Raw genomic sequence first — 227,757 nt, forward strand, 5'->3', positions numbered from 1 at the left:
GGCACACGGAGGACACCGCGCACGAGCGTGAGCTGACGGCGGCCGCGGTGGCCCGGGAGCTGGCGGAGCAGGGCGCCGACGACGCCACCTGCCAGGCGGTGCGGGAGGCCGTGGACGAGCTGCGGCACGCCTCGGACCCGCACGGCCGGGCGCTGTTCGCGTGCGCCGGACGGGTGGTCCTCGACCCCCGGCTGGCCCGGCCCCCGTACGGCGGGACCACCGCCGACTGGGCGCCGCTGCCGCACGTCGCGCCGCTGCTCGACCTGGCGGGCGAGGACCCGGTGTGCGTGGTGGCGTACATCGACCGCAAGGGCGCCGACTTCGAGCTGCGCGGCGCGCTGGGCAGCTCGGACGCGGGCGGGGTGACCGGCCGGCAGTGGCCGCTGCACCGCACGAGCAGCGCCGACTGGTCGGAGCGCCACTTCCAGCTTCGGGTGGAGAACACCTGGGAGCACAACGCGGCGGAGATCGCGGACGCGCTCGCGGTGTGCCAGGAGGAGACCGGCGCCGACCTGCTCATCCTGGTCGGCGACGACCGGGAGCGGCGTTCCGTGCACGAGCGGTTGCCCAAGCGGCTCCAGGAGCGGATCGCCGAGGCATCGCGCGGCGCCGGGAGCAGGCTCCTCGACGACGAGGTGGAGGGGCTGCGCGAGGATCACGTGCGCTCGCGGGCGCGGGAGGAGCTGGACCGGTTCCTGGCCGCCCGGGCACCCGACGACGAGGGCCGGGCGGGCGCCGCCGAGGGGGTGCCCGCGCTGGTGGAGGCGGCCCGGGAGCACCGCATCGACGAGCTGCTGGTCATCCCGGACGCCCCCGACACCCACCGCGAGGTGTGGATCGGCGAGGACGCCGACCAGGTCGCGGTGCGCCGTACCGAGCTGAAGACGCTGGGCGAGCAGAACTCCTGGTCGGCACGGGCGGACGACGCGCTGCTGCGGTCGGCGGTGATGACGGGCGCACCTGCGGTGTCGGTGACGCCGGCGCTGCCGTCGGAGGCCGCGGACAAGGCGCCGGTGGGCGGCCTGGGGGCGCTGCTGCGCTGGAAGTGACCGGTCGGCCCCCCCGCCCCGGTCTCCTACCGGGCCCGCTCCACCCGCCGCTCGTCCCAGACCGGCTCCGGCGTCTCACGGACGTGTCCGTCGCTGCCGAAGACCAGGTAGCGGTCGAAGGAGCGGGCGAACCAGCGGTCGTGGGTGACGGCGAGGACCGTGCCCTCGAAGCCCTCCAGGCCCTCCTGGAGGGCTTCGGCCGATTCCAGGTCGAGGTTGTCGGTCGGCTCGTCGAGCAGCAGGGCGGTGACGCCCTGGAGTTCCAGCAGGAGGATCTGGAAGCGGGCCTGCTGACCGCCGGAGAGCCGGTCGAAGGTCTGCTCCGCCTGGTGGGTCAGCTCGTAGCGACGCAGCCTCGACATGGCGGCGCCCCGGTCCTGGGCGTGCTCGGACCACAGGATGTCCAGGAGGGTGCGGCCGAGCAGCTCCGGGTGGGCGTGGGTCTGCGCGAAGTGTCCGGGCAGCACACGCGCCCCCAGCTTCCAGTTCCCGGTGTGCGTCACGTCGTCCCCGGCCAGCAGGCGCAGGAAGTGCGACTTGCCGGAGCCGTTGGAGCCGAGGACGGCGACCCGTTCGCCGTAGAAGACCTCCAGGTCGAAGGGTTGCATCAGGCCGGTGAGTTCCAGCCGCTCGCACGTGACGGCGCGGACTCCGGTGCGACCGCCCTTCAGGCGCATCCTGATGTCCTGCTCGCGCGGCGGCTCGGGCGGCGGCCCGGCCTCCTCGAACTTGCGCAGCCTGGTCTGCGCGGCGGCGTACCGGGACGCCATCTCGTGGCTGACGGCAGCCGCCTGACGCAGGGTCAGGACCAGCTTCTTGAGCTGCGCGTGCTTCTCGTCCCAGCGGCGGCGCAGTTCCTCGAAGCGGGCGAAGCGCTCGCGGCGGGCCTCGTGGAAGGTGGCGAAGCCGCCGCCGTGCACCCATGCGTCGGCGCCGGCGGGTCCGGGCTCCAAGGAGACGATCTTCTCGGCCGCGCGGGCGAGGAGTTCCCGGTCGTGGGAGACGAAGAGCACGGTCTTGCGGGTCTCGGCGAGCCGCTCCTCCAGCCAGCGCTTGCCGGGCACGTCGAGGTAGTTGTCCGGCTCGTCGAGGAGCAGCACCTCGTCGGTGCCGCGCAGCAGCGCCTCCAGGACCAGCCGCTTCTGCTCACCGCCGGAGAGGGTGCTCACCCGACGCCACTGGGCCTTCTCGTACGGCATCCCCAGCGCGGCCGTGGTGCAGATGTCCCACAGGGTCTCGGCCTCGTAGCCCTGGGCCTCGGCCCAGTCGGCGAGCGCCTGCGCGTAGCGCATCTGGGCGGCCTCGTCGTCCACGGTCATCAGCGCGTGCTCGGCAGTGTCCACGGCGCGCGCGGCCTCGCGGATCCGGGGCGGGGACACGGACACGAGCAGGTCCCGTACGGTCGTCTCGTCCCGGACGGAGCCCACGAACTGGCGCATCACCCCGAGGCCGCCGCCGACGGTGACGGTCCCGCCGTGCGGTTTCAGCTCCCCGGAGAGCAGCCGGAGCAGGGTGGTCTTGCCCGCTCCGTTGGGTCCGACGAGGGCCCCGACGGCCCCCTCCCCCACCCGGAAGGAGGCGTCGCCGAGCAGCGCCCTCCCGTCGGGGAGGTAGTACTCCAGGTGCGCGGCTTCGAGATGACCCATGGCACCGGATTCTGCGGGGCGGCCCCCGCCCCGGGCAAACCGATTACGCGGGGCCGGTGCCGTGCGGGGCGACGTGGCGAGCGCCACCGGCAGGAAACGCGGCGCACCGGGTAGGCGGGTGGCATGAGCCCCGACGTAGATCTCACCGCCCTGAAGCCCGGCCCGCACCCCCTCCGCAACGGTTTCCTGCGGCTGGACCAGCGTGCGTTCGAGGCCGTCGCCGCCCGCACCTGGCCGGGCGCCGACCCGCTGCTTCCCCGGCTGAGCCGCTCCGCCAACCACGGCGTGCTGTGGTTCGGGGTGGCCGCCGCCCTGGCCGCGTCCCGCACCCCGCGGGCCCGCCGCGCCGCCGCCCGTGGCCTGGCCTCGCTGAGCCTCGCCTCCCTGACGATCAACACCCTCGGCAAGCGCTCGGTGCGCCGGGCCCGGCCGCTGTTGGACGCGGTGCCGCGGGTGCGGCAGTTGAAGCGGCAGCCGATCACGACGTCGTTCCCGTCGGGGCACGCCGCGTCGGCGGCCGCGTTCGCGACCGGGGTGGCGCTGGAGTCGCCGGCGTGGGGTGCGGCGGTGGCACCGGTGGCCGCCGCGGTGGCCCTCTCCCGCGTCTACACCGGCGTCCACTTCCCGAGCGACGTGGTGGCGGGCGCCGCGCTCGGGGCGGGCGCCGCGTTCGCCGTACGGGGCCTGGTGCCGACGCGCGCCCAGCACATCCCGCCGGCCCGGCCGCTCGCCGAGGTGCCGGCGCTGCCCGGGGGCGAGGGGCTGGTGATGGTGGCCAACGTCGCCTCGGGCACCTCGGACCGGGTGCGGGCGCTGTGCGACGCGCTGCCCGACGCAGAGGTGGTGGAGTGCGAGCCGGAGGACATCCCGGCGGAGCTGGAGAAGGCGGCGGACCACGCCCGGGTGCTCGGCGTGTGCGGCGGTGACGGCACGGTGAACGCGGCGGCCGAGGTCGCCCTGCGGCACGGCCTGCCGCTGGCGGTGCTGCCCGGCGGCACGCTCAACCACTTCGCCTACGACCTGGGCGTGGAGGACGTACGTGACCTGTGCGGGGCGCTGGAGCGGGGCGAGGGGGTGCGGGTGGACGTGGGCCGGTTCGTCTCGGGCCGGCGGCAGGGCGTCTTCCTCAACACCTTCAGCCTCGGCGTCTACCCGGAGCTGGTGCGGGAGCGTGAGCACTGGTCGCCGAGGATCGGCGGCTGGCCGGCCGGGGTACTGGCGGCGGTGCGGGTGCTGCGCGCGGACCGGCATCCGCTGGAGGCGGAGGTGCGCGGCCGCCGGCGCCCGCTGTGGATGCTGTTCGCGGGCAACGGCACGTACCACCGCAGGGGCCTCGCCTCGGGCCGCCGGCTCGACCTGGCGGACGGGCAGCTGGACGTGCGGGTGGTACACGGTGGCCGGCGGCCGGCCCTGCGGCTGCTGTCCGCGGCGCTCGCGGGTCCGCTGACCCGCTCCCCCGCCCATGCGGCGGTGCAGGTGCCCCGGCTGCGGCTGTCGGGTGTGGCGCCGGGCACGCTGATGGCGTTCGACGGCGAGCTGACGGAGACCGAGGGCGACCTGACGCTGGAGAAGCTGCCGGAGGCGCTCACGGTGTACCGGCCGCTGCCCGGCGAGGGCGGGCTGCTTTCCTGACAGAGCTTTCCTGATGCACTGTCAGTCCACGATGTAAAACACGGGTCTCACCATTCGACCGACGGGCGTAGCGTGATCACACCGTCGGAGAGGGGATCCACCATGCCGAAGCAGCGGGAGACCGCCGTCTACACGCACGGGCACCACGAGTCCGTGCTCCGCTCGCACACCTGGCGCACCGCCGCCAACTCCGCCGCCTACCTGCTGGGCTCCCTGCGGCCCCACATGAAGGTCCTGGACATCGGCTGCGGGCCCGGCACCATCACCGCGGACCTCGCGGCGCTGGTCCCGGACGGGCACGTCACCGGCGTGGACCGGGCACCGGAGATCGTCGACCGGGCCCGGGCCACGGCGGCGGAACGCGGCCTCGGCAACACCGACTTCGCGGTGGGGGACGTGCACGCCCTGGACTACCCGGACGACTCGTTCTGCGTGGTCCACGCCCACCAGGTGCTCCAGCACGTGGGCGACCCGGTGGGGGCGCTGCGCGAGATGCGGCGGGTGGCACGGCCCGGCGGGATCGTCGCCGTCCGCGACTCGGACTACGGGGCCATGACGTGGTACCCCGCGTCCCCGGGCATGGACGACTGGCTGGACCTGTACCGGCGGGTCGCCCGCGCCAACGGCGGCGAACCGGACGCCGGGCGCCGGCTGAAGGCGTGGGCACTGGAGGCGGGGTTCACGGACGTCACGGCGACCTCCGCGACCTGGACCTTCGCCACCGCCGAGGAGCGGGAGTGGTGGAGCGGCCTGTGGGCGGACCGGACCCTGGCGTCCGCGTACGCCGGCCGGGCGACCGAGGGCGGCCACGCGACCGCCGAGGAGCTGCGGGCGGTCTCGGCCGCCTGGCGCGACTGGGGCGAGCGGCCGGAAGGCTGGTTCAGCGTGCTGCACGGAGAGATCCTGTGCCGCAAGCGGTGACGGAGAAGTGAGGCCGCGGCCCCGGGGGACTCACTCCCGGGGCAGCAGCGGTCCCAGCGGCCCGAGGTCCAGGTTCAGATCCTCCGGCCGCAGTCCGTAGCGGTCGCGCAGCTCGGTCATGCGGTCGTCGAGAAGCATCAGGGTGAGTCCGATCCGCTCCTCCTGCTCCTCGCTGAGATCCCCCTCGTCGACCCGGCGCAGCGCCTGGCGCTCCATGAGCTGGCGCAGCAGCTCGACGACGGTCAGCACCAGTTTCACCAGGTCGCGCTCGACCGTGTCGGGGTCGAGGTCCAGGCGTTTGCGGGGTTCGGGTTGTTCAGTCACGTCAGTCCCCGAACGGCGATGGAACGTTGCTGTTGACCGAACTGATCAGCGCGTTCAGATCGATGCGGACCAGGTCGACGTCCGCGATGCGCAGCGTGACGTCACCGGTGATGACGACACCGCCGGCCAGCAGCCGGTCGAGCAGGTCCACGAGAGCGATCTCCCGGCGTTCCACGACGGTCATGTGCCCTCCCCCCGCTGCTCCTCGGAGCCGGCCCCGTCGCCCGCGAAGGAGTAGGCCGCCCAGGGGCCGGTGAGTTCCACACGGATCCCCGGTGCGTCGTCCTTCGTCCGGTCGATGGTCTCCACGAACTCCTCGGAGGCGTCACGCCGCACCAGGTAGGCGGCGTTGAGGACGTTCCGTCCGGCGGCACCGGACAGACGGGGGTTCTGCGGCGCGTGCAGCCGCGCGTCGTCGGCCAGGGCGGACAGCGTCGAGTGGAGGCCCGTCGCGAACCGCTCGGCCCTCGACCACAGGTCCTCGTTCGCCCGCGACTGCTGACGCCGCTGCCGCAGGTAGTCCCGGCCCGAGGCGGGCTTGGGAGCGGGCGGGGCCTGCGCGGCCGCCTGCTCGGGCTCCGCCTCGACGTACACCTTCACGCCCCACTCCACCCGTCCGTCCAGCCGGGCGAGCGTGTTCCGGAAGGCCTCCTCGCGCTGCTCCAGCATCATCCGTACGCCGCTGTCGTCCCGGAAGACGGTGGCCAGCCGGAGCGGCAGCGGTGTGGTGACCGCGGTGAGCGCGTCGATCACCTGCTGGTGGGAGCGGGCCGTGGCGGCCAGCCAGTCGAGGTCCTCCAGGTGCCCCCGCAGGGCCTCCTCGCTGAAGTCTGCCTCGGGCACATGGCTGACGACGGCGACGAGGCCGCCGTGGACCAGCAGCCGGGGCGGGTCGCCCGCCACCCCCGTGAGCTGGGCCTGGAGGGCCGCGCCGAAGGGGCGGCAGACGGCGTAGACGTACCGCAGTCCGTTCACGTCTCCTCCTTCGGTACGCGGCCCGGGTCCAGCTCACGCAGGCGTTCGCGCAGTGCGGCGTTCTCCCGGGCGAGTTCGTCGCGCCGGGCGCGCGAGGAGAGCGCGGGGTCGCTCTCCCACCAGTCGATGCCCATCTCCTTGGCCTTGTCGACGGAGGCGACCACGAGCCGCAACTTGATCGTCAGCAGCTCGATGTCGAGCAGGTTGATCTTGATGTCGCCCGCGATCACGATGCCCTTGTCGAGCACCCGTTCCAGGATGTCGGCGAGGTTGGCACTCTGTCCCTGGCCGTAGGGCTCGGGCAGTCGGCTGGGTGTGGTCATCGACGGCTCCCGCCGCCGGCGTCCTCGTACTCCTCACGGGACGCGTTCTCGTCCTCCCCGGCTTCCTTGTCCTCCTCGTACTCGCCCTCGGGCTCCTCCTCGTACTCCGCCTCGGGCTCTTCCTCGTACTCGCCCTCCGGTTCCTCCTCGTACTCGCCCTCCGGCTCCTCCTCGTACTCGCCCTCGGGCTCTTCCTCGTACTCCTCCTCGGCCTCGGGCGCTTCCTCCTCGCCCTCGTACTCCTCCTCGCCCTCGGGCTCCCGCCCCTCTTCCTGCTCCTGCTCCTCCTCCGCCACGGCGTCCTCGTGGCTGCGGACGACCTCGCCGTCGCGGATCTCGCCGCGCCAGCCGTCGTCGGCCTCGCCCTTGAGGGTGATGTGCCGGACGTAGTTCTTCAGGTCCAGGCGGGCCCGGCGGCCCTGGGCGCGCCAGATGTTGCCGGTCTTCTCGAAGAGGCCCTTGGGGTAGTACTCGATGACCAGGATCACCCGGGTCAGGTTGTCGGCCAGCTCGTGGAAGGTGACGACACCCTTCGTGGTGCCCTTGGCACCCTCCGAGGACCAGGAGATCCGGTCGTCCGGCACCTGCTCGGTGGTCTTCGCCTTCCAGCTGCGGTTGGACCAGAAGACCTTCATCTGCCAGTCGGACGACGTGTCGTCGGCGCGGCTCGCGCTCTTGACGCCCTTGGCGAAGGTGCTGAAGTCCTGGTATTGCGTCCACTGGTCGTAGGCGGTGCGCACCGGCACGCCGACGTCGACGTACTCGAGGATGACCGTCGGCTTCTGGCCGCCGCCGCCCTTCTTGCGGCCCTTGCCCCCGGTGAGGTTCTTGAAGGCACCGACCACGTTGTCCTTCACCTTGCCCGCGCCGACCTCGAACGCGGCCCGCATCGGCCCCTTGCCCTCGGCGAGCTTGCGTCCGCCGTCGAGGGCGAGCTTGGCGAATCCGGGGCTGTTGCCCTCGGCTATGTCGTTGAGCTTGCCCGTGGTCTGGCCGAGCTTGGTGCCGACGCCCGTCAGCAGCCGCGTGACCTGTGCGGCGAGGTATTCCTGCACCTCCGCCTTGAGGCGGTCCGCCGCCTCGCTCTGCGCCACGTCGGCCAGGGGGTTCTTCTTCGCGGCCTTGCCTGCCGTGGAGGCCGCGGATCCCAGGGTGTCGGTCATCACTCACCACCGCCCTTCGTCCGCCGGGTCGCTCCGCGGGCGGCGCTCCGGGCACCGGCCGTCTTCTTGCCGGCCGCCTTCTTGGCGGGCTGGGCCCGCTTCGCCGCGGTCTTCTTGGCGGGTGCCTTGGCGGCCGCCTTCTTCGCCGGCGCCTTCTTCGCGGGCGCCTTCCTGGCCGTCTTGCGCGCGGCGGGCGCCGCCTCGCGCCGGTCGTCGCGCTCGTCCTGCTCCTCGTGCTCGTCGGCGGGCTCGTCGTGCTCGTCGTCGGCGCGCTCGTCGGACTCCGCGTACTCCTCCGAGTCCTCCGAGACCCCGGAGTCGCGGGAGCCGACGCCCGGCACCTGGGACGTCACGCCGGAGAGCTGGTCGCGGACCTCGGCGGTACGCCCGTGCAGGCGATTGGCCAGCGCGTCTATCTGCCGCTCGACCATGGCGCCCGAGGCCGCCTTGCCCACGCCCCGCAGGTCCGTGCGCAGCTGGTCCCCGATCTCCTTGAACTGGGGGTTGTTCTGAAGCTGCGTACTGACCAGCTCGGCGATGCCCTTCGGGGTCAGGTTCATCTTCTTGCCGGCCACCATGGTGCCCACGGCGACGGCGAGTTTCAGTTTCTTCGTGCGGCCCAGCAGATATCCGGCGCCTACCGCGAGGCCCAGTCCCACTCGATTCATGGTGCCGTCCCGTTGCCCAATCCCGCGCTCGTGCGCGAAGCGATCTCCAACCGGTCCAGGAGCTCGTCCTCCTGTTGGTCGAACTCCTCCTCCGTGATCTCTCCGGCCTCCAGCTGCTCTTCCAGGCGGGCCAGTTCGGCCCGGATCGTGGCGGGGTCGTAGTAGATGCGCTCCGCCTCGTTCATGACCTGTCTGATGGCCCAGGCGCTGCCGCGCACCGGGGCGAACGGCAGCAGCAGGACCTCCGAGATCAGTCCCACGTCCTCACTCCGTTCCGACATCCATCCCGCCGGCCGCGGTGCCCGCGGGCTCGGCCGGGCCGGGCTCCACGAAGCTGTACGGCGGCAGCGGGCCGTTCACCCGCACCTCCAGGTGCGGCATGTCCCTGCGGGCGCGCTCCACGGCGGCCAGGAACTCCTCGGCGGATTCCCGCTTCACCAGGAACGACACGTTGGCCAGCCAGCCGGTGGACTCGGGGCCCACACTCACCGCGTCGGCGCCCGGCTCCAGGGCGCGCTCCAGCACGGTGGCGTCCTCGGCCTCCTTGCCCTTGACGGCGGCCGCGACCATCTCACCGAGCTGGATCTTGTCCTCGTAACTCCCGCCTCCCGACTGCCGGTTGGCGTCCGCGAGGGCCCGGATCTCCGGGTTCTGGGCCATCACGTGGTGGAGCACGGCCTCCTCGTTGTGGGTGGCCTTGATGTTGTACTCGACCCGGCCGTCCAGCGCCCGCAGGCGTTCCTCGTAGTGCTCGGCGCGCTCCGCGAGCACCCCGGTCACCGCGCTGTCGTCCGGGGCGACGCTGCCGAAACGCATGGGCAGCACGCAGCCTTCGGCGCCGACCTCGCTCAGCACGGTCTGGTGGGCGAGCAGCTCCCTGCGCTTGGGCCGCAGCCCCTCGGGCGCGTCGCTGACGACGGCCGCCAGCCCGCCCTGCTTCAGGATCCGTATCCCGCGCGGCGGATCGCCGACTCCGGCGGTGTCCTCGGGGAGCGCGGGATGCGCGGCGGCGGTGATGCCGTAGACGTACGTACTCACTCCTGCTCCTCCTTCCGGCGCGAGGCGGCGGTCTTGCGGGCACGCGGACGCGACGTGGTCTCGCGCTCGGAGCCGCCCTCTTCACGGGCCTGCTTGAAGGCGTCGGAGATCGTCTCCGCCGCGCCGGACAGGGCTCCCTTCGACTTGCCCTTGGCGCCGGACTCGGTCATCTTGCCGACCAGGTCGGGCAGGCCGGGGTCCTTGCGCGGCCCGGACTCCAGGTCCAGACGGTTGCACGCCTCGGCGAAGCGCAGGTACGTGTCCACGCTCGCGACGACGACACGGACGTCGATCTTCAGTATCTCGATGCCGACCAGGGAGACGCGCACGAATGCGTCGATGACGAGCCCCCTGTCCAGGACAAGCTCGAGCACGTCGTAGAGGCCGCTGCTGCCGCCTCCACCACCGGATTGCTGTGCCGGTACAACAGTCATGCCTGCCGTTCCTCCATCTCGGTTTCGGTGTGCGATTCCACTCGGTCCGGTCCCGCCTAGCGGCCTCCGGAACGTCGCGCGTCGGACCGACCGCGCTCGTAACGCCTCACACGGCGGTAGCCCGTGAGCTGCCCCTCGGAATCAAGCTCCACCTGGTAGCTCGCCATCAGGCTCATCGTGTCGGGCACCCGCTCGAGTTCGAGCACCTCGACCTCCAGCGCCCAGCCCTCCTCCGTCTGCTCGAAGGACGACACCGACTCGGCGTTCATGCCGGTGAGCTCCGCGAGCTGTGCGCGCGCCTCGCGCAGCACCTCCATCGGCCGGGGCTTGCGTGACTCCTGTGGCTGCCGTGACTCCTGTGACTGCCGGGGCTTGCGTGTCCTACGTGAACTCTGTTGTGAGTCTTGTGATTCGGATGTGTTGTTCGTGTTCGTCATGGCCACCTCCCCCTCCGTGTGGCCGCAAGGATGTTCGCCAAACCTCCACGGGCGCGTGCATGTGCCACGCGCCGACGTGGCGCGCTCGTCTCCCCCGGCGGCGGCTCAGCCGCGCAGCGCGTTCAGCCGTCGCCGGGCGGGGCCCAGCGCCCGGGCGCGGTTCATGATCCCGGCCCAGGGCCGGGTGCGGGCCTGCTCGACGGCGTCCGCGATCGTCCAGCGGCGGGCGTGCAGGGCGGGGTCGTCCAGTTCGCCCCAGGAGATCGGTGTGGCCACGGGTGCGCCGGGCAGGGCACGGACGGTGAAGGGCGCCACGGCGGTCTGGGCGTAGGCGTTGCGCTGGATGTCGAGGTAGAGCCGGTCCCCGCGGTCCTTCTTGCGGGCTGCGGTGGTGAGCCGGTCCGGATGGGCCGCGGCCAGGACCTCGGCCGCATCCCGTGCGAACTCCCTTACCTCGTCGACATTCTGACGTCCCGTCAGGGGAACGACGACGTGCAGTCCCCGGGATCCGGTGGTCATGAGCGCGGAGGGCAGCCTCAGTTCGTCGAGCAGCTCGCCCACCAGCCGGGCGGCCTCCCGGACCGCCTCGAAGTCGTCGCCGGACGGATCGAGGTCGAAGACCATCCGGTCCGGCCGGTCGACCTGCCCGGTCCGGGAGAGCCAGCGGTGCAGGGTGAGGGCGGCCTGGTCGGCGAGGTAGACGAGGGTGGCCGAGTCGTCGCAGACCGTGTGGCGGACGGTGCCGCCTTCCTTGCCGACCTCGACGCGGCCGATCCAGTCCGGGTAGTGCTCCGGTGTGTTCTTCTGCATGAACCGGGGCCCGTCGACGCCGCCGGGGTGCCGCTCCAGCATGAGCGGGCGCCCTCGCAGGTGCGGCAGCATGAAGGGAGCGACGGCGCGGTGGTAGTCGACGAGATCGCCCTTGGTGTACTCGGGCGCGCCGCCCTCGCCAGCGGGGAACAGCACCTTGTCCGGCCGGTGCACCTCCACCGTGCGACGGCCCGCCCGCACCGTCCGCGTGCCGTCGCCCCCGCTCACGGCACGATCGCCTGCTCCACCAGCATCCGTCCGGCCGCGGCGATGGACTCGGCGTCGATCCCCGCCGCGTGCAGTTCCTCGGCGGGGGTCGCGGAGCCCGGCATCGTCCCGACGGCGAGGCGCACCAGCCGCGGCACGGGCCGGCCGTCGCAGAACGCGTCCAGGACCGCGTCGCCGATGCCGCCCTCCCGGCGGTGGTCCTCGACGGTGACCAGGCAGCCGGTCTCCTCCGCGGCCCGGCGCAGGGTGGCCAGGTCGACGGGCTTGACGGAGTACAGGTCGATCACCCGGACCGGGATGCCGTCCCCGGCGAGGGCGTCGGCCGCGGTCAGCGCCTCGTGCAGGGTGACGCCGGCCGCCACGAGGGTGAGCCGGTCGCCGGCGGAGGAGCGCAGCACCTTGCTGCCGCCGACCGGGAACTCCTCGTCGGGGCCGTAGACGACCTTGCTCTCGCCGCGCGAGGTGCGCAGGTAGCGGACACTCTCCAGGCCCGCCATCTCGGCGACCAGGCGCGCGGTCTGGTTGGCGTCGCACGGGTACAGCACGGTCGAACCGTGGACGGCCCGCATCATCGCCAGGTCCTCCAGACCCATCTGGCTGGGCCCGTCCTGGCCGATGGCGACACCGGCGTGGGAGCCGACGAGGTTGATGCCGGCGCCGCTGACGGAGGCCATGCGCAGGAAGTCGAAGGCGCGGGTCAGGAACGCGGCGAAGGTGGTGGCGAACGGCACCCAGCCGCGTGCCGCCATCCCGACGGCCGCGGCGACCATCTGCTGCTCGGCGATGTAGCACTCGAAGTAGCGCTCGGGATGGTCCTCGGCGAAGAACTCGGCGCGCGTGGAGTCGCCCACCTCTCCGTCGAGCGCGACGACGTCGCCGCGGGCGGTGCCGAGCGCGGCCAGCGCCTCGCCGAAGGCGTTGCGGGTGGCGACCTCCTCGCCCACGTCCCAGTGGGGCAGCTCGGTCTGCCCGGTGCCGGCCGAGTGCAGCGACCGCGCGTCCTCGGGCTCGTGCACCGCGACCCGCAGGTCCCGCGGGCCGCCGAGTTCGGCGACGGCCTCCTCGGCGTCGGGCAGCGGCTTGCCGTGGTGGCCCTCGCGGTCCTCGACCGCCTTGACGCCCTTGCCCTTGAGGGTGCGGGCGATGACGGCGGTGGGCTGGCCCCTGGTGGACAGGGCTTCGCCGTAGGCGCGGTCGATCGCGTCCACGTCGTGGCCGTCGACCTCGATCGTGTGCCAGTCGAAGGCGCGGAAGCGGCGCGCGTACGCGTCGAGGTCGTGGCCGTGCCGGGTGGGGCCGCGCTGGCCGAGCCGGTTGACGTCGACGATCACGACGAGGTTGTCGAGGTGTTCGTGCCCGGCGTGCTCGGCGGCCTCCCACACCGATCCCTCGGCCATCTCGCTGTCGCCGCACAGCACCCACACGCGGTAGTCGTTGTGGTCGAGGCGCTTGCCCGCCAGGGCGATGCCGACGCCGACGGGCAGGCCCTGCCCGAGCGAACCGGTGGCCGTCTCGACCCACGGCAGCCGCTGCGGCGTGGGGTGGCCCTCCAGGCGGCTGCCCACCTTGCGGAAGGTGAGCAGTTCCTCGTCGTCGATGGCGCCCGCCGCCTTGTACGCGGAGTACAGCAGGGGCGAGGCGTGTCCCTTGGAGAGCACGAAGCGGTCGTTGCCGGGGTGGGCGGGGCGTGCGAAGTCGTAGCGGAGGTGGTTGGCGAGCAGTACGGCCATCAGGTCGGCGGCGGACATCGACGACGTCGGGTGCCCGGAGCCGGCCGCGTCCGCCGCCCGTACGCTGTCGACGCGCAGTTGCTGTCCGAGGTCGACGAGTTCACCGGTGTTCATGAGTCTCCTTCCGTGCGGCGGCCGTCGGTGCGTTTGACCGGGCCGGGGGCGATGTCGGGTCCGGGGGGCGGCTGGTTCGCGGGGGGTTCGGGGCCGGGGTCGGCGGGCGGACCCGCGGCACGGGTCGGTCCGGACGGGGCGGCGGCCCGGCCTCCGCCGGACGACCGGGACGTCTTGCGCGTCTTGCCGGAACCCCGGGCGGGGCCCGTACCGCCGCCTTCTCCGGCCCGACGCGGCTTACCGGCGGCGCGGGGCGGGTGCGGCTGGTTCTTGGCGGGCTCACCACCGGGCTGGTTCTTCGCGGGCTCGCCGCCGGGCTGGTTCTTGGCGGACTCACCGCCCGGCTGGTTCTTCGCGGGCTCGCCGCCCGGCCGGCGCTTCGCGGGCTCGGGGCGGGATTCCTTCCGGGTCGTTCCGGTCGTCCCGGTCGTTCCGGTCGTCGCCGTCCGCTCGGCGTCCCGTTCCGGGCGCCCGGCCACCCGGGCCACCTCCGGTGACGACGACTCCAGCGGTACCGACCAGGAGCGGACGAGGCCCAGCTGCACCGCCTGACGGGGCAGTACCGCGTCCAGCAGCCAGTCCGCGGCCACCCGGACGCGGTTGCCCGGCATCGCCGCGAGGTGGTAGCCGCGGGTGACCGCGCCCGCCGCGGGGCCGGACATCGGCACGCCGAGGGGGTTGGCGGCGGCCTTGGCCCCGCCGAGGTCCACGACGAAACCCAGGTCACGGTGGCGGTAGGGCCGTCGCTCGCCGATGCCGAGCGACGCGGCGACGTTTTCCGCGCAGACCTTGCCGTGCCGCCAGGCGTGCTGCGCGGTCATCGGCGTGAACTGGCCGGGTTGCGTCAGGTCGGGCACCGCGGCCGCGTCTCCGCAGGCGAACAACTCGGGGCGGCCCGGCACCTGGAGGTGCGGGTCGACCAGCAGCCGGCCGCGTTCCACGGGCAGCCCCAGGGACTCGACCAGCGGGTCCGGCCGCACGCCGACGCACCACACGAGCGTGCGCGTGTCGACGCTCGTACCGTCGGTCAGCACCACGCCGTCGTGCGTGGCCTCCTTCACCGAGGTCCCCATCCGCACGTCGACGCCCCGCTGCCTCAGTACCCGGTCGGCGGTGCGGGAGAGCCGTTCGTCCATCTCGGGCAGCACCCGGGGCGCCACGTCCAGCAGCATCCAGCGGGGCCGCATACCGGTGCGCATGGGGTGCTTGCGGACCTGTGCGTCGGTGTACATCGCGCCGTGCGCGGCGACCTCGGTGCCGGTGTACCCGGCGCCGACCACGACGAAGGTGCACCGCGCGGCGCACTCCTCGCGGTCGTCGGCCGCGGCGGCCAGCTCCACCTGGCGTGTCACGTGGTCGCGCAGGTACAGCGCCTCCGGCAGCCCCCGGAAGCCGTGCGCGTGCTCGGCGACGCCCGGGACGGGCAGCAGCTTGTTGACGCTGCCCGCGGCGAGGACCAGCCGGTCGAAGGGCAGGGTGCCCTCGCCGCCCTCGGGCCCGGTGTAGTGCACGGTGTGCTCGTCGAGGTCGATGCCGTCGGCCTCGCCCAGCACCAGCCGGACGTGCGGCAGCGAGCCCGAGAGGGACACGGTGACGCGGCGCGGCTCCAGGATTCCGGCGGCGACCTGCGGCAGCAGCGGCAGGTAGAGGAAGTAGTCGGTCGGGTTGAGCAGGGTGATGTCGGCCTGGTGCCGGGTGAGCCGGGACAGGGTGCGGGCCGTCCGGTACCCGGCGAAACCGGCACCGACGATCACGATGCGGGGTCGGCTCACGGTTCGCCTCCGGGCTGTCGCGTACCTCGTGAGCCTTCCGCGTCCCCTTGGCCAGGGCACCCAAACGTCGCGAGCGGGCCGGAGTCCGGCACCGTCCCGGCGTACGGCGGCTCAGCCGCGCTCGCGCGGGCCCTCGGCGTCGGCGCCGTCCTGGCGCGGCGCGGCCGGTCCCGTGCCGCCCGCTGTGGGTGTGCCCGCCGGGGCGGTGGGCGCGACCGGCGGCATCGGCGGCACCTCGGGCGCGACCGGCGGCACGGGCGGCGCGTCACCGCCGGCGCCGCGGCCGGATCCCGGACCCGACGGGTGGGGCCGGGCCGCACCGCGCAGCAGGTACGCGGCGACGCCCAGGAGGGCGGCCGTGATCAGCGCGGCGGCCCAGTCGGGCAGTACCACGGCGAGCGCCAGACCCACGGCGAGCGCGAGGGCCGCGCCCGCGTACAGGGCGGAGGCACCGGACGCGGCGTACAGCGTGGCCTTGCGGCGCTGCTTGCGGGTCTGTTCGCGCAGCTCGTCGCGCACGGTCTCGCGTGCCACCTGTGCCAGTTCGTCGACCAGATGCTTGTCCAGGTGTTCCAAGTGATCCATGCGGTCCATGCCTTGCGGGTACCCGGCCGCGGAACTTCCATGGCCGGGGCGCGAGTCGGGTCCGGCCGCCGCCAACTAGGCTCGTCCCCATGGACATTCTGGGAGCCACACTGCGCGTCTACGTCGACGACCTGGACAAGGCGATCCCCTTCTACGAGGGTCTGGCCGGCGGCCGGGCCATGCGTTCCGAGCGCGGCGGGGTCGAGGTCGCCGCGGTCGGCTGCTTCCTGCTGATGAGCGGGCCCGAGTCCCAGCTCGAGGTGTTGCGCAAGGTGGCGGCGACGATCGCGGTGACGGATGTCGAGGAGACACAGCGGATCCTCACCTCGCTGGGGGGCGACGTCATCGCCGGCCCGGTCCCGACACCCGGTGGCCGCAACCTGATCGCCCGGCATCCGGACGGCGCGATCTACGAGTACGTGGACCGGCGGGCGTAGCCGGACCGGACGGGCTCACCTCGCGTCCGGCCGCATCCGGAAGTCGTGGCGGGCCGGGAGCGGTTCGTCGCCGAGCCGCGCCCACAGCGCTCCGATGCTCTCGTCGCCCTCCCGCAGGTCGGCGACCTCGAAGCCCTCGTCGAAGACGGCCCGCGCCTCCTCGTGCCGGCCCTCGGCGGCCAGCAACTCCCCCTCGGCCAGCCGGAACCGGCCGCGGGCCCGGGTCGCGGGGTCCAGCCGCTCCCACACGGCACGGGCGTCGGCGGTGCGTCCGACCGCGAGCAGCGCGCCGATGGCCTCCCGGCCGAGGGCGGCGGCGACGGCCGTCCACCGAACGCCCCGGTCCGGTGCTTCCGCGTCCGACGCTCGCTCGGGGTCCGGCCGGTGCTCGCACAGGTCGTCGAAGGCCTCCGCGTACTGGTCGGCGGCCCGCTCGGGGTGACCGTCCGCCTGGTCGGCGGCGGCGAGGCAGCGCAGCAACGGCCAGCGGTCGGCGGCGTTCTTGAGGCCCCGCTCCCAGCTGCGGACCGCCTGGGCCCGGTCGTCGCCGTGCCACTGGGCGACCCCCAGGTGGTACTCGGCGAGTGGGGTGGCGGCGGTGGTCTCCAGCATGTCCCGCCAGGGCCGGGCGACCAGGGTGGAGCCGGGCGGCTCGTGGCGTCCGGACTCGGGGAGGGTCCCGGTGCGCAGCAGGTGCAGCCAGGGTTCCTGCTCCTCGCCGAGGGTCTCCTCGCCGAACGGGGTGCCGGGCAGCTTCCATCCCGCGCGCAGCGCTTCCAGCGCGCCCCAGCCCGAGCCGGTGGCCAGCCGCTCGCCGGGCTCGGTGTCGGCGTGCGCCCGCCAGGCCTCGTACGCGGCGTCGACGCCGGCCCGCGGCAGGGCGCTCTCCAGCCGCTCCTCCGCGCCGCGCAGCACGGTGTGCCAGTCGCCGTCGGGCGTGGCTTCGAGCGGCCCGTACGCCTCCAGCCAGGACACCTCGCTCTCCGCGTCCAGCCTGACGTGCTCCAGCTGGGTGCGGGCGAGGCCGGCCTGGATCTCGCAGTAGCCGCCGGTGCCGGGCTCGGTGAGCCACTCCTGCCAGCGGCGCCCGCCGGGTCCGGTGCCCCACACGAACAGCTTCCGGCCGCGCAGTACGTCGGTGGAGGTCTGCGCCAGCCCGTGGCCGTGCTCGTCGAGCGCGGCGATCCAGCGGCGCCGGCCGTCCGGCACGTCGTAGAAGTAGTCGGCGGCGTAGGTGCTGTTCAGGGGGTACGTCCGGTCGGTGCCGTCGTACTCCGGGACGGGCACGCGGCGCAGCCGCCGCTCGTAGCCGAAGTGGTACGCCTCGTCGGCGGGGGCGAGCACCCGGCGGTCCTCGGGCACGGCGATGTTGGACCACCAGTAGGTGGGCACCGGGCGTTCGTGCGGGTTGCGGACGCGGACGCCCACGTACAGGAAGTCCGAGCCCTCCGGGAGCCACAGGTCGACCTGGAAGGGCAGGTCGCGCAGCCGCTCCCACTCCCACAGGCGCAGCATCTCGCCGCCGTCCGGGGCGGGCACGCGGGCGGCGTGCACGGGGGAGCAGGAGAGCGTGGTGTGTCCGGTGGCGCCGATGTTCCACTCGATGCCGCCGGAGAACCAGGCGCCGTTGAGGGCGAAGTTGGCGGGCTGGAGGACGGGGTTGACGTAGAGGAGTTCGCGGTCGGCCGGCTTGTGGCGCAGGGAGGCGATCCGGCCGCCGAGCGCGGGCAGCACGGTGGCGCGCAGCCGGTCGTTCTCGATGACCAGCGCGTCCAGTTCCCGCGGCTCGCGGGCGCGTCCGTAGCCGTCGCGGACCATGACGGGCAGCAGGCTGCGCAGCGGCTCGTAGTCGACCTGCCGGGCCATGTCGCGGGGCAGGCCGGCCCGGTCCCGGTCGTCGATGCGGTGCGCCTCGTCCAGGGGGCGCAGCGGCGGCAGCGGGTTGTCCGGGCCCTGCGGTGCGGCGGGCAGGGTCAGTACCTCACGTCGGATCGTCGTCACGGTTCCCCATGGAAGCCGCTCCCCGCCGCGGTGAACAGGGGCGGAGCCGGTCACCGTCACGCGACGTGACTCACGTTTAATTCCGTGGGCCGCGGTGCGGGCGGGGGCTTAGGGTCGGGCGGTCGGCGTACGTACGAAGGAGCGGCACGTGAGCGAGCGGCACACCTACCGGGTGATCGTCCGGGGTACCTGGGAGGGCCTGACCGAGGAGGCGCGGGCCCGGCTGCTCGCCGAGGCCGGTGACCACGGGATGGCGAGCATGCGGTTCACCGAGGAGGGGTCGCTGTCGTACGAGCCGTCGCCGCTGAAGCACTTCTCGATGCGGTACGTGGTGGTCTCGGACCCGGCGGACGGCGACGAGATGGCGGCCGCCGTCGCCGAGGACCGGGCCGAGGACACGCTGCGCGGTCTCGGCTACGGGTTCGGTGAGCTGCGCTCCACGGTGACGGACCTGGACACCATGAAGATCAACCGGAAGTCGCGGTCTCGGCGGTGATCGCCCAGCGCTGATGGTCGCGCCAGGCCCCGTCCACGTGCAGCATCCTCGGTGAGAAACCCTCCAGGTGGAAGCCGCAGGAGCGGGCCAGTGCGATGGAGGCGGCGTTGCCCGGCTGCACGTTGATCTCCAGCCGGTGCAGCCGCATCGGCCCGAACGCGTGCCGCACCACGAGGCCCAGCCCCTCGCGCATCAGTCCCCGGCCGGCCGCGTGCGCGAAGGCGCCGTAGCCGAGGGCGCCGCTGAGGAAGCCGCCTTCGACGATGTTGTTGATGTTGACGAACCCGGCGATGGCCCCGCCGTCGCCGGAACCGCCCGCCCGGTCCTTCTCGCAGATCAGGAACCCGGCCTTGGTGGGGTCCTCGATCAGGCGGGACGCGTAGGCGTCGTACGCCTGGGGGCTGTCCGGCGGGAAGAGCCAGGGATGGTGCAGGTCCTTGCTCTCCCGGGCCCGGGCGGTGAACTCGGCGGCGTCCGCGTAGGTGAAGTGGCGTATGCCCACGCGAGGGCCCTCGGCGAGGTGGCGGGACGGGGTGTGCGGCATGGGGTCAGCCTAGAGGGACCGACGCCATCAAAGATTTCTTTGATGGCGCCAACGTTCGTTGTGCTGTCGGCGAACCATTGTTAGGTTGCCGTCCCATGGCGAACGATCACCCCGGCCCCGCGGGCGGCATCGGCGGACGTCTGCGCCGCCGCAGAAGGGCCCTCCACCTGACCCTCAAGGATGTGGCGGACCGGTCCGGAGTCACCGAGGGCCACCTGTCCCAGGTCGAACGGGACCAGGCCAACGCCAGCGTGCGCACCCTCCAGCGGCTGTGCGAGGTACTCAAACTCAACGTCGGCGACCTCTTCGCCGCGGGCGGCACCGCGGCCAACCCGGTACTGCGCTTCCGCGACGCCCACGGCATGTCGTTCGGCGAGGGTGCCACGAAGATCAAGCTGACCCCGTCGTCCTTCGACCACCTCGAGGTGCTCCTCGGCCACTTCGCCCCGGGCGGGTCCACCGGCGTGGAGCCCTACACGCACGGCAGCTCCGAGGAGATCCTCCTGGTCCTCTCCGGCGAGGTGGAAGTGCAGATCCGCGACCAGCTCCACCGGCTGTCGGCCCTGGACTCCGTTCACTACCGCAGCAGCGACCCGCACCGCGTCGCCGAGACCACGGGCGTGGACGAGGCCCGGGTCCTGTGGGCCATGGCGCCACCCACCTACTGAGCCTCCGCACCGTCGCACCACGCACCGACCCAGCACCTCACCCCCGGGACTCGCCCATGACTCCGTACCGCAACGGTCAGATCTCGCACTGGATGACGGCGGCCCGCGCCGCCGCGGACCTGGACCCCGGGGCCCACCGCACGACGGCGGACCTGCCCGGCCGGGAGCAGGACCTCGTCATCGTGGGCGGTGGTCTCACCGGGCTGTGGGCCGCCTACCACGCGATCGCGGAACGCCCAGAGGCGCGGATCACCGTCGTCGAGGCCAAGGAGGTCGGCTACGGCGCCTCCGGGCGCAACGGCGGCTGGCTCTCCCCCCTTATCCCCGGCAACCGGGCCGTCTACGCCAAGGCCGCCCGCAGGCGGGGACGCGACGGAGCCGCGGCCGTCGTCTCCTTCCAGGAGGAGATGCACCGGTGCGTCGACGACACCCTGCGCATCCTCGAACAGGAGGGCATCGAGGCCGACCAGCACCGGGGAGGGCACCTGCGGGTGGCCACCACGCCCGCGGCGATGAAGCGCCTGGAGACGACCTACGCCGCTGACCTGTCCCACGGATACCCCGCGCGGGACCTGGAGCTGCTCGACGCGGAGGCCGTCAGGAAGCGGATCGCCGTCCAGCCGGCCCTGGGTGGCCTGCTCACCCGCAGCACCGTCCGGATCGACCCGGCCAAGCTCGTCCACGGCCTCGCGACCGTCGTACGGGCCAAGGGCGTGCGGATCTGCGAGGACACCCGTGCGACCCGCATCGCCCCCGGCGTCGTCACCACATCGCGCGGCACCGTGCGTGCCGGAACCGTCCTGGCCTGCGTCGAGGCCTACTCCGGACAGATCGACAGCGACGCCCGCGGCCTGGGCGCGCGCGACGTCATCCCGGTCAACTCCTCCATGGTCGTCACCAACCGACTGCCCGAGGACGTCTGGCAGCGCATCGGCTGGGACGGCCGCGAGTGCCTCGGCGACGCGGCGCACACCTTCGTCTACGCACAGCGCACCGCCGACGACCGCATCGCCATCGGCGGCCGCGGCACGCCGTACGCCTTCAACTCCGGCACCCCCGGCGAGGGACGGGTGGACGCCCGCACCGTACGGACGCTCAGCGACCGGCTCCGCCTGTTCTTCCCGGACACGCCGTTCTCCGTCGAGCACGCCTGGCGCGGTTCCATCGGCGTCACGCGCGACTGGTGCGCCGGCATCACCTTCGACCGGGCCACGAGGATCGGCGTCGCACGCGGCTACGCCGGGCACGGTGTGACGGCCACCCGGCTGGCCGCCCGGACCCTGCTCGACCGGGCCGGGCACCGCGACACCGCGCTGACCCGGCTGCCGTGGAACGACCACTACTCCGGGCGCTGGGAACCCGAGCCGCTGCGCTGGGCCGGCGTCCACGGCATGTACCGGCTCTTCGGCGTGGCCGACCGCTGGGAGGAGAGCCGGCACTCCCGGAGCACCTCGCTCATCGCCCGTTTCGGATCCCGACTGGCAGGACTGAGCGAATGAAACACACGGTGCGCTGACCGGCGTCAGCGCAGCGCGGGCCGCTCCAGGGTCAGGGTGCCCGCGTCCGCGTCGAGTTCCGCCGTCACGCCGAAGGGGACGGTCAGCGCCCCCTCGCAGTGCCCGAACCCGAAGTGCTCGACGACCGGGACGCCGAGGCCGCCGAGCCGGTCGGCCAGCAGGGGCCGCAGCCGCTCGTAGGGCTCGCACTCCTGCCAGGAGCCCAGCAGCACCCCGGCGACCCCGTCCAGCCAGCCCGCGCGGAGCAGCTGGGTGAGGTAGCGGTCGATGCGGTACGTCTCCTCGCCCACGTCCTCCAGGCACAGCAGCCCGCCGCGCGCGGAGGGCCGGGCGTGCGGGCTGCCCAGTTCGGCGGCGAGCAGGGCGAGGCAGCCGCCGAGGGTGACGCCCCGCGCCCGGCCGGGGACCATCGGGGAGCCGCCGGACGCGATCACCCGGACGGTGTCGGGGGCGAACAGGCTGGCTCTCAGGTGCTCCTGCGCCCGCGCGTTCTTGATGAAGTCGACCCCCGCGGCCATCGGACCGTGCAGGGTGACCAGCCCGAGGCGGGTCGCGAACGCCTCGTGCAGGGCAGTGATGTCGCTGAAGCCGACGAACACCTTCGGCCCGGCCGCGCGCATCGCCTCCCAGTCGAGCAGGTCGGCCATGCGCTGGACGCCGTACCCGCCGCGGGCGCACAGCACGGCGTCCACGGAAGGGTCGCACCAGGCGGCCTGGAGGTCGGCGGCCCGGTCGGTGTCGGTGCCCGCGAGGTAGTCGAAGGTGCCGTGCCGGTCCAGGACGTGCGGGGCCACGACCGGGTCGAGGTCCCAGCCGCGCAGGACGTCCAGGCCGGCCTGGAGCCGCTCCTCGGGCACCGGCCCGCTGGGCGCGACGACGGCCACCCGGGCGCCGGGGGCGAGCCGGTCAGGCCGGGTCAGTTCCACCGCGGCGCCGCTCACCGGGTCAGCTCCAGGGCGGGGATGCCCTGCGGGTCCAGCCCGAAGACCTGCGCGTAGAGGGAGAGTTCGGCCTCCAGGGCGCGCACCATGGTCTCCGCCCGGCGGAAGCCGTGCCCCTCGCCCTCGAAGGTGAGGTAGGCGTGCGGCACTCCGCGGCCGGCCATGCGGGCGAGGAACCGCTCGCACTGCACGGGCGGGCAGATCACGTCGTCGAGGCCCTGGAGGAGCAGGAACGGGGCGGTGACCCGGTCGGCGTGCTCGGCGGGCGACCGTTCGGCGTACCGGCCGGGGACCTCGGCGTACGGGCCGATCAGGCTCTCCAGGTACTGGGACTCGAAGTCGTGGGTCTCCCCCGTGCCCCAGCCGGTCAGGTCGAGGATCGGGTAGATGACCGTGCCGCAGGCGTAGACGTCGGTGGTGGCCAGTGAGGCCGCGGAGGTCCAGCCCCCCGCACTGCCGCCGCGCACCGCGAGCCGCCGCCGGTCGGCGGTGCCCTCCTCGGCGAGGGCCAGGGCGACGGCCGCGCAGTCCTCGACGTCGACCACGCCCCACTGCTCGCGCAGCCGGTTGCGATACTCCCGGCCGTGCCCGCTGGAGCCGCCGTAGTTGACCTCGGCGACGCCGATGCCGCGGGAGGTGAAGTAGGCGATCTCCAGGTCGAGGACGAGCGGGGAGCGGGTGGTGGGACCGCCGTGCGCCCAGATGACGTACGGCGGCAGGGTGCCCTCCGGAGCGCGGCAGCCGGGGTGGTGCGGCGGGTAGAGGTGCGCGTGGATGTCGCGGCCGTCCGGACCCGTGAAGGTGCGGATCTTTGGCCGGGGGTAGTACGCCGGGTCCACGACATCTTCGTGGAGCGAGCCGATCGCACGGGCGCGGCCGGTGCGGGTGTCCAGCTCGACGACCTCGTAGCCGCTGTGCGGGCTCGCGCCGACGCCCGCGACCCTCCCCCACCCTCCGGGCGGGGGGACCCCCATCTCGCTTCGCTCGCCCTGCGCGGCCAGGGTGGGCGCGAACTCGGTCCAGGGGCCGGCCGCGTCGACGACCTCGCCGGTCTCCGGGGCGAGTATCCCGAGAACGGCCGCGCCCCGGCCGTGCAGGACGGCGATCAGTCCGCTGTCCAGGGGCGCGAACCAGCGCTGGCCGAACTTCCACAGCGGCCCGCCGAACTCCTCGTCGCGGGCGCACAGCGGCGATCCGTCGCGGTAGAGGTTCCACCAGCCGGTGCGGTCGGAGGCGTACAGCAGGGCGCCGTCCGGGGCCCAGTCCACCTGGGTGACCGACTCCTCGGGGCCGCCGGCGGCGGTCCGTGCGTCCCGGAAGGTGCCGTCGGGGCCGATGTCGGCGACGATCAGCTCGGTGCCGTCCCAGGGCATGCGCGGGTGGTCCCAGGCGAGCCAGGCCGCGCGCCGCCCGTCGGGCGAGACGCGGGGGCCGGTGACGAAGCGGTGCCGTGCGCCGGTGAGTTCGCGGAGCCGGTCCCGGTCGTCGGCGGCCGAACCGTCCAGCGGCACCGCGACCGGGAGGCGGCGCACGTCGGTGGGCCCGTCGCCGGTGAACTCCTCCAGGACGCACCACACCTCGCCGCGCTCGGGGCGCACCTGCGGCTCGACCCAGCGCAGGCCGCCGCCGACCGGGGAGACCGGAGTCAGCGGACGCGGCTCGGCACCTCCCGGCCGATAGGCGTACAGCCGCTGGTCGGCGAAGTCCACGAAGACCACCAGCGGACCGGCGTCGGTGGTGACCGCGGCCCACGGCCGGCCGCCGTACTCGATGACGCGGCTGCGCACGTTCCACGGCGGGGGCAGCACCGGCTCCTCGGTGCCGTCGGGGTGCCGCCGCACCAGCGCGCGCCGCCCGCCCTCGGTGGGCCGGGGCGCGGTCCACCACACCTCGTCGCCGACGAAGCCCACGTCGTCGGGGCGCCCGTCGTGCGCGGCGGCGAGCGCCGCGTCGATGGGCGAGGGCCATGCCCCGTACGCAAGAGTCCGCACTGACTCCCCCACTCTCCTTCTCCTTGAGCCGCTCGGTCGGAACGGCGCTAGGCCGCGCGCAGGAACCGGTCCAGGACCCGGACGCCGAAGTGCAGCGCCTCGACGGGGACGCGTTCGTCCACGCCGTGGAAGAGGGCCTGGTAGTCGAAGCCCTCGGGCAGCTTCAGCGGCGCGAAGCCGTAGCCGGTGATGCCGAGCCGCGAGAACTGCTTGGCGTCCGTGCCGCCGGACATGCAGTACGGCACCACGTGCCCCTCCGGCGCGAACTCCTCGACGGCGGCGCGCATCCGGGCGTACGTCGGCGAGTCCACCGGCGCCTGGAGGGCGACCTCGCGGTGCGCGAACTCCCAGTCCACGTGCGGCCCGGTGAGCCGGTCGAGGGTGGCGCGGAACTCCTCCTCGCCGCCGGGCAGGAACCGCCCGTCGACGTGCGCGACGGCCTCGCCCGGGATGACGTTCAGTTTGTACCCGGCGTCCAGCATGGTCGGGTTGCTGCTGTTGCGGACGGTGGCCTCGACGAGCTTGGCGGCGGGCCCGAGCTTGTCCAGCAGCGCGTCGACGTCGCTCAGGTCGTCCTCGATGCCGTAGACGGCGGCGATCTCGGTCAGGGCGGCGCGCACGGTGGGGGTCAGCCGAAGCGGCCACTCGTGGTCGCCGATGCGGGTGATGGCGGCGGCGAGCCGGGTGACCGCGTTCTCCCTGTTCACCTTGGAGCCGTGCCCGGCGCGCCCGCGGGCCGTGAGCTTGAGCCAGCCGGTCCCCCGCTCACCGGCGGCGATGGGATAGAACTGCCGCCCCGCCCCGTCGTGGAACGTGAACGCCCCGGACTCGCTGACGCCCTCGGTGCAGCCCTCGAACAGCGGGGCGTGCCGGTCGGCGAGGAAGCCGGAGCCGTCCTCGGCGCTGGCCTCCTCGTCCGCGGTGAAGGCGAGCACGATGTCGCGCCGCGGCCGCACCCCCGCGCGGGCCCAGCCGCGCACGACGGCGAGGATCATCGCGTCCATGTTCTTCATGTCGACCGCGCCGCGCCCCCAGACGACTCCGTCGCGGATCTCGCCGGAGAAGGGGTGCACGCTCCAGTCGGCGGCCTCGGCGGGCACCACGTCCAGGTGACCGTGGACGAGCAGCGCGTCGGCCGACGGGTCGGTGCCCTCGATGCGGGCCACGACGTTGGTGCGGCCCTTGGTGCGCTCCAGCAGCGTGGGCTCGATCCCGGCCTCGGCGAGGCGCGCGGCGGCGTACTCGGCGGCCGGCCGCTCCTGGCAGTCGCCGCCGCCCCGGTTGGTGGTGTCGATCCGGATCAGCTCGGAGGTGAACCGGACGACCTCGTCCAGCGCCTCCGCGTCCGTCCCCGTGTGCTCAGCCATACTGCTCCTCCACCGCCGCCGAGACGATCGTGGTGACCGCCTTGAAGGTCCTGATCGTCTCGAACATGGTGTCGTGGGTGTACGCCACCTTCCGCTCCCCGACCTGCGCCACACCCGGCACCACGGTCGCGGCCGCCGCCAGGTGCTCGGCGTCGAACTCCAGGGCGACGGTGAACGGCCCGCCGCGCACCGGCTCGTAGCGCACCGCGAGCGAGGTCGCCTCCTTGGCGGCCGCGCGGATGTCGGCGGCGGTCCTGGCGGGCGTACGGCACACGGCCGCGTACCGCGACACATGGTCCTTGACCGCGACCTTCCGCGCCTCGGGCGCGTAGCCCAGCGCGTCCTCGCAGGCCAGGTCGTCCCCGGTGACCAGCACGACCGGCACCCCGTACTCGGCGACGACGTGCGCGTTGAGCAGACCCTCACTGGCCCGTACGTCGTTCAGCCAGACGCCGGTGATCTGGTTGGCGAGGTAGGTGTGCGCGAGGACGCCCTCCATGCCGGCGCCCGTGTGGTACCCGATGAACGCGATGCCGTCCACGTCCCCGTGCTGGACGCCCTCGACCATGGACAGCGTCTTGTGCCGCCCGGTGAGCATCTGGGTCCGCTCGTCGAGCCGCTCCAGAAGCAGGTTGCGCATGCTCCAGTGCGCCTCGTTGACCAGCACCTCGTCGGCGCCGCCGTCGAGGAACCCGAGCACGGCCGCGTTCACGTCGGAGGTGAACATCGACCGGCACCGCTCCCACTGCGGCGTCCCCGGCAGCACGTCGGCCGGCCAGGTGACGCCGGTGGCGCCTTCCATGTCGGCGCTGATGAGGATCTTCATGCGGAGGACGCTACATGCCGCCGAATACGCTGGCCAGGGGCCACACGACAGCCACTGGTCCATACCACTCGGGCGGCCGCTTCCGGCCGTCTCGCGGCCGGACGGCGGTATCGGGAACAGCGGGACCGACCCTCGCGGTTGGATCCGGCGGAGAGACCGGGGCACCGCGCACCCGGAACGAGACGTACGTACGCAGGAGGACTGCTTCATGACCGACCGGCCCCTGACGCTCATGGCCGTGCACGCCCACCCCGACGACGAGGCCACCGGAACGGGCGGGATCCTCGCGCGGTACGCGGCCGAGGGAATCCGCACGGTTCTGGTGACCTGTACCGACGGCGGTTGCGGTGACGGACCGGGAGGTGTCAAGCCCGGCGACGCCGGGCACGATCCGGCGGCCGTCGCCCGGATGCGCCGCCAGGAACTCGAGGCCAGCTGCGCGGCCCTCAAGATCAGCGATCTGGAGACGCTGGACTACGCCGACTCGGGGATGGTGGGCTGGCCGAGCAACGACGCCCCCGGCTCCTTCTGGCGCACGCCGGTGGAGGAGGGCGCCGCCCGGCTCGCGGAGCTCATGCGGCACTACCGGCCCGACGTGGTCGTCACCTACGACGAGAACGGCTTCTACGGCCACCCCGACCACATCCAGGCGCACCGCATCACCATGGCGGCGCTGGAGATGACCGGGCAGGCTCCGAAGGTGTACTGGACGACGATGCCCCACTCGACGATGCGGCGCTTCGGCGAGCTGATGAGCGAGCACCAGGAGGGCGCACCGGAGCCGGACCCCGCCGAGGCCGCCGCGATGGCCGAGATCGGCCTGCCCGACGACGAGGTCACCACGTGGGTGGACACGACCGCGTTCAGTGACCAGAAGTTCGACGCGCTGGCCGCGCACGCCAGTCAGGGCGAGAACATCTTCTTCCTCAGGATGGGCAAGGAGACGTTCGGCGAGCTGATGGGCACGGAGACCTTCGTACGCGTCCGGGACACCACCGGCGCGTCCCTCCCGGAGAAGGACCTCTTCGCCGGACTGCGCTGACCCGCCTCCGGGCCACGGCCCGACCCGCTACACCGCCCGGGCTCCCGCCACCACCCACGTGGAAGGCAGCTCGACGCGGGCTCCGTCCGGCGTGTACTCCGTGGTGATCAGGGGGAGTTCGCCGGACGCCAGGACGGCGAGGCCCGCGGTGCGAAGGTGCTCCGGTACCGCCTCGTCGGGGATCGCGCCGGGGGTGAGGCCGTGGCGGAGGACGGGGGCGAGCTTGGCGGGCGGGCCGTCGGGGCCCTGGGCCAGCTCCGCGAGGACGGTGCGGGCCGCCTGCGCGGGCTCCACCAGGAAGGCGCGGCCGCGGGCGCCGAGGAGGGCGGCCAGGGCGTCGGCGAGGGGCTGCCGGTCGTCGGGCTCGCACTGGTGCAGGACGCCGCGCACGTAGAGGTTGGCGTCGCCCAGCTCCGCGTGCAGCGTCTCCGCCTCGGCCTTGTCGGCGGCGTCCAGCTGCCGGTACGCCGCCCGGCCCTCGGGGTCGGCGCGGCGGGCGTGGTCGAGGGCGGCGGCGGAGAGGTCGGCGCCGACGACGTGCCCGAAGCGTTCGGCGAAGTAGCGGGTCTGGGTGCCGTTGCCGCAGCCGAGGTCGATCAGCGGCAGGGCGGGGTCGGTCAGGTGGGGCTCGAAGTACGCGAGGTGGCGGCCTGCCGTGAGCACCGGCTCCGCGTCCCAGAACACCGCCCCCTGGCTCCCGGGTGCCTCGGTCCAGAAGCTCTCCCAGGCTGCCCGGTACCGACTCGTCACGCTCATGCCCGTCTCCCCAGGTGCGACGACGTACGGCCCGTCGAGAGCGACGGGTTCGTACGGTGTATCGCGCTCCGCGCACGGCCACAAGCGTCCGGCGGATTCCTTCACCGGACGTGCGAACTCCGTCGATCAGCGCCGGGGCAGGGTGAGTTCGAACCAGACGGTCTTGCCGGTCCTCGTGCGGCTCGCGCCCCACTCGCGGGCGAGGGTGCTGACGACGCGCAGGCCCCGTCCCGTCTCGTCGTCCGGCCCCGCGGTCCTCAGCGCCGGCAGTTCGTGGTCGTCGTCGTCCACCTCGCACAGCAGCGTGTCCGCCCGCACCAGGCGCAGTTCGACGGGGCGGGCGTGGGAGTGCCGTACGGCGTTGGTGACGAGTTCGCTGACCATCAGGCCGGCGGCGTCGGCCTGCCTCGGCAGGCCCCAGTCGTGGAGCTGCTCCCGGACCGCGGCGCGGGCCCGCCCGACCTCGGAGGGGTCGCGGGCGAGGCGCCACTCGGCGACCGCGTCGGGCTCGATGCCGTTGAGCCTCGCCATCAGCAGGGCGACGTCGTCCTTGCGGCCGCCGCGGGCGCCCAGTGCGCGGATGATGGTGTCGCAGGCGTCGTCCATGGACGCGGCGGGGTGGGCGGCGGACTCGCACAGGGTGGCGAGGCCGACGCCGATGTCCTCGCCCCGCATCTCCACCAGCCCGTCGGTGCACATCACCAGCCGGTCGCCGGGCGCCACCGGCACCCGTACCGACTCGAAGGGCACTCCTCCGACGCCGATCGGCGCCCCGGTGGGCAGCTCGATCAGCTCGCTGGCGCCGTCCTCGGCGCGGACCAGGACCGGCGGGATGTGCCCGGCGTTGGCGAGGTGGAGTTCCCCGGCGATGGGGTCGTAGACGGCGTACAGGCAGGTCGCGAGGTGGGTGTCGCCGAGCCGCTGGGCGAGGTCGTCGAGGTTGCGCAGCAGTTGGGCGGGCGGCAGGTCGAGGCCGGCCATGGTCTGGACGGCGGTGCGCAACTGGCCCATCATCGCAGCCGAGTTGAGACCGTGGCCCATCACGTCGCCGACGACGAGGGCGGTACGCGCGCCGGGCAGCTTGACCGAGTCGAACCAGTCGCCGCCGACGCGGCCGAGGAGGGTGCCGGGCAGGTAGCGGGTGGCGATGTCGCAGCCGGCCATGCGCTCGGGGATGTGCGGCAGCATGCTGTCCTGGAGCGTCTCGGCGACGTTCTCCTGGTACGTGTACATGCGCGCGTTGTCGAGCACGAGCCCCGCGCGGGCGGCCAGTTCGGCGCCGGTGACCCGGTCCATGTCGTTGAAGACGGCCCGCTCCGGGTGCCGGAGCAGGATCATGAAGCCGAGGACGACCTGGCGTGCCTTCAGCGGCACCAGCAGCATCGAGCGGCCCGTGATGAGCGGCCGGATGTCCCGCTTCTCGAACTGCGAGGCGATGGCGTGGCCCATCTCCTCCGTGATGCGCGGCACCAGGACCGGTTCGCCGCTGGTCATGCACTGGAAGAAGGGGGTGTGCGCCGGGAACGGCATGGCCTCGCCGACCGGTACGACGTCGTCCCAGCGGCCGGGTTCGTCGGTGTGCTCCAGGGCGACCCGGTGCCACATCGTCGTCGTGTCCGGCACGCCGTCGGGGAAGCCCTCGCCGGCGACGACCTGTTCGCGCAGGTAGGTGCCGGCGACGTCGGTGAAGCGCGGGACGACCGCCCTGCTGACCTCGACGATGGTCCGCGAGAGGTCGAGCGAGGTGCCGATCGCGCCGCTGACCTCGTTGAGGAACTCCAGGCGTTCGCGTACGGCGGCGTACTCCAGGTCCTCCGCCTCGTCGCGCAGGTCGTCCGGCACCGGTTCGCCGGCGGCCAGCGCCCGGGCGGCGCGCTCGCGGCGCGCCCTGCGTTCCGCCCGCCGGGGCACGCCCCAGTCGGGGGTGACCGGCACCCGGTCGTTCTGGCTGAACTCCAGCACGGGGTAGCCCAGTTCGAGGACCTGCGCGACGATGCGGGCGCTTTCGCCGACGCTCATGCTGGGCAGGATCTCGGGGAGGCGGCGGGCGAGTTCCTCGGCGCCGGGGAAGTCGGTGTGCAGCGCGAAAGCGGGCGCGATCCGCTCCACCGTGGCCGCCGGGGCGTCACCGTCGCCGTAGTCCCGCCGCAGCCCGTCCGCGTCGGCGGCGAGCACCAGCAGTCGCTCCGGGCCCGGCCCCACCAGGGGGTACGCCCACCAGAGGACGTCGACACGCCGGTCGGCGGGCACGGTCAGCCGGGCGCGGCCCGCCGCCGGGTAGGACAGCCGTCCGTCGAGGGAGGACTCCAGGCCGGGTCCGAGACCGTCGTAGTCGGCGTACGCGTCGTACGCCGGGCCGTCCTCGGTGCCGGCCCCGGGAAGTACGCCGGAGACGGGCAGCAGGTCGGGTGCGGGCCGCCCGATCGCCTCCTCCTTGGGCAGGCGGAACAGCCGCCGTGCGCCGCGGCTCCAGTGGGAGACCAGTCCGTCGCGGTCCACCACGACGACGGCCAGCGGGACACGGCCGGTCACGGGATCGGGCGGCACGGCGCCGCGTCCGGCCGGGCGGCCGGGATGTGTGTCCCGCTCGGTGCCATGGTCCATGGCGTCAGGCCCTCTCTGCCCACGGCTCCGCAAGATCTGTGTCGCCGTCACCACCGTACGGCGGTGCCCGGTGACCATGTGCGGCAACGGGGGAATTGGTGGCGCGCAGACGCACCGGCGCGCGCGCCCGCGCGCCGGTGGGCGTCTCAGTCCTCGTGTCCGAGTTGCAGGTCGCGCTCCGTGCGGCCGCCGCCGGCCACCTGGAGGACGGTGGCGACGGGCGGGTATCCGGCGGCGATGACGGTGTACTCGCCGGACGACAGGTCGACGAACCGGAAGGTGCCGTCGGGGCCCGTGGTCAGGGTGTCGACGACGTTGCCCGCCGCGTCGAGAAGTGTCACGCGCGCGTCCTCCACCGCCCGTCCGCCACTGGCCCGCACGGTGCCGCGCAGCACGGCGCCGCCGGCCAGCTCGACGTCCTGGCGGGTCTCGCGGGCGGCCTGGACGCTGACGGGCAGCGCGGCCGGGCGGAAGGCGGGGGCGCTGGCGGCGAGGGTGTACTCGCCGGCCACCAGCTCGGTGATGACGTAGCCGCCCTCGCGTCCGCTGCGGGTGGTGGCGACGACCTCGCCGTGGACGTTGGTGAGGGTGACGATCGCCTCGCGCACCGGGGTGCCGTCGGCGGTGAACACCGCGCCGGCCAGGCGCCCGGCGCCGCCGAGGACCACGTCCAGTTCGACCGGGCGTTCACCGACGGTCACGGACACCGCCTGCGGCTGGTGGCCGCCGGCCGCGGCGATCAGGACGTACGCCCCGGAGCCGGGCGTGGCGAGGGCGTAGCGTCCGTCGTCGCCGCTGGCGCCCCGGCCGATCTGCTGTCCGCCGACGTCGATGAGGGTGAGCGCCGCGCGGGGCACGACGGTGCCGTCGGGGTGCTGCACGGTGCCGCAGACGGCGATCCCGGCGGCGTGCTGCGACCGGGCCTGTGGGACCTGGACGGTGGGCTGCGCGGTCTCCGGGTCGGTGACGGGGGCGTTGTGGGACACCAGTGGTTTCTCCTTGAGGAAGAGGGCGATGAGCAGTCCGAGGACGAGCACCGGCACCAGGTAGAGGAAGATCCGCGGCATGGCGTCTGCATAGGCCTCGATGTAGGCGTCGCGCAGTGCCGGGGGCAGGGAGTGGACGAGCTGGGGGGTGATGGCCTCGGCGTCGGGCAGCCCGGCGCCCGCCTCGGCGGGGATCCGGTCGGCCAGGGCGTCGGTCAGCCGGTCGGCGAAGAGGGTGCCGAAGATGGCGGCGCCGACGCTGCCGCCGATCTGCCGGAAGTAGTTGTTGGCGCTGGTGGCGGTGCCGAGGTCGGCGGGGCGTACGGAGTTCTGCACGGCGAGGACCAGCACGGGCATCACCATGCCGATGCCGGCGCCGAGGACGGCCATCCAGAGGCTGTAGTGCAGCCGGGGGGTGTCGGCGTCGAGGCGGGAGAGCAGCCACATGCCGACGACGGACAGGGCGCTGCCGAGGATCGGGTGGGAGCGGTAGTGCCCGGTGCGGCTGATGAGCTGTCCGGAGACGATCGAGGCGACGACGATGCCGCCCATCATGGGCAGCATCAGCAGGCCGGACTCGGTGGCGCTGGCGCCGTCGACCATCTGCAGGAAGGTCGGCAGGTAGCTGGCGGCGCCGAACAGGGCGACGCCGATGACGAGGCCGACCAGGGCGGTGACGTTGAAGACGGAGTCCCGGAACAGCCGCAGCGGGATGAGCGGTTCGGGCGCGAAGCGCTCGGCGACCAGGAAGAGGAGGGTGGACCCGGCCGCTCCGGCGGCGAGGCCGAGGATGACCTCCGAGCCCCACGCGTACTCGGTGCCGCCCCAGCTGGTGAGCAGGACCAGGCAGGTGGAGGCGGCGGCGAGGAGCAGGGCGCCGAGGATGTCGAGGCGCGGCTTGACCCGTGGCCTGGGCAGCTTCAGGACGACGGCGACGACGGCCATGGTGACCAGGCCGAAGGGCACGTTGATGTAGAAGCACCAGCGCCAGGAGAGGTGGTCGGTGAAGTAGCCGCCGAGCAGCGGGCCGGCGACCGAGGCGAGTCCGAAGGCGGCGCCGATCAGGCCCATGAACCGGCCGCGCTCGCGGGGCGGGACGATGTCCGCGATGATCGCCTGCACGCCGATCATCAGGCCGCCCGCGCCGACGCCCTGGACCGCGCGGAAGGCGATCAGCTGGTCCATGGTCTGGGCGCGGCCGGCCAGTGCGGAGCCGATGACGAAGACCAGGATGGCGAACTGGAAGACGCCCTTGCGGCCGAAGAGGTCGCCGAGCTTGCCGTAGATCGGCAGGCCGACGGTGGAGGTGAGCAGGTAGGCGGTGATCGCCCAGGACATCTTGTCCAGGCCGTGCAGCTCGCCGACGATCTTCGGCAGCGCCGTGGCGACGATCATCTGCTCCAGCGCGGCGAGCAGCAGCGCGAGCATGAGTCCGACGAAGACCAGACGCACCCGGCGCGGGCTCAGCGCCGCGTCCGGCTCCGGATCGGGCGTGGGTGGCAGCGGTGGCGCCTGGGGTGCGGTGACCGGCTCGTCCTGCACCAGAGTGATCCCGCCCACGTCCCGCTCCCCTCGTCACACCTGCTCAGAATTGCCGCCTGAGGCGACAACTGCGAACAAGTGCGACGAGTTACGGAAACGCGGCCGGTTCGACCGGAGATCACTCGAACCGGTGAGGCGGCCAACGACCGCCCCCGGCTTGCCGTTTGGCCGCTTCCGGGCGGCCGGCCGGGACTACTGCTTCTCGACCTCGGCGGCGAGCCTGGTGAGCATCGCGTCGTAGATCCGGGCGAGGCCCTTGGGCGCGAAGGTCTTCTCGAAGAAGCCGCCGACGCCGCCGGCGCCCTGCCAGGTGGTGACGACCACGACCCGGGACTTGCCCTCGCCCGCGGGGGTGACCCGCCAGGTGGTGACCATGGAGGAGTTGCGGTCCTTCTCGACCAGCTCGCCGTCGGTCGGCTCGGTGACCTCCAGCAGGCAGTCGCGGACGCGCTTGCTGGTGGCCTGGAGCTTCCAGTGCACGAGGGTGCCCTCGCCGTCGCCGCCCTCCCGGACCTCGTACTCGCTGAAGTGCTCGGGGAGCAGCTTCTCGCGGGTGCCGCTGTAGTCGGCGAGGGTGTCGAACACCGTCTCCGCGTCCGCCGCGACGATCCGCTCCGTCTCCGCCTCGACCTGCGCCATCGGGTCCCTCCAGGGCCTGGTTCTCGGGGTCGGGGCAAGCCAATCACCCCGCCGCCCGGCCACCAAATCGGGGGGCGTGAAGCAGTCCCGCGCGACTGGTCCGCACGATCAAGGGAACAAGTGTTCTATTGTGTGGCCAGTGCTACCGAGGAGGCGTCCATGCGCTGGGAGAACCTCACCGACTCCGACCACGCCCGAGCGGCCGACCCCGCGCTGTTCGGCGCGGACGCGGTGACCACCCGCACCTTCGACACGCCCGAGTTCCGCGGCGTCACCTTCCACGAGGTCCGGGCCCGCTCGATCCTCAACCGCGTGCCGGGGGCCTCGCGCATGCCGTTCGAGTGGACCGTGAACCCCTACCGGGGTTGCACGCACGCGTGCGTCTACTGCTTCGCGAGGAAGACGCACAGCTACCTGGACCTCGACACCGGACTCGGCTTCGACTCGCAGATCGTCGTCAAGGTGAACGCGCCAGAGCTGCTCCGCCGGCAGCTGGCCTCGCGCCGCTGGCAGGGCGAGCACGTCGCGATGGGCACGAACGTCGACTGCTACCAGCGCGCCGAGGGCCGCTACCGGCTGATGCCCGGCATCATCGAGGCGCTCACCGAGCGGGCGAACCCCTTCTCCATCCTGACCAAGGGCACCCTGATCCTGCGCGACCTGGACCTGCTGACGCGCGCCGCCCGGGTGACGGACGTGGGGATCTCGGTCTCGGTCGGCTTCACCGACGCGGAGCTGTGGCGCACCGTGGAGCCCGGCACGCCCGCCCCGGAACGCCGGCTGGAAGTCGTGCGGACCCTCGGCGAGCACGGCATCGGCTGCGGTGTCCTGATGGCGCCGGTGATTCCCTTCCTCGGCGACGAACCGGCCCAACTGCGCGCGACCGTGCGGGCGATCGCCGCCGCCGGGGCCACCTCGGTGACGCCCCTGGTGCTGCATCTGCGGCCGGGCGCCCGGGAGTGGTTCATGGCCTGGCTCGCCCGGCACCACCCGCACCTGGTGCGCCGGTACGAGCGGCTGTACGCGGAGGGCGCCTACGCCCCGAAGTGGTACCAGCGCCGGATCACGCGCCAGGTGCACGATCTGGCCCGCGAGTACGGCATCGGACCCACGCGCGAGGGGATGCCGCGGCGGGTCGCGGAGCCCGAGCCCGCGCGGCCCGCCGGGGCCACCGAGACCGCCGCCACCGAGCCGACCCAGCTTTCGCTCATCTAGGTTCATTCAAGGCCATCAGAGGGCATTAGAGGGCATCTTCCGGCCCAATTGGGTCACGTATGAGCAGATTATGTTCCTCCAGGAGCGCTCCCCGGGACGATCCGGCGAGGACCGCGACTCGCGCGGACCGCAGCCCCGCCGTCTCCGGAGGACGCCATGAGACAACGCGCAGCCGTGCTGTGCGGCGCCGCAGTCATCGCCGCGGGAAGTGTCACGGCCGTCCCCGCCGAGGCGAACGCGCCGCGCTCCGCCGGGACCCCGGCCGCCGCCTCCGCCGGGAAGCTCCAGTGGAAGAAGTGCGCCACGGAGGACTACCCGACGCTCCAGTGCGCGTCCCTCGAGGTGCCGCTCGACCACACGCGCCCGCGCGGGAGGCAGATCACGCTCGCGCTGTCCCGCGTCCCGCACACCGCGGCGACATACCAGGGCCCCCTGCTGGTCAACCCCGGCGGCCCGGGCGGCAGCGGGCTGACGCTCGCCGGGTTCGTGGCCTCCTCGCTGCCGGAGAAGGTGGCCGCACAGTACGACGTCATCGGCTTCGACCCGCGCGGAGTGGGGAAGAGCAGCCCCGCCCTGAACTGCCGGCCCGGCCACTTCGACCCCGTGCGCCCCGACTCGCTGCCCGACACGCCCGACGTCGAGCGGGCCAACCTCGCCCGCGCGGAGGCGTTCGCCGAGGCGTGCGGCGACAAGTACGCGGACGTGCTGCCGTACATCGACACCGTCAGTGCCGCCCGGGACGTGGACGCGATCCGCGCGGCGCTCGGCGCGGAGCGGGTCAACTACTTCGGCTACTCCTACGGCACCTATCTGGGCGCCGTCTACGCCAAGCTCTACCCCGCGCGCGTGCGGCGCCTGGTCCTGGACTCCGTCGTCGGCCCTGACGACGTCTGGTACGACGCGAACCTCAACCAGGACCTCGCCTTCAACGACCGCCACCGGGCGTTCCTGGCGTGGATCGCCGAGCACGACGCCGCGTACAAGATGGGCACCGACCCGGAGCGGATCGAGCAGCGGTGGTACGCCATGCGGACGGCGCTGGCGAAGAAGCCCGCGGGCGGGCGGGTCGGCGCGTCGGAGCTGGAGGACACCTTCATCCCGGGCGGCTACTACAACGGCTACTGGCCCTATCTGGCCGAGGCCTTCGCCGCCTACGCGAAGTCCGGGGACACGGACCCGCTGGTCGAGGTGTACGAGAACTTCGGGGCCCTGGACGCCGCGGGCGAGAACGGCTACAGCGTCTACACCGCGGTGCAGTGCCGCGACGCGGCCTGGCCGCGCGACTGGGACGAGTGGCGCGACGACAACTGGGGCCTGTACGAGAAGGCGCCGTTCATGGTCTGGAACAACGCCTGGTACAACGCGCCGTGCGCGTCCTGGCCCACGAGCGCGGGGCAGCCGGTGGACGTCGCCAACAGCCAGCTGCCGCCCGCGCTGCTGTTCCAGGCGACCGGCGACGCGGCCACCCCGTACGAGGGCGCGGTCACCGCGCACCGCGTGCTGCGCGGCTCCGCCCTCGTCGTCGAGGAGGGCGGCGGCAACCACGGCATCACGCTGAGCGGGAACTCCTGCCTGGACGAGCGCCTGGCCGCATATCTGACCGACGGCACCGTGCCGCGCGGCACGGGCGGGGCGCGCGCGGGTGAGCCGGACGCCGTCTGCGCGGCGCTGCCCCAGCCCGAGCCGCTGAAGTCCAAGGCGGCTTCGACGTCCGCCCGCGGCTCGACGCTGCACAGGCTGCTCGGCTTCCGCCACTAGCCGTCCGCGCCCCCGGCGGGCGGCGGCCCGCCGGGGGCGTTGTCAGTGCCATGGTCCACGATGGGCGCATGAGTGAGCTGACCAGGATCCCCGCACCCGACGGCGTCGCGCCCGCCACCCAGTACACCCATGTCGTCCTCGGCACCGGGCGGTTCGTGGCCGTCTCGGGTCAGCTCGCCCTGGACGAGGACGGCGGGGTCGTCGGCGTGGGCGACCCCGGGGCCCAGGCCCGCCAGGTCTTCGAGAACCTGCGCCGGTGCCTGTCGGCGGCCGGCGCCGGTTTCGACGACGTGGTGAAACTGACGTACTTCGTCACGGACATGGCCCACATGGACGCGATCCGTGCCGCGCGCGCCGCGCACATACCCGGCGACCGGCTGCCGGCCGCCTCGGCGGTGCAGGTGGCCGCGCTGGTCCGGCCGGAGTTCCTGATGGAGATCGAGGCGTTCGCGGTGGTGACCCCGTGAGCGGGCCGCTGGTGCGGGAGATGACGGTCGCCGACTGCGACCGGGTGGCCCTGATCCGCGTCCGGGGCTGGCAGACCGCCTACCGGGGCCTGGTCCCGCAGGTGTACCTGGACGGCATGGATGCCGCGGGGGACGCCGAGCGGCGCCGCGTCCTGTTCGCCGGCGCCCCGGCCGGCGTGGTGAACCTGGTCGCCGAGGACGAAAGCGGCGAAGTCGTGGGCTGGGCCTGCCACGGCCCCTACCGGGACGGGCAACGGCCGACCGGGGACGCCGAGTTGTACGCGATCTACGTCGACCCGGAGCGGCTCGGCGCGGGCATCGGGCAGGCCCTGATCCGGGAGTCGGTGCGCCGGTGCGCGGCGGCCGGGCACCCGCGGATGCTCCTGTGGGTGCTCAAGGACAACGCCCGCGCCCGGCGCTTCTACGAACGGGCGGGCTTCGGCGCCGACGGCGCCGAGGAGCCCTTCCGGGTGGAGGGGGTCGAGGTGCCCGAGGTGCGGTACGCCGCCGACCTGGACGGCTGACCGCTCACCGCTGACCCGGGATGCGCGCCAGCGCCCGCACCGCCGCCTGGGCCAGCGCCGGGTGGGCGAGGGCGTCGTTCAGCACGGGGCCGGCCCGGTCGTCGCCGAGGGCGCCCAGGCCCTCGACGCAGGCGAGCGCGACCCGCCGGTGGGGGTCGTGCGGGCGCAGCCGGCGGCGCAGCGTGGTGATCAGGGCGGGGACGGCCTCGGGGGCCCGCAGCTCGACCAGCAGCCGCACCGGGTGCAGGGCGTAGGCGACCCGCAGTTCGTTGGTGGCGAGGGCGGCGGCCGCGCGGGCGGTGCGGGGGTCGCCGAGACGGGCCAGGGCATGGGCGGCGGCGGCGCAGCGCGGCGGGTCCCGGTGGTTGAGCAGCAGCACGAGGGACTCGAAGGCCCGCCGGTCGCCCGCCGTCCCGAGCCGGAAGGCGGCCAGTTCCCGCGCCCAGAGCGGCTGTCCGGGCTCGGTGAGCACCGCGGCCAGCTCGTCGTGGTCCCCGGTGGCCACGAGCCGGTCGGCGGCCGTCGGGGCGCCCGGCACCCCCGATGTCGCCGCCTCGGCCCGTAAGCGCTCCGTGAGCACTCGCAACTCTTCGTCCATGACACCGAGGTTAGGCGGGTCGCCCCACGTGTGGGACGTACATCACGAACACAGGGGGCTGGCGCGCTCGTTACCCGCGAGTTAATCTCAGACGAGCGGGTCACCCACTCGCAGCAACTCCTCACGGTGGTCTGGTGACGCGGCCACCGGGAGAACAGTCGGTTCGGTACCACGGGTACCGCAGGACGACTCGGCCCCGGGACAGGGCCGGTCGGAGAGAGCCGCCGGGCGGGCGTGTGCACGCCCCCGCGACGGCACCGGGCGTGTGCGATCCCAGCCCGGCAACACCCGCACTCCGCACTCCTTCCTCTTTCACGCATCCGGCGCGCCCCTCGGCGCGTCCGGGCGTGTTCCGTCGTCACCCTCATTCCTGGAGTCCCGCGATGGCCACTCCCCTGTCCAACACCCCTCTGTCCCCGCTCCGGACCATCGCCGTCATCGGCCTGGGCACCATGGGCACCGGCATCACCGAGGTCCTGGCCCGGGCCGGCCGCGCCGTCGTCGGCGTCGACGTCAGCGAGGCGCAGGCCGCCAAGGCGCTCGCCGCGCTGGAGTCGTCCACCGCCCGCGCCGTGGAGCGCGGACGCCTCACCGAGCAGGAGCGCACCGACGCCCTCGCCCGCGTCCGCACCACCACCGACCTGCGCGCGGCGGCCGACGCCGACCTGGTGATCGAGGTGGTCCCGGAGTCGTACGAGGTCAAGCAGCAGGTCTTCAGGGAACTGGACGGGATCGTGCGTCCGGAGGCGATCCTGGCGACCGGCACCAACGCCCTGTCGGTGACGCGGCTGGCCGCCGAGTCCTCCCGTCCGGAGCGGGTGCTCGGCCTGCACTTCTTCAACCCGGCCCCGGCGATGAAGCTGGTCGAGGTCGTCTCCTCGGTGCTGACCGCGCCGGCCGCCGTCGCGGCGGTCACCGACCTCGCCCTGGACCTCGGCAAGGAGCCGGTGGCGGTCGGCGACCGGCCCGGGTTCGTCGCCGACGGCCTGCTGTTCGGCTACCTCAACCAGGCCGCGGCCATGTACGAGGCGAACTACGCGTCGCGGGAGGACATCGACGCCGCGATGCGTCTCGGCTGCGGTCTGCCGATGGGGCCGCTGGCGCTGCTGGACCTGGTCGGCGTGGACACCGCGCGCACGGTCCTGGAGGCCATGTACGCCGCCTCCCACGACCGGCTGCACGCACCCGCCCCGATCCTCAGGCAGCTCAGCGAGGCGGGCCTGACGGGCCGCAAGGCGGGGCGCGGTTTCTACACCTACGAGGCGCCCGGCAGCGCCGTCGTGGTGCCGGACGCCCTGACCCCGCGCGCGGACGCCGCCCCCGTGGCCGGCCGCCCGGTGCGCGCGGTGGGCGTCGCCGGGTCGGGCACGATGGCGTCCGGCATCGCGGAGGTCTTCGCCAAGGCCGGGTACGAGGTCGTGCTCGCCGCCCGCAGCGCGGAGAAGGCGCAGACCGCGAGGGCGCGGGTCGGCAAGTCGCTGGCCCGCTCGGTCGACAAGGGGCGGATGAGCGCCGAGGACGCCGCGCGGACGCTGGAGCGGATCACGCCGACGGGGTCCTACGACGACTTCGCCGACGTCGACCTGGCGGTGGAGGCGGTCGCCGAGGACCTGGAGGTGAAGCGGCAGCTGTTCGCCACGCTGGACAAGGTCTGCAAGCCGGGCGCGGTGCTGGCCACCACCACCTCCTCGCTGCCCGTCGTCGCCTGCGCCCGCGCCACCTCGCGCCCGCAGGACGTGATCGGCATGCACTTCTTCAACCCGGCGCCGGCCATGAAGCTGGTCGAGGTGGTCCGCACGGTGCTCACGGCGGACGACACGCACGCCACCGTCCGGGAGGTCTGCGCGAAGATCCGCAAGCACGCCGTGGACTGCGGCGACCGGGCCGGGTTCATCGTGAACGCGCTGCTGTTCCCGTACTTGAACAACGCGGTCAAGATGGTGCAGGAGCACTACGCGACGCTCGACGACATCGACGCCGCGATGAAGCTGGGCGGCGGCTACCCGATGGGGCCCTTCGAGCTGCTTGACGTGGTCGGCCTGGACGTCTCGCTGGCCATCGAGAAGGTCCTGCACCGCGAGTTCCGCGATCCGGGCCTGGCCCCGGCGCCGTTGCTGGAGCACTTGGTGGCAGCGGGCTGCCTCGGCCGCAAGACGGGCCGCGGCTTCCGCGAACATGCCCGCCGCTGAGCGTCCGGGCGACTGGTTCCGGTCACCGGAGGACTGGGGCGGACTGCTCGATCCGGCCGGGTCTCCCCCGCCCCCCGCGGGCGGGGAGATCCCCGGTCACGCGCATGATTGCGCACACATGCAGTACGTTCGGGTCATGCCCCAGCCCGCCAGGTCCTCACGTACACCAGCCACGCCCGACGCGCCGGAGAGCGCGGCCGGCAGCCGCGCCGCCGCCCAGCGGCTCAAAATGCGCCGGGAACTGGCGGCGGCGGCCATGGAGCTGTTCGCGGCCAAGGGGTACGAGGCGACCACCGTCGACGAGATCGCGGCGCAGGCCGGGGTCGCCCGACGCACCTTCTTCCGCCACTTCCGCTCCAAGGAAGAGGCGATCTTCCCGGACCACGACGACACCCTGGTGCGCGCCGAGGCGGTCCTCAACGCGGCGCCGGCGCACGAGCATCCGCTCGACACGGTGTGCCGCGGCATCAAGGAGGTCATGAAGATGTACGCGGCGCGGCCGGAGATCTCGGTCGCCCGCTACAAGCTGACGCGCGAGGTGCCCACCCTGCGTGAGGCGGAGATCGCGTCGGTGGCCCGCTACGAGCGTCTGTTCACCCGCTACCTGCTCGGCCACTTCGACGAGCACGCGCACGACGACGACGCCAACGACGACCCGCTGCTGGCGGAGGTGGCCGCGTCCGCCGTGGTCACCGCGCACAACCACGTGCTCCGGCGCTGGCTGCGGGCGGGCGGGCAGGGAGACGTCGAGACGCAGCTCGACCACGCCTTCGCGATCGTCCGCAAGACGTTCGGGACGGGCATCGGCGCGGGGCGCGGTACGGCGTCCGGCGAGCGTCCGGAGGGTGCCTCGGCCTCGGTGCACGGCGACGTGCTGGTGACGGTGGCGCGCACCGACGCGCCGCTGCACGAGGTCATGCGGACCATCGAACAGGCCCTCAAGGAGCACTGAGCCCACCTTTCCCACTGTGACGACGGCCACCCTTCGGGTGGCCGTTTTTGCATGTCAACACCCCTTTTCCCACCTCTCGGGAACACCGTTCGATCGATCATCGCTCATCTGTCGCGTAAAGATTTCATCTGAGAGCAAGTTCTGGCACCGAGTGCCTTGCGGGGTGACACGCGGTGCCATACGTTGAAGGTGTCCGGGCTGTCCCCGCGAGCCATCGCCCGCGTGCCCGGCGCCTGCGTCACAGGCACCCTCCGCGCCACAAAGCGCCGCCGCAGCACCACACCCGCCGAACCGACGGCACCCCTCACCCAACCCTCAGCAGCACCGACGTAACCCTCAGCGCCCCTCCCTCAGGGCGCTCGACGCCGGAGGCAACACCGTGACCATGAAGGACATCCTGGCCGCGATCCAGTCGGCCGACTCCACGCCGGACGACTTCGCCGCCCTGCCGCTCCCCGAGTCGTACCGCGCGATCACCGTGCACAAGGACGAGACCGAGATGTTCGCGGGCCTCGAAACCCGCGACAAGGACCCGCGCAAGTCGATCCACCTCGACGAGGTGCCGCTGCCGGAGCTGGGCCCGGGTGAGGCCCTGGTGGCCGTCATGGCCTCCTCGGTCAACTACAACTCGGTGTGGACGTCGATCTTCGAGCCGCTGTCCACCTTCGGCTTCCTGGAGCGCTACGGCCGCACCAGCGACCTGGCCAAGCGCCACGACCTGCCGTACCACATCATCGGCTCCGACCTCGCGGGCGTCGTGCTGCGCACCGGCCCCGGCGTCAACTCCTGGCACCCCGGCGACGAGGTCGTCGCGCACTGCCTCTCGGTCGAGCTGGAGTCCTCCGACGGCCACAACGACACGATGCTCGACCCCGAGCAGCGCATCTGGGGCTTCGAGACCAACTTCGGCGGCCTCGCGGAGATCGCGCTGGTCAAGTCCAACCAGCTGATGCCCAAGCCGGACCACCTCAGCTGGGAGGAGGCCGCCGCCCCCGGCCTGGTCAACTCCACCGCCTACCGCCAGCTGGTCTCCCGCAACGGCGCCGGCATGAAGCAGGGCGACAACGTGCTCATCTGGGGCGCCAGCGGCGGCCTCGGCTCCTACGCCACCCAGTTCGCGCTGGCCGGCGGCGCCAACCCGGTCTGCGTCGTCTCCAGCGAGCAGAAGGCGGACATCTGCCGCTCGATGGGCGCCGAGGCGATCATCGACCGCAACGCCGAGGGGTACAAGTTCTGGAAGGACGAGCGCACCCAGGACCCCAAGGAGTGGAAGCGCTTCGGCAAGCGCATCCGCGAGTTCACCGGCGGCGAGGACATCGACATCGTCTTCGAGCACCCCGGCCGCGAGACCTTCGGCGCGAGCGTCTTCGTCACCCGCAAGGGCGGCACCATCACCACCTGCGCCTCGACCTCGGGCTACATGCACGAGTACGACAACCGCTACCTGTGGATGTCCCTCAAGCGCATCATCGGCTCCCACTTCGCCAACTACCGCGAGGCCTGGGAGGCCAACCGCCTCATCGCCAAGGGCAAGATCCACCCGACCCTCTCCAAGGTGTACGCCCTGGAGGAGACCGGCCAGGCCGCCCACGACGTCCACCGCAACGCCCACCAGGGCAAGGTCGGCGTGCTCTGCCTCGCCCCCGAGGAGGGCCTGGGCGTGCGCGACCACGAGAAGCGGGCCCAGCACGTCGACGCCATCAACCGCTTCCGGAACATCTGAGGAGCGCCGCATGACCGATCGTCAGAAGGACCGGCCGTGGCTGATGCGCACCTACGCCGGTCACTCCACGGCCGAGGCGTCCAACGAGCTGTACCGGCGCAACCTCGCCAAGGGCCAGACGGGTCTGTCGGTCGCGTTCGACCTGCCGACCCAGACCGGCTACGACTCCGACCACATCCTCGCCCGCGGCGAGGTGGGCCGGGTCGGCGTGCCCGTGGCGCACGTCGGTGACATGCGCCGGCTGTTCCAGGACATACCCCTGGACCAGATGAACACCTCGATGACCATCAACGCCACGGCCATGTGGCTGCTGGCGCTCTACCAGGTCGTCGCCGAGGAGCAGGGGGTGGACATCACCCAGCTCCAGGGCACCACCCAGAACGACATCGTCAAGGAGTACCTCTCCCGGGGCACGCACGTCTTCCCGCCGGGGCCCTCGCTCCGCCTGACGACGGACATGATCGCCTACACGGTCTCCCACATCCCCAAGTGGAACCCGATCAACATCTGCAGCTACCACCTCCAGGAGGCGGGCGCCACGCCGGTGCAGGAGATCGCGTACGCGATGTCCACCGCGATCGCCGTCCTGGACGCCGTGCGCGACAGCGGCCAGGTGCCGCAGGAGCGCATGGGGGACGTCGTCGGCCGCATCTCGTTCTTCGTGAACGCGGGCGTCCGCTTCGTCGAGGAGATGTGCAAGATGCGCGCCTTCGGCCGCATCTGGGACCGCGTCACCCGCGAGCGGTACGGCATCGAGAACCCCAAGCACCGCCGCTTCCGCTACGGCGTCCAGGTCAACTCGCTCGGCCTGACCGAGGCGCAGCCGGAGAACAACGTCCAGCGGATCGTCCTGGAGATGCTGGCGGTCACCCTCTCCAAGGACGCACGCGCGCGTGCCGTGCAGCTGCCGGCCTGGAACGAGGCGCTGGGCCTGCCCCGGCCGTGGGACCAGCAGTGGTCGCTGCGCATCCAGCAGGTGCTGGCGTACGAGAGCGACCTGCTGGAGTACGGCGACCTCTTCGAGGGCTCGACGGTGGTCGAGGCGAAGGTGGACGAGCTGGTCGAGGAGTCGCTCGCGGAGATGGAGCGCATCGAGGAGATGGGCGGCGCCATGGCCGCCGTCGAGTCCGGCTACCTCAAGTCCCAGCTGGTCTCCTCGCACGCCGAGCGCCGGGCCCGGATCGAGTCGGGCGAGGAGAAGATCATCGGCGTCAACGCCTTCGAGGGCACCGAGCCGAACCCGCTCACCGCCGACCTGGACACCGCGATCCAGACCGTCGACCCGGCGGTCGAGGCACGGGTCGTCGCCTCGCTCCTGAACTGGCGGGACACCCGCTACCAGCCGCCCTTCAACCACCCGCGCCCCTGCAAGGCGCTGGAGAAGCTGAAGGAGGCCGCCAAGGGCACCGACAACCTGATGGAGGCCACCCTGGAGTGCGCCCGCGCCGGCGTCACGACCGGCGAGTGGGCCGGGGCGCTGCGCGAGGTCTTCGGCGAGTTCCGGGCACCGACCGGGGTCTCCTCGGCTCCGGTCGCCGTCACCGCCGAGGAAGGTTCGGCGATGGCCGGTGTGCGCCGCAAGGTGGAACTGACGGCCAAGGACCTCGGAGTGGGCAAACTGCGCTTCCTGGTCGGCAAGCCGGGCCTCGACGGCCACTCCAACGGCGCCGAGCAGATCGCGGTGCGGGCCCGCGACGCCGGGTTCGAAGTGGTCTACCAGGGCATCAGGCTGACCCCGGAGCAGATCGTGGACGCCGCCCTGGCCGAGGACGTGCACGCGGTGGGCCTGTCCATCCTGTCCGGGTCGCACGCCCAGCTCGTCCCCGACGTGCTGGACCGCCTCCGTGTGGCCGGTGCCACGGATATACCGGTGATCGCCGGTGGCATCATCCCCAACGGTGATGCCGAAGCGCTGCGCGCCGCCGGAGTGGCCGCGGTCTTCACCCCGAAGGACTTCGACATCACCGGAATCATCGGCCGGATCGTCGACGAGATCCGGTACGCGAACAAGCTCGACCCCCTGGAGGTCCCCGCATGACGACCGTCAACCGCCTTCGCCCCCGCCGTTCGTGTCTGGCGGTACCCGGAAGCAACCCCCGCTTCCTGGAGAAGGCCCAGGGTCTCCCCGCCGACCAGGTCTTCCTCGACCTGGAGGACGCCTGCGCGCCGCTCGCCAAGCCCGAGGCGCGGCACACCATCGTCAAGTTCCTCAACGAGGGCGACTGGACCGGCAAGACCCGCGTCGTGCGCGTCAACGACTGGACGACCGAGTGGACGTACCGCGACGTCGTGACGGTGGTGGAGGGCGCGGGCCCGAACCTGGACTGCATCATGCTGCCGAAGGTGCAGGACGCCCAGCAGGTGGTCGCCCTCGACCTGCTGCTCACGCAGATCGAGAAGACGATGGGCTTCGAGGTCGGCCGCATCGGCATCGAGGCGCAGATCGAGAACGCGCAGGGCCTGAACAACGTCAACGAGATCGCGCAGGCCTCTCCGCGCGTCGAGACCATCATCTTCGGCCCGGCCGACTTCATGGCGTCCATCAACATGAAGTCGCTCGTGGTGGGCGAGCAGCCGCCCGGCTACCCGGCGGACGCCTACCACTACATCCTGATGAAGATCCTGATGGCCGCCCGCGCCAACAACCTCCAGGCGATCGACGGCCCCTACCTCCAGATCCGCAACGTCGACGGCTACCGCGAGGTCGCGCAGCGCGCCGCCGCCCTCGGCTTCGACGGCAAGTGGGTGCTGCACCCGGGCCAGGTCGAGGCGTCCAACGAGATCTTCTCGCCCTCCCAGGAGGACTACGACCACGCCGAGCTGATCCTTGACGCTTACGACTACTACACCTCCGAGGCGGGCGGCAAGAAGGGCTCCGCGATGCTCGGCGACGAGATGATCGACGAGGCCAGCCGCAAGATGGCCCTGGTCGTCTCCGGCAAGGGACGGGCCGCCGGCATGAAGCGCACCAGCAAGTTCGAGATCCCGGAGGCGTGACGGCGATGCAGTTCGGACGGACCTACGAGGAGTTCGAGGTCGGGGCGGTCTACAAGCACTGGCCGGGCAAGACGGTCACCGAGTACGACGACCACCTGTTCTGTCTCCTCACCATGAACCACCACCCCCTGCACATGGACACGAACTACGCCGAGAAGACGACGGACTTCGGCAAGAACGTGGTGGTGGGCAACTACATCTACTCGCTCCTGCTCGGCATGTCCGTCCCGGACGTCTCCGGCAAGGCGATCGCCAACCTGGAGATCGAGTCGCTGCGGCACGTGGCGCCGACCTTCCACGGCGACACGATCTACGGCGAGACGACCGTGCTCGACAAGTGGCCGTCCAAGTCGAAGAACGACCGGGGCATCGTCCACGTCGAGACCAAGGGCTACAAGCAGGACGGCACGCTCGTGTGCGTGTTCCGCCGCAAGGTGATGGTGCCGACCGAGACGTACATCAAGGAGCGCGGCGGCGAGCAGCCGGGCCGCCCCGACCTGAAGGAACAGGGGAAGTAGATGAGCCGCCTCGCCCAGACCCACGGCCTGACGGACGTGCAGACGGAGATCCTCTCCACCGTCCGGGACTTCGTGGACAAGGAGATCATCCCGGTCGCGACGGAGCTGGAGCACCGGGACGAGTACCCGCAGGACATCGTCGACGGGCTCAAGGAACTCGGCCTGTTCGGGCTGATGATCCCGGAGGAGTACGGGGGCCTGGGCGAGTCGCTCCTCACCTACGCGCTGTGCGTGGAGGAGATCGCCCGGGGCTGGATGTCGGTGTCCGGCATCATCAACACGCACTTCATCGTGGCGTACATGCTCAAGCAGCACGGCACGCAGGAGCAGAAGGACCACTTCCTGCCGCGGATGGCGGCGGGCGACATCCGCGGCGCCTTCTCGATGTCCGAGCCGGCGCTCGGTTCCGACGTGTCGGCCATCTCCTCGAAGGCGGTGCGGGACGGCGAGGAGTACGTCCTGAACGGCCAGAAGATGTGGCTCACGAACGGCGGTACGTCGTCTCTGGTGGCCGTTCTCGTGAAAAGTGACGAGGGTCACCCCGAGGGGACCGCCGCCCACAAGTCGATGACGACCTTCCTGGTGGAGAAGGAGCCCGGATTCGGTGAGGTCCGCCCCGGCCTGACCATCCCCGGCAAGATCGACAAGATGGGCTACAAGGGCGTCGACACCACCGAGCTCATCATGGACGGCCTGCGCATTCCGGCCGATCGGGTGCTCGGCGGCGTCACCGGGCGAGGTTTTTACCAAATGATGGACGGCGTCGAGGTCGGCCGCGTCAATGTGGCGGCCCGTGGTTGCGGCGTCGCCCAGCGTGCCTTCGAACTCGGTGTCCAGTACGCCCAGCAGCGCCACACTTTCGGCAAGCAGATCGCCCAGCACCAGGCCATTCAGTTCAAGCTGGCCGAGATGGCTACCAAGGTGGAGGCGGCGCATGCGATGATGGTGAACGCTGCACGCAAAAAGGACTCGGGCGAACGAAACGACCTGGAAGCGGGTATGGCCAAGTACCTCGCATCCGAGTACTGCAAAGAGGTCGTGGAGGACGCCTTCCGGATCCACGGCGGGTACGGCTTCTCCAAGGAGTACGAGATCGAGCGCCTCTACCGCGAGGCCCCGATGCTCCTGATCGGTGAAGGCACCGCCGAGATCCAGAAAATGATCATCGGTCGCCGACTGCTCGAAGAGTATCGATTCCAGGGTTAGATGTCCGGATACGGGGTGTTTTCTTGGAGAACAAGGTCACACCCCGTAGGCAGTGTTCGGCCGCCGACTCGGCTTCCTGGCTTACCCAGTTGCGGCTGAGAGCCGCTACGATCGCCGGAAAGCCGCCGTCCCCCGTCAGTGTGCGGCATCATCCGCTACGAAGGTCATCCATGCCCCACAGCCAAACCTCTGCACCTCGCGACAGCCTCGCCGGCGTACGCCTCGCGCGCGGAGCATCGCCGTGGCTTCTGCCGACCGTCGCCACCGCAGCCGTCAGCCTCCTGCGTGCCCGCCGTTCCGGCGCGGCCAAGGCCGTCGCCGTCCCCGCCACCGCGCTCGCGGCCGGGATGCTGTGGTTCTTCCGCGACCCCGAGCGCGAGATCACCCAGGGCCGGGTCATCTCGCCCGCCGACGGTGTGGTGCAGAGCATCATGCCGTGGAAGGACGGCCGTACCCGCGTCGCGATCTTCATGAGCCCGCTCAACGTCCACGTGAACCGCGCCCCGCTGTCGGGCACGGTCACGTCGGTCGAGCACGTGCCGGGCGGCTTCGTTCCCGCTTTCAACAAGGAGAGCGAGAACAACGAGCGCGTCGTGTGGCACTTCGACACCGAGCTGGGCGACATCGAGATGATCCAGATCGCCGGCGCGGTGGCCCGCCGCATCGTCCCCTACGTGCCGCAGGGCACCAAGGTCGAGCAGGGCGACCGGGTCGGTCTGATCCGCTTCGGCTCGCGCGTCGACCTGTACCTGCCCGAGGGTGTGGAGGTCGATGTCGAAGTGGGTCAGAAGACGGTGGCTGGGGTGACTCGAATTGACCGTGATTGATCCACAGACGCAGGCCGGATGGGTGCCCGAGGCCGACGAGATGGACGAAGAGGAGGAGATGCCTCTCTCGCTCCGTCTGTCGATAGCGGACACCCTCACCCTCGGCAACGCCACGTGCGGGTTCATGGCGGTGTACTTCACCACCACCGGGATCCTCATCCCGCACCTCATGGGCAGCGACGAGTCGGGCATGGCCCGGCACAGCGCGGCCACCGCGGTCATCCTGATGCTGTGCGCGGCGATCTTCGACCTGTGCGACGGGCTCGTGGCCCGCAAGCTGCGGTCGTCGCCCATGGGCGCGGAGCTGGACAACCTCTCCGACCTGATCAGCTTCGGGCTGGCGCCGGCGTACTTCGTCCTCGTCTACGGCATGGTCGCGGACGACGCGTACCAGCGAGTGGCGGCGGTGGGGGCGATCGTGGTGCTGCTGGCGGTGGTGCTGCGGCTCGCGCGGTTCTCCTGCGTCACCGTCAAGGACGGCACCTTCCAGGGCATGCCGTCCCCGTTCGGGGCGCTGACGGTCGTGTCGATCGTCCTGCTGGAGCTGCCGTTCGTGGCGACACTGCTGGCGATCATCGGCACGGCGTGGCTGATGGTGAGCCGGGTCGAGTACCCGAAGCCGCGGGGGCGCCTCGCGGTGGCCATGCTCTCGTGGATCGTGCTCTCCATGGGTCTGCTGGCCGCGTGGGCCTTCGACGCGCCCAGCGGGCAGCTGCTGCTCCAGACGGGGTGCGCGTTGCAGCTGGTGATGGGGGCGGTGATCCCGCTGTTCGCGACGGCTCGGCGGGTGAACAACTTCCGTGACAACCGGCGGGAGGCGCGGGCGGCTCAGCCGTAGCGGCTGCGCTGGCTTGAGTGGGCCCCGGACCGGGTTGGTCCGGGGCCCTATCCGTTTCTGCGTGCCCGGCGCCGGTGCGGGCCTCCCTGGGCGCTCCGCCCCCAGACCCCCGGGCCTGTGCCCACCCACCACCCGACTCGGTGGGATGAGACGCGAGCCACCTCCAGCCCGTCCGGCGTTTGAGGACGAGGCCGTTCAGGCCGAAAGGGGGGTCTGGGGGCGAAGCCCCCAGGGCGGGAGCGGACTCAGCTCAGGAAGTCCCTGGCGATGCCCTCCGCCACCCGCTCCAGGATCGGCCCGGCATCGGCAATGCACTTCTCCACGTCCGGTTCCACGGCCGTCAGCGGGTACGCCCGGCGAATGCCGGCCCGTCCCAGCGCATCCGCCGGCAGCGCCAGCCGCCCGCACACCGCGACGACCTCCTTGCCCGCGGCCCGCGCCGCCGCCGCGACGCCCGCCGGGGCCTTGCCGTGCAGGGTCTGCTCGTCCAGCGAGCCCTCGCCCGTGATGACGAGGCCCGCCCGCTCCAGCGCCGGGGCGAAGCCCAGCACGTCCAGCATCACCTCGATGCCGGGCCGGAACCGCGCCCCCAGCAGCAGCGCACCGTATCCGATGCCGCCCGCCGCACCGGCCCCCGGCGACGCCGCGTACTCGGCGGCCCGCGCGCCCACGCCCTCCACCTGGGACAGCACCTTCGCGAAGTGCGCGAGGGCGGCGTCCAGGGCCGCCACGTCCTGCGGCGAGGCGCCCTTCTGCGGGCCGTAGACCGCCGGGGCACCCTTCGGCCCGGTCAGCGGATTGTCGACGTCACTCGCGAGCACCAGCTCGACGCCGGAGAGGCGCGGGTCGAGGCCCGACAGGTCGGCCGAGGCCAGAGACGCGAGGCCGCCCCCGCCCGGCGCGACCGGCTCGCCGTCCGCGTCCAGGAACCGCGCGCCCAGCGCGGCGAGCATCCCGGCACCGCCATCCGTGGTGGCACTGCCGCCGACGCCGAACACGATCGTCCGGGCCCCCGCGTCCAGTGCGGCCCGCAGCAGCTCGCCCGAGCCGTACGTGGAGGCGGTCAGCGGTGCGAGGACGCCCTCGGGCAGCCGCTGCAAGCCGCTGGCCTCGGCCATCTCCACGACCGCGGTGCCCTCGCGCAGCGCGAACGCCGCCGTCACCTCGTCACCGAGGGGCCCGGCGACCCGCACCTCACGGCGCTCGAACCCGGCCGCGACCGCCGCGGCCACGGTGCCGTCGCCGCCGTCGGCCACCGGCAGCGCCTCGACCCGGACGTCCGGCACGACACGGCGCAGCCCGGCCGTCACCCGCTCGGCGACCTCCACGGCCGTCAGCGACCCCTTGAACTTGTCCGCGGCGACGAGTACCCGACGGGCCCCGTCCACAGCAGCGTCAGCCACCTTGATCTCCCCTTGCTCTCCGAGCCTTGCGCACGTCAAGGCAGTCGCGCCGCTGCGACCATAACCGGAGGACACCCGCGTCGTCATGCCCTGCCCGCACCCTGGAACGACCTCGGCGGAGACGGGCCCGGCGCTCGCTACGCTTTCGGGATGACCACTCCTGACTACGCCACGTACATCGCCGGTCTCCCCCGTGTCCTCGCCGGTGCCGCCGCGCTCTTCCGGGACGCCGATGGACGGGTGCTGCTCGTCGAGCCGAACTACCGCGAGGGATGGGCGCTGCCCGGCGGGACCATCGAGTCCGACGACGGCGAGACCCCGCGGCAGGGCGCCTGGCGGGAGACCCTGGAGGAGATCGGTCTCGACGTCCGGCTCGGCCGGCTGCTCGCGGTGGACTGGGTCGGCGGGACGGGCCGCCCGCCGATCGTGGCGTACCTGTACGACGGCGGGGTGCTCTCCGAGGACGACCTGAAGGCGATCAGGCTCCAGGAGGAGGAACTGCTGTCGTGGCGGCTGGTGCCGCGCGGTGAACTGGGCACCCACCTGCTCGGGACACTGCACGGCCGGGTGCTGGCCGCGCTGGACGTACTGACGGACGGAGCGGGCCCGGCGGAGCTGGAGAACGGCGTCCGGGTCGGCCGATAACCGTTGGCCGGGCCGACCGCGGCCGCCCTACCCTCGACCGCATGACCAGCAAGCCGCTCGTCGCCATCCTCAGCGGGGCCGGCGTCTCGACCGACTCCGGCATCCCGGACTACCGCGGCCCCAACGGGCTGTGGCGGCGCGACCCGGAGGCCGAGAAGCTCGTCACGTACGAGTACTACATGGGCGATCCGGAGATCCGCCGCCGCTCCTGGCTGATGCGGCGGGCGAACCGGACGCTGGGGGCCGAGCCGAACGCGGCGCACCGGGCGGTGGCCGAGCTGGAGCGTTCGGGGGTCCCGGTCCGCGTGATCACGCAGAACGTGGACGGCCTGCACCAGCGCGCCGGGCTCTCCGCCCGCAAGGTCCTCGAACTGCACGGCACCGCGCTGAGCTACCTGTGCACCGGCTGCCGGGTCCGCGGACCGATGGCGGACGCGCTCGCCCGGGTCGACGCCGGTGAGGACGACCCGCCGTGCCTGGAGTGCGGCGGGATCCTCAAGTCGGCGACCGTGATGTTCGGCGAGCGCCTCGACCCGGTGGTGATGGGTGAGGCGCTCGCCATCAGCAAGGCGTGCCAGGTGTTCGTCGCCGTCGGCACCAGCCTCCAGGTGCAGCCCGCCGCCGGGCTGGCCGGCGTGGCCGCCGACCACGGCGCCCGGCTGGTCATCGTCAACGCGGAACCGACGCCGTACGACGACATGGCCGCCGAGGTGGTCCGGGAACCGATCGGCACGGCCCTGCCCGAGCTGCTGCGCGGGCTGGGCTGAGCGCCCGGCGGGTCGGGACGCCGGGCGCGACACGTCAGGACAGGGCGTCGGCGAGGCGGTCGACCTGGTCGGGGTCCGGGGCCCAGCAGTAGAGCACGACCTCGTCCGCGCCGATGTCGTGGAAGGCGCCGACGGCCGCGCGGATCTCCCGCGCGGTGGTGAGCAGGCCCCTGGTCATGTGGTCGGCGCGGCCGGTGAAGGCGTAGTAGTCGCGGAGGTTGTGGAGGGCACGGTCCACCGTGCTCCGGGGGCCGAGCGCCACGCCGGCCTGGGCGACCAGGCGCGGCCGGCCGGGACGGTCGTACTTCCGCCAGACCGCCTCGACGTCGCGGAACAGGCCCGCCATGTGCGCGGGCGGCAGCGCGGCGCCGAGGAAGCCGTCGCCGAAGCGGCCGACCCGGTCGAGAGCGGCCGGGGCGAAGCCGCCGAACAGGATCTCGGGCCCGCCGGGCGTCGCGGGGCGCGGTCCGATCGGGCCGACGTCCTGGCCGTAGGGCTCGCCGTTCCAGATCCGGCGCAGGACGGTCAGCTGTTCGTCGAGGCGGCGGCCCCGGCGGTGGAGGTCGATGCCGGCGGCGAGGCAGTCGTCGGCGCGGCCGCCGACGCCGATGCCGAGCGTGAAGCGGCCGCCCGACAGCCGGTCGAGGGTCGCGGTCTGCTTGGCGAGCAGTGCGGTGTTGTGGACCGGGGCGATCAGCACCTCGGTCTGGACGCGGATGCGGGATGTGGCGCCCGCGAGGGTCGCGAGGGTGACGAGAGGCTCGGGGTTGTCGAAGACGAGCCGGTCGAGCAGGCCGAGTGTGCTGAACGGGCCGGCGTCCGCGCGCCGTGCCCAGGTCAGCAGCAGGGCGGGGTCGTCGATGGGAAGGCCGAGGCCGATCTTCATGGGAGCTGTCCTCCGGAGGGCATGCCGAATGGTGGCGCCGCCCCTCCGTGGCCTCGCGCGCTGTGCGCGGGTCTGCTCCCGTTCTGCGGCATGCTTCTGGAGAGCGTGATTCTCAGAGTTCGGCGACCTTAGCTTCGCCCTTGCGACGCGGGCAACGCCTTTTCGGAAGCGCGTGCTCCCGCCCGGAATCACCGCTCGGATCACCGCCTAGAACAGCGGCGCCGGTCCCGCCGTGCCCCGTTCGAAGTCGAGCAGGCGGCGCTTGCGGTCCAGGCCGCCGCCGTAGCCGGTGAGGCTGCCGCTCGCGCCGATGACGCGGTGGCAGGGGACGATGATGCCGATCGGGTTGCGGCCGTTGGCCAGGCCCACGGCCCGGGACGCGGCCGGGTTGCCGAGGGCGTCGGCGAGTTCGCCGTAGGTGCGGGTCTCGCCGTACGGGATGGAGCGGAGTCGGTCCCAGACCGTGCGCTGGAACGGGGTGCCGTTCAGGCGCAGGTCGAGGGTGAAGTCGGTCAGTCTGCCCTCGAAGTACGCGGTCAGTTCCTCCTGCGCCCGCGCGAACGGTGCGTCGTCGGGTGTTCCGAAGGTCTCCTCCGGCGGGCGGTGGCGCTGGTCGGTCATGTAGAGGCCGCACAGGACGCCGTCCTCGGCGACGAGGGTGAGGGGGCCGTACGGGCTGTCGATCACGGTGTGCTGCTTCACGGTGTGCTGTTTCACGGGTGCGGTTCCCACGGGTCGTCCTTACACGGGCAGGAAGTTGATCGGGTGGCTGTCGGTCGCCCACAGGTACTGGACGGCGTACGCCCGCCAGGGCCGCCAGGCCGCCGCGCGGGCGGTGAGCGCGGCCGGGGTGGAGGGCAGGCCCAGTTCGCCCGCGGCGCGGCGGATGCCGAGGTCGGTGGGGAGGAAGGCGTCGGGGTCGCCGAGGGCGCGCATGGCGATGACGTCGGCGGTCCAGGGGCCGAAGCCGGGCAGCGCCAGGAGCCGGGCGCGGGTCTCGGACCAGTCGCACTCGACGCCCAGGTTGACCGAGCCGTCGGCCAGGTGGGCGACCAGGGTGGTGAAGGTCGTGCGGCGGGTGCCCGGCATCGCCAGGGTCTGCGGGTCCACCGCCGCCAGTGCGGCCGTGGACGGGAAGAGGTGGGTCAGGCCGCCCTCCGGGTCGTCGACCGGGTCGCCGTGCGCCGTGACCAGGCGGGCGGCGTGGGTGCGGGCGGCGGCGGTGGAGACCTGCTGGCCGAGGACCGCCCGGACCGCGAACTCCGCCTCGTCCACCGTGCGCGGCACGCGCCGTCCGGGCGCCTTGTCGACGAGCGGCGCGAGCAGCGGGTCGGCGCGCAGTTGGCCGTCGATCGCCGTCGGGTCCGCGTCCAGGTCGAGCAGCCGCCGGCACCGGCTGATGGCGACGGTCAGGTCGCGCGGGTCGCCGAGGGTGAGGCGGCAGCCGATGTGGTCGGGGCCCGGGGTGAGGGCCACGATGCCGTGACCGTAAGGAAGGCGCAGGGTGCGGCGGTAGGCGCCGTCCCGCCACTCCTCCACCCCGGGTACGGCGGTGGCGGCGAGGTGGCCGAAGAGGTTGTCGGGGTTGAGGGGGGTGCGGAAGGGGAGGCGGAGGGAGAGGGTGCCGGGGGTGCTGCCGGCGACGCGGTGCTTCGGGGCGCGGGTGCGCAGTTCGCTCGGGGCGAGCGCGAAGACCTCGCGGACGGTGTCGTTGAAGGTGCGCACGGACGCGAAGCCGGCCGCGAAGGCGACGTCCGCCATGGGCAGCGGGGTGGTCTCGATCAGCACCCGGGCGGTCTGGGCGCGCTGCGCGCGGGCGAGCGCGAGCGGTCCGGCGCCCAGTTCGGCCAGCAGCTGGCGTTCAATCTGCCGGGTGCTGTAGCCGAGGCGCGCGGCGAGGCCGGGCACGCCCTCGCGGTCCACGACGCCGTCGGCGATCAGGCGCATGGCGCGGGCGGTGAGGTCGGCCCGCTGGTTCCACTCCGGGGAGCCGGGGCTGGTGTCCGGACGGCAGCGCTTGCACGCCCGGAACCCCGCCTGCTGGCAGGCCGCCGCGCTCGGGTAGAAGGTCATGTTCCGGGGCTTGGGCGGCACCACCGGACAGCTGGGCCGGCAGTAGATGCGGGTGGTCAGGACGGCCGTGAAGAACCAGCCGTCGAACCGCGCGTCCTTGGACCGGACGGCGCGGACGCAGCGTTCGGTGTCGGTGTGCATTCCCGTCTGCATGGGTCCAGGATGGTCCACCGGCCGGGCGGACGCTGGCGAGAATCCGACATGGACCTCGCGCTTCCTGGGCCTGCCCGGATCACCGTGCGGAGGGGGCGCCCGGGCTGCTCCGGGCTCCCCCTCCGTTCCCGGTTACTCGGTGGCCGTGGGCCGCCGCGAGACCGCCGTCGCCTTCTTCACGTCCGTCAGTGGGCGCAGCCGGTAGGTGTAGCCGTAGTCCCGGTCGGCGAACAGCTTGAACTCGTCGTGCGTGTGCGCGCCCCAGCTGTTGTCACCGCCGACGCCCATCTGGCGGTGGTTGAGGCGCAGGACCACCTCGTCCCGCGGCGTCAGCTGGTAGTCGTGGCGGACACCCGCCGACAGGTCCTCCGGCGTGAAGTACGAGGCGTTGGCCTCCAGCAGCGGTTCGCCGGAGGCGAGCAGGCCGACGCCGTGGCCGTCGGTGAGGGCGATCCAGCGGACGTCGGTCTTGTTGCCGTTCTCCTGCGGGCGGATGTAGGGGGTCCACTGCTCGGCGACGGTGCCGGAGTAGAGGCCGACGTCGGTGCCGGTGTTGCGGTCCCAGTGGTTCTCCTCGGGACCGCGCCCGTAGTAGTGCAGGCGGTCCAGGCGGCCCGGGAGGAAGAGCAGGGTGCCGATCTCGGGGATGTAGGGCAGGGTCGCGGCGCCCGGGTGCAGGGTGTTGTCGACCTTGATCTCGCCGTTGCCGAACACCGTGTAGGTGGTGCTGTACGTCGACTCCACCGTGGTGGGCAGTGTGCCGCTGACCTTGATCTCGACGGCGCGGTCACCGAGCGGGCGCACGGCGACGTCCGTGACCGCGCGGCGGGCGCCGGCGTCGCGCCAGGTCTGGTTGCGGGTGTGCTGGCCGTTGCCCTTGTCGTTGTCGGTGGGCGCCCGCCAGAAGTTGGGCGCGGGTCCCGAGGTGATGAGCCGGGTGCCCTTGGCTTCGTAGGAGGTGATGGTGCCGGTGCGCTTGTCGACGGTGACGGCGAAGTCCTTGCCGCGCACCCGCACGTCCTTGTCGCGGTCGTCGTGGCGCAGGGCGGGGACGCTCGCGAGCCGTACGGGGGCCGCCGCGGGGGCTTCGGGGCCGACGGGGAGCTGCTGGCGGGCCACCTCGAAGCCCGCCTTCGCCCACGGCGTGGGGTCCTTGGTGGTGAAGGACAGCTCCAGGAAGTACTCGGTGCCGTCGTCCGCGCCGTCCGGGAGGCGGACGGGGACGGTGATGTCCTTGGCGGCGCCGGGCGCCACGTCGAGCTGGTCCCGGGTCAGCGTTCCGCGCCGCACCACCCGGCCGTCGGCGACCAGCTCCCACCGGCCGTCGAACTCGCGCAGGCCGGTGAAGAGGTACTCGTTGGTGAGGGTCACCGCGCCGGGGTCGCCGCCGGGCCGGCGGGTGGCGTGGATCGCCTGGTAGACGCGCTTGACCTCGGCGGACTTGCCGGTGTGGCCGCGGTCGGCGGTGACGATGCCGTCGGCCACGAAGGCGCCGTCGTTGGGGTTGTCGCCCCAGTCGCCGCCGTACGCGAGGAACGTCTTCTCCCGGGGCCGCTTCCGCTCGGTCCGCACCGTGGCGGCGTCGAACCAGAACCGCACGCCGTCGTCCTCGGGACCGCGGTCGTCCCGGGCGAGTTCACCGGCGGAGAGTGCCCGGGCGTAGACGCGGGCGCGGCGGATCCTGCCGCTGAACTCGCGGGTCTGCGCGTCGGCGTCGGTGGCCAGGGCGAGGGGCGCGGTGTTGCCGCTGGGGCGGCGGTCGGTGGTGCGGGTGGCCCGGACCACGCCGTCGACGTAGAGGGTCAGCGTCCCGGCGTCCGCGTCGAAGACGCCGGCGAGGTGGTGCTCCTTGCCGGTCCAGTCGTCGGGCACGTCCCAGTTGGCGGTGATCCACTGGCCTTCGGAGTGGATGAAGAACTCCAGCTTCCGGTCGTTCTGCTTGAGCGCGTACTGGGTGTCGCCCTTGGCGACGAGCGGCTGGTGGTAGCCGGTCACGTGCGGGGTGACCCAGGCCTCCAGGGTCAGGGAGTCGCGGAGGTCGAGGCTGTCGTGGCGCTCGAAGACGGTGATGCCGGACAGGCCCTCGTCCCGGTCGAGTCCGCCGCGGGTGGCCAGGATCTCGCCGCGCAGGGCGGCGGGCCCGGACTCGGTGAGCAGGGTGCGGGCGGGGACCGGGGTGTACAGGGACTGGTCGACGAAGTCCCAGATCCAGCCGCCCTGGAGGACGTCGTGGGCGCGTACGACGTCCCAGTACTTCTTGAGGTTGCCGGTGGAGTTCCCCATCGAGTGGGCGTACTCGATCATGACGTACGGCCGGGTGTCGGAGGTGTCCCGGGCGCGCTGTTCGACGCGCTGCGGGGTGTCGTACATCTCGGAGCGGATGTCGCTGATGCCGGGGCGGTCGTCGCCCTCGTACTGGATGACGCGGGTGGGGTCGTAGGAGCGGATCCAGTCGTACATGGCGGTGAAGGTGCTGCCGCCGCCCGCCTCGTTGCCCAGCGACCAGATGACGACCGAGGCGTGGTTCTTGTCGCGGTGGACCATGTTCTGGGCGCGGGCCACGCACGCCTCGGTCCAGTCGGGGTGGTCGCCGGGGTACTCGTCGCGGATGCCGTGGGTCTCCAGGTTGGTCTCGTCGACGAGGTACAGGCCGTACTCGTCGGCCAGTTCCAGCCAGTACGGGTTGTTGGGGTAGTGCGAGGTGCGGACGGAGTTCATGTTCAGCCGCTTGATGATCTTCGCGTCCTCGACCATGTCCTCGCGGGTGAGCGCCGTGCCGCGGGACGGGTGCATCTCGTGCCGGTTGGTGCCGCGGAAGGAGACGGGGCGGCCGTTGATCCGCATCAGCCCGTCCTTGAGCGCGAACTCGCGCAGGCCGACCCGGTGGGAGAGGGTCTCGACCACCTTGCCCGCCGGGTCCCGCAGCCGCAGCACGGCCGTGTAGAGGTACGGGTGCTCGGCCGACCAGAGCCGGGGCTCCGGCACCGCCTTGGCGGCCCGTACGGTGACGTCCTCGCCGGCGCCGGCCGTGCCGAGGTCGGCGGACTGCTGGAGGGGCCGGGACCAGACGGCGTGGCCGCGCGCGTCGTAGAGCTGGGTCTCGACGGTGTAGCGGCCGGTTTCGCCGTCGCCGTACGCCCGCACGCTCGCGGTGACGGCCAGCTCGGCGGCGGTGTAGGTGTCGTTCAGCGGGGTGTCGAGCTTGAAGTCGCGCAGGTGCACGGCCGGGGTGGAGTAGAGGTAGACCGAGCGGAAGATGCCGCTCAGCCGGATCATGTCCTGGTCCTCCAGCCAGTCGCCGTCGGCGTAGCGGTAGACCTCCACCGCGATCTGGTTGGTGCCGGGCCTCAGGTGGTCGGTGATGTCGTACTCGGAGGGGGTGTAGGAGTCCTCGTCGTAACCGACCAGTTCGCCGTTGATCCACACGTAGTGGGCGGACTTGACGCCCTCGAAGTGGAGGAAGGTGCGGCGGCCCGTCCAGTCGCGGGGGACGGTGAAGGTGCGCCGGTACTGGCCGACCGGGTTGTAGCGGGTCGGCGCGGCGGGCGGCTGGGGGTCCTCGCCGAGGCCGTTGGGGCCCCAGTACGGGTAGGTGATGTTGAGGTAGATCGGGAAGTCGTGGCCGTGCAGCTGCCAGACGGACGGGACGGGGATCGTCTCCCAGTCGCCGTCGTCGGTGTCGGTGCGGTGGAAGTCGGTGTCCCGGTCCTCGGGGCGGTCGGCGTAGGCGAACTTCCAGGTGCCGTCCAGGCTGAGCCGGTGGGGCGAGCGGGTGCGGTCGGCGGCGAGGGCCTGCTCGACGTCCTTGTACGGCATGAGCGTGGTGTGCGGGGGCTCGGTCCCGAGCCGGAAGACGCCGAAGTCGTTCCACTCCGGGGGCGCGGCGGGCTGCGGCCTCCGCCCGGCCGCGTGCGCCGCTCCGGGCGGCGCGGACAGGGCGAGGGCGCCGAGGACGGCGGCACCGCCCTCCATGAGACGGCGGCGGCTGACGACGGGGCGGGGCAGGCGGGCCGGGGATCCGGTGGGTGACACGGGCGAGTGCGGCATGACCGTGGCCTTCCGTGGGTTTCGGGGGCGGCTCAACACACGGTGCTGTGGGAGCAGTTGACGCTGAGATGGTTCACAACTGCCGGTGACGCGGCGACTACTGAGTCAAGGTCACCCTAGGACCCGAACACAACCGAATCAATTATCCCGTCGGACTCTGTTGGTTCCTGAGCGGGAGGCCGCCCGCCGCCCGCCCCGCTCGGGTCTCAGGGGCGCGTGAGGGTGTCCCACTCGACGGTGCGGTCGCACCAGCGGTCCAGGAGGACGCGGTCGTGGCCGACGGCCAGCAGCCCGGCGCCGGTGGCGGCCCGGTAGTCCTCCACGACCCGCACCAGGGCGGCCGTGGTCGAGGCGTCGAGCATCGCCGTCATCTCGTCGCACACCAGCCAGCGCGGGCGCAGTACCAGGGCGCGGGCCAGGCAGGCGCGCTGCAACTGGCCGTCGCTGACCTCGTGCGGGCGTCTGGTCAGCAGGTCGGTGGTCAGTCCGACGGTGGCGGCCAGTTCGGCGACCCGGACGGCGGCGTCCGCGCGGCGGCCGGTGGCGCGCATGGGTTCGGCGATCAGGTCGGCGAGGGTCAGCCGGGGGTCCGCGGAGAGCCGGGCCTGCTGGAAGACGACGCCGAAGGCGGTGCGTCGCTCGCTCGGGGCGCGGTGGCGCCAGCGCCGTACGGGCGTGCCGTCGACGACCAGGGTGCCGGCCTCGGGCTGGTGCAGCAGGGCGGCGACCCGGGCGAGGGTGGACTTGCCGCAGCCGCTGGGGCCGAGCAGCCCGACGGCCTCTCCCGGCGCGACGGAGAGGGTGACGTCCCGGAAGACGGGCGCGTTGCGGGCGTATCCGGCGGTCACGGTGCGCAGTTCAAGCACGGTCGGCGGCCTCCGGGAGCGCGGCGTGGGGGTGGTGGCAGGCGACCGTGCCGGTGAGCGGCGGCAGGACGGCGCAGGCGTCGGTCGCCCGGTCGCAGCGGGCGGCGAAGGCGCAGCCGCCGGGGAGGGCGCCCAGCTCGGGCGGCAGGCCGGGGATCGGGGTGAAGGCGCGGTCGGGCAGCGCGTCGAGCAGACCCCGGCCGTAGGGGTGGCGGGGGCCGGGGGCGCCGAAGAATTCGGCGGCGTCGGTGAGTTCGACGATCCGGCCCGCGTACATCACGGCGATCCGGTCGGCGACGCGTTCGGCGGCGGCCAGGTCGTGGGTGATCATCAGCAGGGCACGGCCCTCGCCGTCCGCCGTGTTGTCGACATGTCGTCTCAACTCGTCGACGGTGCGGTCGACCAGCTCCCGGTCGAGTCCGGTGGTGGGCTCGTCGGCCAGCAGCAGCGGGGCGTCACCGACCAGCGCGAGGGCGGTGGCGGCGCGCTGGGCGAGGCCGCCGGAGAGTTCGTGCGGGTGGTGGTCGAGGTGGTCCACGGGGAACGCGGCGCGCTCCGCGGCGGCCTCGGCGGCCTTGCGCAGGGCCGCGCGGCCACGGACGCCGGTGAGTTCGGCGACCGTCTCCTCCAGTTGGGAGCGGATGGTGCGCACGGGGGTGAGGTGGGCGGCCGGGCTCTGCGGGACGAGGCCGACCAGCCGGCCCCGTACGGTACGGGCGAAGGTGCGCTCGTCGGTGGCGAGCAGGTCCAGGTCGCCGAGCAGGGCGGCGCCGGCGGTCTGCGCGTTGCCGGGCAGCAGGCCCAGCAGGGCGGAGGCGAGGACGGACTTGCCGCAGCCGCTCTCGCCGATCAGGGCCAGGCACTCGCCGGCCGCCACGTCGAAGTGCGCGTCGGTCACGGCGGCGACGCGGCGCCCGCCGGGCATCAGGAAGCGCACCGACAGACCGCGTACGGACAGCACGGGGGCTCGCTCGGTCACAGCATCAGCTCCGATCGGCGGCGGGGGTTGATCCGCTCCCGCCAGGCGCCCGCGAGTCCGGCGACGGCGAGGGTGGGGACGATGATGAACAGTCCCGGGAAGAGGGTCGGCCACCACTGCCCGGCGAGCAGCGAACCCCGCGCCTCCTGGATCAGGTTGCCGAGGCTGGCGGTGTGCGTGGGCAGCCCGAGCCCGAGGAAGGACAGCGCCGACTCGTGCCACATGGCGTGCGGCACCATCAGTACGGCGGCGAGCGCGGCCTGGGGAAGCACGCCGGGCAGCAGATGCCGTACGGCCACCCGCCACCGGGAGGCGCCGCCGGAGACGGCCGCGTCGACGTAGGGGCGCGAGCGCAGGGACAGCACCTCGGCGCGGACGATGCGGGCGGTGGACAGCCAGTGGGTGAGGGCGACGGAGGCCACCACCGGCCAGACGCCCGGCCGGAACATCGCCACGATGAAGATGCCCAGCAGCAGGTGGGGCACGGAGGAGACGGTGTCGACGACCCGCATCACGCCCCGGTCGACCCAGCCGCCCAGCGCCCCGGCGGTGGCGCCCACGGCGGTGCCGACGACCGTCGCCGTCAGCGCCGCCGCCACCCCGACCAGCAGGGAGACGCGCAGTCCGTACACGCAGCGCAGCAGCAGGTCGCGGCCGACGTCGTCGGTGCCGAAGGGGTGCTGCCGGCTCGGTGGCCGCAGCTTCGCCGCGAGGTCGACGGCCTGCTGGTCGAGCTGGACCAGCGGCGGCACGAGCAGCACGGCGAGCACGGTCAGGGCGAGCAGCGCTGCGGAGGTGCGCAGGCGCAGGGTGCGGGTGGAGCGGCGGGCGGTGCCGACGGAGCGCCAGGCGGGGCCGGGGGCCGGGGTGGGCGCGGGCACGGTGGGCGGCGGCGCGGCGGGGTCACATGTCACTGAGCTTCACCCTCGGGTCGAACAGTCCGTAGAGCAGGTCGGCGAGCAGGTTGCCGGCGAGTACGGCGGCGGTGGCGAGGGTGGTCAGGGCGGCCAGCAGCGGGAAGTCGACGGCGGTGGCCGCCTCGACGGTGGCCGCGGCGATCCCCGGCCAGCTGAAGACGCTCTCCACCAGCAGGGCGCCGGTGATGAGTTCGGGAACGCGCGAGCCGATCAGGGTGAGCACCGGCAGCAGCCCCGAGCGCAGGGCGTGTCCGAGCAGGACGGTGCGCTCCCCCAGGCCGCGGGCGCGCGCGCCGCGCACGGGGTCCTCCGCGAGGGCGTCGCCGACGCCCTGGCGCACGTACAGCGTGAACCACGGCAGTTGGGAGACGGCGAGCACGCCCGCGGGCAGCGCGACATGGCTCGCGACCTGGCCGGGGGTGACCCGCTCGCTCGCGGTGTCGGTCAGGCCGCCGGCCGGCAGGACGTCCCACTGGAGCGCGAACAGCCACACGGCGAGCAGCGCGATCCAGAAGACCGGTGCCGCCTCCAGGGTGTACGCGAGTGAGGTGACCGCCCGGTCGAGCATCGAACCGGGGCGGCGGGCGGCCAGTACGCCGAGGACCGTGCCGGCCAGGACGGCGGCGGCGAAGGCGACGGCGCACAGCAGGGCGGACCAGACGAGGCGTTCGCCGATGACCTCCGTCACCGGCTGGCGCATCACCCCGGAGTGGCCGAGGTCGCCGGTGAGCGCGGAGGTCAGCCAGTTCCACCAGCGGACGACGAACGACTGGTCGACACCGAGGTTCTCCCGCAGCCGGTCCAGGGTCTCCTGGTCGGCGCCGAGCGCGGCGGTGCCGGCGTACGCCTTGACGGGGTCGAAGGGGGAGGCGGCGGCGATCGCGAACACGCCGAAGGTGACGACGAGGACGACGGGGACGGCGAACAGCGCCCGCCGCCCCGCCAGCCGTGCCATCGCTCCCCAGGGCACGCGCCGGGGAGACCGGGTCACTTCTTGGGCTGCCAGTCCTCGATGTTCCACCAGGGTCCGCTGGCGAAGCCGTGCTCGTGCGGCTCCAGCTGGGTGGTCAGGCCGTCCCAGCGGTCGGCGAGGACGTAGAGGTGGTCGATGTGGGTGAGGAAGGTGTAGCCCGGGTTCTCGACGAGCGCCTTCTGGAGCTTGTCGTAGGCGGCGGCGCGCGTCTTCGGGTCCTGGGTGCGGCGGCCGGCGTCGAGGGCCTGGTCCACGGCCGGTTCGTCGTAGTGGGCCATGTTGTTGAAGCCGTCGCCGGCGAGCGAGGAGTGCAGCAGGGTGTAGAGGCCGAAGTCGGGGTCGCCGACGCTGCCGAAGCCCGCGAGGACGGCGTCGCGTCCCATGCGCGGCTCGATGACCTCCCAGGTGGCGCCCTCCACCTTCACCTCGATACCGGCCTTCTTGGCGTCGGAGGCGTAGGCGAGCGCGTGGTCCTGGCGGACCTTGTCGCCGGAGGGGTAGTACAGGGTGAACGAGGCGCGCTGTCCGTCCTTGGCGCGGATGCCGCCGGAGCCCGCCTTCCAGCCGGCCGCGTCCAGGACGCGCTCGGCCTTGGCGAGGTCGTGCGGGCGCTCGATGCCGCGCTCGTACCAGGGGTCGTCCACGGGCAGCGGCCCGTACGCCGGCCGGCCCGCGCCGTCGAGGATCTTGTCGACCATGGCCCGGCGGTCCACGGCGGCGTCCAGGGCGCGCCGGATCGCGCGGTCGCCGGTGACCTTGCCGGAGGTGGGCAGGGTGACGGCCCGGAAGTCGTAGGACCTCGCCTCGTAGGTGCGCCTGCCCTCGTCCTTCTTGAAGGTGGCCGCGAGGTTGGGCGGCAGGACGGCGCCGTCGAGGTCGCCGGAGCGCAGCCGGGTGGCGCGCACGTTGTCGTCGGCGATGACCGCCATGGTGAACGACTTCACGGTGGGCCTGTCGCCCCAGTAGTGCGGGTTGGCCTTGAAGGCGAGCTTCTCGCCCTTGCTCCAGTTGGTGAGCACGTACGGCCCGGTGCCGACGGGCTTGGTGTTGAAGTCACCGGTGTTGGGGTCCTGCCCGCCCGCCACGTGTTCGGGGACGACGGGCAGCACCGTGCGGTCGGCGAAGGCGGCGTAGGGGTACTTGAGCGTGAAGACGACGGTGTCGTCACCGGTCGCGCGGACGTCCTTGACGGCGTCGAGTTCGCTGCGTGCGGTGTTGTTCGTCTTCTCGTCGAGGACGGTGCGGTACGTGTAGACCACGTCCTGGGCCTTGAGCGGTTCGCCGTCGCTGAACTTCACGCCCTCGCGAAGGGTGTACGTGTAGGTCCGGCCGCTGTCGGTGATCTTCGGCAGGGCGGCTGCGAGGGCCGGCTTCAGCTTCAGGTCGGTGTCGCGGGCGAGCAGCCCGTCGAAGATCTTGGAGTTGCCGTCCTTGCCGTAGCCGAGCAGCGGGCTGAGGGTGTCCGGTTCGGATCCCACCCCGATGACCACGGACTCGGCCGCGTTGGCGTCGTCGCCCGTTCCGCCACCGCCGGGCGCGGAGCAGGCGGTGACGCCGACGGCGACCGCCGCCGCGACGGCGGCACTTCGTATCCGACGGGTTGTCATGTCTCCCCCACGCTTGTTGTCGATGCGTCGTTATTGCACATCAGTGGCATTAAAGCGTCAAGCCAGGTGGGGGTGTGCGGGGCGGGACGGGGCGGCGGCGGAGCGGGGCGGCGGGGCATCCGGCCGGTCCCCGCGACGGAAACCGGGATGCTCGCGCGGGAAGCGGTCGGGTAGCGTGCCGGTCATGTCGAGCCCCGAGTCGGACAGGGTGGGGGCCTTCGGTCACGCCGTCGGTCCCCTGAACCACTAGTCCGCCAGTCCCCAGTTCACAGCCCCGCAGTCGTCCACTTCCGTCGTCGAACCGCCTTCCGCGGTCCGACGGGTGGACTTCCGACGGGTGCGTCCTCGGGTCGGGGCCGGCCGCGGTGACGAGACGACTCCACGTTCCTCTCCTCACCCCGGAGCCACTCGATGCCCCTCCCCCTGTACCTGCTCGCCGTGGCCGTCTTCGCCATGGGCACCTCGGAGTTCATGCCGGCCGGCCTGCTGCCGGACATCGCCGCCGACCTCGACGTGAGCGTCGGCACCGCGTCCACCCTCACCTCGGCCTTCGCGGTCGGCATGGTCGTCGGGGCGCCGCTCATGGCAGCCCTCGCCCGCAACCTGCCCGCACGGGCGAGCCTGCTCGGCTGCGTGCTGGTCTTCCTGGCGTCCCACGTCGCGGGCGCCGTCACGTCGAGCTTCGCCGTCCTCTTCGCGACGAGGGTCGTCGCGGCGCTCGCGAACGCCGGGTTCCTCGCCGTGGCCCTGACGACCGCCGCCGCACTGGTCCCGCCGGACCGCAAGGGCCGTGCACTCGCCGTCCTGCTGTCGGGCACCACGGTGGCCACGATCGCCGGTGTCCCCGGCGGATCGCTGCTGGGCACGCTGCTCGACTGGCGGGCCACGTTCTGGGCGGTCGCCGCCCTCTGTCTGCCCGCGGCCGTCGGCATCCTCACCGGCGTCCCGGCCGGCCCCGGGACGCGGGACTCTTCAGCCGGCCCGCCCCTCCGCCAGGAAATCGCCCAACTCAGGAACGCCCGGCTGCTGGTGGTCATGCTGCTCGGCGCACTGGTGAACGCGGCGACCTTCGCGAGCCTCACCTTCCTCGCACCGCTCGTGACCGACACCGCGGGGCTGGGCGAACTGTGGGTCACCGTGGCCCTGGTCCTGTTCGGAGCCGGCTCCCTCACCGGGGTCACCGTCGCCGGCCGCCTGTCCGACCACCGTCCCGGCGCGGTCGTCGCCGCCTGCGGCCCGCCGCTGCTCCTCGGCTGGCCGGCCATGGCCGTCCTCGCGGACCGGCCCACCGCGCTGCTTCTCCTGGTCTTCACGCAGGGCGCCCTGTCCTTCGCGGTGGGCAGCACGCTGATCGCGCGGGTCCTCTACGCGGCCGCGGGCGCCCCCACCATGGCCGGTTCGTACGCGACCGCGGCCCTCAACACCGGCGCCGCCACGGGTCCGGTCATCGCCGCGACGACCCTCCACACCCCGGCCGGCGCGGCCGGTCCGCTGTGGGTGAGCGGGGGGCTGGTGGCGTTGGCGTTGGCGGTTGGGGCGCCGCTCCGCGCGGTAGCCGGAAACGGGCCGGGTGCCGGGATGCAGGAGTGAGGCGGCTGGCTCATCGCTTCATGACGGGTCCCCGGCGGCCACAAGATGTCCGGTAGCCGACTTGCCCGTCCCCGGCCGGCGACCTGACTTGGGGCTCCGCGAATGCTCCATCCGGCCGTTGGAGATGGAAACGGGAAACAGCACCTATCGCCTTGTCCGTCAGGGAGCGGTGGCCGCAGTCTTACGTGCGGCGGCGCATCTGCTTTCGACGGACGGGCTCGGGAGGATTCCGTGCCACAGCCGTCGAACGGTTTCGGTGAGGAGCTGAGGAAGCGGCGACTGGCAGCCGGGCTGAGCCTGACGTCGCTGTCCGGGGCCGTGCACTACAGCAAGGCGCAGCTGAGCAAGGTCGAGCGAGGTATCAAGGCCCCCAGCCGGGACCTCGCCCGGCTGTGCGACGCCGCTCTCGGAGCCGACGGAGGACTGATCGCCCTGGTCATCGGAACCACCGGCGACACACCGAGCGAACCAGCGACCGGGCGATTCAACCAGGAGGACTGGATCATGCGACTGTCGCCCGACAGCAGGAGTGGCTTCCAGCCCGTTGGCCGACGAGAGGTGATGAGCGCAGGTGTCGCCTCACTGATGACATGGCGGTCGGACGGCCCGGGAGCCGTCTCTACGGCCGCGGGGGCTGCGATGCTGGAGACCTCGCGTTCGCTGTTCACGCACTATCGGCGGCTCGGGCAAACCGTAGAACCCGGACTGCTCCTGCCCGTCCTGATCGCCCAGACGCACACTCTGAGGGAACTGTCCGCGCAGAGCGACGTCACCACCCGCGGCCAACTGCTCGCTCTCGGCTCTCGCTATGCGGAGTACATCGGCTGGCTGGTGCAGGAGACCGGAGACGAACGTGCGGCACTTTGGTGGACACAGCGCGCGGTCGAACTCGCGGCGGCGGGCGGAGACCAGGCCCTCGCAGGCTACGCGTTGGTTCGTAGAGCTCTGGTCACGCTGTACCGGGACGATGCCCAGCAGACGGTGGCGCTGGCTCGCCGTGCGCAGAGCGGTGCACTGCCCCCGCGGATCCGGGGGCTGGCCGCACAGCGCGAAGCGCAGGGCCACGCTCTCGCGGGCGACCACAGCGCCTGTCTGAGCGCCCTCGATCGCGCCCGCGTCTTCCTCAACCGCTCGGACGGCTGCTCGGACGAGCCGGTGATCGGCACCATGCATCTTCCCGACCCGGTCGGCATGGTCACCGGCTGGTGCCTCGTCGACCTGGGTCGGCCGCGCGAAGCGGGCGCAGAGCTGGACCGGCAACTCGCTCTGGTCGGTGACAACGCGGTACGTACACACGTGCGGTACGGAGTCCGCCGCGCCCTCGCCTACGCGTCAGCCGGCGAGATCGACCATGCGTGCGCCCTGGTGGCACCACTGCTCGACAGTGTGGAGGCGGTGCGCTCGGCGACCGTGACAACGGATCTCCGGCGCCTGGCCAGAGTTCTGGCTCGGCATTCGGATCATCCAGAGGTTCGCCGTCTGGGACCGCGGATGGGCACGTTGACTCGCTTGTCCACTTCCTGAAGGAGACATCACCGTGATCGAGGTCTTCATCAACTACCGCACCGGCGACGGAGAAAAGACTGCCGCGCTAATAGACCAGGAGTTGTCCCGTCGCTTCGGCGGGAACCGAATATTCCGGGCATCGAAATCCATCGCACCGGGTGACATGTATCCCGAAAGGTTGCTGTCGGCACTTCGACGCAGTTCACTCCTACTGGCTATCGTAGGCCCGGACTGGAAGAACTTCCGGAGTCGGCTGCACGACCCGGGTGATTGGGTACGCAAGGAGATCGAGGAGGCGTTCTCCTATGGGCTCCCGGTCATTCCGATTCTGGACGGCCGCAAGACGGACCGACTCAGCAAAGTCGATCTACCACCCGAACTGGCACGGCTGGCCGACCTCCAGTCCGTTCCGTTCGACACACATGACACAGAGAGGGGCCTCAGGCGCATTGGTGACCTCGTGGCCGAGATGATCCCCGGGCTGACGGACCTGAGCCAGTCGGCCGATGAGAACGCGACCGCGGCGAGCACCGTGACCAACTCGATCGGCGACGTGGCCGGAACAGCGGTACAGAGCCGCGACTTCACCGGAGACGTCGGCACCGTGGTGAAGGGGTCTCACGGGCCTGTTCATACGGGAAACGGCCACATCTACCAGAATTCGCGCCACGTGTCGGGCGACCGTCACTTCTCCGGTAACGGGATGACGTACTTCGAAGGCGACAACCATGGCAACGTTCAGCACCGCTTCGAGGAGAAGCCGGACAGCCATGAGGACAACGGCCGGTGAATCAGAGCAGCCATACGAGCGTGCAGAACCCGCAGGGTTTTCTGCATACAGGGCTCGGCGACATGTATGTAAACATCGGCACCCAGTTGCAGGAAGTGAGCAGAAACCAGTTCAGGCGTATCGCCGAGGACCAACTCATCCGGCTGCGTCGCGTGCTGGTCGCTCCGGCGGGCATGGGCGAGGCACGTGCCGTGCTCGCGGCGACCGGCACCGTCATCCTGCAGGGGGAACCAGGCAGCGGCCGAACCGCCGCTGCGAAGGTGCTCCTTCGTGAACACCACTCCGACACCGGCGTCCTGCAAGAGCTTCTACCGGGGGAGGAGGACGAATTGTCGCTCCACAACCCGGCCCTGGTCGGGGATCGCGACCAGTTGCTGTTGGATCTCTCCGGCGCCGACGACCGCCAGTGGTCCATGGCCCGGGTCGATCTCCCAGCCCTCCGCAGAACCGTCCAGGAACGGCACGCCCACCTCGCCATCGTCATGCCCCACGGCGCCGAACTCGATCCTGACCTCCATTACTGCCGGGTCGAGCTGACGCGCCCTCCCGGCCTGGAGGTCCTCAGACGCCATCTGCATGTTCAGGGTATGCCGCACGAGCAGTACGCCCAGCCCGATGCCACTGTCCGGGCGTTCCTGTCCGAGAAACGGCCGATGCGGGAGATCGCCGATTTCGCCGATCTGGTAGGCCGGGCCAAGCAGAGCGCTCGGCCGGACCAAGATTTCGCTCAGTGGTGCGCCGCGGCGAAGAAGGCCAGAAACGATCGGACGAAGGAGGTCGCCGCCCTCGTCCGCAAACTGGACGAAGCTCCTCAGAGGGCGCTGTTGATCGCTGTCTCAATGCTCCACGGGGCGCACGCCGATGTCATCCACCGTGCGGCCGCTCTTCTCCTGCGCATCGTCGACTTTCCGCCGGAGCCTGAGCAGTTGCTCCAGCACAAGGATCTTGCCGAGCGATTCAGGGAGATCTCATGCGAGTCGGCAGCCGGCGGACTCGTCCGGTTCAAGGAACTGGACTACGAGGCCGCCGTCCGCGCGCACTTCTGGGACCACATGCCTGATCTGCGACCGTACCTCGGCACCTGGGTGGCAGACCTGGCAGAGTTGAACGCCCCGCACGTCGACACCACCGTCCGGACTGTGCTGGTGACACGACTGGCCGAACAGTATCTACGCACGGGAAACGGGTCGGGCCTCGCCAATCTCGCCGAGCGGTGGAGCTCTTCGTCTGCGGGTCGGGCACGGTTGGAAGCCGCTGTCCACGCCCTCACCTGCGGCCTCAACGATCCTGCCCATGCCCGGGACTTTCGCCGGCGCATCTACGACTGGTGTGCCAACCGGCGCCTCCCGGGAGAGTTCGCACAGGTACTCGTCCGAGTCTGTGCCGAGGTCCTCGCGGTGGGTCATCCGGACCAGGCCCTGCTCAGGCTGTACTACCTCGCCCGACGCGAACGCGGGTCCACCCGTGCTCTGCAAGCGTTGTGCGACCTGGTGGCACGCAGCCATCGGCTGCGCCGAAGACTGCTCGACCGCCTCGCGGGATCCGAACTGTCCCCTCCCGACCTGGACATCTTCCTGCGGACATGCGATCCGCTGCCCCTCACCGTCTCCTCCGATGCGCCACGCGCGCTGCTGGACGAACGCGGTGTGCAACGTTCCCTGACCACCTGCTGGCACGCGGCACTGACGGCGTGCCCGCCCTCACGGTGGCAACCGAACGCCGAACTCTGGCTCCACCGGGCAGCAGACTCCGTAGGACGCCATCGTGAGCTCTTGCTCGATGTCCTCATCGGCGCAGCGGAGCGATGCGGTGAAGCACGGGGGGAGGCATACGCCGCGCTGTACGCATGCAGCCGCTCGGCCGAACGCGGGGCCAGGGGAAACGTCGCGCACTCATTGGCAGTCACCGAACAACTCCTGTGCAAGATCACCGCGGCCCAGAGCATCACCCACACCATGGCGGCGCCGGCGTCGGTCAGGAGAACGCAACCGTGACCACTACACAAAAGACGGCAACGGTATTCCTCACTGTCCTGTGCGGTCTGCTGCTCGCCATCGCCGGGCTGACGCAAGCGTGGCCCATGTGGGTATGGGCGACGCTGGCCTTACTTCTCGTGGCGGTCCCGGCGGCGACGGTCCGGGCGGCCGTGCTGCGCCGCGGCTCGATACCGGCGACCTTCGAGGAACAACTGACGGCTCCGCCCGTGGAGCGTACTGAACACCGCATCAGCCACGTGGCGATGCCCAGTTCCTGGGACGACTACCGCTTCGTCCTCTCGGCGACCGTACGGTGGTGCCTCACCGAGTCACCTGGGAGCACCCCGGTCCTCAACCCTGCGGGACTGGCGGTGCAGGAGGTCCTCAACCGCGCCCGCACCATCACCGAAAGGCGCAAACCCGGCGATGCCTCACTCGTCCAGCACGAACTCAGCGGCGCTCTGAGCCGTATGTGTGCGGAGCCGACGGGACAGCTCCAGGCCATGGCGGAAGACATCACCCTCACGCTGCCCCAACAAGACCAGGAACGTCTGGACAGACTGGCCCGGGTACGCAAGGACGAGGCTGTCTGGGAGCACCAGCGAAGGTACGAACAGAGCAAACGCCAGTACCTTGGCGAGGACGTGCTCAAGGACACGGGCAGTGCCGTGGTCTGGTGGCTCTCCAGGAACGAGGAGCACATAGAGAGGACAGTGGGGGACCTGCCCCTCATCGCGCAGCTCACCTCCGCAGCCAATGACACGGACATACCCGAACGTCTGCAGACGCTGCTGTCCCAACAACTCCCCGAGGCCGACCTTCCGGAGCAGGTGTATCCGGACAGCGAGTTCACCCCACCGCAGCAGACGGCGGCAGATCACCTCCTGAGCTTCTTCAACGCCATTGGCTTCTCGGAGGGCGACAACCGGCTGACGTTCGTGGCCAAACAGATCTCCGACATCATCAAGCAGCAGAATCGGCACGAGACGGCGGAGGACCTGTTGCGTCGATTCGATCCGCCAGTGCCCTTCTCCCCCGACACCGACAACGAACGACAGCCCTCTGCGGACGCCCACGACAAGACATCCGGCTCTCCGCTCACCTAGGAGGAGAAATGGACAGCGAATTGACGGTCCTCGCCGCTTCGGGTGCGACCACGCTCGTCTCGCTGATGGTTACCGATTCCTGGGCCCATGCCCGCGAGCTTGTACGACGAGTGCTGGCTCGTACAGGTTCGGACTCGGCCGCGCTCTCCGACTTGGACGAGACACGAAGCCTGCTTCTCACCGCCCCCGACGGAGCGGCGGAGGAAGAGGCTGCGGCAGCTGCACGCGCACAGTGGCAGGTTCTCCTGCAGCGGTTGCTCGAAGCCGCGGCTCTCACCGAGGGCGACCTCCGAGTCCTGCTCAGCTTATTGCAACAGCTGGCCTCCGCCCCGGAGTCGGTCCAGGGCACTGTGCACAACAGCATCAATGGCGGCGTCCAACACGGTCCTGTCGTCCAGTCAGGTCGCATCACCGGTCTCACCTTCCACGTTCAGGGCCCTCCGGGAGACTCACCAGGCTGAAGCACTCGGTCGCGGTCAGCCGACCCGCGCCGTGAACGCCTCGTACTCCCGGTCGTCGAAGAGGACGAAGCGGGCCTCCGTCACCGAGGTCCTGGTGGCGCGGACCGTTTCGACGGCGATGCGGGCCGCGTCGTCCATCGGCCAGCGGTAGACGCCCGTGGAGATGGCCGGGAAGGCGACCGTGCGGGCGCCCAGTTCGTCGGCGACGTGGAGGGACTCGCGGTAGCAGGAGGCGAGGAGGTCGGCGCGGTCCTCGGTGGTGCTGTACACCGGGCCGACCGTGTGGATGACCCAGCTCGCGTCCAGGTCGCCCGCGGTGGTGGCGACCGCGCGGCCGGTGGGAAGGCCCTTGCCGAGGTGGCCGGCGCGGAGGCTTCGGCACTCCGCGAGGATCGCGGGGCCGCCACGCCGGTGGATGGCGCCGTCGACGCCGCCTCCGCCGAGCAGGGAGGAGTTGGCCGCGTTGACGATCGCGTCGGCGCGTTCGCGGGTGATGTCGCCCTGGACGAGCGTGATGGTGGTCATGGGCCCTTTCCGATCGTCGGCGGTTCCCGCGTGGCCGGGTCGCGCGCGGCCCGCGCCACCCGGCTGCCTTGGTGGTCGGGTCTCGCGCGGCCCGCGCCAACCGGCCTACTTCATGGTCAGGTCTGGCGCAGCCTGCGCCACACGGCCCTGGCCGCGTTGTGCCCCGACATGCCGTGCACACCCGGGCCGGGCGGGGTGGCCGACGAGCAGATGAAGACGGCCGGGTGCGGGGTGGTGTACGGGGACAGGGAGAGCTTGGGGCGGAGCAGGAGCTGGAGGCCGGAGACCGCGCCGGAGGCGATGTCGCCGCCGACGTAGTTGGCGTTGCGGGCGGCCAGTTCGGGTGGGCCGGCGGTGGCGCGGGCGAGGACGCGGTCGCGGAAGCCGGGTGCGAAGCGCTCCAGTTGGCGTTCTATCGCGTCGGTCAGGTCGCCGGTCCAGCCGTTGGGGACGTGGCCGTACGCCCAGAAGACGTGCTTGCCTGCCGGAGCGCGGGTGGGGTCGGCGACGCTGGGCTGCACGGTGATGAGGAACGGCGCGTCGGGCGCGCGGCCCGCGCGGGAGGCCGCGTTCAGCGCGGCGCCGATCTCCGCGCTGTCGGCGCCGATCTGCACGGTACCGGCGCGGCGCGGTGCCTCGGCGGTCCACGGCACGGGCCCGTCCAGCGCGTAGTCGATCTTGAAGACGCCTGGGCCGTACCGGTAGCCGGCGTAGTGGTTGCCGAGGCCGGCGATGCGGGCGAGCGCGGTGGGCGAGGTGTCGAAGACGTAGGCGCGGGCGGGCGGCAGGTCGTCGAGGCGCTTGACCACGTAGTCGGTGTGGACGGTGCCGCCGAGGTCCTCCAGGTGGCCGGCCAGGGCGTCGGAGATGGCCTGGGAGCCGCCGCGGGCCACGGGCCAGCCGCGGGCGTGCGCGGCGAGGGCGAAGACCAGGCCGATGGCACCGGTGGCGAAGCCGCCGAGCGGGGCCATCACGTGCGCGACGAGGCCCGCGAAGAGGGTCTTGGCCTTCTCGTCGCGGAAGCGGCGCATCAGCCACGTCGACGGGGGCAGCCCGACCAGGCCGAACCGGGCGAGGGTGACCGGGTCGCGGGGCAGCGCGGTCAGCGGCAGGGACATGAAGTCCCGGGCCAGGGTGTCCCACCGGGGCAGGAAGCGCTCGACGAGCCTGCGGTACGTGCCCGCGTCGCGCGCCCCGAAGGAGGCGGCGGTCTCGCCGACCGACCGCGACAGCACGGCGGCGGAGCCGTCCAGGAAGGGGTGCGCCATGGGCAGCGCGGGGTGCAGCCACTCCAGTCCGTACCGCTCCAGGGGGAGGTCGCGGAAGGCGGGCGAATTGATGCCGAGCGGGTGCGCGGCGGAGCACGGGTCGTGCCGGAAGCCCGGCAGCGTCAGCTCCTCGGTGCGCGCCCCGCCGCCCACCGCGCCCTGGGCCTCGAAGACGGCGACCGAGAAGCCCCGGCGGGCCAGCTCCACGGCAGCGGTCAGCCCGTTCGGCCCCGCACCCACTACGACCGCATCGAGCATCGACGGCACCTTCGGACCCCTTCGTCAGCCGATGGCAACTCCGGATCAGGATATGCCCGGGGTCCGACAGGCGGCGGTCGCGGGTGGGGCCCCGGGGGGGGACGAGGGTGAGGGGCGGGGGCGAGCCCCCTGGTCTCCGGTGGGCCGGGGACAGGCGGCCCCCCGGGACCGGGATCAGGCTTCGCCGGACAGCAGCCCCACCACCCGGCGGGCCGTGGCCGCGTCACGGGCCGCGGTGAACGGCAGGTCATTGCCACCGGTGATGCGGAAGGGTACGCCCGTACGGGTCAGGTGGACGCCGCCCGCCTCCTCGACCAGGAGCAGTCCGGCGGCGTGGTCCCAGGCGGCCTCCCACGAGAAGGCGGTGGCGTCGGACTCGCCGCGGGCGACGGCGAGGTACTCCAGGCCGGCCGAGCCGCAGGCCCGCGGGGCGACGCCCGGGGTGCGCAGGCCGAGCAGGTCGCGCTTCTGCTCGTCCGTCGTGTAGTCCGGGTGGGAGGTGGCGACGCGCAGGTCGCGGCCGGGCTCGGGCACGCCCGCGTACAGCCGCTCACCGTCCAGGTACGCGCCCCGGCCCCGTACGGCGGTGGCGAGCCGGTCGTCGGCCGCGGCGTAGGTCCAGGAGGCGTGCACGACCCCGTGCCGGGCGAGCGCGACCAGGGTGCAGAAGCCCCGCTCGCCGCGGACGAACTGCCGGGTTCCGTCGACCGGGTCGACGATCCACACCGGTGCGTCGCCCTGTATCGCCTCGTAGGAGGCGGGGTTGGCGTGCACCGCCTCCTCGCCGACGACGACCGAGCCGGGCAGCAGGTCGGCGAGGGCGTCGGTGAGGTACAGCTCGGCCTTGCGGTCGGCGTCCGTCACCAGGTCGTGCGGGCCGGCCTTCTGGTCGACCTCGTCCGCCGCGAGCCGCCGCCAGCGCGGCATGATCTCCTGGGCGGCCGCCTTGCGGACGGCCTCCTCCACGTCGTCGGCGTGCCGGGCGAGAAACTCGTCGATGGTTTCGTTGTTCTCGATCATGACTCCATGAGAGCACGCCCCACTGACAATCCCCGCCCGGGTGATGTACTCCGGGTGGAATCGACACGAACATGAGGTGCGGGGGTCACCGGCCGACCGCGTACCCCTGCATGCCGCGCGGGTTCGCCGCCGCCGACAGCACGCCCGTCTCCGGGTCCCGGGCGACGGCGCACAGGCGGCCCTCCGACCAGGCGTCGCCCACCGTCACGTCGTGCCCGCGGCGTCGCAGCTCCGCCACCACCCCGGCCGGCATCCGGGACTCGACGGTGACGCTGCCGGCCCGCATGCCGCGCGGGAAGAAGGAACCGGGGAAACCGTCGTTGTGCCAGTTCGGGGCGTCGATCGCGCCCTGGAGGTCGAGGCCGCCGCGGATCCGCCCGCGCAGGGCGACCGCCAGGAAGAAGTGCAGCTGCCACTGGTCCTGCTGGTCGCCGCCGGGCGTGCCGAAGGCCATCACGGGGACGCCGTCGCGCAGGGCGATGGAGGGCGTGAGCGTGGTGCGGGGGCGCCGGCCGGGGGTGAGCGAGTTGGGCAGGCCCTCCTCCAGCCAGGTCATCTGCAACCGGGTGCCGAGCGGGAAGCCCAGTTCGGGCACGACCGGGTTGGACTGGAGCCAGCCGCCGCTGGGCGTGGCCGAGACCATGTTGCCCCAGCGGTCCACGATGTCGAGGTGGCAGGTGTCGCCGCGGGTGCCTCCGTCGGCGGCGACGTCCGGTTCGCCCGGCACCGGGGAGGCCGGGCTCTTGGCGACCGTCGGCTCGCCGACCCCCAGGGCGTCGAAGCCCTCGGCCTCGTCGGCCGCCAGCAAAGCGTGGGCGCTCAGCCGTGGGGTGCGGCCGCCCGGACCGCCGGGCCGCAGTTCGAAGGACGCCTTGTCGCCGACGAGACCGCGCCGCTCGGCGTTGTACCCGGCCGAGAGCAGGTCGTCGAGCGGCACCCGCTCCGCGCCGTCGGCGTCGCCGTACCAGGCCTCCCGGTCCGCCATGGCCAGCTTGCAGCCCTCGACCAGCAGGTGGACGTAGTCGGCGGAGCCGTACGCGGGCAGTTCGGGCGGGAGCAGCGCCAGCTGCTGGAGGAGGACGGGACCCTGGCTCCACGGGCCGGCCTTGCACAGGGTCCAGCCGTTCCAGTCGTAGGTGGCGGGAGCCTCGTAGTGCGCGGACCAGCCGGCCAGGTCGGCGGCGGTCAGCGTGCCGGTGTGGCGTTCGCCGCTGGTGTCCGTGGTGGGCCGGCCGGCCTGCCGTACGAGGGCCTCGGCGATGAACCCGGAGCGCCAGACCTCCCGCGCGGCGTCGATCTCCGCCTCCCGGTCACCCGTGCCGGCCGCTTCGGCGAGCAGCCGCTTCCAGGTGGCGGCGAGGGCGGGATTGCGGAACAGCTCGCCGGGACGGGGCGAGCGGCCGTCCGGCAGGTAGACCTCGGCCGAGGTCGTCCACTCCGTCTCGAACAGGTTCCGTACGGTCTCGACGGTCTCCGCGACGCGCTCCACGGGCGCGTGCCCGTGCTCGGCGTAGCCGATGGCGTACTTCAGCACGTCGGCCAGCGTTCTGGTGCCGTGGTCGCGCAGCAGGAGCAGCCAGGCGTCGAAGGCTCCGGGCACGGCGGCGGCCAGGGGGCCGGTGCCGGGTACGAGGTCCAGACCGAGCCCCTTGTAGTGCGCGACCGTAGCCCCGGCGGGCGCGACGCCCTGCCCGCACAGCACCCGCACCTCGCCGCCCGCGGGCGCGAGCAGGATCGGCACCTCCCCGGCGGGCCCGTTGAGGTGCGGCTCGACGACGTGCAGCACGAAGGCACCGGCCACGGCGGCGTCGTAGGCGTTGCCCCCGTCCTCCAGAACGGCCATGGCCGACTGCGAGGCCAGCCAGTGGGTGGAGGACACCATGCCGAAGGTGCCCTGGAGGGTGGGTCGGGTGGTGAACACGGGGCCTCTCTCACATCGTTGTCCGCGTGACGCTCTCCTCGTCCCGCTCCGTCGGCAGGCTATCGATCGTTCTTCGGCGGCGGCGAGGCCGAGTCCCTTCCGAGGTCCGGAGGTGAACCGGGTTGACCCTGACGCGGGGTCAACCCTCCATCCTTCCCGCAGGAGCTTCTCGCGGCCGCCTGGAACGGCTCCGCGAAGGACTCAGGACGAAGGAGGCAGATGACCATGACGGCCCCATCGATGGCCGGTCCGGCGATCCGTGTGCGAGGGCTGGGGAAGTCGTACGGGAAGCTCGACGTGCTGCGCGGCGTCGACTTCGACGTGGCGCGGGGCAGCATCTTCGCCCTGCTCGGCTCCAACGGGGCGGGCAAGACCACGACCGTGCGCATCCTCGCCACGCTTCTGAAGAGCGAAGCGGGGACGGCGAGCGTCAACGGGTTCGACGTCGCCACGCAGTCGGCGGACGTGCGGGAGTCCATCAGTCTCACCGGTCAGTTCGCGGCCGTCGACGGGATCCTCAGCGGCCGGGAGAACCTCGTCCTGGTCGCCAGGCTGCGCCACCTCGAGGATCCGGGCGCGGTGGCGGACGACCTGCTGAGGCGCTTCTCGCTGACCGAGGCCGGGGCGCGCAGGGTGTCGACGTACTCGGGTGGGATGCGCCGCCGCCTGGACATCGCGATGAGTCTCATCGGGGACTCGCCGGTGATCTTCCTGGACGAGCCGACGGCCGGACTGGACCCCGAGGCGCGCATCGAGGTGTGGGACGCGGTGCGGGAACTCGCCCGCAACGGAACGACGGTGCTGCTCACCACGCAGTATCTGGAGGAGGCCGAACAGCTGGCCGACCGGATCGCCATCCTCCGCGAGGGCCGGATCATCGTGAACGGCACCCTCGCCGAGCTGAAGCGGCTCTTCCCGCCCGCGAAGGTCGAGTACGTCGAGAAGCAGCCGACCCTCGAGGAGGTCTTCCTCGCGGTGGTCGGCGGAGCGACGAGCCGCGCCACCGGCACGACACCCGAGGGGCAACGATGACCGCGCACTTCCTCAGTGACACCGCCGCGCTCACGGGGCGGACCCTGCGGCACGTCACACGCAGCATGGACACGATCATCACGACCGTCGTCACGCCGGTCGCCATGATGCTGATGTTCGTCTACGTGTTCGGCGGCGCCATTGAGACCGGGTCGGTCGCGTACGTGAACTACATGCTGCCCGGCATCCTGCTCATGACCGTCGCGTCGGGCATCTCGTACACGGCGTACCGGTTGTTCACCGACGTGCAGGGCGGGATCTTCGAGCGGTTCCAGTCCATGCCGATCGCGCGGTCGGGTGTGCTGTGGGCGCATGTCGTCACCTCGCTGGTGGCCAACCTGATCGCGCTCGTGCTCGTCGTGGGCGTCGCCGTGCTCATCGGCTTCCGTTCAGGGGCGGGAGTGTCGGCGTGGCTCGCGGTCGCCGGCCTCCTGCTCCTGTTCACCCTGGCGCTGACCTGGCTCGCCGTGATCCCCGGACTCTCCGCGTCGTCGGTCGAGGGAGCGGGCGCGTTCGCCTACCCGCTCATCTTCCTGCCGTTCGTCAGCTCGGCGTTCGTGCCGACCGGCACGATGCCCGGCCCGGTGCGCTGGTTCGCCGAGCACCAGCCGGCGACGTCGATCGTCGACACGATCCGTGCCCTGTTCGCCGGGCAGCCGGTCGGCGACGACATCTGGATCGCGCTCGCGTGGTGTGCGGGCATCCTCGTCGTGGCGTACGTCTTCGCGATGCTCGCCTACCGCCGGAAGATCGCCTGAGGCAGGCTGAGACCCATGCTCACCATCAGTCAGCTGGCCGCGTACGCCGGGGTGACGGTACGGGCGGTACGCCACTACCACAAGATCGGACTCTTGCCCGAGCCAGAGCGCGACCGGTCCGGGTACCGCATCTACGACGCCGTCGCGGTCGTGCGACTGATCCGGATCCGCACCCTGGCCGACGCGGGCGTGCCGCTGGCCAGGGTGGAGGAACTCCTCGACGCCGGTCCCGAGGAATTCGCCGCAGGCGTGCGGGAGATCGACAAGGATCTGCGCGCCGAGATCCGGCGGCTGCGGGGCACCCGGGGCCGGCTCGCCCGGCTCGCCGCCGGGGAGCAACTGGCGCTGCCGCAGTGCGTCGTGGGGTACCTCGACCGGCTGCGTGGTCTCGGCGTCGGTGAGCGGTACGTCGAGCTGGAGCGGGACGCCTGGATCATGATCGCCGCGCAGGTGCCGCACCTGATCGGCTCGGTGATCGCCAAGAAGCACGAGGAGCTGGACGACCCCGACATGGTGAGGCTCTACTCCTTCTTCACCGGGGAGCCCGACTGGCGGGCCGACGATCCGCGGATCGTCGAGATCGCCGACGTCCTGGAGCGGCTGATGATTCGCGCCGTGGAGGCCGGCGAGGTGGGGGAGGACGGCTTCGACGATCAGTTCGTCGCCCTGATGGACTCGGCCATGGTGGCGTCCGCGCCGGGTGCCGAACTGGTGCTGGCGATTCTGCAGGAGCGTGGCTGGAGGGGCTGGACCCGCATAGAGCGCGTGCCTGCCGAGCGGCTCGGCACCTCACCCGAGACCTTGGACGGTCACAATTTCCTCACATGAACACCATCTTATGTTCACTCTGGATAGGCTCCGGGGGCTCCATTCGCACCACTGAGGGGGGATTCCTCATGCGCACCCGCCGCATCCTGACCGCTGCCGCCGCCACCGCGGCCGTCACCGCGTTGGGCCTGGCCGCAGCCGTCCCGGCGCAGGCCGCCGAGTACTCCTCGGCCCTGAAGATCAAGGGTGTCCAGTACGACGCCCCGGGCCGGGACTCCAACAAGTGCTCCGGTGGCAACACCAAGAACGAGTACCTGACGATCAAGAACTACTCGAAGACGACGACCGTGAACCTGAAGGGCTACAAGGTGAAGGACGCCGTCGGCAACACGTTCACCTTCAGGAACAGTCACACGCTTCAGCCCGGGGACCTCGTCAGCCTGCGCGGCGGACGCGGCACCGACTCGGACGCCGGCAACGTCGTCTACCGCCAGAACTGCAACTTCATATGGAACAACGACAAGGACACGATCTACTTCTACAAGCCCACCGGTGCCCGGGCCGACGTCCACGCCTACACGAAGAAGGCCAACGACAGGGACGGCAACGGCTACATCACGTACCACGGCTGACCTGTCGCCACCTCGGTGAGAGCCGAGTGGCGGGAATCGGGGCTCTTGCCCGAAGGGCCATGTGCCGCTGCACTCGTGGCACCGTCGCCAGGCGTGGCCACCGGTTCCCGAGACCGCTCGGTTCTTCACCGAAACTCCGCACGCGTCCGCCCGCGCACCGCCGCCTGGCGACGCGCGGGCGGGCGTGCGGTGCGGGGTGTCAGGCCCAGCAGCCGTTCACCGTGGCGGCGAGGCCGTCCATGGCGTCCTTGATGTCGCTCGGGTTGGCCGACGAGTTGTTCTCGATGAAGGAGAAGATCCGCCACTCGCCGTCATCGGTGCGCGTGACACCGCTCAGGGCGATGGCGCCGGTGAGTGTGCCGGTCTTCGCCTGCACCTTGCCGACGGCGCACTTGGAGTTGGCGTCGTCGAAGCGTCCCCACTCCGGGCCGAGGCTGGCACCGGCCTCGCCGGCGACCGGCAGACCCTCCAGGATCGAGCCCAGGGCCGGGGACTCGGTGATCGCGTCGAGGAGCTGTGCGAGGGTCGCGGCGGGGATGCGGTCGGCGCGAGAGAGGCCGCTGCCGTCGTACATCTCGAAGTTGTCGAGCGAGACCCCGTACGAGCTGAGCACCTGGCGGACGAGTTCGGCGCCGCTCTCGAAGGTGGCCGGCTTCCCCAGCTCCACCGCGGACATCCGCAGCAGGGTCTCGGCGATGTTGTTGTCGCTCGTCTTGAGCATCTTCTTGACGATGTCCGACAGCGGTGCCGACTTGTGCTGCGCCACCGGTACGTCGGACTGCTGTGCCTTCGCGCGGCCGACCTCGCCGTCGACGGTGACGCCCAGCGCGGCGAGCTTCTCGGCGAAGACCTTGCCGGCGTCGATCGCCGTGTCGTCGACCGCGGCGCCGTCGACGACGAGCGAGCGTACCGGCGCGACCTCGGTCGGGTAGTAGCCCTCGTTCCAGCCCTTGGCGAGGCTGGGTTCGGCGAACAGGCTGTCGTCCACCCGGACCTTGACGCCGGTCAGGCCCGCGGCCTTGAGCCCGTCGACGGCGGTCCTGGCCATCTCGGCCACGTCGTCGCTGGTGAGGGTGCGGTCACCGCCGCCGACGAGGGTGAGGGTGCCGTCGCCGTACACGACCTTCGTGGTGAACTCGTGGTTCGCGCCCAGCAGTGTCAGTGCGGTGGTCGCCGTGGCGAGCTTGGCGTTGGAGGCCGGCATGAGGGTGGTGGAGCCGTTGTGGTCCCACAGGGCGGTGTCCGAGTCGGCGTCGAGGACCACGCCGCTGACGTTGGTGCCCAGGCGCTCGTCGGCGACCCGCTCGTTGAGGTTCTTGACCAACTGGGCGTCGTCGGCGTCGAGGCCGTCGACCGAGATGCCCTGCGGTGCCGCGGCGCTGTCGTCGGCGGCGAAGGCCGAGGTCCCCGCCAGCGTGGCGGAGGCCACGGGCACGGCCATCGCGAGCACGAGGGCCCGTCGCGCGCCGATCCGGCCGACTCTCGCCCGGCGGTGCCGGCGGCGTCCGCCGGGGGAGAAAGTGTTCGTGGGGGTTTCGTCTGGCGTACCAGTCATAAAGTGAATTCCAAGGATCGGGTACTTCGTTCTGTGGGGGTGGAACGGCGGGCACGCTACCAGCCGTCAAGTGGGCGGCCTGAGCTGGAAATCATCGACTGTGAGCGTCCTGAAAACTTCTCCGGGCAATTCCGCTGCCCTTTCGGGCAATGACGGCGGTTCAATTACTGTTGTCAGTGGTTCACGCCGGCCTCGCCGGACCCCAAGTCCGCCAGCGATTGTCGCTGTTGACCGACGCCCTCGGCGGCGCGGCGGCGGGCGTCCTCGTCCGTTCGGGCGTCGTAGCCGATCAGCTTGGGCAGGGCGGCGGTGAGCAGGCCCACCGCGGCCACGCAGGCGAGGCCGCCGCTCCAGATCGCCGGGCGCGCGCCGGTCCAGCCGGCCATCGCCCCGGCGCGGACCTGGCCGAGCTGCGGGCCGATGCTGTACGAGAGGACCTCGATGCCGGCGAGCCGCCCGCGCAGACGGTCGGGAACGGTCTGGTTCCAGATCGTCGAACGGCCCAGGCCGCTCAGCATGTCCCCCGCTCCCGCCAGCCCGAGGCACACCAGCACCAGCCAGACCTGCGAGGTCCAGCCGGCCGCCGCGACGGCCAGGCCCCACCCGGCGGCGCCGCACACCACCAGCAGCCCGTGCCGCCGGGTCCGGGACACCCAGCCGCTGGTCAGGCTGACCAGCAGCGAGCCCACCGCCCCCGCCGAGTACATCAGCCCGAGCGCCCAGTCGGCGTCGAGGTCGTCGGCGAGGAACGGGAAAATGGTGTTCGGGAAGGCGAAGAACATCGCCGCCAGGTCGATGGCGTACGTGCCGAGCAGCACCGGTCGCGACCACGCGTACCGCGCGCCTTCCGCGATGCCGCGCAGCGACGGCCTGGCCGCGTGCTCGGCGGGCGGCACGGGTGAGAGCCGACGGCACATCAGGACCGATCCGAGGAAGCAGACCACGGTGGTGGCGTACGCCGGGACGTTGCCCGCGTACGCCACCACGAGGCCGGCCAGCGCGGGGCCGGCGATCGCGCCGGCCTGCCAGCGCAGGGCGTTCAGGGCGGCGGCCGCCGCCAGCTGGCCGTGCGGGACGATCCGGGCCAGCAGCGAGTCCAGCGCGGGCCGCTGGAGTCCGGCCAGGGCCGCGACCCCGGCCGCCACCACGTACAGCGGCCACAGCATGGGCCGCGGCAGCAACGCGTTCACCAGCAGGACGACCGCCAGCAGGCCGAGTCCCGCCTCGGTCACCACGATGACCTTGCGCCGGTCGACCGCGTCGGCGAGGGCGCCGCCGTACAGCCCGAAGACGACCAGCGGTACGAGTTCGACGGCGCCCATGACGCCGACCGCGAGCGGGGATCCGGTCAGGTCCTTGATCTGGAGCGGCAGCGCGATCAGGGCCATGACGCTGCCGAGGTAGGTGACGAGCCCCTGTACCCACAGGAGGCGGAAGTCCCGGGAGGTGCGCCAGGGGGCGAGGTCGGGGAGCAGGGCGGTGAGCTTCGGACTCATGACGGCGTCGAGTGGTGGCGGCCGATGGGCAGCACGAGGGGCCGGCCGGAGACCGGGTCCTCGATGACGCGGCTCTCCATGCCGTACACGGTCCTGACCGTGTCCTCGGTCATCACCTCATCGGTGGTTCCGGCCGCGTGCAGCCGGCCGGAGGCCAGGGCGATGAGCCGGTCGGCGTAGCGCGCGGCCAGGTTGAGGTCGTGCAGGACCATGACGATCGTGGTGCCGCGGGTCCGGTTCAGGTCGGTCAGCAGGTCGAGCACCTCGATCTGGTGGCTGATGTCGAGGAACGTGGTGGGTTCGTCGAGCAGCAGCAGGTCGGTCTGCTGGGCGAGCGCCATCGCGATCCACACCCGTTGGCGCTGGCCGCCGGAGAGTTCGTCCACCGAGCGGTCCACCAGGTCCGTGGTGTGCGTGGCCTCCAGCGCGGCGGCGACCGCCGCGTCGTCCTTGGCCGTCCACCGCGCGAAGGCCCGCTGGTGCGGATGGCGGCCCCGGCCCACCAGGTCGAGGACGGTGATGCCCTCGGGGGTGACCGGCGACTGGGGCAACAGGCCGAGGGTGCGGGCGAGTTCCTTGGCGGGAGTGCGGTGGACCTCCCTGCCGTCCAGGACGACGCGTCCCGCACGGGGGACGAGCAGCCGGGACATGGAGCGCAGCAGGGTCGACTTGCCGCAGGCGTTGGCGCCGACGATCACCGTGACGCGCCCGGCCGCGAGGGTCAGGTCCAGGCCCTCGATGACGGCACGGTCGCCGTAGCCGAGCGTGAGGTCCTCGGTGGAGAGGGTGTGGGACGCGGTCACAGCGAGCCTCCGGCCCGGTTGGTGCGGACGATCAGGTAGACGAGGTAGGGGGCGCCGAGGACGCCGGTGACGACGCCCACGGGATAGCGGGTGTCGAAGGCGTACTGGCCGGTGAAGTCGGCGACCAGCACGAGCAGGGAGCCGACCAGCCCGGCGGGCACCAGCAGGGAACCGCCGGTGCCGACCAGCCGGGCGGCGATCGGACCGGAGAGGAAGGCGACGAAGGCGATCGGTCCGGCGGCCGCCGTCGCGAACGCGATCAGCCCCACGGCCGCCACGATCACCGTGACACGGGTGCGCTCCACCCGGACACCGAGCGCGGAGGCCGTGTCGTCGCCGAGGCTCAGCGCGCTCAGGTTGCGGGCCTGGGCGAGCAGCACCGGGCCGAGCACGAGCAGGGCGACGACCGTGGGCACGGTCTCCTCCCAGGTGGTGCCGTTGAGGCTGCCGGTGAGCCAGCGCATCGCCTCCTGGAGGTCCCACTCGGCGGCCTGCGACAGGACGTAGGAGGTGACGCTGTCCAGCAGCGCGGCGACACCGATGCCGATGAGGATGAGCCGGGTGCCGGCGACCCCGTCGCGGAACGCGAGCGTGTACACGAGCAGCGCCACCCCGAGCGCGGCGGCGATCGCGAGGACCGACACCTCGGTCCCGCTGAGGGAGAGGGTCACGATGGCGATGGCCGCCGCGGCGCTCGCGCCCGCGCTGATGCCGATGACGTCGGGGCTGGCCAGCGGGTTGCGGAGCATCGTCTGGAAGGTGACACCCGCCATGCCGAAGCTGAATCCGGCGGTCAGGGCGAGCACCGCGCGGGGCAGCCGCAGTCTGCCGACGGTGAAGGACGCGCCCGGCACCTCCTCCCCCATGACCACGCGCAGCACGTCGTGGGCCGGGTAGATGGTGTGCCCGGCCATGAGGGTGGTGGCGAACGCGGCGGCGACGAGCAGCAGCAGCGTCAGGACGAGCAGCCGTCGTCGGCAGGCGCCGCGGATCCGGGCGCGGGTGACGGTCCGCAGCGCGGACGGGACGCTCGCGGCAGGGGCGCTCACAGGGATCTGACCTTCTGTCGGCGGACGATGTGGATGAAGAAGGGGGCGCCGATGACCGCGGTCAGGATGCCGACGTCGATCTCGGCCGGCCGGGCCACGATCCGTCCCACCACGTCCGCGGCCGTGAGGAGCAGGGCACCGCCGAGCGCGGAGAACGGCAGCAGCCAGCGGTGATCGACGCCCGCCAGGAGCCGGCAGGTGTGGGGTACGACCAGGCCGACGAAGGCGATGGGCCCGGCGACGGCGGTGGACGCGCCGCACAGGACGACCGCGCCGAGCGCGGCGGTGGCCCGCACGAGCGCCACGCGTTCCCCGAGCCCGGCGGCCAGGTCGTCGCCCAGCGCCAGCGAGTTGAGCGCCCGCGCGGAGGCGAGGCAGAGCAGGAAACCGGCGGCGAGGAACGGCAGCACCGTGCCGAGCTGGGCGTAGGAGGCGCCTCCGAGGCCGCCGATCTGCCACAGCCGGAAGGTGTCGGAGATGTCGTTGCGCGGCAGTACGACGGCGGTGACCAGGGAGGCGAGCGCGGCCGAGATGGCGGCACCGGCGAGGGCCAGCTTCAGCGGGGTGGCCCCGCCGCGGCCCAGCGAGCCGACGGCGTAGACGAACCCGGCGGTCAGTGCCGCCCCGGACATCGCCACCCAGATGTACCCGGAGACCGTCGCGAGGCCGAAGTGGGCCATGGCGATCACCACGGCCAGCGAGGCGCCCATGTTGACGCCGAGGATGCCGGGGTCGGCGAGCGGGTTGCGGGTGACGCCCTGCATGACCGCGCCGGCCAGCGCGAGGGCGGCGCCCACGGTGACGGCGAGGAGGGTGCGCGGTACGCGTTTGGCGACCGCCGCCTCCTCCAGGGTGTGTTCCGCCCCGCCGAGCGCCGACCACACGTCGGTCCAGGCGACGTCGCGGGAGCCGAGGGCGAGGGAGGCGGTCATGACGGCGAGCAGCACCGCCGCGAGCACCAGGAGCCAGGTCACGCGGACGCGCGCCGGACGCCGCACCGGGACGGCGTCCGACGCGCGCGGGGTGTCGGTGACGGTCACGCGGCCTTGTCCGCGGCCGCGGCGAGCGCCTTCACGTAGTCGTCCAGGACGTACGGGATGGACAGCGGGGTCGGGTTCGCGGCGGTCGCGAGGGGGGTGGTGCCGGGCAGCAGGTAGACGGAGTCCTGCTTGACGGCGGTCAGTTTCGAGGTGAGCGGGTCGTTCTTGAGGGCCTTCAGCAGTTCGCCCTTGTCGTCGCCGTAGCCGGTGACGATGTCGACGTCGTTGAAGTCGTCGATGCGCTCGGCGCTCTTGCTGAGCACGAACTTCTTGGTGTCCTTGGACGGCTCGGAGATGCTGGCCGGGATCTTCATGCCGAGGTCGGTGAAGAACTGGGTGCGGGTGTCGTGGGTGGTGTAGAAGCCGACCTCACTGACGTCCTTGGAGGACACGTGGGTCATGAACATCGCCGACTTGCCCTTGATCTGGGGGTACTTGGCGACGGTCTTGCCGATCCGCCCCTCCAGGTCGGCGACCAGGTCGTCGCCCTCGTCGGCCATGCCGATGGCCTTGCTGTTGAGCCGGATGATGTCGCGCCACGGGGTGGCCCAGGCGGCCTCGGGGTAGGCGACGACGGGCGCGATCTGGCTGAGGGTCTCGTAGTCCTGCGCGGTCAGGCCGGAGTAGGAGGCCAGGATGACGTCGGGCTTGGTGTCGGCGACGGCCTCGAAGTCGATGCCGTCGGTCTCGTCGAACAGGACGGGCGTCTTGGCGCCGAGTTCCTCCAGGCGCTTCTCGGTCCAGGGCAGTACGCCGTCCGCGTCGTCGTCGCCGAAGTTGGCCTTGGCCATGCCGACCGGGACGACGCCGAGGGCGAGCGGCACCTCGTCGTTGGCCCAGTTGACGGTGGCGACGCGCTTCGGCTTGTCGGGGATGACGGTGGTGCCGAGCGCGTGCTTGATGCTCACGGGGAACCGGCCGGAGCCGTCGGTGCCGGCGGCGGCGCTGTCGTCCTTGGTGTCGTCCTGGCCGCCGCAGGCGGTGAGGCCGAACAGGAGGGCGGCCGCGAGGGCGAGCACGCGAAGGCGGGGTGTTCTCATCGACCCGGGTTTCACTCTCAATGGGAAGGTGGGCAGGAAGTTAGGTAAGGCTTACCTGCACAGATTAGAGAGCGGATGCGCGCGCATCAATCGAGCCTTTTCGACAGTCCTTGTAGCGATCGGGACACCCGGCGCGTTCCCAGACGCGTTCCGCCGACGCCCCCGCGGCGCCGTCAGCCCGCCCGGAACCTGCCCGGCGTGGTGCCGGTGGTCCGCCGGAAGGCGGCGCCGAAGGCACTGGCCGAGCGGTAGCCGACCGCGTCGGCCACCACGTCCACCTCGAAACCCTGGGAGAGCAGCTGCACGGCGTGCTGGGCCCTGACCGAGGCGACCCACCGGGCGAAGCTGGTGCCGGTCTCGGTCCGGAACGCCCGGGTCAGGGTGCGGGCGCTGCACCCGAGGGCGGTGGCCCAGCCGGTGAGCGTCCGCTGGTGGGCGGGGTCCGCGCGGACCGCGTCCACGATCGGCCGCAGCAGCTCGGACGTGGGCAGCTGCACCAGCAGGGCCCGCGGTGACGGCCGCAGGACGTCGAGGACCATGGCCTCGGTCACGGCCCGGGAGCGCGCGGACAGCTCGGGTTCCTCCAGCCGCTCCAGGAGGAGCCGGAGCAACGGGGTGATGTCCACGGACACCGGCACGTCGGGCAGCGCCGACTCGGTGCCGTGCCGGAAGAAGTGGGCGCGGTAGGAGGTGCCCGCGACCGCGGACGCGGAGTGCAGCTGTCCGGCGGGCATCCAGAGCCCCAGCGTCGGCGTGATGCACCACACCTGGGTGCCGACCACGGCGGTGGAGGCGCCGCGCTCGTTCCACAGCAGCTCGTGCCACGGGTGGGAGTGCTCGTTCCAGGCCGTGTCGGCGGCCACGAACTCCTCGTACCCCTTGATCACGAAGGAGACGTCGACCTCGCCGGCGGCGAGCGTCGGCAGTTCCCTGGTGACACGCATGCGGCCAGGCTAGCCGGGCTCCGGAGCGGCCCGGCACGCGGTGGGAACACACCGGTCGGCCGGGCTGTTGCCCCGGATGCGGAACGGAGGCGCGACGGTGCACGGTGAATACAAGATCCCCGGCGGCAAGCTGGTCGTGGTGGATGTCGAGGCCGAGGGCGGGGTGCTGCGGCACGTGCGGGTGGCCGGTGACTTCTTCCTCGAACCGGACGAGGCCCTGACGGCCGTGAACCGCGCGCTGGAGGGCGCACCGGCGGACACGGACGCGGCGGGGCTCGCCGCGCGCATCGAGGCGGCGCTGCCGGAGGGCACCGTGATGTACGGGCTGACCTCCGAGGGCGTGGCGGTCGCCGTGCGCCGGGCGCTCGCGCACGCCACGGACTGGACGGACTACGACTGGCAGCTGATCCACGAGGGGCCCGAGTCCCCGGCGCTGCACATGGCGCTGGACGAGGTGCTGACCGCCGAGGTCGCCGCGGGCCGGCGCCCGCCGACGCTGCGGGTGTGGGAGTGGGGCGCCCCGGCGGTGATCATCGGCAGTTTCCAGTCGCTGCGCAACGAGGTGGACGCCGAGGGCGCCGCACGCCACGGCATCGAGGTGGTGCGCCGGATCTCCGGCGGCGGCGCCATGTTCGTCGAGCCCGGCAACACCATCACGTACTCCCTCTCCGTGCCGGACGCGCTGGTGCAGGGGCTCTCCTTCCAGGACAGCTACGCCTACCTCGACGACTGGGTACTGGGGGCGCTGGGCGAGATGGGGATCCGCGCCTGGTACCAGCCGCTCAACGACATCGCCACCGACCAGGGCAAGATCGCCGGCGCCGCCCAGAAGCGCGTCGTCGGCCCTGGAGGCGGTCCGGGCGCCGTGCTGCACCACGTGACCATGTCCTACGACATCGACGCGGACAAGATGCTGGAGGTGCTGCGCATCGGGCGGGAGAAGATGTCCGACAAGGGCATCCGGAGCGCGAAGAAGCGGGTGGACCCGTTGCGCCGGCAGACCGGGCTGGCGCGCGAGGACGTGATCGGGCGGATGATCGCCTCCTTCGGCGCGCGGTACGGGCTGAGCCGGGGCAAGGTGACCGACGACGAGATGGCCCGGGCCCGGGAGCTGGCGGAGACGAAGTTCTCCTCCCCGGAGTGGACCGCGCGGGTGCCCTGACGGGCGGGGCCCCGGGACTACCGGGTGCCGCCCCGTGCCGTCACCATGCCCGACTCGTAGGCGAACACCACGAGTTGGGCCCGGTCCCGGGCGCCCAGCTTGGTCATCGCCCGGCTGATGTGGGTCTTGGCGGTGAGCGGGCTGATCACCATGTGCGCGGCGATCTCCTCGTTGCTCAGGCCGCGGGCGGCGAGCGCGGTGACCTCGCGTTCGCGGCGGGTGAGGCAGTCCAGGCCGGGGGCGGTGGAGCGGTCCGGGGGACGCGCGACGAACTCGCCGATGAGGGTGCGGGTGACCGACGGGGAGAGCAGTGCCTCGCCGCGCGCGACCACCTGGATGGCCTGGAGCAGGTCGGCCGGCTCCGTGTCCTTCAGCAGGAAGCCGCTCGCGCCCGCGCGCAGGGCCTCGAAGACGTACTCGTCCAGGCCGTAGTTGGTGAGGATGACCACCCGGACGGCGGCGAGCGCCGGGTCGGCGGCGATGCGGCGGGTCGCCTCGATGCCCGTCATCACCGGCATCTGCACGTCGACCAGGGCCACGTCGGGCACCTGCTCGCGCACCAGCGCCACACCCTGCGCGCCGTCGGCGGCCTCACCGACCACCTCGACGCCGTCCTCCGCGTCCAGGAGGGCGCGGAACCCGGCCCGCATCAGCGCCTGGTCGTCGACGAGCGCCACGCGCAGGACGTCACTCATACCGTCTCCCCCATCGGCAGCCTGGCACGCACCGCGAAGCCGCCCTCCGCGCGCGGCGCGGCGCGCAGGGTGCCGCCCAGCGCCGTGACCCGCTCGCGCATGCCGGTCAGCCCGGTGCCCGGTACCGGCGGCCGGGCCGGGTCGGCGGCTCCGTCGTCGTCCACGTCTATGGTCAACTCCCCGTCCCGACCGCCGTAGTCGACGCGTACCGTGATCTTCGCCGGTCCCGCGTGCCGGGCCGCGTTGGTGAGGGCCTCCTGGACGATGCGGTAGGCGGCCCGGTCCACCGCCCGCGGCAGCGGGCGCTCGTCGCCGGTGACCGTCAGCTCGACGGCCAGTCCGGCCGCGCGGGCCCGCTCCACGAGCAGCGCCGGGGTACCGGACGGCTCGTCGGCGCGCAGCACCTGGAGGGCCGAGCGCAGTTCGCGCATCGCCTCGCCGCTGGCCTCCTGGATGGCGAGCAGCGCGGGCGGCACCTCCTCGCCGCGCTTGCGGGCCAGATGGACGGCGACGCCCGCCTGGAGCTTCACGATGGAGATGCTGTGGGTCAGCGAGTCGTGCAACTCCCTTGCGATACGGAGTCGTTCCTCACCGGCCCGGCGCAGGGCCGCCTCCTCGCGGGTGCGCTCGGCCTCCTGGGCGCGCTCCTCGGTCTGACGCAGATACGCCTGCCAGTTGCGGTCTGCCAGGCCCGTCACCACCGCGCACAGGAACCAGCCGGCGAGCAGCCCGGCCCGCTCGGCCACCTCCTGCGTGCCGGGCCCGGTCGCCACGTACCCCGCGAGGAACACCGTACTGGCGGCCGCCGCCAGGCCCCGGTGGCCGACCCGGGCGGCGGTGTGCACGGCGCCGAGGACGGGCAGCGCGGAGAGCGGCCCGGGGTGCGCGTGGACGACGTACGCCGTGCCGAGGAGCGTGGCCGCGGCCAACACCGCGCGCGGGGCGGCTCGGTGGAGGGCGAGGGACGCCGAGGCGAGGGCGATGAGCGTGAGGCCGACCGCGTCCGTGGCGTCGTCGAAGGCGGCGACGCCCATGCCGAGGGCGCCGACCACGGCCGCGAGGACCACGTCGGCGAGCACCCTGCGGTCGACCTGACGCCCACTCATACGCGCAGACTAGACCGGCCCGCCGACAGCCGCGTCGGCCCTGTGGACGGCACCCGGACTACTCCCGGCGAAGTAGTGCGCCCGGTGACCGCGACCCCCGGCGCAGTGCGGACCGTATCCGGCCGTACGACGACCGCGGGCGGTCCCGCGGCGCACGCTGCTGTGCATGCCCACACCCTTCCGTCACACCGAACCGCCGTCGCCGAAGACGGCCACCGGCCGCGTCGCCGAGGCCTACGCCCAGATGGCGCGGGACTTCGGCATCGCCGAACCCTCCACCTTCGTGGTCCTCGCCTCCGCCCCCGCCCTGCTCGCCCCCGCGTGGGCGCTGATGCGCGAGTCCCTGATCGCCGGTCCCGGCGACCGGACCGGCAAGGAGGTCGCGGCGTTCGGGGTGTCGTCGGCCAACAAGTGCCCGTTCTGCGTGGACGCGCACACCGTCCTGCTGCACGCCACCGGCGACCACGCGCTGGCCGAGCGGCTGGTCCGGGGCCTGGCACCGGAGGACGAGCGGTACGCGCGCGTACTGGACTGGGCGCGGCGCACCCGCGAGCCGGGGGCCGCGCGGGAGCCGTACCCGTTCCCGCCCGAGGAGGCACCCGGCTACCTGGGGACCGTACTGGCCTTCCAATTCATCAACCGTGTGGTGTCCGCGCTGGTGACCGAGAACCTGTTCCCGGCCGACGCGCAACGGCTGCGTCCGGTGCGCAGCCTGGCGGGCCGGTCGCTCTCGCGTGTCGTGCGCCGGGCCGTGGCACCCGGCGCCTCACTCCCCCTGCTGGACGATCCCGGGCCGGGTCCGAAGTGGGCGGCGGGCACGCCGGTCGGCCCGGCGTACGCGGCACTGCGCACCGCCGCGCTGTCCGGCGCGGGGCTCCTGGACACCGACGACCAGGCCCTCGTACGCCGGACCCTGGACGCATGGGGCGGGGCCCATCCGCCCCTCGCGCCCGACCCGTTCCCGGACCGGCGGACCCGGCCCGGGGCGCGGCTGGCGCTGCTGGCCGCGTGCGCGCCGTACCGGGTCACGGACGCGGACGTGGCGGCGTGGCGCCGGCCCGAGCACACCGACCACTGCCTGGTGCACCTCGTCGCGTACGGCGCCTTCGCCGCCGTGGACCGCGTGGAACGCGGACTGTCCGCGCCCGCCGCCCGTCCCGACGGCCGCCCGCCCGCCCCTTCCAGCACCCGCTCCACCGCCAAGGAGACCTCATGACCCTCGTGGCCAACTCCCGCCAGGCCGAGGCCTGGAACGGCCCCGTCGGCGCCCACTGGGCCACCCACCAGGCCCGCTACGACGCGATGCTGGCCGGGTTGAACGACGCCCTGTTCGGCGCGGCGGCCGTCGCGCCCGGCGACCGGGTCCTCGACGTCGGCTGCGGGGCGGGGGCGACGACCCGGGTCGCGGCGCGGCTCGCCGCCCCCGGGCACGCCGTCGGCGTCGACATCTCGGCGCCTCTGCTGGAGCGGGCCCGTGCGAGCACGGCGGCCGAGGGGGTCGCGAACGCGTCGTACATGTGCGCCGACGCGCAGGTGCACCCGTTCCCGGCGGACACCTACGACGTGGTCGTCAGCAGGGGCGGGGTGATGTTCTTCGAGGACCACGCCGCCGCTTTCCGCAATCTCGCGCGGGCGCTGCGTCCCGGCGGGCGGCTGGCGTTCGTCTGCCCGCAACCGCCGGGACCGCACTCGCCGGAGGCCCGGACGCTCGCGCTGTTCGCCCGGCTCGTCGACGAGGAGCCCGGGGCCGAAGCGGTCGCCGCGCGGACCGCGATGGCCTCGCTGTCCGACCCGGACCGCGTCCGGGAGGTCCTCGCCGGGTTCGAGGAGGTGACGGTGGAGCCGGTGACCGTCGAGGCCGTCTGGGGCCGCGACGTCCCGGACGCCGTCGAGTTCCTGCTGTCCCGCTACCCGGGCGGCGCGCTCCCCGCCGGCCGCCTGGCCGAACTGGAGGCGGCCCTCGGCCCGTACGCCACCGACAGCGGTGTCCGCATGCGGGCCGGGGTGTGGTTGGTGACCGCGGTCCGCCCCTGACGCGAGCGCCGCCCCCGGCGACCGGTCACCGCCGGGGGCGTCCGTGCCCCGCAGCGGACCCGCGCGGACGCGCCGCCGACACCGGGCCGCACGGCCGCGACCGGCAGGACACCGGGCACCGGCGCACAGCTCCGGCCCACCCCGCCACCGCACCGCGCCCGCCCCCCTCCGCACGCGCCCGCCCCGCGACCCGCACCAGCTCCGCACACGCCCGCCCCGCGGCACCCGCACCGGCCTCCGCCCCCGCGTCCCCGAGCACGCTCCATCTGCGTCACCGCCCGGCCACGCACCGAGTTCGGGCTTCCGCCCCACAGGGAGTCGTGTGAGACTGACGTCCCGTCCGCAGTGCGGACCTCCCTCCGCACCATCCCCCACGAGAAGTGCGCCGTGCGTTCTCTTCCCCTGCCGCTCGCCCTGACCGCGCGTCTGGCGCCCGTCGCCGTGCTCGCCACGGCGGGCTGGGCGCTGTCGTCCGGGCCGGACACCTCACCGGCCGCGACGGACAAGACGCCGCCCGACAACGCCGAGCGGTCCGCCTCCGCGCCGGCCACGGAAGCCGCGACCAAGACGTACGCCACCGCCCCCGCGCCGTGCGGGAGCCTGGCCACGAAGACGGTCGCCTCGCTGGTGCCGGGTGCCAAGGCGGCCGGCAAGGAGATCCCCTCGACCGACACGGACGTGCGCCGCACCTGTTCGTGGAACGCGCTCAAGGGATACGACTACCGCTGGCTCGACGTCTCCTTCGAGGTGATGGCGTCCGACGAGGCGGCGCAGAAGTCGTACAAGGAGCGGGTCGCCGACCGCAGCGGGGGCGGCGAGGTCCCGGGGCTCGGCGACGGCGCCTACTCGGTGGTGAACCTGACCACCGAGGACAAGCAGCAGACGCGCGAGGGCACCGTGCTGGTCCGCGCGGCCAACGCCCTGATGATGATCACGTACAACGGCAGTGACTTCGAGTCGAAGAAGGCGCCGTCCTCGGACACCATCAACAAGGGCGCCATCAAGGCGGCCAAGGAGGCCGTGGCGGCCCTGTCCAACGGGCAGGGCTGAACCGGAACGCGAGGTTCCGTGACATCCGTCACGCCGCTCACCGATCTCTTCGGGCACCTTAGTAGACGCCGTCTCCGCGACAAATAGGACTTTGTCCGGCTTGCCACGGGTGCGGTAAAGGCCGGCGGGAGTGGTGGTCCAGACCATGCGGGAGAGCCTGCCATTCGTCGCGCGGGGCGGCCTTCTGACGAGGCGGCAGACGCCACCGGTCACCGATGAAAGAGGGTCTGCACGCCCGACCGTCCGCCGCAAGTACCGCACCCGCCTACTAGGCGCAGTAGTAGAAGGACCCTTTGCCCCGGTGTCGGCCCGTCCCAAGAATGACCAACCTCAGGATGTCGCCACCGAGTGAGGTCACGCATGGGAAAGCATCGCCACCAGCAGCGCTACCGGCGGCCGGTCGTCGCGGCACTGGTCGCGGGGGCCATTGGCATACCCTCCGTCGCCCTGGCCTGTTCCGACTGGCCCGGCGACGAGGAGCGGCAGCCGCAGAGCACCGCCGCCTCGACCACGGCCAAGGACAAGTGGGGCGACGCGAACTGGTACCGGGAGTGGAGCAGCCAGCAGAGCGGTGAGCCCTCCGCGGCACCGTCGGCGAAGCCGTCCGCACCGAAGCACCGGGACTCCGAACCGTCACGCAAGCCGCACAAGGCGCACAAGCCGCGGACGACGGCCACCCCCGAGGCCCCCGCCGCCAAGCCGTCCGACGCCGGCTCCAAGCCGTCCACCGGCTCCTCCAGGCCCACGGCCGACGCCTCCGAGCCCGCCACCGCGAAGCCCACCCCCTCGGCCCCCGCGTCCCCGAGCACCCCGCCGGCCACCACCCCGGCCTCCGGCGACGTCGCCAGGGTCGTGGAACTCGTCAACGCCGAGCGGAGCAAGGCCGGCTGCTCCCCGGTGACGGTGAACGCCGCCCTGACCAAGGCCGCGCAGGCACACAGCGAGGACATGGCGGCCACCGGCACCATGTCGCACTCCGGCTCGAACGGATCGTCACCCGAGGACCGCATCACCAACGCCGGGTACAACTGGAGCAGCTACGGCGAGAACGTCGCGTACGGCTATGAAACGCCCGAAAAGGTGATGGCGGGCTGGATGTCCAGCCCCGGCCACAAGGAGAACATCCTCAACTGCGACTTCAAGGAGATCGGCGTCGGCCTCGCGCAGCCCGGCTCCTACTGGACCCAGGACTTCGGCACGGCCCGCTAGGGCCTGTCGGACAGGCCCTGGCGGACAACGACGGGCGGACGCGGCCGCAGGCGCTCAGGTACGCCTGCGGCCCGCCGTCAGCCCGACGTACACGACGAGCGACGCCCCCAGCCCCACCGCCCAGCCGTAGTCCGCGAGGGGCTTGAGGAAGGGGATCAGCCCGTCCTCGGGGAAGGGCCCCTTGCCCGGGGCCGAGTGGGAGCCGCCCACCGCGAGCACCCCGCCGACCACGAAGGCGGCGACGGCGCGCAGGTTCCAGCCGGAGGTGTACCAGTAGCGCCCGCCGGGTGTGTACAGCGCGGGCAGGTCCAGCACGGTACGGCGGATCAGCCAGTAGTCGGCGATGAGGATGCCGGCGACCGTGCCGAGCAGCCCGCCGACCAGGCCGAGCCAGGTGAAGATGTACAGCTCGGGCGTCTCGGTGAGCTTCCACGGCATGATCAGTACGCCGACGACACCCGTGACCAGGGCACCGGTGCGGAAGTTGATCAGCCGTGGCGCCAGGTTCGCCAGGTCGTACGCCGGTGAGACGACGTTCGCCGCGATGTTCACCGAGATGGTGGCCACGAGCACCGTCACCAGGGCGAAGAGCAGTCCGAAGACGTTGTCGGTCCGGGCGGCGAGCGCGACCGGGTCCCACACCGCGGCCCCGTACACCGCCTGCGAGCCGGAGGTGACGAACACGGACAGCAGGGCGAACAGCGTCATGGTCGTGGGCAGTCCGAGCGTCTGGCCCCAGACCTGGGCACGCTGACCCGCGCCGAAGCGGGTGAAGTCGGGAATGTTCAGACTCAGGGTGGACCAGAAGGCGATCATGCCCATGAGGGACGGGAAGAACACCGGCCAGAAGTCCGCGCCCCAGCCCAGGCGCGAGGGCTGGTCGAGGAGCGGCCCGAGGCCCCCGGCCTTGTTCGCGATCCAGACCAGCAGGACCAGCGCGCCGACGATGACGAACGGCGCGGCCCAGTTCTCGAACCGGCGCAGTGCCTCCATCCCCCGGTAGATGATGGCCAGTTCGAGGGCCCAGAACAGGACGAAGCACACCCAGAGCGTCCAGGGCTGGCCGCCGACCTCCGACGCCTCGGCCCAGCCGCCGAACAACTTGCCGAGCAGGACGAAGATCCCCTGGCCGCCGATCCAGGTCTGGATGCCGAACCAGGCGCACGCCACCCCGGCCCTGATCAGCGCGGGCAGGTTGGCGCCGCGCAGCCCGAACGAGGCACGCGCCAGCACCGGGAACGGGATTCCGTACTTGGGCCCGGCGTGCCCGGTCAGCAACATCGGCGCGAGCACGATGACGTTGGCGAGCGCGATGGTGAACACGGCCTGTTTCCAGTCCATGCCGAGCGCGACGAGACCGGAGGCGAGGAGCCAGGAGGGGATGTTGTGCGCCATCCCCACCCACAGGGCCGCGAAGTTGTACGTCGTCCAGCGGCGGCGGGCCAGCGGCACGGGCAGCAGGTCGTCGTTGACGAAGCGGTTGTCGGTGAGGACGGTGCCGGGCGGGAGCTCGACGCGTCCCGCCTGCTCGGGTATGGGGCGGTCGGACGGCGTGGGCGGGACGGTCGCGGTCATGGGCGTGACCCTTCGGCGGAGGGTTCCGGAACGGGTTCCGGTCAGCGGTGGAGTGCCGGGATGATCTCCGCGCCGTACGCGTCGATCGTCGCTTCCTGCGCGTCGTGCATGTCGTACACGGCGAACTGGTCGACGCCGAGGGCGCGCAGGGCCTGGAGCTTCTCGATGTGCTGCTCGGCCGGCCCGATCAGGCAGAACCGGTCGACGATCTCGTCCGGCACGAACTGCGTGTCCGGGTTGCCGCTGCGTCCGTGGTGGGCGTAGTCGTAGCCCTCGCGGGACTTGATGTAGTCGGTGAGTTCGTCGGGGACGGCGGCGGAGTGCTCGCCGTACTTGCTGACCAGGTCGGCGACGTGGTTGCCGACCATGCCGCCGAACCAGCGGCACTGCTCGCGGGCGTGGGCGAGCGTCCCGGGCGAGTCGTCGGCGGTCACGTAGGCGGGGGCGGCGACGCAGATCGTCACCTCGTCCGGGTCCCGCCCGGCGGCCGCGGCGGCGTCCTTGACGGCCTTGACCATGTACTCGGTGAGGTAGAGGTCGGCGAGCTGGAGGATGAAGCCGTCGGCCTCCTCCCCCGTCATCTTCAGGGCCTTCGGCCCGTACGCCGCCATCCACACCGGCACCTCGGCGCCCGGCCTGATCCACGGGAACCTGACCGCGGTGCCGCCGCCGAGGTCGGCCTCCTCGCCCCGGCCCAGGGCCCTGATGACCTTCATGGCCTCGCTGATGCGGGCGAGGGTGTTGGGCTTGCGGCCGGCCACGCGCATCGCGGAGTCGCCGCGGCCGATGCCGCAGACGGTGCGGTTGCCGAACATGTCGTTGAGGGTGGCGAAGGTGGAGGCGGTCACCTCCCAGGTGCGGGTGCCGGGGTTGGTGACCATCGGGCCGACCTTGAGGCGCGTGGTGTTGGCCAGGATCTGGCTGTAGATGACGAACGGCTCCTGCCAGAGCACGGCGGAGTCGAAGGTCCAGCCGTGGCTGAAGCCGTTGCGCTCGGCCCGCTGCATCAGGCTGACGACGCGGGAGGCCGGCGGGTCGGTCTGCAGGACGAGTCCGAAGTCCATGGGCTGGGCTCCTAGCTGAGGTACTGACAGGTGGAGCGCGGGACGTACGCGCCGTGGCCCTTGTGTCCGGTGTACTCCCGCTCGGTGACGACGAGTTCGCCGCGCGAGAGCACCGTCTCCACACGGCCGGTGACGCGCCTGCCCTCGTACGCCGAGTAGTCGACGTTCATGTGGTGGGTCTCGGCGGAGATGACCTGCTCGGCGTGCGGGTCGTAGATGACGATGTCGGCGTCGGCGCCGGGCGCGATGGTGCCCTTCTTCGGGTACAGGCCGAACATGCGGGCCGGGGTGGCGCAGGCGATCTCGATCCAGCGGCGGCGGCCGATGTGCCCGTCGACGACGGCCTGGTGGAGCAGGTCCATGCGGTTCTCGACGCCCGGCATCCCGTTGGGGATCTTGGAGAAGTCGCCGCGGCCCAGCTCCTTCTGGCCGCTGAAGCAGAAGGGGCAGTGGTCGGTCGACACCACCTGGAGGTCGTTGGTCCTCAGGCCCCGCCACAGCGCCGCCTGGTGCTCGCGCGGGCGCAGCGGGGTGCTGCACACGTACTTGGCGCCCTCGAAGTCGGGCTCCGCGAGGTTGTCGGTGGACAGGAACAGGTACTGCGGGCAGGTCTCGCCGAAGACGTTCAGGCCCTCGTCGCGGGCCCGGGTCAGTTCGGCGACCGCCTCGGTCGCGGAGACGTGCACGACGTAGAGGGGCGCGCCGGCGACCTGGGCGAGTCTGATCGCGCGGTGGGTGGCCTCGGCCTCCAGGAGGGCCTTGCGGACCTCGCCGTGGAAGCGCGGGTCGGTCTCGCCGCGGGCGAGGGCCTGTTCGACCAGGACGTCGATCGCGATGCCGTTCTCGGCGTGCATCATGATCAGCCCGCCGTTCTCGGCGGCGCGCTGCATGGCCCGCAGGATCTGGCCGTCGTCGGAGTAGAAGACGCCGGGGTAGGCCATGAACTGCTTGAAGGAGGTGACCCCCTCCTCGACCAGCAGGTCCATCTCCTTGAGCGTCTCCTGGTTCACGTCGGAGACGATCATGTGGAAGCCGTAGTCGATCGCGCAGTTGCCCTCGGCCTTCGCGTGCCAGGCGTCGAGGCCCTCGCGCAGGGAGTGGCCGACGCTCTGGATGGCGAAGTCGACGATGGTGGTCGTACCGCCCCAGGCGGCGGCCCTGGTGCCGGTCTCGAAGGTGTCGGCCGCGTAGGTGCCGCCGAAGGGCATCTCCATGTGGGTGTGCCCGTCGACACCGCCCGGGATGACGTACTTGCCGGTCGCGTCCATCACGCGCTCGGCCGTGAAGGATTCGGCGGCCGGGGTGCCGGTCGCGGCGAGGGCGGCGACCCGGCCGTCCTCGATCAGGACGTCGGCGCGGATCTCGTCGGACGCGGTGATGACGAGGCCGCCGCGGATGACGGTACGGCTGCTCATGCTGTTCCCTCCTGTCAGGGGCGGTCCGGGCCCGGTCGGTCAGGGCGCGGTCAGCGGGGAGTACGCGCCCGGCGCGCGGTCCCGGTAGAACTGCCAGCGGTCGCGGACCTCGCGCAGCTTGGCCAGGTCGAGGTCGCGCACGACGAGTTCGGTCTCCTTGTCGCTCGCGACCTCGCCGACGAACTGGGCCTCGGGGTCGACGAAGTAGGAGGTGCCGTAGAAGTCGTTGTCGCCGTACTCCTCGACGCCGACGCGGTTGATGGCCCCCACGAAGTACTCGTTGGCGACGGCCGCCGCCGGCTGCTCCAGCTGCCACAGGTAGCCGGAGAGGCCGCGCGAGGTGGCCGAGGGGTTGAAGACGACCTCGGCGCCGTTGAGGCCCAGCGCCCGCCAGCCCTCCGGGAAGTGCCGGTCGTAGCAGATGTACACGCCGACCTTGCCGACGGCGGTGTCGAAGACCGGCCAGCCGGAGTTGCCGGGGCGGAAGTAGAACTTCTCCCAGAAGCCCCGCACCTGCGGGATGTGGGTCTTGCGGTACTTGCCGAGGTAGGAGCCGTCGGCGTCGAGCACGGCGGCGGTGTTGTAGAGGACGCCGGGCTGCTCCTCCTCGTACATCGGCAGCACCAGGACGATGCCGTGTTCGCGGGCGAGCCGCTGGAAGCGTTCGACGATCGGGCCGTCGGGGACGCGCTCGGCGTAGGCGTAGAACTCGGGGTCCTGGACCTGGCAGAAGTACGGGCCGTAGAACAGCTCCTGGAAGCACAGCACTTGGGCCCCCTGCGCGGCGGCGTCGCGGACCGCCTGCTCGTGGACCTGGATCATCGATTCCTTGTCGCCCGTCCAGGCGGTCTGGAAGAGCGCGGCACGGATCACTCGGCTCATCTTCGGCCTCCACTCGCTCGGTGTGGCGCTGCGTGTGGGGCGAGCCTAGGGAGCGCCGACGGCCGGTTCGACTGGCACGGTGTCACGTCTGCGGGGGTCGGGCATTGCACGGTGTCACCCCTGTTGTGCGTCGTGGGCGAGGAGCGCGATGTGGACGGAGGCGGCCTGTTCGAAGTCGTCGAGGTCGACGCCGAGGAGTCCCTGTATCGCCTCCAGCCTGCGGTAGAGGGCGGGCCGGGAGACGTGGTGGAGCTGGGCGGTGCGGGACTTGTTGCGGCCGGTGGCGAGGTAGGTGCGCAACACGCCGAGCAGGTCCTCGTCGGGGCTGCGCAGCAGTCCGTTCAGTTCCCGCTCGGCGAAGGACTGGACGTGCGGGTCGTCGCGCAGCAGCCGGACCAGGCCGCGCAGGTGGACGTCGCGCAGGCGCACCACGGGCGGCAGGTCGAGGGCGGCCGGGGAGTCGGCCACGGCGTCGGCGACGTGCTGGGCCTCGCGCAGGCCGGCCGGTACGCCGGCCCAGTCGGTGCGGGCGTCGGCCGCCGCGACGACGGTGTGCGCGGCGTCCGGTTCCGACCGCAGCCGGGCCGCGAAGTGGGCGGTCAGCGCCTTGGCGTCCTGGTCGGGGGCGAGGCTGAGCAGGACGGCGACCCGGTCGTCGGCGAGCCCGGCGGCGATGCCGGACAGGCCCAGCAGCCGCAGCACCCGGTCGAGACGTGCGGTGTCGTGCTCGCGGACGACGAGCGGGACGAAGACCCGGCGGTTGACCGGCAGTCCGGCGGCGCGCGCCCGGGGCAGCAGCTGCCGCGCCGGTACGGCGCCGCTGACCAGGTCGGTGAGCAGACTCCGGGCGGACTGCTCCTCCCAGGAGTTCCAGGAGCCGCCGGGGCCGCCGGTGTGCGTGCCGTCGCCGCCGAGCATGCGGTGCAGGACGAGCGCCTCGGCGGCGCGCTCGGCCAGCAGCCGTCCCGCGGCCCGGTCGCCGCGGTAGCCGCACAGCACCAGCCGGCCCCACCGCTCCCCCCGGCAGGTCAGTTCGGCGCGGATCCAGCCGTCGGCGGTGCCGGCCCCGGCCTGGCGGGCGATGCGCTCCCAGTCCCGGAGCACGTCGTCGACCGCGGGCCGTTCCCCCGCCGTGGCGAGGACGCGGTGGGCGAGGTTGGTGACGACGACCGGGCAGCCTCCGTGCCGGGCGACCTCGTCGAGCAGGCGCTGCACCGGGGCGCCCGCGGTGATCAGGCCGGTCAGTTCGGTGCGGACGGCCTCGGAGAGGCTGACGGCGGCGAACTTGCGCCGCAGCAGCCGGGACTGCACCTCCTCGGTCAGCTCGGCGAAGGGGAACGGCCGGTGCAGGACGACCATGGGCAGCCCGCACCGCTCGGCCGCCCGCCGCATCACGTCCGGCGGGGCGGGGAAGGCGCGGCCGAGGCCGAGCACGACGGCGGCCGCCTCCGCCCGGTCCAGGGAGCGGATGTACTCGCCCTGCTTGTCCTCGTCACCGGCGAGCAGCACCCCGGTGGTGAGGACCATCTCGCCGCCGCTGAGCATCACGCCGACGTCGGCGGCCTCGGCCACGTGCACCCAGCGCACCGGCCGGTCGAGCCGGTGCGCGCCGGCCACCACCTCGGGCTGTCCGGCCAGCACCCGCTCCAGGCCCAGGACCTGACGGACCGACAGGGCGGGTTCCCAGGGCTGCTGCTCCGGGGTGACGGGTGTGTCCGGGGTGGAGGTCATGGCGGCGGTTCCTCTGCTCGGGACGCTGCTGTCAGATGCTCCGCAGGGCGCGTTCGAGGATCGCCGCGCCCTCCTCGGCCTCCGCGACGGTGAGGGTCATCGGCGGCGCGACGCGCAGGGCGCTGGTGTTGTGGCCGCCGCCCTTGCCGATGAGCAGCCCGCCCGCGCGGGCCTCCTCCAGCACCGTGGCCGCCGCCTCGGGCGCCGCCTCGTCGGTGCCGGGCCGGGCCAGCTCGATGCCCAGCATCAGCCCGCGCCCCCGGACCTCCCGTACGTGCGGCACCTGGGCGGCGACCGCCCGCAGCCGTTCGAGGAGCAGCCCGCCGACGCGCCGGGCGTTGCCCTGGAGGTCGTGCTCCAGCAGGTACGCGAGGTTGGCGAGGCCGGCCGCCATGGTGACCTGGGTGCCGCCGAAGGTGGAGATGCTGTTGGCGTCCAGGCAGTTCATGATCTCGGCGCGGGCGACGACACCGCCGACGGACATGCCGTTGCCGATGCCCTTGGCGAAGGTGACGATGTCCGGCGGGCCGCTCTGCGCGTGCGCCTGCCAGCCCCAGAAGTGGTCGCCGGTGCGGCCCCAGCCGGTCTGCACCTCGTCGGCGATCCAGAGGATGTCCCGCTCGTGCAGCACCTCGCGGAAGGCCGCGTACAGGCCGTCCGGCGGGGAGGTGAAGCCGCCGACGCCCTGGATCGGCTCGGCGATCAGAGCGGCGGGGGCGCGGGTGTGGCCGAGGAGGTCCGTGAGGTCGTCGACGCACGCGGCGACGAAGTCCCGGTCGTCCAGGTGCGCGTAGGGGCCGCGGGTGCGGACGCCGCCGTGGACGTAGAGCGTCTGGAGCGGGGACAGCGAGGTCGGGGACCAGCTGCGGTTGCCGGTGATGCCGACCGAGCTGAAGGAGCGGCCGTGGTAGCTGTTGCGCATGGCCAGGATGGTGTTGCTGCGCCGGTACGTGGTGGCGAGCAGCAGCGCGGTGTCGTTGGCCTCGGTGCCGGACGTGGTGAAGAAGACGCGGGCGTCCGGGATGCCGGACACGTGGGCGACGCGCTCGGCGAGTTCGACCATGGGCCGGTTGAGGTAGAGGGTGGAGGAGTGGATGATCCGTCCGGCCTGCTCGTTCACCGCCTTGGTCACCTCGGGCAGGGCGTGCGCGGTCATCGTGGTGAGGATGCCGCCGAAGAAGTCGAGGTACTTGTTGCCGGCGGCGTCCCAGACGTGCCGGCCCTCGCCGTGCGTGATCTCCAGCGGCTCCTCGTAGTACAGGGCGAGCCATTCGGGCAGGACGGCGCGGTGGCGGCCGAACAGGTCCTTGGTCACGGCCGCACCAGCCCTTCGTAGGCGTCGGGGCGGCGGTCGCGGTAGAAGGCCCACTGCTGCCGCACCTCGTCGATGAGGTCGAAGTCCAGGTCGCGGACGACGAGTTCCTCCTTGGTGTCGCTGGCGCGCTCGCCGACGAACTGCCCGCGCGGGTCGACGAAGTACGACGTCCCGTAGAAGTCGTTGTCCCCGTACTCCTCCTGGCCGACCCGGTTGATCGCGGCGACGAAGTACTCGTTGGCGACGGCCGCCGCGGGCTGTTCGAGCTGCCACAGGTGGGCGGAGAGTCCGCGATGGGTGGCGGAGGGGTTGTAGACGAGCTGGGCGCCGCCGAGGCCGAGTTGGCGCCAGCCCTCCGGGAAGTGCCGGTCGTAGCAGATGTAGACGCCGATCCTGCCGACGGCGGTGTCGAAGACGGGCCAGCCGAGGTTGCCGGGGCGGAAGTAGAACTTCTCCCAGAATCCCTTGACCTGCGGGATGTGATGCTTGCGGTACGTGCCGAGGACGGTGCCGTCGGCGTCGATCACGGCGGCGGTGTTGTAGTAGAAGCCGGACTGCTCGACCTCGAAGACGGGGACGACGATCACCATGCCGGTCTCGCGGGCCAGCTCCTGCATGCGGCGGGTGGTCGGGCCGTCGGGCACCGGCTCGGCCCAGCGGTAGTGCTCGGGGTCCTGGACCTGGCAGAAATAGGGGGCGTTGAAGACTTCCTGGAAGCCGATGACCTTGGCTCCCTGCCGGGCCGCCTCGCGGGCGTGCTCCTCGTGTTTCGCCACCATGGACTCGGTGTCGCCGGTCCAGGTGGCCTGGACGAGAGCGGCACGTACGACGTTGGCCATGAGCTGCTCCTTCGACGCGACGTCAGAGCCTCTACGCCCGTAGAGCGGGCCGTAGAGGGACGAACGTAAGCCTGGCCGGACGGGCTTGCCAAGACCATCGTCGCCAAGGCGCGGTGTCGATCGCTTTTCGCACTCCTGTGGGTGAGTGGTGGGGGCGGTGGGGTCACGGGGGCGGATTTCACGCGGTGAACCCGGCGACGCGCAGGGCGTGCACGAGGTCCCAGTGGCGTTCCCGGGAGACGTCGTGCGCCGCCTCCAGCAGCAGTGGCACGAGCGTCTCGGGGTCCGGTGCGGCGCTGCGGGCGGCGTCCTCGGGGGTGCGGGAGCGGACGCAGGCGTCGAGGAGCGCGCGGGCGTCCCGGTGCCGGCCCTCGGCGACCAGACCGGCGACGGCCGCGCCGATCTCGGCGGCGGGCCGTACGACGCCCTGCCGCAGCACCTGCTCGGCGTCGGCCGCGCGCCCGGCGAGGGCCAGCGCGTCGGCGGCGGCGACCAGTGCGCCGGCGGGCAGGGAGGCGGTCTCCCACAGCAGGGTGGTCCAGTCGGCGCCGAGCCCGGCCCGTTCGAGCCGGGCGGCGAGCAGCGGGAAGCGGGCGGCGGGCCCGAGGGCCGCCTCGGCCAGCAGCGCGTGCGCCTCCCCGCTCATCCCTGCGGCCCGCAGCCGCGCCACCCCCTCGACGACCGCGTCGACGGCGGCCCGATCCCCCTCCCCCGGCACGTCGGGGGCGCTCGGCACCGGCTGCTCCCCAGCCTCTTCCGCCCCCGCGAACCGCGCTCCGCGTGGCGTACGCCGCCCCGGCGCGACCGGAACCGGCACCTGCCCGGGCACGACGGGACTCACGTCCGCGTCGACGCCCCCGGCGAAACGGGCACCTCCACGGCGGCGTTTGCGCTGTTTGGGGGCCGGGTTCCGGGGCGGGGTGGTGGGTGTGGGTGCGGGCGGGGTGGTGGGTGCGGGTGCGCCAGGAAGGCGTGCGGGGCCCTCCGGCGGCGCGGAACCGTGGGCGTGGGCGCCGTCCCTCGACACCCGGGACGCGTTCGCGGGCGTCCGGGACACCCGATCGGGCGCGGACGTGCCGTAGGCGGAGGCGGGATCCTCGCGCGGCTCGGTGGGCGCGGAGCGCTGCGCGGACGTGCCGTAGGCGGCGGGCGCGAGGCGGTGCGCGGGGCCGACGCCCCCCATCCCCCCGGAGACACCCCCGGGCGCGGACGCGTCCGAGGCGGAGGCCGGGGTTTCGGGCCCTGCCGCGTGGGCGGAGGCGTCGGCTCCCGGAGGAATGGGCCTCGGGGTGCCGGTCGCCGGGGTCGTTGGGCCGGCGTCCGCCCGGATGCCCCCGCTCCCCCGCCGGACGGCATCCAGTGCCGTCAGCCGGGATCGGAGTTCGGTGCAGCGGGCCGTTGCCCGGGTGTGGTCGTCGTGGGCCCAGGCGAGGTCGAGCCGGAGGGAGGCGGCCGTCTCCGGGGTCGTGTCGGGGTGGGACAGCGTCCGGGTCAGCCGCATCTCGCGTTCCGCGGCGTACCGCTGCTCGCGGAGCATGACGTCGAGCCGGTCCCGCAGGGCGTCACGCGCGCCCGGCAGGGAGTCGTACGCGGTGAGCGCGGCGGCGTGCAGCGCGCGGGCGGGTTCCGTCCCGGCTTCCGCGGCAGCGGCACCGTACCGGCCGGCGAGGTCCTGGAGCAGCGCCTCCACCACGTCCCAGGGCGGGATCTCACGCCCGTCGAGACAGGCCCGCATGCCCTCGGGGTCACGCTGCCAGAACACCCCGCACCAGCCGGCGCCCTGGTCCAGACGCGTCAGCAGTCCGGTCAGGTACCGGGTGAAGTCCCCGACCCGACGCGGCAGTTGTTCCACGGCCATGGTTCGGCTCCCGCCCGACCGGAGGACTCCGGTCCGTCCGGTCACGTAGGGAACACCAGCCGTGTTACGGCGCCGCTACAGGGAGTTTTCGGGGAGGGACGTCACCGCACCCTCACACCCCGGCGAGCACACACAGCCCGGCCAGCTCGTCCATGGACAGCCCGAGCGCGCGGGCCAGCGCGGCCACCGTGAAGAACGCCGGGGTCGGCGCGCGGCCGGTCTCGATCTTGCGCAGCGTCTCGGCGGAGATGCCGGCCTCGGCGGCGACCTCCGTCATGCTCCGCTCGCCGCGGGCCTCCCGCAGCAGCCGGCCTAGCCGCTCGCCGCGCTCGTGCTCTTCGGGGGTCAGGGGGGTGCGCACCATACCGTCATTGTAATACCGGCTTCCCGTACCGGACCCAATTCAAATACCGGTATAGTAATTGGCATGGTGGAGCTCAAGACAGACACATCGATCGACGCGATGCACGCGGCCGGCCAGGTCGTCGCCCGCGCCCTGACCGCCGCCCGGAACGCGGCGGCCGTGGGCGTCTCCCTGCTGGAACTGGACGAGGTGGCGCACGGCGTACTGAAGGAGGCGGGGGCCGGCTCCCCGTTCCTCGGCTACCGGCCCTCCTTCGCGCCGACCCCCTTCCCGGCCGTCCTCTGCGCGTCGGTCAACGACGCGATCGTGCACGGCATCCCGGACGGCTACCGGCTGCGCGACGGCGACCTCGTCTCACTCGACTGCGGGGCCACGCTCGGCGGCTGGGCCGGCGACTCGGCGATCAGCTTCGTCGTCGGCACCCCGCGCCCGGCGGACGTCACCCTGGTCGAGACCGCGGAGCGGGCCCTCGCGGCGGGCATCGCGGCGGCCGTCGTGGGCAATCGCATCGGCGACATCTCGCACGCGATCGGCACGGTGTGCCGGGCGGGCGGCTACGGCATCATGGACGACTTCGGCGGCCACGGCATCGGCCGGCAGATGCACGAGGACCCGGGCGTGCCCAACGAGGGCCGGCCGGGACGCGGACTCCCACTGCGCCACGGCATGGTCATCGCCATCGAGCCGATGCTGATCGCCGGCGGCCGGGACGACTACCACGCGGCCGCCGACGGCTGGACCCTGCGCACCAACGACGGCTCACGCGCGGCGCACGTGGAGCACACCGTGGCGATCACGGACAGCGGCCCGCGCGTCCTGACCGCACGGGACGCCCTCCAGGTCCGGTAGGCCCCGGCCCGGGGTCCGCCCGCCTCCGCGGACATGCCCACCGGCACAGAACGTGTCATGTTGGGGCATGAGCGCGCGCCGACCGGGTTACCCGGCCCCGGTACGCCGATCAGCGAAGCAGCGGAGGGCCGGAAACGATGACCAGCGGCTTCATGGGCCCGGAGGGCGACCCGTTCGCGGAATTCCTGGCACGCTTCTTCGGCGGGCCGAAGCCCAGGCAGATCGACATCGGCAGGCTGCTCAGCCAGCCGGCCCGGGAGCTGGTGCGCGGCGCCGCCCAGTACGCGGCCGAGCACGGCAGCCGGGACCTGGACACGGAGCACCTGCTGCGGGCCGCGCTCGCCACCGAACCGACCCGGGGCCTGCTGAGCCGCGCCGGGGCCGACCCCGATTCGCTGGCGTCGCAGATCGACGAGCGGACCGGCCCGGCGCAGCACGCGCCGGGCGAGGCCCCGCCGCCGACGTCGCTCTCACTGACCCCGGCCGTCAAGCGGGCGCTGCTGGACGCGCACGAACTGGCCCGGACGACCGGCACCGGGTACATCGGCCCGGAGCACGTGCTCAGCGCCCTGGCCGCCAACCCGGACTCGGCCGCCGGGCACATCCTGAACGCGGCCCGGTTCGCACCCTCCGGCCTGCCCACGGAGTCGCCGGAGACCGGCAAGGCCGGCCCCGAGGGCGCGCGGGCCACGAACACGCCGACGCTGGACAAGTACGGCCGCGACCTCACCGACCTGGCCCAGCAGGGCCGGATCGACCCGGTGATCGGCCGCGAGGACGAGATCGAGCAGACCGTCGAGGTGCTCTCCCGCCGCGGCAAGAACAACCCGGTGCTGATCGGTGACGCGGGCGTCGGCAAGACCGCCGTCGTGGAGGGGCTGGCGCAGCGCATCACCGACGCCGACGTCCCCGACGTACTGCTCGGCCGCCGCGTGGTCGCCCTGGACCTGACCGGCGTGGTCGCGGGCACCCGCTACCGGGGCGACTTCGAGGAGCGGATGAACAACATCGTCGGCGAGATCCGCGCCCACTCCGACGAGCTGATCATCTTCATCGACGAGCTGCACACCGTGGTCGGCGCCGGCGGGGGCGGCGAGGGCGGTTCGATGGACGCCGGGAACATCCTCAAGCCGGCGCTGGCCCGGGGCGAGCTGCACGTCGTGGGCGCCACCACGCTGGAGGAGTACCGCAGGATCGAGAAGGACGCGGCGCTGGCCCGCCGCTTCCAGCCGATCCTGGTGCCCGAGCCCACCCCCGCGGACGCCATCGAGATCCTGCGCGGCCTGCGGGACCGCTACGAGGCCCACCACCAGGTCCGCTACACCGACGAGGCGCTGGTGGCGGCCGTGCAGATGTCCGACCGCTACCTCACCGACCGCCGGTTGCCGGACAAGGCGATCGACCTGATCGACCAGGCGGGCGCCCGCGTCCGGCTCCGGGCGCGCACCAAGGGCACGGACGTACGGGCCATGGAGCGCGAGGTCGACCAGCTGCTCCGGGACAAGGACCAGGCGGTCGCGGACGAGCAGTACGAGCAGGCCACCCAGTTGCGCGACCGGATCGGCGAGCTGAAGCAGCGGATCACCGAGGCCGACGGCGCCGGCGAGGCCGACGAGGGGCTGAACCTGGTCGTCGGCACCGAGTCCATCGCCGAGGTGGTGTCCCGGCAGACCGGCATCCCGGTCAGCAGCCTCACCCAGGAGGAGAAGGACCGCCTGCTGGGGCTGGAGTCCCACCTGCACGAACGCGTGGTCGGCCAGGAGGAGGCGGTGCGGGTCGTCTCCGACGCCGTGCTGCGCTCGCGCGCCGGGCTCTCCAGCCCCGACCGGCCGATCGGCAGCTTCCTCTTCCTCGGCCCGACCGGTGTCGGCAAGACGGAGCTGGCCCGGGCGCTGGCCGAGGCGCTCTTCGGCAGCGAGGACCGGATGGTCCGCCTCGACATGAGCGAGTACCAGGAGCGCCACACGGTCAGCCGCCTGGTCGGCGCCCCGCCCGGCTACGTGGGGCACGAGGAGGCCGGTCAGCTCACCGAGGTGGTGCGCCGGCACCCGTACTCGCTGCTCCTGCTGGACGAGGTGGAGAAGGCGCACCCCGACGTCTTCAACATCCTGCTCCAGGTCCTGGACGACGGCCGGCTGACCGACTCGCAGGGCAGGACCGTGGACTTCACCAACGCGGTCGTCGTGATGACCAGCAACCTGGGCTCCGACGTGATCACCCGGCGCGGTGCCGGCATCGGCTTCGGCGCCGGCGGCGCGGAGGCGGACGAGGAGGCGCGGCGCGAGCAGGTGCTGCGTCCGTTGCGCGAGCACTTCCGGCCGGAGTTCCTGAACCGCGTCGACGAGATCGTGGTCTTCCGGCAGCTCAGCGGGGAGCAGTTGCGGCAGATCACCAGCCTGCTGCTGGAGCAGACCCGCCGCATGGTCCGCGCGCAGGGCATCACCGTCGACTTCACCGACGCGGCGGTGGACTGGCTCGCCGAGCGGGGCTACCAGCCGGAGTACGGCGCCCGTCCGCTGCGCCGCACCATCCAGCGCGAGGTCGACAACGAGCTGTCCCGGCTGCTGCTCGACGGCCGGGTCGCGGAGGGCGGCCGGGTGACGGTCGACGTCGAGGACGGGCGGCTGGCGTTCCGGACGCCGCAGCGGCCCGTCCCCGACCTCTGATCCGCGCTACCGCTGCCGCGTGGGCCGCACCACCATCGCGGAGCCGCCGCCGCGCCGCTCCTTCTCGGCGGCGGCCAGCCACTTGCCGCCCGGCAGCCGCTGCACGCCGGTCGCGGCGCCGATCTCCGGGTTCTCCTTGAAGGAGTGCCCGAGCGCCTCGAGGCGTTCCCGCAACCCGCTGTCGTAGAGGCCGGGTTCCAGTTCGGTCTGGGCCGCGTTGCGCTGGCTGGCGCGCGGGGCGGCGATCGCGTCCACCAGGGGCAGCCCGCGGTCGATGAAGCCGGTGAGCGTCTGGAGCACGGTGGTGATGATGGTGGCCCCGCCGGGCGAGCCGACCGCCACGACCGGCTCGTGGTGCCGGTCCAGGACGATGGTCGGGGCGATCGAGGACCGCGGGCGCTTGCCGGGCCCGGGCAGGTTCGGGTCGTGGACGGCCGGGTTCGCCGGGGCGAAGGAGAAGTCCGTCAGCTCGTTGTTGAGCAGGAAGCCTCGGCCGGGCACGGTGATGCCGCTGCCGCCGGTCTGCTCGATGGTGAGCGTGTAGGCGACGACGTTCCCCCACTTGTCGGCCACGGTCAGGTGCGTGGTGTTCTCGCCCTCGTACGTGGTCGGCGCCGCCTTGCCGCCGGCCGCGCAGGCGGCGGGGTGCCGGGGGTCGCCGGGCGCGAGGGGGCTGGTGAGCGCCGCGTCGTCCTTGATCAGGCATTCCCGCGAGTCGGCGTACCGCTGCGAGAGCAGTTCCTTCGCCGGTACGTCCTCGAAGGCGGGGTCGCCGACCCAACGGCCGCGGTCGGCGAAGGAGATGCGGCTGGCCTCGATGAAGCGGTGCAGGTACTGGGCCTTGCTCGCCTCGGAGAGGTCGGTGCGCTCCAGGATGTTCAGCGCCTCGCCCACCGTGGTGCCGCCGGAGGAGGAGGGCGCGATGGAGTACACGTTCAGGCCCCGGTACGAGGTCCTGGTGGGCGCCTGGAACTTGGCCTCGTAGGCGGCGAGGTCCTTGGCGGACAGGTCGCCGGGACGGGCGTTCCAGCCGGAGTCCGGGTCGACGGGCGGCTCGTTGACGGTGTCGACGACGTCCTCGCCCAGCTCGCCGCGGTAGAGCGCGTCGACGCCCTCCCGGCCCAGCTCCTGGTAGGTGCGGGCCAGGTCCGGGTTCTTGAACGTGGAGCCGACGACGGGGAGTTGCCCGCCGGGCAGGAACAGCTCCGCGGTGTCCGGGAAGTAGCGGAACCGCTGCTCGTTGGCGGCGGTCTGGGAGCGGAAGGTGTCGTCGACGGTGAAGCCCTGCCGGGCCAGGCGCTCGGCGGGCCTGAGCACGGAGGCGAGCCCCCGGCTGCCCCACTTGTCGAGGGCCGCCTGCCAGGTGGCGGGCGTGCCGGGGGTGCCGACGGCGAGGCCGCTGCTGACGGCGTCGGCGAAGGCGATCGGCTTGCCGTCCTCCGTGAAGAGCTTCTCGTCGGCGGTCAGCGGCGCGGTCTCGCGGCCGTCGATGGTGCGCACCGTGCGGGACTTGGCGTCGTAGTAGACGAAGTACCCGCCGCCGCCGACCCCGGCGGAGTAGGGCTCGGTGACACCGAGCGCGGCCGCGGTGGCCACGGCGGCGTCGACGGCGTTGCCGCCCTTGCGCAGCACCTCGATGCCGGCGGCCGAGGCGTCCGGGTCGACGCTGGCGACCGCGCCCCCGTACCCGACGGCGACCGGGGTCTTCGGGGCGCCGGGGCTGCCGTGGGGCGTGGGCGGCGCCGCGGCCCCCACCGACACCACCACGGCGGCCGAGACCGCCAGGACCGTCAGATTCCGTGCGACAGGGCGACGCATCCGCACCTCCAGGGAAAGGCCGTTCGGGCAGCTTAGTTGATCGTCATGGCCGCGTCAGGAGCACGAGGGCCGCCGCCCGAGCGGGTGGCCCGGCGGCCCATCGAACACGGGTACGCCGACGCCCGCTAGCATGCGCGCCCATGACTGACGACGTACGCAACATCGTCCTGGGCGTGGTCGCGGCCGGCATCAGCGCCGCGCTGGGCTGGTTCACCCGCACCTACCTGTCCCGGCGCAGACTCCGCCGCAAGCAGGCGTTCTTCGGGCTGCCGGACAGCTCCGAGTCGCTGCTGGTCGTCAACCGGGACCCGGCCGCCTCGGAACCGGCGGTCCACCGCTTCGACGTCTTCGCGCTGCTGGAGCTGGCGGCGCTGATCAAGGACTGCGGCGCGCACATGCAGGTGGTCACGCAGGACATGGTCGGTCAGGGCTTCGGCGAGCGCACGGAGTTCTGTGTGGGCGGCCCCGGCTCGAACCGGCGCATGGTCGCCCACATGGCGGCCATGCTGCCCGGGGTGCGGGTCAACGTCGACCCCGAACCCGGTCCGGACCGCGGCGCCTTCCAGATCGGCGGCGAGCGCTACCGACTGGACGCGGGCATCACGGAGTACGTCCTGCTGGCCCGCCTCACCGCCGGGGACCGGCGGGAGGCCCGGCCCGCCTTCCTGTTCTGCGGACAGCGGGCGATCACCAACCAGGCGGCCACCCGCTACCTCGCCCGGCACCACGAGAAGCTGGCCCGCAAACACGGCACCAGCTCCTTCGTGCTGCTGCTGAAGGTGGTCAACTCTCAGGCGTACGGCCCGGACGTCGTCGAACTCGTGGGGGACGTCACCCGGGCGGCGACCAGCCCCCTGCCGACTCCGGCACCGACGTCCCGCAACTCCCATCGGGCTTAGGGGGTGTGTGCAGCTGACCTTCTCCTCGCCCGCGGACACCCCTGCGTGGTGTCCGCCGTGGAGCGCGAGCAGTGATCTCCGGCTGCACTCTGCGATTCCCCCTGGCCGTTCGTGTGCCCTGACCACAGCAACGTACCGAGACAAACAGCACACATGCGAACGACACGCACCATTCGGGCATTAGCCCCTGTAAAGGCGATTATCGGGCTGAGGGCTCATGCCTCGGCGACTTCGCCGTACAGCTGGGAGAGTTCGGGCACCCCGTCCGCCGCCCACTCGTGTCCGGACGCCACCACGTCGAACTCCCGGCCGGAGGCGAGCCGGACGACGGGCTGACCGTCGGACCGGATGGCCCAGAGGGCTCCGGGGACGGTCCGCACGATCACCGTGCCGAGGTACAGACCGGCGTCGTTGCCCAGCCAGGTCTGGATCTCCTCGTCGCCGCGCCAACGCGGCAGGATCTGGTCCAACTGCTCCAACGAGACCGCGGAGTCGTCGAGTCGGACCCCCTCCCGCAACGCCTGCGAACGCAGCAGATCACAGTCGGCGAGCAGCTCGCCGATGCCCTCGGCGTCATGCGCCCGGGGATCTTCGCGCCGCTTGCCCAGGAAGGGGAAGTTCATACCTCCACACTGTCATTCGTACCGCCCCGCGCACCACAGGGCGCGCAGGCCCGGCGCACTCACACGCCGAGGTCGACCACGACCGGCGCGTGGTCGGAGGCGCCCTTGCCCTTGCGCTCCTCGCGGTCGACGTAGGAGTCGGTGACGGCCTTGGCGAAGGGCTCGTTCCCGTAGACCAGGTCGATGCGCATGCCGCGGTTCTTGGGGAAGCAGAGCTGGCGGTAGTCCCAGTACGTGAACGGGACGTCGTACTTCAGCGGGCGCGGGACCACGTCGGACAGGCCGGCCCCGCGCAGGGAGGCGAGGGCGGCGCGCTCGGCGGGGGTGACGTGGGTGGCGCCCTCGAAGGCGGCGCGGTCGTAGACGTCCTCGTCGGTCGGCGCGACGTTGTAGTCGCCCATCACCGCGAATGGCCGGTCGCCGGCGGCGTCGCCCTCGACGGCGGCACGCAGCGCCTCGAACCACTGGAGCTTGTAGGCGTAGTGGGGGTGGTCGACCTCGCGGCCGTTGGGCACGTAGACCGACCAGACGCGGACCGGGCCGCAGGTGGCGGAGATCGCGCGGGGCTCCTGGACGCCCTCGTAGCCCGGGTCGCCGGGCAGGCCCTTGACCACGTCGGTGAGGCCGACCCGGGAGAGCACCGCCACCCCGTTCCACCGGCCGGTGGCGTGTACGGCGGCCTCGTAGCCCGCCTCGCGCAGCTCGTCGAAGGGGAACTGCGCCTCGGCGACCTTGGCCTCCTGGAGGCACAGCACGTCGGTGCCGCTGCTCTCCAGCCAGGCGAGGAGCCTCGGCAGGCGGGCGGTGATCGAGTTCACGTTCCAGGTCGCGATGCGCATGTCCCACAACCTACCCGGCGGCACTGACAACCCGGCCCCGGGCGGTGGGGGCCTCAGAGCCGCGCGGAGTCGCCCGGGGTCAGCCGCAGGTGCTCGGCGCCGCCCAGCTCGCCGATCTGCCGGTCGTAGATCGGGCGGGCGAGGTCGGTGAGGAGCGCGTCGTGGATGTCGTAGGCGCGCTGCGGCTTCACCTCACGGACGTACTCGATGACCTCGGCGACCTTGTTCCAGGGGGCCATGACGGGGAGCATCAGCGTCTCGACGGCCCGGTCGGGGACGGTGAGCGCGTCGCCGGGGTGGAAGACCTTGCCGCCGTCCAGGAGGAAGCCGACGTTGGTGATGCGCGGGATGTCCGGGTGGATCACGGCGTGCAGCTCGCCGTGGACCTGGACGTCGAATCCGGCGGCGGTGAACGTGTCGCCGTGGCCGACGGTGTGCACGCGGCCCGGGAACGCCGCCGAGATCTTCTCCGCGACGGACTTCAGCGTCCAGATCTCGGCGGCCGGGTTGTCCTCCATCGCGGCCCGCAGCCGCCGCTCGTCGAAGTGGTCCGGGTGCTCGTGGGTGACGAGAACGGCGTCCGCGCCGAGGGCGGCGTCCTCCTCGCTGAATCCGCCGGGGTCCAGGACGAGCGTCCGCCCCTCCTTTTCGAGGCGGACGCAGGCGTGCGACTTCTTGGTGAGCTTCATGACTCCATCCTGCGCCCTCACTCCGGGGGTGTCGTCTCCTCGCGGATGACCTGCTGCGCGACCCGGAAGGCGCTGTTCGCGGCCGGTACGCCGCAGTAGACGGCCGCCTGGAGCAGTACTTCCTTGATCTCGGCCGGGGTGAGGCCGTTGCGCAGGGCGGCCCTGAGGTGGGGCGCGAGCTGGTCCGTGTGCCCGCCGGCGACGAGGGCGGTGAGCGTGACGCAGCTGCGGGAGCGCCGGTCCAGGCCCGGCCGGTCCCAGATCTCGCCCCACGCGTAGCGGGTGAGGAATTCCTGGAAGTCCCCCGAGAACTCGTCGGCCTGCGCGAGGGCCTGGTCGACGTGCGCGTCGCCGAGCACCTCACGGCGGACCTTGAGCCCCGCGTCGTACGGGTCGGGCCGCCCCTGCCCCTGCCGCGGTACGGCGGCCGGGGCGATCTCGGCGATGGGCGCGGCCTGCGCCGGCGGCGCCAGGGCCGGCTGCGCGGGGGCCGGGGAGGCCGCCGGGGCGACGGGGGCCGGGACGGGGATCTGGCCGGTGGAGGCGGTGTCGTGCGGGGTCTGCCAGGCGGTGGTGAAGTGCCGCACCAGCAGGTCGGTGACGGCCGCGGGCTGCTCGACCGGGACCAGGTGGGAGGCGCCGGGCACGACGGCGAGGCGGGCGTCGGGGATGCCGGCGACCAGGGTGCGGGCCTCGGCGGGGCCGGTGACCTGGTCGTCGGAGCCGACGAGGACCAGGGTGGGGACGCCGACACGGCCCAGCTCGCCGCGGACGTCGAAGGCGGCGAGCGCCTCGCACGCGGCGATGTAGCAGCCGGGGTCGGTGGTCCGCACCATCTGCACGGCCCACTCGGTGATCGCGGGCTGGGCGGCGGCGTACCCGCCGGTGAACCAGCGCTCCGGCGAGCTGCGGGCGATGGGGTCGAGCCCGTTGGTGCGGACGATCACGCCGCGCTGGCGGAACTCGTCGGCGGTGCCGAAACGGGGCGAGGCGGCGATCAGCGCGAGGGAGGCGAGGCGCTCGGGATGGCGCAGGGCCAGCTCCATGCCGACCGCACCGCCGAACGCGCAGCCCGCGTAGCCGAACCGCTGCACGCCGAGTCCGTCGAGGGTGGCCAGCAGCCGCTGGGTCAGCTCGGTGACGGACCCGGCCGGGCGGGCGGGGGCGCCCCCGTGCCCCGGCAGATCGAACCGGAAGACCCGCCAGTGCTGCGACAGCTCGGGCACCTGGCGGTCCCACATGTGCCATGTCGTACCGAGGGACGGTCCCAGGATCAGTACGGGGAGGTGTTCCGGCCCGTCAAAGCGGTATTGCAGCGTTTCGGTCTTGGCTTCGGTCACCGGTTCACACCTTCATCTGTCACGATCTTTCACACACCCCCCGCGAGACCTCCCCATGCCTCCGCTGCTGGAAGCAGGTCTGCCACGTCCGTCGTCGTCACGCCGGTGTGCCCTGCCCGCGTGGCGAGCAGGTGACCGGCACCTCGTTGTCGGCGAGGTAGTGAGACAAGACGCCCGAGCATCGTACAGACGGAGCCTGCGAAGACCGTTTTCGTCCGTTGAGGAGTGGCACCGGGCGCCGTGTCCGACAGCGGATCCGGCGGCTCGTGCGCCGACCGGGGCGCGTGGTCAGGCGGTGGGGCGGGCGCCGGGGGTGTGGCCGAAGGTACGGCGGAAGACGTCGATGAAGGTGCTGGCCGACGACCAGCCGCAGTGGTGGGCGACGGTGGTGACGGGGGTGTCGTCGGCCAGGAGGATCAGGGCGTGGTGGAGCCTGATCTGGGTGCGCCACTGAGGGTAGGTGAGGCCGAGGTCGTCGCGGAGGCGGCGGGAGAGGGTGCGGGCGCTGGCGCCGATCCGGCGTCCGTGGTCGTCGAGGGAGCGGTTGTCGGCCGGGTCGGTGCGCAGGATGTCGTGCAGTGCGCGGAGCAGGGGGTCGGTGGGGGCCGGCAGGTGGAGGGGCTGTTCGGGAGAGAGGCTGAGCTGGTCGAGCATGACGGCGCGCAGGCGGTGGCGGGGCGGGGTGTCGTCGTCGGGGTCGCGGGTGTAGGTGACGATGAGTTCGCGCAGGAGGGGGCTGACGGCGAGGACGGCGGGTGTGTCCAGGCCGAGGGGGTTGTCGGCGGTGGGCAGGCCGACGAGGTGGAGGTCGAGTTCGCCGTGGGCCTGGTGCCGGTGGACTGTGCCGGCGGGGATCCAGAGCGCGCGCGTCGCGGGCGCGATCCATGAGCCGGCGTCGGTGGTCACCGCGATGGTGCCGCGGCCGGCGTAGGCGATCTGGTGGTCGTCGTGGCGGTGCGCGTCGATCTCGCCGCCGGAGGCCAGGTGCCGGGTCCGGGTCGGCGCGACAGCCGTGTGGCGGATTTCCTGCATCACCTGTCAATTTATCGGAAGCGCGACACGGGGTGCTGCTCCCAGCATGGGTGGGGTGCGAAACAAGACATCGATCCTGCTGCTGGCCGTGGGGCACGCCTGCGTCGACATCTACCAGGGCGCCGTGGCGGCGCTGATCCCGTTCTTCGTGGCCGAACGGGACTACACCTACGCGGTCGCCTCCGGCATCGTGCTGGCCGCGTCCCTGCTGTCGTCGGTGGCCCAGCCGCTGTTCGGGGTGCTCACCGATCGGTGGGCGATGCCGTGGCTGCTGCCGGTCGGCACCCTGCTGGGCGGGGTGGGCATCGCACTCAGCGGCCTGAGCGGCTCCTACGGGCTCACCCTGTTCTTCGTCGCCGTCTCCGGCGTCGGCGTGGCCGCCTACCACCCGGAATCCGCCCGCGTGGCCAGGAAGGCCGCCCAGGGGAGCCACAGCGCGATGAGCTGGTTCTCCCTCGGCGGCAACATCGGCTTCGCACTCGCCCCGCTCATGGTGTCGGCCGCCGTCGGACACGGCTCCCTGCACTGGACACCCGTCCTCGTCCTGCCCGCGCTCGCCGGCGCCGCCCTGTGCGTACCCGTCCTGCGGATGCTCGCCCGGCCCCGGACCGGCGCGGCCAGAACCCAAGTGCCCTCCGGCGCGGACGACGTGGCCTCGTTCGTGCGACTGTCCCTGGCGGTCGTCTTCCGCTCCGTCGTCTTCACCGGGCTGAGTACCTTCATCTCCCTCTATGCCCGGCAGCGCATGCACGGCAGCACCACCGCGGGCACCGCCGCCCTGTTCCTGCTGTTCCTGGGCGGCGCCGCCGGCTCGGTCCTGGGCGGGTTCCTGGCCAACCGCTACGACCGCGTCCGCGTCTGCCGCTGGTCCTACCTGCTCTCCATCGCCGCCGTCACCGGGGTGATCCACACCCCCGGGCCGGCCATGTTCCTCTTCGTGGCTCTCACCTCAGCCGGCCTGTACGTCCCGTTCTCGCTCCAGGTCACCCTCGGCCAGGACTACCTGCCCTCCCGCATCGGCACGGCGGGCGGCATCACCCTCGGCCTCACCGTCAGCATCGGCGGCCTCGTCAGCCCCTTGCTGGGCCACCTCGCCGACACCACCACCCTCCGGACCGCCCTCACTCCCCTGATCGCCATGCCGGCCCTGAGCTGGCTCCTCTTCCGCACCCTGCCCGAACCCACGAACCCCACCCGCGCGGCCGATGAACAGTGCCCCTGCCGCCGAGCCGAGAGGGCTGGTTGTCAGAAGGCGACATCATGAGGGATGGTTGCCTCAAGGCAACTGTTCCATCGAGGTGATGAGGTGAGGGATTCGCTCAGCGGGTCCTCGGTCTTTGGTATCCACCCAAGCACAAACCGGCGCAAGCACGGATTCGGACCTCTCGTGGGGCGGTGCCCCGTACCCGGTTCTGGTCGCTGACGCAGAGGGCAGGCTGACGCGCCGCAATGACGCCGCCGGCGCGCTCCTGCCCCGCGCGGTTCCCGGAACACCCCTGGTGGATGCGGCTCCCTCCTGGATCGCCGACGCTCATCGAGCACTGCGCTTCCCCGGCCCGCGTATCGTCCCCGAGACCGATGGGCCGTGGTCCGGTGCGATCGGGGGCCGCCGTTTCGAGGCGCACCCCAGTGTGCGGGACGACGGTTCGGTGGTGTGGTGGCTGGTCGACGACACCGATCACCAGTTGGCCCGGGAGGCCCTGCATACGGAGCGGAAGCGGACCGCGTTCCTCGCCGAGGCGTCCAGCGCCCTGCTCTCCTCGCTGAATCTGGGGCGCTGCATGGATGTGACCGCGCGGATGGCCGCCGAGAGCCTCGCCGATGCGGCGCTGGTCGTCGCGCCCGCCCGTGGGCGTCGGCTCCCGGTGGTGACCTGCCTGCGTGGCGGGGTTCCCAGCCTGGCGCAGGAGAAGGTGGATCCCGAGGGGGTGCCAGGTCTGGCGGAGGCGCTGCGGGGGTTTCCGCCGGTGCCCTCGCGGTGGATCGACCCCGCGGCGGCACCGCGGTGGATGGTGCCCGAGGGCTTCGGGCCGGTCGGCTCGATAGTGATCACCCCGCTGCCCGGGCACGGTGTCCCGGCCGGAGCGCTGGTGTTGCTGCGGAGGGCGGAGACCGTCGCGTTCAGCGAGGAGGAGGAAGTCTTCGCGCGGCTGTTCGCGGCCCGTTCCGGGGCGGCGATGTCGGCGGCCCGTCTCTACGCGGAGCAGAGCGCGATCACCGAGGTCCTGATGCGTGATCTTCTGCCGCCGGTGCTGCATCACGTCTCCGGGGTCGACTTCGCCGGCCGGTACCGCCCGGCGGGGGACCACGAACGCATCGGCGGAGACTTCTACGACGTGCACCCCGCCACCGCCGATGGTGACGCCTCCTTGGTCACGCTGGGGGATGTGTGCGGAAAGGGCCTGGAGGCCGCCGTACTGACGGGCAAGATCCGCAACACGCTGCACGCGCTGCTGCCGCTGGCGGACGACCACGAGCGGATGCTCGACGTGCTCAACACCACACTGCTCAACTCGCACACCACTCGGTTCGCGACCCTGGTCCTGGCCTCCGCCAAGCGCCGGGGCAGCGAGGTGGATCTCAGGCTGACCAGCGGCGGCCACCCCGCCCCTCTGATCGTCCGCGCGGACGGCACCGTCGAGGAAGCCGGGACCCGCGGCACCCTGATCGGCGCCGTGCCCACGATCTCCGCTCTCACCGCGGCCGTGTCCCTGGCCCCCGGCGAGTCCTGTGTCCTGTACACCGACGGCATCACCGAAGCCAGGGGCGGGCCGATGGGCGACGTGCTCTTCGGCGACGAGCGTCTCAAGCGCGCCCTGTCCGAGTGCGCGGGCATGCCCGCCGAGGGGATCGCGGAGCACGTGCACATGCTGGCCGCCCAGTGGCTTGGTCAAGGCCGTCACGACGACATGGCGGTCGTCGTGATCTCCGCTCCTCGAAACCACCACCTGAGTGCGGTGAACGGCCACACACGGGGCAGGTACACCGCATGAACGCCAGTGTCTCGCCCTCCCTCGTCGCCGGCACGGACATGCGGGAGCAGGCGGACCTGCTGTGGAACGCCGTGTCGGCGGGAGACGAGGCCGCGGCCACCGAGCTGGTGCTCCGTGCCCTCGACGAAGGGGCACGACCGGAGAGCGTGCTGCTGGATGTCATCGCGGCCGTGCAGGGCAAGGTGGGTGAGGAGTGGGCGGCCAACCGGATGAGCGTTGCCCAGGAGCACGCCGCGACCGCCATCAACGAGCGGGCGGTCAGCGCGGTGAGCGTGCACCCCGCCGCCCGCACCGCGGTCACCCGGGGCCGGATCACCGTCGCCTGCGTGGACGGCGAGTGGCACGCCCTGCCCGCCCGGCTCCTGGCCGAAGTACTGAAACTGCGCGGCTGGCAGGTCGACTACCTCGGTGCGCAGGTCCCGTCACCGCACCTCATCGACCACCTTCACAAGACCCGCGCCGACGCGGTCGCCCTGTCCAGCTCGATCGCCACGCGACTGCCCACGGCCCACGCGGCGGTCACCGCGTGCCAGGCCATCGGCGTGCCCGTCCTCGTCGGAGGCGCCGCGTTCGGACCCGACGGGCGGTACGCACGGCTGCTGGGCGCCGACGCGTGGGCCCCCGACGCCCGCACCGCCGCCGACCGCCTTGCCCAGGGGCCGCTGCCCCGGCCGCAGCCCGACCATCAGCAGATCGACGACCTGCCCCACCTGTCGGACCAGGAATACACCCTGGTCAGCCGGAACAGCAGGTCCCTGGTACGCGCCGTCTTCACCCAGCTGGAGACCACGTTTCCGGCCATGGCGTCCTACGACGATCTGCAACGTGAGCGGACCGCGGAGGACTTGGCGCACATCGTGGAGTTCCTCGCCACCGCCCTCTACCTCGGCGACGAAGCCCTCTTCACCGGGTTCATCACCTGGACCGCGCAGATCCTGGTGGCGCGGGGTGTGCCCGCGATGAGTCTGCCGCCGGCACTGGGGCTGCTGGCCCACGAACTCAAGGACTTTCCCCGAGCCTGCCGCATGCTCCGGGCTGCCACGCAGGTGCTCACGACCGCCCACTCCAACACCGCCGGGACCACCGCATGACCGCAATACCCCCTGATCACCTGCGCCTCGTCACGGTCGACACGCAGAACGAGATCCGCATCGAAGTGCACGGCGACCTCGACTACGACAATGCCGATCTCCTCCTGGAAGAGGCAACCGCCCAGCTCGCCGCCCGGCCCGGCCTCGAGGACCTCCATCTGCACTGCGCGGGACTCCGCATGGTCGACTCCATGGGCCTGTCCGTCCTGCTGATGATCGGCCGCCGCACCACTCAGGCAGGAGTGCGACTGCACCTGGACGATCGCCCTGCGCAACTGGACCGCCTCCTGGACCTCACCGGCACCCTCGACCACCTCACCGCCTCGGTCCTCGCCCGACCCCCACGATCCGTCGCGGGCGAAGACGACGGCCTCGCGGCCCGCCCCACCGGACCGGACGGCACCACCTGAGCCAGTGCCCGGCCGCCGGCCGGGCAGAAGCACACCACTGAGGGCCACCATGACCGCACCGGACGCAGCCGCCGACAGGACCTGCCATGAGGCAATACGGTCCGCCGGCGGCATCACCGAACTCCTCGACGTGCTGTGGGAGCACGCCAGGAATGCCACCGACGGGGGCACCACGCCCACGTCGACATCCCAACTGCGCCTGATGTACCTCGCCGACCGCGCGGACGGGATCCGGATGCGCACCGTCTGCCAACTGCTGGCCTCCGCACCGTCCACCGTGACCCGCATGTGCGACCGCCTGCAAGCCATCGGCTTCCTCGAACGCCTGCCCTGCCCCGGCAACGGCCGCGAGATCGTCCTGCGGCTGACCCCCGCGGGCACCCGGCACCTGCTGCGCATCCGCGAACAACGCGACCGTGTGCTCCACCGTGCCATCAGCAACATGCCCTCTGCCGAACGGCTTGCCCTCGCCGCGGGGCTCGCCGCGCTGCAAGCAGAGCTCGACACCGCTCACGGCGACGAGGACGCAACACCCTCGGCGCACTCCGCGGCTTGAGCGCCGTGACCCTTACGAGGGATCACCCGTTGGCGGGCGACGCGTCAACCGTGGGCGGTGGTGCGCAGTACGGCCCCGATCGTCTTTCCGGCAGCGGTGGTACGCACCCGCACCTCGTCACTGAGGAGCTGGATCAAGGGCCAGCCGAACCCGCCCGGAGCACCGGCCCGGTCGCGGGCGTGGGTATGCGGGACGACGGTTGACGCGTCGGTCACGCTGATGGTGATCGTGTCCTCGGCGAGGCGCGCGTCGAAGGCGATCAGGCCACCGCCGTGCCGACCGGCGTTGGTGACCAGCTCCGTGACCACGAGCAGGATGTCGTCGACGACCCTCGGAGGCGGGGCAGGATCGCACGTCAGAAGCAGTTCGCGGACGCGGTCACGCGCGGTGCCGGCGCTGAGCGGCGGCTCCAGCCAACCGGCTTTCGTCTCGGCTGTGGTCACGTGCCCTCACCCCCTCTCCACTCGGCCACTCCCCCAGGCGGCTGCCCGGGCCTCTGGGGTGTGCGGCGCTCATGGCCGACGGGCGGCGTCGCCGCGGGACCTGATCAGGGCCACGGCGGCTCCGATGTCGCTGGTGAGGTCGAAGGCACGGGCGACGTCGGTCAGCGTGAGAAGTCGCTCCACCACCGGGGGCAGCTGGGTGAGCACGAACGGGACGCCCACTCGGTCGTGTTCGGTCTTGGCGGCCAGCAGCGTGTGGAGGAAGGCGGAGTCGGCGAAGGTGACCTTGGCCAGATCCAGGATGGTGCCCGTCGGGCGGTCCACCGGGGGGACCAGCGTCAGGGCCAGGCTTTCGTCGCTTTCGGGGTCGAACTCCCCGATGGCCTGCACGATCCGCACCTCGTCGACCGTCGTGACGGTCACCTCAGCTTCGACTCCCATGGGGGGATTCTCCCAGGTCGCTGAAGAGGAGACGCAGTGAGGGGTATGAGGAGCTACTGGGGACGGGGTCGCACACGCGTCAGCGGTCGTCCGCTGTCCGTCAGTCCCGCCCGTACCAGTCGAGGCAGACGACCAGGGCGTCGTCGTCCAAGGGCGTGCTGCCGCGGTACGTGGCCAGCTCACGCAGCACGGCTCCGGGCACCTGCTGCGGCGGCAGCAGCCGGGCGGCGGTCAGTGACCGGGCGAGCGCTCGTTCCCCGTACTTCTCCGCCGAGGGGGAGACCGAGTCGTAGACGCCGTCGCTGCCGATCAGCAGACGGTCACCGGGAAGCACCTGGAAGTACTCGGAGGTGTAGTGGGTGTCCTCGAACATACCGAGAGGCAACTGCGCCTCCAGGGGCAGGGAGTCGACGTCCTTGTCCCGCATCCGCCAGATGCGGGGTGACCCGGCGTCCACGGCCTCGACCTCGCCGGTCGCGAGGTCGAAGCGCAGCAGAACGACCGACACGTGCGCGGAACCGCGGTACTGCGCGTACACCGCCTGGTCGGCGAGTGCCGCCTGGTCGGCCAGGCCCAGTCCGGCACGCCGGGCGTTGCGCATGGCGTTGACGGCGAGGTTGGTGAGGAGGGCAGCCTCGATGCCCTCGCCCATGCCGTTGGTGACGGTGAGCGTGAGATGGTCGGCCGACGCGGACCAGTCGAAGTTGTCCCCGAAGATCGCGTACGCGGGCTCCAGGTGGCCGCCGAGGGAGAACTCGGGGCGCGAGCAGGCACGGCCCGGCAGCAGCTGCCACTGCATCTCCGCCGCCAGGGTCAGGCGCGCGGCACGCCGAGCGAGCAGATAGAGGTCGGTGTCACGCTCCGCGACGAGGATCTCGTGGCCGAGAACGTCGCAGAGGTGCTGCATCTCCGGAATCAGCTCCGGGGAGTGGCGGTCCTCCGGCAGGGTGACGGACAGGACTCCCAGCCGGTCGCCGCGGATCGTGACCGGGAGGTGAACGGTCACCGCGTGTGCGTCGGGATCGGCGATAACGAAGGGTTCCTGCGACCCGAACGCCCTGCCCTGCGGGCTGTCGTGGATCATGACCGGCTCCGTGGTGAACGGCACCGTCTCGACCGCCTGGAGCGAGCGCATCCCGTAGTCGGCCATGCGCAGTTCGACGCGTCCGGCGCCGTACTGCTCCATGAGGGCCGCTGTCACGACGTCGAGCAGCGCGTTCGGCGTCGCCGCGCGCAGCGCTCGCTCCACGGAGGTGAGTCTGTCCACTTGTCCCGCTCCCTTACGTACCGCTTCCAGCGGTTGCGTCGCATTCTAGCGATGTGAATGCCTGGGCAGCGGGCGTACGGACCGGCGGTGAACGTGCCCCGTCGGCTTCGTCAGCCCCGGTGGGACCGGTTCGGCGGCAGCCGGTCCGCGAGGACGCGCTCCGCCGTGTTCACCGAGTCCACCAGGGGGTGCAGCGCCAGCGCCCGCAGCGCCGCGGAACGCGAGCCGCTGGTCGCCGCCTCGATCGCCGCGCGCTCCACCGCCTTCACGCTGAGCATCAGGCCGAGCTGGTCCGGCGCCACCGGGCCCGTGGCCAGGGGGGTCGCGCCGGTGGCGTCGACCAGGCAGGGCACCTCGACGACCGCGTCCGCGTCCAGCCCCGGGACGGCCGTGCGGTTGCGGACGTCGAGGATCAGCGTCGTCCGCTCGTTGCGGGCGATCGCGCGCATCAGCGCCAGCGCCACCCGGTCGTAGCCGCCGCCCTCGAGATCGGACGCGGCGCGCTGCCAGCCACCCGTGCTCTCCCGGCTCTCGGCCATGTACGTCTCCTCGCGTTCCTGGCGCGTGCGCTCCCACGCGGCGAAGGCGTGCTCGGGCCGGGCGGCCGCTTCCGCGTAGAAGGCGCCCTGCTGCTCGCGCAGGTACTCCCCGCGGGTCGCGGGGGCCTGCCGCAGCGCCGCGACCGCCTCACGGTTGAAGTAGTAGTAGTGCAGGTACTCGTTGGGCAGCGCGCCGAGCGTCCGCAGCCAGTCGGCGCCGAAGAGCCTGCCCTCCTCGAAGGACTCCAGCGCGGTGGTGTCCGCCAGCAGCTCCGGCAGCCGGTCGCGGCCGTCCACGGTGACCCGCCGCAGCCAGCCGAGGTGGTTGAGCCCCACGTAGTCGTAGCCCACGCGGTCCGGATCCGCGCCCAGCGCTCGTGCGGCCCGCCGGCACAGTCCGACCGGCGAGTCGCAGATGCCGATGACGCGGTCCCCGAGAACGCGCTGCATGGCCTCGGTGACCATGCCCGCCGGGTTGGTGAAGTTGATGACCCAGGCGTCCGGCGCGACGGCCGCGACCCGCTCGGCGATCCGCACCGCCTCCGGCACCGTGCGCAGCCCGTACAGCACACCGGCCGCGCCTACCGTCTCCTGCCCGAGGACCCCCTCGCCGAGGGCCGCACGCTCGTCCAGGGCACGGCCCTCCAGGCCACCGACGCGGATCGCGGAGAAGACGAAGTCCGCGCCGCGCAGCGCGTCGTCGAGGTCGGTGGTGGTCCGGACGGCGGGCGGAGCCGGCCGGTCTTTCCCGGCGAGCGCGGCCGCCTGCTCGGCGAGGACCGAGGAGATGGCGTCGAGCCTCGCCCGCTCGGTGTCGTACAGCACCAGTTCGGTGCACCGGCCGGTCGCGTCGCCCTCGTCCGTGACCAGGGCGCGGTGGACGAGCGGTACGCGGAACCCGCCGCCGCCGAGCAGAGTGAGCCTCATACGGTGATTACCTCCGTCCCGGCCTCGCGGAACGCCGCGAGGGTGGCCGGGTCCGACGTGTCGTTGGTGAACTCGCGACCGGCACGGCCTCCCGGGCGGTCAGGGCGGCCTCGGCCGGCAGCTCGTCCCGGACGGGCAGTACGCCCTCCTCGCCGAGGACGGCGTAGCAGCTTCTCGTGGCGTACCTCTCGCGGCATGCGCCGAATCTACTCCGCGTGATCGGCTGTCCGCGGCTGTGATCTGCCTCTTGCGCTCCGCGGGGCTGTCCTTCGTCATCCGGTCGAGGCGTTCGACGGCGAATCCGGTCGGCGGATGCCGAGGCGTCGGCGCTGGTCGGCCCCGAGTTCGTGATCACCGTAGCTGTTGTCGACGGGGTTGACGGTGACGCCTGGGGCGACGATGTCGTCGATGGCGTCCAGGACATCGGCGGACAGGGCGATGTCGGCGGTGGGCAGGAACGCTTCGAGTTGTTCCATGGTGCGCGGGCCGATGATCGCCGAGGTGACGCCGGGGTGGTTGACGACGAAGGCGACGGCGAGTTGGACCAGGGTGAGGCCGGCCTGCTCCGCCAGGAGCGCGAGCTGTTCGACGGCTTCGAGTTTGCGCTGGTTGGCGGGGGTGTCCATGTCGAACCGGGCCTGGGGGCGGGCAGCGGAGGCCGGGCCCCCGGTGGCGTTCTTGCGGTAGCGGCCCGACAGCCAGCCGCCGGACAGCGGGCTGTAGGTGAGGGTGCCCATGCCGTGGCGGCGCACGGTGGGCAGCACGTCCTCCTCGATGCCGCGGACCAGGATCGAGTACGGCGGCTGTTCGGTGACGAACCGCTCCAGGTTCCGTTCCCGCGAGGTCCACTGGGCCTCGACGATCTGGGAGCCGGAGTAGGACGAGGAACCGATGTAGCGGATCTTGCCCTGGTGGACGAGGTCGGACAGGGCGCCGAGGGTTTCGGCGACGTCCGTGTCGGGGCTGGGGCGGTGGACCTGGTAGAGGTCGATGTGGTCGGTGCCGAGGCGTCGGAGGGAGTTCTCGACCGCGCGGATGATCCAGCGCCGGGAGCCGCCCCGCTGGTTGGGGTCGTCGGGGTCCATGGGCATGAAGAACTTGGTCGCCAGGAACACGTCGTCACGACGGTCCTTCAACGCCTTGCCGACGATCTCTTCGGAGACGCCGGCGGAGTAGACGTCGGCGGTGTCGACGAAGTTGATGCCGGCGTCGAGGGCGCGGTGGATGATGCGGATCGAGTCGGCCTCGTCCTCGTTGCCCCAGGGTCCGAACATCATCGCGCCCAGGCAGAGCGGGCTGACCTTCACGCCGGTGCGGCCGAGCGGTCGGTACTGCATGGAGGCGTTCTCCTCGTGTGCGGGGTCAGTCGTTCCCGGCGGGGACGACCGTGCCGGTGGTCGTCCAGCTGGCGAGCAGGTCCAGTGCCTCTCGCTCCGGGGAGTCCGGTTCGGGGGTGTAGAAGTTGAGGCGCAGCCCCGGGTCGGAGGGCAGGTCCATCGCTTCGTAGGGCAGGGCGAGGTCGCCGACCAGCGGGTGGTGGAACTTCTTCACACCGAAGCGGTGGAACTTCACGTCGTGGCGGGCCCACCGGCGGGTGAAGTCCTCGCTGCGGGTCGTCAGCTCCCCGATCAGGTCGGTCAGGGCCCGATCGTGCGGTGCCCGCCCGGTTTCGGTGCGCAGGAAGGCGACCGCGTCGTCGGCGCTTCTGTCCCAGTCGACCCAGAAGTCCTGTGCCGCCGGGTCCAGGAACAGGAAGCGGGCGCTGTTGACCGGACCGCGCTGGGCGAACAGCGGCGAGTCGAACAGCGGCGCGTACAGGGCCCTGCCCAGTGCGTTGGCGGCCACGACGTCGAAGCGGGCGTTGCGCACGAAGGCCGGTACGCCGGTCATCGAGTCGAGCAGCCGCAGGATCGTGGGCCGCACCCGGGAGGTGGTCGCGGCGCGCCGCCGGCCGGCGGGGGTGGAGGCGCGGGCCAGGTCGTAGAGGTGGGTGCGTTCGGCCTCGTTGAGCTGGAGGGCGTGGGCGAGGGCTTCGAGGACGGAGTCGGAGGCGCCGGAGAGGTTGCCGCGCTCGAGGCGGACGTAGTAGTCGACGCTCATGCCGGCGAGCAGGGCGACCTCCTCGCGGCGCAGACCGGCGACGCGGCGGTTGCCGCCGTAGACCGGCAGGCCGGCCTGTTCGGGGGTGATCCGGGCCCGCCGGGTGCTGAGGAACTCGCGGACCTCGGCGGCGAGGTCCTTCTTGTCAGTGGCGGCCACGGTCGGACTCCGCGCTGGTGTGCCACGGCCGTGCCGGGCGGCCTTGCCGGTGGCAGCGGGCGGGCTCGGCGGGGCGACGGGGCACGGGGGTCTCCTTCGGGTCGGCGTGGATCTGTGCCGTTCCTCCACCGTAGGCCGGTGGATACGGGCCTGCGAGGTACTGCCAGTACCTGGAAGAGCAGTGACTCCCACCCGGGCAGCCGCCCGAGGTCTCCTGGAGAGGACCGAGGCCCCGATCCGCCGGAACAGACGGCCCGACCTCGGGCTTCCGGCGACATGAAGGAGCACCTTGCGCGCAGCACTCGGCTACGAAGCCGGCGCCGGCCGCGTCGGGGACACGGCCGACCCGGCTGCGGGAACGGGCGCGGCCCTCGTCCGCACCACCACCGTCCTGCGTGGGTGCGAGGTCGTCGGCGGCCACCGGGGCACGGGCGTGCGCCGGGTGTCCCGGGATGCCGGTGCGGCCGTGGGCGGGCAGTCTGTGATCAGGGTGGTGGGCACCTTCGCCTGCGCGGGCCGGGGCAGGGCCTGGCCCTGGCTCCGCCGGCCTCCAGCGGCGTCAACGGCGTCGCCCCGAGGACGCGGGAGCCGGCGCCGGGCTGGTCGACACCGTGCACCGGATCGGCAGCGCCCTGGCCCTGGGCCTCCTGACCGCCGTGGCCGACATCGCGGCGCGCTCCGGTGCGGCCTTGACCTCACGCACCGTCCTGACCCTGATCGTGCCCGCACGGGCCACCCGAAACGAAAGGACTCTGTGATGCAGACCCTCACCCTCAACAACGGCGTCCAGATGCCCGCGCTCGGACTCGGGGTGTTCCAGACCCCGCCCGAGGAGACGAAGGCCGCCGTCCGGGACGCCCTCGATCTCGGTTACCGGCACATCGACACCGCAGCCGCGTACGGCAACGAACGCGAGGTCGGCCAGGCCCTGCGCGAATCCGGTGTGCCCCGCGACGACGTCTTCGTCGAGACGAAGATCTGGATCAGCGACTACGGCTACGAGCAGACCCTGCACGGCTTCGACAAGAGCGCCGCCAAACTCGGCCTCGACCGCATCGACCTGCTCATCCTGCACCAGGCCCTCCCCTCGGACTTCGACAGGACGGTGGCCGCCTACCGCGCCTTGGAGAAGCTCCTGGCCGACGGGAAGGTCCGCGCCATCGGCGTCAGCAACTTCATGGTCGACCACCTCAGGACGCTGTTGGACGCCACCACCGTCGTCCCGGCCGTCAACCAGCTGGAGGTCCACCCCTACTTCCAGCAGCGCGACGTCCTCGACTTCGACGACGCGCACCACATCCTCAACCAGGCGTGGTCCCCGATCGGCGGGATCACCTTCTACCCCGGCTACGGCGCGGACCGTACCAGCGTCCTCGAGGATCCGGTCGTCACCCGGATCGCCGAGACCCACGGCAAGAGCCCGGCCCAGGTACTGCTGCGCTGGGGCATCCAGCAGGGCCGCTCGGTCATCCCGAAGTCGACCAGGCGCCACCGCATCGCCGAGAACATCGACGTCTTCGACTTCACCCTGACCCCGGACGAGGTGAAGGCCCTCGACGGCCTGGAGACCGGCCGCCGCGGCGGACCCGACCCGCAGGCCGTCACCCTCGCGGACTTCGGCCGCGCCATCCCCGAAGCCTGACCCCATCCCTATACGGAAGGTGACCACCATGACCGGCTGGAACGACGCCGACCTGGATCGGATCGGCGCGGCGGAGGAACTCGACCTGGATTCCGAACGCGGCGACGGCACCCTGCGCGCCCCCGGGGGAGACACCGACACGGCCGACCATGAGTTCGAGCAGATCTTCCCGCTCGGTGACACGAACGACGCCTACGCCGAGAACTTCGTCGGGCAGAGCTATCTGGCCCCTCTGACCGGCGGGAGCGTCCCGGTCAGCAACGTGTCCTTCGAGCCGGGCTGTCGCAACAACTGGCACATCCATCACGGCGGCGCGGGCGGGGGCGACCAGATCCTGCTGTGTACGGCCGGCAGCGGCTGGTACCAGGCCGAGGGCCAGGACGCGGTCAGCATGACCCCGGGCACCGCGATCCGCGTCCCGGCGGGCACCAAGCACTGGCACGGCGCGAGGCCGATTCGTGGTTCTCCCACGTCGCCTTCATCACGCCTGGAGAAGACGTCGGCAACGAATGGCTGGAGCCGGTCACCGACGAGGTGTACGGCCGGCTGCCGAGGAACGGAGAGAACGCGTGAGCACCCTGAACGAGACCTACACCCTGTCCAACGGCGTCGAGATCCCCAAGCTGGGCCTCGGCACGTGGTTCATCGACGACGACAAGGCAGCCGAGGCCGTGCGCGCGGCGGTCGGGACCGGCTACCGCAACATCGACACCGCGCAGGCGTACGGCAACGAACGCGGAGTCGGAGAAGGCATCCGTACCGCCGGCGTGGCGCGCGAAGACCTCTTCGTGTCGACGAAGCTGGCCGCGGAGATCAAGGACTACGACGCGGCGGTCGCCGCGATCGACGAGTCGCTGGCGAAGCTGGACATCGGCTACCTGGACCTGATGCTCATCCACTCCCCCCAGCCGTGGGACGACTTCCGCGGCGGCGACTACGCCGAGGGCAACCGCCAGGCGTGGCGCGCGCTGGAGGACGCCCACAAGGCGGGCAGGATCCGCGCCATCGGTGTGTCGAACTTCCTCCAGTCCGACCTGGAGAACATCCTCGCCCACGGGACCGTGGCACCGCACGTGGACCAGGTGCTGCTGCACGCCGGGAACACCCCGGCCGAGCTGCTGGCCTTCTGCGAGGAGCGCGGCATCCTCGTGCAGGCGTACTCGCCGATCGCCCACGGCACGCTCCTCGACAGCCGCCGGATCAAGGCGATCGCCGAGACATACCGGGTGAGCGTCCCCCAGCTGTGCATCCGCTACACCCTGCAACTGGGCACCCAGCCGCTGCCGAAGACCGCGAACCCCGAGCACATGCGCTCCAACGCCGACGTCGACTTCGAGATCTCCGAGGAAGACATGGCCACCCTGCGCACCCTCGACGAGCGCGACTACGGCGAGCACGCCGCCTTCCCCGTCTACAGCGGCAAGTAGGGCCGTACCCGGGCCCGGCCGCCACGCACCACGCCGCGGCCGGCCCGCCCGCGCGCCTTGCCGCCGCCGCCACAGAGGCGGCCCGGTCCTCAGGCCCGGGCCGGGCGAAGTGCTGTGACCGCGGGTGCCGGAGGTCGCGCGGACCTGCACTCAGCTTGTTCCTCGGCCTGAGCCCAGCCGGGTGCGCAGGACCGCCACGCCGTCCCCCTCCAGGTCCTCGCACGCCGCCGCGCGGCCCGCCATCCCCATCACCAGCGACAGCGTCGGCCCCCGAAGGAGATCCCCGGAGCCGGTGGCGAACGGACCGTCCGTGGCCTCGACCCGCAGGCCGGCGATGGCACCGCGGCTCGAAACGGTGAAGTCGCGGGCGGCGAAGAAGCGGGCCACGGCGGTCGTCGTGGCCACCGGTGGCGTCCGCACCAGACCCAGCGGCCGACGAATGTCCTCGCCGTGCACGACGATTTCGCCGAGCCAGGCCGCCGTGTGTCCCGTGGGCCCGGCGGGCCCGGCGACGGTCTCGCGAAACCGTCGCAAGGTCCCCTCAGGTGTGGCACCACGGTGCTCGGCGAGTCGTCGGTCGTTGTGCAGGTCGGCGTCGAACCGCACGGCCAGCATGCTCAGCAGCCAACGCCACCGTCCCACGCGGGCGCCCGCGGTCAGGTGGGCCACGACCTCCTCCACGGTCCAGCGTTCGCACAGCGACGCGGCCGCCCACTGCGCCGCACCGAGCCCGGCCAGGTCTTGGGCGAGCGCGGAGCGCTCGACGTGGATCGCCCGCTCCAGGTCTCGCCGGGTCTCCAGAATGTGCGGTTCGGTCATGGTGCGGGCCTCCAGGTGCCGGGTGTCGCGCATCGGACTTCTGCCGGCGTCAGAACTCATCGGTCACCAGCCCGAGTGGGCCGCCACCCGGCCTCCTGACGGGCGCGGAGCCCGCATTCGTCTGGACCTATTTTGTCTAGACCTATTGCCCCGCCCGTAATCCGCGGGCTACCTTTCCCGCTGCTCGGAGTCCTTCAAGAATCCGTCAAGTCCCTTGATGGGCAAGGGTGGAAGGAGCAAGTCCGCATGCAGGACCGAAGTCTCTCCCGACGAACCGTACTCGCCGCCGCGACCGTGGTCGCCGCGGGCGCGACGGCCGTCTCGGGTGTGGCAGCCACCCCGGCGGTCGCCCACTCGCGCGACCGCCGCCTCAAGAAGATCATCTCCAGGATGAGCGTCGAGGCGAAGATCGGGCAGCTGTTCGTGCCGTACTTCTACGGCACGTCGGCGACTTCCCCCAGCCCGCTCGACCAGGACCGCAACCTCAAGGAACTCGGCGTCCGCACCGTGGCCGAGCTCATCGCCAAGTACCACGTCGGCGGGGTCATCTACTTCTACGGCTGGACGAACAACATCCAGGACCCCCGCCAGATCGCGGACCTCAGCAACGGTGTGCAGCGGGCCTCGCTCGCGCTGCCCACCCCCATCCCCTCCCTGATCTCCATCGACCAGGAGCACGGCGTCAACGTCCGCATCGGCAGCGGCGCCACCCAGCTGCCGGGAGCGATGGCGCTCGGCGCGGGCCGTTCGCTCTCCGACGCGCGCACCGCCGGCTGGATATCGGGCACCGAACTCGCCGCCCTCGGCATCCGTCAGAACTTCGCGCCGGTCGCCGACGTCAACGTCAATCCGGCCAATCCCATCATCAACGTCCGCTCCTTCGGTGCCGACGCCCACGAGGTCGGCCGCATGGTGGACGCCCAGGTGACGGGATATCAGCGGGCCGGTGTCGTGGCCTGCGCCAAGCACTTCCCGGGCCACGGGGACACCGGCGAGGACAGCCACACCGGACTGCCCGTGATCACCCACACCCGCGAGGAGTGGGAGCGCATCGACGCCCCGCCCTTCCGGGCCGCGATCGCCGCCGGCGTCGACTCGATCATGACCGCGCACCTCCAGGTCCCGGCGCTCGACCCCAGCAACGAGCCCGCCACCCTGTCGCCCGCCATCCTCCAGGGCGTGCTGCGCGACGAACTCGGCTTCGACGGTGTGATCGTCACCGACGCCCTCAACATGCAGGGGGTACGCACCAAGTACGGCGACGACCGCGTGCCGGTCCTCGCCCTCAAGGCCGGTGCCGACCAACTGCTCTTCCCGCCGAACATCGACGTCGCCTACAACGGTGTCCTGGCCGCCGTCCGGGCAGGGGAGATCACCGAGGACCGCCTCGACGAATCGGTCCTGCGCGTCCTGCGGATCAAGGACAAGGCCGGCCTGCTCAGCGGCAGCCCCTACGTGTCGCAGAGGGAGGTCGACCGGGTCGTCGGCGCCCGGGGTCACCAGCGCGCAGCCGCCCGTATCGCCGAGCGCACCACCACCCTGCTGGTCAACGAGGACGACACGCTCCCGCTGCGCCGCGGGCAGCGCAAGCTGCTCGTGGTCGGCGCCAGCCCGGCCTTCCCGACCGACGCCAACCGCACCACGGTGCCCGAGCTGGCCAAGGCGTTCGACGAACTGGGCTACGCCACCACCCACCTGGCCACCGGCCGGACGCCCGACGCCGCGAAGATCGACGAGGCCGTGGCCGCCGCGCGCGGACGGGACGCGGTGGTGGTCACCACCGACAACGTCGGTGCCACCAGCGCCCAGCGCACCCTGGTGTCCCGGCTGCTCGCGACCGGCGTCCCCGTCGTCCACCTCGCGGTGCGCAACCCCTACGACATCGCCCACGTCGGCGACGTCCCGGCGTCACTGGTCTCCTACTGCTGGACCGAGGTCGAACTGCGCGCCGCGGCCCGGGTGATCGCCGGCCGGGTCGAGCCCCGGGGCAAGCTGCCCGTGCCCATCCAGCGCGCCGACGATCCGGCCAGGGTCCTCTTCCGCATGGGACACGGCCTGTCGTACGACGACTGAGGTCGGCACAGCCGCACGGATCCCGGCTCCGGTGCTTCCGCTTCAGGGGGCATCGGGCCGGCCGTCGCGGCCCGCGCCCGGTTAGGCCGCATGGTGGGGGGAGCAGGGGCGGGGTCAGCCCGCCGCGCCGTCGAGGAGCCGGCTGTAGCGGAGCCGCAGGGCGCGCTCCGTGCTGGCCGTCACCGTGATGAGGCCGACCACGGTGTTGCCCCAGGCCGACAGGTCGACGGGCGCGGTGAAGGTCCCGCCGACGTGCCGGGCGATTTCCTCCGGCCGGGTGAGCTGTTCGGCGAGCTGCGTGAGGACGAGGAACAGGCCGGCGAGGAGCACGACCGCCGAGAGGAAGCCGACGGCGCGGCTCACCACGGGGTGCTCGCGGTCGAAGTGGGCGCGGCGCCCTTCGGCCGAGTCACGGTCGGGGACGAGTTGGTACTCGGTCCCGCCGTCGGTGACGTAATGGCAGCGCTTGAGCCCGAACTCGCTCCTCCTCACCTCCACGACGCCGCCCGGGACGGGGAAGGCGGCGGGGAGCTTCGACTCGGCGTGCTGCCTGCCGTCGAGGTACAGCTGGGCGCTGACCCTGCCGGAGTCGTCGCTCTTCCAGTGCCTGACGTCGACCGCGTACACGCTCCGGCCGCCGTCGTCGTTCGGCAGCCGGAGGTAGAACAGGGCGCGGAACGGCAACTGCCACCAGCGGAAACGCTTCAGCGCCCGCCCGTCCCCCGGCCCGACCCGCCGCACGGCCCGCCGACGGCGCGCGTCCTCGAACATGCCTGCCACTCCTTCCGCTCGCTCGGCTCGCGCTGCTCGCCGGTCGTCCCGGCGCATGAAGGAGTCTGCTGGCGCGGCGCGGGCCGCACATCGCCCCGGCGGCCCAGAACGTCCTGGACCACGGGCGAGGCGGGGATTCGACTTTGGTCTAGGACCCCTCAGCCCTCCGGCCGAGTCACCGGCCGCACGGCTTCGCGATAATGGCCGGGTGAACATGGACGTCGCGCCACGGCTCGGATGGTGGCAGCAGACCTGGCGGCTGACGGCGGCCGCGGCCCTGGGCCTGCTGGCCTGGTTCACCACCGGTGTGGCGGTGTCGAAGGGGCCGGCGGGCGAAGTGGGCTCCTGGTTCCTCATCGGTGATCCGCTGGTGGCCGGCGCCTGCCTGACGGCGCTCCTGTGGCGGCGGCGGTTCCCGCTCGCCGTCGCACTGGCGGTGTCGGTCGCCTCGACCACGTCGGCGCTGGCCACCGGCGCGGCGCTGGTGGCACTGGGCTCGATCTCCACCCGTCGTCGTCCGGTGGAGATCGGGGCCGTGGTGGTGGCCTACGTGACCGCGACCCAGTTCGCCGTCCAGCTCTATCCGGTCGAGACCCCGCCCGGCACGTTCTGGTTCCAACTCGTGTCGCCCGCCCTGACCGCGGGCATCGCGGTGGCCATGGGCATGGCCGTCGGGGCCCGGCGCGTCGAGGTGCGGTCGCTGCGGGAGCGGGCGGAGAGCGCGGAGCGGGAGCAGTCCGCGCGGGCGGCGCAGGCGCGGGCCCAGGAACGCAACCGGATCGCCCGCGAGATGCACGACGTCCTCGCCCACCGGATCTCCCTGGTCGCCATGCAGGCCGGCGTGCTGGACCACCGCCGGGACCTCAAGGCCGAGGAGAACCGCGTACTGGTCCGCGGCATCGCCGAGGGTTCCCACCTCGCCCTGGAGGAGCTACGGGACGTCCTCGGCGTGCTCCGGGCCGACCCCGGTCTCCCGGAACCGCCGCAGCCCTCGCTGGACGGCGTCCCCGACCTGGTGGCCGACGCCCGCGCGTCCGGACTGGACGTCATGCTCACCGGCACCGTGACGGGGACGCCGCCCGACCTCGTCGGCCGCACCGGCTACCGCGTCGTCCAGGAGGGGCTGACCAACGCCGCCAAACACGCCCCGGACGCGCGCATCCGCATCACCCTGGAAGGAGCGGCGGGCGACAGCCTCCGGGTGAGCGTCCGCAATTCCCCGTCGACCACGACGGCCACGAAGCCACCGGCGTCGGGATTCGGCCTGCTCGGCCTCGGCGAGCGTGTCGACCTCGCCGGTGGAGAGCTGCGCCACCACCCCACACGGGACGACGGCTACCTCCTCACCGCACAACTGCCCTGGCCGGACCCCACGCACGAAAGGAGAGCATGAGTGGACAGCGAGCGGGAGCCGGTGCGGGTCGTCATCGTCGACGACGAACAACTGGTGCGCATGGCACTGCGGCTCGTCATCGAGGGCGAACCGGACCTGACCGTCGTCGCGGAGGCGGCCGACGGCGACACTGCGATCGCCGCGGTGGACGAACACCGGCCGGACGTCGTGCTGATGGACGTGCGGATGCCCGGCCGTGACGGTCTCAGCGCGACCCGGGAGCTGCTCACCCGGCCGGCGCCGCCGAGGGTGCTGATCCTGACCACCTTCGACTCCGACGATCTGGTGCTCGGCGCCCTGCGCACCGGAGCGCTCGGGTTCGTCCTCAAGGACACCCAGCCGCCGCAGCTCCTCGACGCGGTGCGGGCGGTCGCGGACGGCAATCCCGTACTGTCTCCGGCCGCCACGGCGCGGGTGATCGCCGCGGCCACCGGTCCGCACTCCTCGCACGCCCGCGACTCGTCGCGCGACGCCGCGCGGAAGCAGCTGGCCGCGTTGACCGAACGGGAACTCGACACCGCCCGGGCCATCGCCGACGGGCTGGGCAACCCGGAGATCGCCCGGCGGCTGCACATCAGCGTGGCGACGGTCAAGGCGCACACGGGCAGCCTGTTCGCCAAGCTGGCCGTCGAGAACCGGGTGCAGATCGCCCTCCTGGTGCGTGACGCCGAGGGGTGACCCCTGGCGGGAGCGGCCCCTTGGCGGCCGGTCAGAGGTCGTCGGACGCGCCCAGTCCGGTGAGGGCACCCACCGGGTCGAGGTCGGGGGTGCCCCGCGGCCACCAGTCCTCCCGGCCGGGCTCCGACTCGTAGGCGTACCAGAGTCCTGACCGGCCGAGCCGGAGCTGGACGTGGCCGCCGGGGTGGGTGAGGCGGTTGCGCCAGGGCCGGAACGCGGGGAGGTCGGCGGCGAGCAGCAGGGGGCGGGCGCGGTCGAAGCGGCCGGCCGGCGGGTCCCAGGCCTCCTCCAGTACGTCCAGGCCGTCGGCGCCGCCCTGGCGCCAGGCCGCCACGGCTCGCGCCAGGTCGGCCTGGTCCCGGCCGGCCGCGCCGGCCAGGGAGGCGTAGAGCGCCCGGGTGCCGGCGGTGAGACCGGAACCGGGGCGGGCCGCGGCGAGGCGGGCGGCGTCCTGCCAGAGCGTCAGCCCGCCCACCGGGTCGCGGCCGGTACTGAGCAGGGCGTGGGCGCGAGCGGCGGCGTCGGTGGCCAGCTGGTCCAGCGCGAAGGGGTCGGGTCCGCCGGGTGCCGCGGGGTAGGCGGGGGGCTGCTCGGGATGCGGGGGTGCGGGGAGCGGGGCGGGGAGGGGCGGGAGCGGCCGCGTGTCCAGTGCCGCACTGGCCCGTACGCCGGGCAGTGGCGCCGGTCCGCGGTCCTGGGCGGCACGCGCGGCACGGGCCGCGTTCAGCCGGGACAGGGCGTCGAGCAGCGCGCGTTCGCCCCGGCCGCGGAGCAGGAGCAGGACGAAGGGGTCGGCGTCGAGCAGCCGCGCCGTCTGGTAGCAGAGCGCGGCGGCGTGTTTGCAGGGGTGCCCCGAGTCGGGGCAACTGCAATGGGGCGCGAGGTCGCCGGGGCCGGGGAGCAGCGGCACCCCGCAGTCCGCCAGGGAGTGGGGCAGCTCCCCGTCGAGGAGCGCGGCGATGTGTCCGGGCCGCTCGGCGGCGGCGTCCAGGAACCGCTGCCAGTCGTCGTCGCCCAGCGTCCGCAGCCGCACCTGCACCCGGTACGGCCGCGGCCGGCTGCCCTGTACGTAGGCGAGGACCAGGCCGGGCGTCACGGTGATGGCGTCGACGTGACCCCGCTCGGCATAGCCGCGCCCGCGGGCCAGCCGGGCCGCGTCCAGGGCGCCTTCTTCCAGCGCGCTCACCCACGCGTTCCCCCACCAGGTCGCGGCGAGGCCCTCGTCCGGCGCGCGGGGCGGGAGCGCGGGGAAGGTGCGGCGGAGGTCGCCGTCGCGGTCGGGGGCGGCCATCGAGCGGAGGTTGCCGCGGGCCTTCGCGGAGGGGACGGGCGGGGCGGAGCGGGCCTCGCGGGGAGTGGCGTCGCCGTGCGGGGGCGAGGAGGTGGTCGTGGGGCGGGGCTGCCGGTCGGGCGGCGAGTCCTCGGCGGGGTGCGGTGTCCGTACCGCGCGGGCGGGCGTCCGGGGCTGTTCGCCGGCCGGGCCGCCCGGCGTGCGCGGCCCTTCGGGTGCCGCCGGGGGCGGGGCGTCCTCGTCCTCCCTGTCCGTCTCCGGCGGCAGTCGGAAGGCGTCCGCGGCGAAGTCCCGTACGGCACGGGCGCGGGCCCGGACGTCGGCGGCGCGCGGGTCGCCCGCGGTGGGCCGGGGGTACCGGGGCGGGGCCGGGCGTCGCCGGGTGCTCGACGTTTCCTTGCTCTCGGCGTCCGCGCGCGCCTGCCGCCGCGCCGCGCGCAGGGCCTCTCGTGCCACGTCGGCCGGGCGGGTGTCGCCTGCGTCCGGGGTGGTGAGGGCGGGGGGTGATGAGGCATCAGGACGGTTCGAGGCGGCGGAGGGTGACGAGCCGTCAGGACTGTGGGGTGCGGCGGGGTGGGGCGCCGCCGCATCGGGCTCTGAGCCGGGGCCGGGGACGGGCCCGGCGTCGGGGCCCGAGTCCGGGTCGTCCGTGCGGTCGGACGGGGCTCGGGGAGCCGTCTCCTCGGGCTGCTCGGCGTCGGCGTCGTGGGCCGGCGTGTGCCGGGCGGTCCGGGTGCCGCGCAGCGCCGCGCGTGCGATGTCACCGGGGCGCGCAGGGCGGTCCCCGTCCCCGTCGCGGCCCTGGTCCCGGTCATGCTGCCGCGCGGGCTCGCGGAGCGAGGTGTCGGGCTCCGGGTGGGCGCCGGTCCCGGACGCGGTGTCCGTGGGGGTGTCCGGTGTCGTCTCGCCGCGCAGTCGCGCCTCGCGCAGGGCGCGGCGGGCCTCGTCGGCCGGGCGGGCGGTCATGACGTCCTCCGCAGGGACACCAGGTCGGACAGCTCACGGGCCGTCAGCTCGGTGAGGGCCGACTCGCCGGAGCCGAGGATCGCGTCGGCCAGGGCGCGCTTGGACTGGAGCATCTCGGCGATCCGGTCCTCGACCGTGCCCTCGGTGATGAGGCGGTGCACCTGGACCGGCTGGGTCTGGCCGATGCGGTAGGCGCGGTCGGTGGCCTGCTCCTCGACGGCCGGGTTCCACCACCGGTCGAAGTGCACGACGTGGCCCGCGCGGGTGAGGTTCAGGCCGGTGCCGGCGGCCTTGAGGGACAGGACGAGTACCGGCGTCTCCCCGCTCTGGAAGCGGTCCACCATGCGTTCGCGCTCGGGCACCGGTGTGCCGCCGTGGAGGAGGTCGACGGGGATCGCGCGAGCGGCCAGGTGGGAGGTGATGAGGCGGGCCATGCCGACGTACTGCGTGAAGACGAGCGCCGATCCGTCCTCCGCGAGCAGTGTGTCCAGCAGCTCGTCCAGCAGGGCGAGTTTCCCCGAGCGGGCGGCCATGCGGTCGGCGCCGCCCACGCCTGTGGCGCCCGGCGGGTGCTCCTCCTTGAGGAAGAGCGCGGGGTGGTCGCAGATCTGCTTGAGGGAGGTCAGGAGCTTGAGGACGAGACCACGGCGGCCGATGCCCTCGGCCTCCTCGATGGCGAGCATCGACTCGCGCACCACCGCCTCGTACAGCGCGGCCTGTTCGCGGGTGAGGGGGACGGGGTGGTCGGTCTCGGTCTTCGGCGGCAGCTCGGGGACGATGCCGGGGTCGGACTTCTTGCGGCGGAGCAGGAAGGGGCGGATCAGGCGGGCGAGGCGGGCCACCGCCTCGTCGTCCTCGCCGTTCTCCACCGCGCGGGCGTGGCGCGCGCGGAAGGACTTCAGGGGGCCGAGGAGTCCGGGGGTGGTCCAGTCGAGCAGGGCCCACAGCTCGGAGAGGTTGTTCTCCACCGGTGTGCCGGTCAGCGCCACCCGCGCGGGGGACGGGATGGTGCGCAGGGCCTTCGCCGTCGCCGAGTACGGGTTCTTGACGTGCTGGGCCTCGTCCGCGACGACCATGCCCCAGGGCCGCTCGGCGAGGGCCGGGGCGGCGGACCGCATCGTGCCGTACGTGGTGAGCACGAAGCCACCGGCCAGGTCGTCCAGGGTGCGGTCGGCGCCGTGGAAGCGGCGGACGGGGACGCCGGGCGCGAAGCGGGTGATCTCCCGCTGCCAGTTGCCCAGCAGTGAGGCCGGGCAGACCACCAGGGTCGGCTCGGTCCGGGCCCTCTTGAGGTGCAGGGCGATGACGGTGACGGTCTTGCCGAGGCCCATGTCGTCGGCGAGGCAGCCGCCGAGGCCGAGGGAGGTCATGAGGTCGAGCCAGGCGAGTCCGCGCAGCTGGTAGTCGCGGAGGGTGGCGTGCAGGCCGGGCGGCGGTTCGGCGGGGTGTACGCCCGCGGTGAGCCGGTCGCGCAGGGCGGCCAGCGCGCCGACCGGCACCACGTCGACGGTCTCGCCGTCGGCCTCGGCGCTGCCGGTGAGGGCGACGGACAGGGCGTCGACCGGGTCGAGCAGGCCCAGGTCGCGCCGGCGGGCCCGGCGGACGAGCGCCGGGTCGACCAGCACCCACCGGTCACGGAGCCGGACGACCGGGCGGTGGGCCTCCGCGAGGGTGTCCATCTCGGCCTCGGTGAGCGGGTCGCCCCCGATGGCCAGCTGCCAGCGGAACTGGAGGAGGTCCTCGCTCTCGAAGAATCCCGTGCCGTCCGTCGCCGAGCCCGGCGCGGTCCTGACGACCGCGGTCGCGGTGAGGTCCTGCGCGAGGTCTCGGGGCCAGTGCACGGCCACCCCGGCGGCGGCGAGCCGGCCCGCCGCCACGCCCAGCAGGTCGGTGACCTCCTCCTCGGAGAGCCCGAGGACGTCGGGCACGTCCTGCTCGGTGAGGCGGTCGAGGGGCGGCCAGACCCGCGCCGCGCGGCGCACTCCGAGGGCGGCGTCGACACGCGCGCGGGGGCCGAACGCGGCGTCGGCCTCCCCCGACCACAGATCGGCGGCGTCGGCGACCAGGGTGGGGTCGGCGAGGCTGTGCACCTGGACGATCGCGGCCCCCGCGCTGCGCACCCCGCCGGTGCCGCCGTCCCCCTCGGCGGCGACGTCCCTGTCGAAGAGGTCGTACGCCGACAGGTCCAGGCGGAGCGAGATCCGCACGCCCGCGTCCATTCCCGCGGCGACCTCGGCGGCCCAGTCGTGGGCGCCGGGCAGGCGCTGGGCCGCGCGTGCGGCGAAGGGGCGGCCCGAGGCGTGGGGTGCGGCCGGGGTGCGGGGCAGGGTGTCGGCGACGGCGTCGAGGAAGGCGCGGACCAGTGCCTCCGGCTCCGGCAGCCGGATCGGGCCCGGACCGTCCAGCGGCACCGCGTGGCCCTCCGGGGGCAGGGCGGCGGCCACGGCGCGCAGGTGCGCGATGTCGTCGGAGTCCAGCGGTCCGGCGCGCCAGGCGTCGTGACCGGTGGTGGTGAGGCCGGGCAGCAGCCTGCCGCGCGCGGTGAGCCGCAGGGCGTGCAGGGCCGCCGCTCCCCAGCAGGCGGTCGCCGGGTGGGCGGCCGGGTCGTGCCGGGCCCGCACCAGGAGCGGCAGGGCCTCGCCGAGCGGCAACGACAGCGCGGGGGTCGTGGCACGCCGCACGCCGGTGCCGTGCCGGCGGACGACCGTGAGTTCCGTGCGCTCCGTGGGTCCGGCCGGGTCGCCGTCCGGTGCCGAGGCGTACCCGGAGAGGGTGTCGTCCGCGCCCGCCTCCGGGTCCCAGAAGGCGATCCGGGCGTCGCGGGGAAGGGGGGCGGGCAGGAAGACGGCGGCCAGCCGGAGCGGGACGGACGGTGCGGGGCGCCGCGGCCCGCTCGTCTCCAGCGACTCCCCCGCTCGCCCGGAGACGGTCGCGTCCGCCACGGCCATGTCGCCCATACGTCCTGTCACCTCCCGCCCGTGGTCCCGATCAGCTGTCTTCGACTCTACGGGCGGGGTCTGACAATCGGCCCCGGCGGACCGCCGGGCCCGTGCGTCCCTAGGGGACGGTGCGCGAGACGACGTAGACCATCGGATAGTCCGGGTCGTCCAGGTCCACGACGACGTCCTGGGTCGGTGCCGGGTTCCGCTGCTCGTTGACCACGCCCCACCAGGTGCTGGAGGCGCGGAAGTTCCAGCCGGTGACCCGCTGGGCCCGGTCGCTGATGGCGATCTTGTCCTTCTCCAGCGCGTCCCGGTCCATGCCCAGCCCGGCCAGGAAGGCGTCCAGACCGGCGTTGGTGGTCTGGAACTGGACGTAGAGGCGGCTGGTCTTCCAGTTGTTCGTCTCGTAGTACGCGATCTTCTCGGAGGGCACCGGGACCGGCAGCTCGTAGATGCGGCGCTGGAGCTTGGACGGCCAGCCCCGGGTCATACCGGTCGCCGCGTACTTCGCCTCCTTCTGCCGCCCGCTGTCGCGGCTCTGGTTGGCGGAGATCACGAGGTAGCCGGCGGGGACGCCGATGAGCAGCACGATGGTGAGCAGCGTCAGCGCGCGGCGCCGGATCATGTGCCGACGGTCCTCGGCCGGCGGCCCGTGTTCCTCGGGCGTTCCGGCCTGGTGGGGCAGGGTCTCGGTCACAGCGACTCCCCGGGGGTGCGGCGGGCCTCGGCGTACCGCTCGTAGCGCTCGTACCGCTCCACGCGGCGCCGCTTGGCGCGGCGGAACCGGCGGGCCACCAGCCGGGCCAGGTCGGCGGCGCCCACCATGCCGGCCTCGGGGCCCAGCTGGGCGCGGACGATGCGGGCCTCGGGGCGGTAGCCGCGGCCGGTGAGCTGGCGTTTGAAGGCGTCGCGCGCGGGACCGATGAGCAGGTCGTCCGCGGCGCTGACCCCGCCGCCGATCACGAAGCAGGACGGGTCGAGGGCGGCGGCGAGGTTGGCGATGCCGACGCCGAGCCACTGCCCGATGTCCTGGAGCAGCTCGACGCACATGGCGTCGCCGTCGCGGGCCAGCTCGGTGATCATCGGGCCGGTGATGTCGCCGATGCTGCCCTTGACGTGCTCGATGATCCCGTACGCCACCGGCGAGTCGGCCGCGGCCAGCTCGCGGGCCTCCCTGACCAGGGCGTTTCCGGAGCTGTACTGCTCCCAGCAGCCGCGGTTGCCGCACGGGCAGCGGTGGCCGCCGGGCACCACCTGCATGTGCCCGAATTCACCGGCGACCCCGTACTTGCCCCGCTTGACCTGGCCGTCCTCCAGGATGGCGCCGCCGATGCCGGTGCCGAGGGTGATCATGACGAGGTGGTCCTCGCCGCGGCCGGCGCCGAAGCGCCACTCGGCCCAGGCGGCGGTGTTGGCGTCGTTGTCCACCAGGACGGGGACCGCGAGGCGGCCGGCGATGCGGTCGCGCAGCGGCTCGTTGCGCCAGGACAGGTGGGGGGCGAACAGCACGCGGTTGCGGTCGGCGTCGACCCAGCCGGCCGCGCCGATGCCGACGGCGTGCACGTCGTGCCGGTCGGAGAGGTCCAGGACCAGCTCGACGATGGTGTCCTCGACCACCTTCGGGCTCTTCGACTTGTCCGGGGTCTCCGTGCGCAGGCGCTCCAGGATGTTGCCGTCGGCGTCGACGACGCCCGCCATGACCTTCGTGCCGCCGATGTCGATGCCGACCGTGGGCACGCGGGGTGCCGTCAGGTGCGAGCGGCGTTCCCTCGTGCCCACGGTGCGCAGGACCGGGGCGCGGCGGGAACCGATGGGGGCGGTGAAGTCGCGGTAGGTGCTCATCGGGTGCGATTGTGCCGCACGCTCACGCTGGGTGCCGAATGGGACAGGGGGTGGGGTCGCCGGTTCGTTGCCGTCCGCGGGTGCGTTGTGGCTGGTCGCGCAGTTCCCCGCGCCCCTAAGAGGGGCGTTGCAGTTCGTGGCGTAGATCGTCCAACTCGTTGCCGCCCGCCATCTGGCGCGTCAGCTCGTCCAGGGTGATGTCCTCGCGCTCGTGGTTGCCGACCATCGTGCCGCGCTTCAGGAGGACGAAGCGGTCCCCCACCAGGTACGCGTGGTGCGGGTTGTGGGTGATGAGGACGACACCCAGGCCCTGGTCGCGGGCGGCCGCCACGTACTTCAGGACGACGCCGGACTGCTTCACGCCGAGGGCGGCGGTCGGCTCGTCCAGGACGAGTACCTTCGCGCCGAAGTACACCGCGCGTGCGATCGCCACGCACTGGCGTTCGCCGCCGGAGAGGGTGCCGATGGGCTGGTCGACGTCGCGCAGGTCGATGCCCATGCGCAGGAGCTCCGCGTGGGTGGTGCGGCGCATGTGGTCGACGTCCATGCGCTTGAACGGGGCGACGCCCTTGCGTGGCTCGGAGCCGAGGAAGAAGTTGCGCCAGACCGGCATCAGCGGGACGACGGCGAGGTCCTGGTAGACGGTGGCGATGCCGCGGTCCAGGGCCTCGCGCGGCGAGGCGAGGCGGGTCTCCTCGCCGTCGAGGGCGAGGGTGCCGCCGTCGTGCTGGTGCAACCCGGAGATGATCTTGATGAGGGTCGACTTGCCCGCCCCGTTGTCGCCCAGGACGCAGGTGATCTCACCCGCGCGCACCTGGAGGGACACGCCTTCGAGGGCGCGTACGTTGCCGTAGTTCTTGCTGACGCCGGACAGCTCGACGAGCGCCTGGGGTGCCGGGGTCTGCGTCATTTGGTGGCCTCCGCGCGCTTGCGGACCCAGGCGTTGAGCAGGGTCGCGAGGAGCAGCATCGCTCCGAGGAAGAACTTGAACCAGTCGGGGTTCCACTCGGCGAAGACGATGCCCTTGCTGGTCATGCCGAAGATGAACGCGCCGACCGCCGAGCCGACGGCGCTGCCGTAGCCGCCGGTGATCAGGCAGCCGCCGATGACGGCCGCGATGATGTAGATCAGCTCGTTGCCGACGCCCTCGCCGGACTGGACGACGTCGTAGGAGAAGAGCAGGTGCTGGCCCGAGATCCAGGCGCCGAAGCCGACGCCCATGTAGAGGCCGATCTTGGTCCTGGTGACGGGGACGCCCACCGCGCGGGCGGCGTCCTTGTTGCCGCCGACGGCGAAGATCCAGTTGCCGGCGCGGGTGCGCAGCAGGATCCAGCTGGCGACGGCGACCAGGGCGAGCCACCACAGGATGGTCACCTTGAAGCCGACGCCGCCGATGGTGATCGTGGACGCGAAGACGTCGCGGGCGGAGGGGAAGCCCTCCATGTCGGCGATCGACTTGGTGGAGACGGTGCCGTCGATCAGCTTGGTGAAGCCCAGGTTCAGGCCGGTCAGCATCAGGAAGGTGCCCAGCGTGATGATGAAGCTGGGCAGTTTCGTGCGGGTCAGCATGAAGCCGTTGAACGCGCCGATCGCCAGGGTGACCAGCAGGGACACGCCGACGCCGACCCAGACGTTGGCGGTCATCTGGTAGCTGAACATCGACGACACCAGCGCCGACGAGGTGACCATGACGCCGGCCGAGAGGTCGAACTCGCCGCCGATCATCAGCAGCGCCACCGGGACGGCCATGATGCCGATCGTGGAGGCGGCGTAGAGCACCGTGCTGAGGCTGGCGGCCCGCAGGAAGCTGTCGGCGAAGAAGGCGAAGAACACGAAGACGGCGATGGCGCCGACGACCGAGCCCAGTTCGGGGCGGCCCAGGAGTTTCCGCAGCGGAGAGGTCTGAAGAATCCTTTCGTCGGCGGTGGCCGCGTCCGTGCCCGCGCTCATCGGGTGCCCCGCTTGGTGTACTCGGCGAGCGCGGCGGCGTCGTCCTTGGTGATGATCTGCGGTCCGGTGAGCACCGGCCGGCCGCCGCCCAGGACGTCGGCGTTGTACTTGTACAGCCACAGCAGGTCGACGGCCTCGTAGCCCTGGAGGTAGGGCTGCTGGTCGACCGCGAAGCCGAGGGTGCCGTCGGAGAGTCCGCCGGCCACCTTGGCGTTGAGGTCGAAGGTGTCGATCTCCGCCTTGCTGCCGGCGCCCTGCTTGGCCTTCACCGCGGTGTCGGCGTAGGGGGCGCCGAGGGTGACCACGGCGTCGACGGCCTTGTCGGTCTGGAGCTTGGCCTCGATGGCGGACTGCACGTCCGGCATGCTGGTGCCGTTGACGTAGAGCCGCTGGACCTTGCCGTCGAAGGTCTTCTCGACGCCGTCGCAGCGCTGCTCGTGGCCGACGTTGCCCTGCTCGTGGAGCACGCAGAGGGCCTGCTCGCGGCCTCGCTCGTTCAGCTCCTCGCCGACCGCCTCGCCGGCGATCGTCTCGTCCTGGCCGATGTGGGTGAGGGCGCCGAACGCCTTCGACTCCTCGGAGCCGGAGTTCACGGTGATCACCGGGATGCCCGCCTTGCGGGCGCGGTCGAGGGCGGACTTCATGGCGTCGGGCTTGGCCAGCGTGACGATGATCCCGTCGACCTTCTTGTCGATGGCGGCGTTCACCAGCTGCGCCTGCTGCTGGGCCTCGTCGTCGTGGGAGTACAGGAAGTTGATGTTGTCCTTCACCGCGGCCTGCTCCGCGCCGCTCTGGACGATGTCCCAGAAGGTGTCGCCGTCGCCCGAGTGGGTGATCATCGCGAAGGTCCAGCGGGGCGTGTTCACCGCCGCCTGCCCCTGGGCCGACGCGGCCTTGCGGGCGTCCTCGGCCCGCTTGCCGCCAGTGCTGCTGCACCCGGCCAGGGACACCGACAGTGCTCCTGCCAGCGCGATGCCTACCCAGGTCCGAAACCGTGCCACGAGGCCGTGCCCTTCTTGCTGTGCCGTGCTGTGGGTGCCGGGCGCCCGAGGCTCCGGCCGGGGCCGGGAAGCCCCAAACGCCCCATTGTCCGACACACAAGCGGAGCGTCTTCCTCCGGGGATCGGGCGACGGTCACATTGTCCGGACATTGCGACGAACCCGCGCGGCGAGCGGCGGCCGGAGGGACCGGCTCAGGGCCGTACGAGGAGCTGGAACTCGAAGGAGTAGCGGGAGGGGCGGTAGGTGTGCGTGCCGAACTCCACCGCGCGTCCCGTGTCGTCGAACGTGGTGCGTTCCATCGTGAGCAGGGGCGCTCCCTCGTCCTCGCCGAGCCGTTCGGCCTCGTCGGCGGTGGCGGCGCGGGCGCCGATGGACTGCCGGGCGCTGTGCAGGGTGATCCCGGCGGCGCGCATCAGGCGGTACAGGCCGGTGGCCTCCAGCTGGCCCGTGTCGAGGTCGAGGAGGCCGGAGGGCAGGTAGTTGCACAGGTACGCCATCGGCTCCCCGTGGGTCAGCCGCAGCCGCTCGACGCGGTGCACGTCGGTCCCCTCGGCCACGCCGAGTACGGCGGCGGCCTCCGCGGTCGCCGGGACGACCGTGTTGACCAGGACTTTCGTGGCGGGGCGCTGGCCCGCGGCCTCCAGGTCGTCGTACAGGCTGCTGAGTTCCAGCGGGCGCCTGACCTTGCTGTGCACGACCTGGGTGCCGACGCCCCGGCGGCGCACCAGCAGGCCCTTGTCGACGAGCGACTGGATCGCCTGGCGGACGGTGGGCCGGGACAGACCGAGCCGGGCGGCCAGCTCGATCTCGTTGCCCAGCAGGCTGCCCGGGGTCAGCGCGCCGTGCTCGATCGCCGCCTCCAACTGCTGCGACAGCTGGAAGTACAGCGGCACGGGGCTGCTGCGATCCACGCTGAGCTCCAGCGACACGGTGGGGTCCACTTCTGGTTTCGGCACGGGCCGAGCGTAGCTCCGTGCGCAGGTGACGGGAAGTTGTGTAGTTCGATTGTCCGGACATACGCATTGACAGGGTGCGGGCTGTGAGCCCACTTTGATTCCATGCGCATCGGGGTCATCGGGACGGGCCGCATCGGCACCGTTCACGCCAACACGCTCAGCCGCCACCGGGACGTGGGATCCCTGATCCTCACGGACGCCGACCTCACGCGGGCCCAGGATCTGGCGCACCGGCTGGGGGAGACGGCGGCACCGGGAGTGGACGAGATCTTCCGGTGGGGCGTGGACGCCGTGGTGATCACCACGGCGACACCGGCCCACGCCGAACTGATCGGTCGGGCAGCACGCTCGGGGCTGCCGGTGTTCTGCGAGAAGCCCATCGCGCTGGACCTGACCGGCACGTTACAGGCGATCGCCGAGGTGGAGGCGGCCGGGACGGTGCTCCAGATGGGGTTCCAGCGGCGCTTCGACGCCGGGTACAAGGGGGCCCGGGAGGCGGTACGGGCCGGGCGGCTCGGCCGGCTGCACACCGTCCGGGCGGTGACCAGCGACCAGGCCCCGCCGCCGGCCGAGTACCTGCCGCAGTCCGGCGGGCTCTACCGGGACACGCTCATCCACGACTTCGACGTCCTTCGCTGGGTGACCGGGCGGGAGGTCACCGACGTGTACGCCGCCGGGTCGGACGCCGGGCCGCCGATGTTCCGCGCGGCGGACGACGTGGACACCGGCGCCGCGCTGCTCACGCTGGACGACGGGACGCTGGCCACGGTGACGGCGACGCGGCTGAACGGGGCGGGGTACGACGTCCGCATGGAGCTGGCCGGGGAGCTGGACCAGATCGTCGTCGGTCTGGACGACCGTACGCCGATCGCGTCCACCGAGCCGACCGGCCCCCCGGCCGCGGACAAGCCGTGGACGGGCTTCGTGGAACGGTTCGGGCCCGCCTACGAGGCCGAGCTGGCCACGTTCGTGGAGGTCGTGCGCGGTGAGCGGGCCAACCCGTGCGACGGCCGCGAGGCCCTCCAGGCCCTGCGGGTGGCCGAGGCCTGCGACATCTCCCGCCGCGAGCGCAGACCCGTACGGCTGGCCGAGGTCCCCGGGGGCGCGGCCTTCCTCGCGGGATGAGCGGACGCGTCCCGGCCCCCGCTCCCCCGGCCCCCTAGGGCCTGTCTGACAATTCCCGTCTGCCCCGCCCTCCGGGCGACGACGGGAATTGTCAGACAGGCCCTAGCGGCCGTCCTCCTGGTATCCCTCCAGCAGGCCCGCGTCGTGTGCCAGGAGTGCGATCTGGACCCGGTTGTCGAGGTCCAGCTTGGCCAGGACGCGGGAGACGTGGGTCTTGACGGTGGCGACGCTCATGAACAGCTCCGCCGCGATGGCGGCGTTGGCCAGTCCCCGGCCGACCGCGACGGCGACCTCACGTTCGCGGTCGTTGAGGGTGTCGAGGCGGGCACGCGCGCGGGTGCGGCGCGTGTCGGCGGCGCCCGCGGCCGCCTGGTCCATCAGCCGGCGGGTCACGGCGGGCGACAGGACGGGATCACCGGCCGCGACCCTGCGCACGGCGTCCAGGATCTCCGCGGGCGGCGTGTCCTTGAGGACGAACCCGGCGGCGCCCGCGCGCAGCGCCCGCAGCACCTGCTCGTCGGCGTGGAAGGTGGTGAGCACGATGATCTGCGGGGCCTCCGCGCGGCCGCGCAGCCGCTCGGTCGCCGTCAGGCCGTCGACAACCGGCATCCGGATGTCCATGAGGACGACGTCGGGACGGGTGCGGTCGACGAGCGCCTCGACCTCGTCGCCGTCGGCGGCCTCGCCGACGATCTCGACGTCGTCGGCGCCGCCCAGCATCAAGGACAGCCCGGCCCGCACCAGCGGGTCGTCATCGACGATGAGCAGTCTGATCGCAGTCATGGGCCATACGTAATCACGGTTGCCGACGGGCGAGTTCGCCCTGTGGACAGAGCCCGTCCGGTCGCCGGTGCCGGGCTCATCCCCACGGCAGCCACGCCCGCACCTCGAAGCCTCCGTCGGGCGTGGCGCCGTGCGCCAGGGTGCCGCCCGCGAGCGTGGCCCGCTCGGTCAGTCCGATCAGCCCCTGTCCGGATCCGGGTACGTGAGGCACCTCGCCGTCGGTCGGGGCGTTGCGCACCGACATCGCCAGTCCGTCGCCCGGGGCTCCGCCGACCGAGACCGTGACCCCGGTGCCGGGGGCGTGCTTGCGGGCGTTTGTCAAGGCCTCCTGGGCGATGCGGTAGGCGGTGCGGCCGACGGAGGCGGGGACCTCGGCGGGGTCGGCGACGCCACCCGCGAGGGTGACCTTCATGCCGGCCTCCCGGGACTCGGCGACCAGCGCGTCGAGTGCCGCGAGCGTCGGCTGGGGGCGGCCCCCGGCGTCGTCGGACTCCGCCGAGCGGAGCACGCCGATGATCTCCCGCAGGTCCTGGAGCGCCTCGTGCGCGCTCTCCCGGATGACGCCGGCCGCGCGCACCACCTCCTCCCGGGGCGCGTCGGGGCGGAACTCCAGGGCACCCGCGTGCACGCTGAGCAGCGTCAGCCGGTGCGCGAGGACGTCGTGCATCTCGCGGGCGATGGCCTCCCGCGCGAGCCGCTGGGCCTGCTCCGCCCGCAGCCGCGCCTCGGTCTCGGCGCGTCGGGCGCGGTCGCGGAGGATGAGCATGAGCTGCCGTTTGGATCGGGCGAGCATGCCCCAGCCGACCACCGCGGCGGTGAGCAGGACACCGATGACGAGGATGCCGAAGTAGGGCAGTTCGGGGTCGGGGCGCAGCCAGTAGTAGAGGGGCTGGAGCGCGATCTGGGCGCCCGCCACCCAGGCCACGTACCGGAAGGGCCGGTGCACGGCCACGGTGAACAGGGCGACCAGGGTGGTACCGCCCGACGTGACCGAGACGAAGCCGAGGGGCAGCATGGCGACCGCCAGCCCGACCGGCCACCGGCGTCGGAGCCAGACGGCCGCGCAGGCGAGGGCGCCGATCAGCTGGTCGGCGATCTCCATGCCGTGCGAGAGGTTCGGCTCGTTCTCCAGTCCGTCCGCGCTGAGGAGACCCACCACGACGGCGATCAGGAAGCAGGTGAAGTCGACCATCCAGTCACGGGCGGTGCGCCGGGGCCGCCGGGACCACCGCCCCGAGGACCGGGGATCCGGGCTGGGGTCGAGTTGTTCGATCAGCGCCGACGGCAGCAGCCACCGGCGTCCGGGGAACGCCGGGGTGATCCGATCGGGTCTGTCTTCGCTCACGGTCGACAAATCTACGCAGGGCTCGCCCCGACCACGATCCCTCGCGCGGGATCACCGACCAAAGTCGCGGGACCTCGTACTTTCGGCGCACGGGGCGACGGAGAAGGGGGCCTTCGGTCGGGGAGATCTCGCCCCGCGGCCGATGTGGGTGGGGGGTCCGCGGGGCGAGAGTCGGTGACATGAAGGAATTGCTGGAGTTCCTGGGACTGCTCGCCGTGATCCAGGGCGTGTTGGGGCTGTTGCACGAGTTCACCGACTGGCATTGGGGCCTGGTGCAGCGGATCGGTTTCCTCGACGGCGCCGAGCTCTACGCGAGCGTGGCGCTGCTCGTGCTCGGCGGCGCGCTCTTCGCGGCCGCCGAGAGCCGCAAGCCCGGCTGAGCACTCGGGCCGCCCCGGCCCGGCCGCTCAGCAGCCGTGGTCGACGAGGTCGAACGACGCGTAGTGGTCGGCCGTGTAGTAGTCCTCCTGGGTCTTCTCACCGGTGACGATGCGCCGGGCGCCGCGAGTGTCGGAGCCCGGGGTGATCACCGTGTACTCGTGGTAGTAGCCGGTGGACTGGCCGGGCAGGATGCCCTCCCGGTTCTGGAAGACGGTCCCGTCCTGCTCGAAGGGGTAGGGGCCGCCCTGCTCGATCAGGTCCAGGGTGTCGTGCGCCTGGGAGGGCAGGGCGCTGTAGCAGATGTCGCCGACCGCCGCCGGGGCGGCGCCCGCGGTGGTCGCGGAGACGGTGCCGCCCATGAGGAGGGCGGACAGGACTGCGGTTGCCGCGCCGAGCCGGGCGGCGTGTGGGGGGAATCGCATGGAGTCATGATGACGCGCGTAGACAGTGGCATGTCAATGACAAGACCGTGGAGTTTCCCTGGACGTCATATGTGTTTTCAGCGCGTTCACAGACCCCGCGAGCCGCGATCGGGCCTTCCGGATTCGACGTCCGATCGCCGCCAGCACGCGGGGTCGCCGCCCGCTGGGATGGACCCATGAAGACGAACACGGACACGCACACGAACACGGATTCGCTGACCCACCCCTCCGCACCCCTGCTGGGCCGGACCGCCCTCGTCACCGGCGGCAGCCGCGGGATCGGCGCGGCCACCGTGCTGCGGCTGGCGCGTGAGGGGGCCGACGTGGCCCTGACCTATGTGAACGGCAAGGACGCCGCCGCGGACGTCGTACGCGAGGTGGAGGGGCTGGGACGCCGGGCGGTGGCCCTGCGCGCGGACTCCGCCGACCCGGCCGAGGCGGCGGGGGCGGTGGAGCGGGCCGCCGGCGCCCTGGGCGGGCTCGACGTGCTGGTCAACAACGCCGGCGTCGGGCTGCTCGGCCCCATCGAGGGGTTCTCGGTCGCCGACCTGGACCGGGTCCTGGCCGTCAACGTGCGCGGCGTCTTCCTCACCGCGCAGGCAGCGGCCGGCCGCATGGCGGACGGCGGACGGATCATCACCATCGGCAGCTGCATGGCGCAGCGCGTGCCGGGTCCCGGCGGGACGCTGTACGCGATGAGCAAGTCGGCTCTGACCGGGCTGACCAAGGCGCTGGCCCGGGAACTGGGCGGGCGCGGCATCACGGCCAACGTCATTCACCCCGGCCCGATCGACACCGACATGAACCCGGCCGACGGACCGTACGCCGACGGCCAGTCGGCACTGACCGCGCTGGGCCGCTTCGGCACCGCCGACGAGGTGGCCTCGATGGTGGCGCACCTGGCCGGCGCCTCGTACGTCACGGGCGCGGAGTTCGCCGTGGACGGCGGCCACGCGGCGTAGGACCGCTCCGTCCGCCCGCCCCTCGCGGATGCGGACGCGGGGGAACGCACGCGCGGGGCGCACCGGTGCTGTCCGGCCGGGCGCCCCGCGCGTGGGTGTGAAGGGCGGGGTCAGCCGCCGAGCTCCTGGTGGCGGGCGGCCAGGTGGGCCGCGCCGTCCTCGGTGAGGGAGCCGAACAGGCGCAGGCGGGAGATGCCGCCGTCGGGGAAGATGTCCACGCGCGCGTGCGTGCCGACGGCCGGCTCCGGCAGGACGAAGCGGTGGTTGGTGTCGGGCTGGAGGCGGGTGCGGGGCAGGATCTCGCGCCACTCCCCGCCCTCGCCGTCCCGCACGGACACCGAGGCCCAGCCGGCCGAGTTGCCCTTCAGGTAGGCCGTGTCGATCTCGATCGCGCGGATCTGGGAGCGGTCCACGAGCCGATAGCTGATCCAGTCGTTGCCCTGGTCGCGGCGGCGGCGGGTCTCCCAGCCGTCGTCCATCTTGCGGGAGCGGCCCGGCTGGATGGTGTTGGTGGCCGGCGAGTAGAAGAGGTTGGAGGCGTCCTCGGCCTGTCCGCCGTTCTCCAGGGCGACCACGTCGAAGGTGCCGAGGGCGGTGAGCCAGGCCGGGTCGGGCAGGACCTCGCCGTACACCCGAAGACGGGCGATGCCGCCGTCGGGGTGCTGCTTGAGGCGCAGGTGGGTGAAGCGCTGCTCGGCCGAGACCGCGAAGCCGTTGGCGGCGTGCCCGCCGACGGGGGTGCGCGGGACGAGGGTCGTCCACTTGACGTCCCCGGCGAGCAGTTCCTCCGCCGACGGGGAGCCCTCGACGGTGGCGCCCTCGACGGAGACCGCCTGCGGGTAGTTGCCGCGGAAGTGGGCCGTGTCGACGACGATGCCGCGGATCACGCCGGGCGCGCCGAGCCGGACCAGCGCCCAGTCGTGGTCGTCCTCGGTGGGCCAGGGGTGCTCGGCGGAGGCGCCGCGCCGCCGCCGGGTCTCCCAGCCGTCCATGACCTTGCCCTTGTGCCCGAAGTGCTCGGGGTCGAACTCGGCGGGCTCCGGCACCAGCAGGTTCTCGCGCTGGGCGAAGAACTCGTCGTTGGCGGCGACGACACCGGCGCCCAGTCGCCGGTCGGCGAGGTTCGCGAGATGGGTGAACGGGAGGTCGGCCGTGCGGTAGTCCGCGTACGGGTCACCGCCTCCGTAGGGGTTCGCGTCGCCGGTGAAGCTGGCCAACTGGGAGTTCTGCTGGGCCGTCACGGTGATCAGGTGTTCCTCTCGGGGTCGTTCGGGGTGGTCTGGGTTCAGGGGGTCCGGACGTCTCAGGTCCGGGTGAGGAGCTGTCCCTTCGGGTCGGTGAACGCGCCGTCCGCCAGGACGCGCTCTCCGCGCAGCCAGGTGGACTTCACGACGCCGTACAGGGTCTTGCCCGCGTACGCGGTGACGCGGTTGCGGTGCTGGAGGGCGGCCGGATCGACGGTGAAGGTCTCGTCGGGGGCGAGGACGGCGAAGTCGGCGTCGTGGCCGGCCGCGATGGCACCCTTGCGCCCGTCGAGACCCACCTGGCGCGCCGTCTGCGCCGACATCCAGCGCACGATGTCCTCCAGGCCGAGACCGCGCTCGCGGGCCTTGGTCCACATCGCGGGCAGGCTCAGCTGGAGCCCGGCGATGCCACCCCAGGCGGTGGCGAAGTCGTCGGTCTTGAGGTCGGCGGTGGACGGCGAGTGGTCGGTGACCACGCAGTCGACGGTGCCGTCCACGAGGGCCTGCCAGAGCAGGTCCTGGTTGGCGGCCTCGCGGATCGGCGGGCAGCACTTGAACTCGCTGGCGCCGTCCGGCACTTCCTCGGCGGTGAGCGTGAGGTAGTGCGGGCAGGTCTCGACCGTCACCTGCACGCCGTCGGCGCGGGCCTGCGCGATCAGCGGCAGGGCGTCACTGGAGGAGAGGTGGAGGATGTGCACGCGGGCGTTGAACCGCTTGGCCTGCGCGAGCAGCGTGGCGATCGCGGTGTCCTCGGCGTCGCGCGGGCGGCTGGCGAGGAAGTGGCTGTACTTCGGACCGCCCTGCTGCGGGGCCGCGGCCAGGTGGTGCGGGTCCTCGGCGTGCACGATGAGCAGGCCGTCGAAGGCGGCGATCTCCGCCAGCGACCGGGCGAGCTGCTCCTGGTCGAGGTGGGGGAACTCGTCGACCCCGGACGGCGACAGGAACGCCTTGAAGCCGAAGACCCCGGCCTCGTGCAGCGGGCGCAGGTCCTTGACGTTGTCGGGCAGGGCGCCGCCCCAGAAGCCGACGTCGATGTGGGCCTTGGCGGCCGCGACCTCGCGCTTGATACGCAGGTGGTCGACCGTCGTGGTCGGCGGGATGGAGTTGAGCGGCATGTCCACGAGGGTGGTGATGCCGCCGGCCGCCGCCGCGCGGGTGGCGGTCCAGAAGCCCTCCCACTCGGTGCGCCCCGGGTCGTTCACGTGCACGTGGGTGTCGACCAGGCCGGGCAGGACGACGTGGTCGCCGACGTCCTCCAGGCGGGCGCCCTCCGGGACGGGGGCGTCGTACGGGAGGACGGCGGTGATCTTCTCTCCGGTCACCGCGATCGACGCGGCGCGTGTCCCCTCGGGAGTGACGACGCGCGTCGAGCGCAGCACCAGTTCAGCCTGCGACACCCGAACCCCTCTCTTCCCTGCACTGTGTTTCAACGTTCTGTTGAAGGAGTCTTCACTCCCCGCCGGACCCCGTCAAGAGGCACCCTTTGTGGAGGCATGCCCAGTACCTAGCCCTGGACGTTTCCACAAAGCGGAATTAGAATTCCAGCAAGCAGAACGTAGCTACGTACAAGCCGGTAGTCAACCGGCCGCCGGGTACGCTTCTTTCCTCCCGCCAGCCCCGAAAGGAACGTGCCGTGCCGACGTCCAGCGCCAGCACCACCGACTCCGCCAGGTCCGCCACAGGCGGCGTCCAGTCCCTGGAGCGCGCCTTCGACCTGCTCGAACGGATGGCGGACGCGGGCGGCGAGGTCGGCCTGAGCGAGCTGTCGGCCAGCAGCGGCCTGCCGCTGCCGACCATCCACCGCCTGATGCGCACCCTCGTGGCCTGCGGATACGTCCGTCAGCAGCCCAACCGCCGGTACGCGCTCGGCCCCCGCCTGATCCGCCTGGGCGAGTCCGCCTCCCGGCTGCTCGGCACCTGGGCCCGCCCGCACCTGGCGCGCCTGGTCGAGGAGACGGGCGAGACGGCGAACATGGCACTGCTCGACGGTGACGAGATCGTGTACGTCGCCCAGGTGCCGTCCAAGCACTCGATGCGCATGTTCACCGAGGTCGGCCGGCGCGTCCTGCCGCACTCCACCGGCGTGGGCAAGGCGCTGCTCGCGGACTTCCCGGCGGACGAGGTGCGCGCCCTGCTGGGCCGCACGGGCATGCCGGCCGCGACCGACAAGACGATCACCACGCCGGACGGGTTCATCGCGGCGCTGGCGGACGTGCGCCGTCAGGGATACGCGATCGACGACAACGAGCAGGAGATCGGCGTGCGCTGCCTGGCCGTCTCCGTGCCGGACTCCCCCACCGCGGCGGCCATCTCGATCTCCGGCCCGGCGGGCCGCGTCACCGAGGCCGCGACCGACCGGATCGTGCCCCTGCTCCAGCAGGTGGCGGCGGAACTGTCGGAGGCACTGCTGATGTCGAACGGCAACCCGACGGCCTGAAGCCGCCCGACCCGCCCTAGGGCCCCTCGCCGCGCGGCGGCGGGTCCCCGAAGAGTTCCACGGCGTGCCGGACCTCCGTCAGCCCCGGCGACAGGGCGCTGACGGAGCCGATCGCGGCCGCTATCAGCAGCAGGGAGCGGCGCAGCCGAGGCGCCTCGGGGATCCCGTGCCCCGCCATCGCGGCGAGATCGGCCAGCTCGTCCTCGGCGATCGCCCGGTCCGGGAAGTCGGCGGGCAACAGGGCCAGTTGGCGGCGCAACCGGGACACCGCGGCCCTCAGTTCCGTCACCCTCACGTCCTCGTCGCCGACGGTCACTCGCCTCTGCCCCAAGCTCCGCAACGCAGCCCTCCCCCTCGAACCCCGTCGTGCGCGGGCCAGTAAACGCCACGCCGCACGGCGCCCGCCACCACGCGGACCGAATTTCAGTCTCCGGCAACCCCGCGCACGCCCGGACGTTTGGCGGGCCGTCAGGTATGCAGGAACCATGACGGATGACGAAGACCAGGTAGCGGGGCTGCTGCTGGCCGCCGGGGGCGGCCGGCGGCTCGGCGGACGCCCCAAGGCACTGCTCGAACACCGTGGACACCCACTCGTCGAACACGCGGTCGCCGTGCTCCGCGCGGCCGGCTGCACCCGCGTGCACGTCGTCCTCGGAGCGCGCGCGGCGGACGTACGCGACCGGGCGGATCTCGCGGGCTGCGTACTCGTGGACAACCCGGAGTGGGAGCGGGGCATGGGGTCCTCGCTGCGGACCGGGCTCGACTCGCTCACCGGGACGGGGGCACGGGCGGCCCTGGTCTCCCTGGTGGACCAGCCCGGCATCGGCGCGGAGGCGATGGCCCGGGTGCGCGCCGGATACCGGGACGAGACGTCGCTCGTGTCGGCGGCGTACGCGGGGGTGCGCGGGCACCCCGTCCTGCTCGGCGCCGCGCACTGGGCGGGGGTCGCGGCGACTGCCACCGGGGACCGGGGGGCACGCGCCTACCTGAGGGAACACGAGGCCGAGATCGCGCTCGTGGAGTGCGCGGACGTGGCGCGGCCGTACGACATCGACACCGAGGCGGACCTGGTCCACCTTGAGTGAAGGGCGTGGCACCGAGCGCCACCTTTCCTCGAACCGGAGAATCTCGACGTCAACAAACCATTGAAGTTCCACGATGAGGAAACTAGTATCCACTGACCAGAAGCACTCGACCGCACAGCGAGTGCGTAATGCCCCATACGCGCCCTCTGGCACCCGGTGCCACCGCTGAAGGAAGTGACAGCTCATGTCCGCACCAGCGCCGTCCCCGCTGGCCATCGTCGACGCCGAGCCCCTGCCCCGGCAGGAGGAGGTCCTCACCGATGCGGCGCTCGCCTTCGTGGCCGAGCTGCACCGGCGGTTCACGCCCCGGCGTGACGAGCTCCTCGCCCGCCGTGCGGAGCGCCGCGCCTCGATCGCCCGCACCTCCACGCTCGACTTCCTCCCGGAGACCGCCGCCATTCGCGCGGACGACTCCTGGAAGGTGGCCCCCGCTCCGGCCGCGCTTCAGGACCGCCGGGTCGAGATCACCGGTCCGACCGACCGCAAGATGACCATCAACGCCCTCAACTCGGGCGCGAAGGTCTGGCTCGCGGACTTCGAGGACGCCTCCGCGCCGACCTGGGAGAACGTCGTCGGCGGCCAGCTCAACCTCACCGCCGCCTACCACCGCGCCATCGACTTCACCGACGAGCGCACCGGCAAGTCGTACGCGCTGCGCCCGGACGCGGAGCTGGCGACGGTCGTCATGCGCCCGCGCGGCTGGCACCTCGACGAGCGCCACCTCCAGGTCGACGGCCGTCCGGTGCCGGGCGCGCTGGTCGACTTCGGCCTGTACTTCTTCCACAACGCCCAGCGCCTGCTGGACCTCGGCAAGGGCCCGTACTTCTACCTGCCCAAGACGGAGTCGCACCTGGAGGCCCGCCTCTGGAACGAGGTGTTCGTCTTCGCGCAGGACTACGTCGGCATCCCGCAGGGCACCGTCCGCGCCACCGTCCTGATCGAGACGATCACGGCCGCGTACGAGATGGAGGAGATCCTCTACGAACTGCGCGACCACGCCTCGGGGCTGAACGCGGGCCGCTGGGACTACCTGTTCTCCATCGTGAAGAACTTCCGTGACGGCGGTGCCAAGTTCGTCCTTCCGGACCGCAACGCGGTCACGATGACCGCCCCGTTCATGCGCGCGTACACCGAACTACTCGTGCGCACCTGCCACAAGCGCGGCGCGCACGCGATCGGCGGCATGGCGGCGTTCATCCCGTCCCGCCGGGACGCCGAGGTCAACAAGGTGGCCTTCGAGAAGGTCCGCGCCGACAAGGACCGCGAGGCCGGCGACGGCTTCGACGGCTCCTGGGTCGCCCACCCCGACCTGGTCCCGATCGCCATGGAGTCCTTCGACAAGGTCATGGGCGACCGGCCCAACCAGAAGGACCGGCTGCGCGAGGACGTCGACGTCAAGGCGGCCGACCTGATCGCGATCGACTCCCTGGACGCCAAGCCGACGTACGCGGGCCTGGTCAACGCGGTGCAGGTCGGCATCCGCTACATCGAGGCCTGGCTGCGCGGTCTCGGCGCGGTCGCCATCTTCAACCTGATGGAGGACGCGGCCACCGCCGAGATCTCCCGCTCGCAGATCTGGCAGTGGATCAACGCGGAGGTCGTCCTCGACAACGGCGAGCAGGTCACCGCCGAGCTGGCCCGCAAGGTCGCCGCCGAGGAACTGGCGAACATCCGCGCGGAGATCGGCGACGATGCCTTCTCGGGCGGCAACTGGCAGCAGGCCCACGACCTGCTCCTGACGGTCTCGCTCGACGAGGACTACGCCGACTTCCTGACGCTGCCGGCGTACGAGCAGCTCAAGGGCTGACGCCCGGCGTACGTGACCGACCCGCGCCCCCGGTACCGCACAGCACCGGGGGCGCGGTCGTGTCTCAGTCCAGGTGGGCGGACCAGTCCCGTTCGGCGGCCGGCCTGCCGTGCAGGTCGGGGACGCGCTTGAGCCAGTCCGGGCGCCCCCGCTCGGTCCGGGCGGCGCGGGCGGCGTTCTCGGCGGCCAGCTCGTCGCGGCCCGGGAAGTCGGTGGGCAGCCACCGCGCGGACGCCCGTACGCGCGCGTGCAGGTAGCCGACGTAGGCGGAGCGCACCTCGTCCGGTGTGCCGAAGCCCGCCTCGGGGGTCAGCCAGGCGTCCGGCACCCGGCTCACCACGTCGCGCAGCAGTTCCTCCGTCACCTTCGGGGCCAGTTCGGCGTCGGCGGCCGGGACGTCGGGCGCGTGGTGGCCGAGGGCGTGGTGGCGGAAGTCGTACGCCTTCTCCGGGGCGGAGGTGTCCCAGCGGTGGTGGAAGACGAGCGCGGCGCCGTGGTCGATCAGCCACAGGCGCGGGGGTGCGACACCGAGGGTGGGCCAGACCATCAGGTTGGAGCTGTGCACCGTGCGGTCCACGTTCACGGTGAGGGCGTCCAGCCAGACGATCCGTCCGGCCTCCCGCGCGTCCACGGGGAACGTGCTGGCCAGCTCCGGCGTGAGGTCGGCGCCGCCCGACAGGTAGTCCATGCCGAGGTTGAGTCCGGCACTGGCGTCGAGCAGGTCGCGCACCTCCTGGTGCGGTTCGTGCTCGGCGATCGCCGGGTCGAAGTGCGCGAGGACGAGTTCGGGGACTCGGAGGCCCAGCTCCCGGGCCAGTTCACCGACGATCACCTCGGCGACCAGGGCCTTGTGCCCCTGCGCGGAGCCGGTGAACTTCAGGACGTAGGTGCCGAGGTCGTCGGCCTCGACGACACCGGGGACGGAGCCACCGGATCGCAGGGGTTCGATGTAGCGGGTCACGGCGACATCTCTCAACGACTTCGAATCTCTCATCGCCTACTGACCTTGCATCCCTTGGTCGCCTACCTCCGGTACGGGGTGAGCATAGTAACCAGGCGCCATCCGCTCGTGTCCGGAGCGGGGAAGCAGGTCTGGTGGCTTCGGCACGACCTGCCCTGGCACGGACTCTTCGTGCCGGCTGCGGTTGCGCCCAGGTCGTGGGCGAGCGAGCTTGACTTCAAGCGCTTGAAGTACCGGAGGCTGTGGACATGGCAGGAGCGACCAGGGGACGTGGCAGGGATCTGACCATCCAGGAGATGGCGCAACGATCCGGCTTCAGCGAACCCACGCTGCGCTATTACGAGAAGATCGGCCTGCTGGGAGAAGTGGCCCGGGACGCATCGAGCGGGCATCGCCGATATGAGCCCGCGACCGTGGAACGCGTCGAGGCGCTGTCGTGCCTGCGCTCGGCGGGGATGACGGTCAGCGGGATGCGCCGCTACCTGGACCTGCTGGCCCAGGGCGATTCCGCCGCCGCCGAGCAGCGGGAGCTGTTCTCCACGCAGGCGCAGAAACTGGCCGCCGACATCGAACAACTGCAACTGCGCCTGACGTATCTGCGCCGGAAGGCCGACCTGTGGGACGCCCGTGTGCGCGGGGACCTGGGCGCCGAGCGGCAGGCGGTCGACGGCGTCGTACGCGTCATGGACCAATTCATGCTGAGGGACTGAGCACATTGAGCACAGCGGATTCCACCGTCTCTTCGTCGCATCGGGAGACGGTGCTCGTCACGGGTGGCACCGGGTTCGTCGGCAGCCACTCGGTCGTCCGGCTGGTACGTGAGGGATACCGGACCCGGGTGACGGTCCGGGAGCCCGGGCAGCGGGAGAGCGTAGTGGCCGCGCTCCGGCAGGCCGGGGCCGACCCGGCGGGTCGGCTGGAGTTCGCCGTCGCCGACCTCGCCGCCGACCGCGGCTGGCGCAAGGCCATGGAGGGGGTCGGCCACGTACTGCACCACGCGTCGCCCTTTCCGGCCACCCCGCCCGAGACGGAGGACGAGGTCGTCCTCCCCGCCCGCGACGGTGCGTTGCGCGTCATCTCCGCGGCCCGCGATGCGGGCGTCCCGCGGGTCGTGATGACGTCCTCCTACGCGGCGGTCGGTTACACCGTCAAGCCCGACAACCACTATTCGGAGGCCGACTGGACCGATCCGGGCACCGAGGGCCTGCCCGCCTATCACAAGTCGAAGGTGCTGGCCGAGCGTGCGGCCTGGGACTACGTGCGTGCCCGTGGGGGCATCGAGCTGACCGTCATCAACCCCACCGGCATCTTCGGCCCCCAACTGGGCGACCGGCCGTCCGCCTCTCTCGGCCTGGTCAAGCGCATGCTGGCCGGGCAGATGCCAGTGGTGCCGATCATGTACTTCGGCGTCGTCGACGTGCGCGACGTCGTGGATCTGCACCTGCGTGCCATGGTGCACCCGAAGGCCGCGGGCGAGCGTTTCCTCGCGGTGGGCGGACCATCGGTGAGCCTGTTCGGCATGGCGCGGATCCTGCGCGAGCAGTTTCCCGCGGCGGCCGATCTCCTGCCCTCCGTGGAACTCACGGTCGAGCAGGTGCGCGAAGCGGCGAAGACCACGCCTGCCCTGCGGGACGCCGCAGCCCTGCACGGCCGCATCCCTGTGATCAGCAATGAGAAGGCCCGGTCGGTACTGGGCTGGGAGCCCCGCAACGTCCGCGAGACGATCGTGGCCACCGCGGACAGCCAGATCCGGCTGGGCCTCGACCTGCCCTGACCGGCGAGCGACGCGGGCTCCCATCGCCTGAGTGCAGTTGCCGTGGGCGTCGCCTACCCGACCATGAAAGAGGTAGTCGTACTGGCCCCGTACCGGCTCAACACGTCCTGTGCCGCGACCTCCAGTGTCTCGAACGTGCGAGACGGCGGGGTGAACGCGATGGTCGCCGAGGAACCGGAGACGTGTGTCCACGTGGCGTCGGTCCTGAATTTGTACCGGTAGCCGATGACCAGGGAATCTCCCTCCGCGGGGGCGAAGGTGAAGGTCCCCGGGATGCCCGCGCCGCCCCGGGCAGTGCAGTCGTTGGAGGTGCACTCGGTGTAGGGCCCGCCGTAGATGATCCTGGGGGCCAGCGGGGCCGTCGGATCCACCGTGAAGTAGCAGAACGCGGTGGCGGCCGAGACCGTGTACTGACTGCCCGCATAGGAGCGGGTGGCTGCGTTCATACGGTAGAGGGTGTCCGGGGAGAGAGTCGTCGCCAGAGTGGCGGTGACAACCGTGCCGTCATCGACGAAGCCCGTGGAGGGCGCCAGTGTGGCAGTCACTGGTGTCCATGAGCCGTCCGCGTTTCGGCTGTCGACGGTGAAGTCGGCCCGTAGGTTCGCCGTTTGGGAGTCGTCGGTCTGGCCGTGGACACGGGCGGTCAGCCGCGGCTGCGGGCTGCCGACGGTGCCCGCAGCGGATTCGTCCTCGGCGCAGCCGACACCGCTGCCCCCTGCGATGCCCTGTTCGGTCGGCGTGGCGGGCGAGTTGGGCTCGTCCGCGTGCGCCATGCCGAACGGCGTCAGGGCAAGCAGGCATGCTGCCGCCAAGGCCCCCAGACGGCTCTTCAGGTGCCACTTGGGCAGCACGGATCTGCGGTAGCCGTTGTTCATGTACATCCCCACCCTCAGCATCACCGCATGCGAATGCGCAAGCGAATGTGTATGCGAATTCACGGATCGTACGCACATTCGCCTGCAGGTTCCATGCAGTTAGGTCCGCCAAGTGCGACCGGAAGGCGTCGACGCGTCCGGCCGTAGGGCTCCGCGGATGACGCGGTGGCTGGAGTGTCCGCGTGGTTTTGGACCTGGCCATCGACGACAACGGATGGTCACCAGTCAACTGCAGGGGCAACGCACCCTTCCACTCAGCACTAGGTTGGTGGGATGAGCGATCAACGGAACGTAGAAGCGGCCTGGAGTCGCCTTACGGCCTGGCTGACGGCGAACGCCCCGGTCTCCAGGTCGTCGTTGCTGCCTGGTGTCCCGGAATCGATCATCGAGACGGCTGACGCGGCGCTCAGGCAGCACCTGGGATTTCCGCTTCCTGCCGAGCTGGCCGCGTTGTGGCGGATATGCGGTGGAGTGGAGCACCAGGAGCTCGAGGATGACGAAGAGGGCGAGGTCCGCTCGGGGGCGTTCCTGCCCGGTGGAGTGATCATGTCCCCGGTGGATGCGCTGAGGCCTCGGTTGCCGGACCATACCGGCACTGACTTGTGGGGTGGTGCCCCGGTGGTGCCGTGGCTGACCATCGACGAGGCAGGGGCTGAATCCGGGCACTGGGTGGGTGACATCGGCGTGGGTCAGTGGTCGTCGGACGGCTTGATCGGTGTTGGGCAGAAGGCCGCGTATCCGTCGATCGCCGCCTACCTGGATGCGGTGTACCGCACACTGACCGGCGGTCCGGCCGACGCGATGGGCCCGGGTGCGCCGGGTGTGGTGTGGGGGTGCTTGATCTGGGAGAGGCATGAAGCGCCGCTGCTGGACGAAGCGTTGCCGCACTGGACACCCGTCCACTGATTCCGCCGCCGGACCTGGGGGCACAGCAGGGCCCTTACGGGTTACTCATGGTGCAGATCACCTCCGGGGTGGAGGTACTGCATCCGTTGAACCAGGTCCGCGTACTGTCAGGGTTGACCCAGTACTCGTCCTGGTCCTCTAGTGGGTGTCGGGTTGTCGCTTGCCGGTCGATGCTTCCCGTCTTTGAGGGGAAGGGAGTGCCATGATCTGCTCGATCGCGGGCCCCAGGAAGGTGAGTGTGAGGTCGGCTCGGCGGGCGGCCCATTGATCCGTGGCTCGGCTGTGGTTCCCGTAGCGGCGCTGCCTGATGTCGTCCACGACCTCCCGCGGAGCTCCCATTTCGGTGAGGACGTCGAGAGCCTCGGCCTTGGTGATCAGCTTGCCGTCCCGCAACGTCACCATCGCTCTGGCCAGAGTCAGCAGGCCGAGGTCGACCCAGATGTCGCGGGTCCAACGCTCGGGGTGGTCGAGGGACGGTCGCCAGAAGCTTGCCATGTCACTGATGATGAAGTCAGCGACCTGTGCGTCGGTCACCGGTGGCAGGAGGGCTGACGGCGGTTGGCCGTACAGGACGAGCCCGAAGTCGTGCAGTTCACGCCTGGTGACCGGTGTGACCGCCCGGTGCATGAGTTCCTCGTGGGCCCAGGTGAGGTGCGAGCGCGCTGGATCATCCAGCTCCGTGGCAATGGGATAGCTGCAATGCAGCTTCGAGGCGAGGGGGATGGCACTTCCCAGGCTCTCGTGCACTTCCCCGAGCCGCTGTTCCTCCAGTGCTGTGCATGGTCGGTCGAGGACGGCGATCAGGTCGAGGTCGCTGCGGCCCGGCTGGTAGTCACCTCCGGCGAGTGACCCGTGCGCCCACACCGAAACCAGAGGCAGAACTGGCCGGACGACACTGACGAAGTGGTCGATCAGCTGGTCGGTGGCTTCATCTGTCATATGGACAGTTTGTGTCACGCGTAGGGACGGTGGTCGTGAAACGGAGGTCTGGAGAGCGGCGGCGATGGTGGAGTCCAGGGGGGTGGTGCCGGCGTGTTCGTGGCCGAACCGCCCCTGAGGGACCCGTCGAAGCAGGCAGGCGGGCACGACGCGCCGGCGCTCCTCGAACGGCACGTTAGGTTAGGCTAAGCTAAACAGAACGAGGGGGTGGGGCGTCTGCGCCGCCCGGGGAGGAGTCGTCATGGGCCCACCGGCCATCCGCTCCTACCCCATGCCGGGCCGCGCCGACGTCCCCCGCTCGCAGGCTTCTTGGGACATCGACCCCCGCCGCGCCGCGCTTCTGGTCCATGACATGCAGAACCACTTCGTGGCCCCCTTCACGCCCGGGCGCTCCCCCGTCGTGGAGCTGGTCGACAACATCGCGGTCCTGCGAGAACTCGCCTGGGCCCTCGGCATGCCGGTCGTCTTCAGCGCCGAACCGGCCGCCCGGCGACCCGGCCAACGCGGCCTCGTCGCCGACATCTGGGGACCCGGCGTAGGGGACGAACCCGACGCGGCCGCGATCATCCACCCGCTCACGCCCCGCCCGGGTGAGCATCTGCTCGCCAACGTGCGCCCCAACGCCTTCCTCCGCAGCCACCTCGGAAGACTGCTGCGCACGGAGGGGCGCGACCAGTTGATCGTCTGCGGGGTCTACGCCCACCACGGCGTCCTCCTGACGGCCACGGACGCCTTCATGAACGACATTCAGCCCTTCGTCGTCGCCGACGCCGTGGCGGATCTGTCCGCCGAAGAACACGCCATGGCCCTGCGATGGGCGGTCCGCACCGGCGTGGTGTGCACGACCGAGGCTCTGGTGCACGACCTCTCGCCGAACAGAACCCCCTGAATGGAGTGGCTCGTGAGTGTGACCGCTGCCCGTGGATCCCTCGCGAGCGGCCCGGCCGCCGGCCCGTTCCGGCCGGCGGAGGCCGGTGGCCGGACGGTCGTCGTCAAGTTCGGCGGCAACGCCATGGTGGATCCCGCCCTCCACCGGACGTTCGCCCAGGACGTGGTGGACCTGTGGCACACGGGCCTGCGCCCGGTCGTCGTACACGGCGGCGGACCTCAGATCAGCGCCATGCTGGCCCGCCTCGACCTGGAAGTCCGCTTCGAGGCGGGCCTGCGGGTGACCACGCCGGAGACCATGGACGTGGTCCGCATGGTGCTGACCGGCCAGGTGCAACGGGAACTCGTGGGCGCCCTCAACGCCCACGGCCCCTTCGCGGTGGGGATGTCGGGCGAGGACGCGCGGACCATGACGGCCGTCCGCCGGCCCGCGTGGGTGGACGGCCGGCCGGTGGACATCGGTCTCGTCGGAGAAGTCGTGGCCGTCGAACCGGGCGCCGTCGGCACGCTGCTCGATGAGGGCCGCATCCCGGTGATCTCACCCGTCGCGCGGGGAGTGGACGGGGAGGTCTACAACGTCAACGCCGATCTCGCGGCGTCCGCGCTGGCCGTGGCCCTCGGCGCGGAGCGGCTGGTGGTGCTGACCGACGTCGAGGGCCTGTACGCGGACTGGCCGCGCAGCACGCGGGTCGTCAGCCGCCTGACGGCCAATCAACTCGAAGCGCTGCTGCCGGATCTGGCGAGCGGCATGCTGCCGAAGATGGAGGGCTGCCTGCGGGCGGTCCGAGCCGGTGTCCGCAGCGCACGGGTCATCGACGGCCGGGTGCCGCACGCGGTGCTTCGCGGCCTCCTCGCCGCGGACGGACCGGGCACGACCGTGGTCCCGGACCCGGCGCCCGAGGCCGAGGACGACGTCGCGTGACCGGCGGCGACGGCCGCTGAGCCTGCCGGGCTCCGCCGGACCGGGCGCCACCCTCGTCCCCAACGGGCGCCGCGCGGCTGTCCCGCGGGCGCCCGCCCTTCGCCGCTCCCGCCTCACACGGCGCGGGCGAGGACGCGCGCCTCGCGCCGGGGGTCCAGGGACCGCGCCCAGGTTGGCGGCGCCTGATCCGGGCACACCGGTGCGAAGCCGTGCCGGAGGAAGAGCCGGCCGCTGCCCGTCGTCGCCGCGAACAGGGTCTGGAGCGAGCGGCTCCGCGCCCTCGCCAGCGCGGCGAGCAGGAGCCGGGCTCCCAAGCCGCCCCCCTGCCGGTGACCGGCGACGCAGAAGTTGTAGAGGACTCCGGCCGCGGGCCGGCCGGCTTCCGGGTCGGCGCGGTGGACGCTCAGCCCGACGCATCCTTCGAGGGTTCCGTCGGGGGCCTCGACGACGAGGAAGTCGGGCGCGTGGGAGACGTACTGGGCCGGCGGGCGCTCGCGCAGTGCGCCCGAGCGCGCGAACGGGCGGGAGAGCGCGGCGAGCGCGGTGGCGTCGTCGGACCGTGCGGGCCGAACGGACGGCGCACCGGGGGCGGGTGGGCACTGGGCCCCGGGCTGCGCTGTCGCGGGGCGCGGCGTGGCGGTGATCAAGGGGTTCCTCTCCCCGCTCGGGAACAAGGTGGCGCAGACCACCGCTGAGGTCGACGCACGGCTCGGACGGCCCGGGGCCGGGATACCGGCGTGCGGTGAACTCGCCCCCGGGCCGTCCGCGGCCGTCGGCTCAGGGCCTGTCGGTGAGGTAGCCGCCCATCCTGGTGAAGTACTCGGCCGCGGGCAGCTCCCGGCCGTCCTCGGTGCGTACCCGGGTCACGGCGAGACCGTGGTTGCGGCCGGTGCGGGCGTCGGCACCCGCGACGATCACCACCCCCTCGCCCTCCCGGTAGAAGATGCGGCCGGGCGTGCCGCCGTAACGGTTCTCCGAGACCACCGCGGAGAGGATCTCCAGCCGGCTGCCCTTGTGGTAGGTGAAGGCGGCCGGGTAGGGCGCGGACTGTGCCCGGACGAGCCGCTGGAGGTCCTCGGCCGGCCACCCCCAGTCGATCCGGATGTCCTCCTCGGCCCGCTTGTGGAAGAAGGTGGCCTGCGACCGGTCCTGCGCGGTGAATTCGGTCTGACCGGAGGCGATCAGGTCCAGGGAGCCTATGGTGACCGGGGCGATGAGGTCGACGGTCTTGTGGAACAGGTCGGTCGCCGTGTCCTCGGGCCCCACCGGTACCGAGCGCTGGAGGACGATGTCCCCGGCGTCGAGCACCTCGTCCATCAGGTGGCCGGTGACTCCGACCTCCGGCTCCCCGTTGATGAGGGCCCAGATGATCGGGGAGAAGCCGGCGTACTTCGGCAGCAGCGAGTCGTGGACGTTGAGGGTGCCGTGGCGGGGCAGGTTGTAGATGCGCGGCGGGATCCAGGTGCGCCAGTTGTTGGCGACGATGATGTCCGGGTCGGCGTCCTTGAGGAGCTGGAAGAGCTCCTCGTCGTCGGGCCGGTTGCGGATGATCACCGGCACGCCGTGCTCGGCGGCGAGGTCGGCGACGGAGTCGCTCCAGATCTTCTCGTAGGCGTGCTCGCTCTTCGGGTGCGTCACCACGGTCACCACGTCGTGCGAGGAGTCGAGCAGTGCCCGCAGAGTGCGATGACCCCATGTCTGGTAACCGAACATGACGACGCGCATGAGGATTCCTCCTTGAACTTGGAACTGTTGCTATGTGTGAGGGGACGTGAAAGGGGCTCGGGGCCGCCCTACGCGGGGACCGCCGCCCGGGCCCGTCTGCGGTGCCGGGAGGCCACGGCCAGGGCGTCGAGCAGCGGCTCCGTACGCTCCCAGCCGAGGCAGGCGTCGGTGACGCTCAGGTCGGGCCGCAGTGGCTGTGCCGTGAGGTTCTGCCGGCCGTCGGCGAGATAGGACTCGATCATCACACCGGTGAGGGCCTGCTCGCCTTCGCCGATCCGCCGGGCCAGGTCGGCGACGACCTCCGCCTGGCGGTTGTGGTCCTTGGCGCTGTTGCCGTGGGAGGCGTCCACGACGACCGACGGCCTCAGGCCGGCGGCCGCCAGCAGGCCGGCGGCCCGCTCCACCTCGTCGGCGCCGTAGTTGGGGACCGGCCCGCCGCGCAGCACCACGTGCGGGTGGGAGTTTCCGACGGTGTGGGTGAGGGTGAGCCGCCCCTGCGGGGAGAGCATGGGGAGGGCGTGCGGATGGGCGGCGACCTGTGCGGCGGCGACGGCCGGACCCAGATCGCCGGAGACGCAGTTCTTCATGCCGACGGGCATGGGCAGCCACGAGGCCAGGTGCCGGTGCGGCTGGCTGGCGACCGTACGGGCCCCGATGGCGGCCCAGGAGACCGTGTCCGCCACGTACGGGGCGAGCAGCGGGTCGACGAACTCGTAGGCGAGCGGCAGCCCCCGCCCGGCGGCCTCGACCAGGAAGGTGCGTCCGGCGCGCAGTCCGGCGGCCAGGTCGCTCTTGCCGTCTAGGGCGGGCGAGTCGAGCAGGCCCTTCCAGCCCAGCGCGGTGCGGGGCTTCTCGAGGTAGGCGCGGAGGACGACGACCAGGTCGTCGGCGAGCCGGCGGGCGGCCCCGCCGAGCAGGTCCGCGTAGTCCAGGGCCGCCTCGGTGTCGTGGACCGAGCAGGGTCCGACGACCACGAGCAGTCGGGGGTCCTTGCCGTCGAGCACCGCGGCGACGGTGTCGCGGTGGGCCGCGACGGCCTGTGCCGTGGCGGGGGCGAGAGGGACGGCCGAGTGCAGTTCGGCCGGGACGGGCAGCAGCATCACGCACTCCTGTCGACGGGGGTCCTGGGCAGCCTGGTGGTCCCCGCCGCCGCGAGCAGCGCGAGCCCCACCACCCACCAGAAGGTGTCGGAGAACGCCGCGGGAATGTCCTGCCGGGCGTCGAGCCGGCTCTGCAGGATCACGGCGAGGGCGGCGGTGCCGAGGGAACCACCGACGGTGTTGAGCAGGTTGAGCGCTCCGGAGGCGCGGGCTAGGTGGGAGGGCTCGATACGGGTGTAGACGATGTTCATCAACGGCGCGCCGATCATGGCCATGCCGAAGCCGCGTACCGCCAGCGCCGCGACCATGACGGCGTCCGGCAGGCCGCCGTCGAGTTGGGTGAACGGGACGGTTCCGGCGAGGACGAGACCGACGCCGGTGACGACCAGGGCCCGGGGGGACACCACGTTGATGGTCCGGTTGACCAGTACCGAGCCGGCCGCCGCGCCCACCCCTTGCGGAGCCAGCAGCAGACCTGCCTCCCAGGCCGAGAGTCCTTCGCCGGTCTGCAGATAGAGGGGCAGCAGGAAGGCCGTGCCGAACACCGAGGCGCCGAGCACGAGCAGGGCGAGCGCCGCCGGGCCGAAGGGCGGCCGGGCGAAGAGCCGGGGGTCGATCAGCGGGGTGCCGCGGGTCCGCAGCCCGTGCACGGCGAACGCGGCCAGCATCAGCAGCCCGGCTCCCACGCCGAGGAAGCCCGGGAGCCGGCGCCCTTCGGAGACCTCGGTCAGCCCGTAGACGAGGACCGCGAGGCCCGGCGACAGCAGCAGCGCCCCCCGTACGTCGAACGCCGTGCCCTTGGCCGCGGGCGGCACCACCGGGACGTACCGCCGGGCGAGCAGCACGGCGACCGCGCCGATCGGCAGGTTGACCAGGAACAGCCACTGCCAGGAGGCAACTCCCAGCAGTGCGCCGCCGGCCAGGGGGCCGAGCACCGGGGAGAGCAGGGGCACGACCGCCACCACGCTGATCACCTTGCCGGTGCGGGTCGGCCCTGCGATACGGGCCAGCAGTGCCTGCCCGGTCGGCGGCAGCACTCCCCCGCCGAGGCCCTGGATCACCCGGAAGACGATCAGACTGGTCGCCGACCAGGCCAGGGCGCACAGTGCCGAGCCGATCAGGAACACCGCGACGGCGGCCAGCCAGACCCGCCGGCCGCCGAAGCGGTCGGCGAGCCAGCCGGAGGCGGGCACCGCTGTGACGACGGCCAGCAGGTAGGCGCTGCTGACCCACTGGATCTCGCCGACGGAGGCGTCGAACTCCCGGGTCAGGGTGTCGATGCCGACACTGACGATGGTGGCGTCCAGGGACGCCATGAAGGTGCCGAGCACCAGGATGAAGGCGATGCGCAGCAGTCCCTTGTCCACCCGGTCCGGTGGGGCCTGTGCGGGCTCGGCCCGTGCGGGCGGCTCGCTCATCGGCTCCCCAGGAGGGTGCGCACGTCGTCCTCGAGGTGGTCGCCCAGCCGGCGCAGCAGCGTCAGCAGTTCCTCGGCGAGCCCCTCGGCGTCCACCCCGGCGCGGTGGGCGAGCACGCAGGTCCAGCCGTCGCCCTCGGGCATCACGGTGAGGGTGACCGGGTGGTGGGTGGCCTCGCGGAACCGGGTGCCGACGAGGGTGAGCCCGGGGGCGGGTTCGCGCAGCTTGTCGCGGTCGACCGGGTAGTTCTCGAAGACGACCATGCTGTCGAAGAGCCGCTGCCCGCCGGTCAGCCGCTCCAAGTCGCACAGGTCGACGTGATGGTGCTCCAGCAGCGCGCGCTGTCCGTTCTGCAGGGCGGTCAGCGTCTCGGCGAGGGTGCCGCTCAACCGGGCCCGCACGGGCACCGTGTTGGCCAGCAGCCCGATGATCTCCTCGACGCCCTCCAGCTCCGGCGGGCGACAGGCGACCATGGCGCCGAAGCAGACGTCCGCCCGCCCGGCGCGGCGCGCGAGGAGGATCGACCAGGCGCCCTGCACCAGGGTGTTGCGGGTCAGTCCGCGCTCGGCGGCGATGCCGCTCAGCTCGGCCACCAGGGCGGCGTCGACCGTGACCACCGCGGGTTCCTGCCAGGCGGGGCCCGGCTCTCCGGCGCCGAAGTGGTCCCCCTCTGGCAGGTCCGCCAGTTCATCCGCCCAGGCCGTGAGGGAGGGCGGGTTCGCCGCGCGCCAGTCCAGGTAGCGCGAGAACGGCACGGGCTCCGGCAGGTCCGCCTTCCCGCCCCGCACCCGGGCGGTGTAGAGGGAGAACAGTTCGGTGAGGATCCGCGGGGCCGACCAGCCGTCGGAGAGTACGTGATGGGTGGTCAGGACCAGGTCGAAGCGTTCCGCGTGGTGCCGGATCACGGTCAGCCGGAAGAGCGGCCCGGCGCCGAGGTCGAAGGTCTCGGCCAGGTCGGCGGCGAGGACCTCCTCGGCCGGGCCGTCGGACACCCGGAAGTCCGGTCGCGCGGACCGCGGTACGAGCCCGAGAGCGCCGGGGAACACGGCCCCCAGGTTGGGGTGCCGGGCCAGCAGGTCCGCGCCGGCCTCCCGCAGGGCGTCCGCGTCGAGCGGTCCGGCGAGGGAGAAGCAGGACTGCACCGTGTACGGGTCGGGGTGTTCGGTGCGCGAGTGCCGCAGCATGACCGACTGCAACGGGGCGAGCGACTGCGCCTCGGCGACCGGACGGCCGTCGCCGAGCCGGACCAGTTCCCCGGACGCCGCCGCCGTCTCCAGCAGGGCGGTGCGCAGATGTCCGGCCAGTTCCTCGATCTCGGGCTCCGTGAACAGCTCGCCCGGCCAGGTCAGGCGGATGCCGAGGCGGTCGTCCCGTACCAGCGCGTTGATCATCAGGGCGTGCGGCAGCGGGAGTTCGGGCGTGCCGCCGGAGCCCAGGGGGTCCGCGTCCGGCGGGGACTGCCAGGGGGTCTCCTCCGAGGGCGCGGCGGCGTAGCGGCCCAGGTAGTTCCAGGCGATCTCGGGCCCGACCGGGTCCAGCAGTCCGGCCGTGGTGAGGATGCCGTGGCCGAGTCCGTCGCCCTGGGCGCGCAGCCGCTCCGCCACCTGAGCCGGGTCCTCCTCCGCGTCGAGCAGTACGGGGTGCACGGCGGTGAACCACCCCACGGTCTGGGACAGGTCCACGTGGCTGGGGCGGCCGTGGCTCTCCAGGGCGACCAGCAGGCGCGGGTCGCCGCGCCAGGCGCGTACCGCCCGGGCGAGGGCCGAGAGCAGTCCCGCGTCCGGGGTGGCGCGCAGGGCGGCGGGCAGGGTGGTGACCAGTGCCCGGGTGGCGTCGGCGTCCAGCCGGATCTCGTGGTGGACGGCGGTGGCCACGGTGTCCCGGGCGGGGTCGAGCGGCCGGGCCGCGATCGGCGGGGTGGGCGTCGTCCGCCGCCAGTGCGGGAGTTCGGACCGCCGGTCGGCCTCCCGCAGGGAACGCGCCCAGGCGAGGAAGGACATCCCGTGCCGGACCAGCTCCCCGCCCTCGTAGGCGTGCCGCACGTCGTCGAGCAGGACGCGCCAGGAGACGCCGTCCACCAGGAGGTGGTGGGCGATCAGGACGAGCCTGCCGGGCACCGAGGGCCCGGCGTCCACCCACAGGGCGCGCAGCAGCGGCCCGGTGGCGGGTGCCATCCCGGCGCGGGCGGTGGCGATCCGGGCGTCGATCAGTTCGCGCAGTTCTCCGGCGGAGAGGTCTCCGGCGACCGGTACCCGGAGCAGCACCTCGGCCGCCGTGACCGTGCCCGCCGGGGGGATGCGCAGCGCGTCCTGGGCCAGGTGGGCGCGGAGGACGTCGTGCCGGGCCAGCACGGCGTCGAGCGCCCCGCGCCAGCGTTCCTCGTCGCCGCCGGCGGGGACGGCGACCTCCACCCACTGGCAGAAGCCGTCGGCGGCGTCGCCCGCGCGGCGCAGCAGGTCCCGCATGACCGCGGTGAGCGGGGCGTCGCCCACCGCCGGTGCCTCGGCCTCCTCCAGGGCGCGGGCGCGGGCGGCGATCCCCGCGACCGTCGCTCCCTCGAAGACGTCGCGGGCGCGCAGCCCGAGTCCCTTGCGGCGGGCCCGGGAGACCACCTGGAGGGAGACGATGCTGTCGCCGCCGAGGGCGAAGAAGTCGTCCTCGGGGCCGATCTCCTCGTTGCCGAGGAGGTCCCGGACCACGCCGAGCAGGACGGCCTCGGCCGGGTTCGCGGCATCACGGCGCCGGCTCGCGGCGGTCTCCGGGGCCGGCAGGGCGGCGGCGTCCAGCTTGCCGCTGGGGCTCAGGGGCAGCGCGTCGATCACCACGAGGGCGGTCGGGACCATGTGGTCCGGCAGTCGCGCGGCGAGGTGGGAGCGGATCTCCGTGGTGTCGGGGGTGGTGCCGTCGGCGGGGATGAGGTAGCCGACGAGCCTGCCCTCGCGCATGATCACGGCGCCCGCGCGGACCGCCGGATGGCGGGTCAGGGCGGATTCGATCTCACCGAGTTCGACGCGGAACCCGCGGATCTTGACCTGGTGGTCGGCCCGGCCGAGGAACACGAGCTGCCCGTCCGGACGCCACCGCACCAGGTCACCTGTGCGGTACATCCGCTCCCCGGGCGGGCCGAACGGGTCGGCCACGAAGGCGGCGGCGGTCAGTCCGGGCCGTCCGAGGTAGCCGCGGGCCAGGCTGGGGCCGGCCAGATACAGCTCTCCGGTGGTCCCGGTGCCCACCGGGTGGAGCCCCCGGTCCAGCACGTAGGCGCGGACGTTCGGGTCGGGCCGGCCGATCGGCAGCGGTCCGGCGTCGTCCGGATCGTACTGCCAGGTCACGGAGTTGATGGTGACCTCGGTGGGGCCGTAGGCGTTGAAGAGGGCCCGCCTGCCCGTGCCCCAGCGGCGCGCGAGTTCGGGGTCGAGCCGTTCGGCGCCGACGACGAAGAACACGTCGGGGTCCACGGTGCGGTCGTCGGGCATCGCCGCCAGGAAGGACGGCAGGAGGTTCACCCCGGTCACCCGGTGCTCGACGATGTAGTCGAGGAGTTCGTCGCCCGGTACGCGCACCTCCTCGGGGGCGATCACCGAGGTACCGCCGGACAGCAGGGGAACCATGGTCTGCCAGAACGCCACGTCGAAGCCGGTGGAGGCGAAGTGCAGGTAGCGGTCGTGCTCGGTGATCCCGACGACCTCCTCCTGCAACGCGATCAGATCGGGCACCCCCCGGTGGGTGACCCCGACACCCTTGGGGCGCCCGGTGGTTCCGGAGGTGTAGATGACGTACGCCAGGGCGTCCTCGGTCAGCCCGGCGCGGGCCTCGGCGGGGTCGGTGTCCGGCATTCCGTCGAGGGTGGACGGGTCGTCGAGCCGCAGTACGGGGATGTCGCGCGCGGTGGGCAGTTCGGCCCCGGTGGTGACGGCGGCGGCGGGGGCGAGGTCGTCCAGCATGTACGCCAGGCGGTCCTCGGGGTAGCTCGCGTCCATCGGCACGTAGACCGCTCCGGCCTTGGCCACGCCGAACAGGGCGACGGTCATCTCGACGTCCCGGCCGAGGAAGACCGCGACCGGGTCCTGCGGCCGTACGCCGCGCCGCAGCAGCGCGTGCGCGAGCCGGTTCGCCCGCCGGTCGAGTTCGTCGTACGAGAGGCTGCGGTCGCGGCAGACCAGGGCCTCGGCGTCCGGCTTGCGGCGCACCCAGGAGGCGAAGACGTCGAGCCAGGGGCCGTACGCGCGGGCGGGGACGGTCTCGGTGCCGGTGCGCAGCATCCGCTGCCGCTCTTCCGGTTCGAGCACGGGCAGGGCGAGCGCGGGCCGCTCGGGGTCGCCGGTGATCTCCCGCAGCAGGTGGTGCAGCCAGCGGCCGATGTCGGCGACCCGGGACTCGGTGAAGGCGCCGGGCTGGTAGCCGAGACCGACGGTGATCGCGTCGTCGTCGGGGAGCACGATCACGGTGAGCGGGTAGTGCGTGGCGTCGGTGATGTCCACCGCGGCCAGGTCGAGCCCGGGGGCGAAGGGGGTGCGCTTCCGGCCGGCGAGCGGGAAGTTCTCCATCACCAGCATGGTGTCGAAGAGTTCACCGACGCCGGCGAGGCGCTGGATCCCGGGCAGGCCGACGTAGTGGTGCTCCGCGAGTCGGACGCTCTCGGCGTGCACCTCGGCGAGGAGGTCGCGGGTGCTCTGGTCCTGGTGGTGGCGTACCCGGACCGGGATGGTGGTGCCGAGCTGCCCGATCATGGACTCCACGGCGCCGACCTCGGCGGGCCGGCCGGACACCGGGCAGCCGAAGACGACGTCGCTGCGGCCGGTGAGCCTGCCGAGGAGCAGGCCCCAGGCGGTCTGGAAGACCGTGGTGAGGGTGACGCCCTGTTCCCGGGCGAAGGCGCGCAGCCGCTCGCTGAACTCCGCGCCGAGTCCGACGGAGATCCGTCCGGGCCGCTCCACCGCGCCGCCGGCCGTGGCGGGGGCGAGGCGGGTGGCCCCGTCGACGCCGGCCAGCGCCTGGCGCCAGGCGTCCTCGGAGGCTCCGCGGTCCCGGGCGACCAGCCAGCGGTAGTACTCGGTCGGGTCGGCGGCCGGGGGCACGGCGTCCCCGCCGCCCAGTTCGGCGTAGATGCCGAGCAGCGCCCGGCCGACCAGCGGCATGGACCAGCCGTCCAGCAGCGCGTGGTGGTTGGTGATGGCGAGCTTGTGCACGTCCGGGGCGACCCGGGACAGCAGGAAGCGGATCAGCGGCGGCGTCGACGGGTCGAAGGGCCGCGCCAGTTCCTCGCGGGCGGCGGTGTCGAAGTCGTCGTCCTGCCGCCAGTCCACCGCGACCTCCGCCGGGACCACCTGCACGACCTCGTCCCCCGCGGAGGCGAGGTGGACGCGGAGCGAGGGGTGGCGGCGCAGCAGTTCCCGCGCCGCCTCGGCCATGCGCGCGGGGTCCAGGGCGCCTTCGAGGGTGGTGACGGCCTGGACGACGTACACGTCCGTGTCGTCCTCGTCGCGGACCAGGGTGTGGAAGGAGAGGCCGACCTGCAACGGGGTGGCGGGCCAGACGTCCGCCAGGCGGCCCCGGCGTTCCAGGGTGGCGATGGTGTCCTGGTCCAGGGTGACGAGAGGCAGGTCGGAGGGGGTGAGTCCGCCGGTGGCGTGGAGCGCGTGCTCGGCGAGGACGTCGAGGGCCCGGTCCCATGCCTGTTGCAGGGCGGCCAGTGCCTCGGTGTCGAGGACTCCGGTGGCGGCGGTCCACTCGACGGCCAGCCGGGGCTCGCCCTCCTCGTGGACGAAGCAGTTGAGGGCCAGCACCTGCTCCAGTGCCTTGGCACCGGGTTCGATCACGGAGAAGGCTTCCCGTTCCGGCAGCCGCCAGCCGTCACCGGCCGGGGCGGCGAAGCGGCCCAGGTAGTTCAGGAGTACGTCGGGGGCCGGGACGGCGGACAGGGCGGCGCCAGCCGGGTCCAGGTAGCGCAGCACGCCGTAGCCGAGGCCGTTGCCGGGGACACCGCGCTTGGCCTCCTTGGCCGCGCGCAGGACGTCCGCGGGTCCGCCGGACGCGGGCACCCGCACGGGGTGTTCGCCGGTGAACCAGCCCACGGTGCGGGAGAGGTCGAGGTCCTCCCGGCCGTGGCCCTCCAGGGTGACGGTCACGGTGTCGCCACCGCCGGTCTCGTCCGGGCCCGCCGAGGGCCCGGACTCCCGCAGCGCGAGCGTCAGCGCCGCGAGCAGCACTTCGTCCACACCCGCCCGGTAGGCCGCGGGCAGCGTGGTCAGCAGGGCCTCGGTGACGGCCGGGGACGCCATCGTGACCGTACGGTGGGCCGTGGAGACGGTGTCGCGTGCCGGGTCCAGCGGCCGTGCGCCCAGCCGGGTCGCGGAGTCCAGGACGGACTGCCAGTGGTCCAGCTCCTGACGGCACGCCCCGGTCCGGCCCCGCTCCGCGAGGAGCTGGGCGTGCCGGCGCCAGGAGGCACCGACGGGCTCCAGTCCGCCGCCGGTGCAGGCCGCCTGGAGGTCGGGGACGAGGATCCGCCAGGACACGCCGTCCATGGCGAGGTGGTGCACGACGACGACCAGTTCGTCGGGCTCACCGGCCGCGGTACGGATCAGGGCGGCACGCAGCAGGTCGCCGTGGCGGGGGGCGAGTTCGCCCGCGAGGCGCTCCGCCACCGCCGCGGCGTCCTCACCGTGCGCCTCGGTGGCCGATGCGCGGACCGTGCCCCGCGGCAGCACCTCGGTGCCGGACGCGCCGACGGACAGGCGCAGCGCGTCGTGCCGGTCGAGGACGGTCCGTACGCCGGCGAGGAGGTCGTCGAGGGTGAGTTCGCCGACGCGCAGGGCGGTCCACTGCGCGTAGCCCGCGACCACGTCCACATCGGGGTGGGGGTCGAGGAGTTGCCGGACGATGGGCGGGGCGGTGACCGGCCCGCTGGGCTCGTCGGCGGGTTCGTCTGCGGGCTTCGCCTCGGTGGCGGAGGCCGCCAGGGCGGCGAAGGTGCGGCGGGCCAGCAGGTCGCGGGGGCGCAGTTCGAGACCCGCGCGCCGCAGCCGGCTGCTGACGGTGATCGCGGTGATGCTGTCGCCGCCGAGCGAGAAGAAGTCGTCGTCGACTCCCACCTGCTCCATTTCGAGGACCTCGGCGAGCACGCCGCACAGCAGCCGCTCGCGTTCGGTGTGGGGCTCCCGGCCGCGGCCCGCCGCGGCGGGGGCGGGCAGGGCGGCGCGGTCGAGCTTGCCGTTGGGGGTGAGGGGCAGGGTGCCGAGTACCACCACGGCCGCCGGCACCAGGTGCTCGGGCAGCCGTTCGGACAGGGCGGCCCGGATCCCGTCGGGGGTGACGGTGGTGGTGCCGGTGGCGGGCACGACGTACCCGACCAGCCGGGCGGCCCGTACGTCCGCGGCGGCCGCGGTGACGCCCGGCAGGGCGGCCAGCGCCGACTCGACCTCGCCGAGTTCCACCCGGTGGCCGCGCACCTTCACCTGGCCGTCGGCGCGGCCGAGGTAGTCCAGTCCGCGTCCGGGGACCCAGCGGGCCTGGTCACCGGTGCGGTACATGCGGGAGCCGGGCGGGCCGTAGGGATCGGCCACGAACCGTTCGGCGGTGGTTTCGGGCATGCCGAGGTAGCCCCGGGCCAGGTGGGGGCCCGCCAGGTACAGCTCGCCGACGGCGCCGTCGGGCACCGGTTGCAGGGCGTGGTCGAGTACGTGGACGCGGGTGCCCGCGAGGGGGTGGCCGATGGTCGGCTCGGCGCCGGTCAGGAGCGCGGTGGTGCTGTCGACGGTGGCCTCGGTGGGCCCGTACATGTTGCGGGCGGTGACCCCGGCGGCGGTGATCCGCTGCCAGAGCGCGGCCGGGGTGGCCTCGCCGCCGAGTACGAGCAGCGTCGGTCCGAGGTCCAGCAGCCCTCCGTCGATCAGCGGCACGGCCATCGAGGGCGTGGTGTCGACGACGTCGATGCCGTCGCGCGTGAAGGCGGCGAGGAGTAGTTCGGCGTCGCGGGCGGTCTCGGCGTCGTAGACGTGGAGTTCGTGTCCGCACAGCAGCCAGACGAGGTGGTCGAGGGCGGAGTCGAAGGCGAAGGAGTAGGTGTGGGCGACCCGCAGGGGGCGGCCGGCGGAGCGTTCCGCCTCCGCGACGACGGTGGACCGCTGGTGGTGCAGCAGGGAGGCGAGACCGCCGGCCCGTCCGAGCACACCCTTCGGGCGGCCGGAGGAGCCGGAGGTGTGGATCACGTAGGCCAGCTGCTCCGGGTGGCGCGGGGCGGCGAGTTCGGCGGGCGCCAGCGGCTCGGCGGAGAGTCCCTCCGCCTCGTCGAGCAGGGTCTTCCAGTCGGTCCCGTCGACGCCCTCGATCGCGCCGGCCGCGCCGGAGGTCACCACGAGCGTGGGACGGGCGTCGGCGACCAGGGCGCGCAGTCGCTCCGGCGGGTACGCGGTGTCCAGGGGCAGGAAGGCCGCGCCCGCGTCGGCCACCGCGAGCAGGGCGGTCACCATCTCGGCGGAGCGGGGCAGGGCCAGTGCCACCACGTCCTCGGCACCGATGGCGCGGGCGCGCAGCGCGCGGGCCAGCCGGTGCACCCGGCCCGCCAGTTCACCGGCGGACCAGCGTTCCTCCCCGCACACCAGGGCGGTGCGCCCCGGACCGGCGGCGGCCACGGCATCGAGGGCCTCGGGTACGGACAGGTGCTCACCGGGCAGCGCCGGCGGTGCCCATTCGGCGGGGGGTCCGTCGGGGTTCAGGGAGACGCGGCCCACGGGGTGCCCGTCGAGCAGGCCCGTCAGCAGGGCGCGCAGGGCGGCCAGTCTGCCGTCCACGGTGGCCCGGTCGTTGTCACGGGCGTCCACCTCGAAGCCGAGGAGCAGGCCGCCCGACGGGGTGGGCAGCACCGACAGTCCCAGGTCCTCGGGCGGTCCACCGGCCACGTTGCGCATCACCGCGCGGGCACCGGCGAAGTCCAGCGCCAGGTCGAATGCCTTGAGGTTGATCCCTCGGCCGTGCAGCAGCGCGCCGGCGCCGGGGACCGCGAGGTCGCGCGGCAGGTCCTCGCCGCGGTAGCGCTGGTGCCTGCGCATCTCGCGCAGGGTCGAGGCGACGCGCCGGGTCAGCGCGGCCAGTCCGTCCTCGGGGTGGACGCGGGTACGCAGCGGCAGCACGTTGACCGCCATCGCGGGGGTGCGCAGTTCCACCGCGGCCCTGCGGCACATCAGCGGCAGTGCGAAGACGACCTCGTCGTCGCCCAGCACGCGGTGCAGGAAGGCGGCGTAGCAGGCGATCATCGCCTCGCCCCAGGTGACGTTCTCCGCCTTGGCGAAGGCGTGCAGCCGCGCCACGTCCTCGGGGCCGAGTTCGGTCCGGACGAGCAGCGAGCGACCGGAGGGCGCGGCGGGCGCCGGCTCCTCGCCGAGCCCGGGCAACGGGGTGAAACGGTCCACCCAGTACGCCCGGTCCTCGGCGGCGCGGGCGCTGTCCCGGTACTCCTGGTCGACCTCGACCAGGGCCTCCATGGTGCCGAAGTTGCAGGCGGAGGGTTCGGTCCCGCCGACCAGGGCGGTGTAGTGGGCGGCGGTGCGGCGGGCCATCATGGCGCCGCTGTAACCGTCGAAGACCAGGTGGTGGCCGAGCTGGGTGTACCAGACCTCGCGGTCCGACAACCGGATGACGACCGGCGCGTAGAGGGGACGGTCCACCATGAGGCGGCAGCTCTCGGCGGCCCGGCTCCGTTCGGCCTCGACGAATGCCTCCGCGGCGGCGGCCGGGTCCGGCCGGTCGCTGAGGTCGATGACGCGGGGCGTCTGAACCGGCTCCTCGCTGACGGCCTGGCGGGGCCCGTCGGCGGTGTCGTACACGCGCAGCCGCAGGCTCTCGGCCTCCTCGGTGGTGGCGCGGACGGCCTCTGCCACCGCCTGGGCGTCCACCGGTTCCCGGCCCGCTATCTCCACCACGTCCCCGACCAGGTAGTACGGGGAGTCGGGCTCCAGGCGCTGGGCGTTCCAGATTCCCCGCTGGGCGCCGGTCAGGGGAAGCAGCCGGCGCGAGGGGACGCGTGGGGTGGTCAACTCACTCTCCTTGCAAGGTGGGGACGACCGTCGGAGTACCGGACACCGGGTCGGGGAGGGGAAGGGCGGGGCGGCGGGTGCGACCCGCCTCATGCTCCTCGCTGGTCACGGTCGTGCCCGTGCGGCTCGTGGTCGTGGTCGTGCCCGTGCGGCTCGTGGTCGTGGTCGTCGTCGAAGTCGGCGACGCCGCGTTTCCAGTAACCGCTGATCTCGTAGTCGGCGCGTTCCAGGCGCAGTTCGTCCCGGATCCAGCGGCGCAGAGGTTTGATCTGCCCCGCCTCGCCGGCGATCCAGGCGTACAGCCGCTCGCCCTCGGGCACGGTGATCCCGGTGACGGACCGGACCAGGAGATCACCGGTGCCGGCCGGGCGGGCGCCGCGGTGCAGCCAGTGCACCTCGACCCCCTCCGGGGCGGAGAGCGGGATCTCCTGCGTGGCGTCGGCGACCTCGACGAACGCCCAGCCCCGGGCGTCGCCCGGCAGGTGCTCGAGCCAGCGGGCGACCGCGGGCAGCGCCGTGATGTCGGCGACCAGCAGGTAGCGGTCGTAGACCGGGGGGACGATCAGCCCGCCGGGCGGGCCCGCGACGTGGGCGCGGTCACCGGGGGCCACGTCCCGGGCCCAGTCGGAGGCCAGGCCGCCCTCGTGCGGGGCGATGTCGATGTCGATCTCCCCGGCCGCCGCGTCGTGACGGCGCACGGTGTACTCGCGTGAGGTGGGTGCCGGACGCGGCCAGCGCAACAGGTCGCCGTTGGGCTCCGGTAGGCGCAGCGAGCCGTCCGGCTCCGGGAAGATCAGCTTCACGTGGTCGATCGGCGAGTGGGACTCGAAGCCCTCGACGCCGGGCCCGCCCAGGGTCAGCCGCAGCAGTCCGGTGCCCACCATGGTGGTGCGCACGACCCGTGCCTCACGGATGCGGATCGGATAGCGCACCTTCTGCGGGACGCTCCCGGCCCGGACCTCGGCGATCCGCTCCAGGTGCCGGTGCCCTTGACCCTTTGCCGTCACGGACTTTCCCTCTTGCCCGTCAGCAGGCTTATCCAGTGGGCGAGTTCGGGCTGTTCCGCGAGGTCGGGAAGCTCCAGGCCCAAGGCTCCGGCCGAACGCCAGCGCTCGGTCAGGGTCATCAGCCGGACCGAGTCCATGCCGAGGTCGAAGAGGTTCTCCTCGGGCCCGATCTCGGAGGTGTCGCACCCGAGGATCTCGGCCACGTCCGCAAGAATCCGCTCGGACGACAGTGTCTGGTTCACCGGTTGGCTCCTGTTGGTGTGTGGTCGGTCGTGCCGCGGTGGTGAGGTCTCACGCCAGGTTCTCCAGTCCGAGCGCCTTGAGAAGGGTGCGGAACTTGGCGGTGGTCTCGGCGAGTTCGGCCTCGGGGTGCGAGCCGGCGACGACTCCGGCGCCGGCGAAGATCCGTACCGTCCGGTCGCACACCTCGGCGCTGCGGATCGTCACCGCCCATTCGCCGTCGCCGTGCCGGTCGTTCCAGCCGACCATGCCGGCGTAGAAGCCGCGGTCCTGGGCCTCGATCTCGGCGATGGCGTCGACGGCTCCGACGGTGGGGACTCCGCCCACCGCGGGGGTCGGGTGCAGGGCCTCGGCCAGACCTAGCGACGAGGAGGCGGGGTCGGCGGCGTCGCGCAGCCGGCCGGTGATCCTGGTGGACAGGTGCCACATGGTCGGGGTGCCGAGTACTTCGGGGCTGTCGAGAACCTCCAGGTCCGTGCAGAACCGGCCGAGCACCTCCGCCACCTGTCCCGCGGTGTGGGCGTGTTCGCCGAGGTCCTTGGCCGAGTTCCGCAGTCGGGCGACGCGTTCCCGGTCCAGCGCCTCGTCGCCGGTGCGCGGGGCGGAGCCGGCCAGGGGGTTGGCGGTCACGGTCGCGCCCCGCCGGGACACCAGCAGTTCGGGGCTGGCGCCGACGAGGGTGCGCGAGGCGCTGTCGCCGAGGGCCGTGACGTCGGCGGCGAAGGCGTAGGCGGACGGGTTGCCGCACACCAGCCGGGAGAGCAGGGTGGGGACCCACACGGGCGCGTCGGCGGTGAGTTCCAGGCAGCGGGCGAGGACCACCTTGCGGAGCTTCTCGTCGCGGATGAGGTCCAGCGCGCGGCGCACGCCCTCGGCGTAGCCCTCGGGTTCGGGGACCGGCCGGACCCGCCAGCCCTCGCGGGTGTGCAGGTCCGGCACCTGTATGTGCTCGGGCGCACCCGCGCGCCGTACGACGGCCGGCACCACCAGGGAGGCGTCCGCCTCGGGACGGAAGCCGACGGCTCCGGCCACCACGGGGTCCGGCACGCCGGCCAGGGCGGCCTTGTCCAGCGCCCGGGCGGCGGCCGCGGCGAGCGTGCCTTGGGCCGGCGCGACACGGGAGTGCACCCCGTCCGCCAGCATCGTGCCGCGCGGCGAGGAGAAGTAGAACGATCCGGTCAGGTAGGCCGCCAGCAGGTCGGCGGCCTCGTAGACGGGGTGGGGACGCACCGAGGTGGATATGGACACGTCTGCGAATCCTTTGTTCCGGCGTAGCGGATGAATCCCCGATCGGGTCGCGGGGTCGGGCTGTTGAGCTGCGTCTGTGGCCGGGAGCGTGTGGCACGGACTCCCCGACGGGTCACCGTGCGCGTTCGGCGTGCGCGATCAGGCCGGCGGGGCGCATGTCCGTCCAGTGCTCCTCCACGTGGGCGAGGCAGCCGGCGCGGGAGTCCTCACCGTGCACCACGGTCCAGCCCGCGGGCACCTCGGCGAAGGCGGGCCACAGCGAATGCTGCCGGTCCGGGTTGACCAGGACGAGGAAGTCGGCTCCGTCGTCCTCGAAGGGGTTGGCGCCCATGGAAGCTCCTTGCGTGGATGATGCCGGGGCGCGGGGGCCGGAGCGGGGACACGGCCGCGTCCGTACGCGTCCCGGCGAGGGTTCAGTCGGTCGTGACGGCGAGGCCTGCGGCCGCTTCGACCGCTGCGGCCGGAGCCGGCACCCCCCGCCCGGCCCGGTCGAGGAGCAGGGCGTCGCAGATCTCGCCGGAGCGGACCGCGAGGGCGGAGAGCAGTGAGGAGGTGATCCCGTGCGTGTGCTCGGTGGCGGCGCCCTGCACGTAGATCCCGGCGCGCACCCGCGGGGTGGTGAGGACCCGGTGGTCGCGGCTGATGCGCAGCCGCCCGGCACCGTCCGTCAGGCACTCCTCGGCCAGCGGGCCGAGCAGGGTGCGCGGGTCGGTGGGCCGGTAGCCGGTCGCCATCACCACGGCGTCGCAGTCGAGGGTGTACGGCTCCCCTTCGATCAGCGGACGCAGGTGGAGGCGGGCGCCGTCCTCGCGTTCCTCCACGGCCGTGAGGGCGGTGGTGTTGAGGAACCGCATCCGCTCGTCGCCGGCCACCTTCTCCTGGTAGGAGGTCCGGTACAGCTGCTCGATCAGATCGGGATCGACGACCGAGTAGTTGGTGTTGGAGTGGTAGTCGAGCAGCGACCGCTTGACGTCGTCGGGCGCGGCGTAGAAGTCGTCCACCGCCCCCGGGTCGAAGATCCGGTTGGCGAAGGCGCTGTCGTCCGCGGGGCTGTACCCGTACCGGCTGAAGACCGCGCAGACCTCGGCGTCCGGGAACTCGCGGTGCAGGAACTCGACGGTCTCGGCGGCGGACTGGCCGGCACCGACGACGGCGAAACGGCGGTGCGAACGGCTTTTCAGCGAAACGGAGTTGGGGAGCAGATCCCGGTTGTGCCACACCCGCGGCCCCAGTTCGACACCGTCGGGGAGTCTCGGCGTCAGTCCGGTGCCGATGACGAGATTGCGGGCCCGCAGCGTCTCGCCCTCGGCCGCGGAGCCGTCCACCGGGCGCGAGCGCACCTCGAGGACGTCGGACTCGCCGCCGTCCTCAAGGGAGACGGAATGGACCTGCCGGCCGTAGCGCACCTGCTCGGACACCCCGGTGGCGCACCAGCTCAGGTACTCGTGGAACTCGATCCGCGTCGGGAAGAACGTCTTCTGGTTCATGAAGTCGACGAGCCGGCCCCGCTCGTGCAGGAACCGCAGGAAGGTGAAGCGGCTGCTCGGATCGCGCATCGTGGCCAGGTCCTTGAGGAAGGACACCTGCATGGTGGCGCCGGCGAGCAGCATGCCCCGGTGCCAGCCGAACTCCCGCTGCCGCTCCAGGAAGGCGGTGCGCAGTGAGCGGGCACCGCCGCAGTGCGCGTTGTGCTCCTCGATCGCGATGGCCAGCGCGAGATTGGCCGGGCCGAAGCCTATGCCGACCAGATCGTGGACCGACTGCCCGTCGTCCCGTCCCGCGCCTACGTGCCCTGCTGACATCCTCGTCCTTTGTTCGGGTCCCACCAGGACCACACTGGAACCATGACGTTCACTTAGGTAAGGCTTACCTAATCTTTCTGGTCGGGAAGCGGGGTGTCAAGCCAGGTCCGCAGCGTGCGGTCCGTGGTGGACACCACCGCGCAGCGGCCCGCGGACCAGCGCAGCGCCATCTCGTGGTCGGCCGGGGAGAAGTCCGCCACGGCATCGGCGACCACGAAGGACTGGATGTCCCGCATCCAGGCGTCACAGGCCGTCATCATCACGCCGATGTGCGCGTAAACGCCGACGATCACCAGCTGATCGCGGCCCCAGCCCCGGAGCCGCTCCTCCAGATCGGTGCGGGCGAAGGCGCTGTACTTCCATTTCGTCAGCACCGTGTCCCCGGGCGCCGGCGCCACGTCCGCGGGTACCGCCAGCACCGCCGGATCGTCGGCCACCCCGGGCCCCCAGAAGTCGAGTTGGAGCCCGCGCTCCTGCGGGCTCTGCCCGCCGCGCTGGGTGGAGTACACCACTGGCACGCCCAATTGGCGCGCCCCGGACAGCAGTCGCGCGGTGTTGGCGAGCATCCCGGTCAGCGGCTGCTCGCCGGCCGGGAAGGCGGACAGGAAGTGCTGCTGAAGATCGTGCACGAGCAGTACGGAACGGGCCGGGTCCGCCGTCCAGGAGACCCGGTTGTCCGGGAGCTCCTCGGGTGTGGGGAGCGGATAGGCGGCGATGGCGGGAAGTGGCATGGGGGTTCCTCAGAGCTGCTCGGGGGCGGACGCGGCGGAGCGCAGGCCCTTCTTGCTGACCTTGCCGACGCCCGTATGGGGGAAGGCGTCCACGAAACGGACCAGGTCGGGGATCTTGTACGCGGCGACTCCGCGGGCGCGGACGAACGCCTTTATGGCCGCGGGGCGCATCGGTTCGGCGCCCTCGCGCAGGATCACGTGGGCGAGGGTGCGTTCGCCGAGGAAGTCGTCGGGCACCGCGACGAGTGAGACGTCGTGCACGTCGGGGTGGGCGAGGATGATGTTCTCGATCTCCTCCGGTGCGACCTTCTCGCCGCCCCTGTTGATCTGGTCCTTGGCGCGGCCTTCGACGACCAGGTGTCCGCTCGGCGTGCGGCGCACGATGTCACCGGTGCGGTAGAAGCCCTCCTCGGTGAACGAGCGCCCGTTGTGATCGGGCGCCCGCCAGTAGCCGCGGATGGTGTAGGGGCCTCGGGTGAGCAGGTGCCCGAACTCGCCGTCCGGCACGTCCCGGTCGGCGTCGTCGACGATCCGGACCTCGTCGTCGGGGGAGATCGGCAGGCCCTGCGTGGTGACGACGGTCTCCGGATCGTCGTCCAGGCGCGTGTAGTTGACCAGACCTTCGGCCATGCCGAAGACCTGCATCAGGCGGCAGCCCAGTGCGGGCTCCAGCCGACGCGCCGCCTGCTCGCTGTACTTGGCGCCGCCGACCAGGACCAGGCCGAGCGACGACAGGTCGTGCTCGCCGCGTGCGGCGGCCTCCGTCCACAGCAACGCGAGCGGCGGCACCAGACCGGTGAGGGTGATCCCCTCCTGCTCGATCAGCGCGAAGGCGGTCGCCGGCTCGGGCCCGGGGCACATGACGACCGTTCCGCCCGCGTACAGGGTGCCGAGCCAACCGGGTGAACTCATCGGGAAGTTGTGGGCGGCGGGCAGGGTCACGAGGTAGCGGGTGCCGGCGTCGACGCCGCAGATCTCGTTGGAGCCGCGGAGCGAGTAGACGTAGTCGTCGTGGGTGCGGGGGATCAGCTTGGACACCCCGGTCGTCCCGCCCGAGAGCTGGAGGAACGCCAGCTCGTGCGGCTCGGGTCCGGGCAGCGGTCCGGACGGGTCGCGGGGCACGTCGGACAGTGCCGTGTGCACGCCGGGCTCGCCCACCACGAACACCTCCTTCAGGCCCGGGCAGTTCTGCCGAACGCGTGCCGCGAGTTCACGGTGGTCGAAGCCGGCGAGTACGTCCGGGACGACGTACGCGACGGCCTCGCTGAAGGAGCAGAAGTGCAGGATCTCGGTGTCGCGGTGGGCCGGCAGCGCGAACACCGGCAGCGCGCCGATCCGGAACAGCGCGAAGACCACCTCGACGAACTCGGCCACGTTCGGCAACTGGACGACGACCCGGTCCCCCCGCCCGATCCCCCGCGCCGCGAAGCCGGCGGCGAGCCGGTCGGCCGCCTCGTCCAGCTCCCGGTACGTCCGCACCCGGCGCTCGGGCGCGGGGTCCACCAGGGCGACCCGGTCGGGGTGGGCGGCGGCCCGCTCGCGGAGCACCCCACCGAAGGTCTCGCCACGCCAGTACCCGGCCTCCCGGTAGCGGTCGGCGAACTCGGCGGGCCAGGTGGGGGCGTCGACGCCGGGGGTGAGCGCGGTCGGGACGGGGGCCGGCTTGGCGGGGGTCGGTTCGACGGGCACGGCAGGCTCCAGGGGTCTCTGGCGGGAGGGGTGGGGGGCGGGCCGCGGCGGCGCGGCATACGGGAGTTCCCGTCCGGGACGTATGACGTGGGACGTACGACGGCGGCGGTGTTCGGCTCAGGCGCGCAGCGTGGCCCCGCCGTCCACGTAGAGGTCGTGCAGGGTGATGTGCCTGGCGCGGTCGGAGGCCAGGAAGGCCACGGCGTCCGCGATGTCGGAGGGCTCGGCGATCCGGCCCAGTGGAATGCCCGTGCGGTACGAGGCCAGGTCGCCCTCGATGACGCCACGCCGCCCGGCCTCGACGCCCGCGGGGGACTCCCCCCACATGGCCCGCTGCATCTCGGTCATGGTGGAGCCCGGCGATACCGTGTTGCACCGCACCCCGGAGGACGCGACCTCCAGGCCCAGGCACTTGGTGAACATCACCGCGGCGGCCTTGGAGGCCGCGTAGGCGGCCATGCCGGTACGCGGGATGCCCCCGGCGTTCGACGCGACGGTGACGATGCTCCCCCGGCCGCGGGCGGCCATCCGGCGCGCGGCGGCGCGGGACACGTGCATCACGCCATGGGTGTTGACGGCGAAGGTGGCCACCCAGTCGGCGTCGTCCAGTTCGCACACGGCACCGCCGCGCAGGACGCCTGCCACGTTGACCACGACGTCCAGCGGCCCGAATGCACGCTCGGCCTCGTCGACCACGCGTTCCACTGCCGCCGCGTCACTCACGTCGAGGCCCCGCGCGCCGACCACGCCGCCGCCCGCCCCTGCACGCCCGTCGGCGGCGGCTTCCACCGCGGTCGCGTCCAGGTCGGTGGCGAGCACCCGCGCTCCCTGCGCGACGAGCGCGTCCACCACGGCGGCGCCTATCCCCCGCCCGGCCCCGGTGACCAGGGCGAACCGCCCTTCCAGTTCCCGTGCACCGCTCACCGGACATCAGCCTTCGGACCGGCGGATCCGTGGCGCCGCCCGGCTTGACGCGGGCGTCCGTGCGGCCCAACAGGGCGTACCGCAGGGCGAAGTGAGGGCAACATGACGTCGGAGTCTCCAGGAGTGTGCGGCGGTCGTGACCTTCACGCGGCTGTCCCGTGGCGGACCTTACGCGATTAACTTAGGTAAGGCTACCCATACTTGAAAGTGGCGTCGGCGGGTCCCGGCGCCGGGCGCTGCGGTGCCCCCGCGCGGCACTAAGATCGGTGGCTCACACCCGTGTCGGGAAAGGCGAGGCTGAGCGATGGCCGATGACGCGTACCTGTTCCTGCTGCCGGAGCGTCATCCGCGGCTCGCGGCGCCGCTGGCGGCGGTCGGCCCGTTGGAGTGCCTGGAGACGCCCGCCGTGCGCGGCTGGCTCTCGGCGCACGGTACGGCGCCGGGGTCCGAGCAGGTCAGGATTCTTCCGGCGGCCAAGGACGTCCTCATCCCGGAGGAGGCCGAGCGGCTGCCCGTGCCGCTCACCTCGGACGAGGCCCTGCGGGTGGAGCAGGAGTGCACCCCGGCGTCCATCACCGACCTGGAGAGGGAGCTACTCGGTTTCCGTGAGGTCACCCAGGACTGGGAGGCGCTGGTGCACCGTGCTCACGCGGCCGGGATCCCCGCGCCCCGCATCGCGCAGCTGACCGGGATCGACCCCGTGGACATCGGTCGGCTGACCCAGTTCTGACGGGGCGGCCCGGTCACAGGCCCGTGAAGAGTCCGCGGAGTGGAGCGGGTGTACGGGCGGGGTCGAGGGCCTCGACCAGGAGGCGGCCATAGCGGATCTTGCGGCCCTTCTTCGTGGAGAGGAAGCGCCGCAGCTGCTGGTGCCGGGAGCGGCCGTGCTGGGCGGGCTGGCCCAGGAAGGTCTGCCAGGGGCGCAGCTCGCCCTCGGCCCGGATGATCTCCTCGGCCCGGTCCGGGCCGAGGGCGCGGAGCAGTTCGTCCTCCAGGTCCGCCTCGCAGACGAAGAAGTCCCGGGGCGCCCCGGCCCGCTGCCAGCCCCGTTCGTAGAAGCGCACCTCGCCCACGTCGCACAGGCCCTTCAGGCGCAGGCCGAGACCGGGCGGGCCGAGCAGACCGGCGTAGCGGCCGACGCTCATCGCCCCGCCCATCGCCACCACGGCCACCCCTTCGGCGACCAGGTCCCGGCCCTCCCGCTCGGCCAGCGCCTCGACGGCCGCGAGGTCGCTGGGGCCCTCGAGGAGCACCGCCGTCCGCAGCCCGAGCGCCCCCGCCAGCTCGCCCGCCGTTTCGCCGGCCCCGCCGGCCGCCCAGCGGGCGGCCTCGTCCCGGAACGCCTCGATGTCCGCCATGCAGCGAGTGTGCACCTCCGGGGCCCGCGATCGCACGGATTATCGCCGCGGTCCCGGTCCGCTCACGCCTCCCGCAGGGGGTTGGGCAGCGGCAGGTAGCGGGCGTCCGCGCCGTCGGCGCCCGTCCAGCGCAGGAGGAGGTTGGTCTTCGCGGGAAGGGTGGGGGCGGTGAGCAGGGCGGGGATTTCGGGGAGCGGGTGGCGGGAGAGGGCGCGGCGGACCGCCGGCCAGGGGTCGAGGCCGGGATGGTGTTCGGCCAGGGCGGCGGCGATCTCCCAGAGGTGGTTGACGACCAGGCAGTACACCAGCCGCTCCCAGCCGTCGGCGCGGGAGGTGTCCGGCAGCAGCTTGACGCCCTCCGCGTCCCGGAACAGCGCCTGGACCGGGGTGCCGTCGGCGTCCACCGCGACCAGGGTGTTCTGGAGGTGGGCCTCCAGGACGACGCCGTCCTCGGCGAAGGCGGTCAGGACGGGCGGCACGACGGCGTCGAGGTACGCCCGCCACCAGGCCGCCGGGTCGGTGGCGCGGGCCAGTGGGCTGCCGGGGAAGCCCTCCACGAGCGCGGCGGTGAGCAGCGGGGTCGCGCCGGGCAGGACGCGGTCGCGCAGTCCGTCGCGGACGACGACGGCCAGTTCCTCGAAGGCGAAGTCCGCGGTGCGGTGGCCGCGGTCGCCGAGCCAGGCCGCCGGGGTCCCGGCGGCGGCGAACGCCTCGGTGACCGCCGTGTCGGTGCGGCGCAGCCGGAGCAGGTCGTGCCGCCACAGGCGCCGGATGTCGTTGGTGATGCGCACGTCGAGGCTGAACTTCAGGAAGAGGTCGCGCCCGGGCAGGTACTCGGGCGCGTACACCGTGCGGATCGCCGCCGTCGGCCAGGTGAAGAAGCCGGTGGTGCCCAGCCGGACGAGCCGTCCGTCGCGGAAGGCGGGGGCGAGTGCGGTGGCCGCCAGGTCCAGCTGCCACGGGTGGGCCGGCAGCAGCCGGTAGCCGGGCGGGGCCTGGCCGAGGGCGTCCAGGGCGGCGGTGTCGCCCTCGTCGACGACCGTGTCCTCGCGCACGCCGAGCAGCACCAGCGGAAAGCGGGCGTGCGCCTCGGGCGCGTACGGCAGCCAGCCGGAGTGCGGGCCGCCGCCGCGCGCCTTGGGGGCGGGATGGTGGGTGTGGCCGGTGAGCAGGGACTGCTCGGAGCGGACGTAGGGGTCCTCCGGCGGGGTGGCACGCGCGCGTGCCGTCAGCAGCGCGGCCACGGCGTCCCGGCTGTCGGTCATCTCGGTGGGCAGTTCGTGGTTGGCCAGGCCGGTGTGCCGGCGCAGCTCCTCCGCGACGAGTTTCACCAGCTCGGCGTGGCCGACGCGGTGCCAGCCGCCCGCCGCGCGGAGTTCCGGTTCGGCGGGACGCCGGCCGGCGCGCACGCGCAGCAGTCTGCCGCCGGGCAGCCGGTACACCGGGCGCGCCCCGGCGCCGGGCAGCGGCCGCGCCACCTCGCGCAGCAGGCAGTTCAGCAGCGGCACGGCCGCGCAGGCGTCGGCGCGTTCGGAGACGCCGCCCGGGGAAGCGGCGTCCCGGGCGGCGTCGGCGCCGGTGGGCGGGGGCAGGAGATCCACGCGTTCCACTCGTTCCCTACGGTCTGTCCATGGCGGAGAGGACGGAGACGATCAGTATGTCTGTAGACGTCAGGTCCGTGGTCGTCCCTCCGCCTGCCGTCGTACCCGTACCCGAGGAGCCCGCCCGTGCACCGTCCCCGCAGCACAGAGGCCGAGGTCGCCGACGAGCTGGCGGCCGTCCGACCCGCTCTGGCCGACCGGTTCGCCGCCGAGCGGCCGGGCGCCCGCGCGGCCGTGCTGTCCCGGCTGTGGCGTGCGTTCGCCCATGAGCCGCTGCCCTGGATCGCGGGCCGGGAGCCCGCCGGGGACGGGCTGGTGCTGCGCCTCGGGGACGGCCGGCGGCTGGCCGGTCCGGCGGCCGACCCGTACCGCACGGACGCGTACGCCCCGGTCGTCCACCTCGACGAGGTCGCGTACGACGATCCGGAGCGGCTGATGACCGACCTCGCCGTAGCGCACTCCACCGGGTTCGCCGCCGAACTCGGGCACAGCGTCGCCTCGTTGGCTCTGTCGCGCGCCGGGCAGCCGCGGGCGGTGGGCGGTGCGGCGCCGGAGGTTCACCCGGACGAGTGGCCGGAGACCGACTGGGGGTGGGAACGGCGCGTGGTCGACGGGCACCCCTACCACCCCGGCTGCCGTTCGCGGCCGGGCTTCTCGGTGGCGGAGCAGCTCGCGTACGGGCCCGAGCACGGGCCGGTGGTGGAGCTGGGCCTGGTGCCGGTCCCGGCGGGCGAGTGCCTGGTGACGGGGGCGTGGCCGAGGGAGCTGCGGGACGGGCCGGCGGTGCTGGTGCCGGTGCATCCGTGGCAGGCGGCGCACGTGCTCAAGCGGCCCTGCGAGGAGGGGATCGCCGCGCACCCGCTGATGTCCCTGCGGACGCTGGCCGTGCCCGGCGGACCGCACGTCAAGACCGCGCTCAGCGCCCGCCTGACGTCCTCGGTGCGGGACATCTCGGTCGCCTCGGTCGGCGCGTCGGCGGACGTGTCCCGCTTCGGGCAGGAGCTGGCGGCACGCCTGGACGGGCTGCTGCACGTCACCGGCACCCTGGGCGCGGTGGCCGCCGGCTCCCCCGACCTGGCCGCCGTACTGCGCGAGTCGCCGCGGGCGTACGCGGCCCCCGGCGAGCACGTGGTCCCGGTGGCCGCGCTGGCGGGCATCGGTCTTTCCGGGTCGCCGGGGTGGCGGGCGGCGTTCGCGCGGCTCGCGCTCGGGGTGGGGCTGCGGTTGCTGGAGCTGGGCGTGGCCCTGGAGGCGCACGGGCAGAACCTGCTCGTGGTGCTCTCCCCGACGGGCGAGCCGCTGCGTCTGGTCTACCGCGACCTGGCCGACATCCGCGTCAGCCCGGCCCGCCTGGTCCGGCACGGCGTCGCCGTCCCGCCGCTGCCCGCGCGGATGCTCAGCGACGATCCGGTGGCGCTGCGGCGCAAGTTGTTCGGTTCGCTGGTGGGCGGCGCGCTGGCGGCGACGGCCGGTTCCGGTGCGGCGCTGGGCGAGGCGCTGGAGGAGGCGGTACGCGAACTGCCGCGAACTCCCGACGTCCTGGCCCTGTGCGAGGAACCGCTGCCGGTGAAGTCGCTGACACTGATGCGTACTTCGCCGGGGACCACGGGGGATCTGTGGACGGAGCTGCCCAATCCGCTGCACGCGGGGTGAAGTCGGGGCGTCATGGCGGTCTCGTTTTGGAGCCCGGCGTCAGTGGTCAATAAGATCCGCCGATGATCACAAGAACACGGCTGGCGGCGGGCACCTGTGCCCTGCTCGCCGCGCTGACGGCCGGGTTGGCGTTCCCGGCCGGAGCGGTGGCCGGTGAACCCACGGGTGAGGACGCTCCGAAGGTCGACCTCGTGCTCGACGTCAGCGGGTCGATGCGGACGCGGGACATCGACGGCGGTACCCGGATGGCCGCGGCGAAGCAGGCCTTCAACGAGGTGCTGGACGCGACGCCCGAAGAGGTGCAGCTCGGCATCCGCACGCTCGGCGCCGACTACCCGGGCGACGACCGCAGGACGGGCTGCAAGGACACCGCGCAGCTCTACCCGGTGGGTCCGCTGGACCGCACCGAGGCGAAGACGGCAGTGGCCACGCTGGCGCCCACCGGCTGGACGCCGATCGGCCCCGCGCTGCTCAAGGCGGCCGACGACCTCGACGGCGGCGCCGGGTCCAAGCGGATCGTGCTGATCAGCGACGGTGAGGACACCTGCGCCCCGCTCGACCCGTGCGAGGTGGCCCGCGAGATCGCCGCCAAGGGCATCGGGCTGACCATCGACACGCTGGGCCTGGTGCCCAACGCGAAGATGCGGCAGCAGCTCAGCTGCATCGCCGAGGCGACCGGCGGCACCTACACGTCGGTCGAGCACACCGACGAACTGACCGAGAAGGTCAACCAGTTGGTGGACCGCGCGGCCGACCCGGTGGTGACGCCGGTCGCCACCGAGGGCGCGGACTCCTGCGCGAAGGCGCCGACGCTGAAGTCGGGGCTGTACACCGACCGCGCGGAGTTCGGCGGGCAGCGCTGGTACCGGGTCGACGTTGCGCCCGGCGAGGAGTTGCGCGCCTCGGTGAGCGTGGGCGCCGACCGGGCCGTGAACCCGTCCCACGGTGTGCTGCTGCGGGCGGTGACGGCGCGCGGGCGCGAGATCGTGCGCGGTGAGGCGGCGGGCGACGGCCGCACCGACGTGCTCTCGACGGGGCTGCGGTACCCGAAGGCGGAGAGCGACTCCGACGAGGACTCGGCGGACACGGCGGCCGAGGCCGTGTGCCTCCAGGTCACCCACTCCTTCTCCGTCGCCTCCGGCGTGAAGACCACCCCCGGACTGCCGCTGGAGCTGACCGTCGACGTCGTGGACGCCCCGAGCGACGCCGACGACGTGGCCTCCTTCGGTCTCGGCCGGGGCTGGTGGCTGCTCGGCCTGCTGGTGCTCGTCGGCTTCCTCGCCGGTCTGCTGTGGGGCTGGCTGTCGCGCTGGCGGTTCGCGATCTGGAGGACCAACTGATGCGTTTCACCCGAGCGTTGAGCGCGGCGGTGCTGCTGCTGGGACTCGCCGCGGCCCCCGCGGCGGCCGGCCCCTCGCCCTCCGCGAGCCCGTCGGACGACGGCGCGCCGACCGAGGCGGGTACGTCGTTCCGTACGGCGGCCGAGATCGAGCAGGGGCAGCAGGCCACGGCGAACGGCTCCGCGGGCGACTACCTGTACTGGTCGTTCCCCGCCGACGCCGGCCAACGGCCCACCGTCCAGGCCACGGTGAAGCTGCCCGAGACGCACGCGGCACAGACCTGGCGGATCGACGTGTACGACGGTCTGCGCCGCCGACAGGCCTGCCAGTGGGGCGCCGAGAACCGCACCGCCGCCGCGGACGCCTCCGCCCTGCGACTGGCGTGCGTGCTGCGCACGGTGCGCGCCTGGTCGGAGCCGTGGGCCAACGACCCGCTGCCGGGCACGTACTACGTCCGGCTGACGGCCGTGAACCTGCCGACGTCCGACCTCGGCGTCCCGGTCGGCACCGAGATACAGGTGGACTCGAAGGACATCGGCGGGGCCGCGGCGGTCGACGGCTCGCTCGCCGAGCCGCTGGTGCCGGGCGTCGCGGTGTCCTCCGGCAAGGACGACGGGGAGGACGGCGAGGAGCGCGGCGCCGTGCTCTCCGCGATCGAGCCGGAGGACGGCTGGGCGTCGGGCTGGTGGTCGGACCGCTGGGTGTGGACCGGCGTCGGCGCGGTGCTGGCCGCGCTCGCGGGCATCGGCGGCTACGCGCTGACCCGCGGTTCGGGCCGGCCGTCCCGGGTACCGCCGACGGTCTGACGTCCGCTCAGGAGGCCCGCCCCGCACCCGGGGCGGGCCTCCTGGTGTCTCACCCCTCGCGCAGCGCCTTGGCCGCCGTGCCGTCGCCGGTGACCTCGACCAGGCCCTCCCGCACCGCCTCCCGCAGCCCGGTCTCACCGCGGCTCAGCGCGGCGCACGTCCTGGCGTCCAGCACCAGCCGGGCGTCGGGTTCACCGGGCGCCGGCCCGTCGCCGTACACGGGGCCGCCGTCGCCCCGCGCACCGGCGTGCAGGTGGAAGTCGCCCTCCTCCAGCCGGACCTCGACCAGCCCCTGAGCCGCCCCGGCCTCCCTGAGGGCGCGCAGCAGGGGCAGCGCGAACCAGTGCGCCCGCAGGGCGTCCGTGGGCCGCCGCTCCCCCAGCTCGCCCGCGCCCCACGCACCGAGGGCCTCCAGCACCGGCAGCAACTCGTGTCCCCGCGTGGTGAGTTCGTAGACGTACGCCGCTCCGGGCGGCGGCAGCCTGCGCCGGGTCGTCAGTCCCTCGCGCTCCATGTCCTTCAGCCGTGAGGCGAGCACGTCGGTGCTGACGCCGGGCAGGTCGGCGTGCAGGTCGGTGTAGCGCCGCGGTCCGGCGAGCAGCTCCCGGACGATCAGCAGGGTCCAGCGGTCGCCGACGGCGTCGAGCGCGCGGGCGGCGGAACAGTACTGGTCGTAGCTTCGGCGAGGTGACATGCGACGCAGTGTAGACAAGTTGTTGGACTTTCCAAGCTCCTACTTGGTAAGACCAAGCAACACCAGATACCGGAGGGGAAGCGGCGCATGGAGTTCCGGCAGTCGAACAAACTCAGCGAGGTCTGCTACGAGATCCGCGGCCCGGTCATCGAGCACGCCGACGCGCTGGAGGAGGCGGGGCACAGCGTGCTGCGCCTGAACACCGGCAACCCGGCTCTCTTCGGCTTCGAGGCGCCGGAGGAGATCCTCCAGGACATGATCCGCATGCTGCCGCGGGCGCACGGATACACGGACTCGCGCGGCGTCCTCTCCGCCCGGCGCGCGGTCGCCCAGCGCTACCAGACCCTGGGTCTGGAGGTGGACGTGGACGACGTCTTCCTCGGCAACGGCGTCTCGGAGCTGGTCTCCATGGCCGTACAGGCGCTCCTCGAGGACGGCGACGAGGTGCTGATCCCCGCCCCCGACTTCCCCCTCTGGACGGCGGTGACCACCCTCGCGGGCGGCAAGGCGGTGCACTACCTCTGCGACGAGCAGGCCGAGTGGTACCCCGACCTGGCCGACATGGAGTCGAAGATCACCGACCGCACCAAGGCGGTGGTCGTCATCAACCCCAACAACCCCACCGGCGCGGTCTATCCCAAGGAGATCGTCGAGGGCATCCTCGACCTCGCCCGGCGGCACGGCCTGATGGTCTTCGCCGACGAGATCTACGACCAGATCCTCTACGACGACGCCGTGCACCACTCGGCCGCCGCGCTCGCCCCCGACCTGGTGGTCCTCACCTTCTGCGGACTCTCCAAGACCTACCGCGTGGCCGGGTTCCGCTCCGGCTGGCTGGTCGTCACGGGTCCCAGGCAGCACGCGAAGGACTACCTGGAGGGCCTGACCATGCTGGCCTCCATGCGCCTGTGCGCCAACGCGCCCGCGCAGTACGCCATCCAGGCCGCGCTCGGGGGCCGCCAGTCGATCCGCGACCTGACGGCCCCGGGCGGCAGGCTGCGCGAACAGCGCGACGTGGCCTGGGAGAAGCTGAACGAGATCCCGGGCGTCTCGTGCGTGAAGCCCAAGGGGGCGCTGTACGCGTTCCCGCGCATCGACCCGAAGGTGCACCGCATCCACGACGACGAGAAGTTCGTCCTGGACCTGCTGCTCCGCGAGAAGATCCAGGTGGTCCAGGGCACCGGCTTCAACTGGCCGAGCCCCGACCACTTCCGCATCCTCACGCTGCCCCACGCGGACGAGCTGGAGGCGGCCATCGGGCGGATCGGCCGGTTCCTGGGCGGGTACCGGCAGTAGCGGCCGCTCAGGCCCTCGTCAGCTTGCCGCGCTCGAGACGGCTCACGTCGTCCGACACGTCCGCGACCGCCCGCGAGCGGGTCACGAGGATCACGCACTCACCCTCGCCGTGCGCCAACCGCCGGAGGACCTCGATGATCCGGTCGGCGGTGTCCTGGTCGAGGCCGCCGGTGGGCTCGTCGGCGAAGAGGATGTCGACCTCGCGGGCGAGCGCCCGGGCGATGGCCATCCGCTGCTGCCGGCCGAGGTGCGCGAGGCCAGGGCCCGCCCGGGACCGTAGCCTGGGGGCATGGGTGATCTTTTTCTGGTCCGGCACGGCGAGACCGAGTGGTCGCGGTCGGGCCGGCACACCGGACTGACGGACGTGCCGCTGACCGAGCACGGGCGGGACCAGGCGCGGAGTCTGGTGCCGCTGATCCGCTCGCACCGGATCGGGGCCGCCTTCGTCAGCCCCTTCCAGCGCGCCCGGGAGACGGCGGAGCTGATCGGGCTGCACGAGGTGCGGGTCGACCCGGATCTGCACGAGTGGGACTACGGCGGGTACGAGGGGATCACGACGGTCGAGATCCACCGGGAGCGGCCGGACTGGTTCCTCTTCAGCGACGGGGTCGTGCCCGGGCCGCCGGAGCATCCCGGGGAGACGCCGGAGGAGGTCGGGGAGCGGGCGGACCGGGTGCTGGCCCGGGTGGAGGCCGCGTTCGCCAACACCGAGGGGTGCGTGGTGCTGGTCGCGCACGGGCACTTCCTGCGGGTGCTGACCGCACGGCATCTGGGGCTGCCGCCCTCGCACGGGGCGCTGTTCCAGCTGGGCACCGGCACCCTGTGCCGGCTGGGCACGGAGCACGCGCGGCCGGTGATCGCCGCGTGGAATGTCAGACCCCCGTCGTAGTCTTCGAGAGCGTCACCGAAGGCGTCACCGGTGAGGGGAAGGGAGGACGCCGTGGCACTGGCACCCACCCCCGCGCAGCGGCGGGTCATCGACGCCGCCGACCCCGCCACCGGGCGTCTCAAGGGGTCGGAGACGCAGCTGGCGGCACTGGTGAAGCGGGGGCTCGCCTTCCGGCACCCGCGCCCGCCGCACGACCACTTCCTGACCCCGGCCGGGCACCGGATACGGGACGCGGGCGCCGAGCCGGATCCGCCGGGAAGCCCGGAGCCCGCTCCGGCCGCCGACTCCGCCGGGGGCGTCTTCGCCGCGCGGGTGGGCGGGGAGGAGGACGTGCCGGAGCGTACGGGGCCCGCCCGGCTGCGCGAGGTGCGCGGCGCCTGGCAGGGTCTGCTCGAACTGCGCCGGATGACACGTCCCGACGGCAGTACGGAGCTGCCCTGCGCGTGGGAGCGGACCCACCTGGTGCGGGCCGCCGCCCTCGCACTGGAGGCGGCGGGGCACCGTCCGGCGGGCCCGGAGGGCGACGACGGGTACCGGGTGCGCGCGACCCCGCAGCCGGAGGCCGTCGCCGTGCACGAGCCGGACGAGGCCGCACGGCGGGCTTGCGCGCGGACCCTGGAGCGGGCGGGGTGGCAGGTCGGCGAGCACACCGAGCCGCGCACCCGGGCCCGTTACCTGCTGGCCTCCCCACGGAAGGTGTGACGCTCCCCCACCGTGCCAGGATCGACCGGTCAGCACGCCCACGAGCCAGTATGTCGACAAGCCCGTACGCACAAGAGGAGAGGCAGCAGCGGTGAGTGAGCCGTTTTCCGTACCCGTGACGGTCCGCGGGTACGAGACCGACACGCAGGGCCATCTCAACCAGGCCGTGTACCTGAACTACGCCGAGCACGCCCGCTGGTCCCTGCTCGACGCGGCCGGCATCCGGCAGGCCGACCTGGTCGCCCGCGGGGTGGGACCGGTCGCCCTGGAGACGACCATCCGCTTCCGGCGCGAACTGCTCGCCGGGGACGAGGTCGAGGTGACCTGCGCGTTCGAGTGGGGCGAGGGCAAGACCTTCCGCATCCACCAGATCATCCGCAAGCCGGACGGCACGGTGGCCGCCGAAGTGGAGGGCGTCGGCGGTCTCATGGACCTCAAGGCACGCAAGCTGGTGGCGGATCCGCGAGAGCGCTTCAAGGAACTGGCAGCGGATCCGGGGCTGTTCGGCCTGTAGGCGGGCGCCGCCCGCCACGGGGCCGGCGTCCCTCAGGGAGAGGCGCCGGCCCGGTTCGTGTCAGGTGCCCGGGGTCACGGCGTGGCCGCGTTCCCTGGACGCCTCGGTGATCTCCTCTCCCGCCTCCATCGGGTGGGTCACGTCCTCCGCCTCGCGTCCCCGGCCGCCGATGTGGTTGAAGAGCAGGTTGAGTACGACGGCGGCCACACAGCCGGTCGAGATGCCCGAGTCCAGGATGATCTTCGCGTTCTCCGGGAACGAGTGGTAGAACTCCGGAGCGGCGATCGGGATGATGCCGACGGCCAGCGAGACCGCCACGATCAGGACATTGTTGTCCTTGTCGAGGCTCGCCCGGACCAGGGTCTGGATGCCGCTGGCCGCGACCGAGCCGAAGAGCACCACGCCGGCCCCGCCGAGCACGGGCCGGGGGACGACGGCGATCAGCGAGGCGGCCATCGGGCACAGGCCCATCAGGACCAGGAAGCCGCCGCCCACGGCGACGACGTAGCGGCTGCGGATCTTCGTCATCGCGACCAGGCCGATGTTCTGCGCGAAGGCGCTGCACATGAAGCCGTTGAAGACCGGGCTGATCGCCGAGCCGAGGGTGTCGGCGCGCAGGCCGGCCGCGATGGTCTTCTCGTCGGCCGGGCGGTCCACGATCTCGCCGAGGGCGAGCATGTCCGCGGTGGACTCGGTCATCGAGACCACCATCACCACGCACATGGAGACGATCGCGGCGATCTGGAACTGCGGGGCACCGAAGTGGAAAGGCGTCGGGAAGCCGACGACGTCCGCGTCGGCGACCGGGCCGAAGTCCGTGACGCCGAACGGGATCGCGATGAGCGTGCCCGCGACCAGGCCGAGGAGCACCGCGATCTGCTTGACGAAGCCGCGGGTGAAGCGGCGCAGCAGGAGCACGATCACGAGGGTGATCGCGGCCAGGCCGAGGTTGGTGGCCGAGCCGAAGTCGTCCGCGTCGGGGCTGGGTCCCTGCGCCCAGCCGAAGGCCACGGGCAGCAGGGATATGCCTATCAGGGTGATCACGGTGCCGGTGACGACCGGCGGGAAGAAGCGGATCGCCTTGCTGAAGAAGGGCGCGGCGAAGAAACCGAGGAGTCCGGCGACGATGACCGCGCCGAAGATGATCGGCAGCGCGTCGGACTTGTCGTCGGTCGAGGCGACGACGGCGGTCATGGGGGCGACACCCGCGAAGGTGACGCCGTTGACGAACGGCAGCCGGGCGCCGATCTTCCAGATGCCCAGGGTCTGCAGGAAGGTGGCGAGGCCCGCGGTGAACAGGCAGGCGCCGGTGAGGAAGGTGAGTTCGGTGGCGGACAGCCCGATGGCCGCGCCGACGATCAGGGGTGGTGCGACTACTCCGGCGTACATCGCGGCCACGTGTTGCAGGCCGGTCGTCGCCATCTTCAGGGGCGGGAGTTTCTCGTCAACAGGGTGGTCGGCCACGGCGGCGTCCCTCCGGTCGGTTACGCGTCGGCTCTGACGCGGGTGTCATGGAGGTGGTGCTGGTGGTGATGGTCGTGCGGGACCGTGACGGACCGTCTGGGGAAACGGTGACCGCTCCGGGGGCGCGCGCATGGGCGCGCACGCCCCGGAGTCGGCCGCCGTGGGCCCCGCTCGGGTCCACGGCTACCGGCCGGGAGCCGTCCCTCCCGGCCGGAGATCAAATGGTGTGCTGTTGTGCGGTGTTCAGGCCTGGGCGGCGATCCGCGCCAGGCGCTGCGCCTCGGCGCGGGTGGAGCGGGCGATGGCGTCCTCGTCGACGGTCAGCAGGCGGCCGTCCTCGACGATCTGCCGGCCGTTCACGAACGAGGCCGTGACCGGGGCCGCGGCGCCGAAGACCAGCGCGGTCACCGGGTCGGCGATCGCGGAGTGGGCGAGGGTGTCCATCCGCCACAGCACCAGGTCGGCGAGCTTGCCCGCCTCCAGGGAGCCGGTCTCGGCGGCCCGGCCGAGGACCTGCGCACCGCCGTGGGTCCCCAGGCGCAGCGCCTTGCGGGCGTTCAGCGCGGCCTCGCGGTGGGCGCCGAGGCGGTTGATGAGGAGGGCGTTGCGCAGTTCGGTGTGGAGTTCGCCGGACTCGTTGGAGGCGGTGCCGTCGACGCCGAGGCCGACCGGGACGCCGGCGGCGAGCATGTCGGGGACCCGCGCGATGCCCGCGGCCAGGCGGGCGTTGGAGGACGGGCAGTGCGCGACACCGGTCTTCGTGCGGGCGAAGGCGGCGATGTCGGAGTCGTTCATGTGGACGCAGTGCGCCATCCACACGTCCTCGCCGAGCCAGCCGGTGGACTCGAAGTAGTCGGTCGGGCCCATGCCGAACAACTCGTGGCAGAACTTCTCCTCCTCCACGGTCTCCGAGCCGTGGGTGTGCAGCCGTACGCCGAGGCGGCGGGCCAGCTCGGCGCCCTGGCGCATCAGTTCGGTGGAGACGGAGAAGGGGGAGCAGGGGGCGACGGCGACCTGGGTCATCGCGTCGAAGGAGGAGTCGTGGTGCTCCTTGACGGTGGCCTCGGTGGCGGCGAGCGCGCCGTCCAGGCTCTCCACCGCGAAGTCCGGCGGCAGCCCGCCGTCCGACTCGCCGCGGTCCATGGAGCCGCGGGCGAGGGTGAAGCGGACACCCGTCTCGCGGGCGGCGCGGATGATCGCGCCGGACAGGTCGCCGGAGCCCCGCGGGTAGACGTAGTGGTGGTCCATGGCGGTGGTGACGCCGCCGCGGGCCATCATGGCGAGGGACCCCTGGGCCGCCGCGTAGGCCATCGGCTCGTCGATGCGCGCCCACGTCGGGTACAGCGCGACCAGCCAGTTGAACAGGTTGTGGTCGGTGGCCAGGCCCCGGGTGATCCACTGGTAGAAGTGGTGGTGGGTGTTGATCAGACCGGGCGTGACCAGGTGCCCGGTCCCGTCGATCCGGCGTACGACGTTGTCCAGACCCTCCGGTGCGCTGCCCGCGCCGACCGACTCGATCCGGTTGCCGGCGATGACGACATGGCCCGAGGCGTACTCGGTGTCGCCCGCGTCGACGGTCGCGATCGCGCAGTTCTCGATGACCGTGCGCTCGGCTGCCGATGATGCTGCCATGCTGCTTCCTTGTCTTTCAGTGGGGCCCGTGGGCGGGGAGTCGAGTACCCACGGGGAGGGCACGGCAGGACCCTAGGAGGATTTGAGTGCCGGAACCGGCTGGCGGCTCCGGGTGCCGAGATGGTGGAAGAAGAGGTTGAGCGTGACCGCGACGATCGCGCCGGCGCTGATGCCGGAGCCGAGGACGGTCTGCGCCCAGGCGGGGAACTCGGCGTAGAAGGCCGGCGCGGCCAGCGGGATGATGCCCGCACCGAGCGCCACGGCGACCAGGATGATGTTGGAGCTGTCGTCCAGTCCGGCCTCGGACAGCGTACGGATGCCGCTGACGGCGATGGAGCCGAAGAGGACGATGCCCGCGCCGCCCAGGACCGGCATCGGGACCAGGGAGACGACCGCTCCGAGGACCGGGAAGGCGCCGAGGACCAGCAGGGTGGCGCCGGCGACGGCGACGACGTAGCGGCTGCGCACCCGGGTCAGCGAGACGACGCCGACGTTCTGCGCGAAGGCGGAGGTGGGGAAGCCGCCGAAGACCGGCCCGATCAGGGTGGCGAGGCCGTCGGTGCGCAGGCCGCGGGTGATGACCTTGGAGTCGGCGCGGCGGTCGCAGATCTCGCCGAGGGCCAGCATGCCGGCGGACGACTCGGTCATCAGGACCAGCATCACGATGCACAGCGACAGGACGGCGGCGGGCTGGAACTCGGGGGCGCCGAAGGCGAACGGGGTGGGCAGCGCGGCGACCGGCGCGGACTTCAGGGCGCCGACGTCGGCCATGCCCAGCGGCAGGGCGACGAGGGTGCCGACGAGCAGGCCGAAGAGCAGGGCGACCTGCTTGAGGAAGCCCCTGCCGAAGCGCTGGACGACGAGGATGACGCCGAGGGTGAAGGCGGCGAGCGCGAGGTTGCGCATCGAGCCGAAGTCGGCGGCGGCCTTGTCGCCGCCCTGCGCCCAGGCGACCGGCACCGGCATCAGCGTGACGCCGATGAGGGTGATGACCACGCCGGTGACCAGCGGCGGGAAGAAGCGGAGCAGCCTGCCGAAGAACGGGCCGACGGCGAGGCAGAACACGCCCGCGACCATCACCGCGCCGTAGATGGCGGGGAGCTGACCGCCGCCGCCGTTGGTCTCGGCGATGGCGAGGATGGGGGCGATGCCGGCCGAGGAGGCGGCGTTGACGAAAGGCAGCCGGTTGCCGACGAAGCCCTTGACCCCGAGGGTCTGGAGCAGCGTGGCGATGCCCGCGATGAGCAGGCTCGCGGCGATCAGCCGGGTGCGGCCCTCCAGGTCGAGTCCGACGGCCTGGCCGATGATGAGCGGAGGGGTGACGACGCCCGCGTACATGGCGGCGATGTGCTGGAGCGCGGCGGGGACGAGCCGCGAGGGGTGGAGCTTCTCGTCCACCGGGTGCACGGACGTGACGGCGTCCTCGGTGTGCGCCGGCGGGGTGGAACAGGAGCCTTTCGCCGGCTCCGATGCAGGCTGTGCCATGGTGTTCCCTCCGGTGTGGCGCGCCGCCGGCCTCGGTGGCCGGGCCGGCGGCGCGCGTCCCGCGTCAGAGGTTGGTCATGTCGACCGGGATCAGTTGCTCGGCGCCGTCGCGCAGGATGGTGGCCTCGATCAGGCCGTAGGGGCGGTCGGCGGCGTAGTACACGGCGCCGTCCTTCGCCTCGTTGTCGATCCCGAAGGGCGACAGGTCGGAGCGGAAGTGGTGCTTGTTGGGCATGGAGAAGCGGATCTCGTCGACCTCGTCGCGGGAGTTCAGCACCCGCACACCCATCTCGAAGAGGGTCTGCTGGAGCGAGTACGAGTAGGTCTCGGCGAACGCCTGGAGCGCGTGCTTGCGCACCCCGTGGTACGAGCGGTCCCAGTCCGGGGCGTGCGAGTCGACGCCGTCCCAGTTGTGCCGCCACCAGGTGGAGACGGTGGTGGCCAGGATCCGGTCGTAGTCCTCCTTGAGGGTCGTGTACTTGTCCTTCAGGTAGCCGAAGAACTCCGAGTTGGTCGAGTTCAGGACGGTGAGGTCCTTGAACCCGGAGAGCACCTGGATGCCGTGGCCGTCGTAGGTGATCTCCGCGACGCGGGTCTCCTGACCGGTGCGGACGAAGGAGTGGGCGATCTCCTCGGAGCCGACGAAGCGGGCGCCGCCCTTGGAGGTCTCGATCCGCTCCCAGCCGTACTCCTCGACGCGGATGCGGGCCCGGCCGATGGGCTCGTTGTTGTCCACGAAGTGGCGGGCGAGCTTGACGCCGAGGTCCTCGGCGCTCTCGATGCCGTGCTCCTTGGCGAAGGCGTACACCGTGTTCTTGGTGGTGTCGGTCGGCAGGACGTTGGCGTTGGAACCGCTGCGGTGGACCTCCTCCATGTCGCCGGACAGGGCGACGGAGACGTTGAGGTCCTTGATGTGGTGCGTGTCGCCGTCACGCGTGATCTTGACGACGCGGTTCTCAGCCTTGCCGTACTGGTTCTGTCCCAGGACGAAACGGGTCATGGTTTCGGTCAGCTCCCTCGGTAAACGGAGTAGCCGAACGGGTTGAGCAGCAGCGGAACGTGGTAGTGCTCGCCGGGCACCACCGCGAAGGTGATGGTGACCTCGGGGAAGAACACGGGCCGGCCGTTCTCGCTGTCCCGGAGCGCGGGGGCGTCCTGCTGGGCCGCGGCTTGTTTCTTGGCGAAGTACGTCTCGGTGTCGAAGTCGAGGCGTACGTGGGTGGTGCCCTCCGGCAGGGCCGGGAGGTCCTTGCACCGTCCGTCGGCGTCGGTCGCGGAGCCGCCGAGCCGCTGCCAGTCCCCTCCTTGCCCGTGATGGGCCGAGCCGCCCGAGCGGGCGCTGAGGTGGACGGCGACGGCCTCGGCGGGGCGGCCGACGCTGGTGTCCAGGATGTGCGTGGACACGGAGGCGGTGGTGCTGGTGCTCATGGTCAGGCGTCCTGTTCGACGAGGCGGGTCAGGCGGATGCGGTTGATCTTCCCCAGCTCGGTGCGGACGATCTCCCTCTCCTGCTCGGGCGAGTTGCCGATCCGCTCCTTGACCGCGTCCCGCATCTGCTCGCCGGTCCGGCCGGTGGCGCAGATGAGGAAGACGTGGCCGAACCTGTCCTGGTAGGCCAGGTTGAGTTCGAGCATCTCCGCCTTGAGTTCCTCGGCGGCACCGGCCATACCGGCCTGCTCCCGGGACGAGGTCGGGTCGCCGGGCTTGGGGCGGCCGATCGGCGGGTGCCCGGCCATCGCCTCCGCGAGGTCCTTGGCCGTCAGTTGGGCCATGGCGGCGTCACTGGCGGCGTACAGGTCCTCGGGGGTGGCGAAGGGGCGGGCGGCGAGCAGGTGCCGGGCCCAAGCCGTGGAGGCGCACGCCTCGTGGAGTTCGGCGCGTGCCGCGGACTCCTCGAGGGTGTTGAATCGGGCCAGGCCCGACGCGGATGTGGACGTCACGGGAGCCTCCGTGGCCTTGTGCTGAACGGGCGTGCCGATAGCTAACGCCCTCGGAAACAAGCCGTCAACACTTTGTTGAAAATTCGGGGTTACGAAAGCCGCCGCCCGGTAACCGGGCGGCGGCTTGCCGTTCAGCGTGTTGTGCCTGGTCAGGCGCGTGCCACGACTCAGGCCCCCTTCTCGCGGTTGAGGTAGTTGTAGACGGTGAAGCGGCTGACGCCGAGGGCGCCCGCGACGGTCTCGACGCCGTGGCGCACCGAGAAGGCGCCCCGCGCCTCCAGCATCCGCACCACCTCCTGCTTGGCCCTGCGGTCCAGATCGGCCAGCGGCATGCCCTGCCGGCGCTCCAGGGCGGCCAGGATGTGGTCCAGGGAGTCGGCCAGCTGCGGCAGACGCACGGCTACGACGTCGGTGCCCTCCCAGGAGAGCACCACGTCGTCCTGGCCGGCCTCGTCCGGCGGGACCATCTCGCCGCCGATGGCGTCGACCAGGGGTTTCACGGCCGCGATGAAGGGCTCCTCACCCGGGGCCGTCACCGCTCGCCCTCCGCGTCCCGGCCCCCGTCGACCGCGTCGACCACGTTGACCTGGAGCGAGATCCTGGTGGCACCGGCCTCCAGGGTCCGGCGCAGCAGCGCGTCCACGGCGCCGAGCACCTGGTCGGCGCCGCCCTCGGCGGTGTTGCCGAACGGGCCGACGTCGACCGCGTCCAGCTCGGCGGCCTCGACGACCTGGCGGGCCACCACCGCGTGGGCGGGCGCCTCGTCCAGGTCGAAGGGTTCGGTCGTGAACTCCACTCTCAATCGCACGCGGTCAACCTAACGCGGGGTGCCCGTTTTCCGCCGCCCCCTCTTGACAAGCGCGGAACCTCGACGGCAATCTTCCATTAAGCAGAAACGAACTTCCGTAATGCGGAACACGATCGAACGGAAGGGAGCGCGGCACCCGATGGGCTTCGCAGATCAGCGCTTCAACGTCAACCTGTCGATCCTCTTCACGGAACTCCCGCTCCTGGAGCGCCCCGCGGCCGCCGCCGCGGCCGGCTTCACCGCGGTCGAGCTGTGGTGGCCCTGGATCGACTCGCCCACCCCGGAGCAGTCCGAGCTCGACGCCCTGAAGTCGGCGATCGAGGACGCGGGCGTCCAGCTCACCGGGCTGAACTTCTACGCCGGGCAGCTGCCGGGCCCCGACCGCGGCGCCCTGTCGGTGCCGGGCGAGGAGTCGGACCGGTTCCGTGCCAACATCGACGTGGCCGCCGGCTTCGCGCAGTCGCTGGGCTGCACGGCGCTCAACGCGCTGTACGGCAACCGCGTCGAGGGCGTGGACCCGGCCGAGCAGGACCGCCTCGCGCTGGAGAACCTGGTCCTGGCCGCCCGCGCGGCCGACCGGATCGGCGCGATCCTGCTGGTCGAGGCGCTGAACAAGCCCGAGTCGCCGCTGTACCCGCTGGTGTCGGCGCCGGCCGCGATCGCGGTCGTGGACCAGGTCAACGAGGCCACCGGACTGGGCAACGCCAAGTTCCTCATGGACCTCTACCACCTGTCCATGAACGGCGAGAACCTGCCGCAGGTGATCGACGCGTACGCCGCGAAGACCGGCCACGTGCAGATCGCCGACAACCCGGGCCGCGGCGCTCCCGGCACCGGCTCGCTCCCGCTGGAGGAGCTGCTCGACCAGCTGCGCAAGGCCGGTTACGACGGCTGGGTGGGCCTGGAGTACAAGCCGGGCGACAACCCCAGCGCCCAGTCCTTCTCCTGGCTGCCGGCCGGGGCCCGCGCGGCCCGCTGAGCGCCCCCGCAGGAACTTTCGCGACTTTCAGATTTTCAGAGAGGTACCCATCATGAGCACGCTCCCCAAGGTCGCCTGGGTCGGTCTCGGCATCATGGGCTCCCCCATGTCCGAGAACCTGATCAAGGCCGGTTACCAGGTCACCGGCTTCACCCTGGAGCAGGAGAAGCTGGACCGCCTGTCCGCCGCCGGCGGCACCGTGGCCGGCTCGATCGCCGAGGCCGTGCGCGACGCCGACGTCGTCGTGACGATGGTCCCCGCGTCGCCGCAGGTCGAGGCCATCGCCTACGGCCCCGACGGCATCCTGGAGAACGCGAAGTCCGGCGCGCTCCTGGTCGACATGTCCTCGATCACCCCGCAGACCTCCGTGGACCTCGCGAAGGCCGCCAAGGACAAGGGCATCCGCGTCCTGGACGCCCCCGTGTCGGGCGGCGAGGCCGGCGCGATCGAGGCCGTGCTGTCCATCATGGTCGGCGGTGAGCAGGCCGACTTCGACGAGGCCAAGCCGCTCCTGGAAGCGCTCGGCAAGACCATCGTGCTGTGCGGTCCGCACGGCTCGGGCCAGACCGTGAAGGCCGCCAACCAGCTCATCGTCGCCGTGAACATCCAGGCGTGCGCCGAGGCCGTGGTCTTCCTGGAGAAGTCGGGCGTGGACCTGAAGGCCGCCCTCGACGTCCTCAACGGCGGCCTGGCCGGCTCGACCGTACTGACGCGGAAGAAGGACAACTTCCTGGGCCGCGACTTCAAGCCCGGCTTCCGCATCGACCTGCACCACAAGGACATGGGCATCGTCACCGACGCCGCCCGCAACGTCGGCGCCGCGCTGCCGGTCGGCGCCGTGGTGGCCCAGCTGGTCGCGTCGCTGCGCGCCCAGGGTGACGGCGGCCTGGACCACTCGGCCCTGCTGCGGGCCGTGGAGCGCCTGTCCGGCGCCCAGGTCTGACCGTACGCACCTCACCAGACCTCCGGGCGGCGCCGTCGCTGACACCTGTCCTGTCGCGCCCGAGCGGCGGCGCCGCCCGGAACCCACTTCAACAAACTGTTGACGTGTCTCCGCCCCAAATCTAGGCTCCACGAAGCGGAAACAAGTTTCCGCTGAATCTCGCACGGAAGACCACGGAAGGTCCACGATGTCGCAGCGCGTGCTCACCACCGAGTCCGGCGCCCCGGTCGCCGACAACCAGAACTCCGCTTCCGCCGGCATCGGCGGCCCGCTCCTGATCCAGGACCAGCACCTCATCGAGAAGCTCGCGCGCTTCAACCGGGAGCGCATCCCGGAGCGCGTGGTGCACGCCCGCGGCTCCGGCGCCTACGGTCACTTCGAGGTGACCGACGACGTCACCGGCTTCACGCACGCCGACTTCCTGAGCACCGTCGGCAAGCGCACCGAGGTCTTCCTGCGCTTCTCCACCGTGGCCGACTCGCTCGGCGGCGCGGACGCGGTCCGCGACCCGCGCGGCTTCGCGCTGAAGTTCTACACCGAGGAGGGCAACTACGACCTCGTCGGCAACAACACCCCGGTGTTCTTCATCAAGGACCCGATCAAGTTCCCCGACTTCATCCACTCGCAGAAGCGCGACCCGTTCTCGGGCCGTCAGGAGCCGGACAACGTCTGGGACTTCTGGGCGCACTCGCCCGAGGCCACGCACCAGGTGACCTGGCTGATGGGCGACCGCGGCATCCCGGCGTCGTACCGCCACATGGACGGCTTCGGCTCGCACACCTACCAGTGGACGAACGCCAAGGGCGAGTCCTTCTTCGTCAAGTACCACTTCAAGACCGACCAGGGCATCCGCTGCCTGACCGCCGAGCAGGCGGCCGAGCAGGCCGGGCAGGACCCGACCTCGCACCAGACCGACCTGGTGCAGGCGATCGAGCGGGGCGTGTACCCGTCCTGGACGCTGCACGTGCAGCTGATGCCGGTGGCCGAGGCGGCGAACTACCGCTTCAACCCGTTCGACGTGACCAAGGTGTGGCCGCACTCCGACTACCCGCTCAAGCGGGTGGGCCGCCTGGTGCTCGACCGCAACCCGGACAACGTCTTCGCCGAGGTCGAGCAGGCCGCGTTCTCCCCGAACAACTTCGTTCCGGGCATCGCTCCCTCCCCCGACAAGATGCTCCAGGGCCGGCTGTTCGCCTACGCGGACGCCCACCGCTACCGCCTGGGCGTCAACCACACCCAGCTCCCGGTGAACGCCCCGAAGGCGGTGCCGGGCGGCGCCGCCAACTACGGCCGCGACGGCCTCATGGCGTCCAACTCACAGGGCCGTGACGCCAAGAACTACGAGCCGAACTCCTACGACGGCCCGGTGGAGACCGGCCGCGCGCTGGCCGCGCCGCTCGCCGTCTCCGGCCACACCGGCACCCACGAGGCGCCGCAGCACACCAAGGACGACCCCTTCTTCCAGGCCGGTGAGCTGTACCGGCTGATGTCCGAGGACGAGAAGAAGCGTCTGATCGCGACCATCGCCGGCGGCCTGTCCCAGGTCTCCCGCAACGACGTGGTCGAGAAGAACCTCGCGCACTTCCACGCGGCCGACACCGAGTACGGCAAGCGCGTCGAGGAGGCGGTCCGCGCCCTGCGCGAGGACTGACCCACAGGCTCGCGCACGGAACCCGGCGGGGAGGCCGGGACCGTGTGCGCGGCCCGCGCGCAGGCACCGAGCAGCCCGGATGAGGGGTGAGAGCCCGGTGCCGGCGCGGGCAGGGCGAGGACCGCGGCGGCAGCGAGCCAGTGCGGTGGTGAAGGGCACGGACGTCCCTCCTACGACCTGAGGGGAGGAGCGTTCCGGGCCCGTCGCACCGCCGCGGTCCCAGCCACACCGTGCCGCTGCTTTCCCCAGAGGCCCCAGAACTCCGTCCGGCGGCGCGAACGACCTGTCGCGCCCAGCCTCGCGCCGCCGGACGGACACCACGTGAAGAACCTTCACCGGCTGGAGAGCGCCGGATGCGGACGGTCCCGCATCCGGCGCTCTCCGGCGTTCGCCGGGGTGCGGATCCCGGGCGCCCGCAGCAGCCTGAAGTCATGGCACATCCACCGGAGCATCCGCACATCGTCGTCCACTCCCCCGCCCTCGACGGCTCCCGCCGGGTCACCTCCGGCGACGAGACACTGGGCGTCGCCTCCCACATCGACGACGTCGCCGAACTGCTGCGCCTGGCCGACCTGTACGTGACCGACGTGGCCGAGGACGCGCTCGTCGAGTGGCAGGGCGGCGGCCCGGACGAGTGGCCGGGGCTGCACGAGCACCACGAGCGCCCCCGGGGCTGACCGCGCCCACGTCCTCCCTCAAGTCTTCCTCTGAGAACGCGGCCGCGCGCTTGAACCACCCCCCGCGCCGGGCACATCCCCGGACACACGGGGGTGAGGGCCATGGACGGTGGCACGGAGATCGGCCGGGAGCCGTACGAGATCGCACTGCTGGGCGGCGGGCCGCGGGCCGCGGTGACGGTGGCGGTGGTCGACCTGCACCTGCGGGGAGCGCTGGAGATCGGCCCCCGCAGGACGCTGTGCGCCACGGGGCCGGAGCCGGAGGGGCTGGGGCCGTTCGCGGGCACCGTCCTCGACTGCCTGCGCGAGCCCCGCACCGCCCGTGAGCTGGTCCGGCATCCGGACGTGCGCCTGGCAGTCGCGCTGGCGCGCATCCCGCTCGCGGACGAGGGGCTGCTGCGCTACCCCCGGCTGGGCCCCACCCGGGGCGCCCGCCGGCACGTGGAGTTCTGGCGGGCACGGCACCCCCTGCCGAGGGTCCGGCACGGGCTGTCGGACGAGGACACGCTGCTGGCGGTGGCCCTGCACGGCGACGCCGCTCTGCGCATGCTCCTGCCTCGCTTCGCGCTGCGCACCGGCCTGACGGACCCGGGTGCCGCCAAGGAGGGAGTGCGCTTCTCCCTGGGCCGGGGCAGGTTCCTCCGGTGGCGGGACGAGTACGAGGACTCGGTCACGGGCGACTGGGGCTCGGGCCACGGGGACCACGGGGGCTGCGGATCGGGGGGTGGGGGCGGAGGGGACTGAGCGCCCCGGGACGCGCGCGAGGGCGGCCCGTCGCGTCGACGGACCGCCCTCGCCCTCAGGCCGTGCGGGTGGTGCGGGTCAGACCTTGAGCGTCTTGACCGCGGTCGGGGCGTGCCCCGGCTCCGTGGCCACCTCCTCGAACTCCACCACGTTCGAGATGTCGTTGGTGCCCGACATCGAGATATTGGTGACGCGCTCCAGGATCGCCTCGACGACGACCGGCACCCGGTGCTCGGCGGCGAGCTTCTTGGCCTGTTCCAGGGCCGCCCCCAGCTCGTTCGGGTCGGTCACCCGGATCGCCTTGCAGCCGAGGCCCTCGGCGACCTTGACGTGGTCGACGCCGTAGACGCCCAGCTCGGGCGAGTTGATGTTCTCGAACTCCAGGTTGACCTGGAAGTCGATCTCGAACGCCCGCTGCGCCTGACGGATCAGGCCCAGGTAGGAGTTGTTGACCAGGACGTGCACGTACGGGATCTTGTGCTGCGCGCCGACGGCCAGTTCCTCGATCATGAACTGGAAGTCGTAGTCGCCGGAGAGCGCCACGACCTGGGCGTCGGGGTCGGCCTTGGCGACGCCGAGCGCGGCCGGGACGGTCCAGCCGAGCGGGCCCGCCTGGCCGCAGTTGATCCAGTGCCGCGGGCGGTAGACGTGCAGCATCTGGGCGCCGGCGATCTGCGAGAGGCCGATGGTGGAGACGTACCGGGTCTCCGGGCCGAATGCCTTGTTCATCTCCTCGTAGACCCGCTGCGGCTTGATCGGGATGTCGTCGAAGTGCGTACGGCGCTGGAGCGTGGCCTTCCGCTCCTGCGCGGACGCGGCCCACGCGGAGCGGTCGGGCAGCTTGCCGGCCGCCTTCAGCTCCTTGGCCACCTCGACGAACAGCTCCAGCGCGGCCTTGGCGTCGGAGGCGATGCCGTAGTCCGGGGCGAAGATCTTGCCGATCTGGGTCGGCTCGACGTCGACGTGGACGAACTTCCGCCCCTTGGTGTAGACGTCGATCTTGCCGGTGTGGCGGTTGGCCCAGCGGTTGCCGACGCCGAGGACGAAGTCGGACTCCAGGAAGGTCGCGTTGCCGTAGCGGTGCGAGGTCTGGAGGCCGACCATGCCGGCGTTCAGCTCGTGGTCGTCGGGCAGCAGGCCCCAGCCCATCAGGGTCGGCACGACCGGAGTGCCGGTCAGCTCGGCGAACTCGACCAGGAGGTCGGCCGCGTCGGCGTTGATGACACCGCCGCCGGCCACGATCAGCGGGCGCTCGGCGGCGTTGAGCATGCCGATCGCCTTCTCGACCTGGGCGCGGGTCGCGGCCGGCTTGTAGACCGGGAGCGGCTCGTAGGTCTCCGGGTCGAACTCGATCTCGGTCAGCTGGACGTCGATCGGCAGGTCGATCAGGACCGGACCGGGACGTCCCGAGCGCATCAGGTGGAACGCCTGCTGGAAGACGCCGGGGACCTGGGCGGCCTCCAGGACGGTGACGGCCATCTTGGTCACCGGCTTCGCGATGGAGGCGATGTCGACGGCCTGGAAGTCCTCCTTGTGGATCACCGCGGTCGGCGCCTGGCCGGTGATGCACAGGATCGGGATGGAGTCGCCGATCGCCGAGTACAGGCCGGTGATCATGTCGGTGCCGGCCGGCCCCGAGGTGCCGATGCAGACACCGATGTTGCCGGGGTGGGTACGGGTGTAGCCCTCGGCCATGTGCGAGGCGCCCTCGACATGGCGGGCGAGGGTGTGCTGGACGCCGCCGGACGCCTTGAGCGCCGCGTAGAAGGGGTTGATCGCCGCGCCCGGCACACCGAACGCGTCGGTGACGCCCTCGCGCTTGAGAATCTCAACTGCCGCTCGGGCAGCGGTCATACGAGCCATCGAGTACTCCTGCTCCGGCTGTCGGATTCGCACTCCCGTCGCGCCCCGCGGTGAGCTTCTTCCGTAGCAACTTCCGTATAGCGAAATTTGTTTTCTACGATCTGGAAGTAATGTAAGTGGGCGGCCGAGGGCAGTCAAGAGAGGACGATGGGGTCATGTCCGAGACCATCTCGGTGTGCTGCACGGCCTGCGGGCGGCGGCACCGCTACACGGCACCCTCGTACCCGTGCGCGTGCGGGGAGCCCGTCGCGCCCGTGCTCGATCCGCGCGGTACCGCCACCGCGGTCACCCACCGGGCGTGGGAGGAGGAGTGGGTCGCCCTGCGCTGCGCGGCCTGCGGGGCACGCAGCCGGTGGCCGCGGCCGGAGCTGGGGTGCCCGTGCGGGACGGTGCTGTGCGTACCGGTGGACGACGCGGCCCGGGGCGCGTCCGGGCGCGCCCCCGGGTCACGGGTCCCGGCCCACCGGGCGGTCCCGATCCGCACCGCGCGTGACGCGGTGACCGCGGCCGTGCTGTACCTGCGCGGGCTGGGGCACCGGGACGTGCGCCGCGCCGACCAGCGGCCGCTGTCGGGCATCGGGCTGGCCGCGGCCGGCCTCGTCGTCCAGGTGGATCCGACGGCGGGCCCGGCCTCGCTGCGGGACGTGGAGTGCCTGTGGCTGACGGCGATGGCGGAGTCCGCGCGGTGCGTCTACTTCTCCCTCACCGGATACGCCGGGGACGCCCGGGTCCGCGCCGACCTGCTCGGGGTGGCGCTGTTCGTGCTCGACCCGACGGGAGTGCCGCGCCCGGTGAACGAGTCGGCCGTGGCGCTGGACGCCACGGCCGACTGAGAGGTGCTGCTGGGGAGTACCGCGGTGACTACCTCGCCGCGTACCCGAAGGTGGTGCCGACGGCGGGGAGCCCGCCCTGACCCGGCTGGTAGGCCGTGACGGCGGCGGTGGGCTGGCCGAGGGTCACGTTGGACATCGGCAGGGCGTAGAGCGCGCCGCGGGCGCCCGGGCCGTAGGGCATGCCGACGTACAGGTGCGTGCCGGTGAAGTGGATGCTCGAACCCAGACGCTGGTTGGCTCCCGGGGCACCGGGGATGCCGTCGCCGTCGCCGGACTCGATCCACTTGTCGTTGGCGCCGGGCGCGCCCAGCATCGAGAAGACGTGGACCGCGCCGGAGGAGGCCGCCGAACCGATCGCCTCGTCCGGGACGCCGATGGCCATCCTCATCGTCGCCGCGGTGCTCACGGCGCGCGGCGCCGTGTTGATCGCGGTGATGGTGGCGCCGAAGTGGTCACCGGCCTCCGAGGTGCCGGAGACGTCGTCGTCGGCCGTACCGGAGGAGTACCCGTCGAGCTGGGTGTAGGTGCCCGCGGCGGTGACCCGGAAGGTGATGACGCCGCCGGTCTGCGCCTTGCTGACGCCGTCCACGTTCAGGGCCTCGCCCGGGGAACCGACCGCGAGGATCGACTCGTTGGCGGTGGCCGCGCCCGACGGACGGTACGGGGCCAGCGCGAGGGCCGCGCCGAAGCGGTCGCCGGCCTCGGCGCCGCCGGAGACGGTGTCCAGGTCCTGGTCGAGGCCGAAGACCGCGGTGGGCCGCTGCTCGCTGTTCAGCGTGTGCGTGAAGACCGCGAGGTTGCCCGCCGCGTCGTCGCCGCCGATGTTCTCGTTGGGCGCGCCGATGGCCAGGTGGTTGGCGTCGGCGGCCAGGACGGCGCCGAAGCCGTCGTTCGCCTCCACACCACCCGGGACGCCCAGCTTGTCCTGGTGGACGGAGACGTTGGTGCCGCCGCGCACGTAGAACGCCTCGCCCGCCTTGGCGGCGTCGCCGAGGCCCTCACCGGGCGTGCCGATGACGACGAAGGGCTCACCGGCGGCGGTGGTGCCGGCCACCATGGCCTGCCCCATCAGGTCGCCGCTCTCCGGGGTCGAGCCCTTGATCGAGCCGTTGCCCTCGGCCTGCTGGAAGTGCGTGTTCTTGGTGGCGCCGGTGCCGAGGCCGCCCGGGGCGCCGTACAGGAGGTCGGCCATGCCGGCGTCCGTGGCGTCGCCCAGGTTCTCACCCGGGGTGCCGACGGCGAGGTCGGTGCAGCCGTCCTCGTTGTAGTCGACGGTGTCGATGGCCTGGCCGAAGAGGTCGTTGCCCTCGGCGCCGCCCGGGATCCAGTCGAGGTCCTGGTTCAGCTCGGCGGTGCCCTTGCCGCCGCCGTACACTACGCGGACCAGGCCCGCCTTGGCGCTGCCGCCGACGGTCGCCTCGGGGTCGGCGACGGCGATGTCCGCCACGCCGTCGCAGTTGAAGTCGGTGATCCGGTTGGCGCCGACCTTGGACGCCACCCAGGAGCCGAGGTCGTCGACGCGGGTGACGACGCCGCCGGTGCGGGTTTCGGCGGCGTCGATGCCGAAGCATCCGCCCTGGTAGGAGCGGCTGGCGAGGGCGGCCAGCTGCTTGGTGCCGTTCACCGTGCGGACCAGCGGGCCACCGGTGTCGCCCATGCACGCGGCGACGCCGTCCTTGCCGGTCACGGTGGCGGTGGTGGCTGCGGCCGCGTCCACCGAGAAGACCCCGGTGTGCAGGTTCAGCGGCGCCCACTCGGTCTTGGAGCGGCCGTAGCCCGCGAGCGTCAGCTCCTCGCCCGCGGTGGGGGCGGTGGTGGCCGGCGCGAGGGGGGTGACGTTGGTGACCGGGCGGTTGAGCCGGGCCAGGACGACGTCGCGGTCGGTGCGCGGGACCAGTTCCACGACCTGGCGGACCGCGCCCTGGGTGCCGGTGAGTTCGGCGCGGCCGATGGTCGCGGTGGTGGTCTTGGCCGGCTTGCCGGCGGGCACGGCGAGGCTCTCGGCGGGCTTGTCGGCGAAGCAACTGGCCGCGGTGAGCAGCCACTCGGCGTCGACCAGGACGCCGGAGCAGCCGCGGTCGTGGTCGCCGACCACGATCTGCGCGGTGTAGGCGTGCGTGGTGTCCGAGGCGGAGGCGGCGGGCCCCGTCACGGCGGCCGCAGGCACGGCGGTCAGGACGAGGGGTCCCGCGGTCAGGGCGGCGGCCAGTGCGGCGAGGCGCACGGGTCTGGTGTGTCGCATGGTGGGGTTCCTTGGTGGCAGATGCGTCAAAGGGCGTCGGCTGAGGACTACTTGGAGGTCCTGATCTCCACGAGCAGGTGCTCACGGTTCTGCTCGTCGGCGCTCTCGCCCACCGAGGTCCAGGTGTTCTTCTCGAGGTCGAAGGACTTCTCCTCGTCCCCGACGGTCATGTCCACCTGCGTCGCGTACTCGTTGCCCCGCATGACGTAGACGGCGGGGATCTCCAGGGTCAGCCAGCCCGAGTCGCCGACGGTCTTGAAGCAGAACGGCTGGGACTCGCGCCGGGCCATGACCTGGAGCAGGTCGGTGCCGCTGGAGCAGTCGGCCAGCGTGATGTGGCCGTCACCCCGCTTGAGGACGATGCCCTGCTCCTCGAGGATCTTGTCGGCCTGCGGATAGGCGAAGTCCTCGACGGCGTAGCCGGGAGCCTCGTCCGCCACGGACACCGCCGGGCCGTCGTCCGCCGGCTGGACGCCGGACGCCAGCACGGCCCAGGCCAGGCCGCCGGCGAGGGCGGAGGCGCCGAGCACACGCGCAATGGTGGTGCGTACCTTCATCGCAGTCCAAATCCATTCTTTCGGCCGGATGCCCGTCATCCGGCTCCCCTGAAAGGCATGAAGGCTCCGCATTCAATGAGGGCCCCCCAGACCTCGCGGAAATGCAGAAAAAAGGCCTTAGCCATTCCGTATCTCCGCTTGAGCCTGTCCATGCCACCTCCATCTTCGATCACTGTCCACGGCATGAACTGCGCCAAAACGGACGCCAGTTGAAGATCCCGTGTGACTCTCGACACCTCAAGGAAAGGTTGTACGGAGGTCTGTGGAGAAGTCGTGAAGAAGCAACTGGCGTTGTCAGTATGCGATCTGGCGGATCATCAATTACGCCCGGACGCAACTCATTTTACGTTCGACGCCCATTGGTATGGTCACTCCGGCTCTCCGTCCCGTCTCAATTCCCGTCGAAACCAACGCCAGGAGAAAACCCTTATGCAGACGTCGTTCTGGAGTCGCAGACGGCTCCTCGGCGCAGCGGCCGCCGTCACCGCTGTCGCCGCCACCCCGCTGTCGTTCACCCGCCCGGCGAGCGCCGCGGCCGGCGACGCGCCGGCCGACCCGCTCACCCTGCCGGACACCGAGCGGGCCAAGGTCGTCCAGGCGTGGGCCACCGGCGGCAAGGCGACCAAGGCCGCCGCGGCCTACGTGCTCTACGGCACCGACGAGGAGGTGCGGACGTTCCTCGCGGAGACCCTGCCGAAGGTGACGGTCGAGGACAACCGGGTCGCCGTCGCCCGCTACCTCGCCCGGTCCGGCAAGGGCCTGCGGCGCGAGGCGGTCGCCGCGCTCGACAACGGCGACGCGGCCATCGCGGCCTTCCTCGGGACGGGGTACAAGCCCGCCCTGCTGGAGGATCTGGGCGTGGCGACGTCCATCGTCTCCTCCACCGGCGACAAGGCCGTCCGGCGCGAGGCCTCCGCCGCCCTGGACGCCGGTACCCAGGCGGCGCTGGAGACCTTCCTCACCGACGGGCAGTACGACGCCCGGCTGGAGGACGCCAGGGTCCAGGTGTCGTCCATGCTGTTCCAGGGCGGGCCCGAGGTGCGGAAGTACGCGGACCGCGCGATGAGCGGTACGGCCAACGACGTGCAGTGGTTCCTCGACACCGGGCAGCACATCGCCCGGGCCCGGGACCAGGAGGCGGCCACCATCGCCGAACTCGTCGCGGTGGTGGAGCGCGAGGGCAAGCGCGCCCAGGCCGAGACCGACCAGGCCGTGGAGGCGTCGGCGCGCGCCCAGGCCGCGGCCGAGAAGGCCAAGGAGGCGGCCGAGAAGGCGGCCGCGGAAGCCGCCGCGGCCAAGGACGACGTGGCGAAGTCCGCCGCGGCCGCGCGCAAGGCCGCGAGCGCGGCCAAGGGCGCCGCGAACGCCGCGCGCAACGCCATCAGCGCCTCCAACGCGGCGGTGACCGCGTCCCGGCGCGCCTCCTCCGCGGCCACCGCGGCCTCCCAGGCCGCCGCGACGGCGGGCAACGCCGCATCCGCCGCCTACAACGCCGCCATCGCCGCCTCCAAGGACGCGAAGAAGACCGAGGCGGCCAAGAACGCGGCGGTCGCCGCCAAGAACGCGGCCGGGAAGGCCCGTTCCGCCGCGAAGGCCGCCGACTACGCCGCGGCCGCCTCCGCGCAGGCCGCCAACGCCGGTTCCTCGGCCGCCTCCGCCGCGCGCAACGCCGCGGCCGCCGCCAACGCCTCGGCGCAGGCCGCGGGCGCCGCCGGGGCCGCCCAGTCCGAGGCGGCCGAGGCCAAGCGCCAGGCCGCCATCGCGACGACCGCCGCCAACCGGGCCACCAACGCCGCCTCCACGGCCCAGGCCCTCGCCAACACCGCGGCCGGCGCGGCCCGCAAGGCCCGGGACGCCGCCGACTCCGCCGCCGAACACGCCGAGAAGGCGGCGGCCGCCGCCGAGGAGGCGGTGAAGTTCGCCGGTCAGGCCATCGACTACGCGAACAAGTCCACCGCGCACGCGGCGGCGGCCGTGAAGGCGGCCGACACCGCCACCAAGACCGTCGAGGAAGCCATGGCGGTGGAGACGGCCGCCCGGGAGGCGGAACTGGCACGCCTGGAGCAGGACCGGCTCCAGGGCATGGACGAGGCCCGCCTGCTCGCCGAGATCGAGGCGGAGGAACAGGCCGAGTACGAGGACAAGCGCAGCCAGGAGGCCCAGACCGCCGCGGCCCTCAAAGAGGTGATCGCGGCGGCCGAGAAGGCGCTGTGGGAGACCGGTGACCTGGCGCTCGCTGCCACGCTCGGCCGCAAGGCGGCCACCGGGCTGCTGGAGGCGAAGGGCGCGTGGACGCGGGAGGCGGCCCAGCACGCGCTGGCCGGGACCGACGACGACATCCTGTCCTGGGTCGACCTCGACCGGACTCTCGCCCAGAACCAGGACGACCGCGAGACCGTCCTGTACATCGCCCAGATATCCAGCCCCGCCATCGCGGAGGCGGCCCAGTCGGCACTGGCGAGCAGCGAGTCCGCGGCGGTGGGCGACTTCCTGACCTCCGGGATGATCCGGGCCTCGCAGGACGACAACAAGGTCCAGATCGCCCGGATCATCAACGAGAAGCCCGGCAAGGCGGTCATCAAGGCCGCCAACGACGCGCTGGACAAGAACACCCCCGAAGCCCTCCAGGACTTCTTCGAGCGGACGTACCCCGAGGCGATCCGCGAGGACGACGCGGTGGAGACCGCCACCTCGGTGGCGAACGGGGGCGAGTACGTCAAGTCGTACGGTGAGGTCGCCCTAGAGGGTCCCACCTGGATGCGCCGCAACTTCGTCCAGGTCGTGCGGCACCAGGCGGCCCAGCTCGACCACGACTCGGCCACCCACGTCGCGGCGGTCCGCGGGGCGATCGCGGCCGCGGCGAAGATCGCCTACACGGCGCAGCAGAACGCCGCGCTGGCCTCCAAGGCCGCCGCCGACGCCCGCCAGGCCGCGGCCGAGGCGAAGGAGTGGGCCGACAAGGCCCTGGACGCCGCGAGCAAGGCGGAGGGCTACGCCGACCAGGCCCGGGAGAACGCCGACGCGGCGGACCGGTCGGCGGCGGACGCGCAGACCTCCGCGAACCAGGCCAAGTCGGCGGCGTCGACCGCGCGGGGTGCCGCCAGGTCGGCGAACTACTCCGCCAACAAGGCGGTGGACGCGGCCCGTTCGGCACTCCAGTCCTCCTACAGCGCCCAGGCGTCGGCGGCCAGTGCCCGCCAGTCCGCCCTGGAGGCCGGCCGGGACAAGGCCACGGCGGCCGCGGCGGCCAGCGAGGCCCGCAGCATCGCCGTCCAGAAGCGCCAGGCCGAGATCGCCCAGAAGGCCAAGGAGGCCGCCGAGAAGGCGAAGCGGGAGCGCGAGGAGGGGAGGGACCCGGCCGACAACGGCACCAACGACGAGGTCCACCCGAACGGCACCGGCACCGGCTCCGGTTCCGAGGAGGACTGGTGGTCGGACGCCGGTTGGTGGGCCGACGCCGCCAACAAGGTGAGCATCGCCTCCGGATTCATCGCCGCCGGTCTGGGGCTGGCCAGCCTGGCCTTTCCGCCGCTTGCGGCCGGAGCGGCCTTCTTCGGCTACGTGTCCCTCGGGGCCGGCGCGCTCGGTGCCCTGTTCACCGGTATCGAACACGGCTTCACCAGCGGTGAGTTCGTCGAGTCCCTGGGCGGCACCGCACTGAACCTGGCCACCTTCGGCCGGGGCAAGCTCGTGACCACCGGCATCAAGAAGGTGGCCCCCGTGGTCAACAAGGTCGCCGAGGAGGGCAAGGAGCTCGTCTCCTCCATCACCAGCGGACTGTCGTCCATCTTCTGACCGCCCGCGGGCCGGGCACGCCGGCCCGCACCGGGCAGTACGTCACACGCGAAAGGGCAGTCCCACCATGAGACCCTCGTCTCGAATACCGCGCTCCCGGCGCGTCCTCCTCTCCCTGCTGGCCGTCGTGGCCCTGGGTGCCTCCACCACGGCGATGGCCCCGGCGCAGGAGACGCCCGGGGCAGCGCCGCAGGCGTCCCGCCAGGCCGACCGGACCGACCCGGCCGATCCGGTGTCCGTGCCCACGAAGACCAGGCCGGTCGAGGTGACCCCCGGGGAGCGCTGCGAGCCCACCGCGGCAGGCTCCCGCGAGCGCCGGGCGGGCGCCGTGCAGGCCTGCGTCAGCACGACCGCCGCACCGGTGAAGGCGGCCGCGCGGCAGAGCCTCGCCGCGCAGCCTCGGGCCTCGGCCGACGCCGACTCGGCCACCTGCACGATCACGTCTCCCGGGACGTGGAAGTTCAACCGCTTCGGCTACTGCGTGAACGGCCTCACCGTGCTGTACGTGCTCAAGGACAGCAACGGGCAGCAGATCGGCACCGGCACGCTGAGCGTGACGACCAGTGCCCTCCTGCCCGCCGACGGCACGTCGTGGGAAGAGCACGTGACCGTGACCATGACCGGCGCGACCGGGGCCGTCACCACGCTGGAGGCGAGGTTCAGGTCCGCCTGCTCGGCCGGCTGCAAAGCCACCAAGACGGCCCCCTGGTACAAGGGCACCCTGGTCAAGGGTGACTCCCGCACCGGGCGGGTGGCCTACTCCTCCACCCCGGCCGCCGGTACCGCGGTCGAGTTCACGACGTCGTACGAACTGTTCGTGTCCTATCCCGGCGCCCAGATCATCGACCCGAGCGCGTCCTGGAGCAACCCGGAGCGGATCCGCTGCGACGACGACGTCCGGGACACCGCGTCCGCCGGCACGCCCGGCCCCGGCTGCGTGGTGCCCAGCATCATGCCGGTGGTCAGTATCGACGCCACCGCGGGCGCCGCGGCGGTCGGATACCAGTGGGCCCAGCAGAACGCGGGCGGCTGGGGACGCGACAAGCCGCTGACCCGGGCGAAGAACGGCATCGCCGACCGCACCGGTCGCACCTGCGGGGGGTCGAAGCCCTTCCAGGCCCTGCCGGACGTCGTCGCGAACGACAGCTGCGGCATGTTCCCCTTCGCGGCCACCCATGAAGGCGGGACCGACGGCGCCCTGTGTGCCGAGATCGTCCTCAAGGACACCGGCGGAGGCTGGGCCGTCCAGCAGCTGGGGGACGCCGACCTCGGCAAGTCCTGCGTGCGCGCCCATGTCCCCGCCGCGGACCGGCAGTCCGCCGAGAACCAGCTCTCCGACGGCTTCGTGAACCAGCGGGTCGTCGAGGCGGAGCCGTTCAAGGTGGAGATCACCGGCTCGGCCGACCAGCCGCAGGGAGCCTGCCTGCGGACGCAGCCGAACGGATCGCTGCGGGCCGGTGACGGCTGGATCAGGAACACCACCGAAGCGGTCCCCCAGGTGAACAAGACCACCACCCCGAACGGGCCCGGTACCCGCGCCGCCGTGGCGCAGGCCTGCCTGGGCAAGAACCTGGACGAGGGCAGCGACGCCTCCGGCGACATCACCGGATGGCAGGACGCGCAGCTGTACCGCGACACCCACTCGCCGAACACCGGGCTCGCCCGGTGCCACCTCATCCCCAACATCCTCGGCGGCAAGGGCCAGGTGCTGGACGGCGGACAGGACAACCTCGTGCCCTGCTGGCAGTACGGCATGAACACCGGCACACCCAGCATGCGGACCTTCGAGCAGGCGGCTCAGAAACTGGTGAAGGAGGACCCCAACTTCAAGGCGACGGACGCGCTCTTCTACCAGGTGACGCCCGACTACAAGGACGCCACGAGCACGATCCCCGTGGGGGTCACGATGACCGCTACAGTGCAGCGGGCGGACGGAACGTCCCAGCCGCTGTTCCCCGAGGTCTACATCACGAACACCAAGGGCAACACCGGGACGCTGAACCTCGGGAACTGAACCCGGCTGAGCACGCCATCGGGAGCCAGGATGAGTCGTACCACCCCACCGCGGCCGTTCGACGTGACCGCGCTCTTCCCTCAACTGGCCCCGCTGGCCCGCACGGCGACCCGGCTGCACCCTCGGGCCGGGTCCCCGTCGCGGCATGACAGTTCGGTCGGCGGGCCGCTGCTGTGGCCCGCCGGCGAGCCGTGGCCGTACTGCGACGGCCCGCACGAGTGGGACGGGGTGAACGAGCCCACGTCACCGGAGGACGTGCGGGTGCAGCGGCGTATCAACGAGGCCGCCGCGTCCGGGTACACGCCCGAGGAGCGGGCGGTCCTCGAACGGATCAAGGCCGGCCGCCCGTGGCCCGAGGGCCCGGTCGCCATGCTGCCCGTGGCGCAGCTGTACGTGCGCGACGTCCCGCTGCTGCGCCCGCCCGGGCGGGCCGGCGCCGATCTGCTCCAGGTCCTGTGGTGTCCCTTCGACCACCCGACGCACCCCAGGACCGCGCTGTACTGGCGGTCCGCGGCCGAGGTCACCGACGTCCTCGGCTCACCTCCGGAGCCGCCCGCGGTCCAGCTCTCCGACTACGTGCCCCAGCCGTGTCTGCTCTCCCCCGAGGAAGTCACCGAGTACCCCCACTTCCTGGAGCTGGACAAGGAGTCGCAGGGGCGGCTGGCGGACTGGAGCAGCTGGGAGGCGGCCGGGGACGCCGTGGACAGCGCCTACTCCGTGGCGCCGCAGGAGTTCTACACCAGCCACCTGTCCGTTTCGCCCGGCTGGAAGGCAGGCGGCTGGTCCCGCTGGGGCGTCACCGATCCCGTGCCCCGGACCTGCTCCGCCTGCGGCACCGGCATGGACCCGCTGCTGACCATCGCCTCGACCGAGTGGAACAAGGGCACCGCGAGCTGGGCCCCCGAGGGGGACCAGGCCCGCGACCCGCTTCCCCCCGGCGTTCCGCCGGCGAACTACACCCGGGTCGTGGTCGCCGGCGGCTACGCCCTGCAACTCCACGTCTGCCCGGTGGACGCGGACCACCCGCACCTGGAACTGGTCCAGTAGTCGCGCTCAGGCGGGCTTTCCGTACCGCTCCCGCAGTTCCACCTTGCGCACCTTCCCCGACACGGTCATGGGGAAGGAGTCGAGGAGCTGGAGGCGGCTGGGCACCTTGTAGTGGGCCAGCTGCCCGTCGCAGTACGCCCGCAGTTCCTCCAGGGTGAGCGGGTCGGCGGCGTCGCGCGGGACGACACAGGCGAGGACCTCCTCGCCGTAGCGCTCGTGCGGGACGCCGACCACCTGGACGTCCGCGATCTTCGGGTGGGCGTAGAGGAACTCCTCGACCTCGCGCGGGTAGATGTTCTCGCCACCCCGGATGATCATGTCCTTGATGCGGCCGACGATCTCCACGTAACCGTCCTCGCGCATCACCGCGAGGTCCCCGGTGTGCATCCAGCGGCCCGCGTCGACCGCCTCGGCGGTCTTCTCCGGCTCGTCCCAGTAGCCGAGCATCACGCTGTAGCCGCGGGTGCGCAGTTCACCGGCGTCGCCGCGCGGCACGGTCACCCCGGTCACCGGGTCGACGACCTTCACCTCGATGTGCGGCAGGACCCGGCCGACGGTGCCGGTGCGGTGTTCGAGGTCGTCGTCCATGCGGGTCTGGAGGGAGACCGGGGAGGTCTCCGTCATGCCGTAGCAGATGGAGACCTCCTCCATGTGCATCTCGGCGACCACCCGCTTCATCACCTCCACCGGGCAGGGCGAGCCCGCCATGATGCCGGTGCGCAGCGAGGTCAGGTCGTACGAGGCGAAGTCCGGGAGGTTCAGCTCCGCGATGAACATGGTGGGGACGCCGTACAGGGACGTGCACCGTTCCCGCTGGACCGCTTCCAGCGTGGCGGCCGGCTCGAAGGACGGGCCGGGGATGACGATGCACGCGCCGTGCGAGGTGGCGCCCAGGTTGCCCATCACCATGCCGAAGCAGTGGTAGAAGGGCACCGGCAGACAGACCCGGTCCAGCTCCGAGTAGCCGACCGTGCGGCCCACCCAGTAGCCGTTGTTGAGGATGTTGTGGTGGGAGAGGGTGGCGCCCTTGGGGAAGCCGGTGGTGCCGGAGGTGTACTGGATGTTGACCGGGTCGTCGCAGCTCAGCCCGGCGGCGACGGCGTCGAGGCGGTCCCGCGGCACCCGCGCGGCGCCCTCGCTCAGCGCGTCCCAGGAGGGGTCGCCGATGTAGACGGTCTCGCGCAGCGCGGGGCACCGGCCGCGGACCTGCTCCACGATCGCCCGGTAGTCGCTGCCCTTGTGGGCGAGGGAGGCGACGAGGAGGGTGATGCCCGACTGCCGGAGGACGTACTCCAGCTCGTGTGCCCGGTAGGCCGGGTTGACGTTCACCATGACGGCGCCGATGCGGGCGGTGGCGTACTGGACGAGGACCCACTCCGGGCAGTTGACCGCCCAGATGCCGACCCGGTCGCCCTGGCTGACGCCCTTCGCCAGCAGTCCGCACGCCACCTCGTCGACGGCGGCGCCGAACTCGGCGTAGGTCCACCGGCGTCCGGACGGTACGTCGACCAGGGCCTCGCGGTCCGGGTGGGCGGCGACCGCCCGGTCGAGGTTGGCGCCGATGGTGTCGCCGAGCAGGGGGGTGGTGCTGGTGCCGTGGGCGTACGACGGGGGTGGGGTCACCGGAAGTCCTCCTCGCGGTACTCGTTCGCGGAACCGGCCGCGGTGGCCTCGCGCAGCTCGATGCGGCGGATCTTGCCGGAGACGGTCTTGGGCAGTTCGCCGAACTCCAGGCGGCGCAGGCGCTTGTAGGGGGCGAGGACTTCGCGGGAGTGCTCGAACAGCACCTTCGCGGTGTCCGGTCCCGGCTCCCAGCCCGCCGCCAGCACGACGTACGCCTTCGGCACCGCGAGGCGCAGTTCGTCCGGTGCGGGCACGACCGCCGCCTCGGCGACCGCCTCGTGCTCCAGCAGGGCGCTCTCCAGCTCGAACGGGGAGATCTTGTAGTCGGACGCCTTGAAGACGTCGTCGCTGCGTCCGACGTAGGTCAGGTAGCCGTCGGCGTCCCGGGAGCCGATGTCGCCGGTGCGGTAGTAGCCGCCGGCCATCGCCTCCGCCGTGCGGTCGGGGTCGCCGTGGTAGCCGGTCATCAGGCCGACGGGATGCGCGGACAGGTCCAGGGCGATCTCGCCCTCGTCGGCGCCGGGGGCACCGGTGACCGGGTCGAGGAGTTCGACGCGGTAGCCGGGGCTGGGGCGGCCCATCGAGCCCGTCTTCAGCACCTGCCCGGGGCTGTTGGAGACCTGGACGGCGGTCTCGGTCTGGCCGAAGCCGTCCCGGACGGTCACGCGCCAGGCCTCGCGGACCTGTTCGATCACCTCGGGGTTGAGCGGCTCACCCGCGGCGACGACCTCGCGCGGTCGGTGCGCGAGCTGGGTGAGGTCGGCCTGGATGAGCATGCGCCACACGGTCGGCGGGGCGCAGAACGTGGTCACCCCGGCCCGGTCCATCTCGGCCATCAGGCGGGCCGCGTCGAACCGGGTGTAGTTGTACAGGAAGACGGTCGCCTCGGCGTTCCACGGCGCGAACAGGTTCGACCAGGCGTGCTTGGCCCAGCCGGGCGAGGAGATGTTCAGGTGCACGTCCCCGGGCCGCAGACCGATCCAGTACATGGTCGCCAGGTGACCGACCGGGTACGACACGTGGGTGTGCTCGACCAGCTTGGGGCGGGCGGTGGTGCCCGAGGTGAAGTACAGCATCAGCGGATCGTCGGCGGCGGTGGGGCCGTCCGGGGTGAAGCCGGCGTCGGCGGTGTACACGTCCGTGTAGTCCAGCCAGCCGGGTGCCGTGCCGCCGACGGCGACGCGCGTGTAGTCGCCGGGCACGTCGTCGAACTTGCCGGCGTCCCCGGC

The 227,757-nt window shown here is 72.4% G+C and carries 198 protein-coding genes and 1 pseudogene (2 of these 199 running past the window's edge); 80 read left to right on the forward strand and 119 right to left on the reverse strand.

Annotated elements, in window-relative coordinates; genetic code table 11:
- Window positions 1-1,049, forward strand: the 3' portion of a protein-coding gene (locus tag ACZ67M_RS07845; protein ID WP_361358612.1) for a baeRF2 domain-containing protein. The gene continues 73 nt to the left of window position 1, outside the view; 1,049 of the gene's 1,122 nt are visible here — the last part of the coding sequence; its start codon lies off the left edge, out of view; its stop codon occupies window positions 1,047-1,049.
- A gap of 26 nt (window positions 1,050-1,075) precedes the next feature.
- On the opposite strand, the gene ACZ67M_RS07850 is transcribed toward ACZ67M_RS07845, so the two are convergent.
- Complete coding sequence (locus ACZ67M_RS07850; RefSeq protein WP_469850020.1) at window positions 1,076-2,695, reverse strand: ATP-binding cassette domain-containing protein; 1,620 nt, start codon at window positions 2,693-2,695, stop codon at window positions 1,076-1,078.
- 123 nt (window positions 2,696-2,818) lie between these two features.
- Here ACZ67M_RS07850 and ACZ67M_RS07855 point away from each other — a divergent pair, with 123 nt between their 5' ends.
- Together ACZ67M_RS07855 and ACZ67M_RS07860 are read left to right on the forward strand one after the other, a co-directional pair.
- Window positions 2,819-4,327: a bifunctional phosphatase PAP2/diacylglycerol kinase family protein gene (locus tag ACZ67M_RS07855; RefSeq protein ID WP_361358606.1), complete on the forward strand. Its 1,509-nt coding sequence runs from the start codon at window positions 2,819-2,821 to the stop codon at window positions 4,325-4,327.
- Between the two features lie 102 nt (window positions 4,328-4,429).
- Entirely contained in the window at window positions 4,430-5,248 is an 819-nt protein-coding gene (locus ACZ67M_RS07860) for a class I SAM-dependent methyltransferase (RefSeq protein ID WP_469850021.1), read from the forward strand.
- Between the two features lie 30 nt (window positions 5,249-5,278).
- On the opposite strand, the gene ACZ67M_RS07865 is transcribed toward ACZ67M_RS07860, so the two are convergent.
- The 14 genes from ACZ67M_RS07865 to ACZ67M_RS07930 form a co-directional block, all read right to left on the reverse strand.
- Window positions 5,279-5,572: a gas vesicle protein K gene (locus tag ACZ67M_RS07865; RefSeq protein ID WP_122618944.1), complete on the reverse strand. Its 294-nt coding sequence runs from the start codon at window positions 5,570-5,572 to the stop codon at window positions 5,279-5,281.
- A gap of 1 nt (window position 5,573) precedes the next feature.
- A complete protein-coding gene (locus tag ACZ67M_RS07870; RefSeq protein WP_122618943.1) occupies window positions 5,574-5,756 on the reverse strand; it encodes a gas vesicle protein in 183 nt (60 codons plus the stop codon).
- Window positions 5,753-6,547 (reverse strand): GvpL/GvpF family gas vesicle protein, encoded by a 795-nt coding sequence (locus ACZ67M_RS07875; protein WP_361358600.1) that lies wholly within the window; start codon window positions 6,545-6,547, stop codon window positions 5,753-5,755. The genes ACZ67M_RS07870 and ACZ67M_RS07875 overlap by 4 nt, the downstream gene beginning before the upstream one ends.
- Entirely contained in the window at window positions 6,544-6,870 is a 327-nt protein-coding gene (locus ACZ67M_RS07880) for a gas vesicle protein (protein WP_361358597.1), read from the reverse strand. Before ACZ67M_RS07880 ends, ACZ67M_RS07875 begins: the two co-directional genes overlap by 4 nt.
- Window positions 6,867-8,033, reverse strand: a complete 1,167-nt coding sequence (locus ACZ67M_RS07885; protein WP_361358594.1) for an SRPBCC family protein — start codon at window positions 8,031-8,033, stop codon at window positions 6,867-6,869. The genes ACZ67M_RS07880 and ACZ67M_RS07885 overlap by 4 nt, the downstream gene beginning before the upstream one ends.
- Window positions 8,033-8,701 carry a DNA primase gene (locus ACZ67M_RS07890; RefSeq protein WP_392013504.1) on the reverse strand — a complete coding sequence of 223 codons (669 nt, stop codon included), beginning with the start codon at window positions 8,699-8,701 and terminating at the stop codon, window positions 8,033-8,035. Before ACZ67M_RS07890 ends, ACZ67M_RS07885 begins: the two co-directional genes overlap by 1 nt.
- Window positions 8,698-8,961: a gas vesicle protein GvpG gene (locus ACZ67M_RS07895; protein WP_122618938.1), complete on the reverse strand. Its 264-nt coding sequence runs from the start codon at window positions 8,959-8,961 to the stop codon at window positions 8,698-8,700. The genes ACZ67M_RS07890 and ACZ67M_RS07895 overlap by 4 nt, the downstream gene beginning before the upstream one ends.
- A gap of 4 nt (window positions 8,962-8,965) precedes the next feature.
- On the reverse strand, window positions 8,966-9,739 hold the full coding sequence (locus tag ACZ67M_RS07900; RefSeq protein ID WP_361358589.1) for a GvpL/GvpF family gas vesicle protein: 774 nt from the start codon (window positions 9,737-9,739) through the stop codon (window positions 8,966-8,968).
- Window positions 9,736-10,173 (reverse strand): gas vesicle structural protein GvpA, encoded by a 438-nt coding sequence (locus ACZ67M_RS07905; RefSeq protein WP_361358586.1) that lies wholly within the window; start codon window positions 10,171-10,173, stop codon window positions 9,736-9,738. Before ACZ67M_RS07905 ends, ACZ67M_RS07900 begins: the two co-directional genes overlap by 4 nt.
- A gap of 56 nt (window positions 10,174-10,229) precedes the next feature.
- Window positions 10,230-10,610 carry a gas vesicle protein GvpO gene (locus ACZ67M_RS07910; RefSeq protein WP_469850024.1) on the reverse strand — a complete coding sequence of 127 codons (381 nt, stop codon included), beginning with the start codon at window positions 10,608-10,610 and terminating at the stop codon, window positions 10,230-10,232.
- Between the two features lie 105 nt (window positions 10,611-10,715).
- Window positions 10,716-11,648 (reverse strand): non-homologous end-joining DNA ligase, encoded by a 933-nt coding sequence (ligD, locus tag ACZ67M_RS07915; RefSeq protein WP_469850025.1) that lies wholly within the window; start codon window positions 11,646-11,648, stop codon window positions 10,716-10,718.
- Entirely contained in the window at window positions 11,645-13,492 is a 1,848-nt protein-coding gene (locus ACZ67M_RS07920) for a transketolase (RefSeq protein ID WP_469850026.1), read from the reverse strand. Before ACZ67M_RS07920 ends, ligD begins: the two co-directional genes overlap by 4 nt.
- Window positions 13,489-15,264, reverse strand: coding sequence for an NAD(P)/FAD-dependent oxidoreductase (locus tag ACZ67M_RS07925; protein WP_469850027.1), 1,776 nt, complete (start codon window positions 15,262-15,264; stop codon window positions 13,489-13,491). Before ACZ67M_RS07925 ends, ACZ67M_RS07920 begins: the two co-directional genes overlap by 4 nt.
- Before the next feature lie 111 nt (window positions 15,265-15,375).
- Window positions 15,376-15,858 carry a phage holin family protein gene (locus ACZ67M_RS07930; protein WP_469850029.1) on the reverse strand — a complete coding sequence of 161 codons (483 nt, stop codon included), beginning with the start codon at window positions 15,856-15,858 and terminating at the stop codon, window positions 15,376-15,378.
- A gap of 80 nt (window positions 15,859-15,938) precedes the next feature.
- On the opposite strand from ACZ67M_RS07930, the gene ACZ67M_RS07935 reads away from it, so the two are divergent.
- A complete protein-coding gene (locus ACZ67M_RS07935) occupies window positions 15,939-16,286 on the forward strand; it encodes a VOC family protein (RefSeq protein WP_125491907.1) in 348 nt (115 codons plus the stop codon).
- A gap of 15 nt (window positions 16,287-16,301) precedes the next feature.
- On the opposite strand, the gene ACZ67M_RS07940 is transcribed toward ACZ67M_RS07935, so the two are convergent.
- Complete coding sequence (locus ACZ67M_RS07940) at window positions 16,302-18,287, reverse strand: DUF5107 domain-containing protein (RefSeq protein WP_469850031.1); 1,986 nt, start codon at window positions 18,285-18,287, stop codon at window positions 16,302-16,304.
- 148 nt (window positions 18,288-18,435) lie between these two features.
- Here ACZ67M_RS07940 and ACZ67M_RS07945 point away from each other — a divergent pair, with 148 nt between their 5' ends.
- Window positions 18,436-18,783 (forward strand): DUF6204 family protein, encoded by a 348-nt coding sequence (locus ACZ67M_RS07945; protein WP_361358567.1) that lies wholly within the window; start codon window positions 18,436-18,438, stop codon window positions 18,781-18,783.
- Here ACZ67M_RS07945 and ACZ67M_RS07950 read toward each other — a convergent pair.
- A complete protein-coding gene (locus tag ACZ67M_RS07950; protein WP_361358564.1) occupies window positions 18,755-19,327 on the reverse strand; it encodes a GNAT family N-acetyltransferase in 573 nt (190 codons plus the stop codon). The genes ACZ67M_RS07945 and ACZ67M_RS07950 overlap by 29 nt on opposite strands.
- 95 nt (window positions 19,328-19,422) lie before the next feature.
- Here ACZ67M_RS07950 and ACZ67M_RS07955 point away from each other — a divergent pair, with 95 nt between their 5' ends.
- Both ACZ67M_RS07955 and ACZ67M_RS07960 read left to right on the forward strand, forming a co-directional pair.
- Window positions 19,423-19,995 (forward strand): helix-turn-helix domain-containing protein, encoded by a 573-nt coding sequence (locus ACZ67M_RS07955; RefSeq protein ID WP_469850034.1) that lies wholly within the window; start codon window positions 19,423-19,425, stop codon window positions 19,993-19,995.
- Window positions 19,996-20,051: 56 nt separating this feature from the next.
- Window positions 20,052-21,494 (forward strand): NAD(P)/FAD-dependent oxidoreductase, encoded by a 1,443-nt coding sequence (locus ACZ67M_RS07960; RefSeq protein WP_469850035.1) that lies wholly within the window; start codon window positions 20,052-20,054, stop codon window positions 21,492-21,494.
- Between the two features lie 23 nt (window positions 21,495-21,517).
- On the opposite strand, the gene ACZ67M_RS07965 is transcribed toward ACZ67M_RS07960, so the two are convergent.
- From ACZ67M_RS07965 to ACZ67M_RS07980, 4 genes are read right to left on the reverse strand one after another with little or no spacing between them, the layout of a single operon-like run.
- The gene (locus ACZ67M_RS07965) at window positions 21,518-22,453 is read right to left on the reverse strand and encodes a S66 peptidase family protein (protein ID WP_467321113.1); all 936 of its coding nucleotides are present in this window, start codon (window positions 22,451-22,453) and stop codon (window positions 21,518-21,520) included.
- Window positions 22,450-24,456 (reverse strand): prolyl oligopeptidase family serine peptidase, encoded by a 2,007-nt coding sequence (locus ACZ67M_RS07970; RefSeq protein WP_469850037.1) that lies wholly within the window; start codon window positions 24,454-24,456, stop codon window positions 22,450-22,452. Before ACZ67M_RS07970 ends, ACZ67M_RS07965 begins: the two co-directional genes overlap by 4 nt.
- Before the next feature lie 35 nt (window positions 24,457-24,491).
- The gene (locus ACZ67M_RS07975; RefSeq protein ID WP_469850039.1) at window positions 24,492-25,811 is read right to left on the reverse strand and encodes a M20/M25/M40 family metallo-hydrolase; all 1,320 of its coding nucleotides are present in this window, start codon (window positions 25,809-25,811) and stop codon (window positions 24,492-24,494) included.
- Window positions 25,804-26,637 carry a M55 family metallopeptidase gene (locus ACZ67M_RS07980; protein ID WP_122618924.1) on the reverse strand — a complete coding sequence of 278 codons (834 nt, stop codon included), beginning with the start codon at window positions 26,635-26,637 and terminating at the stop codon, window positions 25,804-25,806. The genes ACZ67M_RS07975 and ACZ67M_RS07980 overlap by 8 nt, the downstream gene beginning before the upstream one ends.
- Window positions 26,638-26,845: 208 nt before the next feature.
- On the opposite strand from ACZ67M_RS07980, the gene ACZ67M_RS07985 reads away from it, so the two are divergent.
- A complete protein-coding gene (locus tag ACZ67M_RS07985) occupies window positions 26,846-27,679 on the forward strand; it encodes a PIG-L family deacetylase (RefSeq protein WP_469850041.1) in 834 nt (277 codons plus the stop codon).
- Between the two features lie 27 nt (window positions 27,680-27,706).
- Here the strand turns inward: ACZ67M_RS07985 and ACZ67M_RS07990 are convergent, their stop codons facing one another.
- The 4 genes from ACZ67M_RS07990 to ACZ67M_RS08005 form a co-directional block, all read right to left on the reverse strand.
- Window positions 27,707-28,435, reverse strand: a complete 729-nt coding sequence (locus ACZ67M_RS07990; protein ID WP_361358545.1) for a class I SAM-dependent methyltransferase — start codon at window positions 28,433-28,435, stop codon at window positions 27,707-27,709.
- 126 nt (window positions 28,436-28,561) lie between these two features.
- Window positions 28,562-31,039 carry an ATP-binding SpoIIE family protein phosphatase gene (locus ACZ67M_RS07995; RefSeq protein WP_469850043.1) on the reverse strand — a complete coding sequence of 826 codons (2,478 nt, stop codon included), beginning with the start codon at window positions 31,037-31,039 and terminating at the stop codon, window positions 28,562-28,564.
- 146 nt (window positions 31,040-31,185) lie between these two features.
- A complete protein-coding gene (locus tag ACZ67M_RS08000) occupies window positions 31,186-33,585 on the reverse strand; it encodes an MFS transporter (protein WP_469850044.1) in 2,400 nt (799 codons plus the stop codon).
- 174 nt (window positions 33,586-33,759) lie between these two features.
- Complete coding sequence (locus tag ACZ67M_RS08005; RefSeq protein WP_361358537.1) at window positions 33,760-34,206, reverse strand: SRPBCC family protein; 447 nt, start codon at window positions 34,204-34,206, stop codon at window positions 33,760-33,762.
- Between the two features lie 159 nt (window positions 34,207-34,365).
- Here ACZ67M_RS08005 and ACZ67M_RS08010 point away from each other — a divergent pair, with 159 nt between their 5' ends.
- From ACZ67M_RS08010 to ACZ67M_RS08025, 4 genes are all read left to right on the forward strand, one after another.
- Window positions 34,366-35,421 (forward strand): Rv2578c family radical SAM protein, encoded by a 1,056-nt coding sequence (locus ACZ67M_RS08010; protein ID WP_392235665.1) that lies wholly within the window; start codon window positions 34,366-34,368, stop codon window positions 35,419-35,421.
- A gap of 156 nt (window positions 35,422-35,577) precedes the next feature.
- A complete protein-coding gene (locus tag ACZ67M_RS08015; protein WP_469850045.1) occupies window positions 35,578-37,179 on the forward strand; it encodes an alpha/beta hydrolase in 1,602 nt (533 codons plus the stop codon).
- A 68-nt stretch (window positions 37,180-37,247) separates the two neighbouring features.
- The gene (locus tag ACZ67M_RS08020; protein WP_469850047.1) at window positions 37,248-37,646 is read left to right on the forward strand and encodes a RidA family protein; all 399 of its coding nucleotides are present in this window, start codon (window positions 37,248-37,250) and stop codon (window positions 37,644-37,646) included.
- A gap of 20 nt (window positions 37,647-37,666) precedes the next feature.
- Entirely contained in the window at window positions 37,667-38,170 is a 504-nt protein-coding gene (locus ACZ67M_RS08025) for a GNAT family N-acetyltransferase (protein ID WP_453436562.1), read from the forward strand.
- A 4-nt stretch (window positions 38,171-38,174) separates the two neighbouring features.
- Here the strand turns inward: ACZ67M_RS08025 and ACZ67M_RS08030 are convergent, their stop codons facing one another.
- The gene (locus tag ACZ67M_RS08030) at window positions 38,175-38,768 is read right to left on the reverse strand and encodes an adenylosuccinate lyase (RefSeq protein ID WP_361358525.1); all 594 of its coding nucleotides are present in this window, start codon (window positions 38,766-38,768) and stop codon (window positions 38,175-38,177) included.
- A 383-nt stretch (window positions 38,769-39,151) separates the two neighbouring features.
- On the opposite strand from ACZ67M_RS08030, the gene ACZ67M_RS08035 reads away from it, so the two are divergent.
- The 9 genes from ACZ67M_RS08035 to pssA all read left to right on the forward strand — a co-directional run bounded on the left by ACZ67M_RS08035 (window position 39,152) and on the right by pssA (window position 50,018).
- Entirely contained in the window at window positions 39,152-40,957 is a 1,806-nt protein-coding gene (locus tag ACZ67M_RS08035; protein ID WP_469850049.1) for a 3-hydroxyacyl-CoA dehydrogenase family protein, read from the forward strand.
- A 136-nt stretch (window positions 40,958-41,093) separates the two neighbouring features.
- Complete coding sequence (locus ACZ67M_RS08040) at window positions 41,094-41,909, forward strand: TetR family transcriptional regulator (RefSeq protein ID WP_361358519.1); 816 nt, start codon at window positions 41,094-41,096, stop codon at window positions 41,907-41,909.
- Between the two features lie 385 nt (window positions 41,910-42,294).
- The gene (gene ccrA / locus ACZ67M_RS08045; RefSeq protein WP_361358861.1) at window positions 42,295-43,632 is read left to right on the forward strand and encodes a crotonyl-CoA carboxylase/reductase; all 1,338 of its coding nucleotides are present in this window, start codon (window positions 42,295-42,297) and stop codon (window positions 43,630-43,632) included.
- 10 nt (window positions 43,633-43,642) lie between these two features.
- Entirely contained in the window at window positions 43,643-45,670 is a 2,028-nt protein-coding gene (locus tag ACZ67M_RS08050) for a protein meaA (RefSeq protein WP_385793670.1), read from the forward strand.
- A complete protein-coding gene (locus tag ACZ67M_RS08055; protein WP_125491886.1) occupies window positions 45,667-46,629 on the forward strand; it encodes an HpcH/HpaI aldolase/citrate lyase family protein in 963 nt (320 codons plus the stop codon). Before ACZ67M_RS08050 ends, ACZ67M_RS08055 begins: the two co-directional genes overlap by 4 nt.
- A gap of 5 nt (window positions 46,630-46,634) precedes the next feature.
- Window positions 46,635-47,147, forward strand: a complete 513-nt coding sequence (locus ACZ67M_RS08060; protein ID WP_122619091.1) for a MaoC family dehydratase — start codon at window positions 46,635-46,637, stop codon at window positions 47,145-47,147.
- Window positions 47,148-48,353, forward strand: coding sequence for an acyl-CoA dehydrogenase family protein (locus ACZ67M_RS08065; RefSeq protein ID WP_122618912.1), 1,206 nt, complete (start codon window positions 47,148-47,150; stop codon window positions 48,351-48,353).
- 170 nt (window positions 48,354-48,523) lie between these two features.
- The gene (locus ACZ67M_RS08070) at window positions 48,524-49,180 is read left to right on the forward strand and encodes a phosphatidylserine decarboxylase (RefSeq protein WP_161330558.1); all 657 of its coding nucleotides are present in this window, start codon (window positions 48,524-48,526) and stop codon (window positions 49,178-49,180) included.
- Window positions 49,181-49,202: 22 nt separating this feature from the next.
- On the forward strand, window positions 49,203-50,018 hold the full coding sequence (gene pssA / locus ACZ67M_RS08075) for a CDP-diacylglycerol--serine O-phosphatidyltransferase (protein WP_122618910.1): 816 nt from the start codon (window positions 49,203-49,205) through the stop codon (window positions 50,016-50,018).
- 245 nt (window positions 50,019-50,263) lie between these two features.
- On the opposite strand, the gene ACZ67M_RS08080 is transcribed toward pssA, so the two are convergent.
- The gene (locus tag ACZ67M_RS08080; RefSeq protein WP_392013872.1) at window positions 50,264-51,406 is read right to left on the reverse strand and encodes a glycerate kinase; all 1,143 of its coding nucleotides are present in this window, start codon (window positions 51,404-51,406) and stop codon (window positions 50,264-50,266) included.
- Window positions 51,407-51,571: 165 nt separating this feature from the next.
- Between ACZ67M_RS08080 and ACZ67M_RS08085 the strand changes: the two genes are divergently transcribed.
- Together ACZ67M_RS08085 and ACZ67M_RS08090 are read left to right on the forward strand one after the other, a co-directional pair.
- Window positions 51,572-52,066 (forward strand): NUDIX domain-containing protein, encoded by a 495-nt coding sequence (locus tag ACZ67M_RS08085; protein ID WP_392102130.1) that lies wholly within the window; start codon window positions 51,572-51,574, stop codon window positions 52,064-52,066.
- A 41-nt stretch (window positions 52,067-52,107) separates the two neighbouring features.
- Entirely contained in the window at window positions 52,108-52,833 is a 726-nt protein-coding gene (locus ACZ67M_RS08090) for an SIR2 family NAD-dependent protein deacylase (RefSeq protein ID WP_469850052.1), read from the forward strand.
- A gap of 34 nt (window positions 52,834-52,867) precedes the next feature.
- Here the strand turns inward: ACZ67M_RS08090 and ACZ67M_RS08095 are convergent, their stop codons facing one another.
- From ACZ67M_RS08095 to ACZ67M_RS08135, 9 genes are all read right to left on the reverse strand, one after another.
- Complete coding sequence (locus ACZ67M_RS08095) at window positions 52,868-53,719, reverse strand: LLM class flavin-dependent oxidoreductase (protein WP_361358506.1); 852 nt, start codon at window positions 53,717-53,719, stop codon at window positions 52,868-52,870.
- Window positions 53,720-53,926: 207 nt separating this feature from the next.
- Window positions 53,927-54,421: a methylated-DNA--[protein]-cysteine S-methyltransferase gene (locus ACZ67M_RS08100; RefSeq protein ID WP_361358856.1), complete on the reverse strand. Its 495-nt coding sequence runs from the start codon at window positions 54,419-54,421 to the stop codon at window positions 53,927-53,929.
- A gap of 39 nt (window positions 54,422-54,460) precedes the next feature.
- Window positions 54,461-55,945, reverse strand: coding sequence for an AlkA N-terminal domain-containing protein (locus ACZ67M_RS08105; RefSeq protein WP_469850054.1), 1,485 nt, complete (start codon window positions 55,943-55,945; stop codon window positions 54,461-54,463).
- Between the two features lie 132 nt (window positions 55,946-56,077).
- Window positions 56,078-59,992, reverse strand: a complete 3,915-nt coding sequence (locus tag ACZ67M_RS08110) for a glycoside hydrolase family 2 TIM barrel-domain containing protein (RefSeq protein WP_469850055.1) — start codon at window positions 59,990-59,992, stop codon at window positions 56,078-56,080.
- Window positions 59,993-60,198: 206 nt separating this feature from the next.
- Complete coding sequence (locus ACZ67M_RS08115) at window positions 60,199-60,858, reverse strand: ABC transporter ATP-binding protein (RefSeq protein WP_450737033.1); 660 nt, start codon at window positions 60,856-60,858, stop codon at window positions 60,199-60,201.
- A complete protein-coding gene (locus ACZ67M_RS08120) occupies window positions 60,851-61,837 on the reverse strand; it encodes an ABC transporter ATP-binding protein (RefSeq protein WP_392235679.1) in 987 nt (328 codons plus the stop codon). The genes ACZ67M_RS08115 and ACZ67M_RS08120 overlap by 8 nt, the downstream gene beginning before the upstream one ends.
- Window positions 61,834-62,718: an ABC transporter permease gene (locus ACZ67M_RS08125; protein WP_469850691.1), complete on the reverse strand. Its 885-nt coding sequence runs from the start codon at window positions 62,716-62,718 to the stop codon at window positions 61,834-61,836. The genes ACZ67M_RS08120 and ACZ67M_RS08125 overlap by 4 nt, the downstream gene beginning before the upstream one ends.
- 22 nt (window positions 62,719-62,740) lie before the next feature.
- On the reverse strand, window positions 62,741-63,709 hold the full coding sequence (locus ACZ67M_RS08130; protein ID WP_361358491.1) for an ABC transporter permease: 969 nt from the start codon (window positions 63,707-63,709) through the stop codon (window positions 62,741-62,743).
- A gap of 32 nt (window positions 63,710-63,741) precedes the next feature.
- Window positions 63,742-65,334 (reverse strand): ABC transporter substrate-binding protein, encoded by a 1,593-nt coding sequence (locus ACZ67M_RS08135; RefSeq protein WP_469850058.1) that lies wholly within the window; start codon window positions 65,332-65,334, stop codon window positions 63,742-63,744.
- A 411-nt stretch (window positions 65,335-65,745) separates the two neighbouring features.
- Between ACZ67M_RS08135 and ACZ67M_RS08140 the strand changes: the two genes are divergently transcribed.
- From ACZ67M_RS08140 to ACZ67M_RS08165, 6 genes are all read left to right on the forward strand, one after another.
- Window positions 65,746-66,924, forward strand: coding sequence for a Cmx/CmrA family chloramphenicol efflux MFS transporter (locus tag ACZ67M_RS08140; protein ID WP_469850059.1), 1,179 nt, complete (start codon window positions 65,746-65,748; stop codon window positions 66,922-66,924).
- A gap of 231 nt (window positions 66,925-67,155) precedes the next feature.
- Entirely contained in the window at window positions 67,156-68,448 is a 1,293-nt protein-coding gene (locus ACZ67M_RS08145; RefSeq protein ID WP_469850060.1) for a helix-turn-helix domain-containing protein, read from the forward strand.
- Window positions 68,449-68,461: 13 nt separating this feature from the next.
- Window positions 68,462-69,220, forward strand: coding sequence for a toll/interleukin-1 receptor domain-containing protein (locus ACZ67M_RS08150; protein WP_469850062.1), 759 nt, complete (start codon window positions 68,462-68,464; stop codon window positions 69,218-69,220).
- Entirely contained in the window at window positions 69,217-71,214 is a 1,998-nt protein-coding gene (locus ACZ67M_RS08155) for a hypothetical protein (protein WP_469850064.1), read from the forward strand. The genes ACZ67M_RS08150 and ACZ67M_RS08155 overlap by 4 nt, the downstream gene beginning before the upstream one ends.
- On the forward strand, window positions 71,211-72,302 hold the full coding sequence (locus ACZ67M_RS08160) for a hypothetical protein (protein WP_469850066.1): 1,092 nt from the start codon (window positions 71,211-71,213) through the stop codon (window positions 72,300-72,302). Before ACZ67M_RS08155 ends, ACZ67M_RS08160 begins: the two co-directional genes overlap by 4 nt.
- A gap of 8 nt (window positions 72,303-72,310) precedes the next feature.
- Window positions 72,311-72,763, forward strand: coding sequence for a hypothetical protein (locus tag ACZ67M_RS08165; protein WP_469850068.1), 453 nt, complete (start codon window positions 72,311-72,313; stop codon window positions 72,761-72,763).
- A 15-nt stretch (window positions 72,764-72,778) separates the two neighbouring features.
- Here ACZ67M_RS08165 and ACZ67M_RS08170 read toward each other — a convergent pair whose 3' ends face one another.
- The 4 genes from ACZ67M_RS08170 to ACZ67M_RS08185 all read right to left on the reverse strand — a co-directional run bounded on the left by ACZ67M_RS08170 (window position 72,779) and on the right by ACZ67M_RS08185 (window position 77,755).
- Window positions 72,779-73,288 carry an O-acetyl-ADP-ribose deacetylase gene (locus ACZ67M_RS08170; protein WP_469850069.1) on the reverse strand — a complete coding sequence of 170 codons (510 nt, stop codon included), beginning with the start codon at window positions 73,286-73,288 and terminating at the stop codon, window positions 72,779-72,781.
- Between the two features lie 116 nt (window positions 73,289-73,404).
- The gene (locus ACZ67M_RS08175; protein ID WP_469850071.1) at window positions 73,405-74,814 is read right to left on the reverse strand and encodes a phytoene desaturase family protein; all 1,410 of its coding nucleotides are present in this window, start codon (window positions 74,812-74,814) and stop codon (window positions 73,405-73,407) included.
- A 174-nt stretch (window positions 74,815-74,988) separates the two neighbouring features.
- Window positions 74,989-75,834, reverse strand: coding sequence for an inositol monophosphatase family protein (locus ACZ67M_RS08180; RefSeq protein ID WP_361358477.1), 846 nt, complete (start codon window positions 75,832-75,834; stop codon window positions 74,989-74,991).
- 85 nt (window positions 75,835-75,919) lie between these two features.
- A complete protein-coding gene (locus ACZ67M_RS08185) occupies window positions 75,920-77,755 on the reverse strand; it encodes a gamma-glutamyltransferase family protein (protein WP_392235685.1) in 1,836 nt (611 codons plus the stop codon).
- Window positions 77,756-77,980: 225 nt separating this feature from the next.
- On the opposite strand from ACZ67M_RS08185, the gene ACZ67M_RS08190 reads away from it, so the two are divergent.
- The 4 genes from ACZ67M_RS08190 (at window position 77,981) to ACZ67M_RS08205 (ending at window position 80,945) form a co-directional block, all read left to right on the forward strand.
- Window positions 77,981-78,787 carry an ABC transporter ATP-binding protein gene (locus ACZ67M_RS08190; RefSeq protein ID WP_392102115.1) on the forward strand — a complete coding sequence of 269 codons (807 nt, stop codon included), beginning with the start codon at window positions 77,981-77,983 and terminating at the stop codon, window positions 78,785-78,787.
- The gene (locus tag ACZ67M_RS08195) at window positions 78,784-79,545 is read left to right on the forward strand and encodes an ABC transporter permease (protein ID WP_392013559.1); all 762 of its coding nucleotides are present in this window, start codon (window positions 78,784-78,786) and stop codon (window positions 79,543-79,545) included. The genes ACZ67M_RS08190 and ACZ67M_RS08195 overlap by 4 nt, the downstream gene beginning before the upstream one ends.
- Window positions 79,546-79,560: 15 nt before the next feature.
- On the forward strand, window positions 79,561-80,373 hold the full coding sequence (locus tag ACZ67M_RS08200) for a MerR family transcriptional regulator (RefSeq protein ID WP_469850074.1): 813 nt from the start codon (window positions 79,561-79,563) through the stop codon (window positions 80,371-80,373).
- Between the two features lie 68 nt (window positions 80,374-80,441).
- Window positions 80,442-80,945 (forward strand): lamin tail domain-containing protein, encoded by a 504-nt coding sequence (locus ACZ67M_RS08205; protein WP_361358460.1) that lies wholly within the window; start codon window positions 80,442-80,444, stop codon window positions 80,943-80,945.
- Between the two features lie 199 nt (window positions 80,946-81,144).
- Here the strand turns inward: ACZ67M_RS08205 and dacB are convergent, their stop codons facing one another.
- The 7 genes from dacB to ACZ67M_RS08240 all read right to left on the reverse strand — a co-directional run bounded on the left by dacB (window position 81,145) and on the right by ACZ67M_RS08240 (window position 88,872).
- Window positions 81,145-82,500 (reverse strand): D-alanyl-D-alanine carboxypeptidase/D-alanyl-D-alanine endopeptidase, encoded by a 1,356-nt coding sequence (gene dacB, locus ACZ67M_RS08210; RefSeq protein WP_392235693.1) that lies wholly within the window; start codon window positions 82,498-82,500, stop codon window positions 81,145-81,147.
- 173 nt (window positions 82,501-82,673) lie between these two features.
- Window positions 82,674-83,996, reverse strand: a complete 1,323-nt coding sequence (locus tag ACZ67M_RS08215) for an MFS transporter (protein WP_469850076.1) — start codon at window positions 83,994-83,996, stop codon at window positions 82,674-82,676.
- Complete coding sequence (locus ACZ67M_RS08220) at window positions 83,993-84,799, reverse strand: ABC transporter ATP-binding protein (RefSeq protein WP_469850078.1); 807 nt, start codon at window positions 84,797-84,799, stop codon at window positions 83,993-83,995. The genes ACZ67M_RS08215 and ACZ67M_RS08220 overlap by 4 nt, the downstream gene beginning before the upstream one ends.
- Window positions 84,796-85,848 (reverse strand): FecCD family ABC transporter permease, encoded by a 1,053-nt coding sequence (locus tag ACZ67M_RS08225; RefSeq protein WP_469850080.1) that lies wholly within the window; start codon window positions 85,846-85,848, stop codon window positions 84,796-84,798. The genes ACZ67M_RS08220 and ACZ67M_RS08225 overlap by 4 nt, the downstream gene beginning before the upstream one ends.
- Complete coding sequence (locus tag ACZ67M_RS08230) at window positions 85,845-86,888, reverse strand: FecCD family ABC transporter permease (protein ID WP_469850082.1); 1,044 nt, start codon at window positions 86,886-86,888, stop codon at window positions 85,845-85,847. The genes ACZ67M_RS08225 and ACZ67M_RS08230 overlap by 4 nt, the downstream gene beginning before the upstream one ends.
- Window positions 86,885-87,928: an iron-siderophore ABC transporter substrate-binding protein gene (locus ACZ67M_RS08235; RefSeq protein ID WP_469850083.1), complete on the reverse strand. Its 1,044-nt coding sequence runs from the start codon at window positions 87,926-87,928 to the stop codon at window positions 86,885-86,887. The genes ACZ67M_RS08230 and ACZ67M_RS08235 overlap by 4 nt, the downstream gene beginning before the upstream one ends.
- Before the next feature lie 173 nt (window positions 87,929-88,101).
- Window positions 88,102-88,872, reverse strand: coding sequence for a helix-turn-helix transcriptional regulator (locus ACZ67M_RS08240; protein ID WP_361358439.1), 771 nt, complete (start codon window positions 88,870-88,872; stop codon window positions 88,102-88,104).
- Between the two features lie 97 nt (window positions 88,873-88,969).
- On the opposite strand from ACZ67M_RS08240, the gene ACZ67M_RS08245 reads away from it, so the two are divergent.
- Window positions 88,970-90,034, forward strand: coding sequence for a lipoate--protein ligase family protein (locus ACZ67M_RS08245; protein ID WP_361358436.1), 1,065 nt, complete (start codon window positions 88,970-88,972; stop codon window positions 90,032-90,034).
- Window positions 90,035-90,051: 17 nt separating this feature from the next.
- Here the strand turns inward: ACZ67M_RS08245 and ACZ67M_RS08250 are convergent, their stop codons facing one another.
- Both ACZ67M_RS08250 and ACZ67M_RS08255 read right to left on the reverse strand, forming a co-directional pair.
- Window positions 90,052-90,729 carry a response regulator transcription factor gene (locus ACZ67M_RS08250; protein WP_361358433.1) on the reverse strand — a complete coding sequence of 226 codons (678 nt, stop codon included), beginning with the start codon at window positions 90,727-90,729 and terminating at the stop codon, window positions 90,052-90,054.
- Window positions 90,726-91,835, reverse strand: coding sequence for a sensor histidine kinase (locus tag ACZ67M_RS08255; protein WP_469850086.1), 1,110 nt, complete (start codon window positions 91,833-91,835; stop codon window positions 90,726-90,728). Before ACZ67M_RS08255 ends, ACZ67M_RS08250 begins: the two co-directional genes overlap by 4 nt.
- 166 nt (window positions 91,836-92,001) lie before the next feature.
- On the opposite strand from ACZ67M_RS08255, the gene ACZ67M_RS08260 reads away from it, so the two are divergent.
- The 4 genes from ACZ67M_RS08260 (at window position 92,002) to ACZ67M_RS08275 (ending at window position 96,128) form a co-directional block, all read left to right on the forward strand.
- Window positions 92,002-93,051: a carboxymuconolactone decarboxylase family protein gene (locus ACZ67M_RS08260; RefSeq protein WP_469850088.1), complete on the forward strand. Its 1,050-nt coding sequence runs from the start codon at window positions 92,002-92,004 to the stop codon at window positions 93,049-93,051.
- A complete protein-coding gene (locus ACZ67M_RS08265; protein ID WP_469850090.1) occupies window positions 93,048-93,869 on the forward strand; it encodes a class I SAM-dependent methyltransferase in 822 nt (273 codons plus the stop codon). The genes ACZ67M_RS08260 and ACZ67M_RS08265 overlap by 4 nt, the downstream gene beginning before the upstream one ends.
- Before the next feature lie 387 nt (window positions 93,870-94,256).
- Complete coding sequence (locus tag ACZ67M_RS08270) at window positions 94,257-94,919, forward strand: hypothetical protein (protein WP_361358421.1); 663 nt, start codon at window positions 94,257-94,259, stop codon at window positions 94,917-94,919.
- A 360-nt stretch (window positions 94,920-95,279) separates the two neighbouring features.
- On the forward strand, window positions 95,280-96,128 hold the full coding sequence (locus ACZ67M_RS08275; RefSeq protein ID WP_392235699.1) for a CAP domain-containing protein: 849 nt from the start codon (window positions 95,280-95,282) through the stop codon (window positions 96,126-96,128).
- A 54-nt stretch (window positions 96,129-96,182) separates the two neighbouring features.
- Here the strand turns inward: ACZ67M_RS08275 and ACZ67M_RS08280 are convergent, their stop codons facing one another.
- From ACZ67M_RS08280 to ACZ67M_RS08320, 9 genes are all read right to left on the reverse strand, one after another.
- A complete protein-coding gene (locus ACZ67M_RS08280; protein ID WP_361358415.1) occupies window positions 96,183-97,703 on the reverse strand; it encodes an NCS1 family nucleobase:cation symporter-1 in 1,521 nt (506 codons plus the stop codon).
- 41 nt (window positions 97,704-97,744) lie between these two features.
- Window positions 97,745-98,767 carry a TIGR03842 family LLM class F420-dependent oxidoreductase gene (locus ACZ67M_RS08285; RefSeq protein ID WP_392235702.1) on the reverse strand — a complete coding sequence of 341 codons (1,023 nt, stop codon included), beginning with the start codon at window positions 98,765-98,767 and terminating at the stop codon, window positions 97,745-97,747.
- A gap of 11 nt (window positions 98,768-98,778) precedes the next feature.
- A complete protein-coding gene (gene hydA / locus ACZ67M_RS08290) occupies window positions 98,779-100,182 on the reverse strand; it encodes a dihydropyrimidinase (RefSeq protein WP_469850092.1) in 1,404 nt (467 codons plus the stop codon).
- 39 nt (window positions 100,183-100,221) lie between these two features.
- The gene (locus tag ACZ67M_RS08295) at window positions 100,222-101,064 is read right to left on the reverse strand and encodes a nitrilase-related carbon-nitrogen hydrolase (RefSeq protein WP_469850093.1); all 843 of its coding nucleotides are present in this window, start codon (window positions 101,062-101,064) and stop codon (window positions 100,222-100,224) included.
- Between the two features lie 114 nt (window positions 101,065-101,178).
- Window positions 101,179-102,795, reverse strand: coding sequence for a PucR family transcriptional regulator (locus ACZ67M_RS08300; protein ID WP_392101959.1), 1,617 nt, complete (start codon window positions 102,793-102,795; stop codon window positions 101,179-101,181).
- A gap of 31 nt (window positions 102,796-102,826) precedes the next feature.
- On the reverse strand, window positions 102,827-104,110 hold the full coding sequence (locus ACZ67M_RS08305) for an aspartate aminotransferase family protein (protein ID WP_469850096.1): 1,284 nt from the start codon (window positions 104,108-104,110) through the stop codon (window positions 102,827-102,829).
- The gene (locus tag ACZ67M_RS08310) at window positions 104,107-104,949 is read right to left on the reverse strand and encodes a nitrilase-related carbon-nitrogen hydrolase (protein WP_307015984.1); all 843 of its coding nucleotides are present in this window, start codon (window positions 104,947-104,949) and stop codon (window positions 104,107-104,109) included. The genes ACZ67M_RS08305 and ACZ67M_RS08310 overlap by 4 nt, the downstream gene beginning before the upstream one ends.
- Before the next feature lie 178 nt (window positions 104,950-105,127).
- Window positions 105,128-106,807 (reverse strand): hypothetical protein, encoded by a 1,680-nt coding sequence (locus tag ACZ67M_RS08315; RefSeq protein ID WP_469850098.1) that lies wholly within the window; start codon window positions 106,805-106,807, stop codon window positions 105,128-105,130.
- A gap of 112 nt (window positions 106,808-106,919) precedes the next feature.
- The gene (locus tag ACZ67M_RS08320; protein WP_064730573.1) at window positions 106,920-107,171 is read right to left on the reverse strand and encodes a helix-turn-helix domain-containing protein; all 252 of its coding nucleotides are present in this window, start codon (window positions 107,169-107,171) and stop codon (window positions 106,920-106,922) included.
- 63 nt (window positions 107,172-107,234) lie between these two features.
- Between ACZ67M_RS08320 and map the strand changes: the two genes are divergently transcribed.
- Window positions 107,235-108,020: a type I methionyl aminopeptidase gene (map, locus tag ACZ67M_RS08325; protein WP_361358393.1), complete on the forward strand. Its 786-nt coding sequence runs from the start codon at window positions 107,235-107,237 to the stop codon at window positions 108,018-108,020.
- Window positions 108,021-108,157: 137 nt separating this feature from the next.
- Window positions 108,158-110,686, forward strand: coding sequence for an ATP-dependent Clp protease ATP-binding subunit (locus tag ACZ67M_RS08330; protein WP_469850099.1), 2,529 nt, complete (start codon window positions 108,158-108,160; stop codon window positions 110,684-110,686).
- 6 nt (window positions 110,687-110,692) lie between these two features.
- Here the strand turns inward: ACZ67M_RS08330 and ggt are convergent, their stop codons facing one another.
- Entirely contained in the window at window positions 110,693-112,504 is a 1,812-nt protein-coding gene (gene ggt / locus ACZ67M_RS08335) for a gamma-glutamyltransferase (protein ID WP_469850101.1), read from the reverse strand.
- 140 nt (window positions 112,505-112,644) lie between these two features.
- Here ggt and ACZ67M_RS08340 point away from each other — a divergent pair, with 140 nt between their 5' ends.
- On the forward strand, window positions 112,645-113,403 hold the full coding sequence (locus ACZ67M_RS08340; protein WP_361358384.1) for a hypothetical protein: 759 nt from the start codon (window positions 112,645-112,647) through the stop codon (window positions 113,401-113,403).
- Window positions 113,404-113,618: 215 nt separating this feature from the next.
- Here the strand turns inward: ACZ67M_RS08340 and ACZ67M_RS08345 are convergent, their stop codons facing one another.
- The 5 genes from ACZ67M_RS08345 to ACZ67M_RS08365 form a co-directional block, all read right to left on the reverse strand.
- Entirely contained in the window at window positions 113,619-114,026 is a 408-nt protein-coding gene (locus ACZ67M_RS08345; RefSeq protein ID WP_361358381.1) for a DUF6278 family protein, read from the reverse strand.
- A 59-nt stretch (window positions 114,027-114,085) separates the two neighbouring features.
- Window positions 114,086-114,865 (reverse strand): exodeoxyribonuclease III, encoded by a 780-nt coding sequence (locus ACZ67M_RS08350; protein ID WP_385793765.1) that lies wholly within the window; start codon window positions 114,863-114,865, stop codon window positions 114,086-114,088.
- A gap of 53 nt (window positions 114,866-114,918) precedes the next feature.
- Window positions 114,919-115,554 carry an MBL fold metallo-hydrolase gene (locus ACZ67M_RS08355; protein WP_469850102.1) on the reverse strand — a complete coding sequence of 212 codons (636 nt, stop codon included), beginning with the start codon at window positions 115,552-115,554 and terminating at the stop codon, window positions 114,919-114,921.
- 17 nt (window positions 115,555-115,571) lie between these two features.
- The gene (gene pcaDC, locus ACZ67M_RS08360; protein ID WP_469850104.1) at window positions 115,572-116,894 is read right to left on the reverse strand and encodes a bifunctional 3-oxoadipate enol-lactonase/4-carboxymuconolactone decarboxylase PcaDC; all 1,323 of its coding nucleotides are present in this window, start codon (window positions 116,892-116,894) and stop codon (window positions 115,572-115,574) included.
- A 288-nt stretch (window positions 116,895-117,182) separates the two neighbouring features.
- Window positions 117,183-117,926: an AraC family transcriptional regulator gene (locus tag ACZ67M_RS08365; RefSeq protein WP_392013826.1), complete on the reverse strand. Its 744-nt coding sequence runs from the start codon at window positions 117,924-117,926 to the stop codon at window positions 117,183-117,185.
- Window positions 117,927-117,972: 46 nt separating this feature from the next.
- Between ACZ67M_RS08365 and ACZ67M_RS08370 the strand changes: the two genes are divergently transcribed.
- The 5 genes from ACZ67M_RS08370 to ACZ67M_RS08390 all read left to right on the forward strand — a co-directional run bounded on the left by ACZ67M_RS08370 (window position 117,973) and on the right by ACZ67M_RS08390 (window position 122,976).
- On the forward strand, window positions 117,973-119,190 hold the full coding sequence (locus ACZ67M_RS08370) for an MFS transporter (protein ID WP_392235847.1): 1,218 nt from the start codon (window positions 117,973-117,975) through the stop codon (window positions 119,188-119,190).
- A 148-nt stretch (window positions 119,191-119,338) separates the two neighbouring features.
- Window positions 119,339-120,919 carry a PP2C family protein-serine/threonine phosphatase gene (locus ACZ67M_RS08375; protein WP_469850693.1) on the forward strand — a complete coding sequence of 527 codons (1,581 nt, stop codon included), beginning with the start codon at window positions 119,339-119,341 and terminating at the stop codon, window positions 120,917-120,919.
- Entirely contained in the window at window positions 120,916-122,010 is a 1,095-nt protein-coding gene (locus ACZ67M_RS08380) for a cobalamin B12-binding domain-containing protein (RefSeq protein ID WP_392013829.1), read from the forward strand. The genes ACZ67M_RS08375 and ACZ67M_RS08380 overlap by 4 nt, the downstream gene beginning before the upstream one ends.
- Window positions 122,007-122,420 (forward strand): STAS domain-containing protein, encoded by a 414-nt coding sequence (locus tag ACZ67M_RS08385; protein ID WP_361358361.1) that lies wholly within the window; start codon window positions 122,007-122,009, stop codon window positions 122,418-122,420. Before ACZ67M_RS08380 ends, ACZ67M_RS08385 begins: the two co-directional genes overlap by 4 nt.
- A gap of 49 nt (window positions 122,421-122,469) precedes the next feature.
- Window positions 122,470-122,976 carry a MarR family winged helix-turn-helix transcriptional regulator gene (locus ACZ67M_RS08390; protein ID WP_361358358.1) on the forward strand — a complete coding sequence of 169 codons (507 nt, stop codon included), beginning with the start codon at window positions 122,470-122,472 and terminating at the stop codon, window positions 122,974-122,976.
- A 44-nt stretch (window positions 122,977-123,020) separates the two neighbouring features.
- Here the strand turns inward: ACZ67M_RS08390 and ACZ67M_RS08395 are convergent, their stop codons facing one another.
- The 6 genes from ACZ67M_RS08395 to ACZ67M_RS08420 form a co-directional block, all read right to left on the reverse strand.
- On the reverse strand, window positions 123,021-123,419 hold the full coding sequence (locus ACZ67M_RS08395; RefSeq protein ID WP_392101941.1) for an ATP-binding protein: 399 nt from the start codon (window positions 123,417-123,419) through the stop codon (window positions 123,021-123,023).
- Between the two features lie 69 nt (window positions 123,420-123,488).
- A complete protein-coding gene (locus ACZ67M_RS08400) occupies window positions 123,489-123,860 on the reverse strand; it encodes an STAS domain-containing protein (protein ID WP_361358352.1) in 372 nt (123 codons plus the stop codon).
- 100 nt (window positions 123,861-123,960) lie between these two features.
- A complete protein-coding gene (locus ACZ67M_RS08405; RefSeq protein ID WP_392013833.1) occupies window positions 123,961-125,127 on the reverse strand; it encodes a PP2C family protein-serine/threonine phosphatase in 1,167 nt (388 codons plus the stop codon).
- Window positions 125,128-125,237: 110 nt separating this feature from the next.
- Entirely contained in the window at window positions 125,238-126,593 is a 1,356-nt protein-coding gene (locus ACZ67M_RS08410; RefSeq protein ID WP_469850108.1) for a 6-phospho-beta-glucosidase, read from the reverse strand.
- Between the two features lie 272 nt (window positions 126,594-126,865).
- Entirely contained in the window at window positions 126,866-127,930 is a 1,065-nt protein-coding gene (locus tag ACZ67M_RS08415) for an aldo/keto reductase (protein ID WP_469850110.1), read from the reverse strand.
- A gap of 25 nt (window positions 127,931-127,955) precedes the next feature.
- Window positions 127,956-128,852 carry a helix-turn-helix domain-containing protein gene (locus ACZ67M_RS08420; RefSeq protein ID WP_469850111.1) on the reverse strand — a complete coding sequence of 299 codons (897 nt, stop codon included), beginning with the start codon at window positions 128,850-128,852 and terminating at the stop codon, window positions 127,956-127,958.
- A gap of 757 nt (window positions 128,853-129,609) precedes the next feature.
- Here ACZ67M_RS08420 and ACZ67M_RS08425 point away from each other — a divergent pair.
- The 3 genes and pseudogenes from ACZ67M_RS08425 to ACZ67M_RS08435 all read left to right on the forward strand — a co-directional run bounded on the left by ACZ67M_RS08425 (window position 129,610) and on the right by ACZ67M_RS08435 (window position 131,921).
- The gene (locus tag ACZ67M_RS08425; protein ID WP_469850112.1) at window positions 129,610-130,494 is read left to right on the forward strand and encodes an aldo/keto reductase; all 885 of its coding nucleotides are present in this window, start codon (window positions 129,610-129,612) and stop codon (window positions 130,492-130,494) included.
- Window positions 130,495-130,606: 112 nt separating this feature from the next.
- Window positions 130,607-131,067, forward strand: a pseudogene (locus ACZ67M_RS08430) (cupin domain-containing protein).
- The gene (locus ACZ67M_RS08435; protein WP_392235861.1) at window positions 131,064-131,921 is read left to right on the forward strand and encodes an aldo/keto reductase; all 858 of its coding nucleotides are present in this window, start codon (window positions 131,064-131,066) and stop codon (window positions 131,919-131,921) included. Before ACZ67M_RS08430 ends, ACZ67M_RS08435 begins: the two are co-directional and overlap by 4 nt.
- 150 nt (window positions 131,922-132,071) lie before the next feature.
- Here ACZ67M_RS08435 and ACZ67M_RS08440 read toward each other — a convergent pair whose 3' ends face one another.
- Entirely contained in the window at window positions 132,072-132,773 is a 702-nt protein-coding gene (locus tag ACZ67M_RS08440) for a maleylpyruvate isomerase family mycothiol-dependent enzyme (RefSeq protein WP_469850115.1), read from the reverse strand.
- Window positions 132,774-132,986: 213 nt separating this feature from the next.
- On the opposite strand from ACZ67M_RS08440, the gene ACZ67M_RS08445 reads away from it, so the two are divergent.
- A complete protein-coding gene (locus tag ACZ67M_RS08445; RefSeq protein ID WP_469850117.1) occupies window positions 132,987-134,813 on the forward strand; it encodes a glycoside hydrolase family 3 protein in 1,827 nt (608 codons plus the stop codon).
- 114 nt (window positions 134,814-134,927) lie between these two features.
- On the opposite strand, the gene ACZ67M_RS08450 is transcribed toward ACZ67M_RS08445, so the two are convergent.
- Window positions 134,928-135,584 carry a hypothetical protein gene (locus ACZ67M_RS08450; RefSeq protein WP_392235866.1) on the reverse strand — a complete coding sequence of 219 codons (657 nt, stop codon included), beginning with the start codon at window positions 135,582-135,584 and terminating at the stop codon, window positions 134,928-134,930.
- Window positions 135,585-135,792: 208 nt separating this feature from the next.
- Here ACZ67M_RS08450 and ACZ67M_RS08455 point away from each other — a divergent pair, with 208 nt between their 5' ends.
- Both ACZ67M_RS08455 and ACZ67M_RS08460 read left to right on the forward strand, forming a co-directional pair.
- Window positions 135,793-136,977, forward strand: coding sequence for a sensor histidine kinase (locus tag ACZ67M_RS08455; protein WP_392235868.1), 1,185 nt, complete (start codon window positions 135,793-135,795; stop codon window positions 136,975-136,977).
- Entirely contained in the window at window positions 136,978-137,655 is a 678-nt protein-coding gene (locus ACZ67M_RS08460; RefSeq protein ID WP_469850119.1) for a response regulator, read from the forward strand.
- Between the two features lie 31 nt (window positions 137,656-137,686).
- On the opposite strand, the gene ACZ67M_RS08465 is transcribed toward ACZ67M_RS08460, so the two are convergent.
- From ACZ67M_RS08465 to ACZ67M_RS08500, 8 genes are all read right to left on the reverse strand, one after another.
- Window positions 137,687-139,912, reverse strand: coding sequence for an SWIM zinc finger family protein (locus ACZ67M_RS08465; protein ID WP_469850120.1), 2,226 nt, complete (start codon window positions 139,910-139,912; stop codon window positions 137,687-137,689).
- The gene (locus tag ACZ67M_RS08470) at window positions 139,909-142,869 is read right to left on the reverse strand and encodes a DEAD/DEAH box helicase (RefSeq protein WP_469850121.1); all 2,961 of its coding nucleotides are present in this window, start codon (window positions 142,867-142,869) and stop codon (window positions 139,909-139,911) included. Before ACZ67M_RS08470 ends, ACZ67M_RS08465 begins: the two co-directional genes overlap by 4 nt.
- A 100-nt stretch (window positions 142,870-142,969) precedes the next feature.
- On the reverse strand, window positions 142,970-143,551 hold the full coding sequence (locus tag ACZ67M_RS08475) for a sugar kinase (protein WP_385793818.1): 582 nt from the start codon (window positions 143,549-143,551) through the stop codon (window positions 142,970-142,972).
- Window positions 143,548-144,696 (reverse strand): ROK family glucokinase, encoded by a 1,149-nt coding sequence (locus ACZ67M_RS08480; RefSeq protein ID WP_122618835.1) that lies wholly within the window; start codon window positions 144,694-144,696, stop codon window positions 143,548-143,550. Before ACZ67M_RS08480 ends, ACZ67M_RS08475 begins: the two co-directional genes overlap by 4 nt.
- Window positions 144,697-144,811: 115 nt before the next feature.
- Entirely contained in the window at window positions 144,812-145,606 is a 795-nt protein-coding gene (locus ACZ67M_RS08485) for an ATP-binding cassette domain-containing protein (protein WP_469850123.1), read from the reverse strand.
- On the reverse strand, window positions 145,603-146,646 hold the full coding sequence (locus tag ACZ67M_RS08490) for an ABC transporter permease (protein WP_361358291.1): 1,044 nt from the start codon (window positions 146,644-146,646) through the stop codon (window positions 145,603-145,605). The genes ACZ67M_RS08485 and ACZ67M_RS08490 overlap by 4 nt, the downstream gene beginning before the upstream one ends.
- Window positions 146,643-147,647, reverse strand: a complete 1,005-nt coding sequence (locus ACZ67M_RS08495) for a sugar ABC transporter substrate-binding protein (protein ID WP_361358288.1) — start codon at window positions 147,645-147,647, stop codon at window positions 146,643-146,645. Before ACZ67M_RS08495 ends, ACZ67M_RS08490 begins: the two co-directional genes overlap by 4 nt.
- A 192-nt stretch (window positions 147,648-147,839) precedes the next feature.
- The gene (locus ACZ67M_RS08500; protein ID WP_392236178.1) at window positions 147,840-148,577 is read right to left on the reverse strand and encodes a myo-inositol degradation transcriptional regulator; all 738 of its coding nucleotides are present in this window, start codon (window positions 148,575-148,577) and stop codon (window positions 147,840-147,842) included.
- 129 nt (window positions 148,578-148,706) lie between these two features.
- Here ACZ67M_RS08500 and ACZ67M_RS08505 point away from each other — a divergent pair, with 129 nt between their 5' ends.
- Window positions 148,707-149,729 carry a Gfo/Idh/MocA family protein gene (locus tag ACZ67M_RS08505; protein ID WP_392101928.1) on the forward strand — a complete coding sequence of 341 codons (1,023 nt, stop codon included), beginning with the start codon at window positions 148,707-148,709 and terminating at the stop codon, window positions 149,727-149,729.
- Between the two features lie 102 nt (window positions 149,730-149,831).
- Here the strand turns inward: ACZ67M_RS08505 and ACZ67M_RS08510 are convergent, their stop codons facing one another.
- Window positions 149,832-150,512, reverse strand: coding sequence for a response regulator transcription factor (locus ACZ67M_RS08510; RefSeq protein ID WP_361358282.1), 681 nt, complete (start codon window positions 150,510-150,512; stop codon window positions 149,832-149,834).
- A gap of 76 nt (window positions 150,513-150,588) precedes the next feature.
- Window positions 150,589-151,866 carry a sensor histidine kinase gene (locus ACZ67M_RS08515; RefSeq protein WP_469850126.1) on the reverse strand — a complete coding sequence of 426 codons (1,278 nt, stop codon included), beginning with the start codon at window positions 151,864-151,866 and terminating at the stop codon, window positions 150,589-150,591.
- Window positions 151,867-152,036: 170 nt separating this feature from the next.
- Between ACZ67M_RS08515 and ACZ67M_RS08520 the strand changes: the two genes are divergently transcribed.
- Entirely contained in the window at window positions 152,037-152,237 is a 201-nt protein-coding gene (locus ACZ67M_RS08520; RefSeq protein WP_361358277.1) for a hypothetical protein, read from the forward strand.
- Between the two features lie 27 nt (window positions 152,238-152,264).
- Here the strand turns inward: ACZ67M_RS08520 and ACZ67M_RS08525 are convergent, their stop codons facing one another.
- Complete coding sequence (locus ACZ67M_RS08525; protein WP_361358274.1) at window positions 152,265-152,660, reverse strand: guanyl-specific ribonuclease; 396 nt, start codon at window positions 152,658-152,660, stop codon at window positions 152,265-152,267.
- Between the two features lie 176 nt (window positions 152,661-152,836).
- Here ACZ67M_RS08525 and ACZ67M_RS08530 point away from each other — a divergent pair, with 176 nt between their 5' ends.
- Window positions 152,837-153,622 carry an SDR family oxidoreductase gene (locus ACZ67M_RS08530; protein WP_469850127.1) on the forward strand — a complete coding sequence of 262 codons (786 nt, stop codon included), beginning with the start codon at window positions 152,837-152,839 and terminating at the stop codon, window positions 153,620-153,622.
- A gap of 110 nt (window positions 153,623-153,732) precedes the next feature.
- Here the strand turns inward: ACZ67M_RS08530 and alc are convergent, their stop codons facing one another.
- Window positions 153,733-154,863, reverse strand: coding sequence for an allantoicase (gene alc, locus ACZ67M_RS08535; RefSeq protein WP_361358268.1), 1,131 nt, complete (start codon window positions 154,861-154,863; stop codon window positions 153,733-153,735).
- Between the two features lie 62 nt (window positions 154,864-154,925).
- The gene (gene allB / locus ACZ67M_RS08540; protein ID WP_361358265.1) at window positions 154,926-156,263 is read right to left on the reverse strand and encodes an allantoinase AllB; all 1,338 of its coding nucleotides are present in this window, start codon (window positions 156,261-156,263) and stop codon (window positions 154,926-154,928) included.
- A 236-nt stretch (window positions 156,264-156,499) separates the two neighbouring features.
- Between allB and allR the strand changes: the two genes are divergently transcribed.
- Window positions 156,500-157,303 carry an allantoin degradation transcriptional regulator AllR gene (gene allR / locus ACZ67M_RS08545; RefSeq protein ID WP_469850130.1) on the forward strand — a complete coding sequence of 268 codons (804 nt, stop codon included), beginning with the start codon at window positions 156,500-156,502 and terminating at the stop codon, window positions 157,301-157,303.
- 16 nt (window positions 157,304-157,319) lie between these two features.
- Here the strand turns inward: allR and ACZ67M_RS08550 are convergent, their stop codons facing one another.
- Window positions 157,320-157,619: a DUF5955 family protein gene (locus ACZ67M_RS08550; RefSeq protein ID WP_361358847.1), complete on the reverse strand. Its 300-nt coding sequence runs from the start codon at window positions 157,617-157,619 to the stop codon at window positions 157,320-157,322.
- Window positions 157,620-157,788: 169 nt separating this feature from the next.
- Between ACZ67M_RS08550 and ACZ67M_RS08555 the strand changes: the two genes are divergently transcribed.
- Both ACZ67M_RS08555 and aceB read left to right on the forward strand, forming a co-directional pair.
- Entirely contained in the window at window positions 157,789-158,388 is a 600-nt protein-coding gene (locus ACZ67M_RS08555) for a nucleotidyltransferase family protein (RefSeq protein ID WP_361358260.1), read from the forward strand.
- Window positions 158,389-158,572: 184 nt separating this feature from the next.
- The gene (gene aceB, locus ACZ67M_RS08560; protein ID WP_469850132.1) at window positions 158,573-160,195 is read left to right on the forward strand and encodes a malate synthase A; all 1,623 of its coding nucleotides are present in this window, start codon (window positions 158,573-158,575) and stop codon (window positions 160,193-160,195) included.
- Between the two features lie 64 nt (window positions 160,196-160,259).
- Here the strand turns inward: aceB and ACZ67M_RS08565 are convergent, their stop codons facing one another.
- Window positions 160,260-161,189 carry a HipA family kinase gene (locus ACZ67M_RS08565; protein ID WP_469850133.1) on the reverse strand — a complete coding sequence of 310 codons (930 nt, stop codon included), beginning with the start codon at window positions 161,187-161,189 and terminating at the stop codon, window positions 160,260-160,262.
- 263 nt (window positions 161,190-161,452) lie between these two features.
- Here ACZ67M_RS08565 and ACZ67M_RS08570 point away from each other — a divergent pair, with 263 nt between their 5' ends.
- Together ACZ67M_RS08570 and ACZ67M_RS08575 are read left to right on the forward strand one after the other, a co-directional pair.
- A complete protein-coding gene (locus ACZ67M_RS08570) occupies window positions 161,453-161,866 on the forward strand; it encodes a MerR family transcriptional regulator (RefSeq protein WP_469850134.1) in 414 nt (137 codons plus the stop codon).
- A 50-nt stretch (window positions 161,867-161,916) separates the two neighbouring features.
- Window positions 161,917-162,930 (forward strand): NAD-dependent epimerase/dehydratase family protein, encoded by a 1,014-nt coding sequence (locus tag ACZ67M_RS08575; protein ID WP_469850136.1) that lies wholly within the window; start codon window positions 161,917-161,919, stop codon window positions 162,928-162,930.
- A 53-nt stretch (window positions 162,931-162,983) separates the two neighbouring features.
- Here ACZ67M_RS08575 and ACZ67M_RS08580 read toward each other — a convergent pair whose 3' ends face one another.
- Complete coding sequence (locus ACZ67M_RS08580) at window positions 162,984-163,805, reverse strand: hypothetical protein (protein ID WP_392100972.1); 822 nt, start codon at window positions 163,803-163,805, stop codon at window positions 162,984-162,986.
- 273 nt (window positions 163,806-164,078) lie between these two features.
- Between ACZ67M_RS08580 and ACZ67M_RS08585 the strand changes: the two genes are divergently transcribed.
- Window positions 164,079-164,711 carry an SMI1/KNR4 family protein gene (locus ACZ67M_RS08585; protein WP_469850137.1) on the forward strand — a complete coding sequence of 211 codons (633 nt, stop codon included), beginning with the start codon at window positions 164,079-164,081 and terminating at the stop codon, window positions 164,709-164,711.
- 138 nt (window positions 164,712-164,849) lie between these two features.
- Here ACZ67M_RS08585 and ACZ67M_RS08590 read toward each other — a convergent pair whose 3' ends face one another.
- Window positions 164,850-165,824: a nucleotidyltransferase domain-containing protein gene (locus tag ACZ67M_RS08590; protein ID WP_469850138.1), complete on the reverse strand. Its 975-nt coding sequence runs from the start codon at window positions 165,822-165,824 to the stop codon at window positions 164,850-164,852.
- Between the two features lie 67 nt (window positions 165,825-165,891).
- On the opposite strand from ACZ67M_RS08590, the gene ACZ67M_RS08595 reads away from it, so the two are divergent.
- Together ACZ67M_RS08595 and argB are read left to right on the forward strand one after the other, a co-directional pair.
- Window positions 165,892-166,539: an isochorismatase family protein gene (locus ACZ67M_RS08595; protein ID WP_361358243.1), complete on the forward strand. Its 648-nt coding sequence runs from the start codon at window positions 165,892-165,894 to the stop codon at window positions 166,537-166,539.
- A 123-nt stretch (window positions 166,540-166,662) separates the two neighbouring features.
- Window positions 166,663-167,460: an acetylglutamate kinase gene (gene argB, locus ACZ67M_RS08600; protein ID WP_469850695.1), complete on the forward strand. Its 798-nt coding sequence runs from the start codon at window positions 166,663-166,665 to the stop codon at window positions 167,458-167,460.
- 113 nt (window positions 167,461-167,573) lie between these two features.
- Here argB and ACZ67M_RS08605 read toward each other — a convergent pair whose 3' ends face one another.
- From ACZ67M_RS08605 to ACZ67M_RS08665, 13 genes are all read right to left on the reverse strand, one after another.
- A complete protein-coding gene (locus ACZ67M_RS08605) occupies window positions 167,574-168,107 on the reverse strand; it encodes a GNAT family N-acetyltransferase (protein ID WP_469850139.1) in 534 nt (177 codons plus the stop codon).
- A gap of 130 nt (window positions 168,108-168,237) precedes the next feature.
- Entirely contained in the window at window positions 168,238-169,185 is a 948-nt protein-coding gene (locus ACZ67M_RS08610) for a methionyl-tRNA formyltransferase (protein WP_392235902.1), read from the reverse strand.
- Between the two features lie 68 nt (window positions 169,186-169,253).
- On the reverse strand, window positions 169,254-170,285 hold the full coding sequence (locus ACZ67M_RS08615) for a 3-deoxy-7-phosphoheptulonate synthase (protein ID WP_467320837.1): 1,032 nt from the start codon (window positions 170,283-170,285) through the stop codon (window positions 169,254-169,256).
- Window positions 170,285-171,703, reverse strand: coding sequence for an MDR family MFS transporter (locus ACZ67M_RS08620; RefSeq protein WP_469850142.1), 1,419 nt, complete (start codon window positions 171,701-171,703; stop codon window positions 170,285-170,287). Before ACZ67M_RS08620 ends, ACZ67M_RS08615 begins: the two co-directional genes overlap by 1 nt.
- The gene (locus ACZ67M_RS08625; protein WP_469850144.1) at window positions 171,700-181,737 is read right to left on the reverse strand and encodes an amino acid adenylation domain-containing protein; all 10,038 of its coding nucleotides are present in this window, start codon (window positions 181,735-181,737) and stop codon (window positions 171,700-171,702) included. The genes ACZ67M_RS08620 and ACZ67M_RS08625 overlap by 4 nt, the downstream gene beginning before the upstream one ends.
- Before the next feature lie 89 nt (window positions 181,738-181,826).
- Window positions 181,827-182,744: a siderophore-interacting protein gene (locus ACZ67M_RS08630; RefSeq protein ID WP_469850146.1), complete on the reverse strand. Its 918-nt coding sequence runs from the start codon at window positions 182,742-182,744 to the stop codon at window positions 181,827-181,829.
- The gene (locus tag ACZ67M_RS08635; protein ID WP_392011966.1) at window positions 182,741-182,986 is read right to left on the reverse strand and encodes a phosphopantetheine-binding protein; all 246 of its coding nucleotides are present in this window, start codon (window positions 182,984-182,986) and stop codon (window positions 182,741-182,743) included. The genes ACZ67M_RS08630 and ACZ67M_RS08635 overlap by 4 nt, the downstream gene beginning before the upstream one ends.
- A gap of 49 nt (window positions 182,987-183,035) precedes the next feature.
- On the reverse strand, window positions 183,036-184,232 hold the full coding sequence (locus tag ACZ67M_RS08640) for an isochorismate synthase (protein WP_469850147.1): 1,197 nt from the start codon (window positions 184,230-184,232) through the stop codon (window positions 183,036-183,038).
- Window positions 184,233-184,344: 112 nt separating this feature from the next.
- Window positions 184,345-184,563, reverse strand: coding sequence for an MbtH family protein (locus ACZ67M_RS08645; protein WP_361358214.1), 219 nt, complete (start codon window positions 184,561-184,563; stop codon window positions 184,345-184,347).
- 82 nt (window positions 184,564-184,645) lie between these two features.
- On the reverse strand, window positions 184,646-186,034 hold the full coding sequence (locus ACZ67M_RS08650; RefSeq protein WP_469850150.1) for a lysine N(6)-hydroxylase/L-ornithine N(5)-oxygenase family protein: 1,389 nt from the start codon (window positions 186,032-186,034) through the stop codon (window positions 184,646-184,648).
- 68 nt (window positions 186,035-186,102) lie between these two features.
- On the reverse strand, window positions 186,103-186,765 hold the full coding sequence (locus ACZ67M_RS08655) for an isochorismatase family protein (RefSeq protein ID WP_469850152.1): 663 nt from the start codon (window positions 186,763-186,765) through the stop codon (window positions 186,103-186,105).
- Between the two features lie 9 nt (window positions 186,766-186,774).
- Entirely contained in the window at window positions 186,775-188,454 is a 1,680-nt protein-coding gene (locus ACZ67M_RS08660; protein ID WP_392011977.1) for a (2,3-dihydroxybenzoyl)adenylate synthase, read from the reverse strand.
- Between the two features lie 117 nt (window positions 188,455-188,571).
- Window positions 188,572-189,378, reverse strand: a complete 807-nt coding sequence (locus tag ACZ67M_RS08665) for a 2,3-dihydro-2,3-dihydroxybenzoate dehydrogenase (RefSeq protein ID WP_469850154.1) — start codon at window positions 189,376-189,378, stop codon at window positions 188,572-188,574.
- A gap of 304 nt (window positions 189,379-189,682) precedes the next feature.
- On the opposite strand from ACZ67M_RS08665, the gene ACZ67M_RS08670 reads away from it, so the two are divergent.
- Window positions 189,683-190,108 carry a DUF6003 family protein gene (locus tag ACZ67M_RS08670; protein WP_361358200.1) on the forward strand — a complete coding sequence of 142 codons (426 nt, stop codon included), beginning with the start codon at window positions 189,683-189,685 and terminating at the stop codon, window positions 190,106-190,108.
- Window positions 190,109-190,121: 13 nt separating this feature from the next.
- Here the strand turns inward: ACZ67M_RS08670 and ACZ67M_RS08675 are convergent, their stop codons facing one another.
- Both ACZ67M_RS08675 and ACZ67M_RS08680 read right to left on the reverse strand, forming a co-directional pair.
- The gene (locus ACZ67M_RS08675) at window positions 190,122-190,736 is read right to left on the reverse strand and encodes a TOPRIM nucleotidyl transferase/hydrolase domain-containing protein (protein WP_392235914.1); all 615 of its coding nucleotides are present in this window, start codon (window positions 190,734-190,736) and stop codon (window positions 190,122-190,124) included.
- 62 nt (window positions 190,737-190,798) lie between these two features.
- Window positions 190,799-192,346 carry an IucA/IucC family protein gene (locus tag ACZ67M_RS08680; RefSeq protein ID WP_469850155.1) on the reverse strand — a complete coding sequence of 516 codons (1,548 nt, stop codon included), beginning with the start codon at window positions 192,344-192,346 and terminating at the stop codon, window positions 190,799-190,801.
- Window positions 192,347-192,463: 117 nt separating this feature from the next.
- Between ACZ67M_RS08680 and ACZ67M_RS08685 the strand changes: the two genes are divergently transcribed.
- The 3 genes from ACZ67M_RS08685 to ACZ67M_RS08695 all read left to right on the forward strand — a co-directional run bounded on the left by ACZ67M_RS08685 (window position 192,464) and on the right by ACZ67M_RS08695 (window position 196,136).
- A complete protein-coding gene (locus ACZ67M_RS08685) occupies window positions 192,464-193,990 on the forward strand; it encodes an IucA/IucC family protein (RefSeq protein ID WP_469850156.1) in 1,527 nt (508 codons plus the stop codon).
- Window positions 193,991-194,052: 62 nt separating this feature from the next.
- The gene (locus ACZ67M_RS08690; protein ID WP_392011986.1) at window positions 194,053-195,330 is read left to right on the forward strand and encodes a VWA domain-containing protein; all 1,278 of its coding nucleotides are present in this window, start codon (window positions 194,053-194,055) and stop codon (window positions 195,328-195,330) included.
- Window positions 195,330-196,136 carry a hypothetical protein gene (locus tag ACZ67M_RS08695; RefSeq protein ID WP_392011989.1) on the forward strand — a complete coding sequence of 269 codons (807 nt, stop codon included), beginning with the start codon at window positions 195,330-195,332 and terminating at the stop codon, window positions 196,134-196,136. Before ACZ67M_RS08690 ends, ACZ67M_RS08695 begins: the two co-directional genes overlap by 1 nt.
- A 49-nt stretch (window positions 196,137-196,185) precedes the next feature.
- Here ACZ67M_RS08695 and ACZ67M_RS08700 read toward each other — a convergent pair whose 3' ends face one another.
- Window positions 196,186-196,830: a winged helix-turn-helix transcriptional regulator gene (locus tag ACZ67M_RS08700; RefSeq protein ID WP_469850158.1), complete on the reverse strand. Its 645-nt coding sequence runs from the start codon at window positions 196,828-196,830 to the stop codon at window positions 196,186-196,188.
- Between the two features lie 87 nt (window positions 196,831-196,917).
- Between ACZ67M_RS08700 and ACZ67M_RS08705 the strand changes: the two genes are divergently transcribed.
- Complete coding sequence (locus ACZ67M_RS08705; RefSeq protein ID WP_469850160.1) at window positions 196,918-198,126, forward strand: pyridoxal phosphate-dependent aminotransferase; 1,209 nt, start codon at window positions 196,918-196,920, stop codon at window positions 198,124-198,126.
- 7 nt (window positions 198,127-198,133) lie between these two features.
- Here ACZ67M_RS08705 and ACZ67M_RS08710 read toward each other — a convergent pair whose 3' ends face one another.
- Window positions 198,134-198,355: a hypothetical protein gene (locus ACZ67M_RS08710; protein ID WP_469850162.1), complete on the reverse strand. Its 222-nt coding sequence runs from the start codon at window positions 198,353-198,355 to the stop codon at window positions 198,134-198,136.
- A 60-nt stretch (window positions 198,356-198,415) separates the two neighbouring features.
- On the opposite strand from ACZ67M_RS08710, the gene ACZ67M_RS08715 reads away from it, so the two are divergent.
- The 3 genes from ACZ67M_RS08715 to ACZ67M_RS08725 all read left to right on the forward strand — a co-directional run bounded on the left by ACZ67M_RS08715 (window position 198,416) and on the right by ACZ67M_RS08725 (window position 200,231).
- A complete protein-coding gene (locus ACZ67M_RS08715) occupies window positions 198,416-199,015 on the forward strand; it encodes a histidine phosphatase family protein (RefSeq protein WP_385793901.1) in 600 nt (199 codons plus the stop codon).
- A 51-nt stretch (window positions 199,016-199,066) separates the two neighbouring features.
- Complete coding sequence (locus ACZ67M_RS08720) at window positions 199,067-199,717, forward strand: hypothetical protein (RefSeq protein ID WP_469850164.1); 651 nt, start codon at window positions 199,067-199,069, stop codon at window positions 199,715-199,717.
- A 91-nt stretch (window positions 199,718-199,808) separates the two neighbouring features.
- A complete protein-coding gene (locus ACZ67M_RS08725) occupies window positions 199,809-200,231 on the forward strand; it encodes an acyl-CoA thioesterase (protein WP_392101001.1) in 423 nt (140 codons plus the stop codon).
- A gap of 60 nt (window positions 200,232-200,291) precedes the next feature.
- On the opposite strand, the gene ACZ67M_RS08730 is transcribed toward ACZ67M_RS08725, so the two are convergent.
- From ACZ67M_RS08730 to ACZ67M_RS08765, 8 genes are all read right to left on the reverse strand, one after another.
- The gene (locus ACZ67M_RS08730; RefSeq protein ID WP_386934391.1) at window positions 200,292-201,695 is read right to left on the reverse strand and encodes a nucleobase:cation symporter-2 family protein; all 1,404 of its coding nucleotides are present in this window, start codon (window positions 201,693-201,695) and stop codon (window positions 200,292-200,294) included.
- Window positions 201,696-201,938: 243 nt separating this feature from the next.
- A complete protein-coding gene (locus ACZ67M_RS08735; protein WP_361358159.1) occupies window positions 201,939-203,327 on the reverse strand; it encodes an 8-oxoguanine deaminase in 1,389 nt (462 codons plus the stop codon).
- 72 nt (window positions 203,328-203,399) lie between these two features.
- Window positions 203,400-204,812 carry a nucleobase:cation symporter-2 family protein gene (locus tag ACZ67M_RS08740; RefSeq protein WP_469850166.1) on the reverse strand — a complete coding sequence of 471 codons (1,413 nt, stop codon included), beginning with the start codon at window positions 204,810-204,812 and terminating at the stop codon, window positions 203,400-203,402.
- 64 nt (window positions 204,813-204,876) lie between these two features.
- A complete protein-coding gene (gene pucL / locus ACZ67M_RS08745) occupies window positions 204,877-205,812 on the reverse strand; it encodes a factor-independent urate hydroxylase (protein ID WP_392012008.1) in 936 nt (311 codons plus the stop codon).
- An 8-nt stretch (window positions 205,813-205,820) separates the two neighbouring features.
- Window positions 205,821-206,240 (reverse strand): hydroxyisourate hydrolase, encoded by a 420-nt coding sequence (gene uraH, locus ACZ67M_RS08750; RefSeq protein ID WP_385793913.1) that lies wholly within the window; start codon window positions 206,238-206,240, stop codon window positions 205,821-205,823.
- Window positions 206,241-206,242: 2 nt separating this feature from the next.
- Window positions 206,243-206,752 carry a 2-oxo-4-hydroxy-4-carboxy-5-ureidoimidazoline decarboxylase gene (gene uraD, locus ACZ67M_RS08755; RefSeq protein WP_361358151.1) on the reverse strand — a complete coding sequence of 170 codons (510 nt, stop codon included), beginning with the start codon at window positions 206,750-206,752 and terminating at the stop codon, window positions 206,243-206,245.
- A gap of 167 nt (window positions 206,753-206,919) precedes the next feature.
- Window positions 206,920-207,288, reverse strand: a complete 369-nt coding sequence (locus tag ACZ67M_RS08760; protein ID WP_361358149.1) for a helix-turn-helix domain-containing protein — start codon at window positions 207,286-207,288, stop codon at window positions 206,920-206,922.
- On the reverse strand, window positions 207,285-207,560 hold the full coding sequence (locus ACZ67M_RS08765) for a YkoF family thiamine-binding protein (protein WP_385793916.1): 276 nt from the start codon (window positions 207,558-207,560) through the stop codon (window positions 207,285-207,287). Before ACZ67M_RS08765 ends, ACZ67M_RS08760 begins: the two co-directional genes overlap by 4 nt.
- A gap of 139 nt (window positions 207,561-207,699) precedes the next feature.
- Here ACZ67M_RS08765 and ACZ67M_RS08770 point away from each other — a divergent pair, with 139 nt between their 5' ends.
- The 5 genes from ACZ67M_RS08770 (at window position 207,700) to ACZ67M_RS08790 (ending at window position 212,554) form a co-directional block, all read left to right on the forward strand.
- Window positions 207,700-208,539: a TIM barrel protein gene (locus tag ACZ67M_RS08770; protein ID WP_469850167.1), complete on the forward strand. Its 840-nt coding sequence runs from the start codon at window positions 207,700-207,702 to the stop codon at window positions 208,537-208,539.
- 52 nt (window positions 208,540-208,591) lie between these two features.
- Window positions 208,592-209,482 (forward strand): 2-hydroxy-3-oxopropionate reductase, encoded by an 891-nt coding sequence (locus tag ACZ67M_RS08775; RefSeq protein ID WP_161330992.1) that lies wholly within the window; start codon window positions 208,592-208,594, stop codon window positions 209,480-209,482.
- A gap of 187 nt (window positions 209,483-209,669) precedes the next feature.
- Window positions 209,670-211,133: a catalase gene (locus ACZ67M_RS08780; RefSeq protein ID WP_469850168.1), complete on the forward strand. Its 1,464-nt coding sequence runs from the start codon at window positions 209,670-209,672 to the stop codon at window positions 211,131-211,133.
- 431 nt (window positions 211,134-211,564) lie between these two features.
- A complete protein-coding gene (locus ACZ67M_RS08785; RefSeq protein ID WP_469850170.1) occupies window positions 211,565-211,810 on the forward strand; it encodes a hypothetical protein in 246 nt (81 codons plus the stop codon).
- A gap of 102 nt (window positions 211,811-211,912) precedes the next feature.
- Window positions 211,913-212,554: a TIGR04222 domain-containing membrane protein gene (locus ACZ67M_RS08790; protein WP_392012018.1), complete on the forward strand. Its 642-nt coding sequence runs from the start codon at window positions 211,913-211,915 to the stop codon at window positions 212,552-212,554.
- A gap of 78 nt (window positions 212,555-212,632) precedes the next feature.
- Here ACZ67M_RS08790 and gcl read toward each other — a convergent pair whose 3' ends face one another.
- Complete coding sequence (gene gcl / locus ACZ67M_RS08795; protein WP_360892505.1) at window positions 212,633-214,417, reverse strand: glyoxylate carboligase; 1,785 nt, start codon at window positions 214,415-214,417, stop codon at window positions 212,633-212,635.
- 155 nt (window positions 214,418-214,572) lie between these two features.
- Between gcl and ACZ67M_RS08800 the strand changes: the two genes are divergently transcribed.
- A complete protein-coding gene (locus tag ACZ67M_RS08800) occupies window positions 214,573-215,250 on the forward strand; it encodes a hypothetical protein (RefSeq protein ID WP_361358131.1) in 678 nt (225 codons plus the stop codon).
- A 28-nt stretch (window positions 215,251-215,278) separates the two neighbouring features.
- On the opposite strand, the gene ACZ67M_RS08805 is transcribed toward ACZ67M_RS08800, so the two are convergent.
- Window positions 215,279-217,492 carry a trypsin-like serine protease gene (locus ACZ67M_RS08805; protein WP_469850172.1) on the reverse strand — a complete coding sequence of 738 codons (2,214 nt, stop codon included), beginning with the start codon at window positions 217,490-217,492 and terminating at the stop codon, window positions 215,279-215,281.
- Between the two features lie 47 nt (window positions 217,493-217,539).
- A complete protein-coding gene (locus tag ACZ67M_RS08810; RefSeq protein ID WP_385793930.1) occupies window positions 217,540-218,049 on the reverse strand; it encodes a hypothetical protein in 510 nt (169 codons plus the stop codon).
- 429 nt (window positions 218,050-218,478) lie between these two features.
- Between ACZ67M_RS08810 and ACZ67M_RS08815 the strand changes: the two genes are divergently transcribed.
- The 3 genes from ACZ67M_RS08815 to ACZ67M_RS08825 all read left to right on the forward strand — a co-directional run bounded on the left by ACZ67M_RS08815 (window position 218,479) and on the right by ACZ67M_RS08825 (window position 224,905).
- Complete coding sequence (locus tag ACZ67M_RS08815; protein ID WP_469850175.1) at window positions 218,479-221,844, forward strand: ALF repeat-containing protein; 3,366 nt, start codon at window positions 218,479-218,481, stop codon at window positions 221,842-221,844.
- Window positions 221,845-221,911: 67 nt separating this feature from the next.
- Window positions 221,912-223,858, forward strand: a complete 1,947-nt coding sequence (locus ACZ67M_RS08820; RefSeq protein ID WP_469850176.1) for a DNA/RNA non-specific endonuclease — start codon at window positions 221,912-221,914, stop codon at window positions 223,856-223,858.
- A gap of 30 nt (window positions 223,859-223,888) precedes the next feature.
- Entirely contained in the window at window positions 223,889-224,905 is a 1,017-nt protein-coding gene (locus tag ACZ67M_RS08825; protein WP_402474843.1) for a hypothetical protein, read from the forward strand.
- 6 nt (window positions 224,906-224,911) lie between these two features.
- On the opposite strand, the gene ACZ67M_RS08830 is transcribed toward ACZ67M_RS08825, so the two are convergent.
- Window positions 224,912-226,528: an AMP-binding protein gene (locus ACZ67M_RS08830; RefSeq protein ID WP_469850177.1), complete on the reverse strand. Its 1,617-nt coding sequence runs from the start codon at window positions 226,526-226,528 to the stop codon at window positions 224,912-224,914.
- Window positions 226,525-227,757: the 3' portion of an AMP-binding protein gene (locus ACZ67M_RS08835; RefSeq protein WP_469850178.1), read on the reverse strand. The gene runs 438 nt beyond the window's last position; 1,233 of the gene's 1,671 nt are visible here — the last part of the coding sequence; its start codon lies off the right edge, out of view; the stop codon is at window positions 226,525-226,527. Before ACZ67M_RS08835 ends, ACZ67M_RS08830 begins: the two co-directional genes overlap by 4 nt.

This window comes from Streptomyces sp. NPDC107500 (assembly GCF_055582785.1).

Coding starts and splice junctions, on each gene's coding strand:
- ACZ67M_RS07850 (WP_469850020.1), bottom strand. CDS start 2,695: ATGGGTCATCTCGAAGCCGCGCACCTGGAGTACTACCTCCCCGACGGG.
- ACZ67M_RS07855 (WP_361358606.1), top strand. CDS start 2,819: ATGAGCCCCGACGTAGATCTCACCGCCCTGAAGCCCGGCCCGCACCCC.
- ACZ67M_RS07860 (WP_469850021.1), top strand. CDS start 4,430: ATGCCGAAGCAGCGGGAGACCGCCGTCTACACGCACGGGCACCACGAG.
- ACZ67M_RS07870 (WP_122618943.1), bottom strand. CDS start 5,756: ATGACCGTCGTGGAACGCCGGGAGATCGCTCTCGTGGACCTGCTCGAC.
- ACZ67M_RS07880 (WP_361358597.1), bottom strand. CDS start 6,870: ATGACCACACCCAGCCGACTGCCCGAGCCCTACGGCCAGGGACAGAGT.
- ACZ67M_RS07885 (WP_361358594.1), bottom strand. CDS start 8,033: ATGACCGACACCCTGGGATCCGCGGCCTCCACGGCAGGCAAGGCCGCG.
- ACZ67M_RS07890 (WP_392013504.1), bottom strand. CDS start 8,701: ATGAATCGAGTGGGACTGGGCCTCGCGGTAGGCGCCGGATATCTGCTG.
- ACZ67M_RS07905 (WP_361358586.1), bottom strand. CDS start 10,173: ATGACTGTTGTACCGGCACAGCAATCCGGTGGTGGAGGCGGCAGCAGC.
- ACZ67M_RS07910 (WP_469850024.1), bottom strand. CDS start 10,610: ATGACGAACACGAACAACACATCCGAATCACAAGACTCACAACAGAGT.
- ACZ67M_RS07920 (WP_469850026.1), bottom strand. CDS start 13,492: ATGAACACCGGTGAACTCGTCGACCTCGGACAGCAACTGCGCGTCGAC.
- ACZ67M_RS07930 (WP_469850029.1), bottom strand. CDS start 15,858: ATGGACCGCATGGATCACTTGGAACACCTGGACAAGCATCTGGTCGAC.
- ACZ67M_RS07935 (WP_125491907.1), top strand. CDS start 15,939: ATGGACATTCTGGGAGCCACACTGCGCGTCTACGTCGACGACCTGGAC.
- ACZ67M_RS07950 (WP_361358564.1), bottom strand. CDS start 19,327: ATGCCGCACACCCCGTCCCGCCACCTCGCCGAGGGCCCTCGCGTGGGC.
- ACZ67M_RS07955 (WP_469850034.1), top strand. CDS start 19,423: ATGGCGAACGATCACCCCGGCCCCGCGGGCGGCATCGGCGGACGTCTG.
- ACZ67M_RS07960 (WP_469850035.1), top strand. CDS start 20,052: ATGACTCCGTACCGCAACGGTCAGATCTCGCACTGGATGACGGCGGCC.
- ACZ67M_RS07975 (WP_469850039.1), bottom strand. CDS start 25,811: ATGGCTGAGCACACGGGGACGGACGCGGAGGCGCTGGACGAGGTCGTC.
- ACZ67M_RS07980 (WP_122618924.1), bottom strand. CDS start 26,637: ATGAAGATCCTCATCAGCGCCGACATGGAAGGCGCCACCGGCGTCACC.
- ACZ67M_RS07985 (WP_469850041.1), top strand. CDS start 26,846: ATGACCGACCGGCCCCTGACGCTCATGGCCGTGCACGCCCACCCCGAC.
- ACZ67M_RS07990 (WP_361358545.1), bottom strand. CDS start 28,435: ATGAGCGTGACGAGTCGGTACCGGGCAGCCTGGGAGAGCTTCTGGACC.
- ACZ67M_RS07995 (WP_469850043.1), bottom strand. CDS start 31,039: ATGGACCATGGCACCGAGCGGGACACACATCCCGGCCGCCCGGCCGGA.
- ACZ67M_RS08005 (WP_361358537.1), bottom strand. CDS start 34,206: ATGGCGCAGGTCGAGGCGGAGACGGAGCGGATCGTCGCGGCGGACGCG.
- ACZ67M_RS08010 (WP_392235665.1), top strand. CDS start 34,366: ATGCGCTGGGAGAACCTCACCGACTCCGACCACGCCCGAGCGGCCGAC.
- ACZ67M_RS08015 (WP_469850045.1), top strand. CDS start 35,578: ATGAGACAACGCGCAGCCGTGCTGTGCGGCGCCGCAGTCATCGCCGCG.
- ACZ67M_RS08020 (WP_469850047.1), top strand. CDS start 37,248: ATGAGTGAGCTGACCAGGATCCCCGCACCCGACGGCGTCGCGCCCGCC.
- ACZ67M_RS08025 (WP_453436562.1), top strand. CDS start 37,667: ATGACGGTCGCCGACTGCGACCGGGTGGCCCTGATCCGCGTCCGGGGC.
- ACZ67M_RS08030 (WP_361358525.1), bottom strand. CDS start 38,768: ATGGACGAAGAGTTGCGAGTGCTCACGGAGCGCTTACGGGCCGAGGCG.
- ACZ67M_RS08035 (WP_469850049.1), top strand. CDS start 39,152: ATGGCCACTCCCCTGTCCAACACCCCTCTGTCCCCGCTCCGGACCATC.
- ACZ67M_RS08040 (WP_361358519.1), top strand. CDS start 41,094: ATGCCCCAGCCCGCCAGGTCCTCACGTACACCAGCCACGCCCGACGCG.
- ccrA (WP_361358861.1), top strand. CDS start 42,295: ATGAAGGACATCCTGGCCGCGATCCAGTCGGCCGACTCCACGCCGGAC.
- ACZ67M_RS08050 (WP_385793670.1), top strand. CDS start 43,643: ATGACCGATCGTCAGAAGGACCGGCCGTGGCTGATGCGCACCTACGCC.
- ACZ67M_RS08055 (WP_125491886.1), top strand. CDS start 45,667: ATGACGACCGTCAACCGCCTTCGCCCCCGCCGTTCGTGTCTGGCGGTA.
- ACZ67M_RS08060 (WP_122619091.1), top strand. CDS start 46,635: ATGCAGTTCGGACGGACCTACGAGGAGTTCGAGGTCGGGGCGGTCTAC.
- ACZ67M_RS08065 (WP_122618912.1), top strand. CDS start 47,148: ATGAGCCGCCTCGCCCAGACCCACGGCCTGACGGACGTGCAGACGGAG.
- ACZ67M_RS08070 (WP_161330558.1), top strand. CDS start 48,524: ATGCCCCACAGCCAAACCTCTGCACCTCGCGACAGCCTCGCCGGCGTA.
- ACZ67M_RS08085 (WP_392102130.1), top strand. CDS start 51,572: ATGACCACTCCTGACTACGCCACGTACATCGCCGGTCTCCCCCGTGTC.
- ACZ67M_RS08090 (WP_469850052.1), top strand. CDS start 52,108: ATGACCAGCAAGCCGCTCGTCGCCATCCTCAGCGGGGCCGGCGTCTCG.
- ACZ67M_RS08095 (WP_361358506.1), bottom strand. CDS start 53,719: ATGAAGATCGGCCTCGGCCTTCCCATCGACGACCCCGCCCTGCTGCTG.
- ACZ67M_RS08105 (WP_469850054.1), bottom strand. CDS start 55,945: ATGCAGACGGGAATGCACACCGACACCGAACGCTGCGTCCGCGCCGTC.
- ACZ67M_RS08110 (WP_469850055.1), bottom strand. CDS start 59,992: ATGCCGCACTCGCCCGTGTCACCCACCGGATCCCCGGCCCGCCTGCCC.
- ACZ67M_RS08130 (WP_361358491.1), bottom strand. CDS start 63,709: ATGGCACGGCTGGCGGGGCGGCGGGCGCTGTTCGCCGTCCCCGTCGTC.
- ACZ67M_RS08135 (WP_469850058.1), bottom strand. CDS start 65,334: ATGACAACCCGTCGGATACGAAGTGCCGCCGTCGCGGCGGCGGTCGCC.
- ACZ67M_RS08140 (WP_469850059.1), top strand. CDS start 65,746: ATGCCCCTCCCCCTGTACCTGCTCGCCGTGGCCGTCTTCGCCATGGGC.
- ACZ67M_RS08165 (WP_469850068.1), top strand. CDS start 72,311: ATGGACAGCGAATTGACGGTCCTCGCCGCTTCGGGTGCGACCACGCTC.
- ACZ67M_RS08170 (WP_469850069.1), bottom strand. CDS start 73,288: ATGACCACCATCACGCTCGTCCAGGGCGACATCACCCGCGAACGCGCC.
- ACZ67M_RS08175 (WP_469850071.1), bottom strand. CDS start 74,814: ATGCTCGATGCGGTCGTAGTGGGTGCGGGGCCGAACGGGCTGACCGCT.
- ACZ67M_RS08180 (WP_361358477.1), bottom strand. CDS start 75,834: ATGATCGAGAACAACGAAACCATCGACGAGTTTCTCGCCCGGCACGCC.
- ACZ67M_RS08190 (WP_392102115.1), top strand. CDS start 77,981: ATGACGGCCCCATCGATGGCCGGTCCGGCGATCCGTGTGCGAGGGCTG.
- ACZ67M_RS08195 (WP_392013559.1), top strand. CDS start 78,784: ATGACCGCGCACTTCCTCAGTGACACCGCCGCGCTCACGGGGCGGACC.
- ACZ67M_RS08200 (WP_469850074.1), top strand. CDS start 79,561: ATGCTCACCATCAGTCAGCTGGCCGCGTACGCCGGGGTGACGGTACGG.
- ACZ67M_RS08205 (WP_361358460.1), top strand. CDS start 80,442: ATGCGCACCCGCCGCATCCTGACCGCTGCCGCCGCCACCGCGGCCGTC.
- dacB (WP_392235693.1), bottom strand. CDS start 82,500: ATGACTGGTACGCCAGACGAAACCCCCACGAACACTTTCTCCCCCGGC.
- ACZ67M_RS08215 (WP_469850076.1), bottom strand. CDS start 83,996: ATGAGTCCGAAGCTCACCGCCCTGCTCCCCGACCTCGCCCCCTGGCGC.
- ACZ67M_RS08235 (WP_469850083.1), bottom strand. CDS start 87,928: ATGAGAACACCCCGCCTTCGCGTGCTCGCCCTCGCGGCCGCCCTCCTG.
- ACZ67M_RS08240 (WP_361358439.1), bottom strand. CDS start 88,872: ATGCGTGTCACCAGGGAACTGCCGACGCTCGCCGCCGGCGAGGTCGAC.
- ACZ67M_RS08250 (WP_361358433.1), bottom strand. CDS start 90,729: ATGAGTGACGTCCTGCGCGTGGCGCTCGTCGACGACCAGGCGCTGATG.
- ACZ67M_RS08255 (WP_469850086.1), bottom strand. CDS start 91,835: ATGAGTGGGCGTCAGGTCGACCGCAGGGTGCTCGCCGACGTGGTCCTC.
- ACZ67M_RS08260 (WP_469850088.1), top strand. CDS start 92,002: ATGCCCACACCCTTCCGTCACACCGAACCGCCGTCGCCGAAGACGGCC.
- ACZ67M_RS08265 (WP_469850090.1), top strand. CDS start 93,048: ATGACCCTCGTGGCCAACTCCCGCCAGGCCGAGGCCTGGAACGGCCCC.
- ACZ67M_RS08275 (WP_392235699.1), top strand. CDS start 95,280: ATGGGAAAGCATCGCCACCAGCAGCGCTACCGGCGGCCGGTCGTCGCG.
- ACZ67M_RS08280 (WP_361358415.1), bottom strand. CDS start 97,703: ATGACCGCGACCGTCCCGCCCACGCCGTCCGACCGCCCCATACCCGAG.
- ACZ67M_RS08285 (WP_392235702.1), bottom strand. CDS start 98,767: ATGGACTTCGGACTCGTCCTGCAGACCGACCCGCCGGCCTCCCGCGTC.
- hydA (WP_469850092.1), bottom strand. CDS start 100,182: ATGAGCAGCCGTACCGTCATCCGCGGCGGCCTCGTCATCACCGCGTCC.
- ACZ67M_RS08295 (WP_469850093.1), bottom strand. CDS start 101,064: ATGAGCCGAGTGATCCGTGCCGCGCTCTTCCAGACCGCCTGGACGGGC.
- ACZ67M_RS08300 (WP_392101959.1), bottom strand. CDS start 102,795: ATGACCTCCACCCCGGACACACCCGTCACCCCGGAGCAGCAGCCCTGG.
- ACZ67M_RS08310 (WP_307015984.1), bottom strand. CDS start 104,949: ATGGCCAACGTCGTACGTGCCGCTCTCGTCCAGGCCACCTGGACCGGC.
- ACZ67M_RS08315 (WP_469850098.1), bottom strand. CDS start 106,807: ATGGCCGTGGAACAACTGCCGCGTCGGGTCGGGGACTTCACCCGGTAC.
- ACZ67M_RS08320 (WP_064730573.1), bottom strand. CDS start 107,171: ATGGTGCGCACCCCCCTGACCCCCGAAGAGCACGAGCGCGGCGAGCGG.
- map (WP_361358393.1), top strand. CDS start 107,235: ATGGTGGAGCTCAAGACAGACACATCGATCGACGCGATGCACGCGGCC.
- ACZ67M_RS08330 (WP_469850099.1), top strand. CDS start 108,158: ATGACCAGCGGCTTCATGGGCCCGGAGGGCGACCCGTTCGCGGAATTC.
- ggt (WP_469850101.1), bottom strand. CDS start 112,504: ATGCGTCGCCCTGTCGCACGGAATCTGACGGTCCTGGCGGTCTCGGCC.
- ACZ67M_RS08340 (WP_361358384.1), top strand. CDS start 112,645: ATGACTGACGACGTACGCAACATCGTCCTGGGCGTGGTCGCGGCCGGC.
- ACZ67M_RS08345 (WP_361358381.1), bottom strand. CDS start 114,026: ATGAACTTCCCCTTCCTGGGCAAGCGGCGCGAAGATCCCCGGGCGCAT.
- ACZ67M_RS08350 (WP_385793765.1), bottom strand. CDS start 114,865: ATGCGCATCGCGACCTGGAACGTGAACTCGATCACCGCCCGCCTGCCG.
- ACZ67M_RS08355 (WP_469850102.1), bottom strand. CDS start 115,554: ATGAAGCTCACCAAGAAGTCGCACGCCTGCGTCCGCCTCGAAAAGGAG.
- ACZ67M_RS08365 (WP_392013826.1), bottom strand. CDS start 117,926: ATGCAGGAAATCCGCCACACGGCTGTCGCGCCGACCCGGACCCGGCAC.
- ACZ67M_RS08370 (WP_392235847.1), top strand. CDS start 117,973: ATGGGTGGGGTGCGAAACAAGACATCGATCCTGCTGCTGGCCGTGGGG.
- ACZ67M_RS08380 (WP_392013829.1), top strand. CDS start 120,916: ATGAACGCCAGTGTCTCGCCCTCCCTCGTCGCCGGCACGGACATGCGG.
- ACZ67M_RS08385 (WP_361358361.1), top strand. CDS start 122,007: ATGACCGCAATACCCCCTGATCACCTGCGCCTCGTCACGGTCGACACG.
- ACZ67M_RS08390 (WP_361358358.1), top strand. CDS start 122,470: ATGACCGCACCGGACGCAGCCGCCGACAGGACCTGCCATGAGGCAATA.
- ACZ67M_RS08400 (WP_361358352.1), bottom strand. CDS start 123,860: ATGGGAGTCGAAGCTGAGGTGACCGTCACGACGGTCGACGAGGTGCGG.
- ACZ67M_RS08410 (WP_469850108.1), bottom strand. CDS start 126,593: ATGAGGCTCACTCTGCTCGGCGGCGGCGGGTTCCGCGTACCGCTCGTC.
- ACZ67M_RS08415 (WP_469850110.1), bottom strand. CDS start 127,930: ATGCAGTACCGACCGCTCGGCCGCACCGGCGTGAAGGTCAGCCCGCTC.
- ACZ67M_RS08425 (WP_469850112.1), top strand. CDS start 129,610: ATGCAGACCCTCACCCTCAACAACGGCGTCCAGATGCCCGCGCTCGGA.
- ACZ67M_RS08440 (WP_469850115.1), bottom strand. CDS start 132,773: ATGCGCGACACCCGGCACCTGGAGGCCCGCACCATGACCGAACCGCAC.
- ACZ67M_RS08445 (WP_469850117.1), top strand. CDS start 132,987: ATGCAGGACCGAAGTCTCTCCCGACGAACCGTACTCGCCGCCGCGACC.
- ACZ67M_RS08450 (WP_392235866.1), bottom strand. CDS start 135,584: ATGTTCGAGGACGCGCGCCGTCGGCGGGCCGTGCGGCGGGTCGGGCCG.
- ACZ67M_RS08465 (WP_469850120.1), bottom strand. CDS start 139,912: ATGACCGCCCGCCCGGCCGACGAGGCCCGCCGCGCCCTGCGCGAGGCG.
- ACZ67M_RS08470 (WP_469850121.1), bottom strand. CDS start 142,869: ATGGGCGACATGGCCGTGGCGGACGCGACCGTCTCCGGGCGAGCGGGG.
- ACZ67M_RS08480 (WP_122618835.1), bottom strand. CDS start 144,696: ATGAGCACCTACCGCGACTTCACCGCCCCCATCGGTTCCCGCCGCGCC.
- ACZ67M_RS08485 (WP_469850123.1), bottom strand. CDS start 145,606: ATGACGCAGACCCCGGCACCCCAGGCGCTCGTCGAGCTGTCCGGCGTC.
- ACZ67M_RS08490 (WP_361358291.1), bottom strand. CDS start 146,646: ATGAGCGCGGGCACGGACGCGGCCACCGCCGACGAAAGGATTCTTCAG.
- ACZ67M_RS08505 (WP_392101928.1), top strand. CDS start 148,707: ATGCGCATCGGGGTCATCGGGACGGGCCGCATCGGCACCGTTCACGCC.
- ACZ67M_RS08510 (WP_361358282.1), bottom strand. CDS start 150,512: ATGACTGCGATCAGACTGCTCATCGTCGATGACGACCCGCTGGTGCGG.
- ACZ67M_RS08520 (WP_361358277.1), top strand. CDS start 152,037: ATGAAGGAATTGCTGGAGTTCCTGGGACTGCTCGCCGTGATCCAGGGC.
- ACZ67M_RS08525 (WP_361358274.1), bottom strand. CDS start 152,660: ATGCGATTCCCCCCACACGCCGCCCGGCTCGGCGCGGCAACCGCAGTC.
- ACZ67M_RS08530 (WP_469850127.1), top strand. CDS start 152,837: ATGAAGACGAACACGGACACGCACACGAACACGGATTCGCTGACCCAC.
- ACZ67M_RS08555 (WP_361358260.1), top strand. CDS start 157,789: ATGACGGATGACGAAGACCAGGTAGCGGGGCTGCTGCTGGCCGCCGGG.
- aceB (WP_469850132.1), top strand. CDS start 158,573: ATGTCCGCACCAGCGCCGTCCCCGCTGGCCATCGTCGACGCCGAGCCC.
- ACZ67M_RS08565 (WP_469850133.1), bottom strand. CDS start 161,189: ATGAGAGATTCGAAGTCGTTGAGAGATGTCGCCGTGACCCGCTACATC.
- ACZ67M_RS08570 (WP_469850134.1), top strand. CDS start 161,453: ATGGCGCAACGATCCGGCTTCAGCGAACCCACGCTGCGCTATTACGAG.
- ACZ67M_RS08580 (WP_392100972.1), bottom strand. CDS start 163,805: ATGAACAACGGCTACCGCAGATCCGTGCTGCCCAAGTGGCACCTGAAG.
- ACZ67M_RS08585 (WP_469850137.1), top strand. CDS start 164,079: ATGAGCGATCAACGGAACGTAGAAGCGGCCTGGAGTCGCCTTACGGCC.
- ACZ67M_RS08595 (WP_361358243.1), top strand. CDS start 165,892: ATGGGCCCACCGGCCATCCGCTCCTACCCCATGCCGGGCCGCGCCGAC.
- argB (WP_469850695.1), top strand. CDS start 166,663: ATGGTGGATCCCGCCCTCCACCGGACGTTCGCCCAGGACGTGGTGGAC.
- ACZ67M_RS08610 (WP_392235902.1), bottom strand. CDS start 169,185: ATGCGCGTCGTCATGTTCGGTTACCAGACATGGGGTCATCGCACTCTG.
- ACZ67M_RS08615 (WP_467320837.1), bottom strand. CDS start 170,285: ATGCTGCTGCCCGTCCCGGCCGAACTGCACTCGGCCGTCCCTCTCGCC.
- ACZ67M_RS08620 (WP_469850142.1), bottom strand. CDS start 171,703: ATGAGCGAGCCGCCCGCACGGGCCGAGCCCGCACAGGCCCCACCGGAC.
- ACZ67M_RS08645 (WP_361358214.1), bottom strand. CDS start 184,563: ATGGGCGCCAACCCCTTCGAGGACGACGGAGCCGACTTCCTCGTCCTG.
- ACZ67M_RS08650 (WP_469850150.1), bottom strand. CDS start 186,034: ATGTCAGCAGGGCACGTAGGCGCGGGACGGGACGACGGGCAGTCGGTC.
- ACZ67M_RS08655 (WP_469850152.1), bottom strand. CDS start 186,765: ATGCCACTTCCCGCCATCGCCGCCTATCCGCTCCCCACACCCGAGGAG.
- ACZ67M_RS08670 (WP_361358200.1), top strand. CDS start 189,683: ATGGCCGATGACGCGTACCTGTTCCTGCTGCCGGAGCGTCATCCGCGG.
- ACZ67M_RS08675 (WP_392235914.1), bottom strand. CDS start 190,736: ATGGCGGACATCGAGGCGTTCCGGGACGAGGCCGCCCGCTGGGCGGCC.
- ACZ67M_RS08690 (WP_392011986.1), top strand. CDS start 194,053: ATGATCACAAGAACACGGCTGGCGGCGGGCACCTGTGCCCTGCTCGCC.
- ACZ67M_RS08695 (WP_392011989.1), top strand. CDS start 195,330: ATGCGTTTCACCCGAGCGTTGAGCGCGGCGGTGCTGCTGCTGGGACTC.
- ACZ67M_RS08700 (WP_469850158.1), bottom strand. CDS start 196,830: ATGTCACCTCGCCGAAGCTACGACCAGTACTGTTCCGCCGCCCGCGCG.
- ACZ67M_RS08705 (WP_469850160.1), top strand. CDS start 196,918: ATGGAGTTCCGGCAGTCGAACAAACTCAGCGAGGTCTGCTACGAGATC.
- ACZ67M_RS08710 (WP_469850162.1), bottom strand. CDS start 198,355: ATGGCCATCGCCCGGGCGCTCGCCCGCGAGGTCGACATCCTCTTCGCC.
- ACZ67M_RS08715 (WP_385793901.1), top strand. CDS start 198,416: ATGGGTGATCTTTTTCTGGTCCGGCACGGCGAGACCGAGTGGTCGCGG.
- ACZ67M_RS08735 (WP_361358159.1), bottom strand. CDS start 203,327: ATGGCAGCATCATCGGCAGCCGAGCGCACGGTCATCGAGAACTGCGCG.
- ACZ67M_RS08740 (WP_469850166.1), bottom strand. CDS start 204,812: ATGGCACAGCCTGCATCGGAGCCGGCGAAAGGCTCCTGTTCCACCCCG.
- pucL (WP_392012008.1), bottom strand. CDS start 205,812: ATGACCCGTTTCGTCCTGGGACAGAACCAGTACGGCAAGGCTGAGAAC.
- uraH (WP_385793913.1), bottom strand. CDS start 206,240: ATGAGCACCAGCACCACCGCCTCCGTGTCCACGCACATCCTGGACACC.
- ACZ67M_RS08770 (WP_469850167.1), top strand. CDS start 207,700: ATGGGCTTCGCAGATCAGCGCTTCAACGTCAACCTGTCGATCCTCTTC.
- ACZ67M_RS08775 (WP_161330992.1), top strand. CDS start 208,592: ATGAGCACGCTCCCCAAGGTCGCCTGGGTCGGTCTCGGCATCATGGGC.
- ACZ67M_RS08780 (WP_469850168.1), top strand. CDS start 209,670: ATGTCGCAGCGCGTGCTCACCACCGAGTCCGGCGCCCCGGTCGCCGAC.
- ACZ67M_RS08785 (WP_469850170.1), top strand. CDS start 211,565: ATGGCACATCCACCGGAGCATCCGCACATCGTCGTCCACTCCCCCGCC.
- ACZ67M_RS08790 (WP_392012018.1), top strand. CDS start 211,913: ATGGACGGTGGCACGGAGATCGGCCGGGAGCCGTACGAGATCGCACTG.
- gcl (WP_360892505.1), bottom strand. CDS start 214,417: ATGGCTCGTATGACCGCTGCCCGAGCGGCAGTTGAGATTCTCAAGCGC.
- ACZ67M_RS08800 (WP_361358131.1), top strand. CDS start 214,573: ATGTCCGAGACCATCTCGGTGTGCTGCACGGCCTGCGGGCGGCGGCAC.
- ACZ67M_RS08805 (WP_469850172.1), bottom strand. CDS start 217,492: ATGCGACACACCAGACCCGTGCGCCTCGCCGCACTGGCCGCCGCCCTG.
- ACZ67M_RS08810 (WP_385793930.1), bottom strand. CDS start 218,049: ATGAAGGTACGCACCACCATTGCGCGTGTGCTCGGCGCCTCCGCCCTC.
- ACZ67M_RS08815 (WP_469850175.1), top strand. CDS start 218,479: ATGCAGACGTCGTTCTGGAGTCGCAGACGGCTCCTCGGCGCAGCGGCC.
- ACZ67M_RS08820 (WP_469850176.1), top strand. CDS start 221,912: ATGAGACCCTCGTCTCGAATACCGCGCTCCCGGCGCGTCCTCCTCTCC.
- ACZ67M_RS08825 (WP_402474843.1), top strand. CDS start 223,889: ATGAGTCGTACCACCCCACCGCGGCCGTTCGACGTGACCGCGCTCTTC.